This window comes from Bradyrhizobium sp. BRP22 (assembly GCF_020194175.1).
Classification (GTDB): domain Bacteria; phylum Pseudomonadota; class Alphaproteobacteria; order Rhizobiales; family Xanthobacteraceae; genus Bradyrhizobium.
Window position 1 is genome coordinate 287,633 of record NZ_JADYVX010000001.1, and the last position, 218,931, is coordinate 506,563.

Here is a 218,931-nt window from a genome sequence, read left to right on the forward strand (position 1 = left end):
CCTCTCCACTCGTCATTCCGGGGCGATGCGCTAGCATCGAGCCCGGAATCCATTTCTCCGCTCGCGCACGCGCCGCGATGGATTCCGGGCTCGCGCTTCGCGCGCCCCGGAATGACGGCAAACAGATGACTGCAGAAAAAGGGTAAGCCGCCATGAATTTCGATTTCTCCGACGAACAGAAGCAGATGCGCGACGAGGCGCGGAAATTCCTCAGCGAGCAATGCCCGCCGAAAGCGGTGCGCACTGTGCTGGACGGCAAGGCGGCTTACGACAAGGACCTCTGGAAAGGCCTCGCCGAGATGGGTTTCCTCGGCGTCGCGATCCCCGAACAGTTCGGCGGCGCGGGCGCGGGCCATCTCGAACTCTGCGTGATCGCGGAGGAGATGGGCCGGGCGCTGGCGCCGGTACCGTTCTCCTCGACCGTCTATCTCGCGGCCGAAGCCTTGATGCTCGCCGGCAGCGATGCGCAGAAGCAGAAATGGTTGCCGAAGATCGCGAGCGGCGAAGCGATCGGCACGCTGGCGCTGTTCGAGGGCAAGGGCAATCCGTCGCCAAAGGCGATCAAGCTGACTGCATCCAGCGGTGCGCTCAACGGCACCAAGAAGCCGGTGCCGGATGGCGCCATTGCTGATTTCGCTGTCGTTGCCGCGCGCACCGGTTCGATCGGGCGTGACGCCGATATCTCGCTGTTCCTGGTCGATCTGAAGGCCAACGGCGTCGAGGTCAAGGACTTGACCAACATCGATCCGACCCGCGGCCAGGCCGAACTCACCTTCACCAACGCCAAGGCCGAGCCGCTCGGCGCCACTGGTGAAGGCTGGGGCATCATCACCCAAGTGCTCGACCGCGCCGCGGTGCTGCTCGCGTTCGAGCAGGTCGGCGGCGCCGACCGCGCGCTGGAGATGGGGCGCGATTACGCGCTGGATCGTATCGCCTTCGGCCGTCCCATCGGCTCGTTCCAGGCGGTCAAGCACATCCTCGCCGACATGTATGTCTCGGCGACCTTGGCGCGCTCGAATTGTTATTACGGCGCCTGGGCGCTCTCGACCAACGCCGCGGAATTGCCGGAGGCGGCGGCTGCCGCGCGGATCAGCGCGACGCAGGCGTTCCAGCATTGCGCCAAGAACAACATCCAGGTCCATGGTGGCATGGGTTTCACCTGGGAGTTCGATTGCCACATGTATTACCGGCGCGCCAACGCCACCGCGCTCGGTCTCGGCAGCCTCTCCTATTGGGAGGATGCCCTGATCGACCGCATGCGCAAGAAGAACGCGGCTTGAGCAGCTCGAGGGACCACGTCCATGAACTTCGACGACACTCCGCAGGAAGCCGCGTTCCGCGCCGAGGCGAAAGCCTGGATCGCGGCGAACGCGCCGAAGCAATATGAGGAAGAGCTGCGCAAATCCTCGCTCGGTCGCACCCAGCTCAAGGATGCCAACATCCTCGAGGTCGCAAAGGCCTGGCAGAAGAAGAAGGCGGATGCCGGCTGGGCCTGCCTGCACTGGCCGAAGGACTATGGCGGCCGTGGCGCCTCGCCGATCGAGCGCGTGATCTGGCAACAGGAGGAGGGCGCGTTCGGCAAGCTCTCCGCGATGTTCATCATCGGCCACGGCATGTGCGGCCCGACCATGATGGCGTTCGCCCGCGAGGAGCACAAGCGCCACTATTTGCCGCCGCTGGCCTCCGGCGAGAAGATCTGGTGCCAGCTCTTCTCCGAGCCGGCCGGCGGCTCCGATGTCGCAGGCCTGCGCACCCGCGCGGAGAAGAAGGGCGACGAGTGGATCATCAACGGCCAGAAGATCTGGACCTCAGGCGCGCATTATTCCGACTACGGCATCCTGCTGACCCGCACCGATCCGACCGTGCCCAAGCACAAGGGCCTCACCATGTTCTTCCTGGACATGAAGAGCCCGGGCGTCGAGGTGCGGCCGATCAAGCAGGCGAGCGGACAGTCCGACTTCAACGAAGTCTATTTCACCGACGTCAAAATCCCGGATCATCAGCGGCTCGGCGAGGTCAATGACGGTTGGAACGTGTCGCTGACCACGCTGATGAACGAGCGCATGTCGATCGGCGCCGGCGTCGCAACCGGCTTTCCCGAGCTGTTCGACTTCTGCAACAATCTGATGCTGGAAGATGGCCCCGCGATTGAAGACCGCAGCGTTCGTTCAAGGCTGGCCCACTATGCCGTCAAGGCGAGCGGGCTGAAATATACCAGCATGCGCGCGATCTCGGCGTTGTCGAAAGGCGAGCGGCCGGGCCCGGAGAATTCCATCGGCAAGTTGGTGGCGGGCTCGATGATCCAGGAAGTTGCGATGTACGCGCTCGACCTGCAGGGCGCCGCCGGCGTATTGAGCGGGCCGGAGGATGCGGAACTCGCCGGCAAGTTCCAGGCGATGCTGCTGCGCGCGCCCGGCACCCGCGTCGAGGGCGGCACCGACGAGATCATGCGCAACATCATCGCCGAACGCGTGCTTGGCCTGCCCGGCGATATCAGAGTCGACAAGGACGTGCCGTTCAACCAGATACCGACCAAGGGCCGCGTATGAAGACCCTCATCCTGAGGAGCCGCGCGAAGCGTGGCGTCTCGAAGGATGCAGGCCGGGCTGGGGCCTCATGGTTCGAGACGGCGCTGCGCGCCTCCTCACCATGAGGGGCGAGTGACGAGCAAGAATAGAGATTGAGAGGTGCGCCAATGAATTTCGACGATACCCCGCAGGAGGCCGAATTCCGCGCCACGGCGCGCAAATGGATCGACGCCAATGCGCCGAAGGAACTCGAGGCGGAGCTCTCGAAATCCTCGCTCGGCCGCATCCGTCTTGCCAATCACGACATCGTCGAGGTCGGCAAGGCCTGGCAGAAGAAGAAGGCCGAGAGCGGCTGGGCCTGTCTGCACTGGCCGAAGGAATATGGCGGCCGCGGCGCGACACCGATCGAGAAGGTGATCTGGCAGCAGGAGGAGGGTGTCTATGGCAAGCTCACGCAGCCGTTCCAGATCGGCGAGGGCATGTGCGGGCCGACCGTGATGGCGTTCGGCAGCGAGGAGCACAAGCGCCGCTATCTGCCGAAACTCGCCTCGGGCGAGGAGATCTGGTGCCAGCTGTTTTCCGAACCGGCCGGCGGCTCTGACGTTGCAGGCCTGCGCACGCGCGCGGAAAAGCAGGGCGACAACTGGATCATCAACGGCCAGAAGATCTGGACGTCAGGCGCGCACTATTCCGATTACGGGCTTTTGATCACGCGCACCGATCCGAGCGTGCCAAAGCACAAGGGGCTCACCATGTTCTTCCTGGACATGAAGAGCAAAAGCGTCGAGGTGCGGCCGATCAAGCAGGCCAACAGCATGCAGGAGTTCAACGAGGTCTATTTCACCGACGTGGTGATCCCGGACAGCCAGCGGCTTGGCGCGGTCGGCGACGGCTGGAACGTCTCGCTGACCACCTTGATGAATGAGCGCATGTCGATCGGCGCGCGGCTTGCGACCGGCTTCCCCGAGATGTTCGAGTTCTGCGCGAATTTGATGACGGACGACGGCCTTGCGATCGACGATCCCGCCGTGCGTTCCAAGCTCGCGAATTGGGCCGTGAAGGCGAGCGGGCTGAAATACACCAGCTACCGCGCGATTTCATCGCTCTCCAAGGGCGAGCGGCCGGGGCCGGAGAACTCGATCGGCAAGCTCGTCGCCGGCACCATGCTGCAGGACATCGCGACTTACGCGATGGATCTGGAAGGCGCCGCCGGCGCGCTCACGGGTGCCTCGGAAGAAACGGCGCATGGCCAGTTCCAGCAGATGCTGCTGACCTCGCCGTCGATGCGGATCGCCGGCGGCACCGATGAGATCCTGCGCAACATCATCGCCGAACGCGTGCTTGGCCTGCCCGGTGACATCCGCGTGGACAAGGACATGCCGTTCAACAAGATCCCAACCAAAGGACGCTGACCATGGATGCAAAGACGCCAAGCCCGCGTTACACGACGGAAGATCGCATCGGCGTGCTCGAAGAGCTCTTGAACGAGCGCTACTCGGTGCGCGCCTTCCTGCCGCGCGAAGTGCCGCGGGAGATCATCGAGCATGTGCTTAACGTGGCGCAGCGCACCGCGTCCTGGTGCAACAGCCAGCCCTGGCAGGTCCTGATCGCGAGCGGCGAGGCCAAGGAACGCTTCCGCAAATCGATCTATGCGGAAGCTGCTTCCGGCGCCAAGGACGACCATGATTTCGCGCCGCCGCGCGAGTATGTCGGCGTCTATCTCGAGCGACGTCGCGAAAGCGGCTTCCAGCTCTACAACACGCTCGGTATCCCGCGCGGCGACAAAGCCGCTTACGCAAAACAGGCGCTGGAGAATTACAATTTCTTCGGCGCGCCGCATGTCGCCATTATCCACACCAACGAGCCGCTCGGCATCTATGGTGCGATCGATTGCGGCGCCTACGTCTCCAATTTCATCCTGGCCGCCCAGGCGCTCGGGCTCGGCACCATCCCGCAGGCCGCGCTTGCCCGCCATTCCGGCCTGATCCGCCGGCACTTCAATCTGCCCGACGACCGCCGCGTGGTCTGCGGCATCTCGTTCGGCTACGCCGATCATGGCCACAAGGTGAACAGCTATCGCACCTCGCGCGCGAAGATCGCGGACGCCGTGACGTTTCTGGACGAGTAGCCTCTTCAGGTGGCTCTCACCCTCGCCTTTCAGGGGAGGGTGAGCACCTTCTAAAACTTCGGAGGCCGCTTCTCGGCGCGGGCCTTGATGCCTTCCCGGATCTCCGGGCCGCGCAGGCTTTCGCGGTGGCGGCGGTCGGCGCCTTCCTCGTCCAGCTTGCCGCGGGCGAATTCGTTGATGGCCCGTTTCATGCCGGCCATCGCACGAGGCGCATTGGCGGCGAGGATGCCGGCGAGCCGGTCGACCTCCTCGTCCAGCGCTTCCTCCGGCACCATGGCGGTGAGATAGCCGATCCGCAGCATCTCCGGCGCGCTGATCTTCTGCCCGGTCAGGAACAGCATCTTGGCGTTGTCGAAGCCGAGCCGCGTCACGTAGCGCCTGATCCCGCTTGGGTAATAATGGAGGCCGAGCTTTGCCGCAGGCATGAACATTTCCGCGGTGTCGACGCCAATGCGGAAATCGCAGGCGAGCGCCAGATCGGTCGAGCCGCCATAGACGCCGCCGTTGATCCGGCAAATCGTGGGCACGCCCAGATCCTCAAGCCGGTTCGCCACGCCTTCGAACGCGGAACCGGTGCTCGGCTCTTCGCTGGTCGCGCTGGCGCGGGCCGCCACCGAATTGAGATCGTAGCCGGCGGAAAAGGCGCGGCCGGTGCCGGTCAGGACCAGCACGCGGACGGCGGGATCGGCTTCGACGCGGTCGAATAATCTCGTCAGTTCGACCAGATCTTCGGCCTGCAGCCTGTTCATGTGCTTCGGACGGTTGAGGCGGATGGTGGCGCGGGCGCCCGAAATCTCGAGCTGCGGCGGGGTTGCGGTCTCTGCCGCGTCAGACATGGTTTGCTCCATTATTGGTTATCCAGCTCGCGCCGCCTGGGCTCGGTCTTTCCGTCGATCGTCTCGGCACGTTCGGGCCTGTTGGCTGCTTCGCGGACGTGGTAATCCACGCCCGTCGCCGGAAGGTGCCTTTCCCTGCCAGGCCCGTCAACGACGGCTGGCAAATGGCTGCATTCCGCCTCGGTCGCACCTGTTTGGGCACGCCGGGTGCCCTGGTCAGCGTCCGATTTGCCTGACAAAGTGGTGAGATTGGCGAACAAAAGAGCGACATTTCCCGTATATCAGGGAGAGGCTGCCGTGCGGGGCAGCCCCGGATTAAGAGATCGCGACGACATTCACTGCCTAAAAATTGGTTGGTTTCCTATGGATACCTCACATCTTGCTCAGCACGTAGGGACTGCCGGCGCCTTGTTCGCTTCGATCTTCGTGATCGCCACCACGACGATGCGGACGATGATCCCTTTGCGCGTTTTCGGCATCCTCGCGAACATTGTCCTGATCATCACCGCGATCCCGATCCATAATTATCTGGTTATCATGGTGCAGGTGGTGATGCTGCTGGTCAATTCCTATCGCCTGCACCAGATGCTGCAGCTCGTCCGCGACGTGAGGAAATCGGTCAACAGCGATCTTTCGATGGAATGGCTGAAGCCGTTCATGACCGAGCAAAAGTGCAGCGCCGGTGAAGTCCTGTTCTACAAGGACGAGAAGGCCGACAGCATGTTCTACATCGTCAGCGGCCGCTTCCGCCTGGTCGAGTCCGGCATCGAGCTGCCGGTCGGCGCCATTGTCGGTGAGCTCGGCATGCTGTCGCCGTCGAATGTGCGCACGCAGACGCTGGAGTGCGTCGAGGCCGGCGTCATCCTTTCGGTGAGTTACGATCAGGTCGAGCAGCTCTATGTGCAGAACCCGGCCTTCGGCTTCTACTTTCTCAGGCTTGCCAGCGCGCGGCTGTTCCAGAATATCGATACGCTGGAGCAGCGGCTGGCCCAGCAAGTGACGGCGGTAGAGCCGAAGCCGGCATGACGAGCGAGAGTGCAACCGTGGCGGACGACGACGGCATCCTGTCCTCGTTGCGTTACCTGTTCGCCGACTTCCTCGGCGATGAGGACGGCGCGCCGCCAATCCTGCCCGAGGGATTGCCGGAAAGCGTTGCGGCCGTCGCCCGCGAGGCCATCAACCTCCTGATCGATTACCAGAGCGCTGGCTACGCCCAGCTCTACGTCGACCGTCTGCGGCGCTTCGTCGGCAGGCGCGATGTCGACGAGGCGATGCTGGCAGAGATCGCGCAGTTGATGGCGCAGCGCATGGCCTATGAGGACCCGATCCGGATCGCGCGACTGAAACTGCTCGAGCTTGCCGAAAAGGGTCCGCAGGCCGGATCGGTGGATATCAGGCGATTCCGGTTCGACGAATTGGTCGGCTCGCTGCCGGCCGCCGTCGCCGAGCCGGTGCTCGATCTATTGGAGTGGCTGGGCTGGGCACGAAGGACGGTCAAGGTCCGCTTCTCCACCAAGAACCGGTTCAGCATCCGCCGCCTGAAGCTTGAGGCGGGTCTCAAGCGCTGGCGGTTGTTCTCGGTTCGCTATGCCAAGGAGCGGGTCTGGGTCGAGCGCTGGCTGCATATGATCAACCGCAGCTTGGCCAAGCAGCCGGCAGCCACGCTTGCGGTCATCCGCACGGCAACGATGATCGAGGGCTATGGTGCGAGCTACCGCCAGGGGCTCGCCGACTGGCACACCATCATCGACGACCTCGCCAAGCCCACCTTCGATGGCGTGCTTGCCTTGCCGGACCTCGCCGCTGCGATTGCGGAAGCCCGCGCGGCCGCCATGCCCGATCCGCGGCAGGCGGCACTGAAGCGCAAGATCGCTGAAATCCGCGCCCGCCTGCCGGCCGGCACCAGCGCCGCGGCCGGTTGATTATCGCTGGCGGTCCTCGCGCGACTTCAGCTTCGGCGGTTCGTCATAGCCGCGGCGGCTCGAGTAGAACAGCAGCGCCATCAGGCCGACGCCGATGATCACGGAAAACATGATGCCGATCGCCATGGCCGCATAGCCCTGGCCGGGCATTGCGGCACCCGGCAATGTCAATCCCTCGTAGGCAAACACGCCAACGGCCACCAGAATCGCAAGCAAGACAAGGCTGATCGCCACGCGCATGGTTGCTGCCTTCCTTGTTTGGATAACAAGAACCGGTAGACGTCTTGCGTTCCTGCAAAGGCTGCTATTTCGCGGCGGGAGCCAGTTCGTTGAGCGCCCGTTCCCCGGCGGCGATCAGTTCCGTCAGCGTGGTCTTGCCGCCCTCGGCGGATCTGATGATTTGTCTGGCAATTCTCTTGCGAACCGAATGCCGCTCGCCATGCTGCGTTTGCTCGCAGATCCGATCCAACGCGGCGTTCATGGTCGCCAGGGTCTTCGAATCAAATTTTGCCTCGATCATTTTGCCCCTCCCTGATCTCTCCTCTCACTCACTGCATGGCGGATGGTCAGCATGGCGCTGACATCGAGCACATTCTCGGTCTGCTTGGCCTTTTTCATCAATGCATCGCGCTCGCGCCCGAGCGGGAGCCGGCGCGCGGCGGCGCGTGCATCGCGGGCGAATTTCTGCAAACGGACCTCGAATGGCTCGGTCGGCCGCGATCTGTTTCGCTTCTTCTTCATGCCGCCTCCGATCTGGAAGCGAAGCTAATCTGCAGCCTCGACAGCGTCCTTAACCTATGAAAGCCGGTCAAACCAAAGATGCAAATCTTGGGCGACTGGAACGTTTGCCGCGGCCGAGCGTAAGCCTGTTGCTTCCGCCATCCGTCCCCGGAGGATGGCGGAAGCACTCCGGTGATAAGCCCCGGCGAAAAGGTCGCCGGGGCCGTCGAGGGCATCAGGGAAGCAGCCGATGACACGTTCCAGCCAAGGCATCGTCAGGGACAAGAAGGGCGAGGAGCAGCCTGCCGACAAGCGGCGCGCCCAGACCGCGCACAAGACGGATCCGAACCATTCCACTTCGAAGGAAGCGACGCGCGATCCCAAACTCACCGACGACAACAAGACGCCGGGTTCGGGAATGGGCCCCGACGATAGCGGCGACGCGCCGACTGGATAGCAAAGACGTTGCATCAGTTTGCTGCGGCCCTGCGGCACGAGGGCTGACGCGAATCCGTCACCTATTCGGAGCCACCGTCCAGTTTGGCGACGATGCGAATCCCCTGCCAGACCTCGATCGCGCCGCCATTGAAGTGATGGCGCGCCTTTGCGACCGCGTCTTCGTCCGTCTCGCTTTCCAACTCCATCCGCTCGCGAATGTGGCCGTCGATTCCCAACAGATAGGCCCGGTATTCCTGCATCACATTTCCCCGACTGCACCGCTGCAGATCGTCACAGACAGGGTTTCGCCTGCGCATTAACATGTGGTGGGTGTGCTTGAAGAAACTTGCATTTTGGGCCCCAGCGTTCGCAACCTGTTAGAGTATGATATAGTAATAGCTACTTGAGAGTGAATAACATACGTTATTGAACTGGACCGATTCGTACTCGACTTATTCGCGGGGAGACCGTTCCGTTGAGTCCACTCGTTCGTAAGCTTGAGCAGTTTGTGCGGCTGTCGTCGGCCGATCGCGCGTTTCTCAACCGCGCGGCATCGGAGCGACTGCGCAAGTTCGGTCCCCGCGTCGATATCGTGCGCGAAGGTGAGAGACCCAAGGACGTGCAGTTGGTCGTTGCCGGCTGGGCGTGCCGCTACAAGCAGTTGGAAGACGGGCGGCGGCAGGTGGTGTCCTTCTTCCTGCCGGGCGATATCTGCGATCTCAATGTTTTCATCCTGCGCGAGATGGACCATTCGATCGGCTCGATCACGGATGTCGCCATCGCCGACCTCTCGCGCGAATTCTTCGAGGAGATCAGCGGTGGATATCCGCGCGTCGTGACGGCGCTGTGGTGGGAAAGCCTGGTCGATGCCGCGATCCAGCGCGAATGGACGCTGAACCTTGGCCAGCGCACGGCGCTGGAGCGCATGGCGCATCTCTTGTGCGAGCTGTTCTTCCGGCTACGCCTTGCCGGCCTCACTAGCGGCGACAGTTGCGACTTCCCTCTGACGCAAGCCGATCTCGCGGACGCCAGCGGGCTGTCCAAGGTGCATGTCAACCGCACCCTGCAGGAGCTGCGCTCGGCGAACCTGATCGTGTTGAAGGGCAAGACGCTTGTCGTGCCCGATCTTCGCCGCCTGATGGATGCCGGCCTGTTCAACGCCAACTATCTGCATATGGAGCGCGAAGGCCGGCAGCTCGACGCCATCGAATGATGCGGCCCGGCCTGGCCCCAGGTTGCTCTTGGTATCACGTACGCTTGGAGGTAGTGTAACGGTGGTCGAGCGGGAGTGGCTACGCTCCGCATTTGCAGCCGGTCGCTACACTGCGACGCAGCGGCGAGGCTCGCATAGCCGTGTGAAGGCTTCTTGAGGTGGCCGTTCATTCGATCTGTTTGTGTGACGTATCTATTTGTTTTTACATATTTTTTGGTCGAGATGGTTTTCTTGAGCGAACAATCCTATGCGTCTGGACGATGTCCGCGCCCTGTCTCGACTACAAATCGCAGTCGGCTATGGTGTTAAGCTTGATCGTCTGTGCGGCGATGCCGCAGCACTATCGCCGCAGAGCCACACCATATGAATTTCGGAGGACCGAGACGTGCATTCGGGCGCAGGAGATGCCATAAATGGCCGCAAGTTTTGAATATTGCGGGTTTAAGAAAAAGTTGCGCTGACACCCAGGTCCGGTTTTTCTCCATCATTTCCCACTAGTCGCAACGAAGGGCGTCAGCTTTGTCGTTTCCATCCATGTCGTCGTCGGTCCCGGTTGCAGCGCTGGTAGGATGGATGCTGCTGCTGACCGCCAAGCACATCGTGGCGGATTTCCTTCTGCAGAATTCCTGGATGGCGATCGGCAAGGATCAGAAGAGCGGCTGGGCGCTGCCCTTGTTTGCGCATTGTCTCGTTCATCTTGCGACCTCGCTGCTCCTGATCCTGGTGATCGCGCCACGATTCTGGTTCGTCGCCTTCATCGATTTCTTCATCCACCTTGCGGTGGATCGTGCCAAGGGAATCACCACCTCGACCTTCGGCGTCACCACCGAGCATCCCTGGTTCTGGTCACTGATCGGCGTCGATCAGGCACTGCATCATCTGACTGGCTTCGGCCTTGCGATCTTCATGGCCGTGAACTGAGTTGCGTCCTTCGCCCCATCATTCCGGGGCTCGATGCTCTCATCCCCCTGAACGACAAATGCCCTCCTGGCGCAGCGACGGCTCCGTTGGCGACAGCGGTAAAGAACGCCGCTTTCTGATTCGCTCAAAGCTGGCAATCCACCCGGATGACTACTGGCGCCCGTGGTTAACCCTTCGTTAGAGAATTGCACGGCATCTTGCGGATCAGGGAGAACTGCAATGTTTTCAAGCCGCAACGCCTTCGAGAACGACGTTTGCCCGGTCCGCGACGAGCTGCTCGGACAGATGTACCGCGCCAACCCGGCCGGCCTTCAGGCCCTGGTCGAGAGCGTCTCGTCCGATGTCCGGGCCATGCTGGCGTTGTTCTGCTATCGCCGCCATCATCTGCATTCATTGGCGCTGGCGATCGCCGCAAGCTGCAGCGAGCGCGAGCTCGCTTTCTTCGGCGGCCACGTCGGCAACACGCTTTACAAACTGTCCCGCCAGCCAGCCCGCGTCACCACGCCCTCGCATGGCGGCCGCAAGCCGATCACGCTCTCGACCAAGCCGCTGGCGACCTTCGCGCCGATCATCGACGATCTCGACGAGGAAGAGGCTGCGGAGACCGTGACGGTCTAAGCCTCTTAGCGGACCACGAACTCTCCCTCATCCCGAGGAGCCGCAAAGCGGCGTCTCGAGGCATGGGCCGCGGGCGAGATCAGGGCCTCATGGGTTTCGAGACGCGCGAAGACGCGCTCCTCACCATGAGGGTCTTCCGACCGTATCCGGGCTACGGTTCGACTGCCAGCACCGGCAGCCCGTGCCGGCGTCGCGCCATCGCGCATTCGGCATCGCCGGGCATGCAGGTGCGGCAGACCTCGGGCCGCATCGCATAGATCGCGCAGCTCGTGGCAACGCCGATGTCGCCTGACAGTGCCGAGCAGCGGTCGCCGTCGCAGCGCATGCCGGATTGCCTTGCATTGACGTATTGCTGCGGGATCAGGTCAAGCTCCGCCTCGTCCTCCGTGCTGAAGCGGGGCCAGTTCTCCGAATACCAGCAGCACGCGCCGCAGGCCTGGCAGGGATTTTCGATCGACATCAGACGTCCTTCGGTGCTTCCCAGACCAGGCTGCGGCGCCAGCGCGCGCGCAACAGGTCGCGCCTCTCAGGATATTTCTCGTCATGATAGATCGCGCCGAGCACGCGGTCGGTGCGGAAACTGCGGAAATCTTTTCGCAGCTCGCACCATGCCGCCAGGATACGCACCGCCTCGTGATAGCCGACCGCGATCGGCCAGATCGTGCGTTCGGTGTCGCGACCATGTTCGTCGCGATAATTAAGCGTGATCTTCTTGCCGTCGTGGATCTGCGAGCGTGTCCGCACCATGTCGATACGGTCGGGTTCCTGGTTCCGCGCCCAGCGGGCTCGGCTTGCCGGTTCGAGCACGAACGGCCGCAAGCGCTCAGGGACGGTATCGGCGATCTTCGCCATTAGGTCTTGCGCGGCACGCGCCAGCGCAGGATCGGCATGGCCCGTGACCCAGCTTGCGCCAAGCACGCAAGCCTCGATCTCATCGGGCGTGAGCATCAAGGGCGGCAGGTCGAATCCCTTTTCCAGGATGTAGCCCATGCCGGCCTCGCCGCGAATCGGTACACGCTGTTCGATCAGGGTCGCGATGTCGCGATAGATCGTGCGCTTGGATGTCTCGAGTTCGGCGGCGATCGCGTCCGCGGTCAGCGGTTTGCGGGTACGCCGAAGCACCTGGATGATCTGAAACAGCCGGTCGGCGCGTCTCATGGTCGGTCTCTTTAGCAGGTCTCTTTGGTTCGTCTGTTCCGGGGTCGTCAATTTTCCCGCGGTCGGCCCCGCTGCTGCTGACAGGATGTTGGCAGCAGGGGGTGGCTATAACAGGACAACACCTCAACTGAAGGGAATTTGTCCATGCTGAATCATATTGGAAGCGGCGGCTTCGATAGCCGTCTTGGCAGGTTCAGGCGAGCCCAAACCTTTGCACTGGAACAGCTCGTCACGATCCACAGCGTCTCCTCCGACCTTCGCTGGGCGCTCATCGAGCTGGCCCTGCGTTCGATCGCCGCCCTGTTGACGGCCGCCGGGAAGCACCTGGTTTTCCGCAGCCGCCGTCTCGTGAAACGGGTTCGTTTGGCGACCCATTTTACCCCTGCTGACACCATGGTGGCAGCAGGGGGCCGCTAGGCTCAGCTTTTTTTTGGGAATTTGGGAGGCTCCAGATGATCATTCTCCATGGCTTCGGTCCGGGCTTCGGCCTGCCGGAAATCAGCCCCTTCGTGACCAAGACCGAGGTCCAGTTGAAGATGGCCGGGCTTGCCTACTGCAAGGAAAAGGCGATGCCGCCGAGTTCGCCCAAAGGGCAACTGCCTTACATCCGGGACGAGGCGGAGACGATCGCCGATTCGACCTTCATCCGCGCGCATATCGAGGGCAAATACGGCTTCGACTTCGATGCGCCGTTGAGCCTCCAGGCGCGCGCACAGGCCTGGGCGTTCGAGCGGATGATCGAGCACCACGTCTATTGGGCTCTGGTCGGCGCGCGCTGGGTCGATGAAACCAATTTCGCCAAGGGGCCGGCCCATTTCTTCGACGGCGCGCCGGAGCATATGCGCGAGAAACTGCGGGAGGATGCGCAATTCCGTGTCGCCGAGAACTATCTGCTGTCCGGCCTCGGCCGCCATGCGCCCGATGAGGACATCGACCTCGCCATCCGGTCATTGTTCGCGCTGTCCGTGCAGCTCGGCGACAAGCGGTATTTGATGGGTGACACGCCGTGCGGCACCGATGCCACCGCGTTCGGTGCGCTTGCGGGAATCTTGACGCCGTTCTTCGATTCGCCGCTGCGCGCGCGGACCGAGAAATTCCGGAATCTCGCCGACTATGTCGACCGGATGATGGGGCAGTATTATCCGGAGTTCGGCTGGTCCCCTGTCCGTGAAGCGGCCTAGGATCAGGTCGTCTAAGATGATGTCGCGGCCTGCGGCTGGCCCTTCAATGCGGCCAGCTCGGCCTCGAGCTCGGTAATGCGTGCATCACGCGCGACGAGCGCCGCCGCGACATCGGCGGCGTCGACCTTCTGCGGAATGTGCTGCGGGCAGTTGGTGTCCCAGGCCGTTATCTTGAACAGGATCACCTGCTCAGGCCGCGCCTTGTAGCCTTTCGGCATCAGCGATTGCGTCAGCGCCGGGTCGTCGTCGACCACGCGCGCTTCCCCCCAGAGCTTGACGCGTCTGCGATACGCGTAATCCATCACGAAGATATACGCCTTCGGATTCTCGGACAGGTTGCCCTGGGTGATGTACTGCCGGTTGCCGCTGAAGTCGGCGAACGCAATGGTGCTGGCGTCCAGGATCTTGATGAAGCCCTTCGGCCCGCCGCGGTGCTGGATATAGGGCTGGCCATCGGCCGAGGCGGTCGCGAAATAGAAACTGTTGGCGTTGGCGAGGAAGGCCGCCAGGTTCATGTCGATCTCGGTGCGCCAGCCGCGCTGTTCGACCTGGGCATAGGCTTCGCGCGAACCCTTGCGCGCCTGGATCGCCTTCACCGCCGGTGTGAAGGCGACGTCGCTGGCATAGGTCTGGACATCGGACATCTGAGCCTCCTGGCTTGGAGCGCCAAAGCATCGTTTCGCGTCCAACATGGGTCAGTTCCCGGAGTTAAACAATCAAGGCCGTTGACAGTTCACTGTTGCAGACTATGCAATAATACGATGGACCGTATTGATGCCATGCAGGCCTTCGTTGCCGTGGCCGATCTGCAGGGCTTCGCCCCTGCGGCGCGAAAGCTTGGGCTGTCGCCATCGGCCGTGACCCGGCTGATCGCGGCGCTGGAGGAGCGACTCGGCGCGCGGCTGCTGCAGCGAACCACGAGGTCCGTGACCCTGAGCGATGCCGGCTCGCGCTATCTGGAGCGTATCAGGCGCATTCTCGCCGATCTCGAGGAGGCCGAGGAGGCGATCGAGGGCGAGCGGACTCGTCCCGCCGGGCGGCTGGTGATCTCGGCGCCGGTCGGTTTCGGCCGCCTGCATGTCAGCCCGATGGTGATGGCCTATCTGAAGCGCTATCCCGAGGTCGGCACGGACCTCAGGCTCTCCGACCGCATGATCAACCTGGTGGAGGAGGGCGTCGACCTTGCCGTCAGGATCGGGCATCTGCCGGATTCGACGCTCGTTGCACGCCATGTCGGCGAGATGCGGCGCATCGTGGTGGCCTCGAAGGAGTATCTGAACGCCCGCGGCGAGCCGAAGCGGCCTTCGGACATATCAGCGCATGACACCATTCAGTTTGGCGCCATGACCGCGGCGCCGGATTGGCGCTTCGTCGAGGACGGGCAGGAGGTCCGCGTTTCGCCGAACCCGCGCTTTTCATCCAACAGCGCCGATGCTGCGATTCAATATGCCGAAGCCGGCGGCGGTCTGACGCGGGTGCTCGCCTATCAAGCGGCCGCCTCGCTGAAGGCAGGACGGCTCAGAATCGTGCTGGCGAAATTCGAGCAGCCGCCGCTGCCGATCCACATCGTCTATCCGACCTCGCGCCTGCTCTCGGCCAAAGTGCGCACCTTCATCGATCTGGTGACCGAGACCGCGGATTGGCAATTTACCTGAAGTCATCATTCCGGAGCGCTGACACCAGCTTGGAATGACGGTCACTGCTTCTTCGGCATCACCCGAAACGTCCCATTCGCCCGCGCGATGATGACATCGTCCGCCTTCACCAGGCTCTGGGCAAAGCAGATGGTGCTGCCGGTCTTGATCACGTCGGTCTCGACCGCGAGCCACTGTCCGATCTCCGCCGTGCCGATGAAATCGACCGCAAGCGAGACCGTCACCAGCGAGGATGTCCAGCCCATCACCTGGGCGCAGCTATAGCCCATTGCATTGTCGGCGAGTGCTGCGATCAATCCGCCATGGATCAGACCGCGCGAGTTGGTGTGCGGCTTTGCGAGCCTCAGCCCCATGATCACCGCCCTGTCAGTGCGCTTCGAATAGAGCGGCTCCCAGGGATCGGTGAGCGGGCTCTTGCGGAAGTGAGGCTCGAAGCCTTCGGGAATGTCGGCAATGACGGAAGCATCGGTGCTCATGGTCGGCTCGTGGGTTTGGTGATCTCCGAGCCATTGAACGCGATGTCGATGACAGTTTCACCGCATACAAAGTTTTAAACGGCACCTGCGCGGGTGTTTGAAATGCGTGGTCATCACAAGTGTCGCCTCATCCTGAGGAGCCGCGCAGCGGCGTCTCGAAGGATGGGCCGCGGGTGAGATAGGGGCCTCATGGTTCGAGACGCGGCGAAGTCGCCGCTCCTCACCATGAGGGTCGAGATCCGTAGGGTGGGCAAAGCGAAGCGTGCCCACCATTCACGGTTGGTGCAAGAGAAGGTGGGCACGCTGCGCTTTGCCCACATTGCAGCGTCACAACGGCAATCCGACGTAATTCTCCGACAGCGACGTCGACGCCGCCTTGGAACTGACGAGATAGTCCAACTCGGCGAGTTGGATCCTCGCGCCGAACTCGCCCTGGTCAGGGAATTTGTGCAGCATCGAGGTCATCCACCAGGAGAAGCGCACCGCCTTCCAGACCCGCGCCAGTGCCCTTGCGGAATAATTGTCGATACCGGCTGAGGATTTCTCGTCGTAATATTCACGTAGCGCCTGAGACAGATAGTGCACATCGCTGGCGGCGAGGTTCAGTCCCTTGGCGCCGGTCGGCGGCACGATATGCGAGGCGTCGCCGGCCAGGAACATCCTGCCGAAGCGCATCGGCTCGGCGACGAAGCTGCGCAGAGGCGCGATGCTCTTTTCGATCGAGGGACCGGTGATGAGTTCGTCCGCCGCCTTCTGGTCGAGCCGGCGCTTCAGCTCGTCCCAGAAACGCTCATCCGGCCATTGGTCGATGTGATCGTCGAGAGAGCACTGCACGTAATAGCGGCTGCGGTGCATCGAACGCATCGTGCACAGCGCGAAACCCCGTTCATGGTTGTTGTAGATCAGCTCGTGCGAGACCGGAGGCGTATCGGAGAGGATGCCGAGCCAGCCGAATGGATAGACCCGCTCGAACATCTTGATCGCTTGAGCCGGCACGCTGGCGCGGCTGACGCCGTGGAAACCGTCGCAGCCCGCGATGAAGTCACAGGTGATCTCGCCCGCTTTGCCGTCCTTCACGTAAGAGACGCGCGGATGGTCGGTGTCGAAATCATGCGGCTGGACGTCGGCGGCCTGGTAGATGGTGGTGAGCCCGGCCTGCTGCCGCGCGTTCATCAGATCCAGCGTCACCTCGGTCTGGCCGTAGATCATCACCGTCTTGCCGGTCGCCGCGTGCATGTCGATGCGATGGCGGGCGCCGCCGAAGGCAAGCTCCAGCCCATGATGGATCAGGCCCTCGCGATGGGCGCGCTGGCCTGCGCCGACTTCGTCGAGCAGACCGACCGTGCCCTCTTCCAGGAGGCCGGCGCGGATCCGCCCCAGCACATAGTCGGCGGTCTGCCGCTCCAGGATGACGTTGTCGATGCCGCAGGCGTGAAGTAGTTGCCCAAGCAACAATCCTGCCGGACCTGCGCCTATGATTGCTACCTTTGACCGCAATACGTGCTCCTCCCGATACTGTAGGCTTCAGTTTATACCGGCTGGCGGCTCGCTGTCGTCAGCTTGCAATGGTAATTATATCATATAACAATAATCGCAAAGGGCCACCAAAGGCCCGTAAAGAGGGAGACGATGCCGATGAGGAAGACGGTTCTGGCGTTGCTGCTGGCCGCCAGCGTGACCCCTGCGTTCGGGCAGGAGAAGAATTTCGACCTGAAGATCTCGCACTGGGTGCCGGCGTCCCATCCGCTGCAGAAGTCGCTGGAGGATTGGGCCGCGGCGGTCGAAAAGGATTCCGGCGGCACCGTCAAGGGCAAGGTGTTCCCGGCGCAGCAGCTCGGCAAGGCCTTCGACCATTACGACATGGCGCGCGACGGTATCGCCGACGTCACCTATGTCAATCCGGGCTACCAGCCCGGCCGCTTCCCGATCGTCGGCGCCGGCGAATTGCCGTTCCTGATCTCGGACGCCAAGGGCGGCTCGATGGGATTGGATGCCTGGTACCGCAAATATGCCGAGAAGGAGATGAAGGACGTCAAGTACTGCCTTGCCTTCGTCCATTCGCCGTCGTCGTTCCATTCGCGCAGCAAGAAGATCGTGGTGCCCGAGGACGTCAAGGGCCTGAAGATCCGCCCGGCCCATGCCACCATGGCCAATTTCGTCACCTCGCTCGGCGGCACCAATGTGCAGTCCTCCGCGCCAGAAGTGCGTGACATCATTGAACGCGGCGTGGCCGACGGCGTCACCTTTCCCTGGGGCTCGCTGGTGCTGTTCGGCATCGACAAGGTGACGAAATACGACATGGAGGCGCCGCTCTATGTCACGACCTTCGTGTTCGTCATCAACAAGGACAAGTACAACGCGATGTCCGACCGTCAGAAGGCGGCGATCGACAAGAACTGCTCGACCGAGATGGCGGGTATCGTCGGCGAGCACTGGGGCAAGTTCGAGGACGCCGGTATCGACAAGGTGAAGGCCGAGTCCGGTCACGAGGTCTACAAGCTGACGCCGGAGCAGACCGCGCTGTGGAAGAAGGCCGCCGAGCCGCTGGTCAAGACCTGGTCCGACAACGTCAAGAAGACCGGCGTCGATCCGGATGCCGCGATGACCGACCTCAAGGCTTCGCTCACCAAGTACAACGCGTTCGCGCAGTAGTTCCCCGCTCCCTCTCCCGCTTGCGGGAGAGGGAGCGGGGAGAGGGTGTCTCCGCAATGGGACCGTCCGTGGGGAGAGAGCTCTCACCGGGCGTTAACGCCGACCTCTGCCGCAAGCGGGAGAGATGACCCGAGCTTGCGGATAGCCGATCGATATCGAGCCATAGGACTTCCCCTCATGAAACGCGCGTACATGGACCGTTTCATCGACGCCATCGAATGGATCGCGGCCGGATTCGTCGGCATCGTCGCCGCCAATATCTTCCTCGCGGTGCTCCTGCGGAACACGTTGAACTACTCGATTCCCGATTCCTTCGACATCGGGCGGATGCTGCTCGGCATCCTGATTTTCTGGGGCATCGCCGCGACCTCCTATCGTGGCACCCACATCACCGTCGATCTGGTCTGGGCCAATGTCGGGCCGAAATACCAGCGCATCATCGACGTCTTTGCGACGCTGGTGCTGCTGTTCGTGGTCAGCGTGCAGACCTGGACGTTGTTCGACAAGGTGCGCGGCACCTATAACGATAATGTCCAGACCTTCGACCTGCATATGCCGACCTGGCCGTTCTTCGCGATCGCCTGGATCGGCGACGTCTCCGCCGTGCTCTTGATCGCGATCCGCACCTACAGGCTGATCTTCCATCCCGAAGAGATGCACGATCCCAAGATCAAGGCGACGGAGTAAACGCCGATGAGCACCGATGCCGTCGCCATCCTCGGCTTTGTCGCGCTTTTCGCGCTGATGCTGCTCCGCGTGCCGGTCGGCATGGCGATGGGCCTCGTCGGCGTCTGCGGTTTCAGCTATCTGGTCGGCGCCACGCCGGCGCTGAAACTGGTCGGCCAGACCTCGATGCGCACGGTGACCGACTACACCTTTGGCGTGATCCCGATGTTCCTGTTGATGGGGACCTTCGTCAGCAATTCCGGCATGAGCCGCGAATTGTTCCGCGCTGCCAACGGCTTTCTCGGCCATCTGCGCGGCGGACTCGGCATTGCCACCGTCGCCGCCTGCGGCGGCTTCGCAGCGATCTGCGGCTCCTCGGTCGCGACCGCCGCGACCTTCTCGGCGGTGGCCTATCCGGAGATGCGCCGCTTCGGCTATCCGCAATCCTTTGCCACTGGTGTGATCGCGGCGGGCGGCACGTTGGGCGCGATGCTGCCGCCATCGACCGTGCTCGCGGTCTACGGCATCATCACCGAGCAGGACATCGGAAAACTCTTCATCGCCGGCATCATCCCGGGCCTGCTCGCGATGACCATGTACATGGTCACGATCGCGCTGATCGGCTATGTCAGGCCGGGTTTCCTGCCGACGGGCAAACGGATTCCCTGGCGCGAGCGGTTCGCCGGCCTGCGCGACATCTGGGCGCCGGTGCTGCTGTTCATCTTCGTCATCGGCGGCCTCTACGGTTTGCCGTTCCTGCCGCGTTTCACGCCGACGGAGGCCGGCGGCGTCGGCGCCACCGGCGCGTTCCTGATCGGCGTCCTCACCGGACGGTTGGACAGGGAGAAGATCCTCACTTCGCTGTTGCAAGCGACGCGCACAGCGGCCGCGGTGTTCACCGTGCTGATCGGCGCGTTGATCTTCGGCTATTTCCTGACCGTGACGCAGACGCCACAGAAGGTCACCGAATTCCTCACCGGCCTCGGGCTGGGCAGCTACGGCATCCTCGCCGTCATCATGCTGATGTATCTCGTGCTCGGCTGCCTGATGGACGCCATGGCGATGATCATCCTGACCGTGCCGATCATCTTCCCGGTCATCATGCATCTTGGCTTCGATCCGATCTGGTTCGGCGTCATCATCGTGATGACGGTCGAACTTGGCCTGATCCATCCGCCTGTCGGCATGAACGTGTTCGTGATAAAGAGCGTGGTGAAGGACGTCTCCTTCTCCACGATCTTCAAGGGCGTGATCCCCTTCGTGATCACCGACCTGATCCGCCTCGTGATCCTCATTGCTTTCCCCCTGCTTGCCACCTGGCTGCCGCAACGCATGATGGCCAATTGATGCCGCCCGTGATCGAAACCAGATACGTCTTCACCATCACCGCCTGCATCGGCGAGGTGACCTCGGCCGGCGGCATCGGCATAGGCGAACGCCGCATTATCCCGATCATCGGCGGCGAGGTGAAGGGAGACGTCAACGGCAAGGTCCTGCCGTTCGGAGCCGATTTCCAGATCATTCGCCCAAACGAGCTGATCGAGCTAGAGGCCAAGTACGCCTTCGAGACCGACGACGGCGCGGTGATCTATGTCGAAAACCGCGGCATCCGCTTTGGGCCGGTCGATCTCCTCCAGAAACTCAAGCGGGGCGAGGCGGTCGATCCCAGGCTGATCTATTTCCGCACGGTGCCGAAATTCGAGACCGGCGCCGAGAAGTACAGTTGGCTGATGGAGCACATCTTCGTCGCGTCCGCCGCCCGCCACACTGATCGCGTGGTGATCGACGTGCATCAGGTATTGTGAACGGATTGGCCTGTCAGCCACTCGGCGGCGCCAGCGGCTGCACGATCTCCTGGAACGGCGGCAGCGCCTCGCAGGCCGCCGCATGGGCCTTCAGCGCCGGATATCGCTCGCCCAACAGGGCAGGGTGCGCCTCGCCGGTGAAGCGCAGCACGCAGGCGACCGCGATGTCGGCATGCGCGATGCGCTCGCCGAACCACCAGGGCGTGTTGACCGCGGCGCGTTCCTTTTCCAGCACATCGAGGACGCCGCCGATCTGCGCCTCGCAGCGTTCGACCCAGAGCTTGAGCTGTTCCTTGCGCAGCACGCGCTCGTAGATCAGGCTGACCGCCTTGTCCCCGAGCCCGGTGGCAAGTGCGCAGATGCGTAAATGCTGGCGCCGCTCGGGTCCCTTCGCGGGCATCATCGCCTTTTGCGGTCCGACCAGTTCATCGAGATAGTCCAGAATCGCCGAGCTCTCGATCAGCGCCTCGCCGTCGTCGAGCACCAGCGTCGGCACCCGCCGGAGCGGATTATAGGCCGCGATCTTGTCCCCATCACCAAAGGTCGACCACGGCCGATGCTCGAAGGTGAGGCCATAAAGCCGCAGCGCGATCGCGGTGCGGCGGACGAACGGGGAGTCGTATTGGCCGATCAGGATCATGGTCACTCCCCCTCATCACTCGCCAGCACGCCCTTCACCGCCCTTGCCCAGCCGGCCAGCTTGCGCTCGCGCGTCGCCTGGCTCATCGCGGGCCTGAAGCGGTGCTCCAATCGCCAGTTGTCGGCGAATTTTGTCGGCTCGGGATAGACGCCCGCCTGTAGCCCGGCGAGATAGGCGGCGCCCAGCGCCGTGGTCTCCTGGATCATGGGACGATCAACCGGCGCATCGAGCAGGTCGGCCAAGCGCTGCATGGTCCAGTCGGAGGCGGTCATGCCGCCGTCGACGCGGAGCACGATGTTGGCCGCCGTCGCATCCGGCCAATCGGCGCGCATCGCGGCCCAGAGGTCGTAGGTCTGGTAGCAGACGCTTTCCAGCGCCGCATGCGCGAGCTCGGCCGGACCGGTGTTGCGCGTGAGGCCGAACAGCGCGCCGCGCACGCGCGGATTCCAATAGGGCGCGCCCATGCCGACGAAGGCCGGCACCAGATAGACGCTCTGCATCGAATCGGACTTGTCCGCAAGCGGGCCGGTCTCTGCGGCCTGCTTGATGATGCCGAGCCCATCGCGCAGCCATTGCACCGCGCTTCCGGCGACGAAGATCGAACCTTCCAGCGCGTAGGTGCGCTTGCCGGCGAGCTGGTAGGCGATCGTGGTCAGCAGCTTGTTCTTCGACTTCACCGGCGTGGTGCCGGTGTTGAGCAGCGCGAAGCAGCCGGTGCCATAGGTCGACTTGATCATGCCGGGCTCGAAGCAGGCCTGCCCGATGGTCGCAGCCTGCTGGTCGCCGGCGATCCCTGCGATGGCGATGCTGCCGCCGAACAAGTCGGGCACGCTGTCGCCGAATTTGGCGGAGGAATCCTTCACCTCCGGCAGCATCGAGCGCGGCACGCCGAGGATCTTCAAGAGTTCGTCGTCCCATGCGCCGGTGTGGATGTTGAAGAGCAGGGTGCGGGAGGCGTTGGTGGCGTCGGTCGCGTGCACCTTGCCGCCGGTGAGCCGCCACAGCAGATAGCAATCGACGGTGCCGAACAGCAGCTCGCCGCGCTCGGCGCGCTCCCGCGCACCCGGCACGCTCTCGAGCATCCAGGCGACCTTGGTGCCGGAGAAATAGGGGTCGATGATGAGCCCGGTCTTGGCCGAGATCACAGGCTCATGGCCTTCGGCCTTCAGTTTGGCGCAGAAATCGGCGGTGCGGCGGTCCTGCCAGACAATGGCGCGGTGCACCGCCTTGCCGGTGGCGCGGTCCCACACGACAGTGGTCTCGCGCTGGTTGGTGATGCCGATCGCCGCGATGTCTTTCGCGTTGAGACCAGCCTTCTCCAGCGCGTTGCGGCAGGTGGCAATCGTCGAGGTCCAGATATCTTCCGGCTCATGCTCGACCCAGCCGGAGGCGGGGAAATGCTGCGGGAACTCCTGCTGCGCCACCGCCGCGATCGAGATATCGCTGCGGAACACGATGGCGCGCGAGGACGTGGTGCCCTGATCGATGGCCAGCACAAAGGACATGGCGCTCCTTCCCGGACGTGATTGCTTGCTGCGCCAAGGGAGCGGATTGGCGCGGCAAGGTCAATATCCTCTCGCTGTCCACACAACCTCGCTGTCGTCCCGGCCTTGAGCCGGGACCCATAACCACAGGCTTCAGTTGGGTGGCCCCAACGTCTACCACCCCGCTTGCGCCGATAGCACAGCGCGGTATCGGTCCCGGCGTTCGCCGGGACGACGTGGGGATGGAGTGTCGCGTCGTAACTACACCGCCGCGGTCGTGACGCCGCCATCGATGACGATGGTCTGGCCGGTCATGAAGGTGGAGGCGTCGGAGGCGAGATAGGCGACAGCGCCGGCGATCTCGTCGGGCTCGCCGATGCGGCGGAGCGGGGTGGTGGCGGTACGCCGTTTCAACAGCTCCGCGTCTTCCCAGAGCGCGCGGGCGAAATCGGTCTTGACCAGGCCAGGCGCGACGCAATTGACGCGCACGCCCTTCGGCCCCCATTCGCCGGCGAGGCTCCGGCAGAGCGCGAAGTCGGCGGCCTTGGAGATGCCGTAGGCGCCGATCACCGTCGAGCCGCGCAATCCGCCGATCGAGGAGATGATCACGACCGAGCCATTGCCGCGCTCGGCCATCTGCGGGATCGCCAGCGCGCAGAGCCAGATGTTGCTCTTGACGTTGGAGCCCATGATCTTGTCGAATGCCTCGTCCTTGATGTCGAGCAGCGGGCCGTAATAGGGGTTCACCGCGGCGTTGCAGACGAGGATGTCGATCTTGCCGTAATGTTTGGTCGCGCCCGAGATCAGCGCTTCCACCTCCTCGCGGCGCGAGATGTTGCAGGGGATCACATGGGCGTCGCCGCCGGCCTTGTTGATGCCGTCGGCCACTTCCTTGCAGGCATCGGCCTTGCGCGAGGAGATCACCACCTTGGCGCCGAGCCTCGCGAGCAATTCGGCGGAAGCGCGGCCGATGCCGCGGCTCGAGCCTGTGATGACGGCGACCTTTCCGGTGAGATCGAACGGGGTGCTTTTCATTGTTGTTTTCTCCCTCAATTCTTGATTGTCATTCCGGGCACGCGCGAGAGCGCGTGAACCCGGAATCCAGAAGTCGCGGCGCGAGATTCCGGGTTCGCGCTTCGCGCGCCCCGGAATGACGAGTGTCAGATCAGCCCGCCCGCGTCGGCGACGCGGCGCAGGTGATACTCTGTGTCGCCAAAGGTGTTCTCGATCATGGTCAGGCGCTTGAAGTAGTGGCCGATCTTGGCCTCCATGGTCATGCCGATGCCGCCATGGAGCTGGATCGCCTGCTGGCCGACGAACTTCAGCGACTTTCCGATCTGCACCTTGGCCGCCGCGATCGCGTTGGCGCGCTCCTTGGCGTCCTCGAAGTCGGTTGCCATGGTTGCGAACATCGACATCGAGCGAGCCTGCTCGGCCGCGACGAACATGTCGGAGGCGCGGTGCTGCAGGCTCTGGAACGAGCCGATCGCGACGCCGAACTGCTTGCGCGTCTTGATGTACTCGACCGTCTCCTTGAGTGATTCATCCATCGCGCCGACCGCCTCCGCGCACAGCGCGACGCGGGCTTCGTCGACCACGCGCTCGATCAGGGCAAGGGCGTCCTCCGGGTTGCCGATCGCGGCATCGCTGCCCACTTCCACGCCGGTGAAGCTGATGTCGGCGGCGTAGAGGCCGTCCTGGGTCGGATAGCCCTTCTTGCTGATGCCCTTAGCGTTGGCGGGCACCAGGAACACGCCGATGCCGTTCTTATCGCGCCGCTCGCCCTTGGTGCGCGCGGTCACGATCAGCGTGTCGGCATTCTCCCCGTTGAGGACGACGAACTTCTCGCCGTCGATCACCCAGCCGTCGCCCTTCTTCTTGGCGGTCGTGGTGACGTCGAACAGGTCGTAGCGCGAGTTCTTCTCGAGCTGCGCGAACGCAAGCGTCTTGCTGCCGTCGATGATGCCGGGAATGTGCGCGGCCTTCTGTTCGGCCGAACCGCCATGGCGCAGGAAGCCGCCGCCGATCACCACGGTCGCGAGATAGGGCTCGAGCACCAGCGCCTTGCCGAGTGCCTCCATCACGATCATGGTCTCGACGCCGCCGGCTCCGAACCCGCCGTCGGCTTCCGCAAAGGGCAGGCCGAGCAGGCCCTGCTCGGCGAGCTTGCTCCAGACGGCTTTGCTCCAGCCGCCCTTCTCCTTCATGTATTTCTTGCGCTGTTCGAAATCATAGGCGTCGGTCAAAAGACCGTCGACGCTTTCCTTCAGCAGGCGCTGCTCCTCGGACAAATCAAAATCCATGTTACCGTTTCTCCAAAATCACGCGGGCATCGTTTCTGCCCTGATCTCCCATCGTCATCCCCGCGAAGGCGGGGATCCAGTACTCACCGGCAGCCATGGTGAGTCACGACTGCCGCGGCGTACTGAGTCCCCCACCTGCGCGGGGGACGACAGTCGAGTGCGGCCTCAAAGCCCCAGCACCGCCTTGGCGATGATGTTGCGCTGGATCTCGTTGGAGCCGCCGTAGATCGAGACCTTGCGGTTGTTGAAGTAGCTCGGCGCGATCTGCGCGGTCCAGTCCATGGCCTCGTTCGAGCCGTCGTCGCCATGCACGTCATAGGGCGCAGCGAACGGGCCGATCACTTCCATCAGGAGTTCGGTCGTAGTCTGCTGGATCTCCGAGCCCTTGATCTTGAGCACCGACGATGCCGGGTTGGGCTTGCCCTTGCCATGCTTGCCTTCGTCGGCGACGACGCGGAGCTGGGTCAATTCCAGCGCCTTCAGCTCGATCTCGCAGGCCGAGAGTTTTTCGCGGAACGCGGGATCCTCGATCACCGGCCGGCCGCCGGATTCGACCTTCGAGGCGAGTTCCTTGATGCGGCGGATGCGCTCCTTGGAGACGCCGACCCGCGCGATGCCGGTGCGCTCGTTGCCGAGCAGGAATTTCGCGTAATCCCAGCCCTTGTTCTCCTCGCCGATCAGGTTTTCGATCGGGACCTCGACATTGTCGAAGAATACTTCGTTGACCTCATGGCCGCCGTCGATGGTCTGGATCGGCCGGACCGTGACGCCCTTCGACTTCATGCTGAACACGATGAAGGAGATGCCCATCTGCTTCTTGGCGCTGGGATCGGTGCGGCACAGGCAGAAGATCATGTCGGCATGCTGCGCCAGCGTGGTCCAGGTCTTCTGGCCGTTGATGATCCACTTGTCGCCCTTGCGCTCGGCCTTGGTGCGGAGCGAAGCGAGGTCCGAGCCCGAGCCCGGCTCCGAGAAGCCCTGGCACCACCAGTCGTCGACATTGGCGATGCGCGGCAGATATTGCTTCTTCTGCGCCTCGTTGCCGAAGGTGTAGATCACCGGGCCGACCATGCTGACGCCGAAGGCGAGCGGCTGCGGCGCCGGATAGGCCTGCAGCTCCTCGTTGAAGATGTAATGCTGCACGGACGTCCAGCCAGTGCCGCCATATTCCTTCGGCCAGTGCGAGACGCCCCAGCCCTTCTTGTTCAGGATGCGCCACCAGGTGACCATCTCGTCCTTGGAGAGATGCCGGCCCTCCTGCATCTTGCGCCGCGTGTCCGGCGGCACGTTGTCCCTGAAGAACGCCCGCACTTCCTCGCGAAACGCCACTTCTTCCTTGGTGAAAGCGAGATCCATCGGATCCTCCTGTGATGAAAGCCCGTTTAAGCGGACCTTGCTGGTTTTCCCTGTCATTCCGGGGCGCGCGTCAGCGCGAACCCGGAATCTCGAAGCAACAAACTTCCAGATTCCGGATCGGGCGCTTCGCGCCCGTCCGGAATGACGCAATGAGCCTTAGTGCACCACTTCGAACAAGCCGGCCGCGCCCATGCCGCCGCCGACGCACATGGTGACGACCGCATACTTCGCCTTGCGGCGGCGTCCCTCGATCAAGGCGTGGCCGGTCAGCCGCGCGCCCGACATGCCGTAGGGATGGCCGACCGCGATCGCGCCGCCATTGACGTTGAGCTTTTCAGGGTCGATGCCGAGCTTCTCGCGGCAATAGAGCACCTGAACCGCAAAGGCCTCGTTCAGCTCCCAGAGGTCGATGTCCTCGACCTTCAGGCCATGACGCTTCAGAAGGCGCGGCACGGCGAAGACCGGGCCGATGCCCATCTCGTCGGGCTCGCAGCCGGCGGAGACGAAACCGCGGAAGATGCCGAGCGGCTTCAAGCCGCGCCTGGCCGCTTCCTTGTCGCTCATGATCACGGTCGCGCTGGCGCCGTCGGAAAGCTGGCTGGCATTGCCGGCGGTGATCGTGAAACCTTCGCCGCGCACCGGCTTCAGGCCGGCCAGGCCTTCGGCGGTGGTGTCCGGCCGCGGGCCTTCATCCTGCGACAGCGTCACGTCCTTGTAGGAGACTTCGCCGGTTGCCTTGTCGGTGACGGCCATCCTGGTCGTGATCGGCGCCAGTTCGTCCTTGAACTTGCCGCCCTGCTGGGCCGCCGCGGTGCGGCGCTGGCTCTCCAGCGAATATTCGTCCTGCTTCTCGCGCGAGATGTTGTAGCGCTTGGCAACCACTTCGGCCGTGTCGATCATGGGCATGTAGACCTCGCCCTTGATCTTCAGCAGGGCCGGGTCCTGCGCGTGGAAGGTATTGATCTTGTCGTTCTGCACCAGGCTGATCGATTCGCCGCCGCCGCCGACCGCGATCTCGACCCCGTCAAACAGCACCGAGCGTGCCGCAAGCGCGATTGCCTGCAGGCCGGAGGCGCATTGCCGGTCGATGGTAGTGCCGGCAACAGTGACCGGAAGTCCGGCGCGGAGCAGCGCCTTGCGGGCGATGTTGCCGCCGGTTGAGCCCTGCTGCAGGGCGGCGCCCATCACCACGTCCTCGATCTCCTTCGGATCGACCTTGGCGCGGGCGACCGCCTCGCCGATGGCGTGCCCGAGCAGGGTCGCGCCTTCGGTGACGTTGAGCGCGCCGCGATAGGCCTTGCCGATCGGCGTGCGGGCGGTGGAGACGATAACGGCGTCGGTCATGAACGACCTCCTGTTGCGACCTGCGGCTGGGCTTGCGCGGTCTTTGGTTGCTGTTGGCGTAATTCGTGGCGGGAGAGCTTTCCAACCGGCGTTCGCGGCAGTTCCTCGACGAATTCGAGCGCGGCCGGCAGTTCGTGCTTGCCGAGCTTGCCGGTGAGGAAGGCGCGGAGCTCATCGATCGTGAACGGCGCGGAGCCATCGCGCAGCTTGATGAAGGCTTTCGCAGCCTCTCCCCGGTAGTCGTCGGGGATGCCGATCACGATCACTTCTTGCACCGACGGATGCGTATAGATCGCCTGCTCAATCATTTGCGGATAGACGTTGAAGCCGCCGGAGATGATCATGTCCTTCTTGCGATCGACCAGGTAGAAATAGCCATCCGCATCCATGTAGCCAATGTCGCCGGTCAGGAAGCGGTCGCCGACAAAGGCCTCCGCGGTTTCCTTCGGCCGGTTCCAGTAGCCCTTCGTCACATTCGGCCCGCGAATCCGGATCTCGCCAACTTCACCAACGGGCAGGACCTGCTTCGGATCCTCCAGCGAGACCACATCGAGCTCGATGCCCGGCAGCATCAGTCCGATCGAGCCGGGCTTGTCCGGCCCTTCCTTCACGTGGCCCGTGCCCGGCGAGCAGGTCTCGGTCATGCCCCATCCGCTGCGGAGCTTCATACCGACCCGGCGTTCGAAGATCTTTGCCACTTCCACCGGCAGCGGCGCGCCGCCGGAGCCGCAGCTCACCAGCGACGACAGATCGCGCTTGTCGAGATCGGGCAGGGCGGCGATCGCGATCCACATCGTGGGTACGCCGGGGAACACGGTCGCGCGCTTCTCCTCGATGTCGCGCATTACGGCCTGGACGTCGAACCGCTGGTGCAGCGAGATCAGATGGCCGTGCCGGATCGAAGACAACAGCACGACCGTCAGCGCATAGATATGGAACAGCGGCAGCACGCAGATCACGCGCTCGATTGCATCGCGCTCGGCGCGGGCCGCCTTGCCCCAGACCTCATAGATCGATACCGCCGCGGTCAGATTGCCGTGGCTCAGCATCGCGCCTTTCGGCAGGCCCGTGGTGCCGCCGGTATATTGCAGCAGCGCGACGTCGTCGGCGCTGCCCTCCGGCCATTTGGCGGGCTTGATCGCGCCGTCAATGAACTGGCGATAGGTGATGACAGCGGGATTGTCGGGCAGGGCGGCTTGCGGCGTACCGACCTTGCCCCAATGATCGTCCTCGCAGACGATCAGCCGGTCGAGCAGGCCCTTGTCGAGGAATTTGAGCGCGGTCGGCAGCAGCGCCGAGAGGTTGCTGGTGACGAGGATGCGCGCGCCGGAATCGGAGAGCTTGTGCGACAACGCGATCTCGCCGTCGAGCGGCGAGAGATGCACGACGCGGGCACCGGCCTTGAGCGCGCCGAAGAAGTTGATGGGATGGTCGGGCGTATTGCCGAGGAACAGCGCCACCGAGGTGTCCCTGCCGTAACCGGCTCGCAGGAACGCGGAAGCCGCGGTCTCAACCAGCGCTTCCAGCTCCGCATAGGTGATGGGCCGGTCGCGAAATTCGATCACCGTCCGCGGGCCATAGGCCGCGGCTGCGGTCGACAGCAAATCAGGCAACGTGCCGCGTGCGATCGGGTCGTCCCAATGCACGCCCTTCGGATAATACTGCTCGCCGGGATGGGTCATGATGCTCCAGCCAGATACGCCGTCATTCCGGGGCGCGACGAAGTCGCGAACCCGGAATCTCGAGGTTCCGGGTTCGCGTTATGCGCGCCCCGGAACGACGCAGAAAGAGCGCACCAGCCCATCAAGCCGCCTTCGACGGCGTCGCCAGCGAGGCAAACGTCTTGCCTTCATCGGCGAGGCGCTTGAGCAGCGGCGCCGGCTCGAGCGAGGGATCGTTGGTCTCCTTGGCGTAGAAGGAAAGGCGATCGGCGATGTGCTTCAGGCCGACCGTGTCGGCCCAGAACATCGGGCCGCCGCGATAGATCGGCCAGCCATAGCCATAGAGCCAGACCACGTCGATGTCGGAAGGCCGCGCCGCGATGCCCTCTTCCAGGATGCGCGCGCCCTCATTGATCATCGGGTACATCATGCGCTCGAGGATCTCGTCGTCGCTGACGACGCGCTTCTTGCGGCCGAGGCGCGCGAGCGTCTCGTCGATCAGCTTCTCGACTTCGGGGTCGGGCAGCGCCGCGCGCGAGCCGGCTTCATACTTGTAATAGCCCTTGCCGGTCTTCTGGCCGAAGCGGCCGGCCTCGCACAGCGCGTCCGCGATCTCCGACTTGATGCCGCGGTCCTTGCGCGAGCGCCAGCCGATGTCGAGGCCGGCGAGGTCGCCCATCGCGAACGGACCCATCGGCATGCCGAATTTGGTCACGATCGCGTCGACCTGCTGCGGCAGTGCGCCTTCGAACAGCAGCTTTTCCGCCTGCTTGCCGCGCTGCGCCAGCATGCGGTTGCCGACGAAGCCGTCGCAGACGCCGACCACCGCCGGCACTTTCGCGATCTTGCGCGCGATCGAGACCGCGGTCACGAGTGCATCGGGCGCGGTCTTCTCGGCGCGCACGATCTCGCAGAGCTTCATGACGTTCGCGGGCGAGAAGAAGTGCATGCCGAGCACGTCCTGCGGCCGCTTGGTCTCCTTCGCAATCTCGTCGATGTTCAGATAGGACGTGTTGGAAGCGAGCACGGCGCCCGGCTTGGCATATTGATCGAGCTTGCCGAACACTTCCTTCTTCACCGCCATGGTCTCGAACACCGCCTCGATGACGAGGTCGGCGTCCTTGACGTTCTCGAGGCCGACGACGCCATTGATCAGCGCCATCCGCTTGGCGGGCGCATCCGCCGGGATGCCGCCGCGGGCGGCGGTCGCCTCATAGTTCTTCTGCATCACGCCGAGGCCGCGCTTGAGCTGCTCCTCGCCGGTCTCGATCAGCGTCACGGGAATGCCGGCATTGGCAAAGGACATCGCGATGCCGCCGCCCATGGTGCCGGCGCCGATGATGGCGACGCGCTCGACCGGGCGTGGCTTCGTGCCATCTGGTACACCAGCGATCTTGTTCGCCTCGCGCTCGGCGAAGAAGGCGTAGCGCTGCGCCTTGGACTGGTCGCTGGCGACCAGCTTCAGGAAGGTCTCGCGCTCCTTCTTCAGGCCTTCATCGAACGGCAGGTCGATCGCGGCGCCGACCGCGTCGGCGGCGGCGAACGGCGCTTCCAGGCCGCGTGCGCGTTTGGTCAGTGCGGCGACCGCATTGGTGAAGATCGAACGGTCGGCCTTGGCTGCGGCGAGCTTGGAGTCGTCGTCGCGCAACCTGCGCAACGGGCGCTTCTCGGCCAGCAGCTTGCGCGCGAAAGCTTCGCCGCCGGCGGCCGGTCCCTCGACGATTTCCTCGATCAAGCCGTTCTTGAGCGCTTCCGCGGCGCCGATCGGATCGCCGCCGACGATCATCTTGACCGCAAGCTCCGGTCCGACCGCGCGCGGCAGGCGCTGAGTGCCGCCGGCGCCGGGCAACAGGCCGAGCTTGACTTCGGGCAGGCCGAGCCGGGCATCCTTGGTCGCCACGCGATAGTGGCATGCCAGAGCGACCTCGAGGCCGCCGCCGAGTGCAGTGCCGTGGATCGCGGCGACGATCGGCTTCGGCGAATTCTCCATCACCTCCAGCACCTCGTTGAGGCCGGGCGGCTTCGGCGGCTTGCCGAATTCGGTGATGTCAGCGCCGGCGATGAAGGTGCGGCCAGCGCAGGTCAACACGATCGCCTTCACTTCGGCATCTGCGATCGCACTCTTGATGCATTCCAGGATGCCGCCGCGCACTGCGGCACTCAGCGCATTGACCGGAGGATTGTTAACCGTGACGATGCCAATGATGTCATGCCGCTCGAGTTTTACGACTTCGCTCACGAGACTCTCCTTGGATGCCTTTGTGTTCTTTGCAGTGTGTTCTTTTGCAGGGTGTTCTTGCAGTTCTTGCGTTTAGTGGCTAGTTTCGCACTGCGAAATTAAATTCCACATCTTGACAGGGAGGGTTATTTTGAAGCACGTCCCTTGTCAACGAGATCGACAAAGTGGCAGGGAATGAAGCGTTCAGGAAAGAAGGCGGCGACCGATCGCAATTTTGTGGTCGCGCTTTCCCGTGGATTGGAAGTCCTGCGCGCATTCCGTCCCAATGACGGGCTTCTCGGCAATCAGGAGATTGCGGCCCGCACCAATCTGCCGAAGCCAACCATCTCGCGGTTGACCTACACGTTGACCAAGCTCGGCTACCTTACACCCGTGCCTCGTTTCGAGAAGTACCAGCTTGCGCCGTCTGCCATGGCGCTGGGTTATGCCGCGCTCGCCAATCTCGGCGTGCGGCATCTGTCCGAGCCCTATCGCGAGGAGGTCATGCGTGCCACCGGCGGCGCGGTCGCAGTCGGCGGGCGCGACCGGCTCAGCATGATCTATTTCGGACAGAGCCGGAACGGTTTGACGCTCGGCGTTCAGCTCGATGTCGGTTCGCGGATACCAATAGCGACCACCGCGATGGGGCGCGCCTATATCTGGGCGCTGCCGGACGACGAGCGCACCGCCTTGCTGCGCGAGCTTCGCGACCATTATGCCAGCCGCTGGCCGAAGATGCGCGACGGCATCGAACGCTCGGGCGAGTTGGTGGCGAAGCACGGTTTTGCAATTTCTGCTGGTGAATGGCAGGACGATGTTCACGCTGTCGGCGTGGCATTACAGCTCAATGACGGAACCGGTCCTTATGCTTTCAATTGCGGCGCGCCGGCATTCCGCTTTACGGAAGACCGGTTGCTCAACGATATTGGACCTCGCCTTGTCGCGATGGTAAGGAACATCGAGCAGGCGCTCGGTGGGGTGGCGCCGCAATCCAGAAAAGTCGAAAGCAAAAAGTCGAGATCAGGAGGGAAAGTTGCACGTGTGGCCGAGGGCATCTAATCGCCTTCTTCATCGCCGGCGCGATCGGTCGCGCGGCGCTCTCCGCCCTCTCAAGCGGGCGGGCGAGACGAGATGACGCAGGCACAACTCGCGCAGGGTCATGCGCCCCTGCTTGCGGTTCGCGACGTCAGCGTCGTGTTCGGCGGCATCATTGCGTTGAACGGCGTCTCCTTCGACATGCATCAGGGCCAGATCCTGGGGTTGATCGGACCGAACGGCGCCGGCAAGACCACGCTCTTCAATTGCCTGTCACGGCTCTATCAGCCGAGCTCCGGCGACATCCTGATGGAAGGCGTCAGCATCCTGACGCGCCCGCCGCACAAGATCGCCGAGATCGGCATCGGCCGCACCTTCCAGAACGTCGCGCTGTTTCCCAATCTTTCCGTGCTCGACAACGTCCGCGTCGGCACCCACGCGCGCACTTCCAGCGACATCATCAGCGACTCGCTCAAGCTCGCCTGGATCAGGCGCACCGAAGCCTCGGTCAACAAGAAGGTGCACGAGATCCTGGATTACCTCGACCTCGAGGACGTTGCGCACAGCATCGTTTCGGGGCTGCCCTTCGGCACCCAGAAGCGCGTCGAATTGGCGCGTGCGCTCGCGGCCGATCCGAAGATCCTGCTCCTGGACGAGCCGGCCGGCGGCCTCAACCATGAAGAGGTCTATGTGCTCGGCGATCTCGTCCGCAAGATCCGCGACGAGCGCAGGATCACCGTGCTGCTGGTCGAGCACCACATGGGCATGGTGATGTCGACCGCCGACCACGTCGTCGCGCTCAATTTCGGCCGCAAGCTCGCGGAGGGCACCCCCAGCCAGGTCCAGGCCGACCCCGACGTCATCAAGGCCTATCTCGGGAGCAAGGACCAATGACGGCGATGCTCAACATCAAGGACCTGCGCGCCTATTACGGCCAGGTGCAGGCGCTTCACGGCCTCAGCTTCTCGCTCAACGAGGGCTCGCTGACCACGCTGCTCGGGGCCAACGGCGCCGGCAAGACCACGACGCTGCGGGCGATCTGCAACATGGTGCGCTCGACCGGCGCGATCGAGTTCGAGGGCAAGCCGATCGGCAATCGTTCGACGGAAAACGTCGTCCGCCTTGGCATCGCCCATGTGCCGCAGGGCCGCGGCACCTTCACCAACATGACGGTGGAGGAGAATCTGCAGCTGGGGGCCATCACGCGCGGCGACAAGAAGAACATCGTCGCCGACATCGAGCGCATGTACGACCACTTCCCGGTGCTGAAGCAGCGCTACACCCAGCAGGCCGGCACGCTGTCGGGCGGCGAGCAGCAGATGCTCGCGGTGGCGCGCGCGCTGATGCTGCGGCCGCGGCTGATGCTGCTGGACGAGCCGTCGTTCGGCCTGGCGCCGCTGGTGGTGCGCGATCTGTTTCGCATCTTCAGCAAGATCAACCGCGAGGACAAGGTCACCATCCTGGTGGTCGAGCAGAACGCGCAGCTCGCGCTCGAGCTCGCCGACCATGCCTATGTGATCGAAACCGGACGCATCGTGATGTCCGGCAATGCCAAGGACGTCGCCAACAACGAAGACGTCCGCAAATCCTATCTGGGTTACTGAGGGAGCGGGGACCATGGAGCTTTTTGCCAACCAAGTCCTGGCCGGCATCGCCACCGGCGCGATCTACGCCTGCATGGCGCTCGCCGTCGTGATGATCTACCAGGCGATCGATCATCTCAATTTCGCGCAGGGCGAAATGGCGATGTTCTCGACCTTCATGTCCTGGCAGATGATGCAGTGGGGCGTGCCCTATTGGTGGGCGTTCATTCTCACTGTCATCCTCTCCTTCATCGGTGGCATCCTGATCGAGCGGCTGCTGTTCAAGCCCTTGGCGAAGGCGCCGGTGCTGACCAACGTCGCCGGCTTCATCGCGCTGTTTGCGATCGTGAATTCCGTCGCCGGCCTGATCTGGGATTTCACCATCAAGCAATATCCGACGCCGTTCGGCTCCTCGCCCTTCCTCGGCAGCCAGCTGATCTCGACCCATCAGGCGGGCATGGTCGGCGTCACCGTGCTGCTGCTCGCCGGGCTCTATTTCTTCTTCCAGTTCACCCGCATCGGCCTTGCGATGCGGGCGGCCGCCTCATTGCCTGAATCGGCGCGCCTGGTCGGCATCAATACATCTTGGATGATTGCGCTCGGCTGGGGCATGGCGTCCGCGATCGGCGCCATCGCCGGCATGCTGATTGCGCCGGTGGTGTTCCTGGAGCCGAACATGATGGGCGGCGTGCTGATTTATGGCTTCGCCTCCGCGGTGCTCGGCGGCCTGTCCTCGCCGCTCGGCGCGGTGATCGGCGGCTTCCTGGTCGGCGTGTTCGAGAATCTCGCCGGCACCTACATCCCCGGCGTCGGCAACGAGCTGAAGCTCCCGATCGCGCTTGCGCTGATCATCACCGTGTTGGTCGTCAAACCGGCTGGGCTGTTTGGCCGGCCCATCGTGAAGCGAGTCTGATCATGAGCGCGGCCGAAGAAGTTGTAACGGAAGCCCCGGCCGTTGAGGCGGTTCCGAAGCGTGCCATGACGCTCGGCTACGGCACCTCGCTGGTGGTGCTGGCGGCGCTGATCCTGACGCCTCTGTTCGTCAAGAATTTCGTCATCTTCCAGATGACGATGCTCCTGATCTACGGGCTCGCGGTGCTGGCGCTGAACATCCTGACCGGCGGCAGCGGGCAGTTCTCGCTCGGCCAGAGTGCGTTCTACGCCATCGGCGCCTATACCACGGCGATCCTGATGGAGCACTTCAACGTCAACTACGCGCTGACGCTGCCGGTCGCGGGCGTCATCTGCTTTGGCGCCGGCTTCCTGTTCGGCCAGCCGGCGCTGCGGCTGTCGGGCATCTACCTTGCTCTGGCGACCTTTGCTCTGGCGCTGGCCATGCCGCAGCTCCTCAAGCTCGGCTTCCTCGAGCACTGGACCGGCGGCGTGCAGGGCCTGGTCGTGACCAAGCCGGACGCGCCATTCGGCCTGCCGCTGTCGCAGGACATGTGGCTCTATTACTTCACGCTGGCGGTCTCGATCGGAATCTACATCGCCTCGGTGAACCTGTTGCGCTCGCGCTCGGGCCGCGCCCTGATGTCGATCCGCGACAACGAGATCGCGGCGTCCGCCATGGGCGTCAACGTCGCCCTGTACAAGACGCTGGCATTCGGCGTCAGCGCCGGAATCACCGGCATCGCCGGCGGCCTGGGCGCGATCGCGGTGCAGTTCGTGGCGCCCGACGGTTACACCATCACGCTCGCGATCTCGCTGTTCGTCGGCATGGTGGTCGGCGGGGTCGGCTGGCTGCCGGGTTCGATCGTCGGTTCCGCCTTCATCATCTTCGTGCCGAATATTGCGGAAGGCATTTCCAAGGGTCTCTCCGGCGCCGTGTTCGGCGTGCTGCTGTTCCTCGTCATCTACCTGGTGCCGCACGGCGCCCGGCAGGTCGCCCTCGTTGCCCAGCAATTGACGGCGAAACTCAAGAGGAACTGAAGACCAAGAAAAGAGACTTTGGGAGAGACAATGTCCGAAGTGGATACCGGTTCGCGTGAAGAAAACGCGTCAAAACAAGAATCTAGAGCTTCGGTTCTGATTCAATCAGAACCGAAAATGCTCTAGTCAAAGGTTGCAGTGCAAGAAAACAGCGAAAAGCCCCGCGGCGCGAGCCGCGGGGCTTTCTGTTGACTGACGATGCGAGAACCGCATTCAATGCCCACCATGGGAGTTCCAAGAAACGCATCCACTCAAGGTGAAGGGAACGAATGACTGCCGTGCGTTTGCGATTGACTGCCCTCTCCGCCATGCTTGCCCTGATCGCTGTCACCACGGGCAATGCACTCGCCCAGAAGAAGTACGATACTGGCGCGAGCGATACCGAGATCAGAATAGGCAACATCATGCCCTACAGCGGACCCGCATCCGGTTATGGCGTGATCGGCCAGACCGAAGCGGCCTATTTCAACAAGATCAATGCCGAGGGCGGCATCAACGGGCGCAAGATCAAATTCATCAGCTATGACGACGGCTACAATCCGTCGAAGACGGTTGAGCAGGCGCGCAAGCTGGTCGAGAGCGATGACGTGCTCCTGATCTTCAACTCGCTCGGCACGGTCACCAACCTTGCGATCCAGAAATACATGAACGGCAAGGGAGTGCCGCAGCTCTTCGTCGCCTCCGGCGCCAGCAAGTGGGACCAGCCAAAAGAGTTTCCGTGGACCATGGGGTGGCAGCCGAGCTACCGGAGCGAGGCGCGCATCTATGCCAAATACATCATGAAGGAGAAGCCGGACGCCAAGGTCGGCGTGCTCTATCAGAACGACGATTTCGGCAAGGATTACCTGAGAGGCTTGAGGGAAGGATTCGGCGAGAAGGCGCCGATGATTGTCGCCGAAGAGAGCTACGAGACGTCAGAGCCGTCGATGGAGGGCCACATCGCCAGGCTGAAGGCCGCCGGCGTCGACGTCTTCATCAGCATAACCATGCCGAAATTTGCAGCTCAGGCGATCAAGAAGATCGCGGAGCTCAACTGGAAGCCGCTGCAGATCGTGTCCAATGTTTCCGCTTCGGTCGGCGGTGTGATGAAGCCGGCCGGCCTGGAGAATGTGCAGGGTATCCTGTCGGCGGCCTATGCCAAGGACGGCGCCGACCACCAATGGGACAACGATCCCGGTATGAAGCGATTCCTGGCGTTCCTGCAACAATATTATCCGGAGGCCGATCGCCGCGATGGCGCGGTGGTCTATGGCTATGGGGCGGCGCAGACCATGGTGAAGGTACTCGAGATGTGCGGCGACGATCTCACCCGCGCCAACATCATGAAGCAGGCGGCGAGCCTGAAGGAGTTTGTGCCCGACACGCTGCTGCCCGGCGTCAGCATCAACACGTCGCCGAGCGACTTCGCGCCGATCGAGCAACTCCAGATGATGCGCTTCAAGGGAGACAAGTGGGAGTTGTTCGGCAGCGTCATGAGCAGCGACCTCAACCATTGATGGAGCCGCGGCGGCATCCGCCGGCCGCCCAAAGCCCCCGCGAACCATCGCGGGGGCTTTTTGTTGCCGGGACCAGGCGAAAGGTATTCAATGCCGACAGGAGCCGGAAAGCGCTCCCAATCCAAAAAACGTGACACATCCACCATGATCCCAAGGAGATCACAATGTCTGCCATCCATTTGCGGCTGGGGGCCTTTGCGGCCGCCCTCGCATTGCTGGCCGTGAGCAGCGGCCACGCACTCGCCCAGAAGAAATATGACGTCGGCGCGTCTGACACCGAGATCAAGATCGGCAACATCATGCCCTACAGCGGACCGGCTTCCGCCTATGGCGTGATCGGCAAGACCGAGGCGGCCTATTTCAACAAGATCAATGCCGAGGGCGGCATCAACGGCCGCAAGATCAATTTCGTGACTTACGACGATGCTTACAGCCCGCCGAAGACGGTGGAGCAGGCCCGCAAGCTGGTCGAGAGCGACGAGGTGCTCCTGATCTTCAACTCGCTCGGCACGCCGCCGAACACGGCGATCCAGAAATACATGAACCAGAAGAAGGTGCCGCAACTCTTCGTCGCCACCGGGGCCACCAAATGGAATGATCCGCAGAATTTCCCCTGGACCATGGGCTGGCAGCCCAATTACCAGATCGAGTCGATCATCTACGCCAGGTACATCCTGAAGAACCATCCAAACGCGAAGATCGCGGTGCTCTATCAGAACGATGACTACGGCAAGGATTATCTGAAGGGCTTCAAGGATGGTCTCGGCGCCAAGGCGGCATCGATGATCGTGATCGAGGAAAGCTACGAGGTCTCCGAACCCACCATCGACACCCACATCGTCAAACTGAAGGCGACGGGTGCCGACGTCTTCTTCAACATCACCACGCCGAAATTCGCGGCGCAAGCGATCAAGAAGAACGCCGAAATCGGCTGGAAGCCGCTTCACTTCCTGAACAACGTCTCATCCTCGATTGGCAGCGTGATCAAGCCTGCCGGCATGGAGAATGCGCAGGATATCATCTCCTCGAACTACCTGAAGGATCCGACCGATCGGCAATGGAAGGACGATCCGGGTATGATCGCCTGGAATGAATTCCTGGATAAGCATTATCCCGAAGCCAACCGCTCCGACTCCGCCGTCATGTACGGCTACATCGTGGCGCAGGGTATCGTGCATGTGCTGAAGGCTTGCGGCGACAATCTCACCCGCGAGAACGTCATGAAGCAGGCCGCCAGCATCCGCGACCTCGAGATCGGCGGGCTTTTGCCGGGCATCAAGGTTAACACCTCACCAACCGATTTCGCGCCGCTCGCGCAACTGCAGCTCATGAGATTCAAGGGCGACACCTGGGAACGCTTTGGCGAAATCCTGAGCGGCGACGTTGGCGGCTAGAGATGCTCTAGCCGCTGCGCTGCACTCAACTGACTACTAAAGAAGCAGCCCCTGCGGCTTTGCCGCAGGGGCTTTCTGTTGAGGCCCTGCCGGCAAAATGCTAATCGATACCGTTAACACCAAGAGCTTTCAGATCAAGAAAGCCATGACACAGCATCGATGTCATTACAAAAGGGAGAGAGACGGAATGTCCGTTATCAAAAAACTTGCGATTCTTTCAGCCGCCTTCGGCTTGCTTGCGACGTCCGCCGGCACTGCATCGGCACAGAAGAAGTACGACCCCGGTGCCTCGGATACCGAAATCAAGATCGGCAACATCATGCCCTACAGCGGACCGGCCTCCGCCTACGGCGTGATCGGACGCACCGAGGCCGCCTACTTCAAGAAGATCAACGAAGCCGGCGGCGTCAACGGCCGCAAGATCAATTTCGTCTCCTATGATGACGCCTATTCTCCGCCGAAGACGGTGGAGCAGGCTCGCAAGCTGGTCGAAAGCGACGAGGTGCTGTTCATCTTCAACTCGCTCGGCACGCCGCCGAACACCGCGATCCAGAAATACATGAACTCGAAGAAGGTGCCGCAGCTCTTCGTTGCCACCGGCGCCACCAAGTGGAACGATCCGCAGAATTTCCCCTGGACCATGGGCTGGCAGCCCAGCTACCAGAGCGAAACCCAGATCTACGCCAAGTACATCCTCAAGAGCCATCCGAACGCCAAAATCGCGGTGCTCTACCAGAACGACGATTACGGCAAGGATTATCTGAAAGGCCTGAAGGACGGGCTCGGCGCCAAGGCCTCGAGCATGATCGTCGCCGAGGAAAGCTACGAGACCTCCGAGCCGACCATCGATTCCCATATGGTCAAGCTCAAGGCCACCGGCGCCGACATCTTCATCAACATCACGACGCCGAAGTTCGCCGCGCAGGCGATCAAGAAGAACGCCGAGATCGGCTGGAAGCCGCTGCACTTCCTCAACAACGTCTCGGCGTCCGTCGGCAGCGTGCTCAAGCCGGCCGGCTTCGAGAACGCCCAGGACATCATCTCCGCCGCCTATCTCAAGGACGCCTCCGACAAGCAGTGGGACAACGATCCCGGCATGAAGGAATTCTATGCCTTCATGGCCAAGGATTTTCCGGAAGGCGACAAGCTCGACGGCGGTACCGTGGTCGGGTACGGCGTGGCGCAGACCCTGGTTCAGGTGCTGAAGCAGTGTGGCGACAACCTGACGCGCGAGAATGTCATGAAGCAGGCGGCGAGCCTGAAGGATTTCCGTACCGAAGTCCTGCTGCCTGGCATCAAGATCAACACCGGACCAAACGATTTTGCTCCGATCAGCTCGCTTCAGCTCATGAAGTTCAAGGGTGACAAGTGGGAGCTGTTCGGCGACGTCATCAGCGCTGATGTCGGCGGCTAGAGCATCTTCAAGCGAAGCGGATACCGGTTCGCGTGAAGAAAACGCGTCAAAACAAAAATCTGGAGCTTCGGTTTTGATTCCATCAGAACCGAAGCTCTAGAAGCCCTCTAGCAGTTACCTGAAGTTAAGCACGCAAAGCCCCTGCGACAGGATCGCAGGGGCTTTTTGTTGCGAACATTCTTTTCCACGCTATGAATGCGGTGCACCAGAACGGGGAGCTCTTGCTCCGAAGGAGTCTTTATACCCATGTCGACCCGACGCCGCCTTGCATCCGCATTCCTCGGCTTTGCCGTAGCCGCCACGACTGCCTCCGCCGCACTCGCGCAGAAGCAATATGACACCGGTGCGACGGACACCGAGATCAAGATCGGCAACATCGTGCCCTATAGCGGGCCGGCCTCGGCTTACGGAAGCGTCGGCAAGGCGATGGCCGCGGTATTCAAGAAGGTCAACGACGAGGGCGGCATCAACGGCCGCAAGATCAACTTCATCTCCTATGACGATGGCTATAGCCCGCCGAAGACGGTTGAGCAGGCGCGCAAGCTGGTCGAGAGCGACGAGGTCCTCTTGCTGGTCGGAACGCTGGGCACCGCGCCGAACACCGCGATCCAGAAATACCTCAACAGCAAGAAGGTGCCGCAGCTCTTCGTCGCCACCGGTGCAACCAAGTGGAACGAGCCGAAGACCTTCCCCTGGACCATGGGCTGGCTGCCGAGCTACCAGAGCGAATCGCGCATCTACGCGAAATACCTGAGCAAGGAGAAGCCGGGCGCCAAGGTGGCCGTGCTCTATCAGAATGACGATATGGGCAAGGACTACCTGAAAGGCCTGAAGGACGGGTTCGGCGCAGACGCTTCGCGGATCGTCGCGGAAGAGAGCTACGAGGTCTCGGAACCGACCGTCGATTCGCACGTGGTGAAGATAAAATCAGCCAATCCCGACGTTCTGCTGCTTTACACCACGCCGAAGTTCGGCGCGCAGGCGATCAAGAAGCTCGGCGAGATGAACTGGAAGCCGGTCACGATCGTCTCCAACGTCAGCGCCTCGACCGCGGCCGTGATGAAGCCGGCGGGGATCGAGAACTCGCAGGGCGTGATTTCGGCGGCCTACGCCAAGGACGTCAGCGATCCCCAGTGGGCCAGCGACGCCGGCATCAAGGCGTTCGACGATCTGCTCGCGAAATATCTTCCCGAGATGAATCGCATCGACTCTTCGGCGATGACCGGTTACAACCTTGCGACTACCATGGTAGAGGTGCTGCGCCGCTGCGGCGATAACCTGACCCGGGAGAATGTCATGAAGCAGGCGCAAAGCCTGAAGCAATTCGCGCAGGGCGGACTGTTACCGGGCGTGACGCTGACCACGAGCGCGACCGATTACATGCCGATCGAGCAGTTGCAATTGATGCAGTTCAAGGGTGAACGCTGGCAGCTGTTCGGCGAAGTCATCAGCGGCGAGATCGCCGGCAATTGATGACGGATCGACGCCCTCTCCTGCGCGCAATCTTCGATGCGGCGGTAGCTGCCGCCCATCCGGATGTCGTGCTGGCGCCGCATTTGCGTCCGGTGCCGAAGGGGAGGGTGATCGTGCTTGCCGCGGGCAAGGGCGCCGCCGCCATGGCGGCGGCAGCCGAGCGACACTATCTCGACGCGCTCGAGCTCGATCCGGCGCTTTTGACGGGGATTGCAACCACCCGCCACGGACATGGCGTGCCGACCCGCCGGATCAGGGTGGTCGAGGCCGGCCATCCCGTGCCCGACGAGGCCGGGCTGAAGGCCGCCGATGACACGCTGCGGCTGGCAGCCAGCGCGACTGCGGATGATCTCTTGCTGGTGCTGCTCTCCGGCGGCGGCTCGGCCAACTGGATCGCGCCGGTGGACGGCGCCGGTTTTGCGCAGAAGCAGCAGGTGAACCGGGCGCTGCTCCGCTCGGGCGCGCCGATCGGCGAAGTGAACACCGTGCGGAAACATCTGTCGCGGATCAAGGGCGGCCGCCTGGCGCGGGCAGGCCAGCGCGCCGAGATCGTGACGCTGGCGATTTCCGACGTGCCGCATGACGATCCCTCCGCCATCGCGTCCGGTCCCACGGTCGCAGATCCGACCACGCTTGCGGATGCGCGCGCCATCGTCGCCAAATACAATCTTGCCGTCGACGATGCCGTTCGCCGTGCGCTCGACGATTCCAATAACGAAAGTTGCAAGCCGGGCGACCCTGCTTTTGCGCGCGCGACGTTCGAGTTGATCGCGAAGCCGAAGGCCTCGATCGAGGCCGCCATCAAGATCGCGCGCGAGGCGGGTTATGCAACCATCGATCTTGGCGCCGATCTCGAAGGCGAAGCGCGCGAGGTCGCCGCCGCGCACGCCGAGCTCGCGCTACAGGCCCGCGGCGAGGGCAGGCGCGTCGCGATCCTGTCCGGCGGCGAACTGACCGTGACCGTGCGCGGCAATGGCCGCGGTGGGCCCAACCAGGAATATGCGCTGGCGCTCGCCGACCTGCTCAAGGGCATGACCGACATCTCGGCGCTGGCGGCGGACACCGATGGCGCCGACGGCGGCGCGGGCAGCGCCAGCGACCCGGCCGGCGCCGTCATCGACCACACGACGTTCGTGAAGATGGCATCGCAGGGCCTCGATCCGAGGGCCTATCTCGAGAACAACGACGCCAGCGGCTTCTTCGCTCAAACCGGCGACCTGCTCCAGACCGGCCCGACGCTCACCAACGTCAACGACGTCCGCGTCATCCTGGTGGACTGACGCCAGGATCTCTTTGTCGTTCCGGGCTCATCGCTGCGCTTGCAATGATGTTGAGAGTGCGGCGCATTCCAACCTATCCCCTCACGCTGAGGAGGTCGCGTTGCGACCGTCTCGAAGTGCGAGGCCACAGGAGGGCCTCATCTTCGAGACGCGGCGAAGACTCCGCTCCTCGGGATGAGGGCCATCCTACGCAGCTCGCCTCTCAAAACTCGTGCGCGATCTTTGCCAGCATATCGAGCAGCGCCGCATGGTTCTCGGGCCCCAGCAGTTCGATCAGCCGCGCCTCGTGCTTGTTGGCGACGAGCTTCTTGGCGCGCGTCAGCACGGCGCGGCCCTTGTCGGTCAGGACGAGGATGTGCGAGCGGCGGTCGCTTGCGGAGCGCATGCGCGCGCAGAGTTCGCGGCTCTCGAGCCCATCGAGCATCGCCACGAAATTCGGCCGGAGGATGCCGAGCGTGTTCGCGATCTCGGTCTGGTTGCGGCCGGGATTCTGGTCGAGCAGCAGAAGCACCGAGAATTGCGCCGGCGTGAGTTGCAAGGGCGCGACGCAGCGCAGAAAATCCTCGAATACCCTGAGCTGCGCGCGCTTCAGCGAATAGCCCAATAGACCGGACAGCTCTCCGAGGTGGAGCAGGCTGTCGTCGCTCGAAGCGTCAAAATCCTGCTTGGCGACGGCCCGGGAAACCTTGAGGGGATCGGCGGCGGTCTTGGAAACAGTCATCGCTCGAGGCTCGCAATCCCGATGAGATAAGGTCTGGTCGAAAGTCGGGCTCTTGAGATTATATGCGATAATTGTTATTCGCTATATCAAATACCGGCTGGTTTCAACAGCCGATAGCGGGCGATCGGGCCACGTGGCGTGGCGACCGGCCGGCCGCGTGAGGGGGAGCGCTCGGCCTTGAACACGACGATCTTGCTGTTTCTGCTGCAGGACGGCATCACCAATGGCGCGATTTACGCCTTGCTTGGGCTGGCCCTGGTCCTGGTGTTCGCGGTCACGCGCGTGATCCTGATTCCGCAGGGCGAGTTCGTCACCTATGGCGCATTGAGCTACGCCATGCTGGCGACCGGCCAGGTGCCCGGCACCGCGAAGCTCGCGGTCGCGATGGGCCTGGTGGCGTTCGGCCTCGACCTGTTCTCTGCGCGGAAGTCGCTGCATTCACGCCTGGTGGCGCGCGCCGTCGCGGTCGACATCGTCTTCCCGCTCGCGGTCTGCCTGTTGACCTACGCGCTTGCCGGGCCGAAGACACCGATCGCCGTCAACATCGCGCTTGCGCTTCTGATCGTGGCGGCGATCGGACTGTTCCTCTACCGCATCGCGTTCCAGCCGATCGCACATACGTCGGTGCTGGTCCTGCTGATCGCTTCCGTCGGCTGCCATCTCGCGCTGCAGGGCCTGGGTCTCGTCTTCTTCGGCGCCGAAGGCCTGCGTGGCCCGGCGCTCTCCAGCGTCGCGCTGACCGCGGGGTCGCTCCGTTTCACCGGCCAGAGCCTCGCGGTCTACGGTCTCGCCATCGCCTTCATCGTCGCGCTCTGGCTGTTCTTCGGCTATTCGCTGACGGGCAAGGCGCTGCGCGCCACCGCCGTCAACCGCCTCGGCGCTCGTCTCGTCGGCATCCGCACCACACTGTCGGGCCAGATCGCATTCCTCCTTGCCTCGCTGATCGGCGCGATCTCGGGAATCCTGATCGTGCCGATCACGACGCTCTATTACGACACCGGGTTCCTGATCGGGCTGAAAGGTTTCATCGCGGCGATCATCGGCGGCCTCGTCAGCTATCCGCTCACGGCTGTCGCAGCCATTCTCGTCGGCGTCGTCGAGGCGTTCTCCTCGTTCTATGCCAGCAACTTCAAGGAAGTCATCGTCTTCACGCTGATCCTGCCCGTCCTGGTGCTGCGCTCGCTCGCAGCTCCGGCGGTGGAAGAAGAGAAGGATTGAGCGCGATGACGCAGCGATTGCCTCTCATCGTCTTCGCCCTCGTGATGGCGCTGATCCCGCTGGTGCCGGGCATCCCGCCATTCTGGATCGTGCTGCTCGACAATATCGGCCTTGCTGCGCTGGTGGCGATGGGGTTGGTGCTGCTCACCGGCGTCGGCGGCCTCACCTCGTTCGGGCAGGCGGCGTTCTGCGGCTTCGGCGCCTACACCACGGCGGTGCTGACCACCGCCTATGGCGTCTCGCCATGGCTGACGCTGCCGCTCTCGCTGCTGGTCAGTGGCATCGCCGCGGTGCTGCTCGGCATCGTCACGGTGCGGCTGTCCGGCCACTATCTGCCGCTCGGCACCATCGCCTGGGGCATCGGCCTGTTCTATCTCTTCAGCAAGCTCGAATTCCTCGGCCGCAATGACGGCATCTCCGGCATTCCGCCCCTTGCGATCGGCTCCTACAAGATGCTGAGCCCTGGCGCGATCTACTGCGCGATCTGGATTGCGGTCTTGATATCCGCCCTGCTGACGATGAACCTGCTCGATTCCCGTACCGGCCGCGCCATCCGTGCGCTGCGCCGCGGCCATATTGCGGCTGAGGCGTTTGGCGTGCACACGCCGCGCGCCAAACTCCTGGTGTTTATCTACGCCGCGGTGCTGGCGGGGCTGTCGGGCTGGCTCTATGCCCATTTCCAGCGAGCGGCGAATCCGACGCCATTCGGTCCGCAGGCCGGCATCGAATATCTCTTCATCGCCGTCGTCGGCGGTGCCGGCTATGTCTGGGGCGCGGTGCTCGGCGCCGGCATCGTCGTGATCCTGAAGGAAGTGCTGCAGAGCTATCTGCCTTACATCTTCGGCGGCCAGAGCCAGCTCGAGACCATCGTGTTCGGCATCCTCCTGGTGATGCTGCTGCAGCTCGCGCCATCCGGCGTCTGGCCATGGCTGATGGCGTGGCTGCCGTTGAAGGCGGCCCGCAAGAGGCCGGACACTTCGCTGACGCTGCCGGCCCGCGAGCGCGCACCGACGACATCTGCTGCGCTCCTGCAGCTCGACAGGGCGCGCAAGCAGTTCGGCGGCGTCACTGCGGTCAACGACGTTAGCTTCGACGTCAAGGCCCGCGAGATCGTAGCGTTGATAGGCCCGAACGGCGCCGGCAAAAGCACCACCTTCAACCTGATCACGGGCGTGCTGACCGCAACCGGCGGCAAGATTGCCGTGCTCGGCAAGGACGTCGAGGACGCGCCGCCGCAGGAGGTGGTGAAGCTCGGCGTCGCCCGCACCTTCCAGCACGTCAAGCTGGTGCCCGATATGACCGTGCTGGAGAATGTCGCGATCGGCGCGCATCTGCGAGGACATTCCGGCGCGGTTGCGAGCATGTTCCGGCTCGATCGCGCCGATGAGGCGAAGCTGCTTGCGGAAGCGGCACGGCAGATCGAGCGTGTCGGGCTCACCGACCAGATCGACCAGCTCGCGGGCTCGCTCTCGCTCGGCCAGCAGCGCATCGTCGAGATCGCCCGGGCGCTCTGCGTCGACCCGATGCTGCTCCTGCTCGACGAGCCTGCCGCCGGGCTGCGGCATATGGAGAAGCAGCGGCTCGCGGCGCTGCTGCGGCAATTGCGCGACGGCGGCATGTCGGTGCTGCTGGTCGAGCACGACATGGGCTTTGTCATGGACCTCGCTGACCGCATCGTCGTGCTCGATTTCGGCACCAAGATTGCGGAAGGTACGCCCGACGCGATCAAGAAGAACCCCGAGGTCATCAAGGCCTATCTCGGAGCGGCGGCATGAGCGCATTGCTATCGGTCGCCGAGGTGCATATCGCCTACGGCAAGGTCGAGGCGGTCCGCGGCGTCTCGCTGGAGGTTGGTACGAACGAGATCGTCACCATCATCGGCGCCAACGGGGCCGGCAAGACCACGTTGCTCAACGCCGTCATGGGCATCCTGCCGCTGCAGGGCCGCACCGTGTTCGCGAGTGAGGACATGGCCACGCTCGATATCGAGGACCGCGTCGCGGCGGGCCTGAGCCTCGTGCCGGAGCACCGCGAATTGTTCGCGACCATGAATGTCGAGGACAATCTGCAGCTCGGCGCGTTTCGGATTCCGAAGGCGACCGCGGCAAATTCCTTCGAGCGCGTCTACAGCCTGTTTCCGCGCCTGAAGGAGCGGCGCAAACAGCTCGCCGGCACGCTGTCCGGCGGCGAGCAGCAAATGCTGGCGATGGGGCGGGCGCTGATGGGGGCGCCGAAACTGCTGATGCTGGACGAGCCGAGCCTCGGGCTGGCGCCAATCATCGTCGCCGACATCTTTCGCACCATCGGCGAGCTGCGCGCGGCCGGCGTGTCGGTGCTGCTGGTCGAGCAGAACGCCCAGGCTGCGCTGCAGATCGCCGACCGCGCCTATGTGATGGAGCTCGGCGAATTCGTACTCAGCGGAGCCGCCAGGGACATCGCCAGCAACCAGCGCGTCGCGGCGAGCTATCTCGGCTTCCAGCATGAAGGCGGGAGCGCGGTTTGACCCGCGCTCCCGCCGGGTCTCGTCACATCGCCGGAACGTATTTCCCGTCCTTCACCGTGAGCAGGATTCGCGAACGGTCGTCGAGGCCGTAACGGTCCTTTTCAGTCCAGTTGTAGACGCCCTGCGTGGCGACGATTTCCTTCTCGCTGATCAGCGCCTGGCGGATACCTTCGCGGAATTCCGCGGTACCCGGCTTGCCGGCCTTCAGCGCCACCGGAATGACGCGCTTCAACACTTCGAAGGCGTCATAGGAGTGGCCGGCAAACTGGCTGCGGCTGTTGGCGCCATATTTGGCCTCGTAGGCGGTGTTGAGCGCCAGCCCCGGCTTCTTGGTCAGCGCGCTGTCCGGCTGGCTCTCCGGCGACATCACCGGGCCCGATGCCATGATGACGCCCTCGGCCGCGGCGCCGGCGATGCGGATGAAATCCATGCTGGCGGCGCCGTGGGTCTGGTAGATCAGGCCCTTGTAGCCGCGCTCGCGCAAGGTGGTCTGCGGCAGCGCCGCCGCCGTGCCGGAGGCGCCGACCAGGATCGCATCCGGATTGGCCGCGACGAGCTTCAGCACCTGGCCTGCGACCGAGGTATCGGGCCGCGCAAAGCGCTCTTCGTCGATCATGGTCAGGCCCATCGGCACCGCCTGGGCCTTGAAATCGTTGACCCAGAGATCGCCGTAGGAATCGGAATAGCCGATATAGCCGACGGTCTTGATGCCGTGCGCCTTCATGTGCTCGTACAGGACCTTGCCCATGATCGGGATCGACTGCGGCATGTCGACCGACCATTTCGCGCGCGCCTCGTTGATCGGAAACGGCGCCAGTCCGAAATGCGGAATGCCGGCCTCGTTGGCGACCGTGGAGACCGCGATCGACGGCGGGGTAGTGGAGGAGCCCATGATGATGTCGGCCTTCGATTCCGTGACGAAGCGCCGGGCATTGGTGGTGGCCGCGGTCGGATCGCCGCCATCATCCAGCACGATCACCTTCAGCGGCACGCCGCCGATTTCCTTCGGCACGAAATCGAGCGAATTGCGTTCGGGGATGCCGAGCGCCGCGGCAGGGCCGGTGGTCGAGATCGAGATGCCGATGACGATCTCGTTACTCTGCGCCAGGGCCGGCGAGCCCGGCAGTGCCAGCGCCGCAGCCAGCACGGCAGCGGCGAGATAAGCCTTCCTCATTCATTCCTCCCTTGAAATTATTCTTGGCGGTGTAAGCAACATCGCGGGCCGATCCAGCCCCTTCTTTAGATCAATATGGCGGCGGCCCTCAAATCAGTCCTTCATGAAGCGGTCGATGATCTCCTGCGGAAACGGCGCCGATTTCAATTTTGAGGGGTCGTTCGGATCACGGCCGACGAGGACGCGGGTCTCGAAAGCTTCGATCGCCAGCGCCTCGCCCTTGAACACCTTGTGTGTCACTTCGAAACTGGAACGCTTGATGCTTTCCACCCTCGTTTCAATTGTAATCCAGTCGCCATGGGTCGACGGGATGTAGAACTTCGCCCGCGTGTCGACCATGGGAATGCCGACGAGCCCGTAGATGCGGACGAGGTCCTGTTTCGAGAAACCGGCCGCTTCGAACATGATCGAGGTTGAATCGTCGAACATCGCGAAATAGCGCGGATAGTAGACGATGTTGGCGGGGTCGCAATCGCCCCACTGGATCTGCACATCGCGGCGGTGCACGAACATGAATCAATCAACCTCAGCGCGGCGCCATGCGGAGCGCGGCATCGAGCCGCACCACCTCGCCGTTGAGGTAGGGGTTATCGATCATGTGCAGTGCGAGTGAAGCGAACTCGTCAGCGTCGCCGAGCCGGTGCGGGAACGGGATCGAGGCGGCGAGCGAGTCCTGGGCTTCCTGCGGCAGACCCGCGAGCAGTGGGGTCAGGAACAGGCCGGGCGCGATCGCCAGCACACGGATGCCGAACTGCGCGAGCTCGCGCGCGATCGGCAGCGTCATGCCGACGATGCCGCCCTTGGAAGCCGAATAGGCGGCCTGGCCGATCTGGCCGTCATAGGCGGCAATGGATGCGGTCGAGATCACGACACCGCGCTCGCCGGTCGACAGCGGTTCGAGCTTCGTCATCGCCGCGGTCGCCAGCCGCAGCATGTTGAAGGAGCCGAGCAGGTTGACCTTGATCACCTTGTCGAAATCGCCAAGCGGCATCGGACCGTCGCGCCCGATCACGCGTTTTGCCACGCCGATGCCGGCACAATTGACCAGGATGCGTGCCGGGCCGTGTGCTTTCGCGGCCTGCGCGACCGCGGCTTCGGCGGAGGCGGCATCCGACACGTCGCAGATCGCGGCAACGCCGCCAATCTCGGCCGCGACGCTTTCGGCAAGCTTTGCGTTGACGTCGCACACCGCAACCTTGGCGCCCTGCGCGGCGAGCCGGCGCGCGGTGGCGGCGCCCAGTCCCGATGCGCCGCCGGTGACGATAGCGGCCTGATCCTTCAACTGCATGGTCCACTCCTTCGACAGTTCAGCTCAATGTGATGACGTGCGGCGGCGGCATTTCGGCATAAAGCGCCTCGATCAGCGCTGCGCGATGCTCCAGCACCGCGCGCTGGTTGATCGAGCCCTTGTCGGTAACCTCGCCGCGGTCGATCGAGAGCGGCGCATCGAGCAGGATCGCGCGGGTGATCCGGGTCGACGATCCGGTCGCGCCGGCGAGGAAGCGGGCGAAGCGCTCGCGGAAGGCGGCGCGGACGAGGGTATCGGCCGCCGCCGCCGCGATATCGTTGGCTGACAGCGCCGGGTTGATGATGCGGCAACCGTCGAGATCCAGGATCACGATCGCGGAAATCTCGTCGCGGTTGATGCCGGCAATGACGACGTCGCGCACCAGCGGCGCGCAGGCGGCGATGAAGCGCGCGCGGAGCGGGCCGACACTGACCCAGGTGCCGCTGGCGAGCTTGAAATCCTCGGCGATACGGCCATCGAAATCGAAACCTGCATCGAGATTGTCGGGATCGGCCGGCTTCAGCGCGTCACCGAATTTGTAGAAACCCTCTTCGTCGAAGGCAGCGGCGGTCAATTCCGGCTGGCGCCAATAGCCCGGCGTGACGTTCGGTCCCCTGGCGCGTACTTCGAGCTTGCCGTTGTTCGGCAACAGCTTGGCTTCGTTGCCTGCTACGGGAAGGCCGACATGGCCGGAACGGCTGGTGTCGGGCCGCACCGACATGAAGAACGGCGCGGTCTCGGTGGCACCGAGTCCCGTCAGCATCGGTACGCGAGAGCCGGTCTCGCGCACCGCAAGCTCGTCGAGGCTGTTCCAGACATAGGGCGACAGCGCCGCGCCGGAGAAGAACATCGCGTGCAGCCGGCCAAAGAATTTCGCGCGCAGGCCGGCATCGTCGCGCAGATAGGGCAGCAGCGATTCATAGCCCTTGGGCACGTTGAAATAGACCGTCGGCGAAATCTCGCGGAGATTCTTCACGGTGTCCTCGATGCCGCCGGGCATCGGCTTGCCTTCATCGAGATACATCGAGCCGCCGTTGAACAAGGTCAGCCCGATATTGTGGTTGCCGCCAAAGGTGTGATTCCAGGGCAGCCAGTCGACGATGACAGGCGGCTCGTCCTTCAGGAACGCCAGCGTCTCGCGCAGCATCACCTGGTTGGCGCAAAGCATGCGCTGGGTGTTGATCACAGCCTTGGGACTGCCGGTCGAGCCGGAGGTCAGCAGGAATTTCGCGATCGTATCCGGCGCGATGGCCTCATGCGTGGCGTCGAGAAGCGGATGCTCCGGCGTTGCCAGCAGTTCGGAAAGTCTTGTCGCGACCCGGCCGGGAAGGTTGCCGCGCGTGGCGACGATCTCGGTCTGTTGTGGAACATTCGCGGACAGCGCTTCGGCGAATTTGTCGGCGTCATCGGCAAAGACCAGGCCGGGCGTCAGCAGCTTGATGACAAAACCGAGCTTGCCGAAATCGCGCGACACCAGCGAATAGGCTGGCGAGACCGGGCAGAACGGCACGCCGGCATAGAGCGCGCCGAACGCGAGCAGTGCGTGGTCGATCGAATTGCCGGAGAGGATGACAACAGGCTTTTCCGCCGACAGCCCGCGTGCGATCAGCGCGGAGGCGATGTGCCTCGCGGCATCGAGCAGTTGCGCGTAGGTGACCTCGCGCCAGGCGCCGCCTGCTGCCCGCTCCGCCATGAAGACGCGGTTGGGTTCGATCTCCGCCCAATGATGCAGCCGATCGGTGATCCGCTGCGGATAGTCGAGGAGCTTGCTGCGCGGCCGAAGATAGATCGTGCCGTCGTCGCGCCGCTCGATCGTGACCTCGGGATTGCCGAACGATATCGCGCGCAGCGGATGCGCGGCGGCATCTTTGACTGGCGCTGACATGTCGGCCCTCGCGCTCATCTCAGGTCGGCTTCACTTTTGCAGTCTTGTGCTCGAGGAATTCGCGGATCCGGCGCTTGGCCTCCTTGTCGCTCTGCGCCACCGTCGCCATCAGCGATTCCATGAGCAGCCCGGTCTGCGGGTTGGCTTCTGCGATCATCGGCAGCGCCTGCAGCACGGCGAAGTTCGTCAGCGGCGCATTCCTGGCGATGCGTCCGGCGAGCTCGATCGCCTTCGGCAGTGCGCCGTCTGCGTCGCTCAGATATTGTGCGAAGCCGTAGGCCGCGCCTTCGGTCGCGGAATAGACCCTTCCGGTCAGCATCATGTCGATCATGCGGGGCACGCCGATCAGGCGCGGCAGCCGCACCGATCCTCCGCCGCCGACAAAGATGCCGCGCTGGCCTTCCGGTAGCGCGAAATAGGCTGAAGGTTCGGCGACGCGGATATGCGCGGCGCAGGCAAGCTCGAGCCCGCCGCCGATCACCGCGCCCTTCAGCGCGGCGATCACGGGCACGCGGCTATACTGGATGCGGTCGAACACCCGGTGCCACATCTGCGAATGCACGAGCCCCTCGGTCGCGTCGCGCTCGGAGAGTTCGGAGAGATCAAGGCCGGAGGAGAAATGGTCGCCGACACCGTGGATGACAATGGCGCCGACGCCATCAGGAATGTCGGAAAAGCAGTCCTGGATTGCCAGCATGATGCCGTCGTTCAGCGCATTGCGCTTGGCCGGCCGGTTGAGACCCACGGTCAGGACCGCGCCGTTGTTCTCGATCTTCAGCAGCGCCGCGCGATCCTCGGTCGCGGCGGAGGCGGGGTTGCCCATGGCCTTTTTGTTTCCTTCCCAGAATAGTTATACCTTATAACGATCGCCGGCGGAGTCAATATGATGCGAGATCCCCGTCGGAGGGGTAGAGCGCAGCGAAACCCATCGCGATGGAGCAAGCGGCGCGATGATGGGGTTCGCTGCGCTCTACGCATCCTACTGTCGTCCTGGCGAAGGGGAGGTTCTGATTCGAATGTCAAACAGCTTTCCGCGGTCATCGTCCGGCTTGACCGGACGATCCAGTATTCCAGAGGCGGCGGTGCTTGAGCCGAGAGGCCGCCGGGTACTGGATGCCCGCCTTCGCGGGCATGACGGTGGAGTGTGGTGAGACAGGAGTTCGCGTTCTCGCGGCGCATTGCGTCCGAGGTTTGCATCTCGTTTCACCCTCTCATCGAAGTGAGGGCGCAGGGAAAGCCGGGTGCCGGTTGCACCCGTGGGCCCCGTGCAACAAAAAGCACGGGGGTAGGGCCACAGGTCAACCGAAGCAACTCCGGCTTTCCCTGCGCAGTGGTTTACGGCTTATTTCGCGCTCTTCCCGGTGACCGGGCTTTTTTGCCACCGTCGCCCGCAGATCATCTCCGCGAACTTAGCGCCAGCGTCGGGGCGCCAGAACCACACGACTTCGCCGTCCGTGATGCGCGCGCTCGTCAGTCACGCCCATCACGTCCACCGCATCTCACCGCAACGTTCGTGACGATCGCGAGCCGCCCCTCATTCGGGTGAGACGCGCGGATTAATAGTGCTGATTTGCCCGACGACGGAAGCGGAATGTTTTTCGCGGTAGGGCTGGACGGCGCAAATCACGTTGATTGGATTAGGGAAAATCGCGCGAATGATACGATGCCGTCATGCCCGGGCTTGTCCCGGGCATCCACGTCCTTTGCCTTCGTGGAGGGGAGAGACGTGGATGGCCGGGTCAAGCCCGGCCATGACGGAGGAGAGGGTTGCGCAATGCGTCCCGCCGTCATTCCGGGGCGTCCGAAGGACGAGCCCGGAATCCATTTCTCCGCTTGCGCATGTGGCCCGATGGATTCCGGGCTCGCGCTGCGCGCGCCCTGGAATGACGGCGGAGGGAGGTAGGGGGCTGCGGTACTAACCCGCGCCGACGGCTTTCTTGCGCCAGGCGAGGTGGACGGCGCAGGTGCAGCCGGGTGGGTGCGAGGTGACGTCGTTGGCGGGAGTGACGGCGGGCGCAGGCGTCGGCTGCTTCGCTTCCTGGGAAGGGATGTAGTTCAGCACGGGCGCCAGCCAGCGCTCCACTTCCGCGACCGTCATGTCCTTGCGCCTGGCGTAGTCCTCGACCTGGTCGCGCTCGATCTTGCCGACGCCGAAATAGAAGCTTTCGGGATGGCTGAAATAGAGGCCGGAGACCGACGAGCCTGGCCACATCGCAAAGCTCTCCGTCAGCGTCACGCCGGCGGTGTTCTCGGCGTCGAGCAGCGCAAACAGCGTCGCCTTCTCGGTGTGGTCGGGCTGCGCGGGATAGCCGGGCGCCGGGCGGATGCCCTGGTATTTCTCCAGGATCAACTCGTCCGAGGAGAACGCCTCGTCGGGCGCGTAGCCCCAGAACTCCTTGCGCACGCGCTGGTGCATGCGCTCGGCAAAGGCTTCGGCGAGGCGGTCGGCCAGCGCCTTGCACAGGATCGAGGAGTAATCGTCATTGGCATTCTTGAAGCGGTCGGCGACGGCGTCCTCGCCGATGCCTGCGGTGACGACGAAGCCGCCGATATAGTCGGGCACGCCTGAGGATGCTGGCGCGATGAAATCCGACAGCGCGGCGTTGAAGCGGCCCTCGCGCTTCTCGAGCTGCTGGCGCAGCGTGTGGAAGGTCGCGATCTTCTTCTTGCGCGTCTCGTCGGCATAGACGGCAATGTCGTCGCCCTCCGCATTGGCCGGCCAGAAACCGATGGTGGCGCGGGCCTTGAACCACTTCTCCGCGATGATGCGCTCGAGCATCTTCTGCGCATCGTCGTAGAGCGAGCGTGCGACGTCGCCGATCTTGGGATCGTCGAGGATCGCCGGGAAGCGTCCGGTCAGTTCCCAGGTCTGGAAGAACGGCGTCCAGTCGATGTATTTTGCCAGTTCCGCCAGATCGTAGGCGTCAAAGCTCCTCAGGCCGAAGAAGGTCGGCTTCTTCGGCGGCGCCTTGGCGAAATCGATTCTGACGCCATTGGCGCGGGCGTCCGCGAGCTTCAGCCGTTTCTTGTCCGCTTGCGCGCGGAAGTGCGCCGCGGAGATTTTTGCGTATTCGGCGCGGATATCGGCGGCATAGGCCACGCGCTTCTCGGGCGAGAGCAGCGAGGAGGCGACGCCGACGGCACGGCTGGCGTCGTTGACATGCACCACCGGCCCGCCCGGATAGTTCGGGTCGATCTTCACGGCCGTATGGACGCGGCTGGTGGTGGCGCCGCCGATCAGGAGCGGCAGGTTCAGGCCCTCGCGCTCCAGCTCGCCGGCGAGAAAGCTCATCTCGTCGAGCGAGGGGGTGATCAGGCCGGAGAGGCCGATGATATCGGCGCCTTCGGCCTTCGCCGTCTCGATGATTTTTGCCGCCGGCACCATCACGCCGAGGTCGATGACCTCGAAATTATTACATTGCAGCACGATGCCGACGATGTTCTTGCCGATGTCGTGGACGTCGCCCTTCACGGTCGCGAGCACGATCTTGCCGGCGGCGTTGCGGCCGTCGCCGGTTACGCCATTGGCGAGATTGCGCGCCTTTTCCTCTTCCATGAACGGCATCAGATAGGCGACCGCCTGCTTCATCACGCGCGCCGACTTCACCACCTGCGGCAGGAACATCTTGCCGTCGCCGAAGAGGTCGCCGATGACGTTCATGCCGGCCATCAACGGACCCTCGATGACGTCGAGCGGACGCTGCGACGCCTGCCGCGCCTGCTCGGTATCCTCTTCGATGAATTCGGTGATGCCGTGCACCAGCGCGTGGCTGAGCCGCTTCTCGACCGGCCATTCGCGCCAGGCGAGATCGGCCTCCTTGCTCTGCTTCTCCTTGCCGCGGAATTTCTCGGCGAGCGCCAGCAGCCGTTCGGAGGCGCCGGGATCGCGATTGAGGATGACATCCTCACACACCTGCCGCAGTTCGGGATCGATGTCGTCATAGACGATCATCTGCCCGGCATTGACGATGCCCATGTCCATGCCGGCCTTGATGGCATGGTAGAGGAACACGGAGTGCATGGCCTCGCGCACCGGCTCGTTGCCGCGGAACGAGAACGAAAGATTGGAGACGCCGCCGGAAATATGCGCGCCGGGCAGGTTCTGGCGGATCCAGCGCGCGGCCTCGATGAAGTCGACGCCGTAATTGTTGTGTTCCTCGATGCCGGTCGCGATCGCGAAGATGTTGGGATCGAAGATGATGTCTTCCGGTGGGAAGTCGAGCCGGTTGACCAGGATGTCGTAGGCGCGCTTGCAGATCTCGGTCTTACGCGCAAACGTGTCGGCCTGTCCGGTCTCGTCGAACGCCATCACCACGACGGCCGCGCCGTGGCGCTTGGCGATCCTGGCCTCGTGGATGAATTTCTCCTCTCCTTCCTTCATCGAGATCGAGTTCACCACCGGCTTGCCCTGGATGCATTTCAGCCCGGCCTCGATCACGGCGAATTTCGAGGAATCGACCATGACAGGCACGCGGGCGATGTCAGGTTCGGCGGCGACGAGGTTAAGGAACGTCACCATTGCCTTCTCCGAATCCAGAAGGCCCTCGTCCATGTTGACGTCGATGATCTGCGCGCCGTTCTCGACCTGGTCGCGCGCAACCTGCAGCGCTGCCGTGTAATCGCCCGCGGTGATCAATTTGCGGAAGCGCGCCGATCCCGTGACATTGGTGCGCTCGCCGATATTCACAAAAGGAATCGCGTCGGTCAGCGCGAACGGCTCCAGGCCTGACAGCCGCAGGCGTGGCTCGATCTCAGGCACGATGCGCGGCTTGTGCGGTGCGACAGCCGCGGCGATCGCGGCGATATGGTCTGGCGTGGTGCCGCAGCAGCCGCCGACGATGTTGACGAGGCCGGCTGCCGCGAACTCGCCGATCAGCCGCGCCATATAGTCCGGCGTCTCATCGTATTGGCCGAACTCATTGGGCAGGCCGGCATTCGGGTAAGCGCAGACGAGGGTGTCGGCGACGCGGCCGATGTCGGCGATGTGACTGCGCAGGTCCTCCGCGCCGAGCGCGCAGTTGAAGCCGATCGTGATCGGCTTGGCGTGGCGCACCGAATTCCAGAACGCCTCCGGCAACTGGCCCGAGAGCAGGCGGCCGGACTTGTCGGTGATGGTGCCCGAGATCATCACGGGCACGTCGATGCCGCGTTCTTCCGTGATCTCGGAGATCGCATAAAGCGCGGCCTTGGCATTCAGCGTGTCGAAGATGGTTTCGACCAATAGCAGGTCGGCGCCGCCGTCGAGCAGGCCGTTGATCTGCTCGCCATAGGCCTTGCGCAGATCGTCGAACGTGACCGCGCGATAGCCGGGATTGGAGACGTCGGGCGAGATCGAGGCGGTGCGGTTGGTCGGACCCAGCGCGCCCGCGACAAACCGCGGCCTGCCATCTTCGGCACTCACCTTCTCGGCAGCGGCGCGCGCAAGCCTGGCGCCCTCGCGGTTGAGCTCATAGGCGAGATCCGACATGTCGTAGTCGGCCTGCGCGATCGAGGTCGAGGAGAAGGTGTTGGTCGCGACGATGTCGGCGCCGGCGCGCAGGTAAGCGGCGTGGATCTCCTCGATCGCCTTCGGCTGGGTCAGGATCAGGACGTCATTGTTGCCCCTGATGTCGCGGTGGAAATCCTTGAAGCGTTCGCCGCGGAAGGCGGCTTCATCGAATTGAAGGCCCTGGATCATCGTGCCCATGGCGCCATCGAGCACGAGGATGCGCTCGCGCGCGGCGGCGATCAGGGCGGTACGCTTCGGAGAAACAGGCACGGTCATTTTACTCAGGCAGCTTTCTTGGCGCCGTTCGGACGGATGCCGAGCAGATGGCTGATCGCGAACACGAGGTCGGCGCGGTTCATGGTGTAGAAGTGGAAGGTGTCGACGCCGTGCTTTGCGAGCTTCTGCACCTGGCCGGCAGCAACCGTGGCCGCCACCAGTTTGCGGGTCTCGGGGTCGTCATCGAGGCCCTCGAATTTCGCGGCGAACCAGTCCGGCACCGTGGTGCCGGCGCGGGTGACGAAATTGCGGGCCTGCTTGAAATTGTGCATCGGCATGATGCCCGGCACGATCGGGATTTCGATGCCGCGCGCCCGCACGCGATCGAGGTAGCGGAAGTAGAGATCGTTGTCGAAAAACACCTGGGTGATGGCGCGCGTGGCGCCGGCGTCGACCTTGGCCTTCAGCGTGTCGATATCGACGTCGAAATTCGGGCTCTCCGGATGTTTCTCCGGATAGGCCGAGACCGAAATCTCGATGTCGGGATGACGCTTCTTGATGCCGGCGACGAGCTCAGGCGAACTCTGGTAGCCGTCCGGATGCGTGAAATAAGGCGTGCCGATGCCATTGGGCGGGTCGCCGCGCAGCGCCACGATGTGGCGGACGCCGACCTCATGATAACGGTCGACGATCTCGTCGATCTCTCCGCACGCGGCGCCGACGCAGGTCAGATGCGCCGCCGGCAACAGCGCGGTCTCTTTCAAGATGCGGGCGATGGTTGAATGGGTGCGCTCGCGGGTCGAGCCTCCGGCGCCATAGGTCACGGAGACGAAGGTCGGCGACAGCGGGGCCAGGCGGTTGATGGTGTCCCAAAGATTGCGCTCCATGTCTTCGGTCTTCGGCGGGAAGAACTCGAAAGAAATGGCGGGAGTCCTGAGCGGCGGGGCGGCAACCTCGGTCATGGCTCTCACAAGCTCCACGGGACAATCGACGCCAAGCGCGGCAGTCGAGACGGTAAGATAGGGCAAAGCGGGCTGGTCAAACAGCCCATCAGGAATGGGAATTTGCCCACTTTAGGCAAATATCCTGGATAGCCATGGCAACGTTAATGCGAGGTGGGCTAGCAGCATAATATTCGATCTAGTCCCAAAATCCCAGGAAAATAAAGGCTGTTGGTGCGATTCTCGAGTTAAGTCGGCTCTCTCCTTTCATGTGGGCAGAGAAGAATTGTTGTGGATTAATGACATTTTGTCCCACTAGCATCTGAATGCCCGACATATGGGCTCAGAAGCGTCGCGGAGCTGATCTGCACCGGGACGGGCTTTGTGGTTTCAATTGATCACCCTAGCTTAGCGCGATGATCCCGCTTTCCGTTCTGGACCTTTCGGTCGTCACCACAGCCACAAAGCCCGCCACAGCGCTGCGCAACAGCATCGATCTGGCGCGCCATGTCGATGGGCTCGGCTATGTCAGATACTGGCTTGCCGAGCACCACAACCTCGCTTCGGTCGCGAGCCCCGCGCCGGACCTGATGATCGGGCAGATCGCTGCTGTCACCAAGCACATCCGCGTCGGCTCCGGCGGCGTGATGCTGCCGAATCACGCGCCGCTGGTGGTCGCGGAGCGCTTCAAGATGCTGGAGGCGCTGTTCCCCGGCCGCATCGATCTCGGCCTCGGGCGCGCGCCCGGCACCGACGGGGCCACCGCTTACGCACTGCGGAGCCGGCTCGACCGCCGCGAGGGCGATGATTTCCTGGAGCGGCTGCACGAATTGACGCTGTGGGAGACGCGCGATTTTCCGCCCGGCCATCCCTTCAACAATGTGGTGGCGATGCCCGATGATTCGCCGCTGCCGCCGATCTGGCTGCTCGGCTCCAGCGGCTATTCGTCCGAGCTCGCGGCGCAGGTCGGCATGGGCTTTTCCTTCGCGCATCATTTCGCAACCCATGGCGCGGTCGATGCGATGACGAATTATCGGGCGCATTTCAAGCCGTCAAGCTGGCGCCAGACGCCGTATGCGATCCTGGCGGTCGCGGCGGTGGCGGCCGAGACCGATGAGGAAGCGGAGAAGCTGGCGCTGTCGATGGATCTCAACCGGCTGCGCCGCGATCGCGGCCAATATCTGCCGCTGCCGAGCGTGGAGGAGGCGCTGGCCTATCCGTATACCGACGCTGAGCGCGCTTCGATCGCCCGCAACCGTTCGCGCTTCTTCGTCGGCAGTCCGGCGACGGTGATGGAAAAACTGCAGCCGCTGATCGCGGCAACCGAGGCGGATGAGCTGATGATCATCACCGCGGTGTATGATCATGAGGCGCGGAAAAAGTCGTACAGCCTGCTGGCGGATGCGTTCGGACTTGCGAAGAAAGCGGCGGCGTAAGCTGACACGCCGTCATTCCGGGGCACGCGAAGCGTGAACCCGGAATCTCGAGATTCCGGGTTCGATGCTGGGCATCGCCCCGGAATGACGCGGGACGCTCAATCCGCCTTTTCGCTGAAGGTCGCGCGGAAGGGGTGGGCGGGATAGACGCCCACGATGCGGAATTCGCGGGAGAAGAATTTCAGCTCCTCCAGTGCGAAGGCGAGGCCACGGTCGTAAGGGTGGCCGTCGACGTCGGCGTAAAATTGCGTGGCGAAGAAATTGCCGTCGACCATGTAGCTTTCGAGCTTGGTCATGTTGACGCCGTTGGTGGCGAAACCGCCGAGCGCCTTGTAGAGCGCGGCCGGCAAATTGCGCACCCGGAAAACAAACGTGGTGACCAGCGGGCCCGAGCCCTGCTCGGCCCATTTCGCCTCGCGCGCCAGCACCACGAAGCGGGTGGTGTTGTGGGCCTCGTCCTCGATGTCCTCGGAGAGGATGTCGAGGCCGTAGATGTCGGCGGCAAGGCGCGAGGCGATGGCGGCGACGCTCTTGTCGCCGCGTTCGGAAATGTCGCGCGCACTGCCTGCGGTGTCGGCGGCGACGATCGGCTTGATGCCGAGCTTGCGGATGATGCGCCGGCACTGGCCGAGCGCGTGCACATGGCTCTCCACGCTCTTGATGTCCGACAGCTTCGCGCCCTTCACTGCCATCAACTGATGCCGGACCGGCAGGAACCATTCGCCGACGATGAACAGGCCCGAGGCCGGCAGCAGATGGTGGATGTCGGCGACCCGGCCCGCGACCGAGTTCTCGATCGGGATCATGCCGAGATCGGCCTCGCCCGAGGAAATCGCCGACAGCGCGTCCTCGAAGGTCGCGCACGGCATCGGCTCGGCGTCGGGATAGGCCTCGACGATCGCGATGTGGGAATTGGCTCCGGGCTCACCCTGGAAGGCGATTTTCAGCTTCTTGGTCATGGTGTGTTCCTGGCGGCCTTTTAGCAGCGGTTCAGCTTTTTGCCAGTATGCGCCGGGCGGTTTCGAGGTCGGCCGGGGTGTCGACGCCGCGCGGCACGGCCCCAACGATGGTGACGTCGATCCGCATCCCGGCCTCCAGCGCGCGGAGCTGCTCCAGCTTCTCCTGCTGTTCCAGCGGAGAGGGCGGCAGCCGCACGAAGCGCTCCAGCGCGGCGCGGCGATAGGCGTAGAGGCCGATATGGTGGTAGCGCGGGCCGTCGCCGAACGGCGCGGTGGCGCGGGTGAAATAGAGCGCGCGCAGCCGCTGCGACGTGATCGGCGAGCCGACCGCCTTCACCACGTTTGGATTGAGGCTTTCCTCCTCGGTGTGGATCTCCGAGGCCAAAGTGGCGATATCGACTGCGGGATCGTCGAGCGGCGGCAGCACGGCGCGGATCGTGTCCGGCGTGATGGTGGGGAAATCGCCCTGCAGGTTGACCACGATCTCGGCCTTGCGGTGCGGGTCGAGCGTGGTTGCGGCCTCGAAGATGCGGTCGGAGCCGGAGGGGTGATCGGGGCGGGTCATCACCGCCTTGCCGCCGGCTGCTGTGACCGCCGCTGCGATCTCCGCCGCGTCGGTTGCGACCGCAACGTTCCCGATATCGGCCTCGATCGCCCGCCGCAGCACGTGGACGACCATCGGCTCGCCGGCAATGTCGAGGAGCGGCTTGCCCGGCAGCCTCGTGGCCGCCATGCGGGCGGGAATCAGCACCAAAATCCGCGGGTCAGCCATCGTTCAGAAGCCCTGCCGGCGGCAGGAATCAGGGTGGGGATGGGGCAAAGTCGGCGCGTTTATACGGGTTGCCAGAGCGCAGGCAAACCGATATCTCAACCTTGCTCGGGGTGCGGCGCGAATGGGCTGATTCCGAGGCTCACCCCCGCGGCCGTTCGGCCCGCCTGAAGTCGACATTTTAGGCCTGGAGCCTGATCCGAAATGGACTCCTTCGAACTCAACAAGATTCTCGGTGCGATCCTCGCCACCTGCCTCATTGTCCTGGTGACGAGCTTTGCCGCGCAGGCGGTGTTCACCCCGAAGCCGCTGGACAAGCCCGGTTTCGAGATCGCCGTGAAAGAAGTGAGCAAGGGCGGGCCCGCTGAAGCCGCCGCACCGTCCGAGCCGATCGAGAAACTGCTGCAGACTGCGTCGGTGGAAAAGGGCTCCGCGGCCGCCAAGAAGTGCGCGGCCTGCCACACCTTCGAGAAGGGCGGTCCGAACCGCGTCGGCCCGAATCTCTTCGGCATCGTCGGTGAGCCGCGCGGCGAAGGACGCGGGTTCAACTTCTCGGCCGCGATGAAGGCCAAGGGTGGCACCTGGACCTTCGACGATCTCAACAAGTTCCTCGCCAACCCCAAGGGTTTCATCCCGGGCACCGCGATGGGCTTTGCCGGTATTCCGAAGGACAGCGAACGCGCAGACGTGATCGCCTACCTGAACTCGCTGTCGGATCATCCGCAGCCGCTGCCGACCGCGCAGAAATAGCATTTCCTTCATGGATTCAATCGGAACGGCCAGGCATCGCCTGGCCGTTTCCGTATGGATCGCCTGCTTGTCAGCGGGACGTTTCGCCGCACGTGTGAAGGGTCCCGGGCTTCCAAGATGAGGAAAAAGCAACATAATCGGCCGAAACCTTGCCCTATATTACGCACTTAGTGCGTTACCCCGGTTCACGACAGGAAGCTCCCTTTGGCCATTACCCGACGACACCTCTTGCAGACCGGCGCGGTGGCCGCGCTCACCCCGGTGCTCGGGCTTATCCCGGGCGCAGCATCGATCTCTCCCGCGCTTGCCGATAGCGGGCCCGATGGATTGACCTGGCGCCACGCGCTGTCGCTGTTCGGCGACGTCAAATATCCGGCCGGCTTCCAACGTTTCGACTACGTCAATCCCGATGCGCCGAAGGGCGGCATCGCGCGGACCATCTCGCTCGGTACCTTCGACAACTTCAACGTCGCGGTGATGGGCGTGAAGGGCTCGATCGCGCAGGCCGCGACGGCGATCTACGAGACATTGATGTCGGCTTCGCAGGACGAGGTCTCGACCGAATATGGCCTGCTCGCCGAGAGCGCGGCCCACCCCGACGATTTCAGTTGGGTGATCTACCGGCTGCGCAAGGAGGCGCGCTGGCACGACGGCAAGCCGGTGACGCCGGAGGACGTGATCTTCTCGATGGAGACGCTCAAGAAGCAAAGCCCGTTCTACGGAGCCTATTACCGGCACGTGGTCAAGGCCGAGAAGAGCGGCGAGCGGGACGTCAAATTCAGTTTCGATGTGCCCGGCAATCGCGAATTGCCGCACATCGTCGGCCAACTGCTGGTGCTGCCCAAGCATTATTGGGAGGGCACCGACGACCAGGGCCGCAAGCGCGATATCTCGGCGACCACGCTGGAAAAGCCGCTCGGCTCGGGTCCGTACCGGATCGCCGACTTCGTCGCCGGTCGTTCAGTCCGGCTCGAACGGGTGAAGGATTACTGGGGCGCCAATCTTCCAGTGCGGATCGGCCAGAACAATTTCGACGAGCTGCGTTCCGAATATTTCCGTGACAACAACGTCGCGCTCGAGGCCTTCAAGGCCGACCAGGCCGACTGGATCATCGAGAACTCGGCGAAACAGTGGGCGACCGCTTATGATTTCCCGGCCGTGACCGACAAGCGCGTGGTCAAGGAGGAGTTTCCGATCAACGATCTCGGCCGCATGCAGGGCTTTGTGCTCAACCTGCGGCGCGAGCAGTTCAAGGACGCCCGCCTCCGGCGCGCGTTCAACTTCGCTTTCGATTTCGAGGAGATGAACAAGCAGCTCTTCTATAACCAGTACAAGCGCATCGACAGCTATTTCTACGGCACGGAGTTGGCTTCTTCGGGCCTGCCGGAGGGAGAGGAACTCGAAATCCTGCAGACCGTGCGCGACAAGGTGCCTCCGGAGGTTTTCACGACGCCTTACACCAATCCGGTCGGCGGCAATCCCGAAGCGGTGCGCGCCAATCTGCGCGAGGCCATGAAGCTGCTGAAGGAGGCCGGTTTCGAGGTGCGCGAGCGCAAGCTGGTCGATCCCACGGGCAAGCCGGTGACGGTGGAGATCCTGGTGCAGGATCCTTCTTCCGAGCGGATCGCGCTGTTCTTCAAGCCGTCGCTGGAGCGGATCGGCGTCACCACCTCGATCCGCGTCGTCGACGACGTGCAGTACGAGAACCGGATCCGCAGTTTCGATTACGACGTCATCACCGACGTCTGGGGCCAGTCGCTCTCGCCCGGCAACGAGCAGCGTGAATTCTGGGGCTCGCAAGCCGCCGATCAGCAGGGGTCGAAGAACACGATCGGCATCAAGAATCCTGCGGTGGATGCGCTGATCGACAGGGTGATCTTCGCCAAGGACCGCGCCGGCCTCGTTGCCGCGACCAAGGCACTCGATCGCGTGCTGTTGTGGAATTTCTACGTGGTGCCGCAGTTCAGCTATCCCTACGCGCGCTACGCGCGCTGGGATCGCTTTGGCCATGCCGAGCTGCCGAAATATGCGCGTTCGGGTCTGCCGACGCTGTGGTGGTACGACGCTGACAAGGCGAACCGGATCGCGAAACGATCTTGAAGGATATCTCCCGCATGGCGCTATTCACCCGTCGGCACGCGCTCGGCCTCGGTATCGGTGCGCTCTGCGCGACGCGGCTTGGTCCGGCAGCCGCCGACAACGGCGTCGAGATGCACGGCATGTCGGCGTTCGGCGATCTGAAATATCCCGCCGACTTCCACCATTTCGACTATGTCAACGTGAACGCGCCGAAGGGCGGCATGTTCTCGCTGATTCCTTCCGTCCGCGCCTATAACCAGTCCTACTTCACGTTCAATTCGCTCAACGCCTACGTCCTCAAAGGCGAGGGCGCGCAGGGCATGGACATGACGTTCACGGCGCTGATGGCGCGCGCCGGTGACGAGCCCGATGCGATGTATGGGCTGGCGGCGAAGTCGGTGCGGATTTCGCCCGACAAGCTCACCTACGCTTTCACGATCCGCCCCGAGGCGCGGTTTCACGATGGCTCGAAGCTGACGGCGCAGGACGTCGCCTTCTCGCTCAACATCCTGAAGGAGAAGGGGCATCCGCTGATCATCGTGCAGCTCCGCGATTTCGTCAAAGCCGAGGCGCTCGACGATGCCACCGTCGTCGTCAGCTTCGCGCCGAACCGTGCGCGCGACGTGCCGCTTTATGTCGCGAGCCTGCCGATCTTCTCGAAGGCCTATTACGCCAACCGTCCGTTCGAGGAATCGACGCTCGATACGCCGCTCGGCTCGGGGCCGTACAAGGTCGGCCGCTTCGAGGTCAACCGCTTCATCGAATATGATCGCGTGAAGGACTGGTGGGCGGCTGATCTTCCGGTGTGCCGCGGCAGCTACAATTTCGACACCGTGCGCTACGAATTCTATCGCGATCGCGACGTTGCCTTCGAGGGCTTCACCGGCAGGAACTATCTCTACCGCGAGGAGCTCACTGCGCGTATCTGGGCGACGCGCTATGATTTCCCCGCGATCAAGGAAGGCCGCGTCAAGCGCGAGCTGTTGCCGGACGAGACGCCATCGGGCGCGCAGGGCTGGTTCATCAACCTGCGCCGCGACAAGTTCAAGGACCCGCGCGTGCGCGAGGCGCTGATCTATGCCTTCGATTTCGAGTGGACCAACAAGACCATCATGTATGGCGCCTATGCGCGCACCCATTCGCCGTTCCAGAATTCGGACATGATGGTGTCAGGCCCGCCATCGCCGGAAGAGCTGGTGCTGCTCGAACCGTTCCGTGGGCAGGTGCCGGACGAGGTGTTCGGCAAACCCTTCGTGCCGCCGGTGTCCGACGGCTCGGGGCAGGACCGGTCGCTGCTGCGCAAGGCGGCGCAACTGCTGAGCGATGCCGGCTGCGTCGTCAAGGACGGCAAGCGGCTGCTGCCGAACGGCGAGCCGTTCACGATCGAATTCCTCAACGACGAAGCCTCGATCCAGCCCCATCACGGGCCCTACATCAAGAACCTCGCCACGCTCGGCATCGAGGCCACGTTCCGGCTGATCGACGCCGTACAGTATCGCGCGCGGCTGGAGGATTTCGACTTCGACATGACGATCCAGCGCTTCTCGATGTCGGCGACGCCGGGCGACAGCATGCGTGCGTTCTTTTCGTCGCAATCCGCCACCACCAAGGGTTCGTATAATCTCGCCGGCATTTCCAGCCCGGTGGTCGATGCGCTGATCGAGAAGATCATCGCCGCCGAGACCAGGGCGGAACTGACCACTGCCTGCCGTGCCTTTGATCGCGTGTTCCGCGCTGGGCGCTATTGGGTGCCGCAATGGTACGCCAACACGCATCGCGTGGCCTACTGGGACGTCTTCGCCCACCCGCCGAAACCGGCGCGCTACGCACAAGGGGTGGGAGCACCGGACAATTGGTGGGCCGATCCGGCCAAGGCCGGCAACGCCGAACAGGCGAAGTAAGATATGACTGCCTATATCGCCCGCCGCATTCTGTTGATGGTGCCGACGCTGCTCGGCATCCTTTTCGTCTCCTTCGTGGTCGTGCAGTTTGCGCCGGGCGGCCCGGTCGAGCGCGTGCTGGCGCAGCTCTCCGGCGCCGATACCGGCGGCAGCTCGCGAGTTTCGGGCTCCTCCGGCGGCGACTTTGCCGCGCGCGCGCCGGGCGGCGTCTCGGGCGATGCCGTCAACTCGAAATACCGCGGCGCCCAGGGTCTCGATCCCGCCTTCATCAAGAATCTTGAAAAGCAGTTCGGGTTCGACAAGCCGGCGCCCGAGCGTTTCCTGCTGATGGTGTGGAACTTCGCCCGCTTCGATTTCGGCAAGAGCTATTTCCGTGATGTCAGCGTGATCCAGTTGATCAAGGAGAAATTGCCGGTCTCGATGTCGCTCGGCATCTGGATGACGCTGCTGACCTACCTGATCTCGATCCCGCTCGGCATCCGCAAAGCCGTGCAGGACGGTTCGCGGTTCGACACCTGGACCTCGGCGGTGATCATCGTCGGGTTTGCGATTCCCGGCTTCCTGTTCGCGATCCTGCTCATCATCCTGTTTGCCGGCGGCTCGTTCTTCAACTGGTTCCCGTTGCGCGGCCTGACCTCGGATGGCTGGTCGCAATTCCCCTGGTACTGGAAGATCATCGACTATTTCTGGCACATCACGCTGCCCTTGATCTCGATGGCGCTCGGGGCGTTTGCGACCATGACGCTGCTCACCAAGAACTCGTTCCTGGACGAGATCCGCAAGCAATATGTCATGACCGCGCGCGCCAAGGGCTGCAGCGAGACGCAGGTGCTGTACGGCCACATCTTCCGCAATGCGATGCTGATCGTGATCGCCGGCTTCCCGAGCGCGTTCATCCACGCCTTCTTCTCCGGCTCGCTGCTGATCGAGACCATCTTCTCGCTCGACGGGCTCGGCCTGCTCGGTTTCGAGAGCGTGCTGAACCGCGACTATCCTGTCGTGTTCGGCACGTTGTTCATCTTTTCGCTGGTCGGCTTGGTCGTGAACCTGATCTCCGATCTCGCTTACATGTGGATCGATCCACGGATCGATTTCGAGGCGAGGGAAGTCTGATGACGATGCTCGCGCCCCAGCCGGTCGAAACCACCGCGCAATCGCCGCTCGGCGAAGCCGTGCCTGCGACGCGGCATGCTTTCGAGCCGTCGCCGCTCAACAAGCGCCGCTGGCAGAATTTCAAAGCTAACCGCCGGGGCTACTGGTCGTTCTGGATCTTCCTGGTGCTGTTCGTGGTCTCGCTGTTCGCCAATTTCATCGCGAACGATCGTCCGCTGATGATCCGGTATGACGGCCGGCTCTATTGGCCGGTGCTCTTCAACTATGCGGAGACCACGTTCGGCGGCGACTTCGAGACCACGGCTGACTATCGCGATCCTTATCTGCAGAAGCAGATCGCGGGCAAGGGCGGCAGCATCATCTGGCCCCCGATCCGCTATTCCTACGACACCCACAATCTCGACCTGCCGACACCGGCGCCGTCGAAGCCGACCTGGCTTTTGACCGAAGAGCAGTGCAAGGAGGTGGTCGAGAGGAAGCACCTCAGCGGCTGCCGCGATCTCGAATACAACTGGCTCGGCACCGACGACCAGGGCCGCGACGTGCTCGCGCGCCTGATCTATGGCTTCCGGATCTCGGTGCTGTTCGGCCTCACACTGACCATCCTGTCCTCGATCATCGGCGTCGCCGCCGGCGGCGTGCAGGGTTATTTCGGCGGCTGGATCGATCTCACCTTCCAGCGCCTGATCGAGGTCTGGACCGCGATCCCCTCGCTCTATCTGCTTCTGATCATCTCCGCGGTGTTGCCGCCGGGCTTCTTCATCCTGCTCGGCATCCTCCTGTTGTTCTCCTGGGTGTCGCTGGTCGGCCTGGTGCGCGCGGAATTTTTGCGCGGGCGCAATTTCGAATACATCCAGGCGGCGCGCGCGCTCGGCGTCTCCAATGCCGTGATCATGTTCCGCCACCTGTTGCCGAACGCGATGGTGGCGACCATGACCTTCCTGCCGTTCATCGTCTCGTCCTCGGTGATGACGTTGACCGCGCTGGACTTCCTGGGGTTTGGCCTGCCGCCGGGCTCGCCGTCGCTCGGCGAATTGCTGGCGCAAGGGAAGGCCAATGTGCAGGCGCCGTGGCTCGGCTTCACCGGATTCTTCTCGGTCGCGATCATGCTCTCGCTCCTGATCTTCATCGGCGAGGCCGCGCGCGACGCGTTCGACCCCCGCAAGACGTTCAGGTAGAGGGCAGCATCATGGACGCCATCAACCAGCCGCTGCTCGATGTTCGTGACCTCTCGGTCGCCTTCGGCTCGTCCATCGCGGTCGACCATGTCTCGTTCTCGATCAAGCGCGGCGAATGCGTCGCGCTGGTCGGCGAATCCGGCTCGGGCAAATCCGTCAGCGCGCTGTCGATCCTGAGGCTGTTGCCCTATCCGCCGGCCTCGCACCCGTCCGGCTCGATCCGTTTCAAGGGCCGTGATCTCCTCACCGCATCCGAAAATGAGATGCGCGAGATCAGGGGCAACGACATCTCGATCATTTTCCAGGAGCCGATGACCTCGCTCAATCCGCTCCACACCATCGAGGCCCAGATCGGCGAGATCCTGTCGCTGCATAGCGGCGTGCGCGGCGCGGCGGCGCGGGCGCGCATCATCGAACTGCTGACCCAAGTCGGCATTCCCGAGCCCGAGACGCGGCTGCAGAGTTATCCGCATCAGCTCTCCGGCGGCCAGCGCCAGCGCGTCATGATCGCGATGGCGCTCGCCAACGAGCCGGACCTCCTGATCGCCGACGAGCCGACGACGGCGCTCGACGTCACCGTGCAGGCACAGATCCTGGCGCTGCTGGCCGAAATCCGCACCCGGCTCGGCATGAGCATGCTGTTCATCACCCATGATCTTGGCATCGTCCGCCGCATTGCCGATACCGTCTGTGTCATGAATGGCGGCAAGATCGTCGAGCACGGCCCGGTCGAGCAGGTGTTCACCGCGCCCAAGCATCCCTATACGCGCGATCTCCTCGCCGCGGAGCCGAAGCCAGATCCGGCGCCGCCGCGCCCGGAGGAGCCGGTGGTGATTTCGGCGGATAATCTGAAGGTCTGGTTCCCGATCAAGCGCGGATTGCTGCGGTCGACCGTCGGTCACATCAAGGCGGTCGACGGAGTCAGTATTGCCGTGCGCAAGGGCGAGACGCTCGGCGTGGTCGGCGAATCCGGCTCCGGCAAGACCACGCTCGGGCTCGCGCTGCTGCGGCTGATCTCCTCCGACGGACCGATCGTATTCCTGGGGAGCAACATCCAGGGCCTGCGCTTCAAGCAGATGCGGCCGTTCCGGCGCGACATGCAGATCGTATTCCAGGATCCGTTCGGCGCGCTGAGCCCGCGCATGTCGGTCAGCGATATCGTGGCGGAAGGCTTGAGCGTCCATCAGCAACATCTGTCGGCGGAAGAGCGCGAGGCGCGGGTCATCAAGGCACTGAGGGATGTCGGCCTCAAGCCGGAATGGCGCTTCCGCTATCCGCACGAATTTTCCGGCGGCCAGCGCCAGCGCATCTCGATCGCGCGCGCGGTGGTGCTGGAGCCGAATTTCGTCGTGCTGGACGAGCCGACCAGCGCGCTCGACATGCTGTTCCAGGCGCAGATGGTCGACCTGCTGCGCGAGTTGCAGCGCAAGCGCGACCTCACTTACATGTTCATCTCGCACGATCTGCGCGTGGTGGCTTCACTCGCCAGCCATCTGATCGTGATGAAATCCGGCAAGGTCGAGGAGGAGGGGCCGGCCTCCGAACTGTTCAAGAATCCGAAGAGCGACTACACCCGCGCCCTCTTCGCCGCCGCCTTCCGCCTGGAGACGGCGGATAATGGTGCGGTGGCGACGTAGGTGGCGTCCGTGACCTCATGGTTCGAGACGGCGCTGCGCGCCTCCTCACCATGAGAGTCTGGCAATGCAGGCTGCCGCAACATCCAATCGTCCCGCAACCGCATCTCTCCCCTCATCCTGAGGAACCGCGAAAGCGGCGTCTCGAAGGATGAGGCCACAGTGCTCGCAGCGCATTTGAGTCGTAGCCCGGGTGGAGCGTCACCGTAACCCGGGGGCGGTGGTGGGTGTTGATGCAGGTGTCCCGGGTTGCGCTGCGCTTCACCCGGGCTACGAACTATCAAAGCCGCTTGATCGCGATGATGTCGCTGCCGGCGGCCTTGATGCGGGCGATGGCGTCGGTGATGTTCTCGATCACGGTTGCCATGTGATGCGCATTGGCATGCGCGATCGTCGTCGCATCGCGCACGACGGCGACATGGCCCTTCCAGAAGATCAGGTCGCCGCGCTGCAGTTTCTTGGCTTCCGCTGCGCTCAGTTCGCGCCCGAGGCCTTCCTGCTGCATGTCGCTGTCGCGTGGACAGCCGGTGCCGGCTGCGGTCAGCGCGACCTGCACCAGGCCCGAGCAGTCGATGCCGAGGCTGCTCTTGCCGCCCCAGAGATACGGCGTGCCGATGAAACGTTCGGCAACAGTGACGAAATCGTTCTCGATCGCGTCGATGCTGCCGACATGGCGGCGTGGCAGGTGCCAGCCTTCGCGCGTCACCGCGAACACGCCGTCCTCGCGCGTGACGTTCAGCCTGGCGCCAAGCGGCAGCGTCTCGACCGGCGGCAACTTGATCGAGGGGCCGGGGAAGGCGAAGGTCCGCAGTGCCGTCACCTTGTGCGTCGGCGTGGCGGAAGGCTTTGCCAGCGCGGCGTCAGGCAGCCAGCCGACATAGCCGTCGCTCCCAAGCTGGCCCCAGGCGAACCCTTCGCCGTTGCGATCATAGACCGTGACGCGCTCGCCCTTCAGCGCCTGCGTCAGCAACGCGGCATCGGAGCGCGGCGCTTCGCAGAGCGGTGCGAGGGCGTGCACAATCTCGAACTCCTCGCCGGCGACGAAGCGCTGCGCGCGCACCTTGCCTTCGAGATATTTCGCGGCGATGTCGCCGCGGGCGGGCGTCAGGCGCGGATCATCCATAGCGCTGGCTCAACAGTCTGTAGATCGCGCGCGCTGCCTGGCATTCGCCGCCCTCGGGCCGCGCCGGCTTTGCGCTGGGGGTCCAGCCGTAGATATCGACATGCAGCCAGCGTTTGGCCTGCTCGACAAAGCGTTGCAGGAACAGCGCGCAGGTGATCGAACCGGCGAACGTGCCTGACGGCGCGTTGGTGATATCCGCGGTCTTCGAATCCAGCCAGGCATCGTAGGCAGGCCATAACGGCATGCGCCACAACGGATCGTGCTCCGCTTTGGCGTGAGCCGCGACTTCGGCGGCCAGCGTGTCATCCTGCGTGTAAAAGGGCGGCAGATCCGGTCCCAGCGCCACGCGCGCGGCGCCGGTCAGCGTGCCAAGGTCAACCAGGAGATCCGGCTTCTCCTCGTCGGCGAACGCCAGAGCATCGGCTAGCACCAGCCGTCCCTCGGCATCGGTGTTGCCGATCTCGACCGTCAGCCCCTTGCGCGAGGTGAAGATGTCGAGCGGGCGGAAGGCGTTGCCCGCGACCGCGTTCTCGACCGCGGGGATCAGCACGCGCAGCCGCACCTTGAGCTTGGCGTCCATCACCATCTGCGCCAGTGCGAGCACATTGGCGGCGCCGCCCATGTCCTTCTTCATGATAAGCATGCCGCTCGACGGTTTCAGATCGAGCCCGCCGGTATCGAAGCAGACGCCCTTGCCGACCAGCGTCACCTTGGGATGATCGGGGTTGCCCCAGGTGAAATCGATCAGGCGCGGCGCGCGGCTCGAGGCCATGCCGACGGCGTGGATCAGCGGAAAATTCCGCCGCACGAGCTCGTCGCCCGTGATGCAGTTGAAGGCGGCGCCGAACCGCGACGCCACTTGTTCCGCCGCCTGTGCCAGCTCTTGCGGTCCCATGTCGTTCGAGGGCGTGTTGATGAGGTCGCGCGCCAGATATGCGGCCTCCGCGATGCGCGAGAGCTCTGCCGTGTCGACGCCGTCCGGCGGCACCAGCCGCACATCGGGTGCTTCGGCCTTGCGATAGCGGCCGAAGCGGTAGCTGCCGAGCGCAAAGGCGAGTGCGGCGAGCCGCGTATCATGCGGCGCATTGGCGAAGCGGTAGACGCCAGGCGGCAGCAGCCCCGGCAGGCTGCCGGGTCGGAACGGATCGCGCGACGTGCTTCCTTGATCCTCCAGTCCGAACAGCACCTGTGCGAGCGAGCCGTCGGGCGCCGGCAATGCGAGATATTTGCCGGGCTTGGCCGCAAAGCCATTGGCCTGCGCGAACTGCCGCGCATGAGCGGGAAGCGTCTCGCGGATCTGCTCCCAATTCGATTTGGTGACGAAGCTGATGGGAACGGCGTTCGAAGCGGAGGCGGTTTCGAAGATGGGCGGCATGCGGCTCTCGATCAAATGGCAGGGGCATTGATTCTTGTTTCGGCGTGATCTTCTCGGAAAACCGGTCTCCACTTTTCCGGATCACGCCTAGAGCATTTTCGGTTCTGATTAAATCAGAACCGAAGCTCTAGATTCTTGTTTTGACGCGTTTTCTTCACGCGAACCGGTGTCCACTTCGCTCGAAAATGCTCTAGTTAACCAGACGTTAGGGTTAACAGTCTATTGCTGGCACATTCGGCGTAAACTTTTCGCCCGAAATTGTGAGTTAAAGCGCTATGCGTCGACAGTCCAGTCTTGCCCGCGCGCTCGCGTCGGCTGCCCTCTCGGCGCTGCTGGCGGCAGGCCTCGGCGGCTGCCAGACGCTCTCCGATGTCGCGGGATCGCTGACAACAACACGGACGAAGACCGCCGCAGCCGCGCCGGATGACCCGCGCCGCGCTGTCGAATTCTATGGCGAGCGCTATCGTGTCAATCCGAAGGATGTCGAGGCCGCGATCGGCTACGGCCAAGCGCTGCGGACGACCGGACAGCGGGCGCAGGCGGTCGCGATGCTGGAACAGGCCACGATCGGCAATCCCGGCAACCGGCCGCTGCTGGCGGCCTATGGCCGGGCACTTGCCGACAACGGCAATGCGCAGGCGGCGTTCGATGTCCTGAGCCGCGCGCACTCGCCCGACAATCCCGATTGGCGCATCCTGTCGGTGCAGGGAACCACGCTCGACAGGCTCGGCCGGCACGAGGAGGCGCGCCGCTATTATGCGAGTGCGCTGCGGATCGCTCCGGACGAGCCGTCGGTGCTGTCCAATCTCGGCCTATCCTACATGCTGAGCCGCGACCTGCCCAAGGCCGAAGAAAATCTGCGCCGCGCCTATGCCAGCGGCCGTGCCGACACCAGGGTGCGGCAGAACCTTGCCCTGGTGGTCGGCCTGCAGGGCCGGTTCGCGGAAGCCGAGACCATCGTCAAGGCCGACATGCCGGCCGACGAAGCTGCCGCCAACGTCGCCTACCTCCGCGATATGCTGAAAGGCCGGGATAATCCGCGGACCGCGGCCGCGAAGCCGGTGCCGGTTGTCGCGCGGGACGACTGATCCGTCTCGGGCGTTGTAGCCCAGGATCTTCTTGCGGGCCACCCAACCGGGTTCAGTGGATCGTCGCCATGACCTTGATGTAGGCCGGGCCGAGAATGACGATGAAAAGGCAGGGCAGGAAGAACAGGATCATCGGCACTGTCAGTTTCGGCGGCAGCGCGGCAGCTTTCTTCTCGGCCTCGTTCATGCGCATGTCGCGATTCTCCTGCGCCATCACGCGCAGGCTCTGGCCGAGCGGCGTGCCGTAGCGCTCGGACTGCTGCAGCGCCAGGCAGACCGACTTCACACCCTCCAGCCCGGTGCGGGCGGCGAGGTTTTCATAAGCCGTCTTGCGGTCCTGCAGATAGGAGAGCTCTGCCGTGGTGAGCGTGAATTCCTCTGACAGCGCTACCGATTGCCCGGCGATCTCGGTCGCGACTTTCCTGAAAGCGACCTCGACGGACATGCCGGATTCGACGCAGATCAAGAGCAGATCGAGCGCATCGGGGAAGGCGCGCCTGATCGAAAGCTGGCGCTTGGTGATCGCGTTCTTCAGGAAGAGCATGGGCGCCTGCAGCCCGAGATAGGCCGCGCCGATGCAGATGCCGATATTCACCAGCAGCGACGTCTCCAGTTGCGCAATGACGAAAATGTACAGTGCGGTGCCGACCAGCATGGCGATCGGCGCCAGAGCGCGGAAGAACAGAAAAGTGATATAGGGGGCGTTGCCGCGATAGCCTGCCATGACAAGCTTGTCGCGGGCACTCTCCTGCGCCACCCATTTGCTCAGGTTGAAGTCTTCCACGACCTTGGAGACGATCTGCTTCGGCGCCTGCCGCAGCGATACCTTCTCCGATTTGGCCAGCCGCTCGCGCTCGCGCTGCCGGATACGCTCGCGCTCGCTCGCCACCGCCTTCATCCGCTTCTGCAGGTTCTCACCGGCGAACAACGGCATGAGCAGCGAATAGCAGGTTGCGCTCACGGCGATCGCCGCGAGCAGCATCGTCATGAACCTGACGTCGTGGAGCTTGTCGGCCAGGAAGTCAATCATGCTTCACCCGTCAGAAATCGAAATTGATCATTCTCTTCATGACGAAAACGCCGATGCTCATCCAGACCAGACAGACAACGAGCATGAGTTGGCCGGTTGAATGGGTCCAGAGCAGGGAGATGTACTCGGGCGCCGTGATGTAGGTGAGGATCATGACCGTCGGCGGCAGCGCGCCAATGATGCCCGCCGAAGCCTTGGCTTCCATCGACATCGCCTGGATCTTATCTTTCATCTTCTTGCGGTCGCGCAGCACCCTGGAGAGGTTGCCAAGCGCTTCCGAAAGATTGCCGCCGGATTTCTGCTGGATCGAGATGACGATGCCGAAGAAGTTCGCTTCAGGCACCGGCATGCTCTCATAGAGCCGGGCGCAGGCCTCGCCGAGCGGCATCCCGATCGTCTGGGTTTCGATGATTGCCTTGAACTCGCTTTTGAGCGGCTCAGGCGAGTCGTTGGCGACGACCTTGAGCGACTCGAACAGCGGAAGACCGGCCTTAATGCCGCGCACGATGACGTCGACCGCGTCGGGGAGTGCCTTCAGGAAGGCCGCCTCGCGGCGCTTCTTCAGGTAGCCAAGCAGCCAGCGCGGCAGTCCGAAGCCGGCGGCGAAACCAAAACCGACCGCGCCCAGCAGCCCGCCGCTGGTCATGTAGGTGAGCGCGAAGCCGACAGCCGCAAGGATGCCCGAGATGATCCAGAACTTCTGAGGTGTCCAGTCAAGGCCGGCTTGCGTCAGGCGCTTGCTCAGCGGGAGCTTCGCTTCCTTTTGCCGGCGCGCGTCAAGCTCGCGCAAGGTTCCTTCGACCTGCTCTCGGCGCGAACGCTGGGTCCGCTCGGTCTGACGCACGGCCGCGGATTCGGAGCGAGCGATCGAGGCGCGACGCGTTTCGGCCTTCTTCTCACCTGACAGGAGTGGATAGAGGAAGACCCAGCCGAGCCCGCCGATGGTGGTCGCGGCGAGAAAGGCGAGGGCGAGCGATTGCAGGTTCATCATCGGCTCCCTTACGTCGGCGGCGGCGCTTCGGCGGCGTCGAGCGCGGCGGCGAGGCGGTTCTCCTCGTTATAGTAGCGCGCGCGCTCCCAGAATTTCGGACGGCCGATGCCGGTCGAGCGATGGCGGCCGATGATCTTGCCGTTGGCGTCCTCACCGACGATGTCGTACAGGAAGATATCCTGGGTGATGATGGTGTCGCCTTCCATGCCCATCACCTCGGTGATGTGGGTGATGCGGCGGGAGCCGTCGCGCAGGCGCGCGGCCTGGATGATGACGTCGATCGAGGCACAGATCATCTCGCGGATCGTACGCGAGGGCAGCGAGAAGCCTCCCATGGTGATCATGGATTCGCAGCGCGACAGCGCCTCGCGCGGATTGTTGGCGTGCAGCGTGCCCATCGAGCCGTCATGGCCGGTGTTCATCGCCTGCAGCAGGTCGAACGCCTCGGGTCCGCGGACTTCGCCGACGATGATGCGCTCGGGACGCATACGCAGGCAGTTGCGGACCAGGTCGCGCATCGTGATCTGGCCTTCGCCTTCGATGTTGGGCGGGCGGGTTTCCAGCCGGACCACATGCGGTTGCTGCAGTTGCAGTTCCGCGGCGTCCTCGCAGGTGATGATGCGTTCGTCGTGCTCGATATAATTGGTGAGACAGTTCAGCAGCGTGGTCTTGCCGGAGCCGGTGCCGCCCGAGATCAGCACGTTGCAGCGGACGCGGCCGATGATCTGCAGGATGGTCGCGCCCTCCGGCGTGATCGCGCCGAACTTGACGAGCTGCTCCAGCGTCAGCTTGTCCCGCTTGAATTTGCGGATGGTGAGCGCAGGGCCGTCGATCGCGAGCGGCGGAACGATGGCGTTGACACGCGAGCCGTCGGCGAGGCGCGCGTCGCAGATCGGCGACGATTCATCGACACGGCGACCGACCTGGCTGACGATGCGCTGGCAGATGTTGAGAAGCTGCTGGTTGTCGCGGAAACGGATGCCGGTGCGCTGGATCTTGCCGCCGACCTCGATGTAAACCGTGCCGGCGCCGTTGACCATGATGTCGGCGATGTCGTCGCGCGACAACAGTGGCTCCAGCGGGCCGTAGCCGAGCACGTCGTTGCAGATGTCGTCGAGCAGGTCTTCCTGCTCGGCGATCGACATTACGATGTTCTTGATCGCGATGATCTCGTTGACGATGTCGCGGATTTCCTCGCGCGCGGAATCGCCGTCCAGCTTGGCGAGCTGGGCGAGGTCGATCGCCTCGATCAGCGCGCCGAAAATGGTCGCCTTGACCTGGTAGTAGGTGTCGGACCGGCGGGTGTCGACGGTCGGTGCCGGCGCCGGCTTGGGCGGGGCGATCGGCGGCGAAGGCATGGTCGGAGCCGCGATCTCGCGCGCCGGCGCGGCTGCGGCGGAAGGCTCCGGCGCGTGAACGGCGGGCCTCAGTCCCCGCACTTCACTGTCATTTGCGCTACGCTTACCAAACACGACTCGACTCCAGACCGACTATTTCGCCCGCAGCTTCTCCAGCAGGGGCGACAGGAACGATCCCCTGGGTTTCTTGGTCTCGCCGCGGCCGGTCAGCCGCTGCGCGATCTGCAGGAACATCTCGATGGTGCGATGATTGGCGGAGATCTCCGCGATCATCTGACCGTTATTGGCGGCCGAGCCGAAGATCTGCGGATCGAACGGAATTGCCGCGATCGGCTCGGCCTCGATCGCCTTGGCGAACTCGGCGGTGTTGATCTCGGGGCGCTTCGGCACGCCGACCTGGTTGAGGCAATAGAGCGGCGCGCGGTCGTTCGGCCGCGACGCCTTCAAGAGGTCGACCAGGTTCTTGGTGTTGCGCAGGTTGGCAAGGTCGGGGACGGCGACCACCAGGATGTCGTCGGCGGCGATCAGCGCCCGCTTGGTCCAGCCCGACCATTGGTGGGGAACGTCGAGCACGGTGCACGGCATGGTCGTGCGAAGCGTGTCGAAGATCGCATCGAAGGCCTCGGCACCGAAATCGTAGACGCGGTCGAGCGTCGCCGGCGCCGCGAGCAGGCTGAGGTGATCGGTGCATTTCGACAGCAGGCGGTCGATGAAAGCGGTATCGACGCGGTCAGGCGAGAACACCGCCTCGGCGATGCCCTGCGGCGGATCCTGGTTGTAGTCGAGGCCGGCGGTGCCGAAGGCGAGGTCGAGATCGGCAACGACGGAATCCAGCGCCAGGTCGCGCGCGATCGCCCAGGCGACGTTGTGCGCCACGGTGGACGCGCCGACGCCACCCTTGGCGCCGACCACGGCGACGATGCGTCCGACTGCCTTGGCCTCGGGCGCCGAAAACAGGTTGCAGACCGACCGCACCACGTCGATCGTGACGATCGGCGCGATCAGGTAGTCGCTGACGCCACGACGGACCAGCTCGCGATAGAGCGCGACGTCGTTGAGGCGCCCAATCACGATCACCCGTGTGCCGGCGTCGCAGACCGTGGCGAGCTGGTCGAGACCGCCGAGGATGTCGCCATTGCCACCCGTTTCCAGGATGATGACGTTTGGCGTCGGCGCCGAGCGGTAGGCCTCGATGGCGGCGGCCATACCGCCCATCTGGATCTTCAGATGCGCCTTGGCGAGCCTGCGGTCCTCGCCTGCCGACTGCACCGCGGCGGCGGTCTCCACGGTGTCGCAGAACGCCTGCACCGATACGCGCGGCGCCGGCGCGATATGTTCCTCCACCTGTGGCGGGGCGTCAGGCTGGGCGTCTGAGTTCTGGCGCGCGTAGCTGATCATTTGCCGACATTGCTCAATTTGGCCACGTCGGCCTCGGGATAGGTCGTCGTCGTCGCGAGACCCTTGCGGTATTTGTCGAAGGCGATGTCACGTCGCCGCGTGTAAGGCGGTGTCTCCGGGCGCGGCTGCACGAGATCGCTCGGATTGGCGACCATGGCGGCCATGTTGCGCTGGTAGGCGCAGCCGAAATTGTAATAGGGCTTGTTGTCGAAATAGCTCTTGTTGTTGATCGACGGCCCGAGATCTTCCGGCCAGGTGCCGCAGGGACCGGCCACCGCCGAGATCCGCGCATAGTTGATCCGGATCGCCGCGAAGTGACGCGGATCCTCTGGATGATACTGGCGCACGGCGACCGCGCGCGGCGGCACGCCGGCGGCCGCGAACGTCGCCTGGATCTCACGCAAGGAATCGGCGGCAGCGCGCGCATTCGGCGTGCCCACCGGGGTGTCGATGCTGATCGCGCCCGTGCCTTCGCGCAGCCAGGTCTGCGCCAGGCCCATCACGTCGGCGCGCTGCTCGGCGGTCAGGCCGCCACGGCCGCTGCCGACGAACACCACGATGGAGCGGTCGGCTTCCTGGACCGCGATCGGATGGCGCAGGCGATAATCGTCGGGAAAGCTCGCGAGCGGGGAATCATCGCTGTGCTTGCAGGCACCGAGCGCCACCGCAATGCCGATCAGCGCCCCGAGGCGAACGAGGGCGCGGCTGCGATCGGCGGATCGTTTGGATGTCAGCTTGGGTGTCATCGTCCCGCCTCAGTCGGTAATGAAGCCGTAGGTGCCACGGTAATTTCGCGCCGGCTCGGTACGGCCCGGCACGCCGTAGATGCGGGTGACGCTGCCGAGGAAATCGGCCTGCGGGTCGGACGCATTGGCAAAGCCATCGTCCGGCCGCGACAGATCCTTCTGGGCCACGGCGCGCACCACATACGGCGTCACCAGCACCATCAACTCGGTCTGGTTGTTGACGAAGTCGCGGCTGCGGAACAGCATGCCGAGGATCGGCAGTTGGGCAAGACCGGGAAATCCGTTGATGGCCTGCTTAGTCTGTTCCTGGATCAGGCCAGCCATCGCCATTGCGCCGCCGGAGGGGATTTCCAGTGTCGTTTCCGCGCGGCGGGTCCTGATCGAGGGAATGGTGAGCGAGTTCACCTGATTGGCGGTGACGGATTGCGCGATCGTGATCGAATTGTCGTTCGACAGTTCTGATACTTCCGTCATCACCCGCAGGCTGATACGGCCTTCGGTCAGCACGACAGGCGTGAAGTTCAGCGAGATGCCGAATTTCTTGTACTGGATCTGGGTCGTACAGATATGGGTGACCGGGTCGCAGGAATAGCCTGCTGGAATCGGGAATTCGCCGCCCGCGATGAACGTGGCCGATTCGCCGGAGATTGCCGTGAGATTCGGCTCGGCCAGCGTTCGCACCACGCCGGCGCTTTCCATCGCGCGCAGCGTCGCCGATACCGAGGGGGTAGCGCCGAACGAGGCGGTGGCCGTGTTGTCGGGGACCAGCGGGCGGCCAAAGGCGGTGAAGGGATTGGCATTCCTGAAACTCACCACCGCCGTGCCGTAGTTCAGGTTGGCGGTGAGGTCGATGCCGAGCTGTTTGATGATATTGCGGGCCACCTCGGCGACGGTGACCTTGAGCATCACCTGGTCGCGGCCGCGGACCACGATCGAATTGACCACCTTTTCGGGGCCGCCGGCAAGCCGCGCGGCGAGATCGCCGGCCTGCTGCGCCTCGATCGGGCTCGAGACCGTACCGGTCAGCACCACGCCGTCGCCGACGCCGTCGATCTGAATGTCGGCATTCGGCAGCGACTGGCGGAGTGCGGCGCGCACGCCGTTGAGATCGCGCTTCACGGCGATGTCATAGGCGGCGATCTGCGCGCCGGAGGAATCGAAGAACACGATATTGGTCTGGCCGACAGCGGCGCCGATGATATAGGCGCGCTGCGCCGAGCGGATCACGGCATTGGCGATCTTGGGATCGGCGACCAGTACGTCCTTGATATCGCGCGGCAGGTCGATCACGACCGATTTGCCGACGCCGAGTGACAGGAAGCGCGCATTGGCCTGGCCATCGGCCACCGGCGGCGGCGCGACGCGGTAGTCGCTCGCCACCACCGGCCTGAGCACCGGGTTGAGCGTGAACGCAACGGCGGCCGAAAACGACAGGGCGCGAACGACGAAAGCCCGCATTATCGATCGATTCCCCCAGCCTTTCATTCCCCGCGCCCCTTCCTCACTTCTGCACCGTGTGCGGACTGGCGATGCCGTAGCGGACGACGTTGATGCTGCCGCGCTTTCCCGCCGCGCTGTCGGCGTTGGCCTCGACGACATTGACGTCGGCGATGCTGCGCAACGCCAGCGTCAGCGTGCCGCTCTGGCGTGCCCGCGCCAGCGTCTCGGCCTGCTCGGGCTTGAGCTCGAGCGTCACGGTCTTGCCGATCAATGCGCTGGTGCCGTCTTTCTCCTTCGGCGCCTGGTCGATCGCCAGCACGCGGACATTGCTCAGGATGATCTCCGAATTGACGAGATCGGGACCATTGCTGTCGGGATTCTTCTCGCGCCTGGAAAGAATGACGTCGACCCGGTCATTCGGCAGGATGAAGCCGCCGGCGGCGGTCTCCGGCGAGATTTCGGTCGATATCGCGCGCATGCCGGACGGCAGGATCGCGGCCATGAAGCCGCTGCCATCGGCCTTCACCAGCTTCTGCTCGCGGATCGGCTCGCCGGCGATGAAGGGAGTACGCGCGATCGAGCCGATGACGTCCTTCATGGCTTCCGGTTTGTTGTCCCGCCGCATGAAGGAGCTGCTCGCTGTCGATGCCGGCCAGGTCTGCCACTGCAGGTCTTCGGGCTTGACCGACTGGCCGAGACCGATATCGGACTTTGCGACGAGGATGTCGACGGTCGGCATTTGCGCAACCGGCTGTTTCGCCGGAGCGGGCTGGTCATTGCTTCCGCTCGCCAGATACAGGGCCGCGAGGCCGGCACAGCCGGCGATAGCCAGGACCACGATGCGCGCGGTGTTCATTACGCTTCACTTTCCACAGGACGACGCGACGGTTCCGCCGCCGTGATCGGCAGTTGACCAGCTATTCGTCAAAGCATGGTTAATGAGGCGTATCTAAATCGGCTTAACGGCCCGTTACTCCCGCCCGTTCAACGCATTGCGAAATGCGCGAAGTCGACCGCCTTCATCCATTCAGTCTCGGGATAGATCACGAGCGCGCCAAGCGCGAGCGCGATGCCGTAGGGAATGCCGGTTTCCTTGGCATGGAGCCGCAGCAGCCAGGCCTGGCCCAGCAGCGGGTAGGGCAGCGGCCATTGTCGGAACTGGAGCAGAAGCAGCGTCAGCGCGCCGCCGAACACGGACGCGTAGAGGAGGTAGGGCAGCAGATGGTCGAACCCGAGCCAGAGCGCCGCGCCAGCTGCAACTTTCGCGTCCCCGCCGCCAATCCAGCCGAACGCAAAGAAGGCAAATCCGGCCACGAGCACGACGGCGCCAGCACCGGCATGCGAAAGCATCTCATGGAGGCCCATCCCACTTGCGAGTGCGAGCACGACGAAGCCCGCCACGAGCGCCAGCGATACGCGGTTTGAAATCGTCATGCTGACAAGGTCGCTTGCAGCCGCGAACGCCATCAGTGCGGGAAACAGCAGCAGGCGAAGAATGTCGAGGATCATGTGATTACGCGAGTTCGTGCGGTTAGGATGAGTGGCGCCTCGAATCTAGCCGCGAGAGATGAACAATCGGGGAAGGCCGGCATGTCACCAGACTGCCGCAATGCGCCAGGCGAGCGTGATAACTGCCAGTACCAGGGCGACGCAGATGATCTCTGCGGATGCGTCGTTCAGATGACCGGCCCGCAAGGAGGCCTTTGTCGCCGCGAGGCGCGGAAGGGTTGATCTACGCATACCATCGCCGTCCAACTCAACGAATGAGACAAAGGCCCCGGATCGCCGGGGCCTCTGTTGCCGGCCGCGAGAGCTGATTACTGCGGCTGCGCTCCGTTCAAGGCGGTCGAAATGCCGGTGAGCGTCGTGGTGAGACTGCCGCCGACGGCCCGAAGGCCGCCAATGATCGCAACGGCAATGAGGGCGGCGATCAGACCGTACTCGATGGCGGTCGCACCGGATTCGTCCTTAATGAAACGCGAAACGAGGTTCTTCATAGATTACTCCTGGTGTGCACGTGGCTGGTCGAACTTAGCGTTTTGGTCTCCCCGGCGTTCTCAGCACCGTGACCATGTGCGCGACCGTAGGGGTGCGACAATTGCGCAGCAGTTAATTCGATTGCAGAAAGATCGCCCCAAATTTGACAGTTCCGGCGCAGAGTCAATGCGGGCTTAAGACAATCAGTAAAATCGAAATCTTTCGGGTTCGATGAGATTGGGGTCGTGCGCTTCTCGGTACGCGAGTGCCGGGCCAAGAGTGCAGGATCGCGCCCGAGCCGTCTTGCCGGCTGATCTTTGTCGCGCAGGCGTCGCTTCGGCGAGCGAGATCGTCGCGCCATTCGTCTCTCTGCTCCGGAAATATGCGTGAATTTGCCGACGCGCTTTTTGCACTTCGTTCATGAATTGTCGTCAGTTTAGCCCTGTCGGGCACCGCTTCCGCTGCGTATCGCTGTTGCCGGCTTGTCAATGCCCCGGGGTAGAGTATGTCGTTCAAGTCAGAGCGTATCCGCGTATTGGCGGGCCTTGCCTTCAGCCTTCTCGCAGCCGCCGTCACAGCATGGCCTTCTAGAAGCTTTGCCGCGGCTGATCCGGATCGGATCGAAGTCAACGTTGACCAGGCCAAGCTCGTCAAGCTCCCGACTGGCATCGCCACTATCGTGGTCGGCAATCCCATGATCGCCGACGTGACGCTGCAGACCGGCGGCGTCGTGGTCGTCACCGGCAAGGGTTATGGCGCCACCAATTTCATCGCCATGGACCGCAACGGCCAGATCCTGGTCGACCGTCAGATCCAGGTCCAGGGTCCGAGCGACCAGCTCGTCACCGTCTATCGCGGCATCGAACGGGAATCCTATAGCTGCATGCCGATCTGCCAGCGCCGCGTGACGCTCGGCGATGGCGAGACCTATTTCAAGTCCACGATCGATCAGGCGGGCTCGCTCAGCAGCCAGGCAAGCGGGCAGAGCGGCGGCAAGTCCTCCAACTGATGTTAAAAATGCGGAGGCTGCCGGCACGGCGACGTTGCGCCGGCGCCCATGCTTAACGCCGGCCTAACGGAACGGGTTACCCTGTCTCGATCCGAGGAAACATTTCGACAATCAATTTCAGGTAGTCGTTACGGACCATTCCGTCGCGAGACTCCTTTCGATGCCAAAGCCTTTAGGCTCTTTGCGGAAATCGTTGTACCGGTTTCGCCGCGATCGTCGCGGCGTAACAGCCGTCGAATTCGCCCTGGTCGCGCCGATCTTCTTTGTGCTGTTGTTCGCGATCATCGAGACGGCCATGGTGTTCTTCACCAGCCAGATCCTCGAGACGATCGCCCAGGATTCCGCGCGTTTGGTCCTGACCGGCCAGGCGCAAAGCGGTTCACTCAGTCAGGACGACTTCCACAAGGCGGTCTGCGCTCACAAGCTCAGTTTCGTGTTCGACTGCAACGCCATCGGTGTCGACGTTCGCAGCTATCCCCAGGCTACCGTGGTCAAAATCCCCAACCAGATCGGTCCGGGCAGCACCTTCATCAATGATATGAAATATTGTCCTGGCCGCGACGGCGATATCGTCGTGGTCAGGCTGTTCTATCAGTGGCCGGTCATCGTCATCAAAATGCTCAATGTCGGATACGACCTCCAATATGACCTCTCCAATCTGAGTGGCAGCAAACGGCTGTTGTCGGCGGTAGCAGTCTTCAAGAACGAGCCTTTCCTGGTTAACGGGATGACGTGCTCATGAGCGAGACATTGAAAATGGGGTTGCCTTCTTCGATGTGGCCCGTGCGCCGCCAGGTCAGCGCTCTCGTGCACGATTGTCGCGGCGTCGCGGCGACTGAATTCGCGATGATCGTGCCCATCATGCTGGTGCTGTTCTTCGGAACGGTCGAGCTCAGCTCGGCTATCGCGATCAAGCGTAAGCTGACCCTGGTGGGACGCGGAGTGTCGGACTTGACCTCGCAATCGCTGGACAGCATCAACACTACGGGCATGCAGAATGCCTTCGCTGCCAGCGGAGCAATCCTGCTGCCCTATTCGCTCACACCGTTGAATGCGACCGTCTCGGAAGTGTTCATCGACAGCAACAAGATCGCGAAGATCCAGTGGAGCCAGTCGGCTACGGTCGCAATGGTTGGCGGCTCGCCGCAGGCAACGCTTACAGCTTCGCCGCGTAAGCCGAAGGATACGGTGACGGTTCCAGGAGGATTATTGGTACCAAACACCTGGCTGATCTGGAGCGAGGTCAGTTACACCTACACGCCGACGGTCGGCTATGTGCTCAAGACCGATATTAAGATGAAAGACGAGGCCTACACGCGGCCGAGACAGTCGCTTTGCGTCGACTATCCGCCGCCCAACAGCTCGAGCAGTAGCTGCACGCCGGTTTCCTGACACGCGAACTGCACGCATGGGCTAAAACAAGAAGCCGCGCGATGAGCGCGGCTTCTTTTTATTCGGTGCTCTGGCTTCGGAGCTGTTGATCAGTCGCGAGCACCGCGTATGCGGGCCCGCGGCTGGTCAGTTCGCCGCGCGCAGATTGTCGGCGGCGGATTTGCCGGAACGGCGATCGGCCACGATCTCGTAGGAGATCTTCTGGCCTTCGCGCAGCGTGCCCAGACCGGCGCGTTCGACGGCGCTGATGTGCACGAACACGTCATTGCCGCCGTCATCGGGCTGAATGAAGCCGTAGCCCTTGGTTGCGTTAAACCACTTTACGGTTCCCATGCTCACGGGATAGTCCCTTCTCAGATAGACAAGTCAAAGCCCACTCTCGCAGGCTGGTGGATCGAATTTTGGAAGGGTCGTCAGCGCCGAACCGGGATACCGGTGGATGGCTAATGTCGTCCGGCCGAAAATCGATTGACGCGATATTATGCGAAAAACGGCCCCAAAACAATCCTGACGTGCGCGGATTTCGCTCGAACGCAAAAAGCACCGCAATCGCGCAAGACATGAGCTGTCGTGCGCGAGTCCGGATCCCTTGGGAACACGTCAGCGGCGGCGGAACTGGCCGCCCCGCGGGGCCTGGCCACGCGGCGGGCCGCCGGGCGAGCTCGGGCGCTCGTCCTTGTGACGGAAAATCAGCCGTCCCTTCTCCAGGTCATAGGGCGACATTTCGATCGTGACCCGATCGCCGGCCAGCGTCTTGATGCGGTTCTTCTTCATCTTGCCGGCCGTGTAGGCGACAATCTCGTGTCCGGTGTCGAGTTGCACGCGGTAGCGCGCGTCGGGAAGGATTTCGGTCACCAGCCCTTCGAACTGGATCAGCTCTTCCTTAGCCATGTGGTTCTCCAGAATCGATGACGGCTAGTGCTGCGTTTGGTTGTTGCGGTTGGGTTGCGGTTTGGCCCGGCTTTCGCGATGCAAGAAAGCGACGCCTTGAATGCCGCTCTGCTTGCCCTCGCTCTTGCCGATCTGCGGCGAACACGGCGACTCGCCCCGGCTCGCCTGCGGCGCGCCACTATTACCACCTCGACGGCGGCGGCGGCGAGGCCCTTTTGCAGCCGGCGGCGAATCATTTCCCCTGGCCTTATGGGCGCGCGAAGCCGATCGTCCAGCCCGGTGCTGAGCGGCGGCAGGCGCCTGTTCGCGGCTGCCCGGCGTGCGGCGGTCTTCCCGCTGCAGCGCCATGCGGATCAAACGCTCGATATCGCGCAAGTATCCCATCTCTTCCGCGCCCGCGACGAGCGAGATCGCGACGCCATCGGCGCCGGCGCGTGCGGTGCGGCCGATGCGGTGCACATAGGTCTCCGGCACGTTCGGCAGGTCGTAATTGACGACATGGCTGATGCCGTCGACGTCGATGCCGCGCGCGGCGATGTCGGTCGCGACCAAAGTGCGGATTTCGCCGGAACGAAATGCCGCCAATGTGCGTTCACGATGGTTTTGCGACTTGTTGCCGTGGATCGCGTTGGCCGCGATGCCGGCCTTCTCCAGCCCCTTCACCACTTTGTCGGCGCCGTGCTTGGTGCGGGTGAACACCAGCGCGCGGTCGACCGGCTCCTGCTTCAAAAGTTGCGCCAGCACGGCCGGCTTGGCGGTGAAATCGACCTGGATGATGCGCTGGCTGACGCGCTCGGCGGTCGAGGACACCGGTGTCACGGCCACACGGGCGGGATCGCGCAGCATCGCTTCCGCGAGTTCGGCGATGTCCTTTGGCATCGTCGCGGAGAAGAACAGCGTCTGCCGCCTGGTCGGCAGCTTGGCGACGATTTTCCTGATGTCGTTGATGAAGCCCATGTCGAGCATGCGGTCGGCTTCATCGAGCACCAGGAACTCGACCTGGTTGAGCTTCAGGCCGTTGCTCTGGACGAGATCGAGCAGGCGACCCGGGGTCGCGACCATGACTTCGACGCCCTGCATCACCGAGCGAACCTGGCGGCCCATCGGCACGCCGCCGATCGCGAGCGCGGAGGTGAGGCGGATGTGGCGGCCATAGGCGTTGAAGCTGTCGAGGATCTGGCCGGACAGTTCACGGGTGGGCGAGAGCACCAGCACGCGGCATGACTTCGGTTGCACCTTGGTGCGGTTCTGCAGCAGCCGGTTGAGGATTGGCAGCGCAAAGGAGGCTGTCTTGCCGGTTCCGGTCTGCGCAATGCCGATCACGTCGCGGCCTTGGAGCGCGAGCGGGATGGTCTGGGCCTGGATGGGAGTGGGGGTGATGTAGTTCTCTTCCCGAAGCGCGCGGGCGATGGGATCGGCAAGGCCGAAATCCTGAAAGGAGGTCAAAAGGGAGGTCTTTCCATCAAAGCGTCAAGCGCGCCGGCGATGTCGGCCGGGCGCGTGAGGGCATCAGTGATACCCGCGTGTTTGGGGCATCGGTGCTGTTGGCTGATCAAAGGCAAGCCAGAACCCGCCGAGGCTGGAACCAAGGCGGCTTAGAACACGCAAGCTTGCGCCGACCCAGCGATTCGCGCGGGTCATAACACCCATATGGAACAGGAACGCGGCTCTTTCAAGGTAAACTCTGCTCGGGCGAGCCAGTTTTCGTGGCGAAGTCACTAATTCAGCAAGTACGGGCCCGGCGTCGCGAGCGCGTCACAATTCGTGCCGGAAATTTAGCCAGATCAGCCAGTTTGCTTAAAAAACAGACTGGTTGCCGCTTTAGCGTACATTTTCTGTGCTCAAGGATTGGGCGACCATTCTCGCCATTTCTTCCGTGAACGCCAGATTTCCCTGCGCCTGCAGCGGCTTAAGTGGTGCTGCGACCGTGGCATGGTTCTTGCGATTCCTCAGGCCGCAGGCGGCCGTGGGGCCGTTTCGCATGCGTTCACGCCTGCGTCAGGGAGATGACATTTCATGCTTACACAGCTTACTCACGATAGAGCGACGCTGAGCCGCCGCGGCTGGCTCGCGGCCGCTGCGGGCCTGGTTTTGGGCCTGGCGTCCTCGCCATTTTCTCCGGCCAAAGCCGCTGACGACACCATCAAGGTCGGCGTCCTGCATTCCCTCTCCGGCACCATGGCCATCAGCGAGACCACGCTGAAGGATACGATCCTCTTCCTGATCGACGAGCAGAACAAGAAAGGCGGCGTGCTCGGCAAGAAGCTCGAGGCCGTCGTCGTCGATCCGGCATCGAACTGGCCGCTGTTTGCGGAAAAGGCGCGCGAGCTCATCACCAAGGACAAGGTCGCGGTCGTGTTCGGCTGCTGGACCTCGGTGTCGCGCAAATCCGTGCTCCCGGTGTTCAAGGAGCTGAACAACATCCTGTTCTACCCCGTGCAGTATGAGGGCGAGGAGTCCGAGCGCAACGTGTTCTACACCGGCGCGGCTCCAAACCAGCAGGCGATCCCTGCGGTCGACTATCTGATGAAGGACGAGAAGGTGAAGCGCTGGGTGCTGGCGGGCACCGACTACGTCTATCCGCGCACCACCAACAAGATCCTGGAAGCCTACTTGAAGTCGAAGGGCGTCAAGCAGGAAGACATCATGATCAACTACACGCCGTTCGGTCATTCTGACTGGCAGACGATCGTGGCCGACATCAAGAAGTTCGGCTCGGCCGGCAAGAAGACGGCGGTGGTCTCCACCATCAACGGCGACGCCAACGTTCCCTTCTACAAGGAACTCGGCAACCAGGGCATCAAGGCGACCGACATCCCCGTAGTCGCGTTCTCGGTTGGTGAGGAAGAACTCGCCGGCATCGACACCAAGCCGCTGGTCGGCCATCTCGCCGCCTGGAACTACTTCGAGTCGATCAAGACGCCGGCCAACGAGAAGTTCATCAAGGACTGGCAGGCCTACACCAAGAATCCGAAGCGCGTGACCAACGACCCGATGGAAGCGCACTACATCGGCTTCAACATGTGGGTGAAGGCGGTCGAGAAGGCGAAGTCGACCGATCCGGACAAGGTGATCGACGCGCTGCCCGGCATCGAAGCGCCGAACCTGACCGGCGGTGTCTCGAAGATGCTGCCGAACCACCACATCACCAAGCCGGTGTTCATCGGCGAGATCAAGGGCAACGGCCAGTTCGATGTGGTGTGGAAGACCCCCGGCCTCGTCGCGGGCGATGCCTGGTCGAAGGAGCTGGAGGGCTCCAAGGACCTGATCGGCGACTGGGTCGGCAAGAAGTGCGGCAACTGGAACACCAAGACCAACAAGTGCGGCGGTCAGGGCTCCTGACACGTCCATTCAAGAAGCCTTCCAAGAGACTGGAGAGGGCGGCGGCGTTCGCCGCCTTCTCCTCACCACTCCTGCCGGGGTCGTCACGTGTCTGGCCATTTTCTTGATCGCTTTCGCGCGCTGTTCCTTTCAGTAGTGCTGATTGCTTCCTTCGCGCTGCCGGCGTTCGCTGGAACGTTCGAGGACGCGGTCGCCAAATTCGCCAATGACGAATTCTCCGACACCGAAGCGGCGATCGAAGCGGTCGCAAGCTCGGGCAATCCGCTCGCCTTTCCGATCATCTCGGCGCTGCAGGAAGAGCGGCTGTCGGCCGATCCCGAGAGCAAGAAAGTTTTCATCACGCAGGCGGATGGCAAGATCATCGATGCCGCCACCGGTGCTGCCGTCGACAAGCTGCCGGACAATGCTGCCCCCGTCCGCCTCAACAACCGCCTGCGCCGCACGGTGGAGGCTGCGCTCGGCAGCCTGACCCTGCTCTCGCCGGATCCCGCCAAGCGGGTCGCGGCCGCGCAATCCGTCTTCAAGAGCCATGACGAGAATTCGCTGTCGGTGGTCGAGGGCGCGCTCGCCAAGGAGACGGACAGGGCGGCGAAGCAGGCGTTCACCGAGGCCCGTGCGGCGATCATCCTGTTCAAGTCCGACGCCTCCGACAACGACAAGCTCGACGCCGTTTCGGTGATCAAGTCGCACGGCGACCAGGAGGCGCTGGCGCTGCTCACCAGCGCCGGCCCCGACCAGCCGCCGCTGGTGGCGCAGGCGATAACGGGCGCGATCGCCTCGATCCAGAGCAATCTGGCGATGTGGTCGGCGGTGCAGAACGCCTGGTACGGACTGTCGCTCGGCTCGGTGCTGCTGCTCGCGGCGATCGGGCTTGCCATCACCTTCGGCGTGATGGGCGTCATCAACATGGCCCATGGCGAAATGGTGATGCTGGGTGCCTACACCACGTTCGTGGTGCAGGAGGTGATCCGCTCGCGCTATCCCGGCCTGTTCGATTATTCGCTGCTGATTGCCGTGCCGCTCGCCTTCCTGGTCGCGGGCGGGATCGGCGTTTTGATCGAGCGCAGCATTATCCGATTCCTCTACGGCCGCCCGCTGGAAACGTTGCTGGCGACCTGGGGCCTGTCGCTGGTGCTGCAGCAGGCGGTGCGCACCGTGTTCGGCCCGACCAACCGCGAGGTCGGCAATCCCTCCTGGATGAGCGGGGCGTTCGAACTCGGCCAGATCACTATCACCTATAACCGGCTCTGGATCCTCTGCTTCACGCTCGCGGTCTTCGCGATCCTGCTGGCGATGCTGCGCTACACCGCGCTCGGCCTCGAAATGCGCGCGGTGACGCAGAACCGCCGCATGGCGGCCTCGATGGGTATCGCCACCTCGCGCGTCGACGCGCTGACCTTCGGCCTCGGTTCGGGGATCGCCGGCATCGCCGGCGTGGCGCTGTCGCAGATCGACAATGTCAGCCCCAATCTCGGCCAGAGCTACATCATCGACAGTTTCATGGTGGTCGTGTTCGGCGGCGTCGGCAATCTCTGGGGCACGCTGGTCGGCGCCTTCACGCTCGGCATCGCCAACAAATTCCTGGAGCCGGTCGCGGGCGCCGTGCTCGGCAAGATCGCCATCCTGGTGCTGATCATCCTGTTCATCCAGAAGCGGCCGCGCGGCCTGTTCGCGCTGAAAGGGCGGGCGGTGGAAGCATGAGCGCGCATATTCTCACCCGCTCGCTGGACCGCGCCGCGACCGCCTTCGTCCTGATCGTCGCGGCGGTCGGCATCCTGATCCCGCTGTCGAACCTCCTGCTGCCGCAGGGCTCGTTCCTGCAGGTGCCGACCTATCTGGTCGCGCTCTGGGGCAAATATGTCTGCTACGCCATCCTGGCGCTCTCGATCGATTTGATCTGGGGCTACTGCGGCATCCTTTCGCTCGGCCACGGCGCGTTCTTCGCGCTCGGCGGCTACGCCATGGGCATGTACCTGATGCGCCAGATCGGCAGCCGCGGCGTCTACGGCAATCCGATCCTGCCTGATTTCATGGTGTTCCTGAACTGGGACAAGCTGCCCTGGTACTGGTACGGCTTCGATATGTTCTGGTTCGCCGCCTTGATGGTGCTGCTGGTGCCGGGTCTGCTCGCCTTCTGCTTCGGCTGGCTCGCCTTCCGTTCCCGCGTCACCGGCGTGTATCTGTCGATCATCACCCAGGCGATGACCTATGCGTTGCTGCTGGCCTTCTTCCGCAACGATTTCGGCTTCGGCGGCAATAACGGCCTGACCGATTTCAAGGACATCCTTGGCTTCAACGTCCAGGCCGACGGCACCCGCGCTGCGTTGTTCGCGCTGAGCTGTCTGGCGCTGATCACCGGTTTCCTGATCTGCCGGGCGATCGTGACCTCGAAACTCGGCAAGGTGCTGATCGCGGTGCGCGACGCTGAAAGCCGCACCCGCTTCCTCGGCTATCGGGTGGAATCCTACAAGCTGTTCGTGTTCACGCTGTCGGCCTGCATGGCCGGCGTCGCCGGCGCGCTCTATGTGCCGCAGGTCGGCATCATCAATCCGAGCGAATTCGCGCCGGGCAACTCCATTGAAGCGGTGATCTGGGTCGCGGTCGGCGGCCGCGGCACGCTGGTGGGCGCGGCGCTCGGCGCCGTCGTCGTCAACTATGCCAAGACGTTCTTCACCTCGGGGCCGCTCGCGCCGTACTGGCTGTTCATGCTCGGCGCGCTGTTCATCCTGGTGACGCTGCTGCTGCCCAAAGGCATCGTCGGCACCTTCAATGCCTGGTGGGAGCCGTGGAAGGCGCAGCGCGTCTCGGCGAGCACGGCAAGCGCGGCGCGCGAAGACGGCATCAGCGAACCCAATCCGGCGGAGTAGGTGCAATGAACGTGATGGACACCCGCGCAACCTCCGCGATGCTGTATCTCGACGGCGTGCACGTCTCCTTCGACGGTTTCCACGCCATCAACAACCTCTCGCTCGCGCTCGAGCCGGGCGAGATGCGCGCCATCATCGGCCCGAACGGCGCCGGCAAGACCACGATGATGGACATCATCACCGGCAAGACCAAGCCGGACGAAGGCACCGTGCTGTTCGACGGCGTCACCGACCTGACCCGGCTGGATGAGACTCGCATCGCCGAGCTCGGCATCGGCCGCAAATTCCAGAAGCCGACGGTGTTCGAGAGCCAGACCGTGCAGGACAATCTGCTGCTCGCGCTCAATGTCGATCACAGCGTCAGGGGCACGCTGTTCTGGCGCGAGAGCAAGGCCGAGACCGAGCGCATCCAGAAAGTGCTGGAGACCATCCGCCTGACCGACGCGCGCAACCGGCTCGCCGGCAGCCTCAGCCACGGCCAGAAGCAGTGGCTCGAGATCGGCATGCTGCTGGCGCAGGATCCGAAACTGCTGCTGGTCGACGAGCCCGTGGCCGGAATGACCGACGTCGAGACGCACCAGACCGCGGAGCTGCTGAAGGCGATCAACAGGGATCACACCATCATGGTGGTCGAGCACGACATGACCTTCGTCCGCGAGCTCGGCGTCAAGGTGACCTGCCTGCACGAAGGCACGGTGCTGGCGGAGGGGAGCATCGATCAGGTCTCGTCGAACGAGCGGGTCGTCGAAGTGTATCTGGGGCGGTAGGCGATGCTGAAGGTCGATAACATCAATCTCTTCTACGGCGCGGCGCAGGCGCTGCGCGGCGTCTCGCTGTCGGCGGAGCCCGGCAAGGTCACCTGCGTGCTCGGGCGCAACGGCGTCGGCAAGACTTCGCTGCTTCGCGCCATGGTCGGCCAGTATCCGATCGCGTCGGGCGCGATCGAGTTCGACGGCAGCGATATCACTGCCCTGAAGCCGTATGAGCGCGCGCGGCGCGGCATCGGTTTCGTGCCGCAGGGCCGTGAGATCTTCCCGCTGCTGACAGTGGAGGAGAACCTCAAGACCGGCTTCGGACCGCTGAAGCGCGAGAACCGATTCATTCCGGACGACGTGTTCTCGCTGTTCCCGGTGCTGCAATCGATGCTCGGCCGCCGCGGCGGCGATCTCTCCGGCGGACAGCAACAGCAATTGGCGATCGGTCGGGCGCTGGTGATGCGTCCGAAACTGTTGCTGCTCGACGAGCCGACCGAGGGCATCCAGCCCTCGATCATCAAGGATATCGGCCGCGCCATCTCCTATTTGCGCAATCTCGGCAACATCGCGATCGTGCTGGTCGAGCAATATCTCGATTTCGCCTGCGAGCTCGGCGACAGCTTTGCGGTGCTGGACCGCGGCGCGGTGAAATATGCCTGCGACCGCTCCAATCTCGATCCCGCTGAAATCTCCCGCCAAATGGCGCTATAAAGACTGGCAACGGCCACCGCCGTTCGTGGGGGACGGATGCGCACCGAGAATGCACGCGCTGATGCAGCGACCTTTGCGGCCAACCGCGCCCGTGGCGCGGTGAGATTCGGCGTGCACCTCAAGGACGGCGTCACCCGCCGCGGAAGCCTGCATGAATCCGGCTCGCTGCGCGTCCGCTTTCCGTCTCCCGAGAACGAGGGGCTGTCGGCCGTGTTCGTCAATACCGCCGGTGGTGTTGCCGGCGGCGACCGCTTCGACATCGATATCGCGGCCGGTGAAGGTGCGCGGCTGACGCTGACGACAGCCGCCGCGGAGAAGGTCTATCGTGCGGCCGGGCCGGCGGCCCAGCTCAACATCGCGCTGAAGGCCGAAGCGGGCTCGCATCTTTCCTGGCTGCCGCAGGAGACCATCCTGTTCGACCGCGCCCGGATCGCACGACGGATCGACATTGATCTCGCGGAGGGCGCTTCGCTCCTGCTCTGCGAAATCGTGGTGTTCGGCCGCGCGGCCATGGGCGAGACCATGCGCCATGGCGAATTTGTCGACCGCTGGCGGATGCGTCGCGGCGGCAGGCTGGTGTTTGCCGAGACCATCCGGCTCGACGGCAATATCGGCGAGAAGCTGGCGCGGCCGGCGGTCGCCAATGGCGGCGTCGCCATCGGCACCGCGCTGATCGTGCCCGGCGATGAGGCAGTCGTGGAGCGGATACGTGAGGCGCAAGACTCCTTCGGTGGCGAAGTCGGCATCTCCTGCTGGAATGGATTTGCAATGGCGCGCTTCTGTGCCCAAGATGCGATGAGGCTGCGCGCCGACATGATGACGGTGCTCGGCCGCGCCTCTGCCATCCCGCTGCCGAGGCTGTGGCTCAACTAGATCACCCGAAACCATCAGAGTGCACGCATGAATTTGTCTCCCCGCGAAAAGGACAAGCTCCTGGTCTCGATGGCCGCCATGGTGGCGCGCCGCAGGCTCGAGCGCGGCGTCAAGCTGAACCATCCCGAGGCTATCGCGCTGATCACCGACTTCATCGTCGAGGGCGCGCGTGACGGCCGCACCGTCGCCGACCTGATGCAGGCGGGCGCACAGGTCCTGACCCGTTCGCAGGTGATGGAGGGGATTGCGGAGATGATCCACGACATCCAGGTGGAGGCGACGTTTCCGGACGGGACAAAACTCGTCACCGTGCACGAGCCGATCCGGTAACCACGTGAGCGTCATTCCGGGGCGGCCGCGTAGCGGCCGAACCCGGAATCCAGAGATTGTTGATCGAGATTCCGGGTTCTCGCTTCGCGAGCCCCGGAATGACGGAGGAAGAAACATGATCCCCGGCGAACCCTTCATCCAGGACGGCGAGATCGAGCTCAATGCCGGCCGCAAGACCGTGACGCTCACGGTTGCCAACACCGGCGACCGCCCGATCCAGGTCGGCTCGCACTACCATTTTTTCGAGACCAACCCGGCGCTCAAATTCGACCGCAAGAAGGCCCGCGGCATGCGCCTCGACATCGCAGCCGGCACAGCCGTGCGCTTCGAGCCCGGCCAGACCCGCGAGGTCCAGCTCGTCGCCCTCGCGGGCAAGCGCGTCATTTATGGCTTTCGCGGCGAGGTGAAGGGCAAGCTGTGATCCTTGGCGCCACGATCGCTGCCGCCCGGCCGCTGTCTCTTTCGCGGGACAGGAACGGAGTGCATGGCGGCGCGGTTGAGGCAAAAAAGGAGTTTTTCGCCATGCTGCAGCCAATCCGCCTCGTTTCCGAAGCCGCCGAGTTCGCTGCCCACCGCCACAACGGCATGGCCCGCAAGGGCCGCGGCAGCGAGCCCTACATCAACCACCTCGCCGAGGTCGCGAATCTGCTCGCGCTCGCGACTGACGGCGCAGACGCCGAACTCGTGGCGGCCGGCTGGCTGCACGACACCGTCGAAGACACCGACACCACGCGCGAGGAGCTGGCGCAGAAATTCAGCGAGCGTGTCGCCGCGCTCGCGGTCGAGGTGACCGACGACATGTCGCTGTCCAAGAAAAAGCGTCGGCAAAAGCAGATCGAGGACGCCCCGCACAAATCGCCTGATGCCAAGATGATCAAGATCGCCGACAAGATCAGCAATACCCGCGCGCGCATCGGGCCGAATCTGTCCAGCGACGAGTGCGAGGACCTTGCTGCTTACGTCATATGGGCGGAAAAAGTTGTCGCGGGATGCCGGGGCGTCAATCCGATACTCGATGCAGAATTCGATGAAGCCGTCAAAGCAGCGAAAAGCGTGTTTGAAGGCAAGTGAAATGGGGGGCCTGCGGTGTCCGTGAAGATCAAACGTTCCGTCTATGCCGACATGTTCGGGCCCACCACCGGCGATCGTGTGCGGCTCGCCGACACCGATCTCATCATCGAGGTGGAGAAGGATTTCACCACCTATGGCGAGGAGGTGAAGTTCGGCGGCGGCAAGGTGATCCGCGACGGCATGGGGCAGTCGCAGGTCACCAACGCGCAAGGAGCGGCGGATACGGTCATCACCAATGCGCTGATCGTCGATCACTGGGGGATCGTGAAGGCGGACGTCGCGATCAAGGAGGGCATGATCTCGGCGATCGGCAAGGCCGGCAATCCCGACATCCAGCCCAATGTGGACATCATCATCGGCCCCGGCACCGACGTGATCGCCGGCGAAGGCAAGATCCTCACCGCAGGCGGCTTCGACAGCCACATCCATTTCATCTGCCCGCAGCAGATCGAGCACGCGCTGATGTCCGGCGTCACCTCGATGTTAGGCGGCGGCACTGGCCCCTCGCACGGCACCTTTGCGACGACCTGCACGCCGGGGCCATGGCACATGGGTCGGATGATCCAGTCGTTCGATGCATTCCCGGTCAATCTCGGCATTTCCGGCAAGGGCAATGCCTCGCGTCCGGCGGCGCTGGTCGAGATGATCAAGGGTGGAGCCTGTGCGCTGAAGCTGCATGAGGACTGGGGCACGACGCCGGCGGCGATCGACAACTGCCTTGCGGTCGCCGACGATCATGACGTCCAGGTGATGATCCACACCGACACGCTGAACGAATCCGGCTTTGTCGAGGACACCGTAAAGGCGTTCAAGGGCCGCACCATCCACGCCTTCCACACCGAGGGCGCAGGCGGCGGCCACGCCCCCGACATCATCAAGATCGCGGGCCTGAAGAACGTGCTGCCGTCCTCGACCACCCCGACGCGGCCGTTCACGCGCAACACCATCGACGAGCATCTGGACATGCTGATGGTGTGCCACCATCTCGATCCCTCGATCGCCGAAGATCTTGCGTTTGCCGAAAGCCGCATCCGGAAAGAAACGATCGCAGCCGAGGACATTCTGCACGACCTCGGTGCGCTCTCGATGATGTCCTCGGATTCGCAAGCCATGGGGCGGCTGGGGGAGGTCATCATCCGCACCTGGCAGACCGCGGACAAGATGAAGAAGCAGCGCGGCTCGCTGCCGCAAGAGAAGGGCAACAACGACAATTTCCGCGTCAAGCGCTACATCGCCAAATACACCATCAATCCCGCCATCGCGCATGGCGTCTCAAAGCTGATCGGCTCGGTGGAGAAGGGCAAGCTCGCCGATCTCGTGCTGTGGTCGCCAGCCTTCTTTGGCGCCAAGCCGGACCTGATCATCAAGGGCGGCTCGATCGTGGCCGCCCCGATGGGCGATCCCAACGCCTCGATCCCGACCCCGCAGCCGGTGCACTACCAGCCGATGTTTGCGGCCTACGGAAAATCGCTCACCGCATCCTCGGTGGTCTTCACGTCCAAGGCGGCGGTCGCCGGCGGGCTGGCGCGGAAGCTTGGTATCAGCAAAAAGCTCTATGCGGTCCAGAATACCCGCGGCAAGATCTCCAAGAAGAGCATGATCCACAATGACGCGACCCCGAAGATCGAGGTCGATCCGGAGACCTACGAGGTGCGCGCCGACGGCGAGCTTCTGACCTGCGCGCCGGCGGAGGTGCTGCCGCTGGCGCAGCGCTATTTCATGTTCTAAAACCTCCCCAGGCAAATATGCCCAGAACCAAAACCGGGAGGAAATTCCGTGATTTACGTCGTTGCCACGCTGACCGTGAAACCTGAAACGCGCGCCGAATTCATTGCGGCCGCCACCGCCTGCATCAAGGAGACGCGGAAGGAGCCCGGCAATATCGCCTATGACCTGCACGAGAGCGTCACCGATCCGACCAAGATGGTGTTCGTCGAGCAGTGGGAAAATGCCGAGGCGCTGGTGCCGCACCGCACCGCCGAGCACATGAAGACCTTCGGCAGGGTTGCGGTGAAGTGCTTCTCGGCGCCGCCGAAGATCGAGGTCATCACACCCGAGAAGGTCGAAGTCCGCTAGAGCATGATCCGGAAAAGTGGGAACCGGTTTTCCGAAGAGATCATGGTCGAACTAAGAGAGAGCAGCCCCGCATGATCCGCGCGACGTCCGTCAAGCCGCAGCATCGCTGGAACGAGCAGCCGGCCGATACCGTCGTGCTCGATTTCGACGACCGCCACCGCCGGCGGATGGCGATGACGGGCACGCGCGGATTGGAATTCCTGCTCGATCTCGAGAACGCAACAGCGCTGCGCGGCGGCGACGCGCTGGTGCTGGAGGATGGGCGGCTGATCGAGGTGGTCGCCGCGCCCGAGCCGCTGCTGGAGATCCGCGGCGCCGACCCGCACCATCTGATCCGCGTCGCCTGGCACCTCGGCAACCGCCATCTGCCGACACAGATCATGAAGAAGGGCCTGCGTATCCGCCGCGATCACGTCATCGAGGCGATGGTGAAAGGATTGGGTGCGCGCGTGATCGAGATCGAGGCGCCGTTCGATCCCGAAGGCGGCGCCTATGCCGGCCATGCCCATGAAGGCGAGGCGGCCGCGCATCACCACACCGGCCATGACCATGCGCATGATCACGGCCACAGTCATGATGATCATCACCATCATGGCGATCACCATCACCATGACGAGCATTGCGACCACGATCATCACCACCATCACGACCATTCCCATGCTCATGACCACAAATGAGCCGCCGCGAGGCGAGGCGTGGGGCGGGATGACGGAGAGCGAGGCCGCCTCGCTCTACCGCCTGATGACCTGGCTGTCGCCGTCCTTCCCGGTCGGGGCCTTCTCCTATTCCAGCGGCATCGAATGGGCGGTGGAGGCAGGCGACATCAGGGATGCCGCCTCGCTGCGCGATTGGCTCGCCGCAATGCTCAGTGAGGGCAGCGGCTTCTGCGACGGCGTGTTCCTCGTCCAGACGCACCAGGCCACAGTGGCGCGCGACCTTGCAAGATTGCGCGAGATCGCCGAGCTTGCCGCCGCCTTCGTGCCGTCGCGCGAGCGCCAGCTCGAGACCACGACGCAGGGCCGCGCCTTCATCGACACCGCGCGCGCCGCCTGGCCTTCGCCCGGGCTCGACGAGATGATGGCCGCCTGCGTGGGCGCCATCGTCTATCCCGTCGCGGTCGGGCTCGTCAGCGCCGCGCATGACATTCCGCTTCCGCCGGTGCTGCACGCGTTCTTCCATGCGGTGGTCTCGAACTGGATCTCCGCCGGCGCCCGCCTGGTCCCGCTCGGCCAGACCGACAGCCAGCGACTGCTCGCCGCTCTCGAGCCCGTGGTCAGCGCGACCGCAGCGCGCTCGGCTGCCGCTTCGCTGGATGAGCTCGGCAGCGCTACCTTCCGCGCCGATCTCGCAAGCCTGCGCCACGAGACGCAATATACGAGGCTGTTCCGGTCATGACGGGCTTTCTCGTCCCCATGTTCCGCCGTCATTGCGAGCGGAGCGAAGCAATCCATCGCGCCGCTTGCTGAGGCATGGATTGCTTCGCTACGCTCGCAATGACGGGGAGAGGGCAACGCCTCGTTCGTTCTTGTGAAGGGAGGCGGCTAGCTCGCCTTATCGAGAGATCACGCGGTATGGGTCCCGGCCTTCGCCGGGACGACGATCAAGAGGATTGGCTCACATGACATCTTCTCACGGCCCGCTTCGCGTCGGTGTCGGTGGTCCGGTCGGATCCGGCAAGACCGCGCTGATGGACTTGCTCTGCAAATCGATGCGCGAACGTTACGACATCGCGGCGATCACCAACGACATCTACACCAAATGGGATGCCGAGTTCCTGGTGCGTTCAGGCTCGCTGACGCCGGACCGCATCGCCGGCGTCGAGACGGGCGGCTGTCCACACACCGCGATCCGCGAGGACGCCTCGATGAATCTCGCCGCGGTCGCCGACATGCGCGCCAAATTCCCGGGCCTCGATCTCGTGCTGATCGAGTCCGGCGGCGACAACCTGGCCGCAACTTTTTCGCCCGAGCTTGCCGACCTCACCATCTACGTCATCGACGTCGCCGCCGGCGACAAGATCCCGTCCAAGGGCGGCCCCGGCATCACCCGCTCGGACCTGCTCGTGATCAACAAGATCGACCTCGCGCCGTATGTCGGCGCGTCGCTTGAGAAGATGGAGACCGATGCGAAGCGGATGCGCGGTGAGCGTCCCTTCGTCATGACCAACCTCAAGAAGAGCGACGGGCTGGACCGCATCATTGCCTTCATCGAGGCCAAAGGCGGCCTGCGCCCGCAAGCCTCTGCGAAGGCCAAGGCGCGAGCCAAGGCAGGCTGAACGATTTGTTAATATGATATCCGGTTCGTTAATATTCTGACAGCGGCCAAACGCAACGTCCTGTCGCCCCGGTCGACCCGGGTGCGCTACTCGCAGGCGGGTGCGACGAAATATTCCATGCCGCAATGGGAACAAAATCCAGCCACTCCCATTAGCCAACTCTGACGCTGCTCTCGCCCGCCGGCGCCAGCCGTCGTTCACGTTAATTACGGCCTTCCGTTGCGTACCGATGATCTCCACTCCATATTTCGCCGCGGTTGGCGTTCACCTCGTTTCCAATCGTTGCCGCGCCTGCAGACGTCAGATGTTTGCTGTTCATCTTCGCCAACCCGCCGTCTCCGAGTAACAGCGTGGTCCGGCTGGGTTTTATTATCGCCTTCATTGCTCTGATCGGGGTGCTGCTCTCCGGTCTCGCGGCCTATCGCGTGCACGAGCAGGAGCTGACGCTCGACGGCATTGCGCTGGCGCGGGCGATCGACGTCCATGCCAGCCTGGTGCAGGACCGGCTTACCGAGCGCGAATTGCTTGCCCGTGTCTCCTCTGGCCTGTTTCGCGCGCCGTCGGTGGTGAAGGCCGACATGCTGCAGCCGCTGCGCTCCTCGATCTATGCCTTCAAGACCGACTTCGTGGTGGCGGCCTGGATCGCACGACTTAGGCCCGATGAGCTCAATGCGGCACAGCAGGAATTGAAAAAGGCCGGCTTCCCCAATCCGAACATCCGCGATTTCGACGACCAGCCGCTCGACATCAACGCGATCGACAAGCCCATCAACGTGTTGATGGACCTGGAGCCGCGGACGCCGGAGACCATCCTGCTGCCGGGCCGCAGCTTCGACCATCATTCCGTGATCGGACCGATGCTGGCGCAGGCGATGGCGGACGGCAAGCCGGTGGCCTCGGATCCGATCCCGCTGTTGCGCCAGGACGGGCCGATCGGGGTCGCGCTCGCCGCGCCGGTGTTTCAGCAGGGGGCCTCCGAGCCCGCGGGCTTCGTCACATTTTCGTATGAGCTCGGGCCGTTGATGCTGACGAATGACGATTTGTCGCTGTTCTCGGTGGTGCTGAAGGACCCCCGCGATTCCAACGATGAGCTGGTCGCCAACGACCAGGGCGTCATCACCTCGCGCGCGGTGCGGCCGGATGGGCCGGCGCCCTCGATGGTGCGGACGGTGACGTTCGGCGGCCGCGACTGGTCGCTCGCCTATTACGCCAAGACCTCCGCCGCCGCGCGTGCGAACCAGACCGCGGCGATCGTGGCCGCGATCGGCCTGGCGCTGACCGGCATCGTCTGTGGCCTGTTCGGCTACGTCGCCTACAACAACCTTCGGCTCAGCCGCGAGATCGAGGTGAGGATCGGGTTCGAGCGGCGGCTGACCGCCGTGATCGACGAGCTCAACCACCGCGTCAAGAATATCCTGGCCGTGATCCAGTCGATCGTCACCCGCACGCTGCGCCATGGCTCGGACATCGATGCTGCCCGCGATCTTCTGATCGGCCGCATCCATGCGATGTCGAACGTGGTCACGCTGCTCAGCGAGAGCCAGTGGCAGGGCGTGAAGCTGAAGGGATTGTTCGAGGCCCGCGCGATCCCGCATGCCGAGCGCATCGCGATCTCTGGGCCCGACATCGCGGTCTCAGCGCGCGCCGCGCAATCGCTGTCGCTGTTGTTCTTCGAGCTGGCGTCGCATTCCGACGAGGGCTTGTCCCTGGTCGGCAAGCATCCGCACATCGTCGCGAACTGGGAAGTGAACGGCAAGGTGCCGGAAGCGATCTTTCATTTCCGCTGGGAGGAGTTCAACACCAGCGAAGCCACCCGCCGCCCCGATTCCGATTTCGGCCTGATCCTGCTCGACCGCGTCGCGCCCGAAGCGCTCGGTGGCACGGCCAAGCGCTACTTCACCGACATCAGCTACGTCTACGAGCTGACCGCGCCGATGGAAACCGTCGTCGACATGAACGAGCGCGACCGCACCGAGAAGTTTTCAGCGCCCGTCAGACCGGCGCGCTGAACCCGCAATGATGGACGGGTGGGTATCGTGTTAGTGGCGCAGCGCGAGCAAAGCGCGTCTGTCGCGTCGCGCCCACTATCCGCGGTCGGTGCAAGAGAAGTTGGGCACGCTTCGCTTTCCCACCCTGCACACCGCTCTCGCCGTCATTGCCGGGCTTGACCCGGCAATCCATCATTCCTCAGAAAATCTCTTTTCCGGGATGGATGCGCGGGTCGAGCCCGCGCATGACGGTCAAGAGTTGGCGAGCATCAGCCGCCATTGCCGCCGATCACGGCGCGCACGGTGTCATCAGGGCCGAAATCTTCCGCGCCTTCGACATAGAGCAATGCGCTCAGTTTCGATCGTGCGCGGTTGACGCGGCTCTTGATGGTGCCGACGGCGCAGCCGCAGATCGCAGCAGCGTCCTCGTACGAGAAGCCGGAAGCGCCGACCAGGATCAGGGCTTCACGCTGGTCTTGCGGCAGCTTGTCGAGCGCTGCGCGAAACTCCTCGAACTCCAGATGCGCATTCTGCGCAGGCTGGGTCTTCAGCGTCTTGGCATAGTTGCCCTCGGCATCCTCAACCTCCCGCCGCCGCTTGCGATAGTCGGAGCGAAACAGGTTACGCAGGATGGTGAACAGCCAGGCCGGCAGGTTCGAACCGGGCTGGAAAGAATCGATGTTGGCGATTGCGCGCAACAAGGTCTCCTGCACCAGATCGTCGGCGCGGTCGCCATTGCCGGAAAGCGAAATCGCGAACGCGCGTAGGCTTGGCACCGACGCCAAAATGTCGTCGCGAAGTTGGTCGGTGAGAGGCATCAGTCCCTCCCGTCATTTTTTGCTGCTTGCTGCTCGTCAGTTTCGGCCAAATGCTTGGCGGCCTCCGCAGGATCATCGAGCTTGCGGATAAGCTCCGCAAAGCGGTCCGGCACCCCCTGCCGCACCACGTCATCGTACATGGCGCGAAGCTGGTGGCCGATTCTCGATTGGATCTCAGCGTTGAGACCGCCCTGCTTCTTGGTTTCCTTCATGATCTGATCCACATTTCCCCGAGAGGTTAAGTCCCTGTGTTTCAAGCAGTTTCCTCGAAATTTCGGTCTTGGCCGCGTTTGCTGTCGGTCGTACGCTAATTCGAAGTTCGACGGAAAGTTCCGAGCGTCCGGAACTTTTTGTGGAACTTTATCCGCGCTCAGGCGTAGTCCGGCGTAACACCCCCGGGGAGGCGGGTCGCTCCACGGACGGATGTGCCGACCCGACAGATGAAGGCGTTTCAGGCAGTTGCCTCAAACACAAGGATGGAGTGGGAATGTCCCGATCGCAGCTCGTTGCTGAACACTTGCCATTGTTGCGGCGCTACGCCCGCGCGCTGACCGGAAACCAGGCGTCGGGCGACGCCTATGTCGCGGCCATGCTTGAGGCCCTGCTTCAGGACCCCTCGCTTCTGGACGAAACGCACGGGCCGCGTGCCGGCCTGTTCCGGCTGTTCACACAAATCTGGAATTCGGTCTCCATCAACGACAATGCCGACGTGGCAACGTTGGCGTTGCCGCCGGAGCGCCGGCTTTCCAACATCACGCCGCTGCCGCGGCAGGCCTTCCTCCTGCTGTCGCTGGAGGGCTTCTCGGAAGAGGAGGTGGCCTACATCCTCGACACCGACATCGCCGAGACGCGGAAGCTCACGGACGTCGCCGGCCGCGAGATGGCGGCCGAGATTGCGACTGATGTCCTGATCATCGAGGACGAGACCTTCATCGCGATGGATCTGGAAAGCCTCGTGCGAAATCTCGGCCATAACGTGATCGGCGTCGCCCGCACCCATTCGGATGCGGTGGCGCTCGCCAAGAACAAGAAGCCCGGCCTGATCCTCGCCGACATCCAGCTCGCCGACGGCTCGTCGGGCCTGGACGCGGTCAATGAGCTCTTGCGCGTGTTCGAGGTGCCGGTGGTGTTCATCACCGCCTATCCCGAACGCTTCCTGACCGGCGAGCGCCCGGAGCCGGCGTTCCTGATCTCAAAGCCGTTCCAGCCCGCGATGGTCTCGGCGGTCGCGAGCCAGGCGCTGTTCTTCCAGCGGAATTCGCGTAACCGCGCGCCGCGCGCCGCATCGGCGTAAAGCGAGTGCAGAGTTAGATCGACCGATCCGGCGCGCCGTAGGGCGCGCCGTTTTTTTTCGGGTCAGGTATTCGCCTTTCATGTGAACCCTGCCCCGGATGAGGTGGAACCGCCGCTTCGTAGCTGTTAAGCGAAAGCATGGACGCTGTGCGGCGCGACCGACAAATCGGCTTTCTCTGCCTCGCCGTGACAGCGGCCGGATGGGCAATCAACTGGCCGCTCATCAAGCTGCTGCTGCAGCAATGGCCGCCACTGTTCGCCCGAGGTCTTGCGGGCGTCTGCGCCTCGCTCATCCTTGGTCTCATCGCCTTTGCCGGCGGGCAATCGCTCAGGATTCCGCGCGAAGCCGTGCCCCGGCTGTTGTTCGCGTCCTTCACCAATGTGTTCGCCTGGATGGGGTTTGGTACCATCGCCATGAAATTCGTCACCGTCGGCGAGGGCGCGCTGATCATCTACACGATGCCGATCTGGGCCATGTTGTTCGCCTGGCCGTTCCTGCAGCAGCGACCGACCATCCGAGATATCGCCGCGCTCGTGCTGGGCGTGGCCGGCGTCGCCCTGCTTCTTGGCGCCAATGGTTACGCCTTCGATCGCGGCAAGCTGATCGGGATCGCGCTTTCCCTGTCCTGCGCAATCCTGTTCGCACTCGGCAATGTCCTCAACCGCAAGCCGCTGCCGATGCCTCCGCTCGCGGTCGTCGCCTGGCAGGTCGGTCTTGGGTGCCTTGCGATGCTGATCCTCGGCATCCTGTTCGAGCGCCCGAACTATGCGGCGATATCGCCGGGCGGAATTGCCTCCTTTGCCTACATGACGCTGGTGCCAATGGGCGTGTGCTATCTCACCTGGTTCGAGACCCTGCGCCGCTTGCCGCCGGTCTCGGCTTCGACCGGCATGCTGCTCGTCCCCGTGCTTGCCGTGGTCGCGGCGGCCGCAATTCTCGGCGAGCCGCTGGGCATGAGGGAAATCGCCGCCATGGCGCTGACGCTTGGTGGTGTGACACTGGCGCTGCAGAAGACCTGACGACAGCCGTGTCGCGCAAGAAGGCGTCGGGGAAAGCCCTGATCCGGGCGGGACCAGGGCTTTACCGCGCCTCAGCTCACGCTGCCTCCGCGACTTCGTCCTGCTCGGCTTCGAGGTTAATGACGGATGTCGCGAGCTCCGTCAGCGTATGATCGGTCGCCTCTTCCTCCTCGAGCGTCGCCTGCAGGAGCTTTGCCGCATCCGGCATGCCGAGCTCCTCCGCCCAGGTGCGAAGCGTCCCGTAACGCGAGATCTCATAGTGCTCGACCGCCTGGGCTGCCGCCAGCAGTCCGGCATCGAGTGCCGGCATCCCCTTGAATTCCCGCATGATCTCGGCGCCCTCGTCGGCGATGCCGTTGATCGCGTCGCAAGTCTTGCCGCGGGCCGGCTTGCCGATCATGCGGAATACCTGGTCCAGCCGCTTCACCTGGCCCTGGGTCTCGCGCAGATGCTTGTTGAAGGCGTTGGCCAAATCCTTGGATTGCGCGGCCTTGGCCATCTTCGGCAGGGTCTTGATGATCTTGTTCTCGGCGAAATAGATGTCCTTGAGCGTCTCGTGGAAAAGATCGCTCAGCTTCTTCTGCGGTGGGCGTGTCCGCCGTGACGTCGCTCGTTTTTTCTTTGCTCGCTTGGCCATGGGTCCTCCCGTGTAGGCATGCATCTGAAGGACGCGATGTGTCGTCCTCCTCCGCCCGACCAACCTGCCGTGAGATTGAAGGTTCCTCGAAGGTGCGGGCGTGGCGAGCCGATTGTTATCGCAGACGTCTGCTCTGATCGGGCCACGCGACGTGCTCGGCACGCGCGACGACATCAGCACTCCGGTGCCCACCGAAAACGAGGGACACCGTGCAGCACCAGGCGGCGGACGCGGCGTCTGCGCAGGCTGCGGGACGAAAAAGTAGAGCGCGACCGGCATCACCACGGTCGCGCCCTACGTCGCCGGTCAATGGGGCAGGGGGAATAACCGGCTGCCACAACGACGCGGAGCGCGAAAAAACGTTCCGACGTTTCGAAAATAATTTTGAACACGGTTAAGTGATCCGCAGACATACGAACTGAGGCCGTTTCGTTCGAGTTGTGTTCGTGATCGCCAATGGGGCGAGGGATGAATCGCCATGTCACAGATATTGAAGGGAATTTTAGGTACGCTCGCCGTTTCTTTGACGTTCGGCGCAGTGCAGTTTGCCTCCGGGCATGACCTTGTCGGAGGCCAAAGCATCATCACCCCCACCAAGGCGGAGCACGACGTCAACCGTACCGCGAAGGCGGACCGAGCGGCAGTTCCGGCGGCCGGCGTCAGAACCGAAACCGTCTCGCTGAAGCTCGACAGCCTGGCCGAGACCTCGGTCGTCATACGCGTTCCGGTCGTCAGGGACGAAGCGCGCAGCCGCCCGAAGCCGCCGGAAATGACCAAGTCCGGCGAGCGGAGGATGACCGCCTGCGAGCCGGTGGTGAGCGTGCTGACGGAAGTGGCAAAGCGCCTGCAGCCCGGCCGCTGCATCACCTGAGCTGATCCTCCTTGTACGCAATTCCGCGGCGCGCCTCCTGGCGCGCTTCGCGCCTGCCATAGTCGGCTGCACGAATTAGCCTCGCGATTCCAATGTGGTTTGACCTGGTCCCGCGGCTGCGGGATCACTCGTCCGGTGGCGTATTGTTCGCCGCGCTCCGGCTCGCCATCAGTCCCAGCGCCAGCCCGCCGACCGCCAAAATCGGGACCAGCCGTTTCACGCCGATGGCGCGGACGAGCTGCAGGCCGGTTGCGATCATCGCGGGATTGCTGAGCAGGGATTGGCGTGCGGCCCGCGCCATCTCCTCGGCGCGCAGCCGCATCTGCCGCTTGCGCGCGACATACATGCCGGCGGCGATCAGCGCCACGACCACGAAGATGGCGGCGCAGGCAAGGCACGCCCATATCGGTCCATAGTTCTGCTGCACCCAGACAAAGAATGCCGCACACAGGAAGGCGAGCGCGATGAGCGCGGTCACGGCCATCACGAGCGCAAGCGACGTCAGCCGCATGGCATTGCCGGCCTGCTCTCTGACGTCATGAACCAGTCGCTGCAGCATGGGGTTCCTGCCGGCCCTACCTTCGCCAGACCATGCCGAGCAGGAAGCCGAGGCCGAGCGCCAGGCCGACGGTCGCCAGCGGCCGCTGGGTGATGACGTCCTCCAGCGTCTCCTCGACCGAGGAGTACGCGTCCTGCGCGGCGTCCATCATGGCGCTGCCGCGCTCCGAAACGTCGTCGACTGCGGATTCGGCGCGGTCGCGCGCCTGGTCGTAGCCGCGGCGCGCCTGCTTGCGCGCGTTGCCGGCAAACGAATTGAGCGCCTCGGTGATCTGGTCTGTCAGCGCTGCGATGTCGTCCTTCACGGCGGCGACATCCTTCTGCAGGCGGTCATAAGTGGCTTTGTCTGTCATGTTCTTCAATCCGAAATCGCTTGTCGCCGCCATCGAAGGGCTCCCGACTCAATGTTGCTGCTTGGCAAAACGCCGCGTCAGGAGCGAAGTTCCCGAGGCGAATTCGGTTCACTCCTCCGGCAGATGCGGCGAATCGACTGGCATCAGATGCTCCTTGAGGATCAACGCGACGATCAAAAGCGGCGAGGCCAGGAATGCGCCCATCGGGCCCCACAGCCAGGTCCAGAACGCCAGCACGATGAAAACTGCGAGCGCATTCAGGGCAAGTCTCCGGCCGACGATGGTCGGGGTGATGAAATGCCCTTCGAGGAAAGTCAGCACGGCGAAGCAGGCCGGCGCGACCAAGCCGGCGCTGATGGTCGGGAAGCTGACGAGACCGACCAGCACCAGCACCACGAACATCGCCACCGGCCCGATGATCGGGATGAAGTTCAGCGTGGCGGCGAGCGCGCCGAGGCCGGCCGGGCTGGGCATGCCGGTGACGGCACAGATCAGCCCGGTCCCGATCCCGACGCCGATATTGATCATGGTCACCATCAGCAGGTAGTTGCCGAGATGCTCCTCGATCTCGTTGACGATCCGCAAGGTGCGGAGCCGCGAGTCGCGGTCGCCGAAGGCCATGACCAGCACCCGCCGCAGATCCTTCCAGCTTGCGATGAACAGGATCAGCGTGGCGACGAACAGCAGGAATTCGGCAAAAGTCGGCGACAGGAATTCCAGCGTCGGCTGCACCCATTCGATCTTCGGCAATTGCAACGGAGCAAGCGTCTCCGAGCCGCCGACCATGCTCTGCAATTCCTGCCACAGCGCGAGCGGCCGGTCGAAGATGTGCATCTTTTCCTTCAGCCGAACTGCGAGCTCCGGCAGCCGCGCGCTCCATTCGATCGCCGGCGAGGAGATGAGCCCGATAATGAAGGTGGCGGCCGTACTGACCGCGGCCACGATCAGCACCGCGCCGACCGGGCGCGGCACGCGATAGCGCTCCAGGAAGCTTGCCGCCGGCGACAGCATGGTGCCGACGATGAAGGCCATCGTGATCGGCAGGAAGAATGCCTTGGCCAGGTAAAGCACCGTGACGATGGCGATGACCAGGAGCCCGACCAGCGACAGGGCGACGAGCTCGGTGCGGCGAATGACCGGCGGCAGCTCGGCGTGGCCGTTGGGGACGGGCGTGCCTTCGGCGCCATTGGGCAGGAGACGCTCACTGGGAAGGACACGCACGCTGGTTCTTCTCCTCGCGACGGGCGCATTCAAGGCGACGCACGGCGGTAGGCGCGTCCCATGACCGGAAATTCTTGAGGGCCAACTCCCGGTCTGCTGGCGGGTTCCATCGCGCGATCGTGAGCGTTTGTGTTCTTGACTGATGCGGTCGTGCCACGCCGACGCCGGAACCGCGAAGCTGTAGCGCGCGTTTGTTCAGGCACAGCATCAGCGTGATGCGTATCCAATGGGGCAGCACATGACACCGTCATCCGCCTTATTCCGCCGATCGTCGCGCGCGGCGAACGCGCTTGTCTTCGCCACCGGCCTGCTGGTGATCCCAATCGTTCTCTCCACCCCGGCAGGTGCCCAATCGCTAGGCTACGCTTCCACCCAGCAGAGCGCTTTTCCGTCCGACGAGGCATTGACGCCCGAGGCGAGGGATGCGGAGGCGGGCGTGCTGCCGGAGCGCCTGCGTCGCACGGTGGTGCCGTTCGCGACCAGCGAAGCGGCGGGCACGATCATCATCGATACCGGCAACACCGCACTGTACTACGTGCTTGGGCAGGGCCGGGCGATCCGCTACGGCGTCGGCGTCGGCCGCCAGGGTTTCACCTGGTCGGGCGTCGAGACCATCACCCGCAAGGCGGAATGGCCGGATTGGTATCCGCCGGCCGAGATGATCAAGCGCCAGCCCTATCTGCCGCGTTTCATCGCCGGCGGTCCCGGCAATCCGCTCGGCGCGCGCGCGATGTATCTGGGCTCGAGCCAATACCGCATCCACGGCACCAACGATCCCTCGACCATCGGCAAGTTCGTCTCTTCCGGCTGCATCCGGTTGACCAATGAGGACGTCACTGATCTCTTTGGTCGCGTCAATGTCGGCACCAAGGTCGTCGTGCTGCCCAAGAACACGCCGGTGAATGCGCCGGTGCTCGCCCGCGGTTCGGATAGCAGGACCACGATCAGCGTGCGCCCGGCGCCGGCGCGTCCGCAAGCCCCGGCGGCGACCACGCTGCCGCCGGGCCAGCAGGCGATGCGACTGAACGTGTCGTCGGTGAATTGAGGCGAAGATGGCCCTGATCCCGCACAGGCGATGGGTGTTCGGCGCGACGGCGCTTCTCCTCGCTGTTGCCGCGCCCGCGGCGCAGGCGCAGGATTTTTTCTCGCTGCTGTTCGGCGGCTTCGGCCGGCCTCCGATGATCCGGGCGCCGTTCGATGACGGCCCGCCCGTCATGCAGCGAGTCGAGCGCCCGCGCGCCCATAGCGGCGGTCAGGCCTATGGCGGCGGCCAGGCGTTTTGCGTGCGCACCTGCGACGGCCGTTACTTCCCGCTCGCGGGCTCCGACAAAGCCAGTCGCGCGCAGAGCTGCAATAATTTCTGTCCGGCGAGCGAGACCAGGCTGGTCTATGGCAGCAGCATCGACGACGCCGAGACGGAGGACGGAGAGGCGTATTCAGAACTGCCGAATGCGTTCCGTTTCCGAAACGAGATCGTGGCGGGTTGCACCTGCAACGGCAGGGATCCCGGCGGACTGGCGCAGGTCAAGATCGAGGACGATCCCACCCTGCGGAAGGGCGACATTGTTGCCAGTGAGAATGGGCTGATGGTCGCGGGTCGCCCCGACAGACGCGGCGCCTCGCTGCAGTTCTCGCCCGCCCCCGACCGCATCCGCGCCAAGTATCAGCGCGTGCCGGTGATGGCGCGGGAGTAAGGGTTAGGCGGCGCGGATCTTGCCGAGGAAATCGGTGACCTGGTCGCCCAGTTCACGGCTCTGCGTTTCCAGCGTCTCCGAGGCGAGGCGAACGTCGTCAGCGGCGGCGGCCGCGGTATCCGCATCGGCCTTCACGCCGGTGATGTTCTCGGACACGTTCTTGGTGCCCTGCGCGGCGAATTGCGTGCTGCGCGTGATCTCCTGGGTCGCGGCGCCCTGCTCCTGAACGGCGGCGGCAATCGCGGTCGCCACTTCGTTGACCTCGCCGATGATGCTGCCGATACCCTTGATGGCGTCGATGGCTTCGCCTGCGACCTTCTGGATGTCGGCGATCTGATCGGAAATCTCTTCCGTCGCCTTCGCGGTCTGGCTCGCCAGCGACTTGACCTCGGAGGCGACCACAGCGAAGCCGCGTCCGGCCTCGCCGGCGCGGGCGGCCTCGATGGTGGCGTTCAGCGCCAGCAGGTTGGTCTGCGCCGCGATGGTGTTGATGAGGCCGACGACCTCGCCGATGCGGCCCGCGGATTTCGCAAGTCCCTGCACGGTGCCGTCGGTGTTGCGGGCCTCGTTGACGGCGCGGCTGGCGATGCCGGCGGCATGCGCCGCCTGCTGGCTGATGTCGTTGATCGAGGCGCTCAATTCCTCGGACGCTGCGGCCACCGTCTCCACGCTCATCGAGGCCTCGCCCGACGCCTTTTCGGCGACCTCGACCCGTTCATTGGTCTGGCGCGACACGGCCGAGAGGTTGGCGGACGTCGCCCGCATCTTGCCGGAGGCATCGCCGAGATGCTCCAGCGTCTGGCGCACCAGAGCTTCGAACTCGCCGACATGGTTCTCGATCGCCTGCTGGCGGGCGGTCGCGCCAGCGTTGTGCTCGCGCTCCTGCGCTTCGATGCGAAGCTTGTCCTTGGCCTGCTGCTTGAAGGTTTCGAGCGCGCCGGCAAGCGCGCCGATCTCGTCCTTGCGCCCGGCACAGCCGCTATCGACATCGAGATCGCCGGAAGCGACCTTCAGCATGGCATCGCGCATGTTGTGCAGCGGCGCGATGACACGGCGACCGATCGCGATCATGGCGCCGACCGTCAGCGCGACCGCGCCGGCAAGCAGCGCAAGCTGTATGATCAGCGAGCGCTGCGCCAGCCCATGCTGAGTCGCGGCGTGGTCCTTGGCGGCATCGAACGCCGCTTCCGCGACCGCCACTGCGGTCCCCATCCGGCTCACGGTGACCGGGCTCCACTGGTTCGCGGTCAACTCGGGCTTCTCGCCATTGGCCAGCGTCGTCATCAAGCGGTCGCGCAGACTTTGATATTCGGGGTCGAAATAGGCGGTCTTGGCGGCGGGGATCGCGGCCGCGAGCTTCGGCGGCAATCGCATGCCGGAGGTTGCCACCTCGAGCGCCTTCCAAGCGGCATCGATGCCACCGACGAATTTGGTATAGCTATGGCGGGCTTCCGGCGTGACACGGCCGGCAGCCAGCGCGTTCGACACCAGCAGCGAGGCTTCGCCGGCGGTGTTGCGCAGCAGCCAGGCGGTGTGCTTGATGGTGAGCAACTGGTCGATCACCGCGTCCTGGTGATTGACGTCGGCGGCGAGCGTTCCCGACAATTTGTCGAGTACGTCGAGCAGCGCCTGGGTCGTTGCCAGATACTCCTTCGCCAGTTCGGCACGGCGCGCCTCCTTCGGCTTGGCCATCTCCTGCCAGAATTCCTTCTGCTGGGCTGCCAGCAGCGAGAACAGCCTTTCGAACTCCGGCACCAAGGTCTGCTGGGCAAAGTCCATGGTCTTGAGCTGGGCGAGCCCGTTCGTCATCGCCGGCATTTCGGTATCACGGAGATCGCGCAGGTATTTCTCGATCTCGGCGTCCATGGGAGCCGCACCGGTCAGAAGGCGGTTGGTGGAGGCACGATCGGTCCGCAGGTTATGCATCGCCTTGAAGAGGTTGGCCGAGGCATCGGCGATCACCGAAATCCGGCTCGCCACCTGCAGCCGCCCCCAGCTATCCCACGCGTTCAGCAAGAAGCCGACGACGACGCAGAATGCCGTGGCTAGAATGACGATCTTCAGCAACGCGGATACGGAAAGGCGATTCAGCATGTGGCTTCCCCCAAAGCTGTCGCCATTTGGAACAACAACGGTAAAAACTTCCGGAAATGCTGTCGCCGTATATCTACGGGTGGCGTTGCAGCAACCGAGCTTTCGCAAGCAAACTCGGTTCCGCACCAGGAACTACGCGGCCTCCCAGTCGTTAGGAAAACATTAACACGCCGTTCACGACGTTCCTGGGGGCCGCATGCTCGTCAGCATACTCATCACGTTTCTGGTCGTTATCCTCGTCCTCTATCTGATCAACCTGCTGCCGCTCGACGGCCGCGCCAAGCAGATCGCGCGTGTCGTCGTGATCATCCTTGGCGTGATTTCGCTGTTGAAATACATCGCGGTGTTCTAAGCCTCTTCAAACGAAAGCCCGCCGTCCAGCCGGCTTGTTCGGGGGAGAGCCTATCGCAGGCTTCGGAACCAGTCGTCCACGTCCTTGCGGATCTGGTCCTTGGCGAAGCCGTAACGCTGCTGCAGCTTGCCTTCGAGCTGCTCGCGGCGGCCTTCGATCACGTTGAGATCGTCATCGGTGAGCTTGCCCCATTTCTCCTTGGCCGCGCCCTTGAACTGCTTCCAGTTGCCCTCAATCCGGTTCCAATCCATTGCCGTCTCTCCAATGCTTCAGTTGAGATGGCCTTCAAACGGATTGATGCCGCACGAGTTCCCAGGGAATCGTGCGGCATCGTGACGGGTAAGCTTACGTCGGATCAGCCCGCGGCCTTTGCTTCGCGACGGCGCGCGGTGAGGATGAATTCGGTGTAGCCGTTCGGCTGCTCGCGGCCCTTGAAGATCAGGTCGCAGGCGGCCTTGAAGGCGACACCGTCGAAGGACGGCGCCATCGGCTTGTAGAGCGGATCGCCCTTGTTCTGGCCGTCCACGACCACCGCCATGCGCTTCAGCGACTCCATCACCTGGTCTTTGGTGATGACGCCCTGGTGCAGCCAGTTCGCCAGATGCTGGCTCGAGATGCGCAAGGTGGCGCGGTCTTCCATCAGGCCTACGTCGTGAATGTCAGGCACCTTGGAGCAGCCGACGCCCTGATCGATCCAGCGCACGACATAGCCCAGGATGCCCTGGCAGTTGTTGTCGATCTCCTGCTTCACATCGTCAGGCGCCCAGTTCGACTGCGACACCGGAATGGTGAGGATGTCGGAAAGCTTTGCACGCGGGCCGCTTTTGGCGAGTTCCTGCTGGCGCGCGATCACGTTGACCTGATGATAATGCAGCGCGTGCAGCGTCGCTGCGGTTGGCGACGGCACCCAGGCGGTGGTGGCGCCGGCCTGCGGATGGCCGATCTTCTGCGCCAGCATGTCCGCCATCTTGTCGGGCGCCGCCCACATGCCCTTGCCGATCTGCGCGTGGCCGGGCAGACCGTCGATCAGGCCGATGTCGACATTCCAGTCCTCATAGGCCTTGATCCAGGGCTGTGCCTTCATGTCGTTCTTGCGGATCATCGGACCCGCTTCCATCGAGGTGTGGATCTCGTCGCCGGTGCGGTCGAGGAAGCCGGTGTTGATGAACATCACGCGCTTGGCCGCATTCTGGATGCAGGCCTTGAGGTTGACCGTGGTGCGGCGCTCCTCGTCCATGATGCCGACCTTCAGCGTGTTCTCCGGCAGCGCGAGCAATTTCTCGACCTCACCGAACAATTCGCAGGTCAGCGCAACCTCGTCGGGCCCGTGCATCTTCGGCTTGACGATGTAGACCGAGCCGGTCCGGCTGTTCTTGATCTTCGACTTGTCCTTGAGATCATGGATCGCGAGCAGGCCGGACACCGCGGCATCGAGAATCCCTTCCGGGATCTCATCGCCGTTCGCATCGAGCACGGCGTCGGTGAACATGTGATGGCCGACATTGCGCATCAACAGCAGGCTGCGGCCGTGCAGCGTGAGATCCTTGCCATCAGGCGTCTTGTAGACGCGGTCGGGATTGAGCGAGCGCGTCAGGGTCTTGCCGCCCTTCTCGAAATCGGCCGACAGCGTGCCGGTCATGAGACCAAGCGTATTGCGATAGACCAGCACCTTGTCCTCGGCGTCGACGGCGGCGACGCTGTCTTCCATGTCGAGGATGGTGGAGACCGCCGCTTCCAGGATCACGTCGGCGACGCCGGCCGGATCGTCCTTGCCGATCGGATGATTGCGGTCGATCTTGACCTCGATGTGCAGGCCGTTGTTGACGAGCAGCACGGCGCCAGGGGCCGCTGCGTCGCCCTGATAGCCCGCGAATTGCGCGGCTGATTTCAGCGCGGTGGTGCTGCCGTCCTTCAGTTTCACTGCGAGCTGGGTGCCGCTGACGCTATAGGAGGTCACGTCTGCGTGGCTTCCGGTCGCGAGCGGCGCAGCGGAATCCAGGAAGGCCTTGGCTTTCGCGATCACCTTGTCGCCGCGCGCCTTGTTGTAGCCTTTGCCGCTCTCGCTGGGATCCTGAGGAATCGCGTCGGTGCCGTAGAAGGCGTCATAGAGGCTGCCCCAGCGCGCATTCGCCGCGTTCAGCGCGTAGCGCGCATTGGTCAAGGGCACCACCAGCTGGGGGCCGCAGATCTTGCCGATCTCCTCGTCGACATTGGCGGTCTCGACCGGTTTGGTCGGCGGCTCCGGGAGCAGATAGCCGATCTCCTTCAGGAAGGCGGTATAGGCGCTGAGGTCGAACTTTTTGCCCTTGTGAGCGCGATGCCAGTCGTCGATCCTGGCCTGCAGGGTGTCGCGGAAGGCGAGCAGCTCGCGGTTCTTCGGCCCGAGTTTTGCGATGATGGCGGCAAGGCCCGCCCAGAACGCGTCGGGTGCGATCCCGGTATTGGGGGTCGCCTCCTTGGCGATGAAATCGAACAGGACAGGGGCGATCTTCAATCCGTGGGCTTCGACACGCGTCATGTTGGGCTTTCCAAGAGAAATGGCGTTTACGGACTGTTTTCGGGACGAAAACAGCAAAAAACGCGCCAAAAGGCGGGCGGTTCAGCGCCCTTTTAGCGCTAAAGCCACGGCCATGAGAAGGCCCCCCGGTGGGGCCGTTTTTGCTGCACCCGTCATGCCCGCCACCGGGTCTCGCCTTCGGCGAGCCCGATGACAGGCTCCGTCGGGGCATCCAGTACGCCGCGGCCTTTCGGCTCAACTACGGTCGTCTCTGGAATACTGGATCGCCCGGTCAAGCCGGGCGATGACGGGGAGGAGAGGGATTACTCTAGATATTCGCCGCGAGGTCAGCGACTTCCTCGAACAGGATGCCGGTCCGGGCCAGCATCCGCTCGATGTCGTCGACGGCGTCCGCGACCGATCGACTGGCGGTATCGATCGTCAGTTCGCTCGCGCTCGGCGGTTCGTAATCATTGGTGATGCCGGTGAAGGAGGGCAGGCTGCCCGCCCGGGCCTTGGCATAATGGCCCTTGGGATCGCGGCTCTCGCAGATTTCCGCAGGCGTTGCGACATAGATCTCGCGGAAGGCGCTGTCGGCAATGCGGCGCGCCGCGGCGCGGTCGGATGCGGCGGGCGAGACCGCGGCGACGATCGCGAGATGGCCGTTGCGCGCCAGATGCGTGGCGATCTCGGCGAGACGGCGGATGTTTTCGCTGCGATCCGCCGGCGAGAAACCGAGATCGCTGTTGAGGCCGGCGCGCAAGGTGTCGCCATCAAGCAGGATCGGCGAGCCGCCGTTGGTGAACAGCCGTCGCTCCAATGCGAGCGCTAGCGTCGATTTGCCGGAGCCGGGCAGCCCGGTGAACCAGAGCACGGCACCGCTGTGACGATAGCGGGCCGAACGCTCGTCGGCGCGCAAGGCCGATTCCACCGGCACGATGTCGACGGGCACGGCACGCTGGCCGGCATCGACCGACAGCACGAGACCACCGCCGGCGATCCGGCCGTTCACCTCGATCACCAGCCGCCCGGTGCGCGGGCTTTCATGATAGGGATCGGCGGCGATCGGCTGCGCCAGCGAAATGTCGATCTCGCCGACATGGTTGCGTGCGATCGAAGTCGTTTCCTCGTTGGAGAGCGCGCCGGGATCGACCGCCTTGTCGATCGCGACGACGGTCGCGCGAGTCTCGCGCGTGCCGAGCCGGATCAGGATCTGGTCGCCCTTCGACAGCGGCTTGTCGTGCAGCCAGAAGATGCGGGCGTGGATGCGGCGGGTATCGCGCGGGCTCTGGCCGACATGGCCGATGACGTCGCCGCGCTCGATGAAGAGCTCGCGGTCGAGCGTGATGCCGACCGAGCGACCGGCGGTTTGCGTCGCCTGAAGGGGCGTGACCGGCCAGCTCTCGACGGTCCTGATCCTGGCGATCTTGCCGGCGGGCATGATCACGATTTCGTCGCCGGCCTTCAGGCTGCCGGATTCGATGCGGCCCGCGACGATGCGGCGGTCGTCGAACTTGTAGATCGCCTGCACCGGCAGCCGCAGCGGCAAAGTTTCCGCCGGCCGTGCCGGCTCCAGCGCATCCAGCGCCTCGACCACGCTCGGCCCCTCGTACCAGCCGATCCGCGGCGTGTGCTCGGCGACGCCATCGCCGTCGCGCGCGGAAATCGGAATCACGGCCGATGGCTTGACGCCAAGGCCGGTCAGGTGCGCCGATATCTCGTCGCTGATCTCGCCAAAGCGCTCGGCGCTGAAGTCGACGCGGTCCATCTTGTTGACGACGACAGCGACCTGCTTGATGCCGAGCAAATGCAGGAGATAGCCGTGCCGTCGCGTCTGGTCACGCACGCCTTCCAGCGCGTCGATGATCAGCACGGCGCCGTCGGCCTGCGAGGCGCCGGTGATCATGTTGCGCAGGAATTCGGCGTGGCCGGGCGCGTCGATCAGCACCACGTCGCGCGAGCGGGTGCGGAAGCGGATCTGCGTGGTGTCGATTGTGATGCCCTGGTCGCGCTCGGTCTGCAGCGCGTCCAGCAGGAACGACCATTCAAAGGGCATGCCGCGCCGGGCGCTGACGGCTTTCAGCATTTCGAGCTTGCCGTCGGGCAGGCTGCCGGTCTCATGCAGCAGGCGGCCGACCAGGGTGGATTTGCCATGATCGACGTGGCCGACGATGACGATGCGGACTTGCGGACGCGTGGTGCCGTTGGGGGTCGCGGAGATCGCGCTGGGAAGAACCATGTTCATCGAAGTACGCCTTGACTCGCTTCTCAGAGATAACCGGCGACACGCAGCCGCTCGAATGCATCCTCGGTCTCGTGATCGAGCGCGCGGCCCGCGCGCTCCGGCACCTTGGTGTCTTCGAGCTCGGCCAGAATTTCGTCGATGTTCGACGCCGTCGATGCGACGGGGAAGGTGATGTCGGCGTCGCCAAGCGAACGATAGCGCTTGCCGTCCTTGGCCAGATAAAGCGGGATGATCGGGATATTCTCGCGCCTGGTGTAGGCCCAGATGTCGGCCTCGGTCCAATGCAGGATCGGATGGATGCGCAAATGCGCGCCTTGCGGCGGCGAGGCGTTGAAATGATCCCAGAATTCCGGTGGCTGGTCGCGCACATCCCATTCGCCCTCGAGGCCGCGCGGCGAGAACACGCGCTCCTTTGCCCGCGTGGCCTCCTCGTCGCGGCGGATGCCGGCGATCAATCCGTCAAAGCCGTGCTTGACCAGTGCGAGCTTCAGGCCCTCGGTCTTGCGCGCGGCGGAGCGTGCGGCGGGCGGCAGCGTGGGGTCCACACTATCGATCGGCGGGCAGGGCTCGACGCGCAGATCGAGGTCCCATTCCTTCGCGTACCGATCGCGGAAGGCATACATCTCCGGAAATTTCTTGCCGGTATCGACATGCATGGCAGGGAAGGGCACGCGGCCGAAGAAGGCCTTGCGCGCCAGCCAGATCATCACGTTGGAGTCCTTGCCGAGCGACCACAACAGCGCGAGCTTCTTCAGCCGTGCGAACGCCTCGCGCAAGATGTAGATGCTTTGCGCTTCGAGTTCGTCGAGATGATCCATCGACGCGACCGTCACAGGCTCTTCGACGAGGATTTTGCGCGACGCCTTTATTCCCCCTCGGGGCTCGGAAGCGCGCAACCGTGCTTTGCCGGATTCATTGTCGAGAAGATGCATCTCTATGCCTTGGCCTTTGGAGGCGAAAATTCTATAGTCGCGGCGCAATAGAGAAGAAATAAATTTCTCTTTGCGGGCACTTGTCGAGACATATATAGAATAAAATTCCAGTCAACCCATAAGTTAGGGAAGCGAGTGGCGCATGCGGTTCTTGCCGGTGTTCCTCGATCTGCAAACGGGCGTGGTGCTGTTGGTCGGCGCCGGCGATCTTGTGCGCGCGAAGCTGCGTCTGCTCGCGGCCGCCGGCGCGCGCATTCGCTGGTTTGCGACCGACGGCAATCATGATGTCAGCGGCATCGATGTGACGCGCGTCGAACTGGCGACGGGCGATCCGCTCGCCGCTGACCTGCGCGGCGTGATCGCGGTGCTCTGCGCCGGCGCCGGCGATATCGGTGTTGCGATGGCGGCGCGCGCCAAGGCGCTCGGCCTGCCCGTCAATGTGATGGACGATCTCGACCACTCCACCTTCATCTTCCCGGCGATCATCGATCGCGGCGATGTCGTCGTCGCCGTCGGCACCGGCGGCGCTTCGCCTGTCGTGGCGCGCCGCGTGCGCGAGCGGATCGAGGCGGTGCTGCCCGCGCGCATCGGCGATCTCGCGTCCTTCATCGGCCAATTCCGCAAAGCGATTCACGCGCGCATCGGCGAATTCGCGCTGCGCCGCCGCTTCTGGGAGCGAATCATCGACGGTCCGATCGGCGCGCTGGTGTTGGCCGGCCGCAGGGACGAAGCAGAAAAGGCCTTGCTGCAGATTTCCGATCCCTCCGCCTTCGCGGGCGCGACCGCGCTCGGCAGGGCCAAGGGTCACGTGACGCTGGTCGGCGCCGGACCTGGCGATCCGGATCTCCTCACCATCAAGGCGCTGCGCGCGCTGCAGGACGCCGACGTCGTGTTCTACGACGAGCTGGTATCGCCGGAGATTCTCGACCGCGTGCGCCGCGATGCCTCGCGCATTCCGGTCGGCCGCCGCGTCGGCAAGCCCGGCATCGGCCAGGACGCGATCAACAGACTGATGATCGAGGCGGCAAAATCAGGACAGCGCGCGGTGCGGCTGAAGGGCGGGGATCCCTTCATCTTCGGCCGTGGCGGCGAGGAGATCGAGGCTCTGCGCCGGGCCGGCGTCGCCTATTCGGTGATCCCCGGCATCACGGCCGGCCTAGGTGCCGCCGCGCAATTCGAGACGCCGCTCACCTTCCGCCATGAAGCGCTGCGCATCACCTTCCTTACCGCGCACAAGGCGCGCGACGCCGAGAATGTCGACTGGTCGGCGCTGACAGACAAGAAGATGACCGTCGTCGTCTATATGGGGATGACGGCGGCGCCGACAATCCGCGCCGGTTTGCTCGCCGCCGGACGCTCGGCGGAAACGCCGGTCGGCGTGTTCGCGCGGGTGACGCGTCCGGATGCCAAGGCCGCGGTCGGGACGCTCGAGCATCTGCCGTCGCTGGTCGAGAAGATCGACGGCGGTCCCGCCATCCTCGTCATCGGCGACGTGGTCGCCCACTCCGCGCCGTGGCGTCATGCCAACCTCAACCAAGTGATCTCGGACCTTTTGGAAGCTGCCGAATGACCTCTCCGCTTGAACAGAAAAAAATCAGAATTACCGGGCCTTCGGTAGTGACCGCCAACCGCACCCGCGACGGCGTGGTGATTTATCGCACGGCGCAGCAGGGCTGGTCAGCCCAGCTTGCGGATGCCGCGATCGTCCGTACATCCGACGATGCGCGGGCGCTGCTGGCCGAAGCCGTTGCCGACGATGTCGGCGCGATCGGTGCCTACATTGCGCCGGTCGAAATCAAGGACAATGGAGTGATTGCACCCGGCAATCTCCGCGAACATATCCGGTCGGAAGGCCTCACCATCGAGCTTCCGGTTTCGGCTTAAGGTTCTCTCTCATGTACGCATATGACGAACTCGACCGCACGCTCCTTCACGAACGTGTCGAAGAATTCCGCGACCAGGTGAAGCGCCGCCTTTCCGGCGAACTCACCGAGGATGAATTCAAGATCCTGCGATTGCAGAACGGCGTGTATCTGCAGCTCCACGCCTATATGTTCCGCGTCGCGATCCCTTACGGCACGCTGTCGTCGAAGCAGCTACGTGCGCTTGCCCATGTCGCGCGCCGCTACGACCGCGGCTATGGCCATTTCACCACGCGGCAGAACATCCAGTTCAACTGGATCAAGCTTGCCGAACTGCCGGACGCGCTTGCCGATCTCGCCGAGGTCGGCATCCATGCGATGCAGACCTCCGGCAACAACATGCGCAACGTCACCTCCGACCAGTGGGCCGGTGTTGCGCCCGGCGAAGTCGAGGATCCCCGCATCTGGTCGGAGCTGTTGCGCCAGCACACCACGCTGCATCCGGAATTCTCGTTCCTGCCGCGCAAATTCAAGATCGCGATCACGGCCTCCGAGCACGACCGCGCCGCGATCAAGATCCACGACATCGGCCTGCGGTTGCACAAGAACGCCGATGGCGAGACTGGCTTCGAGGTGCTGGTCGGCGGCGGGCTCGGCCGCACGCCTTTCATCGCCAAGACCATCAAGCCGTTCGTGCACGGCCGCGACATCCTGAGCTATGTCGAGGCGATCCTGCGCGTCTACAACCAGTACGGCCGCCGCGACAACATCTACAAGGCGCGCATCAAGATCCTGGTGCACGAGCTCGGCATCGAGAAGTTCGGCAAGGAAGTCGAGGAAGAGTGGCAGCAATTGCGCGACAGCGCCCTGACGCTCGATGACGCCGCGATCGAGGAGGTGCGTTCGCGCTTTTCCTATCCGGCCTACGAGAAGCTGCCGCATATGCCCGACGAGCTGAAGCAGGCGGCGCATGATCCGGTGTTCGAGCGCTGGCGCAAGAACTCGGTGTTTCCGCACAAGGTGCAGGGCTATTCGATCGTGACGCTGTCGCTGAAGCCGGTCGGTGGTCCGCCTGGTGATGCCACCGCCGAGCAGATGGATGTGATCGCCGATCTCGCCGACCGCTATTCCTTCGGTGAGATCCGCGTCGGCCATGAGCAGAACCTGGCGTTGCCGCATGTCGCCAAGCGCGACCTGCCGGCGCTGTGGAAGGCGCTCGACAAGGCCGGGCTCGCGACGCCGAACGTGAATCTGGTCTCCGACATCATCGCCTGCCCGGGGCTCGACTACTGCTCGCTGGCGAATGCGCGCTCGATCCCGATCGCGCAGGAATTGACACGGCGCTTTGCCAATCACGACACCGCGGGCCTGATCGGCCGGCTGCACATCAACATCTCCGGCTGCATCAATGCCTGCGGCCATCACCATGTCGGCCATATCGGCATTCTGGGTGTCGAGAAGAACGGCGAGGAGTTTTACCAGATCACGATCGGCGGCCGCGCCGACGAGAGTGCCGCGCTCGGCACGCTGATCGGACCTTCGGTGCCCTATGCCGAGGTCGCCGACGTGGTCGAGGACATCGTAGAGGCCTATCTGGCGCTGCGCGACTCCCCCGATGAACTCTTCATCGACACGGTCAAGCGGCTCGGCGTCGAACCTTTCAGGGAGCGGGTCTATGCCACTCGTTAAGAACGGAAAAATCGCAACCGACATCTACGTCCATGTTGCCGATGACGCGCAGATTCCCGCCAACGGCGCCATCCTGGTGCCGGCGGGGCGCTTCCTCGAAGATCCCGAGGCGCTGCTGAAGCGTCCGGACAAGGTCGGCGTGCTCTGGCCGAACAACCGCGACCTCGACGATCTCGTGCCCTATCTCGATCGGCTTGCTGCGGTCGCGCTGGTGTTTCCATCGTTCCGCGACGGCCGCGCCTATAGCCAGGCGCGGCTGCTCCGGGAGCGTTATCGCTACCGGGGGGAATTGCGCGCCACCGGCCAGGTATTGCGCGACCAGTTCGTGTTCATGCTGCGCGCCGGCTTCGACGCGCTCGACGTGAAGAAAGAAAAGGATGCGGATGCCTTCGCCGACACGGTGAAGCGCTACACGGTGTTCTATCAGCCCACCGGCGATGGTCGCGCCACCGCGCTGAGCCGCCGCACGCAATTGCGCCATTCCGAAAGCGCCAGCCCATGAACACGCTGGCGCCCGACATCACGATCGAGGCGTCGGCGGCGCGGCCGTCCGCGCAAGAGCTCGATCGCGCTCTGCGCGCGGCGACGCCTCACGAAATCATCGAGACCGCGCTGAAGGCGGTCGGCCGCGAGCGCCTTGCGCTGGTCTCGTCCTTCGGCACGGAATCGGCGGCGCTGCTCAAGGTGATGGCCGATGTCGATCCGGCCATCCCCGTGATTTTCCTCGATACCGGCTGGCTGTTCGCGGAAACGCTCGCCTACCGCGATACGCTGATCGATGCCTTAGGCCTGCGTGATGTCCGCTCGATCAAGCCGCTCGAGGAGACCTTGAGGCGCGAAGATCCCGAGCGCGATCTCTGGTTCTCCGATCCCGACGCCTGCTGCCGCATCCGCAAGGTCGAGCCGCTTTCGCGCGCGCTGGCGCCGTTCGCGGCCTGGCTCAACGGGCGCAAGCGCTTCCAGGGCGGCACCCGAGCCGACATTCCCGTGGTCGAGGAAGACGGCAGCCGGCTGAAATTCAACCCCTTCGCCAATGCGACGCGGGAAGAGATCGAAGCGATCTACCGGGACGGCAGGTTGCCGCCACATCCGCTTGTCGCCTCCGGATATATGTCGGTCGGCTGCATGCCCTGCACCAGCCGCACCGCGCCCGATGAGGACGCGCGCGCCGGCCGCTGGCGCGGCCGGGCCAAGACAGAATGCGGCATTCATACGATGAAGACTTCTTAGGACAATGACGCTGCCCCGCCGCAAACAATGAAATGCGGTTCCGTTGACTAAAGCGCTCTCCGCCGCGAGTTATGTTCCGCGTGCTCCGGTGTTTGCTTCATCCGCTTTGAATGGAGATAGAGATGGTCCGTCGTATCCTGCCGCTCGTCGCGGGCTTGCTGTGGGCGGGTTCGGCCTTCGCTGCCGACTACTCGCTGCTGAACGTGTCCTATGATCCGACGCGTGAGCTCTATGTCGATTTCAACAAGGCGTTTGCCGCGGCCTATCAGAAGGAGACCGGCAAGACCGTCGAGATCAAGCAGTCGCATGGCGGCTCCGGCTCGCAGGCGCGCGCCGTGATCGACGGCCTGCAGGCCGATGTGGTCACGCTTGCGCTTGCCTACGACGTCGACGCAGTCGCGGCCAAAGGCCTGATCCCGTCGGACTGGCAGAAGCGCCTGCCGCAGAATGCCGCGCCCTATACCTCGACCATCGTCTTTCTGGTGCGCAAGGGTAATCCCAAGGGCATCAAGGATTGGGACGATCTGATCAAGCCCGGCGTCAGTGTCATCACGCCCAACCCGAAGACCTCGGGCGGCGCGCGCTGGAATTATCTCGCGGCCTGGGGCTACGCGCTGAAGAAGCTCGGCTCCGTCGACAAGGCCAGGCAGTTTGTTGCCGACCTCTACAAGAACGTGCCCGTGCTCGACACCGGCGCGCGTGGCTCGACCGTCACTTTCGTGGAGCGCGGCGTCGGCGACGTGCTGCTCGCCTGGGAGAACGAGGCATTTCTGGCGCAGCGCGAATTCGGCAAGGACAAGTTCGAGATTGTCTCGCCGCCGCTGTCCATCCTCGCCGAGCCGCCGATCGCGGTCGTCGACGCGGTCGCCGACAAGAAGGGCACCAAGCCGGTCGCGGAGGCCTACCTGAAATATTGGTATACCAGGGAGGGTCAGGAAATCGCCGCGCGCAATTCCTACCGTCCGCGCGATCCGGAGATCGCCAAGGAATACGAGAAATCCTTCGCCAAGGTTGAACTTTTCACCATCGACGACGTTTTTGGTGGTTGGGCCAAGGCGCAGAAGGAGCACTTCGCCGAAGGCGGCATTTTCGACCAGATCTACAAGAACTGATCTGGTGCGCATGATCCGGAAAGTGGGGACCGGTTTTCCGACAAGATCATGCGCCAATCTTGCGCCCGTTGGGGGGCAGAAGCAGGGGGATAGGTGAGCACAGCGGTTGCACGGCGCAGCACCTTGCCGGGATTCGGTCTCACCATGGGACTGACCCTGACATGGCTCTCCGTTATCGTCCTGATTCCGCTCGCCGGCCTCTTCCTCAAGACACTTGACCTGAGCTTTGACCAGTTCTGGAGCATCATCACCAGCCGCCGCACCCTGAGTGCGCTCAGGATTTCATTCGGGCTGTCCTTTGCCGCGGCCTGCGTCAATCTGGTGATGGGCACGATCATCGTCTGGGCGCTGGTGCGCTACCGTTTTCCGGGAAGGCGGCTGTTCGACGCGATCGTCGACATCCCCTTCGCGCTGCCGACCGCGGTCGCCGGCGTCGCGCTGACCCAGCTCTTTGCGCAGAAGGGCTGGCTGGGCGCGCCGCTCGCCGAACTGGGCATCAAGGTCGCCTTCACGCCGATCGGCATTTTCGTCGCGATGGTCTTCATCGGCATTCCGTTCGTAGTGCGGACGGTGCAGCCGGTGCTGATCGATCTCGATCCCGAGATCGAGGAGGCCGCGGCAAGCCTTGGCGCCAATCGCTGGCACACGGTGTTTCGCGTGATCCTGCCGAGCCTGATTCCCGCGCTGCTCACCGGCTTTGCGCTCGCCTTTGCGCGCGCCGTCGGCGAATACGGCTCGGTGATTTTCATTGCCGGCAATCTGCCTAATGTGTCCGAGATCGCGCCCCTGCTCATCGTGATCCGGCTTTCCGAATTCCGTTATGCGGATGCCACCGCGATCGCGGTGGTCATGCTGCTGGCTTCCTTCGTCATCATCTTCGCGGTCAATCGCCTGCAGCGCTGGGCGCAGACCCGCATTCCCACCCATTAGAGGCCGGATCGATGCCGACGCAATCGAACCTGGCTTCCTCTACCGCACAGGTGCGGGCCTATGCTCCGACGGCCGACCTCAATGTCTCCTCGCCGCCATCGCAGCGGGAGAAAGCGCGCCCGCATGCGGCTGCCTCGCAGCGGGATCTGCGCACCGAGCCCGGGCCGATCCGCTTCCTGATCATCGCGCTGGCGGTGATCTTCCTTACCGTGTTCGTGGTGCTGCCGCTGGTCGTGGTGTTCGCGTCGGCGTTTTCACGCGGCATCACGGCCTATTTCGCCGCGCTCTCCGAGCCGGAGGCGCTCTCGGCGATCAGGTTGACGCTGCTGATCGCGGCGATCTCGGTCAGCCTCAACCTGATCTTCGGCGTGATCGCGGCCTGGGCAATTTCGAAATTCGATTTCGCCGGCAAGACTTTTCTGATCACGCTGATCGACCTGCCGTTCTCGGTCAGCCCGGTCATATCGGGCCTGGTCTTCGTGCTGCTGTTCGGCGCGCAGGGCTTCTTCGGGACGTGGCTGCAGGCACACAACATCCACATCCTGTTCGCGGTGCCCGGCATTGCGCTCGCCACCATCTTCGTGACCTTCCCCTTCGTCGCACGCTCGCTGATCCCGCTGATGCAGGAGCAGGGCACGCAGGAAGAGGAAGCGGCGATCTCACTGGGCGCGTCAGGATTGCAGACCTTTTTCCGCGTCACCTTGCCCAACATCAAATGGGGCCTGCTGTACGGCGTCCTGTTGTGCAACGCGCGCGCGATGGGCGAGTTCGGCGCGGTGTCGGTGGTGTCTGGCCATATCCGCGGCGAGACCAACACCATGCCGCTGCTGGTCGAAATCCTCTATAATGAATATCAGTTCGTGGCGTCATTCGCGATCGCGTCGCTGCTTGCGATGCTGGCGCTGATCACGCTGATTGTGAAGACGATCCTCGAGCGGCGTCTGGACGAAGGGCAGATTGTCAGTGACGATTGAAGTCAGAAACATCGTAAAGAAATTCGGCGATTTCACAGCGCTCGACAATGTCAGCTTGAAGGTCGGCGACGGTGAGCTGTTGGCGCTGCTCGGGCCGTCCGGCTCAGGCAAGACCACGCTGCTGCGGATCATTGCCGGCCTCGACTGGCCTGAGGCGGGCGAAGTCACGATCGACGGCGAGGATGCGCTTGGCCGCGGCGCCAGCGAGCGCCATGTCGGTTTCGTGTTCCAGCACTACGCGCTGTTTCGCCACATGACGGTGTTCGAGAACGTCGCCTTCGGCCTGCGCGTGCAGCCGCGCGCGATCCGCAAGGACGAGCAGGCGATCCGCGCCCGCGTCAAGGAGTTGCTCGACCTCGTGCAGCTCGACTGGCTGTCGGACCGCTACCCCAGCCAGCTCTCCGGCGGCCAGCGCCAGCGCATCGCGCTTGCGCGTGCGCTCGCCATCGAGCCTCGCATCCTGCTGCTCGATGAGCCCTTCGGCGCGCTCGATGCCAAGGTGCGCAAGGAACTCCGGCAGTGGCTGCGCTCGCTGCATCAGGAGATCCACGTCACCTCGATCTTCGTCACCCACGACCAGGAAGAGGCGCTCGAGGTCGCCAACCGCGTGGTGGTCATGGACAAGGGCCGTATCGAGCAGATCGGCACCCCCGGCGAGGTTTATGACAATCCGGCGACGGCCTTCGTCCACGGCTTCATCGGCGAATCGATCGTGCTGCCGGTCGATGTCAGCGACGGCGCAGTCCGGCTCGGCGGCAAGCCGCTCAACATCGCCGCCAACGGCGCGGCACCCGGCGCCTCCAAACTGTTCGTGCGCCGCCATGACATGCAGATCGGCCCGGCGGGAGGCGGATCGCTGGAAGGGGCGGTGCGCCGCGTCCGCTCCTTCGGCCCGATCCAGCGAGCGGAGGTCGCGCTTGCGGACAGCGAAGGCAAGACCGTGATCGAGATCGATGCGCCGCGCGACCGGGAACTGCAGGCCGGCGAAATCATCTCGCTCGAGCCGCGCCGCTACCGTATTTTTGCGGCCTGATAATGGTTGTCATTCCGGGGCGGTGCGAAGCACCGAACCCGGAATCTCGAGATTCCGGGTTCGCTTCGCGCCCCGGAATGACGGCTGCACCCCGGCAAAAAATCATTCCCCGTTCACCATTCAGCCACGGTTGGTATGCAACAACGGCAGACCAACCTTGGGGGAATCCTTTCAGTGAAACGGACGACCGTCGCCCTTCTTGGGCTTCTGGTGCTGGGCGGCTGCGCGACAGACACTCCACTTCCGGAACAGCCGGCCATGTATGTCAACATGGCCGCGCCCGGCGCCGTCCTGGACACCCAGGCCGCCGCGACCATGATCTCGCAATATCGCCAGAACAACGGCCTCGGCGCCGTGGTGGTGGATCCTGCGCTCGTGAAGGTCGCCGAGCAGCAGTCGCAGGCCATGGCCGCCCGCAACAAGATGGATCATGACGTCAAGGCCCCGCTCGGGAAACGGCTGGAAGGCTCCGGCTATCCGGCAACGGTGGCGGTCGAAAACGTCTCCGCCGGCTATCACACGCTCGCGGAAGCATTTTCAGGCTGGCGGGATTCGCCCCCGCACCGGGCCAACATGCTCAAGGGCGGTGTCACAAAATTGGGCATTGCGGCGAGCTATGCGCCGGGCACCAAGTACAAGGTGTTCTGGACGCTCATCCTGGCGTCAACCTAACCTCTGTGTGATCGAACGCGCCCATCGGGCCGATTGACGTGGTCGCCAACTGCCGCCACGGTGAGCGCCATTATGTTTCACTGATTGACGGTCACGATGGATACTTCCGATCCGGCGCCCGCCACGACGCCCGCGAAGGCGCAACGCGTATTGGTCCTGCAGGGCGGCGGCGCCCTTGGCTCGTATCAGGCCGGCGCCTTTGAAGCGCTGTGTCGCTCCGGCTTCGAACCTGAATGGATCGCCGGCATCTCGATCGGCGCCATCAATGCCGCGATCATCGCCGGCAACGAGGCGGAAAAGCGCGTGCCGCGCTTGAAGGAATTCTGGGAGATGGTATCGGCGCCGGTGTCCTGGAATCCGGTAACGCCGGGTGATCGCGCCCGCACGTTGTTCAACGAAACCAGTGCCGCCATCATCGCCACATTCGGTGTCCCCGGCTTCTTCACGCCGCGGATTCCGCCGGCGCCGTTCTGGCCCACCGGCAGACCGGAGTCGCAAAGCTATTACGACACCGCTCCGCTGAAGAAGACACTGGAGCGGCTGGTCGATTTCGACCGCATCAACGACCTCAAGACCCGGCTGTCCGTCGGCGCTGTCGGCGTGACCTCCGGCAACTTCAGATATTTCGACAATTACGAATTCAAGAAGCTCGGCAAGAAGATCGGCCCCGAACACATCATGGCCTCAGGCGCGTTGCCGCCGGGCTTTCCTTCGGTGCTCATCGATGGCGAGCATTACTGGGACGGCGGCATCGCCTCCAACACCCCGCTCGATTTCGTGCTGGACGAGGAGACCCAGCGTGATCTCCTGATCTTCCAGGTTGACCTGTTCAGCGCCCGTGGGCCGCTGCCGGTATCGTTGCTGGAAGCCGCCGAGCGCGAAAAGGATATCCGCTATTCCAGCCGCACCCGGATGAACACCGACAAGAACAGGCAGATTCACAATGCGCGGATGGCGGTGCGCGACCTCATCGGCAAGCTGCCGGACTACCTGAAGAACGATCCCTCCGTGGAATTGCTACGGCAGGCCTCGAAGGAGAACACGGTCACGGTGGTGCACCTGATCTACCGCAGCAAGAATTACGAGACATCGTCGAAGGACTACGACTTCTCCCACGTTGCCATGGTCGAGCATTGGGACGCCGGTGTCCGCGACGTGCATTTGTCGATGCGTCACAAAGAATGGCTAGAACGGCCGCAGTCCGGGGAAACCATGGTGACCTACGATCTCACGGGGGACGTCGATCCGTTCCCCGCAGGCAAGAAGGAGTGAAGCAGATATGGCTACGTTGACAGGCAAGACTGCCGTCGTGACCGGCTCGACCAGCGGTATCGGATTGGCGATTGCGCGCAAATTCGCCAGTGCCGGTGCCAATGTCGTCATCAATGGCATGGGCGTGCCGGCCGATATCGAGCGGGAGCGCTCCGGCATCGAGACTGATTTCAAGGTCAAGGCCGCCTATTCGCCGGCCGATATGACCAAGCCTGCCGAGATCGCCGAGATGATCGCGCTCGGCGAGAAGACCTTCGGCTCGGTCGACATCCTCGTCAACAATGCCGGCATCCAGTTCGTCTCCCCGATCGAGGAGTTTCCGATCGAGAAGTGGGATGCGATCATCGCGATCAACCTGTCGTCGGCGTTTCACGGCATCCGCGCCGCGGTGCCGGGGATGAAGAAGCGCGGCTGGGGCCGCATCATCAACACCGCTTCCGCGCATTCGCTGGTCGCCTCGCCGTTCAAATCGGCCTATGTCTCGGCGAAGCACGGCATCGCCGGCCTCACCAAGACGGTGGCGCTGGAGCTTGCGACTTTCAAGATCACCTGCAACTGCATCAGCCCGGGCTATGTCTGGACGCCGCTGGTCGAGCACCAGATTCCGGAGACCATGAAGGCGCGCAACATGACCAAGGAGCAGGTCATCCGCGACGTGCTGCTGGAGGCCCAGCCGACCAAGGAATTCGTAACCGCCGATCAGGTCGCCTCGCTCGCGCTGTTCCTGTGCAGCGACGACGCTGCGCAGATCACCGGCTCCAATTACTCGATCGACGGCGGCTGGACCGCGGAGTAGGGCCATTCTCGTGTGTCCCTCTCGGCTGCAGTCGGGAGGGACGTGATGCCGTTACTTTAACTTGGCTGGAGGAAGGGACGCCGTGAGGTGTGGCGGATGTGCAGGACGTCAATGGCGTCGCCGCGAACGCGATAAAATATCCGGAATGGATAGCGGACGACCGCGACGACGCGGATGGATGAGCGCTGGGAGACCCGTGGCGCTGACTCGGGTGCGCGGCGAATGCGGTCTCACACAACCAGAAATCGGTCCTCGATGGATCTGGCTATGGTCGGACTGGCGTTGGTAGAATAGTAAGTCGCGATTTCGGTGAGATCAGCGAGCGCTCGCCGAGACCAAACAAGCTTCATTTCGCGCGGAACTTCGCAAAGGCAGCCTCAACCTCACGCTCGGTCGCAACTTCGCCAGCATCGATCGAGGCTGTCGCGGCATCAATCGCCAGCAGTTCCTCACGCGTTGCGACATACTCGTCGCTCCGCAATTCACTCTCGATTTGCTCTGCGACGGCGACAAGTTCATCTTGCGCGGCTTCCGGCCACGCCTGAACACGTTCCAAAAGATTTTTGAGGTCTGCTGCGGTCATCGCGAAATTATATGCCACCCCGGCCGGAAATGCCATGGCCCATCAAGATGGTGGCGCCGGAGCGTAGCTTACGCCGCAATGCCGAGAAAGTCGCGCGCCAGGTCGGGATTGGCGTCGAGATCGGCCGAGGTGCCTTCGAACACGACGTGGCCGTTGTTGAGGCCGTAAACGCGGTGGGCGAAGCTGAGGGCTGCCGTGACATTCTGCTCCACGACGATCATGGTGCGGCCTTCGGCGGCGAGATTGCGCGCCACCGTGACGAGGTCGCGCACGATCAATGGCGCGAGCCCCTCGAATGGCTCGTCGAGCAGGATGATGCGGGCATCGCGGATCAAGGCGCGGGCAATCGCCAGCATCTGCTGCTCGCCACCGGATAACGTTCGCCCCAATGACCTGCGGCGCTCCTTCAGCCGCGGAAACATCGCGTAGATCCGCTCGAATGACCAGGCGTTCGGCGCGGTCAGCGCGGCGATGCGCAAGTTTTCTTCCACGGTGAGGCCGCCGAAAATCGCGCGCTCCTCGGGAACGAGCTGTACGCCGAGGTTGGCGATGGCGGATGGCGGGAGGCCGGCGATCGGCTTGCCATCGAGTCGGATTTGGCCGCTCTGCGGCGCCAGCACACCCATGATCGACCGCAGCGTGGTGGTCTTGCCGGCGCCGTTGCGGCCGAGCAAAGCCACCACTTCGCCTTCCTCGACCCGGATCGAAACGTCGAACAGGACGTGGGAATCGCCGTACAGCGTGTTGATGCGGTCGACCTCAAGCAGGCTCATGCGCGTGCAATCCTCCAAGGTAAGCATCCTGAACCTGCCGATTCCTGCGGATCTCGTCGGGCGGCCCGTCTGCCAGCAAACGCCCCTCGTAGAGAACCGTGATCTGCTCGGCCAGTCCGAAGATCGCATTGAGGTCGTGCTCGACGATCACGATCGTGCATGCGCGCGCGATGTCACGGATCAGCGCACAGGTGGCGGCGCGTTCCGAGGGGCTCATGCCCGCGAGCGGCTCATCGAGCAGCAGAACGTTCGGGCTGGTGGCGAGCGCCATGCCGATTTCGAGCCGCCGTTTTTCACCATAGGCCAGAATGTGCGCCGGCGTCTCGGCGCGCTCGATAAGGTCGAGCAGCGCCAGCACCGAGTCGACCTGTTGTTCGGCGTCCGGCAGGCTGTCCGCAGACCGCAACAGATCGATGCGCATCGGGCCACGGCGGCGTCCCAGCGCCGCGATGCGCAGGTTCTCGCGTACGGACAGGTTCGGGAATAGCTGGTTGAGCTGGTTGCTCTTGGCGATGCCGAGCTGGGCGGCCTGGCTGACACCCGACCCGGTGATCCTTGTTCCGAACAGCAGCACGTCCCCGGAGGTCGGGCTGACCTCGTCCAGGAGCATCTTGAACAACGTGCTCTTGCCGGCGCCATTGGGGCCGATCACGGCGTGAATGGTGCCGCAGCGCACCTTGAAGGAAACGCCGTCGACCGCTTTCAATCCGCCATAGTGGCGCGCCAGCGAACGTGCTTCGAGCGCAATCTCGCTTTCGCCTCTACTTTCGCTTCTCTTGGGCGCCGGCAATGGCAACACGATGTCTCGTGCGTGGCTCGCCAGAGTTATCGTGACGGCATCGCCCGACGCCTCGATCGCCAGTGTCGCGGCTTCGGCGGCACGCAGCGCCGCAGTATCGCGCCGCTCGGTCCACCAATGGGCGATCTCCCCGCAGATGCCGCGGCGCAGGCCGATCACCAGCACGATAAAGGCAATGCCGAGCACGAGCTTCCACAGCGTGGCGAAGGCTGGAATGAGTTGCAGATTGTCGCGCAGCCACATCCAAACTGCGGCTCCGATGAGCGGCCCGATCAGCGTGCCGGCGCCGCCGACAATGGTTTGCACCACCAGTTGTCCTGACGTCTCCAGCGAGAAGGCGTCCGGCGGCATGTAGCTCTGGAACGAGCCGAGCAGGCCGCCGGCGAGCCCGGCATAGAGTGCGGCGATGACGAACGCGGTCAGCTTGTAGGCCGCCACGTTGTGGCCGAGCATCGCAACGCGACCGGTATTCTCCTTGATCGCGCGCAATATCGCACCGACCGGCGAATGGACAATACGCCGCGCGAGCACGTAACCGGCGAAGAAGATGACGGCAAACAGCGCGTACATCGGCAGACCAGCGCTGATGCGGATGGCATGTTCGCCGAAGCCGAGCGTCGGCACCGGCACGCCCGGAATGCCGTTCTCGCCGCCGGTATAGTTCGACAACGGCGAATTCTCGATGAAATAGGCCATCTGGCCGAAGGCCAGCGTGATCATCGTGAAGTAAATGCCGATCCGACGCACCGCGAGCCAGCCGACGACAAGACCAAACAGCCCCGCTGCCACAGTGCCGGCGGCGAGCGCCAGCCACACGCTGCTCAATGTGCCTGAAACCAAGAGATAGGCCGTGACAAAACCGCCGACGCCGAAGAATGCGGCCTGTCCGAACGACAGCAGCCCGGTGAGCCCGAACAGGATGTCGAAGCCAAGGCCGATCAAGCCCCAGTTCAGCACCCGCGTCAGCAGGTCGGTGGAAAAGCCGAGATGCGGCAACGCGACCGGCGCCGCCAACAGCAGGACAAGAACAGAAAGCTCCGGAAGGTACTTCCGCGCTTCGCCCGATCGAACAGCTTTCATACCCGGCCTTCCGAGCCGAACAGCCCCTGCGGTCGCAGCACTAGCAGCAGCGCCATCAGCGCATAGAGCATCACTTCGGAATAGGAGGAGTTGAACGCGCTGGTCAGGCTGATGATCTCGCCGGCGATCAGGCCGCCGATGACGGCACCGGGAAACGAGCCGAGGCCGCCGAGCACGATGACAACGAATGATTGCGCCATGAAATTCGCGCCCATGTCGGGCGTCACCGCCACGACCGGCGCGTAGAGCATCCCCGCGAGTCCCACCGCCACCACGCCGATGGCGAACACCAAGAGGAAGGTGCGCCGAAGGTTGATGCCGAGAATGCCGACCATGCCGGGGTTCTCGATGCCCGCCCGGACAACGAGGCCCATCGAGGTGCGATAGAGCACGAGATAGAGGCTGAGCAGCAGCATGGCGACGATCGCAATCAACTGCAGGCGGTAGGTCGGGTAGATCAGGAATCCGAGCTGGGTGGCGCCTTGGCCCCAGGATGGCGTCGGCACGCGCTGTGCGTTGCCGCCGAAGATCGCGCGGACGCACTCCACCAGCACGATGCCGATGCCGTAAGTGACGAGGATCTGGTCTTCATGCGGACGGTTGTAGAACAGGCGGATGATGGTGCGCTCGAGCAGGACGCCGAGCGCCAGCATGAAGCCGCAGCCGACGACGACAGTCAGCACGAATGAGTGCGTGTATTGCAGCATCACGAAGGCGGCGTAGGCGCCCACCGCAAACAGCGCGCCATGGGCGAAGTTCAGGACGCCGAGCGTACCCAGGATGATCGTCAGCCCGCTGCTGACGAGCGCCAGCAGCGATCCGAGAGCCAGGCCGTTGAAAGCCTGCGAGATGAGGGCTGGCCAGCTCGGCATCGTCGCGGCTCAGGTATAGGGGCCGAGCTTGCAGCCGAAGAATTCCGGCGGGTTCATCGCACTTTCGCCGTCGGCGACGTCGACGATCTCATAAAAGTCTTCGGGGTTCTTCATTTCGGCCGGCGCCTTGCCGCGCAGGATCGGAATCGGGCGCACCATCTGGTGATCCTCGGCGCGGAAATAGACCTTTCCTATCGTGGTGTCATAAGGCTGCGATTTCGAGTTCTCCATCGCCTTGATGACTTCGACCGGATGGAACGTCTTGGCGCGCTCCACGGTGAGCGCCCAAAGATAGGTCTGCATGTAGCCGATATGGGCGCCCCAGCGCGGATGATACTTGTTCTGTGCCACGAAGGCCTCGACGAAAGTTTTCGCCAGCGGATAGCGATCCTGCAGCGTCCACCAGAAATCGCAGCTACCGTAGACGCCCTGCATGATCTCGGCGCCGAGTTCCTTGTCCTGGAACGACGACAGGTTGGGGACGACCAGCTTCATGCGCTTGAGCACGCCGAACTGTTCGGCCTGCTTGGTCGAGGCGACCGCATCGGCGCCGAACGCGATGTTGACGAACACGTCTGCACCGCTGTTGGCGATGTTGAGCAGGGCCGAGCTGTAATCGGTGGTGCCGAGAGGAACGACCTCCTTGGCGACCTGCTGCCAGCCCTGCTCCTTGGAGAACTTGGCAAAGCTGTCATAGACGGTGTGGCCGTAGGTATAGTCGGGCACGAGATAGGCGGTCTTGATGTTCTTGCCGAGCGCTTTTGCGACCACCGGCGCGAGCGCCTTTGCCGCCATGTAGGCGTTCTGCTGCGAGCGGAAGCCGTAGCGCTGGCAGTTCTTGCCGGTGATATCATTGGAGCCGGCAATGCCGACCATGTAGAGAACCTTTTCTCGGGAACCTAGCTCCTCAAGTGCGATCGCACTCGCGCTCGAGACCGAGCCTGCCAGCATGATCGCCTTGTCGCGTTGGATGAACTGTGTCGCGCTCTGCACGTCCAGATTGGGCTTGCCTTCGGTATCCGACACCTTGTAGCGAATCTGGCGGCCGAGCACGCCCTTGCCGGACAGTCCCCATTTCTGCGCAGCCTCGCCGCCGGCATTGATCTGCGCGATCGCCAGTTCATATCCGAGCTTGAGATCGCCGCCGTCGCCGGAGAACACGCCGGTGAGCGGAATGGTCAATCCGACGAAGACCGAATCCGCCGAAACGCCATCGGGGAACGTGCCGATGCTGGCCGGCGACTGCGCCAGCGCGCCGGCGCCTGGCAGCATGAGACCGGCCGCGGCGCCGGCGCCTCCGAGCAAAAGCTGACGACGATCGAACTTCATCACACACCTTCCCTGTTCATCACCGCTGTATCGGCGGTGGCGCTGCGAATTGGCATCAGCATCCCGTATGCGCTGGGTTCGGTCGCACTTCATCAACGCGAGCGGGAACCCCGGCCGCCTCCATCGAAGGCGCGGCTTCCGTGAACGAGACGGGGCTGAGACGGCGACGGTTGACGCTGAGGTCGAAAATGTCGAAGCGATTGTAGTAGCCGACCACGTCGTGAAACTGCTTCGGCTCGACGCAACGGTTGAGGTCGATGTCGGCATAGAGAATGCCTTCATCGTCGCGCAGGACGTCGCCGATCTGCTCGCCGGTCGGATCAAGGAAGAAGCTTTCCGCGCGCGGAGTGGCGTCGAGCACTGCCGCGGCCGAGGGATCGCGCTCGACCAGCATGTCGCGGGCCGCCTTGTCGAGCACGCCGGCTGTGACGATGCCGAACACCTTGGCTTCGAAACAATGCGCGCTGGCGCGAATCCGCGCCGCGGATGCGATGTGGTAGTTGCCTCCGATGGCCGGGCGCCGCGTCGGCCATACCGGCGGCCAGCTCGAAATGTGTAGCTGCTCGCCCTGCGCCATCAAGGAATAGCGGGCAAGGGGGTTGGTGTTCTCGCCGCAGATCAATTGCCCGATCTTGCCGAGCCTGGTGTCGACCACCCGCAGGCCGGCGCCGTCGCCATTGGCCCAGATCAACTTCTCGTAGAAGGTCGGTACCAGCTTGCGGTGGTGGTTGAGGATTTCGCCGTCTTCGCCGATCAGGAGATTCGAGTTCCAGATCGCGCCGACGCTTGCGGGCGTTTTCTCGCTGATGCCGATCGACACCATGATGCCGAGCGCGCGCGCCTCGTCACGGATCGCCTTGACCTCCGGGCCGTCGATCAGCACCGATTGATCCGCCATGCGGACGAACAGATCGTGATTGTCGATCGGGGCCGATAGCGCAGCCCACACCGGAAATGCCGGGATGAAAGTTTCGGAAAACGCCACAATCTCGGCGCCGGCGCCGGCTGCCTCGCGAATGAGCGAAATCGCCTTTTTGGTGGTCGCCTGTCGGTCGAGAAATACCGGCGCCGCATGGATGGCGGCGGCCTTGAAGTGGGGAAGCATCGGCCTGTCCTTTGTTTTGGACAGGCTAATTGGCTTCCGTTCGGCCTGGATATAGGCAATCCTGCAAGACGCCTTGCAGGTGGCGACAATCCGCCTCACCTCGGGCTGTGCTGAACTGCCCTTCTGCACGAGCTGGCACAGCTCTTGCGTATGAAGCCATCATGCACGAGTTCAATTCGCTCGACTGGGATGACCTCAAGGTGTTCCTGCAGGCGGCCCGCGGCGGCAGCCTCGGCAGCGCGGCCAAGCGGCTTCGTGTCGACCAATCGACCATCAGCCGCCGCATCGCGCATCTCGAAAGTACGCTCGGCGCGGCGCTGTTCGAGCGCTCGCCATCGGGCCTGCGGGTCAACGAGGTCGGCGAGCGCCTGCTCTGCCACGCGGACCGGATCGAAAGCGCCGTCATCGCGATGCGGGAAGAGGTGCAATCCGGCGGTGGCCGTACCGCCGGACGGGTGCGGTTGGGAACGATGGAAGGTATCGCGTCGCTCTATCTGGCGTCCCGTTTTTCCGCCCTCAGACGGCAGCACCCCGGCCTGACGGTCGAACTCCTGACCTCGCCGCAGGCGGTTTCCGTGAACCGTCGCGAAGCCGATCTCTTCCTGTCCTTCTTCCAGCCGAGAGGTCAGGGGATGGTGTCGGAGCGGATCGGTTGCTTTCAGCTCGGCCTGTATGGCTCGCGGAGCTACTTGGAGCGCGAAGGGATGCCGGAGAAGCCGGCCGAGCTGTCGCGCCACAGCTTCGTCACCTATATCGACGACCTGATTCAGCTCGACTCCGTGCGCTGGCTCGACGACATCATCAGGAGCCCTACAGTCAGCTTTCATTCCAACAGCATGATTGCGCAGATGAACGCCGCCGCCGGCGGACTGGGGCTGGTGCTGTTGCCGAGCTTCGCCGTCGCCGGCCGCGATGACCTCATCGCGGTGCTTCACGACAAGCTGTCGACGTCGCGCGAGGTATGGATCAACGTGCACAGCGATCTGCAATTTGTGCCACGCATCCGCGCCGTCTCGGGCTTTCTCAAGGCGACGTTCAAGTCCGATCCCTTGATGCAGGCGGACACGTCGGGCCGCAAGATGCTCGATGCGCTCCTGGTGACGGATCCGGCGGCGCCCGCGCTGCAGGACTAGGCCGCCTTGTTGCCGAACGCCAGCACGTGCAGCCCGAGCCGCCGGCGGACGATCCAGAACAACAGCACGGTCTCGAACGTCAGCGCGATCGACATCGCGGCAGCGGCGCCGTGGCCGCCGAAGCGTGGTACCAGCGCGACGCATAGCACCAGGTTCATGACGAAGGCGAGCGCATAGGCGAGCGCGCAGATCTTCTGGTGGCCGAGCATGTTGAGCAGCCGCTCGACCGGGCCGATCGCAGCGCGCACCACAAGCCCGATGGCGGCCAGGAACATGATGTCATAGCCGACAACAAATTGCGGCCCGAACAGCCAGAGCAGGGGCTTGCCGAAGATAAGCAGCAGGATGGTCGCGGCGAGCGACGGCCAGAATGTCCACTGGATCGCATGCGCGACATAGGCCGACAGCCGTGCCTTGTCGCCGAGCGCGTTGTATTCGGCGAAGCGATGCGCCGTCGTCGCCGACATTGCGTAGTGGATGAATGACACCAGCGCCAGCGTCTTCACCACGGCGAAATAGACGCCGACCTCCTCGGAGGAACGGAACTGCTGCAGCACCAGCACGTCGGTGTAGGACAGCAGCAGATAAAAACTCTCGACCAGCAGGATCGGCAGCGAGACCGCAAGCCAGCCGCTGACATCGTAGGCGCTCTCGCCCGGCTCGACATGAGCCGCGAGCCTGTGATTGAGTACCAGCATCTGGCCGATCATGGCGATCCACACCGCCGCCGCGCTGGCGAGCATCGCGGCGGTGGCGCCGAGACGGAAGCCGAGCACGACGGCACCGGCGGTGAAGCCGATGATCAGCGCCTGGCGCACGATGAATTGCGGCATCAGCCCGAGCCGCATCCAGTCATGCGAACGGGCGATGCCGTCCTGGGTATTGGCGACCACGAAAGCCGGCAGCGTCAGGCAGCCGATATAGAGCGGCACGATCGTTTCGGCGTCGATCCATGGCGACAGCAGTTTTACGAGGCCGGCGAGCAGCAGCGAAACCATGGTCGACACCGCAAAAGTCAGCCAGCGGCTGCCGGAGAGAAACCCGCGCAGCAGCGCGTGCTCGCCTGCCGTGCGGTATTCCGGGATCAGCTTCTGCGCGGAGGCCGAAATGCCGAAATCCATCATGCTGCCGAGCAGCAGCACCCAGGTCCAGACATAGACATAGACGCCGTAATCCGAGCTCCCCATCCAGCGCGCGAGCAGGATCTGCGAGAGATAGGCGACGACGGCGCTGACGACGCGGATGACGAAGATCGTCCCCGCCAGCCGCCGCGTGACCGACGCTTCGCCCGAGCCGCCAAGGAGCCCGCGCAGGCGCGCCATCATGCCCGTGGGCGAAGCGGTTGCGGATTGGGCGTCCATCACGGCCAAGGCGGAAATTTCCCGGAAATGCCGCGCGTTTGCGACAGGGCTCCTGAACTATCAACGAAACGTTAAGAATGGGTTGGGTGGATAGCGGTGAAAGTAGCCCGGATGGAGCCAACGGGTCGCGCGACGCGCACCCGATGACAGGCTCCGCGCTATTTGGGGCCGGCCTTTCCGCGGGCACGACTGTTCCCGGGTTGCGCTGCGCTTCACCCGGGCTACGAATGCATCATCACTCCAGATTGGTGTTGAACTCGTAGGCACGGTCGCCGCCGACCAGGGTAAATTTCAGCGCGGCGCCGTCCGGATTGGCGCCCGGCGGCAGGCCGTCGAGCTCGAAGGAGAACCGCTTCACCCCGGGTGGCGGGTTCGGCTCGGGCTTCGGCACCGGCAGGGCCCAGTCCGGTGTCGGCCCCTCGACGAACAGGCTGACGTCCTTGCTCTCGGGCGCGACGACATCGACCAGCACGGTCGACTTGCCGCTGCGCTTGACGTCGCGGATGGTGACCGGATTGGGATCGCCGATATTGGCCGGCTTCGGCACGGTGTCGAGCGCCGACGACAGCGCGCCGTCCTCGGTGGATGCGACGCTCGCAAAGGCAAGCTCGACGCTGGTCTCGACGGGAATGCAGAGTTTCTCGCACACCGCGTAGTTGATGTTGGCGCGCAGCGTCAGCGGCTTGTCGGCGTTCTTGGCGACGATCCGGAGCGGCAGCACGACCTGGTGCTTGTAGCCGAGCGAGGTGCCGCCGGCGCCGTCGTCGAATTTCATCGGCGCTGGCCACAGCACCGTCACCGCGTCGACATTTTCCGACTTGGAGAAATCGAAACGCGGCGGAACGCCCGAATCGCCGGGGGTACGCCAATAGGTTTTCCAACCTGGCTCGAGTTGGATGGCGATACCTCCAAGCAAAACCGCGCCGCTGCGCGAGCCCGCGAGCAGCCGCACCGCGGAATGCGCGTCCCGCTGCCAGGGCGAGGAATCCTCGGCGTGCAGCTCGGTTGCAGACCAGACGGCTGAGAGAGTGGCTAGCAAGCCGAGAGCAACCCGCATGGGAACTATGGCGATCATGGGACGTCTTTACCGGCTGGTGCTTTCGTAAACCATTGAATTGCGTGTGATGGATGGCGCGAATGCGGCGTTGTGCTTGATTGACAGAAGCCTCACCCAATATCAGGATGTCAAATCAGCATGGAGGCCTTTCAGATGACTCCTGAAGGCAAAGCACCAAAGTCCGCCCGCGGCAAGGCTGCCGTCACCGGCGACAATTCGTCGGGCAGCGGTTATCTCGACGGCCAGATCCTGATCGCCATGCCGGTTATGAGCGACCCCCGCTTCGAGCGCTCCGTCATCTACATGTGCGCGCATTCCGCCGAGGGGGCAATGGGCATCATCGTTAATCGTCCGGCCGGAAGCATCGACTTCCCAGGGCTCTTGGTGCAACTCGACATCATCCAGAAGGCCGACCAGATCAAGCTGCCGGAAAATGCCGAGACCATGAAGGTGATGAAGGGCGGTCCGGTCGATACCGGCCGCGGCTTCGTGCTGCATTCCAGCGATTTCTTCATCCAGGACGCGACACTGAATATCGACGACGACATCTGCCTGACCGCGACCGTCGATATCCTGAAGGCGATCGCCAAGGGCTCCGGCCCCAGGCATGCGATCCTGGCATTGGGCTATGCCGGGTGGGCCCCGGGGCAGTTGGAAAACGAGATCCAGCACAATGGCTGGCTGCATTGCGACGCCGATCCGGACCTGATCTTCGGCGACGACGTCGAGGACAAATACTCGCGCGCCCTGCGCAAGATCGGCATCGACGTCGGTATGCTCTCAAACGAAGCCGGGCACGCGTAGGTCCTTGTCATGCCCCGCGAAGGCGGGGCATCCAGTAAGCAGCAGCCTGTCCGCTCAATTCACCGCCGTTTCTGGAATGCTGGATCGTCCGGTCAAGCCGGACGATGACAGCGGACGTGCGTGCGAGCACGATTTACTCCGCCGCCTGCTGCGCGACGGTCGGCTCGGTGCCGGCTACGGTGGCGCGGCGCATGTCGCGCGGCTGCGACTGGTCGTAGCGGCGGACGCGATGCATGGTCTGGCGATTGTCCCACATCACGAGGTCATGGACCTTCCACTTGTGGACATAGACGAATTCCGGCTGGGTCGCGTGCTCGGTCAGGTCGCGCAGCAAGAGCCGGCCCTCCGGCATGCTCATGCCGCGCACCGCGCCCGCATGCGATGAGAGATAGAGCGATTTGCGGCGATGCACCGGATGGGTCCGCACCAGGCGCTGCAGCACCGGCTTGAACATCTCCTTCTCCTCGTCGGTATAGTCGAGGAAGCCGAGCGAGCCGCGCGAATACATCAGCGAGTGCTCGCAGATCAGGTCCTCGATGTCAGCCTTGGTCTCGTCGTCAAGCGCGTCATAGGCCGCACGCATGTCGGCGAACTCGGTATTGCCGCCCTTCGGGTTCACCACCCGCGCCGACAACAGCGAGAATTTCGCCGGGATCGGCCGGAACGAGCTGTCGGAATGCCACAGGCAGTTGCCGAGATTGAACAGGTGGGTGCGGTGATCCTTGGGCAGCGGCTTGCCGTCCTTGCCAAGGTTGCTGACATCGTTCAGCCCGGAGGCGAGGCGATAGTCCTCCTTCTTGGTCACGGTGCCGCCGCGCGCGTTCTCGCGCTCGCCGAAGTTCAGCGCAAAGGCCAGTTGCTGCTCGTCTGTGATGTCCTGGTCGTGGAAGACGAGCACGGCATATTTGTCCATCGCCGCCTCGACCTCGATCGCCTCCTGCCCGGTCAGCGGCTTTCGCAGATCGAGCCCTGTGACCTCACCGACGAAATGCGGGTGAAGCTGCCGGATCGCGATGGCCATGGCGTTCTCTCCTCATGTGCGGGCGGGTTTTCCCGCTTCGTTTGAGGAAAGGCTATCCCGTGACGTTGCCGTGTCAACGCGCCGCCGGCGCATGGCCCCTTGCGCGAAGCGTCTTGGAGACGTTGCGGCGCATCACGCATTCCGCGCCATCAGCCCGCCGTCCACCGGGATCACCGCACCGGTCAGGAACGACGCCGCCGGCAGGCACAGGCTCAAGGTCATGTGCGCGACTTCCTCCGGCTCGCCATAGCGGCCGAGCGCGGTGCGGCGCTTGGCGTAGATCGTCTTGTGCTCCTCCGGAATCCGGTCGGTGATCCCGGTGCGGATCGGGCCCGGGCAGATGCAGTTCACGGTGATGCCCTCGCGCCCCAGTTCCACGGCAAGCGAGCGTGTCAGCCCGGTGACGCCGGCCTTCGCCGCGGAATACGGACTGTGCAATGCGGTAGCGCCGAGCGCTTCGGTGGAGGCGATGTTGACGATGCGCGGGCATTTCGATTGTCGTAAGCGCGGCAAAGCGGCGCGGATGATGCGCTGATGCGCGGTCAGCATCACCGCGATCGCCTTGGTCCAGGCCTCGTCATAGCCGTCATCGTCGATCGCGACCCGCACGGAAATACCAGCATTGTTGACGAGAATATCGAGCCCGCCGAAATGCGCGGCGACGTCGTTGACCACAGATGGGATTGCGTCGCGATCGGCGACGTCGAGCACCCACGCCTTGGCCTTCCCGCCGCTGTTGCCGATGTCCTGCGCAACCGCATCCGTGCCTTCGGTGGTGATATCGGTGACGGCGACATTGGCGCCTTCGGCGGCGAATACCAGCGCGGTGGCGCGGCCCATGCCGCTGGCGGCGCCGGTGACGAGCACGGTCAAACCTTTCACCGAGCGGCTGAGCTGTTTGAAATCGGACATCGCGTGACTCGTGGGATGGAGAGAGCTGGTTGCAGGATTGACAAGGCTGGCATCGATCCGCAGACAGGTCAAACAAGCAAGATCAGAGCATGATCCGGAAAAGTGGATACCGGTCTTTCGAAAAGATCATGCTCAAGACAAAAATGAGATCATGATCCCATGAATCTGATCGGATCATGATCGACCGGAGGAACGGGCGATGAACGAACTCGATTTCAGTGGCAAGCAGGTTCTCGTGGTGGGCGGCTCCAGCGGTATCGGCAACGGCATCGCACAGGCATTTCGCGCCAAGGGGGCGCGCGTGCATGTCTGCGGCACGCGCGCCAAGGCGATCGACTATTCGGCCGAGGAAGGGTCGCATCTCGAAGGCCTGGAATACTCGCAGCTCGACGTCAGCGACGCTCGCGCGATCGAGCAATTCAACCCAACCTTCGACCGGCTCGATGTGCTGGTGCTGGCGCAGGGCGCGGTGATCTACCGCCGCGGCGAGTTCGAGATGGAAGGCTTTCGCAAGGTCGTGGAGGTCAACCTCATGAGCCTGATGGCCTGCGCGACCAAATTCCAGAAGATGCTGAGCGCGAGCACGGGCTCGCTCATCATCGTCAGCTCGACCGCCGCCTGTCATTCGACGATGGGCAATCCCGCCTACAATGCCTCGAAGACCGGCGCGGTCGGATTGACGCGGACGCTTGCCCAGGCCTGGGCCGAGGACGGCATTCGCGTCAATGGCATCGCGCCGGGCCTGGTCGATACCAAGATGACCAAGGTGACGACCGCGAATCCGAAACGGCTCGAAGGCGCGCTCGAGCGCATTCCGCTGAAGCGGCTCGGCACCCCGCAGGACATGGCTGGTGCCGCGCTGTTTCTGGCCTCGCCGCTCGCCGCCTACATCATCGGCCAGACCGTCGTCGTCGACGGCGGACTGATCCTCTGATCACAGGAACCGCCGCGCCACTCGCCGGTTACCTTCTCCGACAATGGAGAGGAGTGACCGCGATGGATAACGATCGGATCGCTGGTGCCGCCAAGGATTTCGCCGGCAAGGCCGAAGGTGCCGTTGGTGAAATGACCGGTGACAGCAAGACGGAAGCATCAGGCCGCGCGCGCGAAGCGGCCGGCACGGTGCAGAATCTCTACGGGCAGGCCAAGGATGCCGCGCGTGAAGCCGCAGACACCGCCGTCAACTATGCCAAGGAGACTTACGAGAGTCGCGGCGAGACCATTCGCAGCGGCCAGCAGGCGTTGACCAAGACCGTGCAGGACAATCCGATCGGCGCCCTGCTGGTTGCCGGTGGTCTCGGTCTTGCGCTCGGGCTGATGCTGACGCGCCCGCCGCGCCGCCCGCCACCGCGCTGGCGCTATTAGAGCGAGCGACGCCATCAATGATGGGCACGGCGCGATAGACGCAGCTGTGCCCGCCCGGCGCCTTCACCATCTCAGGAAATTGCCGAACGGCGCTTCGGCCGAGCGTCCGACATTCGCCGGTGGACGAGGCACGATCGGCGCTGGCGGACGTGGCGGCGGCGCCATCTGCTGGCGCGGCGCCGGTCCGGAACCAAAGAAATCGCCAAAGGTCGAGGCAGGCGGATTGGCCTGAGTCGGCCGGAACAGGCGCTTCTGCGGTGCCGGCTTTGGCGGCTGGGCGGGGGCCGCGGCGGCCGGCGCCAGTGCCGTTCCAGCTCCCGCGCTTGCGCCGGTCCCCTCGGGAGTGGTCGCGGCAACCGGCGTCTCGCCCTTGGCCTGCTCGCGACCGATTTCGCGGCGCGGCCAGACAAAATCGTCAGCGCGGCCGGCGGGCGGCGCGAGTGCTTCGCCCTTCACCAGCGTGCGTGCCGTGAGCGGATCGACCGCGGCGGGACGCGAGCCGGGCCCACCGAGCAGCTGATCGGTGCCGACGGAGGAGGCGACCAGCGGCACGATCGGACCGGCCAATGGCCGCGCTGGCTGGCCGGGCGGGGCGCTGGCGTCAGGCGTTGCCGGCTCGCTCGGCAGCGCGATCGGCGTCGAGCGTGCGAGCAGCCGCGTCACCTCGCGCTCCGCATAATGCGCCAGCTTGCGCGCGCCGGCCTTGGTGAAGAAGACGCCATCGGAGGTGCGGAGCTGGCGGATCTGGCCCTCGAAATCCGGGCCCTTCTGCATGAAGCGACCGGCCTCGTCGACGAAGCCGTCCCAGACATCGACATAGGTGATGCCGGCCTTGGCCGCGCCTTCCCGGTACAGCGCATCCAGGAACAGCATGTCCGAGGTGCCCTTCTGGCCGCGGATCGCCGGCAAGCCGACCCACAAGACGGGCACGCCCTTGCTCTTCAGCACGCCGATCAATTCGTCGATCTTCTTGTTGTAGAGCTCGACCCAGCGTTCGTCGCGGAATTCATAGACGCCGTTCGCCAAACGCGCGCTCCGCTCGGAGGCTGCGCTCTGCGGCGCATCGGCGGCATCATCCGGCGCCAACTCGGTATCGACCGGCTTGTCGTCCGGCTTGGCGGCGCCATCCGAAGGCTTGGTGTCCTTCGCATGGGCGTTCTTGTCGTCCTTCTTCTCGGTTTTCTTGTCGTCCTTCTTCTCCGCGACGGGCTCGCGGATCGAGACACGGTCGTTGAGGCCGAGCATCACCACGATCGCATCCGCCTTCTCGGTGGCGATGATGCCCCGCGCGGCAGCGGCCCAGTCCGAGGGCTCGCCCTTGGGCTGGTATTTGATCAGGCCGGACACGGTCTTGTGCTTGCGGATCACGCCCATATCGGGCTGTTCGGAATAGGTGTCCTCGAGGCCATAGGCGAGCCAGTCCGCCATGGCATCGCCAAGCACCAGCACGTTGCGCTCCGGCACCGTGTCGCGCTTCGCCGGCGGCGGTGCTCGCGAAAAATCCTGGCGCTGCTGCTGCTGTTGTTGCTGTTGCGGCGGCGCCTGTTGGAAGGGGGTAAAGAAATCCGAGCCGAACCACCCGCCGTTGCTGCGCGGCGCCGGCCGCTGCTGCTGCGGCGGGCCGCCGAAACCTGGAAAGCCGAAGAACTGCGCCGAGGCGGGACCGGCGATCCCGACCAGAAGCGCAATCGCCACCGCGAGCGCGACGAGGGGGCCGGTCTCGGTGAACACGCGCAGGAAGGATTTTGGCTTCGGCATCAAAGCTCGGTCGAAATGGATTTTGAAGACAACGCCATACTAGCGGAATCGGGCCGCAAGCGGGCATATTTTCCAGCATGGATCGGGCATCCGCCGCCGTCGTCGAGAGTGGCGGTCAAATAGCGGTATTTGGGCCGTTTTCGGGGATTTAGCGCGCCCGCAGGCGCTCCAGCATGTCGGAGGTGGCAAATCCGTCGGCCGGTGTTCCAATCGACGCCTGAAAGCTGCGCAGCGCCTCCCGGGTCTGGCCGCCGATCTGGCCGTCTGGCGTGCCGCGATAGAAGCCGCGCTGGGCCAGGAGCTGCTGCAGTTCCAGCCGTTCGACGCGCGACAACACCCGTTCCTGCCGCGGCCAGGGTTGCACGAAGGGCGGCCCCCCGCGCAACCGGTCGGCGAAATGGCCGATCGCCAGCGCATAGGCCTCGGCCGGGTTGTATTTCATGATCACCCGAAAGTTCTGCAGCATCAGAAAGCCGGGGCCTTCGGCGCCGGCGGGTGCGAGCAGATAGGCTTTGGTGGCGGGTTGCGGGAACGGCTGGTTGTTGGCGCGCTTGAGGCCGAGCTGCTGCCATTGCGCGAGCGTCATCGGCTTGGCGCGGTCCGCCAGCATGTAGTTGAAGTCCTTGGGAACGACGACTTCGTACCCCCAGCTCTGGCCGGTCTGCCAGCCGTCCTTTTTCAGGTTGTTGGCGGTCGAGGCGATCAGGTCGGTGGGGTCGTCGACGACGTCGCGCCGTCCATCGCCGTCACCATCGACGGCGTAGCGCTTGAAGGCGGTGGGCATGAACTGCGTCGGCCCGAACGCGCCGGCCCAGGAGCCGCGAAGCTGCTCGGGGCGGAGATCGCCGCGATTGAGGATCTCGAGCGCCGAGAGGAATTCGTCCTTGAAATAGGCCTGGCGGCGGCCGATGCAGGCGAGCGTGGCGGTCGATTGCACCACGCTGCGGTCGCCCATCTGGGTCGAATAATTGGATTCGATGCCCCAGATCGCCGCGACCGCGTAGCGGTCCACGCCATAGGTTTTTTCCGCAGCGTCGAATTGCGCCTTGTATTTGGCGAGGATCTCGCGGCCCTTGGCCAGACGGTTGTCATTCACGAGGATGTCGAGATAGTCCCAGATCGCCTTGGTGAATTCGGGCTGCGAGTCCAACAGATCCATGATGCGCAGGTCGGGCGTGAGTCCGGCCGTGAAGCGCTCGAAATTCTCGCGTGTGACGTTGCGCCGCGCCGCGTCGGGCCACATCGAGGCGACACAATTGTCGAAATTGGCGGCCTCCTGCCGGATCGCCGCTGCGGTCATCAGCGGATGGCCGGAAGCGCCATCCTCGCCGCTCCATGGCGGGGCCGAACCGTCGCCGGCAGCGGCCGCCGGCGGGGGCGAGGAGTTCGATCCCGAGAACAGGTTGCCGAACAGATCCGCAAGGCCACCCTGGGATTGGGCGAAAGCCTGATTGGAAACAAGCAGAACCGCCGCGATTATCATCGCGCGGGTTCGGCTCGTGGTTGCTGTTCCCGTCCGCCGCATGGCTCGATCTGCCCGTTCCAACGATTGGTTCAGAAGGCCTTGTGACGGTTTCCAACAGCTTAACAAAGGCGAGATTTTGTTTTGATCTGTCACAAGGACAAAAGCGACCGGACATCACACATCCGCCTTTGTTCCCGGCTGCAAACCAGATAGCAAGGTGCGATACCCGTCTCACACATTTCAAGGCGCCCGACATTCCCATGAAAATCCGTAAAGCCGTCTTTCCCGTCGCCGGTCTCGGCACGCGCGTCCTGCCCGCCACCAAGGCAATGCCGAAGGAAATGCTGACCATCGTCGACAAGCCGCTTATTCAATACGTGTATGACGAGGCAAAGGAGGCCGGGATCGAGCATTTCGTCTTCGTCACCGGCCGCAACAAGGCGATCATCGAGGATCATTTCGACCGGATGTTCGAACTCGACACGACGCTTGTCGCGCGTGGCAAGAAGGCCGAAATGGACGTTCTGGCGCAGAACCAGCCGGAAGCGGGTGCCGTCAGCTTTACCCGCCAGCAGGCGCCGCACGGGCTTGGTCACGCGGTATGGTGCGCGCGTGAGATCGTCGGCAACGAACCCTTTGCGGTAGTGCTGCCGGACGAGCTGGTGCTGAACACGCCGGGCTGCCTCGCCCAGATGATCGAGGCCGCGGGCAAGCTCGGTGAGAAGTCGAACCTGATCGCGGTCGAGGAGGTGCCCGACCATCTCACCCATCAATACGGCATCTGCGGCGTCGGGCCGCGCCACAGCCATCCCAGGATGTTCGAGATCAATAGCATGGTGGAGAAGCCGCCGAAGGGCACGGCGCCATCCAACCTCTCGATCACCGGGCGCTATATCCTGCAGCCGGAGATTTTCGCAATCCTGGAAACGCAGGAGCGCGGCGCCGGCGGCGAGATCCAGCTCACTGACGCCATGATCGGCCTGGCCAAGACGCAGAAATTCTATGGCGTGGAGTTCGAAGGCGAGCGGCACGATTGCGGTTCCAAGGCCGGATTCCTGCGCGCCAACCTCGCCTACGGCATGCGACGCCCCGAACTGCGCGACGGCCTGCTCGCCGAGATGAAGAGGTATCTGGAGAAGTGAGGGCGCGCGGTCATCATCCGCGCAGGCGGATGATCCAGTATCCCGCGAAGCCTGCGACTGATCTCCGAAAGCGCGGCGTACTGGATGCCCCGCCTTCGCGGGGCATGACGGCTGTGGTGGCTTACGCCACCAGCGACAGCCCCGGCAGGCTTGCGACCACGCTCTGATTGCGGCCATTGGCCTTGGCGGCATAGAGGGCCCTGTCGGCGGCCTCCACCAGATCGGTCCAGTTCTGGCCGGGCAGAGGTGTCAGGCTCGCGATCCCGATGCTGACGGTGGTGATGGTCTCCTGATCGCGCCATTGCTCGATCTTGCGGCGGATTGTCTCCGCCACGGTGAACGCTTCCACTGTGGTATGGCCAGGCAGCAGCACCGCGAATTCCTCGCCGCCCAGCCGCGCCGTGCAATCGCCGGCCCGCCGGACCGAATCCGAGATGCAGATGGCGATGCCGACCAGCACCTGGTCGCCGGCCTGGTGACCATAGGTGTCGTTGAACGCCTTGAAATGGTCGGCGTCGATGATGAGCAGCGCGAGCGGCGTCGCATGCCGGCCGGCGCGACGCCATTCCGCGTCGATTTCGGCGTCGAACTTGCGCCGGTTTCGCAGACCGGTCAGGGCGTCGGTGGTCGCGAGCTCTTCGAGCTTTTCCTCGGCTTCGGCGCGGCGGCCGATCTCGCGCGCCAGGAACAGCGTGGTGCCGAGCACGAACAGGATCAGTGCCGCCATGATGGCGCCGATCCGGATCGCTTCCTTGCGCCACAGGCTGAAGACGCCCTCCAGCGGTCTTCCGACCACGGTGAACAGCGGACCGTTGCCGCTGCGGCGAACATAGAGCCGCGGGGTCTGGTCGATCGGGCCGGCACCGGAGTAGGAGCCGTTGTTCTTCAGGTTGTCTGCAGTCCAGTTGCGCCGCTCCGCCAGATTGGTGCCGATGACATCGAGGTCGAACGGCGTGCGCATGATGATGGTGCGGTCGCGACGCAGCACAGTGATGGTGTCGCCGGGAGCAAGCGTCAGCCGCCCGAACAGTTCGTGGAAATAGCTGAAGCGGATCGAGCCTGTGACGACACCGAGAAAGCTGCCGTCTTCGCCGCTGATGCGCCGGCTCAGCACGATCGCGTAGGCGCTGCGATGGAGCATCGGCTTTGAGATGTAGAGGCCCGTATAGGGCTGGTCGCGATGGATGGAAAAATACTCTTCGTCGCTGCGGTTCTCCGGCAGGGGATCGAGCGTCGATGCATCGACCACCAACTGCCCCGTGCTGTCGAACACCTGGATCGCGCCAAAGTGCTTTGCGGTGGCGGCATGATCGAACAGGATCAGGTGCCGGATCTCCTTGCTGACCTGCTTGATCTCCGGCATCACCATGGCGCCGGCGACCGCACGCAGCGACAGGTCGAACAGTTCGATGTTGCGGCTGATGTCGGCGTCGATGCCGGCGCCGAGGTTCTCCAGCATCTGCCGCGCCAGCTCTTCCTCGCCGCGGCGCATGTCGAGCATGACGCTGGTGCAGACGGCGGAAAAGCCGATCACGGTCGCGACCGAGGAAGCGATCAGGAGCTTCGTCGATAGCCGCCAGCGCCGCCTTGCTTGTTGTCGCCGTTCGTGTGGCATGTTTCGTCCCGGGCGGCCCCTCATGCACCGGAAACATTGTTGCCGCCTTAAGCGGCGACAGTGATCTGCGAATGGGTTAACGGTTGGTTGGTTCGACTGACGATTTTCGGCAATGGTGTGAATTCAGGGGACTTGACGTGAACGATTACGGCCCGTTGCGGGATTACCTGAAGAAGCAGACGCTGCCCGAACTCGTGCTCAGCTTCGAGCAGATCGAGGCCATTCTCGACGCGCCGCTGCCGCGCGCCGCGCAACGCGCCTCCTGGTGGGATTCGCTTCGCAGCCCGCAGGAAAGGATGCCGCAGCGCGAAGCCTGCCTCGAGGCCGGCTATGTCGCCACGCGCCAGGCGGATGGCAACAGCGTGAAGTTCAAGCGCCTGCCGCGCAACGCCCGTCGTTCCTACGAAAGCGGGAGCGCATGACAACAGGGCTTGCTCCGTCATCGCCCGGCTTGACCGGGCGATCCAGTATTCCAGAGACCACCATAGCGAGAAACCGCGGCGTACTGGATGCCCCGCCTGCGCGCGGCACGACAGTTGCTGGGCGAAGTCGGAAGCTCAGCTCGCGGCTTCCAGCCGCTCTTCCGTAAGCAGCCGCATCGCGGCCTCGGCATCCATCGGTTCGCCGAAGGCGAAGCCTTGCGCATATTCGCAGCCGAGCTGGTAGAGCTCGACCGCATCCGAATCCGTTTCCGCGCCTTCCGCCACCACGTCCATGCCGAGGTCATGGGCCAGCGCGATGATCGATTTCAGGATCACGGGCCGGGTGCCGCGGCTCGTGGTGCGGACGAAGGACTGGTCGATCTTGATGGTGTCGAACGGGAAGCGCTGCAGGTAGGACAGCGAGGAATGGCCGGTGCCGAAATCGTCCAGTGACAGTCCGGTGCCGAGCTCGCGGATGCGCGCCAGCATCTGCGCGGCGTGCTCCGGATTCTCCATCACCAGCGATTCCGTCAATTCCAGTTTCAGCGTGCCACGCGCCACCGAGGAGCGCGACAGCACGGTCCTGATGTCGTGGATCAGGTCGTGGCGCAGCAATTGCCGCGAGGAGACGTTGACGGAAGCGAAGATCGGCTCGCGCGAGCGCATCGCGCGCTGCCAGATCGAAAGCTGCCGCGCGGTCTGGTCCAGCACGAACGTGCCGAGATCGACGATCAGGCCGATTTCCTCCGCGATCGAAATGAATTCGGACGGCGACATCCGCCCGAGTTTCGGATGGTCCCAGCGTGCCAACGCCTCGAAGCCGGCGATCGAGCGGTCCTCGAGCCGCACGATCGGCTGGAACAGGATCGTGATCTCCTGCCGCTCGATGGCGCGCCGCAGCTCGCTCTCCAGCGTCAGCCGGTCGGTCTTGCGCGCACGCATTGCCGGCTTGTAGACGTCGATGCGGTCGCCGCCGATGCGCTTGGAATGATACATCGCAAGCTCGGCGTCCTTGATGATCTCGTCGGTGAGCTGCGTCTGCGGGTCGGAGAGCGCCAGCCCGATCGACGCGGTCAGGAAGATCTCGCGGTCGTTGAAGGCGATCGGCGCGCGGATGGTCTTGCGGATGGTTTCGGCAAAGGCGGTGATCCGCGCCGGATCCTGCTCGGACAACAGGATCAGGCCGAACTGGTCACCGGCCAAGCGCGCCAGCGTGTCCTGCGGTTTGAGAATGCGGGTCAGGCGTCGCGCCAGCGTCAGCAGGATGGAATCGCCGACCGCCATGCCGACGGAATCGTTGACCTGCTTGAAGCGGTCGAGGTCGATCACCATCAGCGTCGGCCGCAGCGTCGGCACGGTCTTTGCGAGATTGGCGACCGCGCTGAGCCGGTCCATGAACAATTTGCGGTTCGGCAGCCCGGTCAGATTGTCGTGGACCGAGTCATGCAGCATCCGCTCTTCGGAATTCTTGATGTCAGTGACGTCGGTGAGCGTGCCGACCACGCGCGAGACTTCGCCGTCGGAGCCCACGACGGGTCGGGCCTTCAGCGCGAACCACATGAAATGGCCGTCCGGCGTGCGCAGCCGGAAATCCTGCACCAGGCGGCCGCGGCGCTGGTCGAGCACGCTGTCGAGCGCGGCGCGGAAACGGTCCTGGTCGAGCGGATGCAGCACTTCCAGCCATTTCGCCGCCGGCCCTTCCAGCGTGCCGCGTTTCAGGCCCAGCAGGGCCTCGGTCTCGGGGCTGGTGAATACCTTGTCGGCGGAGACGTCCCAGTCCCAGATCAGGTCGCCCGAGCCAGTCAGCGCCAAAGCGCGCCGCTCGACATCGGAGACGACGCCGGTGGTGGCGCCGCCGCCGGCAAAGGCGTGCTGCATCACCGTGAAGCCGATCAGCATCACGATCAGCACGAGGCCGCCGAGCAGCGCCGGACCGACAATGTCGTTGGTGACGCTGCCCGCCACCGTCATGCCGGCCGCGACCACCCAGACCACCAGCAGGAACCAGGTCGGGATCAACAGCACGGCGCGGTCGAAGCCGTGGGTCGAGAGATAGACGATCAGCGCGAAACCGGCGACGGCGATCAGCACAAGCGACATGCGGGCGATGCCGGAGGCGACAGCCGGATCGAACAGCGCCAACGCCACCAGCGATCCCAGGAACAGCAGCCAGCCGATGGTGATGTGGGAATAGCGCACATGCCAGCGGCTCAAATTGAGATAGGCGAACAGGAACACGAGCAGCGTTGCCGCCAGGATCGCCTCGCCGGCCGCGCGCCAGACGCGCTCGGCGTTGTTCGACATATCCAGCACCTTGGCCCAGAAGCCGAAATCAACGCCGATATAGACCAGCACCGCCCAGGCCAGCGCGGCGGCCGCCGGAAACATGATGCTGCCCTTGACCACGAACAGGATCGTCAGCACCAGCGCCAGCAGGCCGGAAATGCCGATCACGATGCCCTGGTAGAGCGTGAACGAGTTGACCTTGTCCTTGTAGGACTCCGGCTCCCAGAGATAGAGCTGCGGCAGCTTGTCGGTACGCAATTCCGCGACATAGGTGACGACCGCGCCCGGATCGAGCGTGATGCGGAAGACGTCAGCGGTCGGGCTCTCCTGCCGCTCGGGACGGTCGCCGACCGAGGGCGTGATGGTGGCGATGCGCGACAATCCGAGATCCGGCCAGAATAGGCCTGACGACACGATGCGATAATGCGGCGCGACGATCAGGCGGTCGAGTTGGTCGTCGGTGTTGTTGGCGAGCGCGAACACCACCCAATATTGTCCGCCCTCGCGGGCGCGGACTTCGATGCGGCGGACGATGCCGTCGGTGCCGGGCGCGGTCGAGACCTGGATGCGGTCGGTGTCGCTGCGCTGGTGATCGAGGACGGCAGTGAGATCGATTGCGGGCGCGTCGCTGCGGACGCTGACGGCGTCAACTGCGCGCGCCGGCGACGCGCCGACAACCATCATGAGGGCCAGCGCAAGCGGCGCAAGCCACCTGATCAGACGCAATGTCAGTACTCCGCGCTTTCACGATTCATGCGGGCGAACCAGCGCCCCGGCGTTCCCGGATAAATGCCACGAAAGCGAAGGAAATCAAAGGGTTTCCGGCGCGGCCGACGGTGGAAGCGTTAGACCACCAACACAATTTTGCCAATATGGGCGCTGGTCTCCATCCGTCGGTGCGCGTCGGCAGCCTTTTCCAGCGGGAAACTGCTGTCCATCAGCGGTTTTATCCGCCCTTCGCGCAGCAGCGGCATCACCTTGTCCTCGATCGCCGCGACCATCGCCGCCTTGTCCGCATTAGTACGGGGGCGGAGCGTCGAGCCGGTGTGGTGCAGGCGCTTCACCATCAATTTCGCGAAATTGGCGCTCGCTTTCGGTGCCCCGGCCAGGAATGCGATCTGCACGACCCGCCCTTCGACGGCGGCGGCGTCGTAATTGCGGTCGATGTAATCGCCGCCGACCATGTCGAGGATGACATCGGCGCCGGCGCCATCGGTTGAGGCCTTCACCTCGGCAACGAAATCCTCGGTCTTGTAGTTGATCGCGCGATCGGCGCCGAGCTTGAGACAGGCTTCCGCCTTGTCCTGCGAGCCGACGGTGACGATCACCTTGGCGCCGAATGCTTTCGCAAGCTGGATCGCCATGGTGCCGATGCCGGAGGAGCCGCCATGGATCAGCAGCGTCTCGCCCTCTTTCAGGGCGCCGCGTTCGAACACATTGTGCCATACCGTCATCAGCGTCTCGGGAAGCGCGCCGGCTTCCTCGATCGACAGCGACGGCGGCACCGTCATCGCCTGCGCATCCTGTGCGATGCAATATTGCGCATAGCCGCCGCCGGCGACCAGCGACATCACGGTATCGCCGACCTTGTGCCTGGTGGCTCCCGGTCCGACCGCCACCACTTCGCCTGATATTTCGAGGCCCGGCAGGTCGCTCGCGCCCGGCGGCGGCGGATAGGAACCGGAACGCTGCGCCACGTCAGGCCGGTTGACGCCGGCCGCCTTCACCTTGACCAGGATTTCCCCCTGACCCGGCACCGGCACCGGGCGTGTCTCCGGCAGCAATACGTCCGGCCCGCCGGGCTTGCTGATGCCGATGACGGTCATTTGCGCGGGCAGCTTTTCCATGGTTTTTCCTTGGCGAAATGCGAGGATTCCGAGTGCGGCATGTTGATTACCCAGCCCGGATGGCGCTGGCAACCGCCGCAACGGGATCGTGACATCACGGAGAACGCGCATGGCGATGGAAGATGACGACCGGCCGCGGAAGAAGATTTCGCACGAGATCGGGCAGGACCTGTCGCTGCTCTCGGTCGAGGAATTGGGTGACCGCATCGCGATGCTCTCGGCCGAAGTCGACCGCTTGCGCGAGGCGATGACGAAGAAGCGTGCCTCGAAGGAAGCCGCCAACAGCTTCTTCAAATCATAACCGCCCCGCCGTCATCCCGGCGAAGGCTGGGACGACGCCGTGGAGAAAGCCGGCGCCTTATTCTCGCACCCGTAGCCCGGATGGAGCGAAGCGCGCAATCCGGGGCCGCCGCATCTGCGCGCATCAACGCGGGCTAACCGCGCCTGTCCCAAACTAGGCCAATGGCCGATATGGCAAACGAACACTAAACAAAATCGCTCATTTACGATCAATTAAGCTTTCTCGTTTATGACTGCATTGTCCTCGTTTGGACACCGAGTGGCTCCTGTCCACTCTGTTTGACGCCTCCCTGTTATCAACTTCAAAGCCGCCGGAAACGGCGGCTCTTTTTTGCTTGCCCTGTCATGGATTTTGTCGCTTCCGTCCGTCGGCCGGAAACCATAAATTCCGTTGCGGCTGGACTCTTCGCCTCACAAGCGCAATGATTTGTTCACCATAGGCTGGCGCCGAAGCTGCCGGCGGGTGGGGCATGATCCGGAAACAAAGATCATGCTCAAACAAAGATTAAAAGTGGCGTGAGGGCGTTAACCATGCTGGAGCGGTCGCAAAGCGATTCCGGGCTTGTTCTGTTCAGCGAGCGGCTGACCAATTCTGCGGCGTTCGGAACCTTGTTCCGCGAAGGCATGGACCTGGTCGAGGAGACCGCCGCCTATCTCGATGGCGACGGCCGCAACCAGGCCAAGGCGCTGGAGCGCTCCGTCAGCCTGACTTACGCAACCGAAAGCATGCGCCTGACCACCCGCCTGATGCAGCTCGCCTCCTGGCTGCTGCTGCATCGCGCGGTGAAGGAAGGCGAGATGACGCTGACCCAGGCCAACCGGGAAAAGACCAAGGTCAAGCTCTCCGCGGCCGATCCGGGCTCGGCGGAACTGATCGAGAAACTGCCGCAACAATTGCAGGACCTGATCGCCCGTTCGATGAGCCTGCAGGCGCGCGTGCGCCGGCTCGACAGCACGATCCACGCGCCGCCCGCCGATCGCGCCGCCATCGGCAACCCGCTGGTGCCGCAGCTCAACCGCCTGAAGGCGGCGTTCGAGCAGTAATTCTGAGCCGGATAAGCCGCCACGTCGTCGCGAGAAGCGAAGCGTCCATAGCGCCGCGGGTGGCGACATGGATTGCTTCGCTGCGCTCGCAATGACGGGTGGAAACAAAAAACGCCCCTGACTGGCAGGGGCGTTCGCTGGACGCGGAAAAGGAAGCGCAGCCTTGCGCGCTCACTCCTTTTTCAAAAAGCCCGAAAACTTCTTCTGGAACCGCGACACGCGGCCGCCGCGATCGAGAATCTGCTGCGAGCCGCCGGTCCAGGCTGGATGCGACCTGGGGTCGATGTCGAGCTGCAGCTTGTCGCCTTCCTTGCCCCAGGTGGAGCGGGTCTGGTACTCGGTGCCGTCGGTCATCACGACCGTAATCGTATGATAATTCGGGTGAATATCGGCTTTCATGGCAGTTCCTTCGGGGCGCCGGCGCCCGTCGCAAGTGGTCCAAAGATACGGGATTTGGGCGGCTCTATAGCGTAAGGAAACCCGCAAAACAAGCCACCGGGGGTTACCGGATTAGGACTCTTCCGGATTTGCCAGCGGCTGCCGCGGGGCCTATTTGGAAAAAATAAAAACTGGTCCTTGTCCCGATGAGCGCAGCCGAACAGCTTGACCATCCGCCCAGCACGACGTCGCCGCGCCGCGACGCGCTGCTCGAGAGCGAGGCGCTGGTCGAATCCACATTGACCGAACCGCAAGGGAAGAGTCGCGCCAGGCTGAAGCCGCTGCTCGCTCTCGCGCCCTATGTCGCGCGCTATCGGGGACGGGCCATCCTCGCCTTTATCTCCCTGACCGTTGCAGCGATCACGACGCTGATCGTTCCGGTTGCGATCCGCCGCATGATCGACTTCGGCTTTTCGGCCGAAGGCATCGCGATGATCAACAGCTATTTCAGCGTGATGATCGCCGTGGTGGCGGTGCTCGCCGGAGCCAGCGCGGCGCGCTACTACCTCGTCATGACCATCGGCGAGCGCATCGTCGCCGATCTCCGGCGCGACGTGTTCGCGCATCTGATCTCGCTGTCGCCCTCTTTCTTCGATTCCGCGCGCAGCGGTGAACTGGTGTCGCGCCTCACCGCCGATACCACCCAGATCAAGTCGGCGGTCGGCGCCTCCGTGTCGATCGCGCTCCGCAACATGATGCTGTTCCTCGGCGCCGCCGCGATGATGGTGGTCACCAGTCCAAAGCTTTCCGGCTTCGTGCTGCTCGCGATCCCGATCATCGTGATCCCGCTGGTCGCGTTCGGGCGCTGGGTGCGGCGATTGTCGCGCAATGCCCAGGACACGCTCGCGGACGCCAGCGCCTATGCTTCCGAACTGGTCGGCGCCATCAGGACCGTGCAGGCCTTCACCAGCGAGCGGCTCGCCGCCACGCGCTTCGGCCGCGAGGTCGAGCAGGCCTATGAGGCCGCACGCAGCTCGACGGTGGCGCGCGCCGTACTGACCCTGATCATCATCTTCATCGTGTTCTCCAGCGTGGTCGTGATCCTCTGGGTCGGTTCGCACGACGTGCTATCGGGCGCGATGACGCCGGGCCGATTGAGCCAGTTCATTCTCTACACTGCCTTTGCCGCGAGCGCCCTCGGCCAGCTAAGCGAGGTCTGGGGTGAAATTTCCGCGGCCTCCGGTGCGGCCGAGCGGCTGTTCGAGATCCTGCGCGTCAAACCGGAGATCACGGCGCCGGCCATGCCGCGTGCGCTGCCCGAGCCCGCCCGCGGCGACGTTGCATTCGACAACATCAGCTTTGCCTATCCGACGCGGCCATCCGTGAAGACCGTCGACGGCGTTTCGTTCTCGGTGCGATCAGGCGAAAAGGTCGCGATCGTCGGCCCCTCCGGCGCCGGCAAGAGCACGCTGTTCCATCTGTTGCTGCGCTTTTACGATCCCGCCTCCGGCACGATCTCGTTCGACGGCGTGTCGATCCGGCAGGCCGATCCGAACGCGGTGCGCTCGCGCATGGCGCTGGTGCCGCAGGATACCGTGGTGTTCGCAACGTCCGCGCGTGAGAACATCCGCTTCGGCCGGCCCGATGCGTCGGATGCCGAGGTCGAGCGCGCCGCAGACCTCGCGCATGCCACCGAGTTCCTGCGCCGCCTGCCTGGCGGCTTCGAGGCTCAGCTCGGCGAGCGCGGCGTGACGCTGTCGGGCGGCCAGCGCCAGCGCATCGCGATCGCCCGCGCGATCCTGCGCGATGCGCCGCTCTTGCTGCTCGATGAAGCGACCTCCGCGCTCGACGCCGAAAGCGAGACGCTGGTGCAGACCGCGCTGGAAGAGCTGATGCGCCACCGCACCACGCTGGTCATCGCGCACCGCCTTGCGACCGTCCTGTCCTGCGACCGCATCCTGGTGATGGAGCACGGCAGGATCGTCGAGCAGGGCACCCATGCCGAGCTGGTTGCCGCGAATGGCCTCTACGCGCGCTTGGCAAGGTTGCAGTTCGAGGGGGTGTAGGTCCTTTTCGTCCCATCACAAATGTCATCACCCGCGAAGGCGGGTGATCCAGTATTCCAGAGACCGACGTGGGATACGGAGAAGCCGCGGCGTACTGGGTGCCCCGGTCAAGCCGGGGCATGACGGCGGAGTTGGTGGAAGGTCGTTCCCGTTACGGCTTCCATTCCATCTTTAGCACGGGACGTCCTGACGTCGGGTTGACGTCCTCGCCTGCGTGCACAAAGCCGTTTCGTTCATAGAAGCGGATCGCCCGTGCATTGTCCTTGTTGACGAGCAGCGTCACGCCGTCAGGCGAGAGGCGCTTGGCTTTATCGACCAGCGCGCTTGCCAGCTTCGAGCCCCAATGCGCGGGATCGACCACCAGCTGGTCGAGATAGCCGCTTCGATCGATGGTCACGAAGCCGATCAGCGTATTTACCTCTTCCGCGACGATGATGGCGGCGTTCGGCACCAGTTCGCTGCGCCAACGCTCGCGCCACCACGCTACTCGCGCATCAAAATCGATCGTTGGATAGGCCTGCTGCCAGGTTTGCCGCCAAAGCTCGATCGCGGCGTCCTCGTCCTCGGCGCGGTAGGGACGAAGCTGAAACTCGCTCGCCACTTACCGTTCCGTCAGCTTCAATTCGATGCGGCGGTTGCGCTTATAGGCCTCCTCGGTCTGCGCGGCATCGAGCGGCTGGAATTCGCCAAAGCCGGCGGCGACAAGTCGCTGCGCGGGCACCCCGAGCGAGACCAGATATTGCACCACTGAGATCGCGCGTGCGGCGGAGAGATCCCAGTTCGACTTGAACACCGGGCTGTTGATCGGTCGCACGTCGGTGTGGCCGTCGACGCGGAGCACCCAGGGAATATCGCTCGGGATCTGCTTGTCGAGGTCGATCAGGGCGGCCGCCAGCTTGTCCAGCTCGGCGCGGCCTTCGGGCAACAGCGTGGCCTGGCCGGTATCGAAGAACACCTCCGACTGGAACACGAAGCGGTCGCCGACGATACGGATGTCCGGCCGGTTGCCCAGGATGGCGCGCAGGCGACCGAAGAACTCCGAACGGTAGCGCGACAGCTCCTGCACCCGCTGCGCCAGCGCCACGTTCAACCGCTGGCCGAGATCGGCGATGCGGCCTTGTGATTCCTTGTCGCGTTTCTCGGAGGCATCGAGCGCTTCTTCGAGCGCGGCGAGCTGGCGGCGCAATGCGCTGATCTGCTGGTTCAATACCTCGATCTGCGCCAGCGCTCGCGCGGAGACCTGTTTCTCGGAATCGAGCGCCTTGGTGAGCTCGGTGGCGCGGCCCTGCGCGTCGCTGCCGGCGCTCGCCAGGCCTTCATAGAGTCCCTTGATGCGGTCGCGCTCGCCTTCGGCGGAAGCAAGCCCGGCGCGGAGCTGCGCGATCTGTTCGCCGAGGCTGAGCTTGCCGAGCTTTTCCAGCGACAGCATGTCGTTGAGCTGGGCGATCTTGGCGTTGAGCTGCTCCAGCGCCTTGTCCTTGCCGGAGACTTCCTGCGACAGGAAGAACTGCACCACCAGGAACACCGAGAGCAGGAACACGATCGACAGCACCAGCGTCGACAGCGCGTCCACGAAGCCCGGCCAGTAGTTGAAACCGGATTCACCGCGGCGGGCACGGGCAAGGGCCATTTTGATTCTCTGCTAGGGTTGGTGTCTGGACGGCCGCTAGTCCACCTCTCCTTGCAGGAGGGGTGACCGCGCGTCTTCCGTCGCCTTTCAAGATCGGCACCGTCTCTCTAACTCTTCTCCGGCTGGCGGGCGAGGCGTTCGAGCAGGCGTTTGATCTCGCGGTTCTGCTCGCCCTGGCCGTCGGCCCATTCCCGGATCATCTGTTGCTCGGTGCGCATGTGCGCAACCAGCCCCTGGATCGCTTCGGCGAGATTAGCCATTGCCGCCGTGGTGCTGCGGGTTCCGGCGCCTTCCTCCACCGCGACACGCAGCCGCTCGATCGCGTGCTGCAGGTTGCCGCCACCGCCTGCGGCAACGACGCCGACGCCGTCACCTGCATATTCGCGCACCGTAGTGGCGAGCCAGTCCTCGAGGTCGGTGTAGAAACGGTTCTGCGCTTGGCTGGATTGCAGGTCAAGGAAGCCGAGGATCAGGGATCCGGCGAGGCCGAACAGCGACGACGAGAACGAGATGCCCATGCCGCCCAGCGGCGCCGCCAGGCCTTCCTTCAGCGTGTCGAACAGCGCGCCGGCATCGCCGCCGACCTTCAGCCCATCGATCACCTTGCCGACCGAGCCGACGGTTTCGATCAGGCCCCAGAAGGTGCCGAGCAGGCCGAGGAACACGAGCAGGCCCGTCATGTAGCGCGAGATGTCGCGTGCCTCGTCCAGGCGGGTCGCGATGGAATCGAGCAGATGCCGCATCGTCTGCTGCGTGATCGACATCCGCCCGCTGCGCTCGCCGCCGAGGATCGCCGCCATCGGCGCCAGCAAGGTCGGCCGCCGGTCGACCGCAAGGCCGGGATCGGCGATCCGGAAATTGTTGACCCATCGCACTTCGGGATAGAGCCGGATCACCTGGCGGAACGACAGGATGATGCCGATCAACAGCACGGCGCCGATCAGCGCGTTCAGCCCCGGATTGGCGAAGAACGCGACGACGATCTGCTTGTAGAGGACGATGCCGATCAGCGCGCACAGCACCAGAAATACCAGCATCCGCACCAGGAAGATCCGTGGAGAGGACAATTTGCTGAGTTCGGACTCCATGTCGGAGCGGGGAGAGGAGGGCATTGCCGGCATGTCCGTTGCGAAAAGCCGCGTTGGGCAGCCAATATGGCACAGCGGTCACGGGAAGGAAGATCGGAAACCGGAGTGTCACCAGAACTCCGACTGAAGCGACGTGATTCGCTGCTTCAATGCGACCGGAAGTGCTGGCCAGGATGCGACACTGCGGAACCCCCGGCCGGGGGGCGAGGTTCTCCGAACGGAGCGAACCGTGTCATCGGCGCGCGGTCGCCCGGTGAGTCGGAGCCGCCGCAGCCCTCGATCAGCGTAATAAGATACCTACAAGCTTCGATAGAATCGATGTCACAATCCGGTGAATCGCAGAAAGCTTTTCTAGCTCAAGGTGTTCCCCGATGTGACATTGAGCCGCCCGCGCTATGTATTGCGTCGCAACACCCTGTTCTTATCCTATCTCTCATGGATGGCGTGGAGTCGGCAGCGACGCCGCGCGCGGATTTGTGTTCAACAACTCAAACTCGGGGCGACATTGTCAATGTCCGGACTACGCGCGCGAACGGCATGCATTCTCCTGATGCTGGCCGCCACAGCGCCAATACTGGCCGGCTGCGATGAGCCGACTGCCGCGACCGCTGCGGCAGAGGCGGCGCCCGAACCCGAGGTGAGTGTTGTCGTCGCCAAGCCGCAGCCGCGGGCAGTGGTCCGTGAACTGCCCGGCCGCGTCGCTCCGACGCGTGTCGCCGAAGTCCGTCCGCGGGTTTCCGGTATCATTGTCGAGCGCCTGTTCCGTCAAGGTACGGAGGTGAAGGCCGGCGATCCCCTGTATCGCATCGATCCGCGACCGTTCGAGGTCGAGGTGCTGTCGAACCAGGCCGCGCTCGCGCGCGCTAAGGCCGTGCTCGACCAAGCCACCCAGCACGCGCATCGCGTCACGACACTGTACAGCCAGAAGGCGATGCCCGAAGCCGAAAACGAAAAGGCGATCGCCGCTCAGCGCCAGGCCGAGGCCGATGTTGCGGCCCGCGAGGCGGATCTCGCGCGCGCCAAGCTCAATCTGGATTACGCCACGATCCGTGCGCCGATCGATGGCATCGTCGGCGCTGCGCTGGTCAGCGAAGGCGCGCTGGTGGTGCAGAACGACCCGACCTCGCTCGCGACCATCCAGCAGATCGATCCGATCTATGCCGACTTCACCCAGTCGGTCACCGAGCTCAACCAACTCCGCCGCGCATTCGAGACCGGCGAGCTCGACCGCATCGCCGCCGATGCGATGAAGGTGCGTCTCGTGCAGGACGATGGCGCACTTTATCCGATCGCCGGCAAGCTCCTGTTCTCCGATGCCAAGGTCGATGCCTATACCGGGCAGGTGACGCTGCGCGGCGAGTTCCCGAATCCGAGGCGCGAACTGCTCCCTGGCATGTATGTGCGCGTGCTGATCGAGCAGGGCATCGACAGCGATGCGATCGCCGTGCCGCAGCAGGCGATCCAGCGCAATGGCGGAGGCGGCAGCGAGGTTTTCGTGGTCAAGGATGATGGCCGCGTCGCGGTCCAGGCCGTGCGTACCGGCTCGCTCCAGAACGGGCAGGTGTTCGTGACCGAAGGTCTGAAGGCCGGCGACCGCGTCGTGGTCGAGGGCTTTCAGAAATTCGCGGCTGGCGACAAGGTCCGGCCGCAGGCGTTCACCGAACAGGCGGATGCTTCGATCGGCGCGCCGGGGGAAAATAAAGCCGCGCAAGCGCTGCGGTGATCGGAGATGCCGAGCTTCTTCATCGACAGGCCGATTTTCGCCTGGGTCGTCGCGCTCTTCATCTGCCTGGTCGGCGCGATCTCGATTCCGCTGCTGGCGATCGCGCAATATCCGATCATTGCGCCGCCCTCGATTTCGATCTCGACCAGCTATCCGGGCGCCTCGCCGGAGAACCTCTATAACAGCGTCACCCGGCTGATCGAGGAGGAGCTGAACGGCGCCAACGGCATCCTGAATTTCGAATCCACCAGCGACTCGCTGGGGCAGGTCGAGATCATCGCCAATTTCGTGCCGGGCACCGAAACCAGCCAGGCCTCCGTCGAGGTGCAGAACCGCCTCAAGCGCATCGAAGCGCGCCTGCCGCGCGCCGTGATCCAGCAGGGCATCCTGGTCGAGGAAGCCTCCAGCGCCGTGCTGCAGATCATTACGCTGAATTCGACCGATGGCAGCCTCGACGAAGTCGGCCTCGGCGATTTCATGGTCCGCAACGTGCTCGGCGAAATCCGCCGCATCCCCGGCGTCGGCCGCGCGACGCTCTATTCGACCGAGCGCTCGTTGCGCATCTGGCTCGATCCGGCAAAGCTGGTCGGCTATCGCTTGACCGCCGACGACGTCAACAAGGCGATCGCGGCCCAGAACGCGCAGGTCGCTTCGGGCAGCATCGGCGCCGAGCCGGCGACGGACTCGCAGCGGGTTTCGGCGCTGGTTCTGGTGAAGGGCCAGCTCTCCTCGCCCGACGAGTTCGGCGCCATCATCCTGCGCGCCAATCCCGATGGTTCGACGGTTCGCCTGCGCGACGTCGCGCGGCTGGAGATCGGCGGCCTCAGCTACCAGTTCCAGACACGCCTCAACGGCAAGCCGACCGCGGGTCTGTCGGTATTGATGTCGCCGACCGGCAATGCGCTCGCGACCGCAAGCGCGGTGGAAGCCAAGATGAAGGAGCTGTCGCGCTTCTTCCCGGCTAACATCACCTACGAGATCCCCTACAACATCACGCCCGTGGTGGAGGCCGCGATCGAGAAGGTGCTGTCGACGCTGGTCGAAGCCGTGGTGCTGGTCTTCGTCGTGATGTTCCTGTTCCTGCAGAACATCCGCTACACCATCATTCCGACCATCGTCGTGCCCGTTGCGCTGCTGGGAGCTTGCGCCACGCTGATGATCCTCGGCTATTCCATCAACATGCTGACCATGTTCGGCATGGTGCTCGCGGTCGGCATCCTCGTGGACGACGCGATCGTCGTGGTCGAGAACGTCGAGCGCATCATGGCCGAAGAGGGCTTGCCGCCAAAGGAAGCGACCCGCAAGGCGATGTCGCAGATCACCGGCGCCATCATCGGCATCACGCTGGTGCTGGTCGCCGTGTTCATCCCGATGGCGTTCTTCCCGGGATCGGTCGGCATCATCTATCGCCAGTTCTCGGTCACCATGGTCGCCGCGATCTCGTTCTCCGCGCTGCTTGCGTTGTCGCTGACGCCGGCGCTGTGCGCGACGTTGCTGAAACCCGTCACGGCGGGCCATGGCCATGCCCGCCGGGGCGTGTTCGGCTGGTTCAACCGCACGCTCGATGGCACCCGCGACGGCTACACGCGCACGGTCCGCGGGGGGCTGAAGCGCACCGGACGCTTGATGCTGATTTATGCGGTGCTTCTGGTCGGCTTGGGCTGGGGCTTCGTGCGGCTACCCGGCGGCTTCCTGCCGGTCGATGACCAGGGCTTCATCACCACCGACGTGCAAACGCCGTCCGATTCCTCCTACGCTCGCACCGAGGCCGCGATCGAGAAGGTCGAGAAATATCTGCTGGCGCGCTCTGCGATCGAGAACGTCACGTTCCTCACCGGCTTCAGCTTCCTCGGCCAGGGCTTCAACACCGCGCAGGCCTTCATCACGCTGAAGGACTGGTCGGAGCGCGGGCCGAAGGATTCGGCGGCAGCAATCGTCGCTGACATCAACCGTGACCTGTCGTCGATTCGTGACGCGAGGATCTCGGCCTTGCAGCCGCCGCCGATCGACAACCTCGGCAACTCCTCCGGCTTCTCGTTCCGCCTGCAGGACCGTGGGCAGAAGGGCTATGCCGCGCTCACGGCCGCCGCTGACCGTCTGGTCGCGGACGCCAACGCCAGCCCCGTGCTGCAAAAGGTCTATATCGAGGGTCTGCCGCCGGCGCCGCAGATCAACCTGATGATCGACCGCGAGAAGGCCGGCGCCTTCGGTGTCACCTTCGAGGACATCAACAACACGATCTCGACCAATCTCGGCTCGAATTACGTCAACGATTTCCCGAATCGCGGCCGCATGCAGCGCGTCGTGGTGCAGGCGGACAAGTTCACCCGCATGAATGCGGATGACATCCTGAACTACAACGTCAAGAACAGCCGCGGGCAGCTCGTGCCGTTTTCGTCATTCGCCTCGATCGAATGGCAGAAGGGCCCGACCCAGATCGCAGGCTTCAACTATTATCCTGCGGTGCGCATCTCCGGCGAGGCGCGCCCTGGCTACACCTCGGGCGATGCTCTGAACGAGATGGAGCGGCTCGCCAACCTGTTGCCGCGCGGCTTCGGCTACGAGTGGACCGGCCAGTCGCTGCAGGAAAAACTCTCGGGCTCGCAGGCGCCGTTCCTGCTGGCCTTGTCCGTGCTGGTGGTCTTCCTGTTGCTCGCCGCACTCTATGAGAGCTGGACGATCCCACTCGCGGTGCTCCTGACCATTCCGCTCGGTGTGACCGGTGCGGTGATCGCCGCGACGATGCGGGGGCTGCCGAATGATGTCTATTTCACCGTCGGCCTGATCACCATCATCGGCCTTGCCGCCAAGGACGCCATCCTGATCATCGAGTTCGCGAAGGATCTGCGCGCCCACGGCAAGCCGCTGATCGAGGCGACCATTGAAGCCTGTTCGTTGCGCTTCCGTCCGATCCTGATGACCGGTCTCGCCTTCGTCTTCGGCGTGTTTCCGATGGCGATCGCCACCGGCGCCGGCGGCGCCAGCCAGCAGGCGCTCGGCACCGTCGTCATGGGCGGCATGATCGCGGTGGTGATCCTGGCGTTGCTGATGGTCCCGGTGTTCTTCGTCAGCGTGCAGCGCGTGCTGGCAGGCGACCGCGAGCCGAAGCAGGCTGCGGCCCCGGAGCCGCATGCCCAATCGGCACCAGCTACGCCGAAACCGTAGGATCATGCCCTCAGCCGTCATGCCCCGCGAAGGCGGGGCATCCAGTGTCCACTGCTGTCAGATCCGACGCATCACTGGCGCCGCGGGTTACTGGATCATCCGCCTTCGCGGATGATGACAGCGAGCATGATGGCGAGCGGAACCGCCCGCTACCCCAGCGGCTTCAGAATCTTCACCAGCTCGCCGTGCACGAATTCGTTGCCGCAGATCACGTCGCCGGTTTTCAGCGGATCGTCATTGCCCTCGATCCCGCTGATGGTGCCGCCGGCTTCGCGCACCATAATCTGGCCGGCCGCGATGTCCCACGGCGAGAGGTTGCGCTCCCAATAGCCGTCGAGGCGACCGGCCGCGACGAAGGCGAGATCGAGCGAAGCGGCGCCGAAGCGGCGGAAGCCGGCGACCTTGTTCTGCAGCGCGGCCATCTCCTTCAGCGCCAGTCCATGGTCGCCGCGGCCGATATGGGGCAAGCCGCAGGCGACCACGCATTCGTCGAGCTTGCGGCGGCCGGCGACACGCAGGCGCTGGTCGTTGAGGAACGCGCCCTTGCCGCGCTCGGCGACATAGAGCTCGTCATTGGCGGGATTATAGATCACCCCCGCGATCACCGTGCCCTCGCGCGCCAGTCCGATCGAGATCGCGAATTGCGGGATGCCGTGCAGGAAGTTGGTGGTGCCGTCGAGCGGATCGACGATCCAGCTATGGCTCTTGTCGGTGCCCTCGCGGGTGCCGCCTTCCTCGCCGATGAAGCCGTAGCCCGGGCGGGCCTTGGCGAGGTCGGTGTAGAGCATCTCCTCGGCGCGCTTGTCGGCCAGCGAGACGAAGTTCGCCGGCCCCTTGAGCGACACCTGCAGGTGCTCGATCTCGCCGAGATCGCGCTTGAGGCTGCGGCCGGCGCGGCGCGCGGCCTTGACCATGACATTGATGAGGGCGGAATAGAGCATGATGGAGGGCTTGTCGGGTGGGGGAACGAACGGCCCAATGCCGTAGGAATTGCCGACTGCGTGCCCTCTCGGAGTGGCGCCGTCAAGGCGTCATTTGCCGGTGCCGAGCCATTTGCGCGCGGCCTCCTCGGCCTTGGCGCGGTCCTGCGGGCTGATATCCAGCAGCATTTCATCGAGTTCCGGATCGCCCTTGCCGGCGGTCTTGGCGACGGTGTGCCATTTCAGCGCCTCGACCTTGTCCTGCGGCACGCCCTGGCCGGTGGCGAGCACGCGGGCGAGCCGGTTCTGCGCGATCGGCGAATTCTGCCGCGCGGCCTTCCGCAACAGCGCCACGGCCGCCGGCTGGTTCCGCGGTGTGCCGGAGCCGTTGTAGAGCGCGATCGCATATTCGACCTCGGCATCGACATTGTCAGCGAGCGATGCGGCCTGCAACAGCCGCACCGATTTCTCGAGATCCTTGGGCACGCCGGTGCCCTCCTTGTAGAACGTCGCCAGCGCGTACTGCGCTTCGGGGCTGCCGGCGTCGGCGGCCACCCGCAACAATTCGGCACAGCGTTTGAGATCCTGCGGCAGCGTCTGGCCGTCGAGATAGAGCAGCGCCAGATTATAGGCCGCCTTGGGATTGCCGAGCTTGGCCGAGGAGGCCAGCAGCTTCACCGCTTCGTCCTTGTTCACCGGGGCGCCACGGCCCGCGAGCCGCATCATTGCGAGTGCGAACATCGCCTCGCGATCGCCGGCGTCGGAGGCGCGCTGATACCATTCGATCGCCTTGCCGTAATCGCGCTTGATGCCCAGCCCATTGGCATAGAGCTCGCCCAGCATGGTCATCGCCTTGGGGTCGCGGGCGTAGTTTGCGCGATTGGTGGCGAGGTCGAACGTGGTCTTGTAGAGGCCGCGCTGATAGGCGCCGTAGACGAGATCGACATTGGGATCGTCGAACGGGTGCGTCGGGCTCGGAGATGGTGTCGGCGAGGGCGCCGGCTTCGGCCCGGCCTGCTTCTTTTCCGCCGCGGCCTTCGGCTTCGGCGTATGCTTCGGCTCTTCCTTTTTCGGTGCCGGCTTGCTGGCCGGCGCCTGGGCGGCAGGCGGCGTCAGCGAAATCTGCGCGACGGCGCCCGTCGTCAGCACGGCGCAGCCGAGCACCACCGCTATCGGACGCAGCAGGCTCATTCCGGCGTCAGTCCTGCCCTTGCTTTCGCAAGCATGCTCGCATGGGCTTCCTTGATGGCCGCGCCGACCTGGGCGAGCGCCGCGCTGGCGCCGCGTGAATCGGCGAAGATGAACTCGCCGACCAGGACGAAGTCTGCGCCCGCGGATGCAAATTCAAACGCCTCTTCGCGGGAGACGGCATAGCCGGCGCAGGGCGGCTCGAACAACTCGTCCCACCAGCCGATCCGCTCGGCGATCGCCTGCGTCGAGGGCCGCTGCCCGTGCGCATCGGGCTCGCCGAACAGCACGTAATCGGCGCCGAGTTCGCCCGCGGCCATGGAATCATGCCGCGTCGGCAGCCCGCCGACGCCGGCGATGCGGTCCGGCTTCAGCGAGGGCAGCGCCTCCTCCAGCGCGGCAAGGCCGGTGAGATGCGCGCCGTCGGCGCCGGCGCGTGCGACGATCTCGACATGGCCGTCGATCAGCAGCGCGGCGTCCGCTTTCTGGATCACCGGCGCCAGCGCCTTCACGCGCGCGATCATCGTGCGCTGGTCGGTCTCGCGCAGCCGCACCAGCACCGCCGCGACGTCGGCCGCGGCGAGCAGGTCAGGCAGGCGTGTGATGAGGTCAGAGGGATCGTCCACCAGCGGCGTCGCGAGATAGAGGCGCGGCGCCGGGCGCGGCGGAACGGGCTTTGCGGCCAATTATGCCACCTTCTTTTCCAGGCCGGTCTCCCACTCGCCTTTGCTGGCGAGCCCGTTCATGCGCGCGCGGTGGGCGAAGGCGCGCTGGCCGGCTGCGACATTCTCGGCCTTGCCGGACCATGCCTTCTGCGGCGCCGCCTGCAGCGCGCGACCGTAGGAGAAGGTGAGCTTCCAGGGCAGGCCGCCGATCCGGTTCATCGCGTCGAGATGCGCGGTCGCCTCTTCATCGCTCTGGCCGCCGGAGAGGAAGGCGATGCCGGGCACGGCCGCGGGCACGGTCGACTTCAGGAGCCGCACGGTCTTTTCCGCGACTTCCTGCACCGATGCCTGTTTCGGGCTCTTCTTGCCTGACACCACCATGTTCGGCTTCAGCACCATGCCTTCGAGCGCGACGCGCTGCACATACAGTTCGTTGAACACGTCACGCAGCACATGCTGCGTCACCTCATAGCAGCGGTCGATGTCGTGGCCGCCGTCCATCAGCACTTCCGGCTCGACGATCGGCACGATCTGCGCCGCCTGGCACAGCGCGGCGTAGCGCGCCAGCGCATGCGCGTTGACATGGATCGCGGTCGTGGTGGGAATTCCCTGACCAATATCGATCACCGCGCGCCATTTCGCAAAGCGCGCGCCGCGCTCGTAATACTTCTTCAGCCGCTCGGCGAGCTTGTCGAGGCCGACGGTGACGAGTTCGCCGGGGCAGCCGGGCAGGGCTTGCGTACCCTCGTCGACCTTGATGCCGGGAATGCTGCCGGCCTGCTCGATCAGCTTGACCAGCGGCGTGCCGTCCTTGGCGTTCTGCCAGATGGTCTCGTCATAGAGAATGACACCGGAGATGTATTTGCTCATCGCTTCGGTGGAGCGGAACAGCATCTCGCGGTAGTCGCGACGGTTCTCCTCGGTCGATTCCACGCCGATCGCGTCGAAGCGCTTCTTGATGGTTCCTGAGGATTCGTCGGCGGCCAAAATTCCCTTGCCCGATGTGACCATCGCAAGCGCGATCTTGTTGAGGTCAGCGAGATTCATGGAACGTCCTCCAGATGGTTTCGTGCCCTTGCAAACCAAAATAGGCGGTTATCGGGCAATTGCCTAGAAAACGTTCGTCGCGGCGGGGCGTTCACGGGTTGGTTAGATCGGAACGAGATTAACGTAGCCGATGGCCACGATGGCGCTGCGCTCCCTCTCCCGCTTGCGGGAGAGGGCTGGGTGAGGGTATCCCCGCGACGGGACTTTCCGTGGGGAGAGAGCCCTCACCCGGGGCGTGCGCGCCGACCTCTCCCGCAAGCGGGAGAGGTGAAGAGAACGCGGCTTCACGCCACCTTCGGATCGAGTTCGCCCTTGGCGTAGCGCTTGGCCATTTCCGCGGTGGTCAGCACCTTCTTGATCTTGCTGGCCTGGCCGGCGGTATTGAACTCCTGCAGCCGCTGCTTGCACAGCTTGGTCATCGCTTCCATCGCGGGCTTCAGATATTTGCGCGGATCGAACTCTTCCGGGTGCTCCTTGAACACCTTGCGGATCTGCCCCGTCATCGCCATGCGGTTATCGGTGTCGATGTTGATCTTGCGCACGCCGTTCTTGATGCCGCGCTGGATCTCGCTGACGGGCACGCCCCAAGTCGGCTTCATCTTGCCGCCATACTCGTTGATGATGTCCTGCAGATCCTGCGGCACCGAGGAGGAGCCGTGCATGACGAGATGCGTGTTCGGCAGCTTGCGGTGGATCTCCTCGATCACGTTCATGGCGAGGATGTCGCCGTCGGGCTTGCGGGTGAACTTGTAGGCGCCGTGGGAGGTGCCCATCGCGATCGCGAGCGCGTCGACCTTGGTCTCCTTCACGAACTTCACGGCCTCGTCCGGATTGGTGAGGAGCTGGTCGTGGGACAGCTTGCCCTCGGCGCCGTGGCCGTCCTCCTTGTCGCCCATGCCGGTCTCGAGCGAGCCGAGCACGCCGAGTTCGCCTTCCACCGAAATGCCGCCGAGATGGGCCATGTTGGTCACGGTCCTGGTCACGCCGACATTGTAGTCCCAATCGCCGGGCGTCTTGCCGTCGGCCTTCAGCGAGCCGTCCATCATGACGGAGGTGAAGCCGGCCTGGATCGCGGTCATGCAGGTGGCCGGCTCGTTGCCGTGGTCGAGATGCACGCAGACCGGGATCTGCGGATAGATCTCGGTGAGGGCGTCCATCATGTGCTTGAGCATCACGTCATTGGCATAGGCGCGTGCGCCGCGGGAAGCCTGGATGATGACGGGCGCATCCACGCTGGAGGCTGCCTCCATGATCGACAGCGCCTGCTCCATATTGTTGATGTTGAAGGCCGGCACCCCGTAATCGTGCTCAGCCGCATGGTCGAGCAGTTGCCGCAAGGTAATGCGAGCCATCCGGATTCTCCCTGTATTTACAGCGCGTTCGCGCCTAGTCGATTGGTTAGCGAATTTTCAGGACTTCGACGCCCGGCAGCGGCTTGCCTTCCATCCATTCAAGAAACGCGCCGCCGGCGGTCGAGACATAGGTGAAATCCTGCGCCACGCCGGCCTGGTTCAGCGCCGCGACGGTGTCGCCGCCGCCCGCGACCGAAAGCAGCTTCTTGGCCTTGGTGCGCTCGGCCGCGTGCTTGGCCGCCACCATGGTGCCGCGATCGAACGGCGTCAGCTCGAAGGCGCCGAGCGGTCCGTTCCACACCAGCGTCGCCGCATCGTCGATCGCGGCATGGATGCGGGCGATCGATTGCGGGCCGACGTCGAGGATCATGCCCTCGGCGGGGATCGCGTCCAGGCCATAGGCATGCGACGGCGAGTTGGCCGCGAAGTGGAAGGCAACGACGGCGTCGACGGGAAGGATGATGGCGCAATTGGCGGCCGCGGCCTTGTCCAGGATGCGCAGCGCGGTCGCGGCGAGATCCTTCTCCGCCAGCGACTTGCCGATGCCGACGCCCTGCGCGTGCAGGAAGGTGTTGGCCATGCCGCCGCCGATCACGAGCGCGTCGACCTTGGTCACGAGATTTTCGAGCAGGTCGATCTTGGTGGACACCTTGGCGCCGCCGATGATCGCGATCACAGGCTTGGTCGGCGCTTCCAATGCCTTGCCGAGCGCATCGAGCTCGGCCTGCATGGTGCGTCCGGCGTAGGCCGGCAGCTTGTGGCCGAGGCCTTCGGTCGAGGCATGGGCGCGGTGCGCCGCCGAGAACGCATCATTGACCCAGATGTCGCCGAGCTTTGCCAGTTCCGCGACAAAGGCCGGATCGTTCTTTTCCTCCTCCTTGTGGAAGCGCGTGTTCTCCAGGCAGAGGATCTCGCCGTCCTTCAGCGCCGCGACAGCCTTTGCCGCGGCCTCGCCGATGCAGTCGTCGGCGAAGGCGACAGGCTTCTTGATGACTTTCGACAGCGCTTCGGCGACCGGCTTCAGCGATTCCTTGGGATCACGTCCCTTGGGACGGCCGAAATGCGCCAGCAGGATCACCTTGCCGCCCTTGTCGGAAAGCTCGGTGATGGTCGGCGCGACGCGCTCGAGCCGCGTGGTGTCGGTGACGCGGCCATTTTCCATGGGCACGTTGAGGTCGACGCGGAGCAGCACGCGCTTGCCCTTCGCGTCGACGTCGTCGAGGGTGCGGAATTTGTTCATGCAGGGCTCCTCGGTCATGGCCGGGTTGTCCCGGCCATCCACTAACGTGGATGCCCGGCTCAAGGCCGGGCATGACGACAAACAAGTGGTTACAGCAGCTTCCCGATCGCGACGGCGGTGTCGGCCATGCGGTTCGAGAAACCCCACTCGTTGTCGTACCAGGACATCACCCGCACCAGCGTGCCGTTCAGCACCTTGGTCTGGTCCATGTGGAAGGTCGACGAATGCGGGTCGTGGTTGAAGTCGATCGAGACGTTCGGCGCGGTGGTGTAGCCCAGGATGCCCTTGAGCTGCTGCTCCGAGGCGCGCTTCATCGCCTCGTTGATTTCCTTCGCATCGGTGGCGCGCTTGGCGACGATCTTCAGGTCCACCACCGACACGTTCGGGGTCGGCACGCGGATCGCAACGCCGTCGAGCTTGCCCTTCAATTCCGGCAGCACCAGGCCGATCGCCTTGGCCGCACCGGTCGAGGTCGGGATCATCGACATCGCCGCCGCGCGGCCGCGGTAGAGATCCTTGTGCAGCGTATCCAGCGTCGGCTGGTCGCCGGTATAGGCATGGATCGTGGTCATGAAGCCGGTCTCGATGCCGACCGTGTCGTTCAGCACCTTGGCCACCGGCGCGAGGCAGTTGGTGGTGCAGGAGCCGTTGGAGACGACGAGATGATCCTTGGTCAGCGTGTCATGGTTGACACCGTAGACGATGGTGGCATCGGCGCCATCAGCGGGCGCCGAGACCAGCACGCGCTTGGCGCCGGCGGTCAGATGCGCGGACGCCTTGTCCTTGGCGGTGAAGATGCCGGTGCATTCCAGCGCGACGTCGACGCCGAGATCCTTCCAGGGCAGCTTGGACGGATCGCGCTCGGCCGATACCTTGATCTTGCCGCTGCCGAGGTTGATCGAGTCGCCGTCAACGGTAACGGTGCCGGGGAAGCGGCCGTGCACGGAGTCGAAACGGAGCAGATGAGCATTGGTCTCGACCGGGCCGAGATCGTTGATGCCCACCACTTCAATGTCCTTGCGGCCGGCCTCGGCGATGGCTCGAAGCACATTGCGGCCGATGCGGCCGAACCCGTTGATCGCGACCCGGACTGCCATGTCGTTTCACTCCTCTAATAGCTGATGCCATCCCCGCTGGCGCGTGCTCCAGCGAGGGTGTTACGGCGGATCGCCCGGTTCGGCCGGACGAGGACGGATTAGATAGGGGTTACCTAGTCCTTTTTCGGGGCAAGCTCAACCGCTAGCCGACGCGCTTCAGGGCAGCGTTAACGGCAGCCTCGGCGGTAATTCCGAAGTGCTTGAAAAGGTCCTTGGCCGGTGCGCTGGCGCCGAAACCATGCATGCCGATGAATTCACCGTCCTGGCCGATCACGGCATCCCAGCCCCACCGCACAGCCGCCTCGATCGCGATCTTGGCCGGTGCATTGCCGATGAGGGCCTTTTTCCGGTCTTCCGGCTGCGCCAGTAACAATTCGAGCGAGGGCACCGACACGACCCGCGACGGGATGCCGCGTTCCGCGAGCTGCTTCTGCGCGTCGACGGCGATCTGGACCTCGGAACCGGATGCGAAGAATGACACTTTTGCGTCACCTTGCGCCGCGACCAGCTCATAGCCGCCATGGCTGCACGGATTGTCGGCGGGCGCGGTGGTTCGAAGCTGCGGCAGATTCTGTCGCGTCAGCGCCAGCACCGTCGGCCCATCGATCCGGTTCAGCGCGAGCTCCCAGCATTCTGCAACCTCGACGGCATCGCACGGGCGGAACACGCGCATGTTGGGAATGGCGCGCAGCGCCGAGAGATGTTCGACCGGCTGGTGCGTCGGGCCGTCTTCGCCGAGGCCGATCGAGTCATGGGTCATGACATAGACGACACCAGTGCCCATCAGCGCCGCAAGTCGCATCGCCGGCCGCGCATAGTCGGTGAACACCAGGAAGGTGGCGCCGTTCGGTGCAAAGCCGCCATGCAGGAAGATGCCGTTCATGGCCGCCGCCATGCCATGCTCGCGGATGCCGTAATGGATGAAGCGGCCCTTCGGCGTCTTGGCGGAGAAGTTGACCGCCGACTTCGCCTTGTTGTTGTTGGAGCCGGTGAGGTCGGCCGAGCCGGCCAGAAACTCCATCGGCATCGCGGCAGCGATCACCTCGATCGCGGCCTCCGATGATTTTCGGGTCGCAACGTTGAGCGGATTTTCGAGCAGCGCCTTCTTGTGTCCCTTCAGCGCCTTTGCCAGCGATGCCGGCCGTTCGTGCCGCAGCCGGCGCTCGAATTCGGCGCGCTTGCGGCTGCCGAGCTCGGCATAACGCGCTTCCCACTCCTGGCGTGCGGCGGCGCCACGCGCGCCTGCTTCGCGCCAGGCAGCCAGCACGTCGTCCGGCACCGAGAACGGTTCGAGCGAGATGCCGAGCCTTTCCTTGGCCCCCTTCAATTCGTCGGCGCCGAGCGCTTCGCCATGGACCTTGTTGGTGCCGGCCTTGGTCGGCGCGCCGTAGCCGATCGTGGTCTTGCAGGCGATCAGCGTCGGCTTGCTCGATTTCTGCGCGCGCGTGATCGCGTCCGCGATCGCTTTCTGATCCTGGCCGTTGATGTGCTCGGCGGCCCAGCCGGCCGACTTGAAGCGCTTCACCTGGTCTACGGAATCGGCGAGCGACGTCGGACCGTCGATCGAGATGCCGTTGTCGTCATAGAGCACGATCAGCTTGTTGAGCCGCCAGTGGCCGGCGAGCGCGATCGCTTCCTGCGACACGCCTTCCATCAGGTCGCCGTCGGAGGCGAGCACGTAGGTGTAGTGGCTGACGATCTTCTTGCCGAACTCGGCCGACAGCATTTTTTCCGCCACCGCCATGCCGACCGCGGTCGAGATGCCCTGACCGAGCGGGCCGGTGGTGGTCTCGATGCCCTTGGTGTGGAAGTTCTCGGGGTGTCCCGGGGTCAGCGAGCCCAATTGACGGAAGTGCTTGAGCTGGTCGAGCGGCATGTCCTTGTTGCCGGTGAGGTACAACAGCGAATAGAGCAGCATCGAGCCGTGGCCGGCCGAGAGCACGAAGCGGTCGCGGTCCGGCCAGGCGGGGTCGGCCGCATCAAATTTCAGAAACTGTGTAAACAGGACGGTCGCGACGTCGGCCGCACCCATCGGCAGCCCGGGATGGCCGGATTTCGCCTTCTCGACCGCATCCATTGCGAGCCCACGAATGGCGTTGGCCATACGGGTGTGATCGACCTGCGTCATGATGAAAATCCGTCTGAAATGAGAGGCTTGGCTTGCATGCGGCGCCGCCCGGAGGGCCGCCATATGCGGGTGGTAGGCACGGGATGAGAGGCTGGATAGCACCTCAATCCGGGGAGTCCAAGGGAAGTCAGAGGCAAGAAAACGCGCTTTCGGCCGCAAAAGTTGCGTTCGGCGTAGCCCGGCCCAAGGGTACATGGACCCTCGCCGCCGTCGAGTTTCCGCAGGGAAGGGACCGGGTAAACCGATAGCTGCGGCGGCGGGGTTGCCTCCATCTATCGGTGCATAGTTTTCCGGCGGCGTTGCGCCGGGCTCGCTCACCACGTAAATTTCATCGCCTAAGCGCTTGCCGAACCGCAAGGATTCGCGGACGGCCACGCCATCGAGGATCTATCTTGTCTCGCATGAGCGATCGTTCCACCAACGGGGCCGCCAGTGCCGAGCCCGCCATTGCCGACATCGACGCCGCCACGCGGCGGCTGATGGCGGCGCTGGATGCGCTGGAAAGCGCGGTCGAGCGGCGGCGCGAGGCGGACCGCGACGAGAACGAACTGGCGAGCCGGATCCAGGCGCTGGGCGCTGATCGTTCGCGGCTTGCGGACGAACTCGATAACTCCTTGGTGAAGACGCGCAAGCTCGAGCGCACCAATCGCGAGATCGCCGAGAAGCTGGATAGCGCGATCGGCACCATCCGCGCCGTGCTCGATGCCGGGGAGAACACGCGATGAGCCACATCAACGTCACCATCAATGGCCGGCAATACCGGATGGCGTGCGAAGAGGGGCAGGAGGTTCGTCTGCTGAAGCTCGCGGAGAACCTGGAATCGCGCATCGAATCCTTGCGCGGCAAGTTCGGTGAGATCGGCGATGCCCGCCTCACGGTGATGGCGGCGCTCACTGCCTGCGACGAACTGGTCGACGCCGGCACACGCATCCGCAGCCTGGAGCAGGAAATCGAATCCTTGCGCAACTCCGGAGCCGCCGCAGTCGATCGCGCCCGCGCCACGCAGGTCGCAATCTCGAATGCACTCAACGCCGCCGCCGAGCGGATCGAGAAAACCACGCAGGTGCTCAACCGCACCATCGGCGGCGGTATCGCGATCGGTTGAGTTCACCATCCCCTGAAAGGGACCTTTCAGAGGAGGGTAACAACGATTCATTCCCGCTGGCGGAACGCTGCGGTCGTCGCTACATTACCCCTAGCGAAGCTGCGTTGCGCGTCAGGAGCTATATATCCCCGGGGCCTTATCGATCCTTTAGGGAACTGTCCCTGGCCGGGTCCGTGGACCCGGACATATGGTGCCCACCTACTTTCGTAGGGAACTCCGGGATCGAACGCTCCAACGGCCTCTGCGGCTTCGCGCTCTGTTTTTTCTCCTGTTGCGTTTCTGCGGCGCAAGCAATTCCAATACCGCCGTCATGCCCCGCGAAGGCGGGGAATCCAGTACGCGGCGGCTTCGCCGCTGGAGCACAAGCGTCTCTGGAATACTGGATCACCCGCCTTCGCGGGTGATGACAGCGGCAGCGGAGCAAGACATCATGCGCGCCATCTCACCCAAGGCTGAACTCCGCAGCGCCGCGCTCACGCGACGTGACGCGCTGAGCGAAGAGGAGCGCACTGCTGCCGCCGCGAAGATCGCAAGGCGCGGCCTGCCGTTTGAGATCGCACGCGGCACGATCGTTTCCGGCTATTCTCCGATCCGCAGCGAGATCGATCCGATGCCGCTGATGCTGGAGCTTGCGACGCAGGGCGCGCAGCTTGCGCTGCCGGCGGTCACCGCGCGCGGCCACTCCCTGGTCTTTCGCGCCTTCGCCAAGGGCGATCGGCTGACGCTTGGTTCGCTCGGCATCCCCGAGCCGTCGCCGGCCGCCGCCGAACTGGTCCCCGATATCATGCTGGTGCCGCTCGCGGCCTTCGACCGGGTCGGCCACCGCATCGGCTATGGTGCCGGCTATTACGACTTCACCTTCACCCATCTGCGCAAGGCCAAGCACGTGATCGGCATCGGGCTTGCCTTCGCGGTGCAGGAAATCAAGGCGGTTCCGGCTTTGTCGCACGACGTCGCGCTTGATTATGTGCTAACGGAGCGCAAGGCGTTCGATTTCCGGGAGTAGCCGAATTTGCGTATCCTCTTCGTTGGTGATGTCGTCGGCAGGACTGGCCGCACCGCCATCTCAGAACATCTTCCTCGCATGATCCGCGACTGGTCGCTCGATCTCGTCATCGTCAATGGCGAGAACGCCGCCGGCGGATTCGGCATCACCGAGGCGATCTACCAGGAATTCCTGGATGCCGGGGCGGATGCGATCACGCTCGGCAACCATGCCTGGAATCAGAAGGAAGCGCTGGTGTTCATCGAGCGCGCGCCGCGCCTGATCCGACCCTTGAACTTTCCGCGCCATGCGCCGGGCCGCGGCGCGACGCTGGTCGACACCAAGAACGGCAAGCGCGCACTCGTGCTCAACGCGATCGGCCGCGTCTTCATGGAGCCTTCCAACGATCCCTTCACCGCGGTCGAGCGCGAGCTCGAAGCCTGTCCGTTGCGCCAGGCGGCGGATGCGATCGTGGTGGATTTCCACGGCGAGGCGACCAGCGAGAAGCAGGGCATGGGCTTCTTCTGCGATGGCCGCGTCAGCCTCGTGGTCGGCACCCACACCCATGTCCCGACCGCCGATCACCAGGTGCTGCCCGGCGGCACCGCCTATATGACCGACGCCGGCATGACCGGCGATTACGATTCCATCATCGGCATGCAGAAGGAAGAACCGCTGCAGCGCTTCCAGACCGGCATCCCCTCCGGCCGCTTCGAGCCGGCCTCCGGCGAAGCGACGCTGAGCGGCGTCGCGGTCGAGACCGACGACGCCACCGGCCTCGCGCTCCGCATCGCGCCGGTGCGCGCCGGCGGACGTCTTGAGCCGGCGGTGCCGGGATTCTGGGTAAGCTAGTTCAATCAACGGCGAGGGGCTGGCTTGAAGCGCCTTAAACCTGATTTCGTTTGTACGATCTCACCCGAAATGTTGCATCCGAATTGATGGCTCGGCTTTTCACGCATCCGGCGTGACATTGCCTCACGGTCGGGAGAACTCCGTCGCGTTGCGCGGAGCGATCCCGGCCAGGGAGGCGACCATGAAGTTCGAGCAGATGTCGGACGGCATCCGGCTGCATCATCAGCCGCACCATTATCCTTGGGATGATGGAGATGCGAGCTATGGTACCAAGTTCTCGCCGGCTCGTTTTCATCATCTCGCGACGGACAACCACGACGACATCAGCGACACCTCGTCCGGCTCGCCCCCGGATACGTCTCTCACGCCTTTCGATCCGTCTGGGAATGGAGGTGCAGGCAACGCGACCGACGGCGGCTCGTCCGCCCACCAATCCAATCCCGGCAACAGCAGTGCCTCGGTCGATACCGGGATCATCCATACGGGGACGAACGAGGCCGGCAACGGCGGCGACGGCTTCTTCTACGGAGGCATCATTCATGCCGCGCTCGTGATCTATCAGCCGGTCAACATCACGGTCGCAGTGGGATATGGCTCGATCGCCATCGCGCACCAGACCAATGATGTGAGTATCGACCAGTCCGCCATCCAGATGGCCGGCATCGGTGGGAACGGCGGCAGCGGCAACATCGCCGCCGGCGGAAACGTCGACATCTCGTCCACCGCCTCCAACGACATCACGACAGGCGACAATCATGCCGGCAACGGTGGCGATGGTCATTTCCTCGGTGCGCTGCTGGACGCGCCCGTCGTGATCTACCATCCCGTCAATTTCGCGATTGCGGCGCCCGGCGGTACCGCGCACGCCAGCCAATCGAACACGGTCGAGATCAATCAGTCCGCCGTGCAGGTCGCAGGGGCCGGCGGGCAGGGCGGAAACGGCAATGCCGCAGGCGGCGGCGACGTATCGGTTCACGGCTCCAGTGTTGATCCCGGCAGCGGCGGAAGCGGACAGGGCTCGATCGACACTGGCGGCAATCAGGCCGGCAACGGCGGGGACGGCCAATTTCATGGCGACCTCGTCCACAAATCCGTCGCTGTCTACGATCCCGTCAACATCTCGGTCGCGGGATATAATTCGACCAGCCAAGCGTACCAGCTCAACGACGTACATCTGGATCAGTCCTCGTTTCAGATGGCCGGCACCGGCGGTGATGGCGGCAGCGGCAATGTCGCGGCGGGCGGCAGCGCAGCGATCGTCTCCGCGCTGCTCGGCAGCGGGTCGGATGCGATCGCAACCGGGCACAAGGGCGCGGGCAATGGCGGCACTGGCCATTTCTCCGGCAGTCTCATCGACGTCAACGTCGCGATCTACGCTCCGATCAACATCGCGATCGCCGGGCCGCATTCGACGGCTGAAGCGGATCAGGTCAACAATGTCCATATCGATCAGAGCGCGGTTCAGATCGCTGGAATCGGTGGGAACGGCGGGCACGACAATCTTGCGCTGGGGGGCGATGTCGCGATGCATCTGTTGTCCGACCTTCATCTGATCGGGTAGGGCGCCGAATTTCGATAGGGCATGTAATCCTTTCGGACGTAGGCCCGCCGAACCGATGACATCCGATTTGGCATCTATCGCGTGCGCATCGACGCGGATCAGATTCGCTTCCGCATATCCGCTTCCAGAACCGGGACGGATGTTGCGCGAGAGCAATCCAGCACGGAGGGTCAAATGGCCAAGGGCAAGGGATTTATCAGCGTTTCCGATTCGATCGATTTCAAGTCAATCAACACGGGCGGTCAGAGCGTCGGCAACGGCGGCGATGGCTATTTCAAGGGAAGCGTCAGCAATTCACCATCCATCAAGTTCGATCCGTCGAACAAGGCCGAAGGTGCCGAGGTCCACGTCAAGACCGGCGATTACGTCAGTCAAAAGGCGTCATGGGATGCCGACGGCGGCGACGCCAAGGCGTGGAAACACTCGAAGGCTTATGGTGGCGACGCCAAGTCGAACGGCGACCAGAGCTCATCCAGCGGATCCGACACCTCCAAGGTGTATGCCGACACGAAGGCACATCAGTCGAACTACCTGAAGGCGGACATGCACCAGGAGGTCGCGGCTGGCATCGGCGGCGATGGCGGACATGGCAATCTCGCCCTCGGTGGCGACGTGAACGTCCATATTGATACTTTCTGATCAGCAGCCTCATTAAGGCAACTGGGACCGGCGGTTCGCGCCGCCGGTCTCCGATTTCCCCGCGAAGCAATCCGCGCAAAGGCCGAGACGCTCTGGCGGTGATGATGATGCTGGTGCCGCAGCTCCGGTTCAATCTGCTGCAGACGGCCTGGACGCCGTTGCAGGCGGCGCTGTTGACCTGCGCAGGCTCGCTCGGGCTCGTGTTCGCCTATAGCTGCAGCTACAACCTGCTGCTGTTCGCGCCCTCGATCTATCTGCTCCAGATCTACGATCGCGTGCTGCCGAGCCGGAGCAACGAAACGCTGTTGATGCTCACTTTGATCGTTGCGCTCACGGTCGTGGTGGGCGGAGCGCTTGATGCGCTGCGCCGGTCCGTGTTGACGCGCCTGGGAGCCTGGCTGGAGGACCGGCTTCGTCCCACCGTGCTTTCCGCCTGCCTCGACCACGCCTGCCGCAACGAATCCGCGCGCGCTTCGGACGCCTATCGCGATCTCACGATTGTACGCCAGTTCGTCGAGTCCGGCGCATCGCTGACGCTGTTGGATGCGCTCTGGATCCCGCCGTTCCTCGCGGTGCTGTTTCTGGTGCATCCCCTGCTTGGAGCCATTGGCGCCTGCAGCGTGCTGTTCCTGTTCGGCCTCACGGTTGCAGGCGATCTCCTCACCGAGGATGCGCTGGCGAAATCCGCAGCTGCCTTCTCCAGAAGCTATGGCCGGTTTGCGACCGTCATCGGCAGCGTTCACCTCATTCGCAGTATGGGAATGCTCGACGACGTGGCGCGCCGCGTCTACCTCGATGCGCAGAGCGCGCAAAGCGAGCACGACCTGGCGCAGCGGCGGTATGAGGTCATCATGCTGATCGCCAAGCCGACGCGTTCGCTGGCGCAGGTCCTCATCATGGGCGCAGCCGCGTGGCTCGTGCTCGATCACGGCAAGAGTGCCGCGATCATCTTTGTCACGATGCTGATGTTCAGCCGTGCGCTGGCGCCGGTCGAAGGCGCCGTTGCAAGCTGGAAAGGATTGACCAGAGCGCTGGATGCCTACCAGCGGCTGACCGCCGTCCTTGCTGCTGTTTCACCTGCAGTCGAGAACGCGGACAAATCGCCGGAGCAGCCGACGGGCGATCTCGTCGTCGACAATATCGGCGCGAGGGTTGCGGAGGGCGCGTGGTTTCCGGCCAGGACCGTTTCGTTCCGTCTCGCGCCAGGGGAGTGTCTCGGCATTATCGGTCCATCGGGCTCCGGCAAGTCCACACTCGCGGGCATCATTGCCGGGATCCTGTTGCCGGGGCAGGGGCGCGTGCTCCTCGGCGAGACCGACATTTCGGTCCTGCGCGGCGGGCGCCAAGGCCGTTACCTCGGCTATCTGCCGCAGGACATCGATCTCGTCGGAGAAACGATCAGGGACATCATCGCGCGGCTGAACGGCGCCGATCTGCCCAGGGTCATGCATGCGGCGAAGCTCGCCGGGATCCATGAGAGCATCATGCGGTTGCCGCAGGGATACGACACCGTTGTCATGAATGGCGGGGAGGCTTTCTCGCGCGGATTTCGCCAGCGCCTGGGTTTGGCGCGGGCATTTTTCGGCGAGCCGCGGCTGGTCGTGCTGGACGAGCCGAATGCCAGCCTCGACTATACCGGCGAGCGCGTGCTGCTGGATGCCATCGAACAATTGAAGCTCGCCAGTATCACGGTGGTCATCGTCACGCACCGCATGGGTATCCTCGCGGCGACCAACAAGATCGCCATCATGCAGGACGGCGCAGTCACGGCGTTCGGCGAGAGCGAGGACATCTTCGAGCAGTATTTGAGCCGGCCGCAAGTGGTTTCACAAGTGGCTTCGCAGCAAACGGCCGTCCCATGATCGCAAACCTGCGAGCCCTGGTGCGGCTACCACCGGCCGTCCCGCCGAAGCAGGAGACGGCAGTCGTGATCACCGCGATCGACGAATTCGAGCCGCGGCAGTTTTCGTGGTGTCCGGCGCCGACGCAGGCCTCGCCGCGCGGCAGGCTCCGCCGCGTCACCCTGGCAGGCAATCTCCTGGTCGTCGGCTTCGTGCTGGGCCTCGGAATCTGGTCGGTCTTTGCGCCGCTTGAAAGCGCCGCGATCGCTTCCGGCGTGGTCGAATCGGAATCGAGCCGGAAGACGATCCAGCACCTCGAGGGCGGCATCGTCAGGAAAATTTTGGTTGCCGATGGCGATGCCGTGAGTGCCGGGCAGACATTGATCGCGCTCGACGACACCAGGGCCCGCGCCGAGGTGCAAAGCCTGCAGGGGCAGTTGTGGGATGCCGCCGCACGCGAGGCAAGGCTCGTGGCGGAGCAGCAGGGGCAGGAGCTGATCTCGTTTCCGGTCTGGCTCGACAGGATTCGAAGCACGAGCGGTTCGGTCGATTCCATCCTGGCGGCACAGCAGAACATCTTTGAAACACGGCGGCAGGTGTTCCAGTCCCAGGCCACCATCCTCCGGGAAAAAAGGCTGCAGGTCGCAAAGGAGATCGAAGGGCTGAAGGCGCAGGAGGACGCGGTCGCGCAGCGAGCGGCTATCGTGCGCGAGGAGCTGGACATGGTGACCATCCTGGTCAACAAGGGACTCGAGCGCCGTCCGCGCCTGTTGAACCTCGAACGGGAGCTGGCCGATATCGAAGGGCGGCGCGGCGAAATCGTCGCGCATATTTCGCGCGCCAAGCAGGTGATCAGCGAATCGCAGGCGACACTCCTGAAGCTGGAGAGCGATCGGCAGAACGAAATCGCGCAGTCATTGCGCGAGGCGCAGAACCAGGGCTTTCAGCTCCGCGAAAAATTGCTGGCGGCGCAGGATCAGTTGTCGCGAACCGAGGTCAAGGCGCCGGAGGACGGGGTGATCACCGACCTGCGGATGCATACGCCGGGCGGCGTGATCGGTGCCGGCGCGCCGCTGATGGATCTGGTGCCGCGGCAGGACAGGCTGGTCGTGATCGCGCGCCTCAAGCCGGAGGATATCGACGTGGTTCATCCGGGGCTGAACGCCGACGTCCACCTCTTGCCCTACAACCAGCGCCGCGTCCCGCGCCTCAAGGGTACGGTGATGCATGTGTCGGCCGACCGCCTGCTCGACAAGCGCACCGACCAGCCCTATTACGCCACGAAAATCCGCGTCCAGGACTCCAAGATCGTCGAGAATGGCTTGAAGATCATTCCGGGCATGCCGGCCCAGGTGTTCATCACAACCGGGCGCGGCACCGTGGCGATCTATGCCCTGCGGCCGCTGCTCGACAGCTTCCACACCGCCTTCAGTGAAGATTGAGCCAGCCGAAAGCGATCAGCGCAGCCGGCTCAGGATGACGAGAATGCCCCGGGCTCCGGCCCACGGTGACCGATCGATCTTGCGCGCCAGCGCAGCACCGCCTCGGTGCGATTGCGCGCGGCACATTTCCGCATGATGTGGTGAATGTGCATCTTCACCGTGTTTTCCGAGAGGTTCAGTTTGGCGGCAATCAGCTTGTTGGGCAGGCCGAGCTCCAGTTCCGCAAGCACGTGCTGCTCGCGCGGCGTGAACTCGATCTGGTCCTTGTTCGCCAGATATATCGGCGCCAACGGGCGGGGATAGATCGGCTCGCAGCCCGACGACCCGTTCTGCCCCTCAATCGAAAGCGGCCTGTAGACGCCGCCGGCGAGAACAAGACGCAAGCCGGCGACGGCGAGTTCGACCGGGATCGAGGTCGGAAAGAAGCCGCGAACACCCCGCTGCAGGGCCGCAAGCGCGGTGGCTTCGTCATCCCGGTTGCAGAACAGGGCGATCGAGGCATTGGGGCAGCAATCGGCGAGAAGCGCGAGGTCACCGGCGACGGAGGGATCGGCGACCGATTTGTCCCCGATGCTGAGCGTGGCCAGCCGGACATCCCGTCCCGTCGCGCAGCCGAGATTGTCGGTGGTGGCCATTTCGACGATTTCGAATCCGATCAGCTCCTGCCTGAGAATGTGCAGAATGCAGGTCCGCGCGAGCGTGAGCGGATCGATGATGAGCAGGAGCGGCAACGGCAGCGATCCATTGAGCCGCTCTGCAGCGCTGACAAGGTCGTCCATAATATCCCCAATTCAAGGAATTGCTGACCTACCCCAATCATTTCCATGCCAATGAATAGCGTCACGCAACCGGCTCATGGCGTAAGCCTTGTGCCGATCGAGCGCGCAGGTTGACCACCGGTATCCGCTTTCCCGGTGTCACCCTTCAGTTACAAATGTTCCGATACGCGATCGCCGCGGCTGAATCTGGCTTGCCGTCGACGACGTAGACGTCATCCTCCTTCACGAGATACAGAAACGGTCGCTCCCCGGTGTCCTCGCCCGACGCCTTCTTTCCCCTGACATGACCACAGATCGTGTCGACCGGCCGCCCCAGCGTATTCTTCCTGATTGCCCGCTTCACGTCGGTGAATTCGGTCGATGCCGGATCTTCCATTTTTGCCGCGACCGATATCTTCGCCTTGCTCAGGACGGCCTCGGATGTTTCAGCAGCGGGTGCGCGGTCCGCCATCGCCTTCGGCGGCGGGTTCTTGCCACGCGCAAGCCGTGTGTTCTGACGCGGCGGTGATCGCTTCCCAGGCTTCGCCGCCGTTCCAACCTTCGTCGCCTTCGCCGCTGGAGTTGGCGTGAGCGCGCTCACCTTCGGCTCCGTCGAAGGTGGCGTACTTCCATCGAAACAGATTTTCGACCCGCACATCTGCAGGCTCGCCTGCGTGGGCACAGGCATGGCATAGCCGATCAGCATTCCTGCCACCAAGCCAATGAGAAGCAGTCCCATGCAATCCCCCTCCTCGGGGTGGGCGGACTTCCACTCGCACTTCTTGCGACTTGATTTTGCGCTGATCCTCTATGTGTCCCGCAAAAGCGTTAAGCGCGCATTAAGCGTCGGGCCGTTGTCCAGCCACGCGCCTGCATGGTTAACTCGGCGAGGAGATCAGGCTCCGCTCTCTGGGCGTCGTGCATGCAATGCTGTAAAGCGGATCGTCATGCCAGACATGTGCCGAAAGACCGGTAATCAGTCGGTTTGATCTTCAGCTCGCGTAAACACAGCACGCCGGCCTCGTACAGTCCGCGCCCAGCTCTCTGACGCGACCATACGCCCCGGTTTGTCGACCTTGTCCGGATGTTCCATTTGCTGGATCATGCCGCTCCTTTCACTCCGGCCGATCCACCCGGAATCAAGGCAAGAAGAAGAAAAAGACGCCGCCGACGAGAGGACGTGACCCTCGCACCATCGGGAGGAGACTGACGTGAGGCTGAAATCAATTGGTTACACCTTGTTTGCACTTCTGGCCGGCATTTCCGTCCTGGCTGGCCACGCTTGGGCCGACTCGTGGCCTCAGAAGCCGATCACCTTCATCGTGCCATTCGCGGCCGGCGGCGGCACCGACGCCTTTGCCCGCCCGCTCGCAGCCCAGCTTGACACCCAGTTGGGCAAGCGCGTCCTGATCGAAAACCGCGCCGGGGCAGGCGGCACGGTGGGCGCTTCGGCGGCCGCCAAGGCCGCGCCGGACGGCTACACTTTCTTCATGGGCGCGGCGCATCACGCCATTGCGCCATCGCTCTATCCCAATCTCGACTACGACATCGAGAAGGATTTTGTCGCGGTGGCCCTGATCGCGCGGCCGCCGCAGGTGGTGGTCGTCAATCCCGACAAGGTCGCAGCCAAGACACTCGCCGAGTTCATCGCCTACGCGCGCGCCAATCCGGGCAAGTTGAATTACGGCTCCGCCGGGGCCGGCACCACGCATCACCTCGCGGGCGAGCTGTTCAAGATCCTGACCAAGACAAACATCCAGCACGTCCCCTATCGCGGGGCCGGTCCCGCCATGCAGGATCTCATCGCCGGCCATGTGCCGGTCGTGTTCGACGGGCTCGGCTCGTCAGCCGCGCCGATCAGGGCCGGACAGTTGCGGGCGCTTGCGGTGGCCGCGCCAAAGCGGGTGGCGGCGTTCCCCGATCTGCCCACGGCCAATGAAGCAGGCCTGGCCGGCTATGAAGTGTCGACCTGGTACGGCCTGTTCGCGCCGAAGAACACGCCGCCGGAGATCGTCAAGCAGATGGTCAAAGAGCTGCAGAAAGCCATGCAGACAGCGTCAATCAAGGAGGCCTGGGAGCGCAACGGCTCCGACGTACCCGACGTCACCGGTTCTGCGTTTGCAACCATGGTGTCCGCAGAAGTCGTGCGCTGGCGCAAGGTCGTGCAAGAGGCCGGAGTAAAGCTGGATTAGGCTGCGCAAAACCGCATCAGGAAGGCGGGGGACCGGATCCGAGACAGGCGAGAGCGCGCCGCGCCTCCCATGGTCTTGTCGAGCGACTTGCTCTAGAAGCGTTTTCGAGCGAAGTGGACACCGGTTCGCGTGAAGAAAACGCGTCAAAACAAGGATCTAGAGCTTCGGTTCTGATTCAATCAGAACCGAAAATGCTCTAGCATCGAGCCCGGGCGGGATCTCGTTCCGTGGACGGTGATCGTGCGGTCCGACCGCGAAGCTCCAGCGCCTATGAGGGTCGGAGCCGCCTCCCTGGGCGGCGCCCGATTCCTGCGGCCATGGGCGGTGCTGGCGTGGGCCATGCTGCTGGCGGCAATTCTCGTGTCGTTCAGACCGGCGGTCCGGGTCGTCTGGGGCGACACACCCTCCTTTGTGGAATCTGCGCTGCGCACGCTCGAGGCGGGATGGCCGACCGTGGCTGGTGGGCGCGATCCAGGCTACCCGACCTTCCTCGCCGTGACGTTCGCGTTCGGAGGCGACTTTGGAACGGTGGTCCGCCTGCAGCAGGCGGCCTGGGCCGTTCTGATGCTGGCGCTTGCGATGGCCGTGCAGGCAGCGACGCGCAACGCCGCCGCGCTCGTGCCGATCATCCTCGTCGCGATGTATCCAGGCCTGCTCCTGTTCAGGAACGTCCTCACCGCAGACCTTCTCTTTGCAGTCTTCGTCAATCTGGCAACTGTTGGTCTGCTGGTTGCCACCTGTGTCGACGGGGCGGCGCGATACTGCGCGATCGTTGCCTCGATCCTGTGCGCGGTGTTCGCGGCGTGCTTGAGATCGCAGGGACTTCTTGTCCCGATCGCGGCCATGCTGTTAGGCGCCCACCTCGTCCGGCCGACGACACCTGCGCGCCTTGCCGTGATCGCCGTTGCCGTCGCGACAGCGCTGGCGCTTTTCCTGGCCGGCTCCCGGTTCGGTGCTTCCAACTCCGATCAGGCCTCGGCCGTGTTCGTCCCCAAGACACTGTTCTGCAATCATCTCGACATCGTGCTTGCGAGCGATGCGGCGCGACACGAGATCGTTTCGGCGGCGGGCGACCGGGCGGATGCCACGATGGCGCGGCTTGCCGCCGACTTCGCCGCCGAGCCGGGCCGTTGGCCCGTACTCGGGTTCTTCGGCGATGCCTGCCTCTTCGATACCGAACTGGATCGATATCTCGCCGATGATACCGGCAACGTCCTTGCCGCGGCGCCAGCCTATTGGCGCATCGTCCTGACCGCCGTGCGCGACCGGCCGCTGGCCTATGCAGCCAAGTTCGCGCGTCAGATGGCCTATGGCCTCCTGTTGGCATGGCCGCCCTATGGGCTCGAGCCTGCCATACCGGTGTCCACCGACGACGTGCCGCACGTGTCCGAGATCATGACGCGGCGCGGCCGGGCGGCTCAGCCGCTCGAGCTGCAAGGCGGACCGGTTCGGATCGGCCTGTTGTCCGATCTCCCAGCCATCTCAGTCTATCTGTTCAAGGCATTGTCCGCCGCCTTCGTGATCGCGGTCATATTTTGGATGGTCGCCGCTGTTCGGCGTCGGCGCCGCACTTTCGTGATGCGCGCAGGCATCGTGATGGTGATGTGGGCGGCTGCGATCGCGACCGCCGCTGCCGCCCACACTCTCGATGTCTGGCGATATCTGATCCCCGAAGTACCGGTGGCGGGCCTCATGCTGGCCCTTTTCACAGCCGAACTGACCGGGCCGATGGTGGCGGATCATCCGGCCCGCTCCGCGACGGCCAAACGCGATGCTTTCCTATCTCGGCTGGTGGAAGTCTTTGGACCTGAGCTCACGAGGAAGCGCCGCCAACAAGAGTACCGCGCACAACACACAAAGACCAGCAATGACATACAGCGCCGGCGTCGTGCTGCCCGTCAGATCCTTGACTGAGCCGACCATGACCGGACTTACGATGCCACCAACCTGGCCCAACGTGTTGATAAGGGCGATCCCGCTTGCGGCGCCGGCGCCGGTCAGTATCTTCGGAGGCAATGTCCAAAATGTCGGGATTGATGCAACCACGCCGCCCCCGAGTACGGCAAGCGCGCCAACCAGGAAGGCAACGCTCTTGTCGAAAATGCCGGTGGCAATAAAGCCGAACGCTGCAACCAAGACAAGTCCGGCAACAAATTTCGGACGTTCACCGGATGCGTCGGAGAGCCGCCCGACGATCAACATGCTGATAGCGCCGCAAACATAGGGAATGGCGGTCAAGAACCCGATTGCGCTCGCGCTTCCTTCGCCGGCCGTCTTGATGAGATCCGGCGCCCAGAAGTTGAGCCCATAGGACGCGATCTGGATCAGAAAGTAGATAAACCCGAGTAGCAGCACGCCGGGCATGAGCAGCGATCGCCAAGCTGAGCGCTCGCCAATTTCGTTCTTCTGGCGGTCCAATTGCAGCGAGATGAGACGGCGCTCACCGTTGCTCAGCCATTTCGCATGATCAATGCTGTCGTCAAATCGAAGCAGGACAACCAATCCAAGAGCAACGCATGGAACGCCGCCGGCCAGGAATAACCATTGCCAGCCGGCCAAACCGTGCAGTCCGCTCATATAGTTGAGAATGAGGCCTGAAACCGGCGCTCCGATGATTCCCGAAAAGGCGGTCGCGAGAAAGAAGACCGAAGTCATGCGTCCGCGATGGGATTTTGGGAACCAAAGGGTCAGATAGTAGAGAATACCGGGTGCGAATCCGGCCTCCATGGCGCCAATCGCGAAGCGCAGCGCGTAGAACTGCCATTCGGTGCGGACAAAGACCATGGCCGCTGTCGCGAGCCCCCACGAGATCATGATGCGGGCTATCCAGCGCCGGGCGCCGAAGCGATACAGAAGCATGTTGCTCGGCACCTCAAGCAGGACGTAGCCGACGACAAACAGGCTCGCGCCGAATCCGTAAGCCGTGTTGCTCAGACCGAGATCCGCCTGGAGTGATGCTTTGGCAAAACTGATGTTCACGCGATCGAAGAACGCAAAAAAATAGCAGACGATGATCAGCGGCATCAGGCGCCAAGCGATCTTGCTGATGACTTGCTGCTCGCTGATCGTTGCATCGAGACCGACAGCAGGCGCTGTGGTAATCGTCATGATTTCCTCCGATATGTTTTTTGAAGTGTGATTGCAGGTTGTTCAGGCGGGGTGCTGGCGCAATCGTTCTGGGACGGGGTGCAGATCCAGCGGACGTCCCGCCTTTGCGACTTGGCCCGGCACGTTGTGTCCGACCAATGTGGGCAATCGCCTCGACAGGTCGATCAAGCGATCGAGGTCCAGGCCGGTCTTCAGTCCGGTTTCATGGCAGAGATTGGCCAGATCCTCGGTGCAAACATTGCCGGTCGCGCCCGGCGCAAATGGGCAGCCACCCAATCCGCCCAGCGCTGCATCGAAGCGGCGTGCACCGCTGTTGTAGGCCGCGAGCACATTGACCAACCCGAGCCCCCGCGTGTTGTGGAAATGAAGCGTGAGCTTGTCCGGGGGGAGCACCGTGAAGACCTTGGCCACCAACCGCGAGACCTGACTGGGGTTGGCCATGCCCGTGGTATCTGCGAGCGTTATGCTGTGGGTGCCGAGGTCGAGGTACTGTTTGACGATGTCCAAGACCTTTCCGAACGGCTGTATTCCCTCGAACGGGCAGCCGAACGCAGTCGCAATCGTAGCGTTGACCAAAGCGCCAGCCGTGCAAGCCAGTTTGATGATTTCAGCAAGGGACGCGAGTGAGTGATCATGCGTCATGTTCATGTTCGCGCGATTGTGCGTCTCGCTCGCCGACATCACAAAATTGAGCTCGTCGGCGCGCGCCGCCAACGCGAGCTCGGCACCTTTCCGGTTCGGAATCAGCGCCGTGTAAATCGTTCCGCGACGCCGCCTGATGCTGGCAAATACGTCTGCTGCATCCCGAAGCGCCGGCACAGCCTTTGGCGAAACAAACGAGGAGATTTCGATGCGGCGAAAGCCGACGGCGGACAAGGCATCGATCAGCCGTACTTTCTCGACGGTTTCGATCCATTGTGGCTCGATCTGCAGCCCGTCGCGTGGTGCCACTTCCTGGATCAAAATGTCCGGCAGCTCGGCGGTCACTGCACCGCTCCGCTGCGGCGCAGTTGTACGATGTCGGTCTCGTCCAGGCCGAGCGACTGCAAGACCTCGTCGGTGTGTTGCCCGAGTGTCGGTCCCGGCCACCTTACGCCGCCAGGCGTATCCGATAGCTTCGGCGCGATGCCCGGCATCTTCACGGTGACGCCACCGGGAAGCTCGGTCGGCAGGATCATGTCCCGAGCAGCGTAGTGGGGGTCTTTCACGATATCGGCCACCGAATAGATTCGAGCCGCAGGCACATCGGCCGCATCAAGGCGAGAAAGGATCTCGTCGATGGTTCGTTGCGAGGTCCAAACGCTGATTGCAGCGTCGAGAACCGCGTTTCTGCGCACGCGCCCGTCGTTGTTGCCGAGAGTCGGATCTTCACCGAGATCCGGCCGCTCGATCACACGCATCAGGCGCTTGAATATCGCGTCACTGTTGCCGGCGATAACCACATGGCGCCCATCAGAGCTTGGATAAGTATTGGAGGGACTTATGCCCGGCAGTGCGCCGCCGGTACGGGTCCTGATATGGCCCATGAGATCGTACTCGGGAACCAGACTTTCCATGAGATTGAACACGCTCTCGTAAAGAGAGACGTCGACGATCTGCCCCTTGCCCTGCCCGGTCTTGACTCGAAGCAGCGACATCAGTGCTCCAATCACGCCGTGCAGCGAAGCCAGGCTGTCGCCGATGCTGATGCCGACCCGGGCCGGCGGACTCTCCGGTTCGCCGGTGGTGAATCTCAATCCACCCATGGCTTCGCCGATCGCGCCGAACCCCGATCGATCGCGGTAAGGACCTGTCTGTCCATAGCCGGAGATACGGACCATGGTCAGGTCAGGATTGAGTGCGGAGAGCACGTCCCAGCCGAGGCCGAGCTTTTCAAGGGTGCCAGGCTTGAAATTCTCGATCACGACGTCGGCTCGAGCAGCCAGGCGACGGGCAAGGGCACGCCCGTCCGACGACTTCAGATCAATTGCGATAGACTTCTTGTTGCGGGATTGCAGGTACCACCAGAGCGATGTCCCCTGATGGAGCTTTCGCCACTTGCGCAGGGGATCCCCAATCCCGGGCTGCTCAACCTTGATGACGTCTGCGCCGAATTCGGCGAACAGCCGCGCCGCAAATGGTGCGGCAATCAGTGTTCCAAGTTCGACAACTCGAATACCGGATAACGGCCCTTCCACCTTGGCGCTCCTCGACACGCTGTTTTGTCAAGGTGTTGCCGAGCAAGGGGAGTTGAGTCCAATATTCGTTGATGAACGAGCGTTCGCAGATGACGAACGCGAAGAACCGGGTCAGTGCACGGTGCTGCGGGAACATCTGAGATGATTGAGCATCAATCGACTCGTGGCTGACAGCCCTGCGGGATCTCTGGCAACCAGCACCAGCTCACGATCCGCCCATTCGTCGCTCAGCTCGACGGCTGTCAGATTCATGCCCTGGCTCAAGACCGCAAATGCCCGGTTCGGGATCAAGCCAATACCCATTCCGGCCTGCACCATCCGGCAGACAGCATCGAAACCAGGGACGTGGACTCTTAGCCTGATGGACTTGCCGATTTGCTGCGCCGTGTATTGAGAGCGAAGATAGATCGAGCTTGTGGCGAACAGGCCGACATGATCGTAGTCCAGCGTATCGGCAAACGACACTTGCGTTGCGCGCGACAGCGGGTGATCGGACCTTACTACGATAACGAGGCGATCCCTACGATACGAATACCGCTCCAGGCTACGCGTGCTGACATCCGCCGAGCAGATGCCGATATCCGCGACGCCTTCCTCGACGCCGCGCACGACCTCCGCGCTGGGGCGCTCCTGAAGATCGAGCCGCACCAGCTCGTGGGAGTTAAAGAATCCTGGCAGATCGTCCGGCAGAAATTCGACGATCGACGACAGGTTTGCCAGCATTCGCACATGTCCACGCACACCCCGCGCATACTCCGCCATATCCACTGCGATCTTTTCGATGTTGAGCAGTGTGACGCGCGCATGATGCAACAGCGATTCGCCTGCCGGCGTCAGTGTCATTCCGCTTGGGTGTCTCTCGAACAGGGCGACCTGGAGCGCCTGCTCAAGGTCGTGCATGCGCTTGCTGACCGCCGAAGGCGCTATCGCCTCTCTCTGCGATGCACGCGTCAAATTACCTTCTTCGCAAATCGCGACGAACAGCTGCAAGGTGGTGAGGTCAATACGTCGAACGAGGTCGATCTTGTACGGCACGTTCGACCGAATCGGCTGTGTTTTTTGCATGATCAACGTTCCGGCTGCGCAACCGTACCGCAACAAAAGACCGCCAGTTTCTCAAATATTGGAGAAGAATCAGGGGATATCAGAATCTCATACCAACTGGTGCGGCATTGCGCCGAGAATCTTCTAACACCAAAATGTGAGCCAATCTTTCGGGGTATCCGCATTGACGCGGCGATCGACGACAGTGTGCATCCGCGGCGTGCTCACCCGCATCCCAAACGTTGAAGAAGAGTTTGCCGGATCGCATGGTGCGATGCGATCCGGTGCGTGCGTGGGGCGATCGAGCGCGCGGCACTCAATCTCCCGAATGCTTACTGCGCCGTCTGCTGCCGCAGCTCCGCCACGTCCTTTGCTGTCAGCTTCGAGCCCTTGGCGCCGAACCGCGCGGTGACGTAGTTGGCCACCGCCGCGATCTCGTCATCCGAATAGGCGTTGCCGAACGCCGGCATCGAGAGCGCGCCGTCGGGCGTGGTGCGCCTGGTGCCGGATATGACGATCTGCGCGACGTTGATCGCGGCAGGGTCGTTCACGGACCACGCGCCGGTCAGCGTCGCCATCGAAGATACCAGGCTCTCGCCGCTCCAGCCGTGGCAACTCACGCAGGCACCTTCGAACACCATCTTGCCACGGGCGTCCGCCGTGAAACCTTCCTTGTGCGATGACGGCGCCACTGGAGCCGTGGTGGCCGGCAGGTCGGGCGAGGGCTGCGGCGGCACGCTGCGCAGGTAGACGGCAAGGGCGCGGATGTCTTCGGGTGCGAGCTGGCTCAGGCTGTGGTCGACCGCTTCGCCCATCGGCCCGGAAGCCGTGCCGTGGCCGAGCGCATGGCCGGTCGAAAGGTAGGAGACCAGCGCGTCCTCGCTCCAATTGCCGAGGCCCGTGCTCTTGTCGGAGGAGATGTTGAAGGCGCGCCAGCCCGCGGTCACAGCGCCCGCAAACTTCTTGCGGTTGTCGAGCGCGAAACCGAGATTGCGCGGGGTGTGGCACTCGCCGCAATGAGCGAGCGCTTCGGCGAGATAGGCACCCCTGTTCCACTCCGGGCTCTTCGAGGTGTCGGGCGCAAAGCGTGTGTCCGGGTTGAACACCGCCGACCAGAACAGCATCGCCCAGCGCTGGTTGAACGGGAACGCCAGCGTGTTCTCCGGCGCCGGCGCGCGCACCGGCGGCAGGCTGAACAGATAGGCCTTCACCGCCAGCAGATCCTCGTCGGTCATGTAGGTGTAGGACGGATAGGGCATCGCCGGGTAGAGCATCGCCCCGTCATGGCGCTTGCCGCGCTGGACTGCGTTGAGAAAATCCTGGTCGCTGTAATTGCCGATACCGGTTTCCCTGTCGGGGGTGATGTTGGTCGAATAGAGCGTGCCGAACGGCAGCTTGAAGGCCAGCCCGCCAGCAAATTCCTTTTCGCCCGGCTTGGTATGACAGACCATGCAGTCGGCCGCCTTGGCCAGATATTCGCCGCGCTCGACCAGGCTTGCTTTCTCCAGCGATGCCGGCACGCCGGTCGGCTTGCCGGCGCGGTAGTCGGCGACTGCCACTTTGTTGCCACCGGAGAAATCAAGCGGGCCGGGACCACGGACGATCCAAGCGCCGATCGCCACCGCCGCGATGACGATCACGGCAAGGCTCAACAGGATACGCATTGCCGGCCTCATGCCTTCTTCCCCACGGCAAGCAGTGAACGATCGATCGGCATTCGCCGCAGCGCCACGCCGGTTGCAGCGTAAATGGCGTTGCGCAGTGCCGGCGGCCCGGCATTGACGCCGGCCTCGCCGATGCCGCCCGGCGGTTCGCCGCTCTTGACGACATGCACCTCGATCTTCGGCGTCTGGTCGATGCGCAGCATGCGATAGTCATGGAAGTTGGACTGCTGCACGCGACCCTTGTCGATGGTGATCTCGCCATAGAGCGCCGCCGTCAGCCCGAAGATCAAGCCGCCCTCGATCTGCGCCTTCACGGTGTCAGGATTGACGGCGATGCCGGTATCGACCACCGAGACCACGCGGCGCACCGCCACTTCGCCCATGTCGTCGACCTCGGCCTCGACCACGGTCGCGATGAAGGTCTCGAACGACGGCTGCAGGCAGATGCCGCGGCCGATACGCGGAGGCAGCGGTTGGCCCCAATTAGCCTTCTCTGCGGCGGAGTTGAGCACCGCCAGCGCCCGCGGCCTGCTCGCCAGCATGGCGCGGCGGAATTCCACCGGATCCTTGCCGGCCTTGCGCGCCAATTCGTCCATCGCGCATTCGACCGCGAACACGTTGTTGTTCGGGCCGACGCCGCGCCAGAAGCCGGTCGGCACCGCCGGCGGCTCGGCACGGACATATTCGACATGGAAGTTCGGGATGTCGTAGGGCGCATCGACGGCGGCATCGACCGCGTCAATGTCGATGCCCTTCTGGAACGCCGGCGGCAGCCAGCGCGCCAGCACCGCCGAGCCGGCGACCTTGTATTTCCACGCCGCCACCTTGCCATCGACCAATGTCGCGGCGACGGTGTCACGATAGATCGGGCGATAGACGTCGTGCTGGATGTCCTCCTCGCGGGTCCACACCACCTTCACGGGATAGTCGACCTGCTTGGCGATCTTCACCGCGGCGACCACCATGTCCGGCTCCAGCTTGCGGCCGAAGCCGCCGCCGAGGAGATGGTTGTTGACGATCACCTTCTCGACCGGGAGCCCCGCGGCCTTGGCCGCTTCCGATTGCACCCGGGTCATGATCTGCGTACCGGTCCAGATCTCGCAGGCATCAGGCCTGACATGGACCGTGGCGTTGATCGGCTCCATCGACGCATGCGCCAGGAACGGCATCTCGAAGCTGGCTTCGAACTTGTCGCCGGTCGCAAGCCCCTTGGCGATGTCGCCGACGGACTTGGCGACCGCGCCATCCTTCTCGCTGGCGGCGCGCAGATGCTGCCAGATTTCCTTCGAGCCGACCTTCGCATTCGGCCCTTCGTCCCACTCGATCTTGAGCGCGGCGAGGCCCTTTTTCGCCGCCCACATGTGATCGCCGATCACGGCGACCATATCGTCGAGCACCACGATCTTGCGCACGCCAGGCATTTTCTGCGCGGCGGTATCGTCGACCTTGGCGACCCTGCCGCCGAATACGGGGCAGGCCGCGACGGTCGCGACCTTCATGTCCGGCAGCAGCGCATCGATGCCATACACCGCCTTGCCGTTGACCTTGTCCGGTGTGTCCAGCCGCTTCAAGGGCTGGCCGATATAGACGAAGTCCTTGGCGTCTTTCAGCGGGACCTCCTTCGGCGGCGTCTGGCCCTGTGCGGAGAGCGCCAGCGCGCCATAGCCGAGCTTGCGGCCGCTGGCGGCATGGGTGACCTCGCCCTTCGACGTCGTGCAGCTTGCCGGATCGACCTGCCATTCGCCGGCCGCGGCCTGCACCAGCATCGCGCGTGCAGTGGCGCCGGCGGTGCGCAGCGGCTTCCACCAGGCACGGATCGAGTTGGAGTTGCCGGTCACCTGCAGGCCGAAAGTCGGATTGCCGTAGAGCTTGTCGTTCGGCGGCGCATGCAGCACCGCGACCCTGGTCCAGTCGGCATCGAGCTCCTCGGCGAGGATCATCGAGATCGAGGTGTAGGTGCCCTGGCCCATCTCGACCTGCGGCATGATCAGCGTGGTGTTGCCGGTCTCGTCGATGCGGATGAAGGCGTTCGGCGCGAACTTGCCGGCGGTCACATCGGGCGGCTGCACCGGCTCGTTCGCGGCATAGCTTGCCGCGCGCAACGGCAGATGGAAGGCGAGCAGGAAGCCGGTGGCGAGCCCACCAGTGAGGAGCGCACGGCGCGAGACGCCGTCAGAATTCTTTTCGACCGTCAGCATGGTGCGCCCCTTACGACTGGCGTCCGGAGGCGGCGTGCTTGATGGCGTCGCGAATCCGCACATAAGTGCCGCAGCGGCAGATGTTGCCGGCCATCGCGGCATCGATGTCGGAATCATCGGGATTCGGCGTCGCGGCCAGCAGCGCGGCCGCCGCCATGATCTGGCCCGACTGGCAATAGCCGCACTGGACGACTTCGAGATCGAGCCAGGCCTTCTGCACCTTCGCCCCGGCAGGCGAATTGCCGACCGCCTCGATCGTCGTCACCTGTCGGTCGCGCACCGCGCTCACCGGCAGCACGCAGGAGCGCACCGCCTTGCCGTCGATATGCACCGTGCAGGCGCCGCACTGTGCGATGCCGCAGCCGAACTTGGTCCCGGTCATGCCTAAGATGTCACGCAGCACCCAGAGCAGCGGCATTTCGGGCGGCGCATCGAAGGATTTACGTTCGCCATTGATGGTGAGAGTCGTCGCCATAAAGCATTCCCCAAATTCAACCGCCGCGGACAGCGGACGCGTCAACGAAACGATATTGCATCGCGACGAGCTAGGAAGCGAAGACATGATTCGCAATGCCAATTCGTGCTAACGACACATAGGATGATAATCATCATCACATCATCGTGTACGTCATTCTAGGGTAGGGGCGTCGAAATCCGAATGACGGTCGCACCAAAGAACCGTGCGTTTTGAAAAGTCGGCGGCCGGATGCCGAGCTATGGGGCAACTGGTTAGAAAACAGGCTTCAGAGCTTGTACGCCGTGCGGAAGCCGCCCCAATGTCGGCCGCGCACGCGGACCGGCACGTCGATCTCGCGCATCATCACCATGTTGCCGTTGCCCATGTCGCGGGCGTAGCTCTGGATCAGATAGGCGCGCTCATTGCGCCCGGCGGCGAGCCCCGCCGCGTCGTTGAAGATGCGGCGGTTGCGGCTGTTGGCGGTGTTGAAGGCGACATCGCCCGGCCGCTGCGGATGCGAATAGATCTTGTTATGCACCGGCAGATAGCCGTTGCGGTCGATCATCGCGGCGAACGCCATCCGCGGATCCTTGGCGAGGAAGGCCTCCTGGAACGGCGGCAGCGCGCGTTCGGCCCAGTCCAGTATTTTTGTACGGTACTGCACCGGATTGGTGCCGGATATCTCGACATAATCGGTATCGAACATGTCCTCGATCGTAACGGCGCCGCTTGCGATGGCGTCCTCGAAGATCCTGGTCAGCGCCGTACCGGCTTCCATCGCGCGCATGACGAACTCGGTGTTCTCGTCGCGGATCGCCCACAACTTGTCTTCGATCTTCTCGCGCAGCCCCGGCGTCATCGCCTCGAAGCGCGCCTGCGCGCCGGCCTTGGTCTTCTCCGTGATGCGGATCTTGATCGCCCCGACATCTTCAAGCGTGGCGGCAAGGCTCTGGTGCAGTTGCAGCCGTTCGGCCTCCGGCCCGCAGATCAGGATGCCGTCCATGGATATCTCGTAGACCGGCGCCGTGGCGGCGCTGCCCCGCGCGTCAATCGCGAGCTTGAGGTTGCAGGGCAGCCGCTCGCCCTTGCGCGGGTCTTCGCGCTCGCCCTGCCGCAGCAGCACCGCGCAGCGCGATTTCAGTTTCTGCGCAAAGCTGGTCACCGCATGACCCGCCCGCGCGACGTCCTTGCCATGCGCTTCGGCTTCCCTGGTCGCAAGATCGATCTCGGCGGCGCCGTCGCCGACCGCGACGATGAAGCTCGAGGCGGAGGCGGCATTGTCCGCGACCTCGCCGGTGGTCTGGTGCTGCTCGGCCACCGCGCCGCTGACATGCTCGAACACCGGACGAATCGCCTCGATCGCCTGCGCGATGCGGTGCACGGCATCCGCCGAGCCGGCGGCGTCCTTCTGCAGCGCCTCGATCTTCCTGGTGATCTCTTCGGTCGCGCCCTGGGTCTGCACCGCCAGCGCCTTCACTTCGGTCGCGACCACCGCAAAACCCTTGCCGGCAGCGCCGGCGCGCGCGGCCTCGATGGTCGAATTGAGGGCGAGCAGGGTGGTCTGCCGCGCGATCTGCGCGATCAGGTTGACGACGTTGCCGATCGCAGCGGAGGATTCGCGCAGCCGGTCGACATTGGCGCGGGCCTCGCGCGCCGCGGCGCCGGCTTCGTCGGCGAGCCGGCCGGCGTCGCGCACCTGCGCGCCGATCCCTCGCGCCGAATCGGTGAACTTGTCGGCGGCCTGCGAGAAGGTCGCGGCCGTGGTCTGTGCCGCATTGGTGCGGCCGGTCAGCGCATCGGTGCGCTCGCGGATGGTCGCAAGTGTCGCCGCGGTCGCCTCGGCCCCGCCGGCCACAGCATTAGCGGCGCGCTCGAGCTGGCGGATCATGCCGCCGAGCTCGAGTTCCAGCAGCTCCAGGATTTCCTGGGCCGAGCCGGTATCGGAGGAAGCGCTGTCGGCCGGCGCTGCCGCCGCCGCGGCCGGAACCTTCGGCTCGACGGCCGCAGCCACGGGTGCCGGCACTCGCTTGCGAAACAAACCGAACGCCGCCATGGGTTCTCTCGATTGCTCTTGAAAGTTGAAATGAATGGGTCGATTCTCGCATCCGGGGATGAAATCGCGGTTAACGGCTGCCTGATTTTCCGGCATGCGGTACGGCCGGCGGAGCGACACGGCGCCGCAAGTCTTTGATTTTGGCAGGTCTTTGATTTTGGACTACCGCGGGCCTATAAGGCCGCGCCTCACCCCCTATTTTAGAGACGATTCCCAAGGGACCTCGCATGGCCGGCCATTCCCAATTCAAGAACATCATGCACCGCAAGGGCCGGCAGGATGCCCAGAAGTCGAAGCTGTTCGGCAAGCTGGCCCGCGAAATCACCGTCGCGGCCAAGCTCGGCACCCCCGATCCCGCGATGAACCCGCGGTTGCGCGCCGCCGTCGTGGCCGCGCGGGCGGAAAACATGCCGAAGGACAATATCGAGCGCGCCATCAAGAAGGCGGCCGGCAATGAGGGCGAGAACTATGACGAGATCCGCTATGAGGGCTATGGCCCCGGCGGCGTCGCCGTGATCGTCGAGGCGCTGACCGACAACCGCAACCGCGCCGCCTCCGACATCCGCTCCTATTTCACCAAGTCCGGCGGCAATCTCGGCGAAACCGGTTCGGTCTCCTTCATGTTCGACCGGGTCGGCATCATCGAGTATGACCACAAGGTCGCCTCCGACGATGCGATGCTCGATGCCGCGATCGAAGCCGGCGCCGACGACGTGGTGTCGAGCGAAAGCGGCCATGAGGTCTACGCCTCGCAGGAATCCTTCCGCGAGGTCGCAAAAGCGCTGGAAGCGAAGTTCGGCGAGCCGCGCAAGGCGGCGCTGACCTGGAAGCCGCAAAACACTGTCGCCGTCGACGACGAGACCGGCGAGAAGCTGCTCAAGCTGATCGACCTCCTGAACGAGCACGACGACGTGCAGAATGTGTTCGCCAATTTCGAGATCTCGGACGCGCTGCTGGCGAAGATGGGCGGCTGACGCACCGCCCCCGCTGTCATCGCCCGCGAATGCGGGCGATCCAGTAATCGCCGACATCGAGATTCTTGCCGGCAGCACCGTTTACTGGATACCCCGCCTTCGCGGGGTATGACAGCGAAGGGTGCGGCGGCAGGGCAGCGCATGACGACCGACAGGGGATGACCTCCCCGTTTGTGTTTCGTTCTCGAAACGCAGCGGCTATCACTGTCCCATGACAGCGCACCCGATTCGCCAACCCACCCGCATCCTCGGGATCGACCCGGGTCTCCGCCGCACCGGCTGGGGCGTGATCGAGGTCGAGGGCAATCGTCTCGTCTTCATCGGCTGCGGCTCGATCGAGCCGTCGGAACGGCTGCCGCTGGCGGGCCGGCTGCTCGCGATCCATGAGGGATTGGCCGCCGTGCTCGGCGATTACAGCCCGGCGGAGGCCGCAGTCGAGCAGACGTTTGTGAACAAGGACGGCGTCGCCACCTTGAAACTCGGCCAGGCCCGCGGCGTCGCCATGCTGGCGCCCGCAATGTTCGGCATCGAGGTTGCCGAATACGCGCCGAACCAGGTCAAGAAGACCGTGGTCGGCGCCGGACACGCCGAAAAGAACCAGATCGCCGTGATGCTGAAGATCCTCTTGCCCAAGGCTGAACCGCAATCGCCCGATGCCGCCGATGCGCTCGCGGTCGCGATCACGCACGCCCATCACCGCCAAAGCACCGCGCTCCGGCTGAGGGTCGCGAGCCTATGATTGGCAAGCTCAAGGGCCTCATCGATACCTACGGCGAGGATTACGTGATCCTCGACGTCGGCGGCGTCGGCTACCAGGTGCATTGTTCGGCGCGCACGCTGCAGGCGCTGCCGTCACCGGGCGAAGCCGCGGTGCTCTCGATCGAGACCTATGTCCGCGAGGATCAGATCAAACTGTTCGGCTTCCGCACCGACCATGAGCGCGAGTGGTTTCGCCTCTTGCAGACCGTGCAGGGCGTCGGCGCCAAGGTCGCGCTCGCCGTGCTCGGCACCCTGCCGCCGTCCGAGCTTGCGAATGCGATCGCGCTGCGCGACAAGGCGGCGGTGGCGCGCACGCCGGGCGTCGGGCCGAAGGTCGCCGAGCGTATCGTCAGCGAGTTGAAGGACAAGGCGCCTCAGTTCGCCAATGTCGATCCCGCCGTGGTCCATCTCGCCGGCGCCATCGACAATGAGCGCGCGCCGCGTCCCGTGACGGACGCGATCTCCGCCCTCGTCAATCTCGGCTACGGCCAGCCGCAAGCCGCCGCCGCCATCGCCGCCGCCTCGCGCAGCGCGGGTGAGCACGCCGAGACCGCGCAGCTGATCCGGCTTGGCCTGAAGGAGCTCGCGAAGTGAGCCCGCCCTCCCGCATCGTCACCCCGGAGCGTCGCGCCGATGATGTCGGCGACACGGCGCTGCGTCCGCAATCGCTGTCCGAATTCGTCGGCCAGGCGCAGGCGCGCAAGAATCTCTCGATCTTCATCGAGGCGGCGCGGAAGCGCGGCGAGGCGCTGGATCACGTACTGTTCGTCGGCCCCCCCGGCCTCGGCAAGACCACGCTGGCGCAGATCGTCGCGCGCGAGCTTGGCGTCGGCTTCCGCGCTACGTCCGGCCCGGTCATCGCCAAGGCCGGCGATCTCGCCGCGCTGCTCACCAATCTGGAAGAGCGCGACGTGCTCTTCATCGACGAGATCCATCGCCTGAGCCCGGCCGTGGAGGAAGTGCTCTATCCCGCGATGGAGGATTTCCAGCTCGATCTGATCATCGGCGAAGGGCCTGCCGCGCGCTCGGTGAAGATCGAGCTTGCAAAATTCACCCTCGTCGGCGCCACCACGCGCGCCGGACTCCTCACCAATCCGCTACGCGATCGCTTCGGCATTCCGATCCGGCTCAATTTCTATACCGAGGAAGAGCTGGAGCAGATCGTCACCCGCGGCGCCCGCGTGCTCAACATCGGCATGAGCCCCGACGGCGCCAACGAGATCGCCCGCCGCGCCCGCGGCACGCCCCGCATCGCCGGCCGCCTGTTGCGCCGGGTGCGCGATTTTGCCTCCGCGGCGGACGCCACGTCGGTCGACCGCGGCATCGCCGACCACGCGCTTTCCGCGCTCGAGGTCGATGCCGCCGGGCTGGATGCCATGGATCGCCGCTACCTCACCACCATTGCGATCAACTACGGCGGCGGGCCGGTCGGCGTCGAGACGATGGCGGCGGCGCTGTCGGAGCCGCGCGATGCGATCGAGGACATCATCGAGCCCTATCTGATCCAGTGCGGCTATCTGCAGCGCACGCCGCGCGGCCGGCTTCTCACCTCGCACGCCTTCCGCCACCTCGGCCTCGCCGAGCCCTCGCGCGATCCCTCGCAATTCGGCCTGTTCGGCAACGATAGCGACGAGCCGTAGCCTCCACCCGGGCTACGGAATCGCGCGTTCACAACCTCGTGCGCGTGATCCCCTGACAATCTGCACAAACGCACCCCAATTCCGCTCCAATCGCACCCCATCAACGGGTGGCATCACCGATCAAGTCCATGTTCTCACGGCGTCAATTTTTCAGGTCCATCGGCGGTTTGACCGCCCTCACGGCGTCGACCTCGGCCTATGGCTTTGGCGTCGAGCCGGTATTGCGGCTCAACGTCACGCGTTACAACCTGACGCCGGCGCGATGGCCGGCGGATTTCCCGCTCAAGATCGCCGTGATCGCCGATTTGCACGCCTGCGATCCCTGGATGTCGCTGGAGCGCATCGAGGCGATCGTCGCGCGCACCAATGCGCTTCAGCCCGACATCATTGTCCTGCTTGGGGACTACGTCGCCGGCCACCGCCATGTCACCCGTTTCATTCCGGCGAGCGAATGGGCCGCGGTGCTCGCGAACCTCAAGGCGCCGCTCGGCGTGCACGCGATCCTCGGCAACCACGATTATTGGGACGACAAGACCGTGCAGCGTGAGGGGCAGGGCCTGACGGTGACCCATCGCGCGCTCGAAACCAATGGCATTCCGGTCTACGAGAACGACGCCGTGCGCCTGACCAAGGCTGGCCGCCCGTTCTGGCTCGCCGGCCTCGGCGACCAGCTCGCCTATATGCCGGCGCGACGTTTCCGCCCCGTGCGGCGCATCGGCGTCGATGATCTCGGCGCGACGCTTGCGAAAGTCACCGACGATGCTCCGGTCATCCTTTTGGCCCATGAGCCTGACGTCGCGCTGCGCGTCCCCCCGCGCGTGGCGCTGCAATTGTCCGGCCACACCCATGGCGGCCAGGTCCGCCTGCTCGGCTGGTCGCCCGCGGTGCCGCCGCGGCAGGGCGTCGAGCTCGCCTACGGCCATCTCCGAACCAATTGCGATGTCATCGTCTCAGGCGGGCTCGGCTGCAGCATCATGCCGTTCCGCATCGGCGTTCCCCCGGAGATCGTGCTGGTGACGCTGGGCAAGGCCGGGCCCACGGTGGTCTAGCCCAGGCTTGCGCGTCGCGCGGATTTTGCGCAAAAGCTCGATTTCCCAACGAGACGATCGAGGCTCGCAAGTGACAGCTCATCTCGACGGCGAGGTCCGCGACGGCCGCCATCACATGCAGGTCCGTGTCTATTACGAGGACACGGATTTCTCCGGCATCGTCTATCACGCCAATTATCTGCGCTTCATGGAGCGCGGCCGCACCAACCATCTGCGCCTGATGGGCGCCGAGCAGCATGCGCTGTTTGCGGAAACCGAGGTGGAGACGCCCGGCTTTGCGTTCGTCGTGCGCTCGATGCAGCTCGATTTCCTGCGGCCGGCGCGGATGGACGACGTGCTCGACGTCGTGACCTGGCCGGTCGCCGTGAAGGGCGCCTCGATCACGCTGGCGCAGGAAGTGCGGCGCGGCGAGGAGGTGCTGGTCAAGGCGCAGGTCCGCGTCGCCTTCATCAGCGAGGGAAGGGCGCAACCGATTCCGAAGGCGCTGCGGCTCTTGCTGAAGGCCGATGTGGCCTGATGATCGCGCCGCGAATTCGGTGTCGTCCCGGCCCTGAGCCGGGACCCATACCGCGTGATCTATCGATGAAGCGATCTGTTTGACGCCTTGGCCCAACAACCACTCCCTGTGGCTATGGATCCCGGCTCAAGGCCGGGACGACACGGTGTTATGCCGCAGCTTGGTTACTAAGCCGCCGCCTTGTGGCGCGCGATCTCGGCCTTGTAGAGCTCGAATTCCTCCGCGATCGCCTTTGCCACCGAGGGGCGCGCGCGCAGGCGGGCGTGATAGGCCTTCAGCGCCGGCCATTTTGCCAGTTCGACCGGCGGCGTCGCCATGGTCCAGTTGATGACGGTGACGAGATAGGCGTCCGCCACGCTGAAATGGTCGAGCAGATAGTCGCGCCCCTTGAGATGGTTCTCGAGATAGTCGAGCCGCGACAGGTTCTTCTCCACCACATAGGTCTTCGCGTCCTGCGGCGCCTTCTTGTCCAAGAGCGTCACGAACAGGCCCTTGTGCAGCTCGGTGCCGATGAAGCAGAGCCACTGATGCAGCCGGGTGCGCTCCATGCCGGGGCCACTGCCGAGATTGGCCTCCGGGAAACGATCGGCGACATATTGCAGGATCGCGGCGTTCTCGGTCAGCACCGCACCGTCATCGGTGCGCAATGTCGGCACCAGGCCGAGCGGGTTGACCTTGTTGAAGTCCGAGCCGTCCTTCAGCACCACCTTGGTCTTCGGATCGACCTCGAGATAGTCGGCGCTTGCGCCCGCTTCATACAGCGCGATGCGGGTCGCCATCGAGCAGGCGAGCGGCGAGAAATAGAGCTCCATGGGTGCCTCCTTGGCGGTTCGACCCGGTGGCCGGGCCTTGAGTTGATTTTTGTACTGTTCTGCATAATATAGCTTTGGTCAAGGAATTTTCTGCGAAATGGTACAAAAAAAGAGAAAGCTGCCATCTGCTGCCAAAAAGGCTGATGCGAAGCAGGTAGCGACCGCCGAGCCGAAGCGGCGCGGCCGGCCGCGTGCCTATGAGCCCGACGTTGCGCTCGGCAAGGCGCTCGACCTGTTCCGCAAGCGCGGCTTTGCCGCGACCTCGCTCGACGATCTCAGCGCCGCTACGGGCATGAACCGGCCGAGCCTTTATGGTGCGTTCGGCGACAAGCGCGACCTCTACATCAAGAGCTATCAGCGCTATCGCGACGATGCGCGCGCGGCGATGATCGACATCTTCGGCGAGGAGTTGCCGATCCGCGAACGGCTGGCGCGCATCTATGCGGTGGCGCTCGACATCTATCTCTCGGGCGATTCGCCGCGCGGCTGCTTCACGGTGGTGACGGCGGCCTCCGACGCCGTCGCCGATCCCGAGATCCGCGCGCTGGCGCTCGATGGCTTCGTCGAACTCGACAAGGGTTTTGCCTCGTGCTTCCGCCGGGCCAGGGAAAAAGGCGAGCTATCGGCAACCGCTGACGTTACCGCGCTCGCGCAACTCGCCTCCGCGACGCTTCACACCATCGCGCTCCGCGCCCGCGCCCGCGTCTCGCGCAAGGAATTGGAAGCCCTCGTCAATGGCGCCATCGACGTGATGTGCCGGTAGCATAAAATAGAAGGCATGCGACGACCAATGTTACGTCTGCAACCGTTTAAATCGGGAATGAAATAGCGTGGTCACGTCGCCCCTCCATCCTCGCCATGCGATGCGAGGGAGGTTAAGATGACGAAATACTCGGTCAGAATACTCCTGCTTGCGTTGGTTACTCGGTGGCGGTGCGAGATGGTCGAACATCTCCCCCTCTGAAAGGAGCAAAAATGGCCCGCATTACTTCAATCTGTTTCGGTCTGGTCGCCTATCTGATCTTTCTGGGCACGTTTCTCTATATGATCGGCTTCCTCTTCGGCGCGGTCGTGCCGAAAGACATCGACTCAGGACCCGCCACGCCAAGGCTCGAGGCGGTGATCATCAACCTTCTGCTGCTGTCGCTCTTCGCTCTCCAGCACAGCGTGATGGCCCGCAGGTCATTCAAACAGTGGTGGACCCGGTTCATCCCAAGCGCAATCGAGCGAAGCGTGTATGTCCTTCTCGCCAGTCTGGCCCTGATCTTGCTGGCTTGGCAATGGCGCCCGATTCCCGCGATAATCTGGAGTGTTGCCAATCCAACCGTCGCCATGGCCCTGTCGGGGCTCGCACTGTTCGGCTGGCTGATCGTGCTGTTCGCCAGCTTCCAGATCAACCACTTTGAGCTGTTCGGTCTGAAACAGGTGTTCGCAAATCCAGCCGCCAGCGCTGATGGCTCTCGATTCAAGACTCCATTTTTGTACCGACTGGTGCGCCATCCACTCTATCTGGGCTTCATCATCGCGTTCTGGTCGACGCCAACAATGACGGCTGGGCACTTTCTATTCGCGGCCGTCGCAACAACCTACATTTTCATTGGCGCCAGCCTGGAGGAGCGCGATCTGATTGCGGTGTTTGGCGATCAGTATCGGCAGTATCGCGAGCGGGTCGCGATGCTGGTGCCGTGGCCTCGTTCCATCAAAGCCGATCACTACACAATCGAGCCTAGCGCTAGCGACCGCTGAGGCGACCGAGATATCCGCGACCAAAGCAGAACGAGACGTATCCGCGTCGCTCGATGTGAGAGCCGGCGCGGGTCGTCATTCTCACATCATGCCGTCTCCAGACTTGTTCGAAGCGCTCCCGTGAAAAAACACTCTTCGAGATCGGATAGCAAGGTACCCGCCAGTCGGCCGCGATGGTGGAATCCTTTATGGCTTGCGCCAGTCTTGCTGGCCTCATTGAATCTTCTGACGGATCGTGCGGCCGCGGCGGAACAGGTCGACCCTACGCCGCGGATCGCCGTCATTTCGGCATACACTCCCGAATGGCTCGCGCTCAAGAATGCGATGAGCGCGACGCGGACGGAGATCATCGCTGATGCGACTTACATCGTGGGTCAACTCGAGGGTAAGGATGTCGTTCTTTTCCTCAGCGGCGTGTCAATGGTCAACGCGGCCATGACCACGCAGGGCGCGATTGATCATTTCAAGATCAGGCGCATCGTCTTTTCCGGAATTGCCGGCGCCATCAACCCCGGTCTTTCAGCAGGGGATGTCGTCGTGGCCGATCGCTGGTCCGAATATCTCGAATCCGTCTTTGCCCGGAAAGTCGGAGCCGGCTGGTCGGTGCCGAACTGGCTTGGGACGACGCTGCCGAACTACGACATGATCTTCCCCCGCGCGGTTGGAATTGCTCATCCGGGTCAGAGCGAGCCGGAAAAGCGCTTCTGGTTTGACGTCGATCCGAACATGCTGGAGACCGCACGTTCAGTGGCGCCGAAAGTCGAACTGAAGCCATGCCTCAAACGGGATGTCTGCGGAGACGCCCATCCCCGTGTCGTCATCGGAGGGGCCGGCGTCTCCGGCCCGGCGTTCGTTGACAATGCCGAATTCCGCAAGTGGATCTATGACACCTTCAAGGCCGATCTGGTCGACAACGAAAGTGCGCCAGTCGCCCACGTGGCCTATTCGAACCATATCCCCTTTATCGCCTTCCGCGGCTTGTCAGATCTGGCGGGCGGCGATGCCGGCAAAAACACCGAAAATGAGCTCGAACGCCTGGCTTCGGACAACGCCGCCACAGTCGTCAAAGCATTTCTCCGCGCTCTTCCGGCTCAAACGCCTTCCAAAAGCCGCTCCGGCGAAGCGAGCAAATAGCATCGACTCGCATCTGCGTGGTGAACTATCCGATCACCAGCGCTTCGAAGGGAGAGGGCGAGCCATACCAGGGTATAGGTGTTTGCTCTCATTCAGGTTGCGAGGCGTCGAATAGCCGACGAACTCGTCATGACGGGACTTCCGGTCAGACAGCAGCATTGATCCGGCTTTCAGGTGGGACAAACGCGAAGCGTTTGTGCGGAGATCATTGTCAAACCACTAAAGCGGGATGACGATTCGAAGCAAAGTCATCGCGCTTCAGTATCCCCGTCCGCGATCGACCACGTTCTCCAACGCGCCGCCGGACTCGAAGCGTTCGATCTGCTGCGCGACATATTTCGAGATTTCGTCCGGGTCGGTATCCGCCGCATTGTGCGGCGTCAGCACCACCTTCGGATGGCTCCAGAATGGGCTGTCCGAGGGCAAGGGTTCGGTCTCGAACACGTCGAGCGAGGCGGCGCCGAGTGTGCCATCCTCGAGCGCGCGCAGGATGTCGGCCTCGTCCTGCAATCCGCCGCGGCCGGCATTGATCAGGACCGGTGCGCCCATCGGGCTGTCGCGGTTCAATTGCGCGAAGACGTCGCGGTTGAGCACGTGCCGCGTGTCCGGCGTCAGCGGCAGTAGGCAGACCAGGATGTTGGTCTGTTGCAGGAAGGCGCCGAGCTGTTCTGTCCCGGCGAAGCATTCGACGCCGCCAACCTGTTTGGCACTGCGGCTCCAGCCGACCACGCGAAAGCCGATGCTCCGTAGCACCTGCGCCGCGCTGGTCCCTAACGTGCCCATTCCCATGATGCCGACCGTGATCGCGCCTGCTGCCCATTGATACCTGGGCGACCAGCGCTTCTCCTGCTGCGATTGCCGTAAGTACAATTCCTGGCGGTGATGCATCAGCACATGCAGTGTCACATATTCCGTCATCCGTCCGGTGAGATCGGAGACCGCGACGCGGACCAGCGGCACGTTGGGCAATGAGGCATCCGCCATCAGCGCATCGACGCCGGCGCCGAGATTGAAGATCACGCGCAGGTTCGGGAGGGCCGCAAGCTCGCCGGGCCGCGGCTTCCAGACCGCGGCGTAGTGCACCTCGGAGGGATCGACGCTGGCATCGGGCAACAGCAGCACGCGCCTGTCCCGGCAGACCTCGCCAAACCGGGCTTTCCATCGCGCCGACGACCAGTTTTCGGTGCCGCCATGCACCAAGAGCGCGAGCGCGCCTTTCGTCATTCGGGAATCCTCGTTGTCACCGTAACTTCAATCACATAGCCGATCGAACCGGTCGCATACTCTCCTGCCACCAATCAAGGGGAGACTTGATATGCGCAAATCGATGCCAAAGCGCGTCGTATTGCTGCGAAGTACGGAATCTGTTGGTGATACGAAATTGTCGCGGTGCTGGAACTCACCTCTTCGAAATTTCTTCTAAGCGTTGTCGGCTGCGGGCATAATCGTTCGTCTTAAGAGCATGATCCGGAAAAGTGGGCTCCAATTTTCCGACAAGATCATGCTCCGATAAAGACAACGGAGATGCCTGACGCATGCTTTACGCCATCCTTTGCTATCACGACGAGGACATGGTCGGTTCCTGGACCAAGGAACAGGACGCGGCCGTCATGAAGAAACTTTCCGTCGTCCAGGAGAAGCTCGCCAAGCAGGGCCGGCTTGGGCCGGTGGCGCGGCTGTTGCCGACCACGGCGGCGACCACGCTGCGCAAGGACGATCCGCCCCTGGTGCTGGACGGTCCCTTTGCCGAGACCAAGGAACAGTTGCTCGGCTTTTACGTCGTCGACTGCAAGAATCTCGACGAAGCGCTCGACGTCGCGCGCGATCTCGGCGCGGCCAATCCCGGCGGCGCCTATGAGATTCGCCCGGTCGGGATTTTCAACCCGGGGAGTGTTCAGCCGTGACCGACACCGCCTGGATCGATGCCGCGCTGACCTCGGCGCGACCCCAGGCGGTCGGCGCGCTGCTGCGCTATTTCCGTGATCTCGATCGGGCGGAGGAGGCGTACCAGAACGCCTGCCTGCGCGCGCTCAAGAGCTGGCCGCAGAACGGTCCGCCGCGCGATCCCGCGGCGTGGCTGATCATGGTCGGCCGCAATGTCGGGATCGACGAGGTCAGGCGCAGCCGCAAGCAGGAGGCGCTGCCGGACGACGACCAGGCGATCTCCGACCTCGACGATGCCGAAGACGCGCTCGCCGAGCGGCTCGACGGCTCGCACTACCGCGACGACATCCTGCGGCTGTTGTTCATCTGCTGCCATCCCGATCTGCCGCCGACGCAGCAGATCGCGCTGGCGCTGCGCATCGTCTCCGGCCTTTCGGTAAAGCAGATCGCGCGCGCCTTCCTGGTCAGCGAGGCCGCGATGGAGCAGCGCATTACCCGCGCGAAGGCGCGCGTGGCCGAGGCGAAAGTGCCGTTCGAGGCGCCGGGCGCGGTCGAACGCAGCGAGCGCCTCGCCTCGGTGGCGGCGATGATCTACCTGATCTTCAACGAGGGCTATTCGGCGAGCGGCGACACCGCCGAGATCCGCAGCCCCCTCTGCGAGGAAGCGATCCGGCTGGCGCGGCTGCTGCTGCGCCTGTTCCAGAGCGAGCCGGAGATCATGGGGCTGACCGCGCTATTGTTGTTGCAGCACGCCCGTGCCGCGGCGCGGTTCGATGCTGACGGCGCCGTGATCCTGCTCGAGGACCAGGACCGACGGCGGTGGAATCGGCCGCTGATCGCCGAAGGGCTGGCGCTGATCGACAAGGCGATGCGCCATCGCAGCAGCGGGCCCTACCAGGTGCAGGCCGCGATCGCGGCGCTGCATGCGCGCGCGGAAACACCTGAGGATACCGACTGGAAGCAGATCGAGCTGCTCTATGGCGCGCTCGAGATCATGCAGCCCTCGCCGGTGGTGACGCTGAACCGCGCGGTGGCGGTATCGAAGGTGCGCGGTCCGGAAGCGGCGCTCGAGATGATCGAGCCGTTGGCCCAGCGGCTGCAGAACTATTTTCACTTCTATGGCGTCCGCGGCGCCTTCCTGATGCAGCTCGGCCGCAATGACGAAGCCCGCACAGCCTTCGACCGCGCCATCGCGCTCGCCAACACCACCGCGGAAGCCGCCCACATCCGCATGCATCTCGACCGCCTGATGCGCGACAGCCAGCCGCGCGACGCCAAATCGTCGAAGAAATAGCCGTCTTCAAAGCACACTGTCATCAACCAAGGAGCAAGCGATGCAAGTCAATCCATATCTGTTCTACAACGGCAATTGCGAAGCGGCGTTGAAATATTACGAGAAGGTGCTCGGCGCCAAGATCGAGGCGATGCTGACGCATGAGCAGGCGCCGGAATCGATGCCGGTTGCGCCCGACTGGAAGAAGAAGATCATGCACGCCAGGATCACGATCGACGGCGAGATCGTCATGGCCTCCGATACGCCGCAGGAACATTTCCACCAGCCGCAGGGTTTTGCGGTGTCGCTGACAGTGGAGAACCCCGCCGACGGCGAGCGCAAGTTCAAGGCGCTCGCGGAAGGCGGCACGGTGACCATGCCCTTCACCCCGACTTTCTGGGCCAAGGGCTTTGGCATGTGCATCGACCAGTTCGGCATCCCCTGGATGGTGAACTGCCCCGCCGAGGGGATGTGAGCTACCTACACCTCGGATAGATCGCCGCGAGTTCGCGGCCGCGCAACAACAGAAGCCGCGACGTCAATCCGCCGCGGCTTCGGATCCAGCCGCGCACCGGCGCCGGGTACGCCTCGAGCACCGCCTCGGAGGCCTCCGGCTCGGCATAGAAGCGCCCGCGCCGGTCGACCGAGCGCGCAGCGTGGAAGCCGAGGATCGCGCGCCGCGTCACGCAGATGCGATCGTTCGGCACCACCGAGAGCACCAGCGTGCAGGCCGACAGGCAGGGCCCGTCGATCACCACGCGCTCGCCGGTCTCGCGGACACGGGCGAACAGTTCGAGGAATGGCTCGACCTGTCCGCCCGGGCTTGCCAGGATGCGCACCTCGGCGCGCGCGAACGAACCCGCTGCGAGCAGCGCCGCTGCGATCAAAGCCGCCGTGATCACCGCCCTTCGCATCCGCGGCCTCCCTGATCTCCACGCCCCCGGATATTTAACGACGGCGCCTGCGGCAAGATTTTGTCATGCCCCCGCGCCAGCGGCGGATCGCGACAGAAGGCGCGGATGTCGTCTAGACTGCCGAACTGCATGCGATTCCTCATGCAGATTAAGGCATCACCATGAACGAATGGCTCGACGATCTCAAAACCGCGATCGCCTTCCTGACGCGGCTGCCGATGCCGCACCCGGACGGCGCCGTGCCGCCGAATTTCGTGCGCGCGCACCGGATGTTTCCCGTTGTCGGCGCGATGATCGGCGCTGCGATCGGCGTGATCTGTCTCGGGCTGCGGCACCTCGGCGTGCCCGATCTCGCCGCCGCGGCGCTGGCGCTCGGGGCCGGCGCGCTCCTGACCGGCGCGCTGCACGAGGATGGTCTCGCCGATGTCGCCGACGGTTTTGGCGGCGGCCATGATGTCGCGGCCAAATTGGAGATCATGCGTGACAGCCGGCTCGGCACCTACGGCGCGCTGATCCTGCTGGTAAGCTTTGCCACCAAGCTCGCCGCGCTGGCGGCGGTCCCGGACGGTTATGTCGTGCAATGCCTCGCAACCGCGCATGCGCTGGCGCGCGGCGCGCTGCCTGCGATGTCGATCAGCCTGCCCTATGCGCGCAAGGACGGGCTTGCCGCCAATGCCGGCCAGCCCGATCGCGCCATGGCCGCGATTGCTTCCGTCATCGCCTTGGCCATCGCGTTGCTGTCATTGTCCGTGACGAATGCGCTGTACGCAGCGCTTGCAGCCGGGCTCAGTGTGGCCGGCATGGCCTGGCTGGCGCAGCGGCAGATCGGCGGGCAGACCGGCGATGTGCTCGGCGGCGCCGAGCAGGTCGCCGAGACCGCCATCCTGGTGCTGCTCGCCGCGCGGCTGGCGTAGTTCGAGATGGGCGTCGAAACCAATCTGTGGCTGATACGGCACGCGCCCGTCGATGGGCCGAAGGGGGTCATTCATGGCCCGGACGCGCCGGCCGACCTCGGCGATCAGGCGGCTTTTGCCGCGCTGAAGGCAAGGCTGCCGCAAGGCGCGTTCGCGGTCTGCAGCCCGGCGCGCCGCACGCGCGAGACCGCGGCGGCGCTTGGGCTTGATGCGGTCCAGAACGCCGCCTTTCGCGAACAGGATTTCGGCGCTTGGACCGGGCGGCGTCACAACGATCTCGTGACTGAGCTCGGCGCCGCCTATCACGCCTTCTGGCAATCGCCGGCGCGCAATCGGCCGCCCGGCGGCGAAAGCTTTGTCGACCAGATCGCGCGCGCGAAGCAGGGGCTGGCGTCGCTGCCGGCGGGCGATGCCGTGCTGGTCGTGCATTCCGGCACGATCCGCGCAGTGCTCGCGATCGCGCTCGAGCTTCAGGCGGACAGTGCCTTGCGGTTCGTGATCGATCCGCTCTCGCTCAGTCGGATCGACCGCCTGGCCAATGGCTGGCGCGTCGTGGCCGTCAACCAGCGACCCTAGCCGTTTCGCCCCTGTCCGCGCAGCGTCGGCAGGCCGATGCCGGCGGCATCGAAGCCGCCGTCGACGGCGAGGATCTGCCCGGTGATGTAGCTCGCGCGGTCGCTGGAAAGGAAGAAGATCGCTTCCGCCAGTTCTTCCTCGAGGCCGTAGCGGTTGAGCGGGATCGCGTCGTGATAGTCGGCGCGGATGGCCGCCGTGTGCACCGCCTTCGCCATCGCAGTGTCGACCGGACCCGGCGCCACCGCATTGACGCGGATGCCGAGCGAGGCGAGCTCGACCGCGAGCTGCTTGGTCAGATGCGCGAGGCCCGCCTTGCTGGTGCCGTAGGCCGAGCGCAGCGTGGAGGCGCGCACCGCCGAGATCGAGGTGATGTTGACGATGGCGCCGCCGCCATGCTCGCGCATCAGGGGCGCTGCCGCCTTGGCGCAGAGGAACGGGCCGGTGAGGTTGACCGCCAGGATCCGGCTCCAGTCCGCATCCGAGGTCTCGAGCAGCGGCGCGAACACCGCAACCCCGGCATTGTTGACGAGCGCGTCGAGCCGGCCGAAGCGCTGTTCCACCGCATCGACCGCCGCAGCGACGCCAGTGGCATCGGAGACGTCGCATGCCAGCGCCAGCGTGCTCTCGGCCTGCTCGAGGCCGGCGACCGCCTCGTTCAGCAGTTCGCGCTCGATGTCCAGGAGTGCCACGCGCCAGCCCTCGGCGAGGAATCGCTTGGCGGTGGCAAGCCCGATGCCGCGCGCCGCCCCGGTGACGAGCGCGACCTTTTGCGAAGATGTAGCCATGAACCTTCCCTGTTGCGCCGTTTCCGGCATGACGGCGACCCTGTTGCGCCGCCTCCGTGATGAAAGCAAGTTCCGCGGCCGTGAAATAAATCGTCTGGCAGTGTCGGGGCAACCGGTCGTGCTTCGTCTTCCCTGGGCAAGGCCATTCTTGGCCCCTGACAGGAGTTCCGATGTCGCTGACGCTGCACTATCACCCGCTGTCGTCGTTCTGCTGGAAGGTGCTCATCGCCCTCTATGAGAACGATGTCCCGTTCACGCCGAATCTGGTCGATCTCACTGATCCTGCCGAGCGCGCGGCGCTGTTGAAACTGTCGCCGATCGGGCGTTTCCCGGTGCTGCAGGACCATGCGCGGAACCAGGTCGTGCCGGAGTCGAGTGTCATTATCGACTATCTCGACCGCCATTACCGCGGCCGCACCAGGTTCATTCCTGATGACGCCGACAGCGCCCGGCAGACCAGGCTGCGCGACCGCTTCTACGATCTCTATGTGCACCTGCCGATGCAGAGGATCATTGGCGACCGGCTGCGGCCCGTGGACAGGAAAGACCCGCATGGCGTGGCGGAGGCGAGGGCGCAGATACGCAGCTCCTATCGCATCATCGATGGACAGATGGCGTCGGGCGGCTGGGCGATGGGCGAGGAGTTCAGCCTGGCGGATTGCTCCGCCGCACCACCTCTGTTCTACGCCAACATGGTGACGCCGTTCGACGACGAGCACCGCAGCCTGCGCGCCTATTTCGAGCGCCTGAAGGCGCGCCCGTCCTTCGCGAGGGTGATGAAGGAGGCGGAGCCCTATTTCAAGCTGGTGCCGATGGAGAGCTGAATGTCAGCCACCGACATGGGCGAGATCATCCGCGCGATCTTCGCCGCCTATCTGGCGAACGACCGCCAGCGCGTCGAGGACGCCCTCACCGACGACTTCCATTTCACCACCCCGTATGACGACAATATCGACAAGCCGACCTATTTCGCCCGCTGCTGGCGGAATAGCGGCTGGATTGCGAGCCATGAGCTGGAACGGATCTTCGTCGAAGGCGATGCGGCCTTCGTGACCTATCGCTGCACGGGCAAGGATGGAACGAGCTTTCGCAATACCGAGTTCTTCGCCTTCGATGGTGACAAGGTGAAGCGCATCGACGTCTACTTCGGCGCCACCTATCAAAATGGCAAATTCGTCAAACGGGATCCGTAAAATGGCAACCCGCGCCCGATTGCCGCAATGACCTCCGGAATAATTTCGCGGGACCTGTCGGCGCGGCAAGATCCCGTTCGTCTTATCTGCGAGTGCCTGATGCAATTCTGGTGCAATCCACCCCGTGTACCAGTACCCGGTACAGGTGACCCCTAACGGAGCGCGAGACGATGCGATTCATGGTGATAGTGAAGGCCAGCCGGGACAGCGAGGCTGGCGTGATGCCCTCGACGGAACTTTTGGCCGCGATGGGCGCCTTCAACGAGGAGATGGTCAAGGCCGGTGTCATGCAGGCCGGCGAGGGCCTGCACCCGACCGCAAATGGCGCGCGGGTGAGCTATGGCGGCGGCCAGCCCAGCGTCAGCCGCGGCCCATTCACCTTGAGCAATGATCTCATCGCCGGCTTCTGGCTGATCGAGACCAACTCGCTCGATGAAGCGATCGACTGGATGAAGCGCGCGCCGTTCGAGGACGGCGAGATCGAGATCCGGCAGGTTTTCTCCACCGAGGATTTCGGCGAGGCATTGACCCCGGAATTGCGCGAGCAGGAAGAGCGCCTGCGCGCCCAGGTCGCCACGAGGTAACGTTGCCACCTCATTTCCGCGAACTCATCGCGTCGCGATGCGCCGGAAGAAATCCCAACCACGAGGAAACACCCATGCGATTCATGATGCTGATGATCCCGCTCGGCTACGAGACCGCGCCGCCGAAGATCGATCTCGACCCGGAACGCGTCGCGGCGATGATGAAATACAACCAGGCGCTGAAGGACGCCGGCGTGCTGATCGCGCTCGATGGTCTGCATCCGCCATCGGCGGGCGCGCGCGTCTCTTTCGCCACCGGCAAGCCCGTCGTCACCGATGGCCCCTTCACCGAATCGAAGGAAGTGCTCGGCGGCTACTGGATGATCAACGTCGCCTCGCGTGCGGAGGCGATCGAGTGGGCGAAGCAATGCCCGGCCAGCGAGAACGAGATCATCGAGATCCGCCAGGTGCAGGAAATGAGCGATTTCTCGGAGGAAGTGCAGAAGGCGGCCGCCGGTTTCGAGGACCTGCAGCGGGATTCGGCACATCGCTAGGCGGAGCATCCATCAAAGAGGAGAAGAACGCATGAGCACGAACGATACCTATCTCGCTGTCTTCGTCGGCAGCATGAACAATCCGAAAATGAAGGCTTGGCACGCGCTGCCCGAGGCAGAGCGGCGCGCCAAGGAGCGGGAGGGCATTGCGGCCTGGAAGGCCTGGGTCGAAAAGCATCAGGCCGTGATCATCAAAATGGGCGGACCACTGGGCAAGACCAAGAAAGTCGATGCCAGCGGCATCGCCGACATCAGCAACGAGCTGAGCGGCTTCACGGTGCTGCGCGCCAGTTCGCATGAAGCTGCCGCAAAATTGTTCGAGAACCACCCGCATTTCGCGATCTTCCCCGGCGAGCGAGTGGAGATCATGCCGGTCCTGCCAATTCCGGGCGGCTAGCCTCGCCGCGGACCGGCCTTCAAAGTCACCTCTCCCGTCTTGCGGGAGAGGTCGGCGCAAAGCGCCGGGTGAGGGTTCTTTCCACGCGGGGAGTCCCGCCGCTGAGACACCCTCCCCAGCCCTCTCCCGCAAGCGGGAGAGGGGGAAGGCGCAACTTCCGTTGGTCAGCCTCGCCGCGGAGCGGCCTTCGAAGTCACCTCTCCCGCCTTGCGGGAGAGGTCGGCGCAAAGCGCCGGGTGAGGGTTCTTTCCGCGCGGGGAGGCCCGCCGCTGAGACACCCTTGTATCTGCTCGGACATGATTTGTGCGATGGAAGCGACTTGCGCTTTGGCCGGTGGCCACCGGCCAAAGCGCGTGGCGATGTCGCCCGTTTCCCCCTCCGGCTACAACCGTGGGTGAGCTTTGGG

207 protein-coding genes and 1 other RNA gene are annotated in these 218,931 nt (G+C 63.9%); 114 read left to right on the forward strand and 94 right to left on the reverse strand.

Annotation, left to right across the window (positions count from 1 at the left end; all coding sequences use genetic code 11):
* The first annotated feature begins 152 nt into the window (after positions 1 to 152).
* The 4 genes from I6F35_RS01230 (at position 153) to I6F35_RS01245 (ending at position 4,656) form a co-directional block, all read left to right on the forward strand.
* A complete protein-coding gene (locus tag I6F35_RS01230) occupies positions 153 to 1,280 on the forward strand; it encodes an acyl-CoA dehydrogenase family protein (RefSeq protein WP_225115811.1) in 1,128 nt (375 codons plus the stop codon).
* Positions 1,281 to 1,301: 21 nt separating this feature from the next.
* Positions 1,302 to 2,549, forward strand: coding sequence for an acyl-CoA dehydrogenase (locus I6F35_RS01235; protein ID WP_225115812.1), 1,248 nt, complete (start codon positions 1,302 to 1,304; stop codon positions 2,547 to 2,549).
* 146 nt (positions 2,550 to 2,695) lie between these two features.
* Positions 2,696 to 3,940, forward strand: coding sequence for an acyl-CoA dehydrogenase (locus I6F35_RS01240; RefSeq protein ID WP_225115813.1), 1,245 nt, complete (start codon positions 2,696 to 2,698; stop codon positions 3,938 to 3,940).
* Between the two features lie 2 nt (positions 3,941 to 3,942).
* Entirely contained in the window at positions 3,943 to 4,656 is a 714-nt protein-coding gene (locus I6F35_RS01245) for a nitroreductase (RefSeq protein ID WP_225115814.1), read from the forward strand.
* A gap of 50 nt (positions 4,657 to 4,706) precedes the next feature.
* Here I6F35_RS01245 and I6F35_RS01250 read toward each other — a convergent pair whose 3' ends face one another.
* On the reverse strand, positions 4,707 to 5,492 hold the full coding sequence (locus I6F35_RS01250) for an enoyl-CoA hydratase/isomerase family protein (protein ID WP_225115815.1): 786 nt from the start codon (positions 5,490 to 5,492) through the stop codon (positions 4,707 to 4,709).
* A 363-nt stretch (positions 5,493 to 5,855) separates the two neighbouring features.
* Here I6F35_RS01250 and I6F35_RS01255 point away from each other — a divergent pair, with 363 nt between their 5' ends.
* Both I6F35_RS01255 and I6F35_RS01260 read left to right on the forward strand, forming a co-directional pair.
* The gene (locus I6F35_RS01255) at positions 5,856 to 6,518 is read left to right on the forward strand and encodes a cyclic nucleotide-binding domain-containing protein (RefSeq protein WP_225115816.1); all 663 of its coding nucleotides are present in this window, start codon (positions 5,856 to 5,858) and stop codon (positions 6,516 to 6,518) included.
* Positions 6,515 to 7,414, forward strand: coding sequence for a DUF6537 domain-containing protein (locus I6F35_RS01260; protein WP_225115817.1), 900 nt, complete (start codon positions 6,515 to 6,517; stop codon positions 7,412 to 7,414). The genes I6F35_RS01255 and I6F35_RS01260 overlap by 4 nt, the downstream gene beginning before the upstream one ends.
* Here the strand turns inward: I6F35_RS01260 and I6F35_RS01265 are convergent, their stop codons facing one another.
* From I6F35_RS01265 to I6F35_RS01275, 3 genes are all read right to left on the reverse strand, one after another.
* Positions 7,415 to 7,654: a hypothetical protein gene (locus I6F35_RS01265; protein ID WP_225115818.1), complete on the reverse strand. Its 240-nt coding sequence runs from the start codon at positions 7,652 to 7,654 to the stop codon at positions 7,415 to 7,417.
* A 64-nt stretch (positions 7,655 to 7,718) separates the two neighbouring features.
* Positions 7,719 to 7,934 carry a hypothetical protein gene (locus I6F35_RS01270; RefSeq protein WP_225115819.1) on the reverse strand — a complete coding sequence of 72 codons (216 nt, stop codon included), beginning with the start codon at positions 7,932 to 7,934 and terminating at the stop codon, positions 7,719 to 7,721.
* The gene (locus tag I6F35_RS01275; protein WP_225115820.1) at positions 7,931 to 8,104 is read right to left on the reverse strand and encodes a hypothetical protein; all 174 of its coding nucleotides are present in this window, start codon (positions 8,102 to 8,104) and stop codon (positions 7,931 to 7,933) included. Before I6F35_RS01275 ends, I6F35_RS01270 begins: the two co-directional genes overlap by 4 nt.
* A 280-nt stretch (positions 8,105 to 8,384) precedes the next feature.
* On the opposite strand from I6F35_RS01275, the gene I6F35_RS01280 reads away from it, so the two are divergent.
* Positions 8,385 to 8,591, forward strand: coding sequence for a hypothetical protein (locus tag I6F35_RS01280; RefSeq protein WP_225115821.1), 207 nt, complete (start codon positions 8,385 to 8,387; stop codon positions 8,589 to 8,591).
* A gap of 61 nt (positions 8,592 to 8,652) precedes the next feature.
* Here I6F35_RS01280 and I6F35_RS01285 read toward each other — a convergent pair whose 3' ends face one another.
* Positions 8,653 to 8,832, reverse strand: coding sequence for a hypothetical protein (locus tag I6F35_RS01285; protein WP_225115822.1), 180 nt, complete (start codon positions 8,830 to 8,832; stop codon positions 8,653 to 8,655).
* Between the two features lie 215 nt (positions 8,833 to 9,047).
* Between I6F35_RS01285 and I6F35_RS01290 the strand changes: the two genes are divergently transcribed.
* From I6F35_RS01290 to I6F35_RS01300, 3 genes are all read left to right on the forward strand, one after another.
* Positions 9,048 to 9,785 (forward strand): Crp/Fnr family transcriptional regulator, encoded by a 738-nt coding sequence (locus I6F35_RS01290; RefSeq protein ID WP_225115823.1) that lies wholly within the window; start codon positions 9,048 to 9,050, stop codon positions 9,783 to 9,785.
* Between the two features lie 573 nt (positions 9,786 to 10,358).
* Entirely contained in the window at positions 10,359 to 10,706 is a 348-nt protein-coding gene (locus I6F35_RS01295) for a DUF3307 domain-containing protein (protein WP_225115824.1), read from the forward strand.
* Positions 10,707 to 10,925: 219 nt separating this feature from the next.
* Entirely contained in the window at positions 10,926 to 11,324 is a 399-nt protein-coding gene (locus I6F35_RS01300) for a hypothetical protein (RefSeq protein ID WP_225115825.1), read from the forward strand.
* Between the two features lie 151 nt (positions 11,325 to 11,475).
* Here I6F35_RS01300 and I6F35_RS01305 read toward each other — a convergent pair whose 3' ends face one another.
* Together I6F35_RS01305 and I6F35_RS01310 are read right to left on the reverse strand one after the other, a co-directional pair.
* Entirely contained in the window at positions 11,476 to 11,784 is a 309-nt protein-coding gene (locus tag I6F35_RS01305) for a YkgJ family cysteine cluster protein (protein WP_225115826.1), read from the reverse strand.
* Complete coding sequence (locus I6F35_RS01310; RefSeq protein ID WP_225115827.1) at positions 11,784 to 12,482, reverse strand: YafY family protein; 699 nt, start codon at positions 12,480 to 12,482, stop codon at positions 11,784 to 11,786. Before I6F35_RS01310 ends, I6F35_RS01305 begins: the two co-directional genes overlap by 1 nt.
* A gap of 144 nt (positions 12,483 to 12,626) precedes the next feature.
* On the opposite strand from I6F35_RS01310, the gene I6F35_RS01315 reads away from it, so the two are divergent.
* Together I6F35_RS01315 and I6F35_RS01320 are read left to right on the forward strand one after the other, a co-directional pair.
* Positions 12,627 to 12,899 carry a hypothetical protein gene (locus tag I6F35_RS01315; RefSeq protein WP_225115828.1) on the forward strand — a complete coding sequence of 91 codons (273 nt, stop codon included), beginning with the start codon at positions 12,627 to 12,629 and terminating at the stop codon, positions 12,897 to 12,899.
* Between the two features lie 35 nt (positions 12,900 to 12,934).
* Positions 12,935 to 13,663, forward strand: coding sequence for a glutathione S-transferase family protein (locus I6F35_RS01320; protein ID WP_225115829.1), 729 nt, complete (start codon positions 12,935 to 12,937; stop codon positions 13,661 to 13,663).
* A gap of 11 nt (positions 13,664 to 13,674) precedes the next feature.
* Here I6F35_RS01320 and I6F35_RS01325 read toward each other — a convergent pair whose 3' ends face one another.
* Positions 13,675 to 14,307: a pyridoxamine 5'-phosphate oxidase family protein gene (locus I6F35_RS01325; protein ID WP_225115830.1), complete on the reverse strand. Its 633-nt coding sequence runs from the start codon at positions 14,305 to 14,307 to the stop codon at positions 13,675 to 13,677.
* A 117-nt stretch (positions 14,308 to 14,424) separates the two neighbouring features.
* Between I6F35_RS01325 and I6F35_RS01330 the strand changes: the two genes are divergently transcribed.
* Positions 14,425 to 15,318 carry a LysR family transcriptional regulator gene (locus I6F35_RS01330; protein WP_225115831.1) on the forward strand — a complete coding sequence of 298 codons (894 nt, stop codon included), beginning with the start codon at positions 14,425 to 14,427 and terminating at the stop codon, positions 15,316 to 15,318.
* 41 nt (positions 15,319 to 15,359) lie between these two features.
* Here I6F35_RS01330 and I6F35_RS01335 read toward each other — a convergent pair whose 3' ends face one another.
* The gene (locus I6F35_RS01335; RefSeq protein ID WP_225115832.1) at positions 15,360 to 15,794 is read right to left on the reverse strand and encodes a PaaI family thioesterase; all 435 of its coding nucleotides are present in this window, start codon (positions 15,792 to 15,794) and stop codon (positions 15,360 to 15,362) included.
* A gap of 327 nt (positions 15,795 to 16,121) precedes the next feature.
* Entirely contained in the window at positions 16,122 to 17,291 is a 1,170-nt protein-coding gene (gene pobA, locus I6F35_RS01340) for a 4-hydroxybenzoate 3-monooxygenase (protein ID WP_225115833.1), read from the reverse strand.
* Between the two features lie 138 nt (positions 17,292 to 17,429).
* On the opposite strand from pobA, the gene I6F35_RS01345 reads away from it, so the two are divergent.
* The 4 genes from I6F35_RS01345 (at position 17,430) to I6F35_RS01360 (ending at position 20,917) form a co-directional block, all read left to right on the forward strand.
* A complete protein-coding gene (locus I6F35_RS01345; protein WP_225115834.1) occupies positions 17,430 to 18,446 on the forward strand; it encodes a TRAP transporter substrate-binding protein in 1,017 nt (338 codons plus the stop codon).
* Positions 18,447 to 18,623: 177 nt separating this feature from the next.
* Positions 18,624 to 19,133: a TRAP transporter small permease gene (locus I6F35_RS01350; RefSeq protein WP_225115835.1), complete on the forward strand. Its 510-nt coding sequence runs from the start codon at positions 18,624 to 18,626 to the stop codon at positions 19,131 to 19,133.
* A gap of 6 nt (positions 19,134 to 19,139) precedes the next feature.
* The gene (locus tag I6F35_RS01355; protein ID WP_225115836.1) at positions 19,140 to 20,459 is read left to right on the forward strand and encodes a TRAP transporter permease; all 1,320 of its coding nucleotides are present in this window, start codon (positions 19,140 to 19,142) and stop codon (positions 20,457 to 20,459) included.
* Complete coding sequence (locus tag I6F35_RS01360; RefSeq protein ID WP_225115837.1) at positions 20,459 to 20,917, forward strand: DUF3237 domain-containing protein; 459 nt, start codon at positions 20,459 to 20,461, stop codon at positions 20,915 to 20,917. Before I6F35_RS01355 ends, I6F35_RS01360 begins: the two co-directional genes overlap by 1 nt.
* A 13-nt stretch (positions 20,918 to 20,930) precedes the next feature.
* Here the strand turns inward: I6F35_RS01360 and I6F35_RS01365 are convergent, their stop codons facing one another.
* The 8 genes from I6F35_RS01365 to I6F35_RS01400 all read right to left on the reverse strand — a co-directional run bounded on the left by I6F35_RS01365 (position 20,931) and on the right by I6F35_RS01400 (position 31,944).
* Complete coding sequence (locus I6F35_RS01365; protein WP_225115838.1) at positions 20,931 to 21,557, reverse strand: glutathione S-transferase family protein; 627 nt, start codon at positions 21,555 to 21,557, stop codon at positions 20,931 to 20,933.
* A gap of 2 nt (positions 21,558 to 21,559) precedes the next feature.
* Positions 21,560 to 23,062, reverse strand: a complete 1,503-nt coding sequence (gene glpK, locus I6F35_RS01370; RefSeq protein WP_225115839.1) for a glycerol kinase GlpK — start codon at positions 23,060 to 23,062, stop codon at positions 21,560 to 21,562.
* Positions 23,063 to 23,302: 240 nt separating this feature from the next.
* Positions 23,303 to 24,076 carry an SDR family oxidoreductase gene (locus I6F35_RS01375; protein WP_225115840.1) on the reverse strand — a complete coding sequence of 258 codons (774 nt, stop codon included), beginning with the start codon at positions 24,074 to 24,076 and terminating at the stop codon, positions 23,303 to 23,305.
* 125 nt (positions 24,077 to 24,201) lie between these two features.
* Positions 24,202 to 25,344 carry a pimeloyl-CoA dehydrogenase small subunit gene (gene pimD, locus I6F35_RS01380; protein WP_225115841.1) on the reverse strand — a complete coding sequence of 381 codons (1,143 nt, stop codon included), beginning with the start codon at positions 25,342 to 25,344 and terminating at the stop codon, positions 24,202 to 24,204.
* A gap of 165 nt (positions 25,345 to 25,509) precedes the next feature.
* Positions 25,510 to 26,700 (reverse strand): pimeloyl-CoA dehydrogenase large subunit, encoded by a 1,191-nt coding sequence (pimC, locus tag I6F35_RS01385; protein ID WP_225115842.1) that lies wholly within the window; start codon positions 26,698 to 26,700, stop codon positions 25,510 to 25,512.
* Positions 26,701 to 26,856: 156 nt separating this feature from the next.
* Positions 26,857 to 28,044 (reverse strand): acetyl-CoA C-acyltransferase, encoded by a 1,188-nt coding sequence (locus I6F35_RS01390; RefSeq protein ID WP_225115843.1) that lies wholly within the window; start codon positions 28,042 to 28,044, stop codon positions 26,857 to 26,859.
* Positions 28,041 to 29,726 carry a dicarboxylate--CoA ligase PimA gene (gene pimA / locus I6F35_RS01395; RefSeq protein WP_225115844.1) on the reverse strand — a complete coding sequence of 562 codons (1,686 nt, stop codon included), beginning with the start codon at positions 29,724 to 29,726 and terminating at the stop codon, positions 28,041 to 28,043. The genes I6F35_RS01390 and pimA overlap by 4 nt, the downstream gene beginning before the upstream one ends.
* Positions 29,727 to 29,847: 121 nt before the next feature.
* Entirely contained in the window at positions 29,848 to 31,944 is a 2,097-nt protein-coding gene (locus I6F35_RS01400; protein WP_225115845.1) for a 3-hydroxyacyl-CoA dehydrogenase NAD-binding domain-containing protein, read from the reverse strand.
* 174 nt (positions 31,945 to 32,118) lie between these two features.
* Between I6F35_RS01400 and I6F35_RS01405 the strand changes: the two genes are divergently transcribed.
* From I6F35_RS01405 to I6F35_RS01450, 10 genes are all read left to right on the forward strand, one after another.
* On the forward strand, positions 32,119 to 32,982 hold the full coding sequence (locus tag I6F35_RS01405; RefSeq protein ID WP_225115846.1) for an IclR family transcriptional regulator: 864 nt from the start codon (positions 32,119 to 32,121) through the stop codon (positions 32,980 to 32,982).
* A 72-nt stretch (positions 32,983 to 33,054) separates the two neighbouring features.
* Positions 33,055 to 33,852 (forward strand): ABC transporter ATP-binding protein, encoded by a 798-nt coding sequence (locus I6F35_RS01410; protein WP_225115847.1) that lies wholly within the window; start codon positions 33,055 to 33,057, stop codon positions 33,850 to 33,852.
* Positions 33,849 to 34,562, forward strand: coding sequence for an ABC transporter ATP-binding protein (locus tag I6F35_RS01415; RefSeq protein WP_225115848.1), 714 nt, complete (start codon positions 33,849 to 33,851; stop codon positions 34,560 to 34,562). The genes I6F35_RS01410 and I6F35_RS01415 overlap by 4 nt, the downstream gene beginning before the upstream one ends.
* Positions 34,563 to 34,575: 13 nt before the next feature.
* A complete protein-coding gene (locus I6F35_RS01420) occupies positions 34,576 to 35,454 on the forward strand; it encodes a branched-chain amino acid ABC transporter permease (protein WP_225115849.1) in 879 nt (292 codons plus the stop codon).
* Positions 35,455 to 35,456: 2 nt separating this feature from the next.
* Positions 35,457 to 36,473: a branched-chain amino acid ABC transporter permease gene (locus I6F35_RS01425; protein ID WP_225115850.1), complete on the forward strand. Its 1,017-nt coding sequence runs from the start codon at positions 35,457 to 35,459 to the stop codon at positions 36,471 to 36,473.
* Positions 36,474 to 36,742: 269 nt separating this feature from the next.
* On the forward strand, positions 36,743 to 37,969 hold the full coding sequence (locus tag I6F35_RS01430) for an ABC transporter substrate-binding protein (RefSeq protein ID WP_225115851.1): 1,227 nt from the start codon (positions 36,743 to 36,745) through the stop codon (positions 37,967 to 37,969).
* Positions 37,970 to 38,133: 164 nt separating this feature from the next.
* Positions 38,134 to 39,363: an ABC transporter substrate-binding protein gene (locus I6F35_RS01435; RefSeq protein WP_225115852.1), complete on the forward strand. Its 1,230-nt coding sequence runs from the start codon at positions 38,134 to 38,136 to the stop codon at positions 39,361 to 39,363.
* Positions 39,364 to 39,550: 187 nt separating this feature from the next.
* Entirely contained in the window at positions 39,551 to 40,777 is a 1,227-nt protein-coding gene (locus tag I6F35_RS01440; RefSeq protein ID WP_225115853.1) for an ABC transporter substrate-binding protein, read from the forward strand.
* A 246-nt stretch (positions 40,778 to 41,023) separates the two neighbouring features.
* Positions 41,024 to 42,250 carry an ABC transporter substrate-binding protein gene (locus I6F35_RS01445; protein WP_225115854.1) on the forward strand — a complete coding sequence of 409 codons (1,227 nt, stop codon included), beginning with the start codon at positions 41,024 to 41,026 and terminating at the stop codon, positions 42,248 to 42,250.
* Positions 42,250 to 43,530 carry a glycerate kinase gene (locus tag I6F35_RS01450; protein ID WP_225115855.1) on the forward strand — a complete coding sequence of 427 codons (1,281 nt, stop codon included), beginning with the start codon at positions 42,250 to 42,252 and terminating at the stop codon, positions 43,528 to 43,530. Before I6F35_RS01445 ends, I6F35_RS01450 begins: the two co-directional genes overlap by 1 nt.
* A gap of 202 nt (positions 43,531 to 43,732) precedes the next feature.
* On the opposite strand, the gene I6F35_RS01455 is transcribed toward I6F35_RS01450, so the two are convergent.
* Entirely contained in the window at positions 43,733 to 44,251 is a 519-nt protein-coding gene (locus tag I6F35_RS01455; RefSeq protein ID WP_225115856.1) for a MarR family transcriptional regulator, read from the reverse strand.
* Between the two features lie 177 nt (positions 44,252 to 44,428).
* Here I6F35_RS01455 and I6F35_RS01460 point away from each other — a divergent pair, with 177 nt between their 5' ends.
* The 3 genes from I6F35_RS01460 to I6F35_RS01470 are packed head-to-tail and all read left to right on the forward strand — an operon-like array spanning position 44,429 to position 47,972.
* Entirely contained in the window at positions 44,429 to 45,469 is a 1,041-nt protein-coding gene (locus tag I6F35_RS01460) for a branched-chain amino acid ABC transporter permease (protein WP_225115857.1), read from the forward strand.
* Between the two features lie 5 nt (positions 45,470 to 45,474).
* Positions 45,475 to 47,244, forward strand: coding sequence for a branched-chain amino acid ABC transporter ATP-binding protein/permease (locus I6F35_RS01465; RefSeq protein ID WP_225115858.1), 1,770 nt, complete (start codon positions 45,475 to 45,477; stop codon positions 47,242 to 47,244).
* Complete coding sequence (locus I6F35_RS01470; protein WP_225115859.1) at positions 47,241 to 47,972, forward strand: ABC transporter ATP-binding protein; 732 nt, start codon at positions 47,241 to 47,243, stop codon at positions 47,970 to 47,972. Before I6F35_RS01465 ends, I6F35_RS01470 begins: the two co-directional genes overlap by 4 nt.
* Positions 47,973 to 47,994: 22 nt before the next feature.
* On the opposite strand, the gene I6F35_RS01475 is transcribed toward I6F35_RS01470, so the two are convergent.
* From I6F35_RS01475 to metF, 7 genes are all read right to left on the reverse strand, one after another.
* Positions 47,995 to 49,146 carry an ABC transporter substrate-binding protein gene (locus I6F35_RS01475; protein ID WP_225115860.1) on the reverse strand — a complete coding sequence of 384 codons (1,152 nt, stop codon included), beginning with the start codon at positions 49,144 to 49,146 and terminating at the stop codon, positions 47,995 to 47,997.
* Positions 49,147 to 49,239: 93 nt separating this feature from the next.
* Complete coding sequence (locus I6F35_RS01480; protein WP_225115861.1) at positions 49,240 to 49,659, reverse strand: thioesterase family protein; 420 nt, start codon at positions 49,657 to 49,659, stop codon at positions 49,240 to 49,242.
* A gap of 13 nt (positions 49,660 to 49,672) precedes the next feature.
* Positions 49,673 to 50,434 carry an SDR family NAD(P)-dependent oxidoreductase gene (locus tag I6F35_RS01485; RefSeq protein ID WP_225115862.1) on the reverse strand — a complete coding sequence of 254 codons (762 nt, stop codon included), beginning with the start codon at positions 50,432 to 50,434 and terminating at the stop codon, positions 49,673 to 49,675.
* A gap of 19 nt (positions 50,435 to 50,453) precedes the next feature.
* The gene (locus I6F35_RS01490; protein ID WP_225115863.1) at positions 50,454 to 52,337 is read right to left on the reverse strand and encodes a feruloyl-CoA synthase; all 1,884 of its coding nucleotides are present in this window, start codon (positions 52,335 to 52,337) and stop codon (positions 50,454 to 50,456) included.
* 1 nt (position 52,338) lies between these two features.
* Positions 52,339 to 53,142, reverse strand: a complete 804-nt coding sequence (locus I6F35_RS01495) for a crotonase/enoyl-CoA hydratase family protein (protein ID WP_225115864.1) — start codon at positions 53,140 to 53,142, stop codon at positions 52,339 to 52,341.
* 1,092 nt (positions 53,143 to 54,234) lie between these two features.
* Positions 54,235 to 58,083, reverse strand: coding sequence for a methionine synthase (metH, locus tag I6F35_RS01500; protein WP_225115865.1), 3,849 nt, complete (start codon positions 58,081 to 58,083; stop codon positions 54,235 to 54,237).
* A gap of 5 nt (positions 58,084 to 58,088) precedes the next feature.
* A complete protein-coding gene (gene metF / locus I6F35_RS01505; protein ID WP_225115866.1) occupies positions 58,089 to 58,985 on the reverse strand; it encodes a methylenetetrahydrofolate reductase [NAD(P)H] in 897 nt (298 codons plus the stop codon).
* A 395-nt stretch (positions 58,986 to 59,380) separates the two neighbouring features.
* On the opposite strand from metF, the gene I6F35_RS01510 reads away from it, so the two are divergent.
* Positions 59,381 to 60,400, forward strand: a complete 1,020-nt coding sequence (locus I6F35_RS01510; RefSeq protein ID WP_225115867.1) for an LLM class flavin-dependent oxidoreductase — start codon at positions 59,381 to 59,383, stop codon at positions 60,398 to 60,400.
* Between the two features lie 98 nt (positions 60,401 to 60,498).
* Here I6F35_RS01510 and I6F35_RS01515 read toward each other — a convergent pair whose 3' ends face one another.
* Complete coding sequence (locus I6F35_RS01515) at positions 60,499 to 61,359, reverse strand: prephenate dehydratase (protein ID WP_225115868.1); 861 nt, start codon at positions 61,357 to 61,359, stop codon at positions 60,499 to 60,501.
* 31 nt (positions 61,360 to 61,390) lie between these two features.
* On the reverse strand, positions 61,391 to 62,131 hold the full coding sequence (locus I6F35_RS01520; protein WP_225115869.1) for a 3-deoxy-manno-octulosonate cytidylyltransferase: 741 nt from the start codon (positions 62,129 to 62,131) through the stop codon (positions 61,391 to 61,393).
* Positions 62,132 to 62,332: 201 nt separating this feature from the next.
* On the opposite strand from I6F35_RS01520, the gene I6F35_RS01525 reads away from it, so the two are divergent.
* The 6 genes from I6F35_RS01525 (at position 62,333) to I6F35_RS01550 (ending at position 70,786) form a co-directional block, all read left to right on the forward strand.
* Entirely contained in the window at positions 62,333 to 62,878 is a 546-nt protein-coding gene (locus I6F35_RS01525; RefSeq protein ID WP_225115870.1) for a cytochrome c family protein, read from the forward strand.
* 204 nt (positions 62,879 to 63,082) lie between these two features.
* The gene (locus tag I6F35_RS01530) at positions 63,083 to 64,978 is read left to right on the forward strand and encodes an extracellular solute-binding protein (RefSeq protein WP_225115871.1); all 1,896 of its coding nucleotides are present in this window, start codon (positions 63,083 to 63,085) and stop codon (positions 64,976 to 64,978) included.
* Between the two features lie 14 nt (positions 64,979 to 64,992).
* Positions 64,993 to 66,858, forward strand: coding sequence for an extracellular solute-binding protein (locus I6F35_RS01535; protein ID WP_225115872.1), 1,866 nt, complete (start codon positions 64,993 to 64,995; stop codon positions 66,856 to 66,858).
* A 3-nt stretch (positions 66,859 to 66,861) separates the two neighbouring features.
* Positions 66,862 to 67,971: a microcin C ABC transporter permease YejB gene (locus tag I6F35_RS01540; protein ID WP_225115873.1), complete on the forward strand. Its 1,110-nt coding sequence runs from the start codon at positions 66,862 to 66,864 to the stop codon at positions 67,969 to 67,971.
* On the forward strand, positions 67,971 to 69,149 hold the full coding sequence (locus I6F35_RS01545; RefSeq protein ID WP_225115874.1) for an ABC transporter permease: 1,179 nt from the start codon (positions 67,971 to 67,973) through the stop codon (positions 69,147 to 69,149). Before I6F35_RS01540 ends, I6F35_RS01545 begins: the two co-directional genes overlap by 1 nt.
* 11 nt (positions 69,150 to 69,160) lie before the next feature.
* On the forward strand, positions 69,161 to 70,786 hold the full coding sequence (locus I6F35_RS01550; protein ID WP_225115875.1) for an ABC transporter ATP-binding protein: 1,626 nt from the start codon (positions 69,161 to 69,163) through the stop codon (positions 70,784 to 70,786).
* A 277-nt stretch (positions 70,787 to 71,063) separates the two neighbouring features.
* Here the strand turns inward: I6F35_RS01550 and I6F35_RS01555 are convergent, their stop codons facing one another.
* Together I6F35_RS01555 and I6F35_RS01560 are read right to left on the reverse strand one after the other, a co-directional pair.
* The gene (locus tag I6F35_RS01555; protein WP_225115876.1) at positions 71,064 to 71,906 is read right to left on the reverse strand and encodes an NlpC/P60 family protein; all 843 of its coding nucleotides are present in this window, start codon (positions 71,904 to 71,906) and stop codon (positions 71,064 to 71,066) included.
* Positions 71,899 to 73,281 carry a leucyl aminopeptidase family protein gene (locus I6F35_RS01560; RefSeq protein WP_225115877.1) on the reverse strand — a complete coding sequence of 461 codons (1,383 nt, stop codon included), beginning with the start codon at positions 73,279 to 73,281 and terminating at the stop codon, positions 71,899 to 71,901. The genes I6F35_RS01555 and I6F35_RS01560 overlap by 8 nt, the downstream gene beginning before the upstream one ends.
* A 275-nt stretch (positions 73,282 to 73,556) precedes the next feature.
* Between I6F35_RS01560 and I6F35_RS01565 the strand changes: the two genes are divergently transcribed.
* Positions 73,557 to 74,369, forward strand: a complete 813-nt coding sequence (locus I6F35_RS01565; protein ID WP_225115878.1) for a tetratricopeptide repeat protein — start codon at positions 73,557 to 73,559, stop codon at positions 74,367 to 74,369.
* A gap of 52 nt (positions 74,370 to 74,421) precedes the next feature.
* Here the strand turns inward: I6F35_RS01565 and I6F35_RS01570 are convergent, their stop codons facing one another.
* From I6F35_RS01570 to I6F35_RS01610, 9 genes are all read right to left on the reverse strand, one after another.
* Entirely contained in the window at positions 74,422 to 75,399 is a 978-nt protein-coding gene (locus I6F35_RS01570) for a type II secretion system F family protein (protein WP_225115879.1), read from the reverse strand.
* 10 nt (positions 75,400 to 75,409) lie between these two features.
* On the reverse strand, positions 75,410 to 76,387 hold the full coding sequence (locus tag I6F35_RS01575; RefSeq protein ID WP_225115880.1) for a type II secretion system F family protein: 978 nt from the start codon (positions 76,385 to 76,387) through the stop codon (positions 75,410 to 75,412).
* A gap of 11 nt (positions 76,388 to 76,398) precedes the next feature.
* Entirely contained in the window at positions 76,399 to 77,862 is a 1,464-nt protein-coding gene (locus I6F35_RS01580) for a CpaF family protein (protein WP_225115881.1), read from the reverse strand.
* An 18-nt stretch (positions 77,863 to 77,880) separates the two neighbouring features.
* Positions 77,881 to 79,146, reverse strand: coding sequence for an AAA family ATPase (locus I6F35_RS01585; protein ID WP_225115882.1), 1,266 nt, complete (start codon positions 79,144 to 79,146; stop codon positions 77,881 to 77,883).
* On the reverse strand, positions 79,143 to 79,892 hold the full coding sequence (locus tag I6F35_RS01590; protein WP_225115883.1) for a CpaD family pilus assembly protein: 750 nt from the start codon (positions 79,890 to 79,892) through the stop codon (positions 79,143 to 79,145). The genes I6F35_RS01585 and I6F35_RS01590 overlap by 4 nt, the downstream gene beginning before the upstream one ends.
* Positions 79,893 to 79,901: 9 nt before the next feature.
* The gene (locus I6F35_RS01595; RefSeq protein ID WP_225115884.1) at positions 79,902 to 81,377 is read right to left on the reverse strand and encodes a type II and III secretion system protein family protein; all 1,476 of its coding nucleotides are present in this window, start codon (positions 81,375 to 81,377) and stop codon (positions 79,902 to 79,904) included.
* A 16-nt stretch (positions 81,378 to 81,393) separates the two neighbouring features.
* A complete protein-coding gene (gene cpaB, locus I6F35_RS01600; RefSeq protein ID WP_225115885.1) occupies positions 81,394 to 82,188 on the reverse strand; it encodes a Flp pilus assembly protein CpaB in 795 nt (264 codons plus the stop codon).
* 128 nt (positions 82,189 to 82,316) lie between these two features.
* The gene (locus tag I6F35_RS01605; RefSeq protein WP_225115886.1) at positions 82,317 to 82,841 is read right to left on the reverse strand and encodes a prepilin peptidase; all 525 of its coding nucleotides are present in this window, start codon (positions 82,839 to 82,841) and stop codon (positions 82,317 to 82,319) included.
* 308 nt (positions 82,842 to 83,149) lie between these two features.
* Positions 83,150 to 83,329 (reverse strand): Flp family type IVb pilin, encoded by a 180-nt coding sequence (locus tag I6F35_RS01610; RefSeq protein WP_225115887.1) that lies wholly within the window; start codon positions 83,327 to 83,329, stop codon positions 83,150 to 83,152.
* Between the two features lie 485 nt (positions 83,330 to 83,814).
* Between I6F35_RS01610 and I6F35_RS01615 the strand changes: the two genes are divergently transcribed.
* The 3 genes from I6F35_RS01615 to I6F35_RS01625 all read left to right on the forward strand — a co-directional run bounded on the left by I6F35_RS01615 (position 83,815) and on the right by I6F35_RS01625 (position 85,710).
* Positions 83,815 to 84,318, forward strand: a complete 504-nt coding sequence (locus I6F35_RS01615) for a pilus assembly protein N-terminal domain-containing protein (RefSeq protein ID WP_225115888.1) — start codon at positions 83,815 to 83,817, stop codon at positions 84,316 to 84,318.
* Positions 84,319 to 84,478: 160 nt separating this feature from the next.
* Positions 84,479 to 85,060, forward strand: coding sequence for a TadE/TadG family type IV pilus assembly protein (locus I6F35_RS01620; RefSeq protein ID WP_225115889.1), 582 nt, complete (start codon positions 84,479 to 84,481; stop codon positions 85,058 to 85,060).
* Positions 85,057 to 85,710 (forward strand): TadE/TadG family type IV pilus assembly protein, encoded by a 654-nt coding sequence (locus tag I6F35_RS01625; protein WP_225115890.1) that lies wholly within the window; start codon positions 85,057 to 85,059, stop codon positions 85,708 to 85,710. Before I6F35_RS01620 ends, I6F35_RS01625 begins: the two co-directional genes overlap by 4 nt.
* 126 nt (positions 85,711 to 85,836) lie before the next feature.
* Here the strand turns inward: I6F35_RS01625 and I6F35_RS01630 are convergent, their stop codons facing one another.
* The 3 genes from I6F35_RS01630 to I6F35_RS01640 form a co-directional block, all read right to left on the reverse strand.
* A complete protein-coding gene (locus I6F35_RS01630) occupies positions 85,837 to 86,049 on the reverse strand; it encodes a cold-shock protein (protein ID WP_027579225.1) in 213 nt (70 codons plus the stop codon).
* 261 nt (positions 86,050 to 86,310) lie between these two features.
* Complete coding sequence (infA, locus tag I6F35_RS01635; protein ID WP_130582418.1) at positions 86,311 to 86,601, reverse strand: translation initiation factor IF-1; 291 nt, start codon at positions 86,599 to 86,601, stop codon at positions 86,311 to 86,313.
* A 24-nt stretch (positions 86,602 to 86,625) separates the two neighbouring features.
* A complete protein-coding gene (locus I6F35_RS01640; protein ID WP_225115891.1) occupies positions 86,626 to 88,047 on the reverse strand; it encodes a DEAD/DEAH box helicase in 1,422 nt (473 codons plus the stop codon).
* Between the two features lie 570 nt (positions 88,048 to 88,617).
* Between I6F35_RS01640 and urtA the strand changes: the two genes are divergently transcribed.
* The 15 genes from urtA to I6F35_RS01715 all read left to right on the forward strand — a co-directional run bounded on the left by urtA (position 88,618) and on the right by I6F35_RS01715 (position 102,910).
* Positions 88,618 to 89,943 carry an urea ABC transporter substrate-binding protein gene (gene urtA, locus I6F35_RS01645; protein WP_225115892.1) on the forward strand — a complete coding sequence of 442 codons (1,326 nt, stop codon included), beginning with the start codon at positions 88,618 to 88,620 and terminating at the stop codon, positions 89,941 to 89,943.
* A gap of 87 nt (positions 89,944 to 90,030) precedes the next feature.
* Positions 90,031 to 91,644: an urea ABC transporter permease subunit UrtB gene (urtB, locus tag I6F35_RS01650; protein ID WP_225115893.1), complete on the forward strand. Its 1,614-nt coding sequence runs from the start codon at positions 90,031 to 90,033 to the stop codon at positions 91,642 to 91,644.
* Positions 91,641 to 92,810, forward strand: a complete 1,170-nt coding sequence (urtC, locus tag I6F35_RS01655; RefSeq protein ID WP_225115894.1) for an urea ABC transporter permease subunit UrtC — start codon at positions 91,641 to 91,643, stop codon at positions 92,808 to 92,810. The genes urtB and urtC overlap by 4 nt, the downstream gene beginning before the upstream one ends.
* Positions 92,811 to 92,815: 5 nt before the next feature.
* A complete protein-coding gene (gene urtD / locus I6F35_RS01660; protein WP_225115895.1) occupies positions 92,816 to 93,577 on the forward strand; it encodes an urea ABC transporter ATP-binding protein UrtD in 762 nt (253 codons plus the stop codon).
* A 3-nt stretch (positions 93,578 to 93,580) separates the two neighbouring features.
* Positions 93,581 to 94,276, forward strand: coding sequence for an urea ABC transporter ATP-binding subunit UrtE (gene urtE / locus I6F35_RS01665; protein WP_225115896.1), 696 nt, complete (start codon positions 93,581 to 93,583; stop codon positions 94,274 to 94,276).
* Positions 94,277 to 94,312: 36 nt separating this feature from the next.
* Positions 94,313 to 95,149, forward strand: coding sequence for an urease accessory protein UreD (locus I6F35_RS01670; protein ID WP_225115897.1), 837 nt, complete (start codon positions 94,313 to 94,315; stop codon positions 95,147 to 95,149).
* Positions 95,150 to 95,176: 27 nt separating this feature from the next.
* Positions 95,177 to 95,479: an urease subunit gamma gene (locus I6F35_RS01675; protein ID WP_225115898.1), complete on the forward strand. Its 303-nt coding sequence runs from the start codon at positions 95,177 to 95,179 to the stop codon at positions 95,477 to 95,479.
* 115 nt (positions 95,480 to 95,594) lie between these two features.
* Positions 95,595 to 95,900 carry an urease subunit beta gene (locus tag I6F35_RS01680; protein WP_225115899.1) on the forward strand — a complete coding sequence of 102 codons (306 nt, stop codon included), beginning with the start codon at positions 95,595 to 95,597 and terminating at the stop codon, positions 95,898 to 95,900.
* 101 nt (positions 95,901 to 96,001) lie between these two features.
* Positions 96,002 to 96,550, forward strand: coding sequence for an HD domain-containing protein (locus I6F35_RS01685; RefSeq protein WP_225116024.1), 549 nt, complete (start codon positions 96,002 to 96,004; stop codon positions 96,548 to 96,550).
* 15 nt (positions 96,551 to 96,565) lie between these two features.
* Entirely contained in the window at positions 96,566 to 98,278 is a 1,713-nt protein-coding gene (gene ureC, locus I6F35_RS01690; protein WP_225115900.1) for an urease subunit alpha, read from the forward strand.
* A 48-nt stretch (positions 98,279 to 98,326) separates the two neighbouring features.
* Positions 98,327 to 98,626 (forward strand): putative quinol monooxygenase, encoded by a 300-nt coding sequence (locus I6F35_RS01695; protein WP_225115901.1) that lies wholly within the window; start codon positions 98,327 to 98,329, stop codon positions 98,624 to 98,626.
* Positions 98,627 to 98,697: 71 nt separating this feature from the next.
* Entirely contained in the window at positions 98,698 to 99,303 is a 606-nt protein-coding gene (locus tag I6F35_RS01700) for an urease accessory protein UreE (RefSeq protein WP_225115902.1), read from the forward strand.
* Positions 99,284 to 100,021 carry an urease accessory protein UreF gene (locus tag I6F35_RS01705; protein ID WP_225116025.1) on the forward strand — a complete coding sequence of 246 codons (738 nt, stop codon included), beginning with the start codon at positions 99,284 to 99,286 and terminating at the stop codon, positions 100,019 to 100,021. The genes I6F35_RS01700 and I6F35_RS01705 overlap by 20 nt, the downstream gene beginning before the upstream one ends.
* 223 nt (positions 100,022 to 100,244) lie before the next feature.
* Complete coding sequence (gene ureG / locus I6F35_RS01710; protein ID WP_225115903.1) at positions 100,245 to 100,901, forward strand: urease accessory protein UreG; 657 nt, start codon at positions 100,245 to 100,247, stop codon at positions 100,899 to 100,901.
* A gap of 350 nt (positions 100,902 to 101,251) precedes the next feature.
* Positions 101,252 to 102,910: an HWE histidine kinase domain-containing protein gene (locus tag I6F35_RS01715; RefSeq protein ID WP_225115904.1), complete on the forward strand. Its 1,659-nt coding sequence runs from the start codon at positions 101,252 to 101,254 to the stop codon at positions 102,908 to 102,910.
* Positions 102,911 to 103,158: 248 nt separating this feature from the next.
* Here I6F35_RS01715 and I6F35_RS01720 read toward each other — a convergent pair whose 3' ends face one another.
* Together I6F35_RS01720 and I6F35_RS01725 are read right to left on the reverse strand one after the other, a co-directional pair.
* Positions 103,159 to 103,707: a sigma-70 family RNA polymerase sigma factor gene (locus I6F35_RS01720; RefSeq protein ID WP_027579243.1), complete on the reverse strand. Its 549-nt coding sequence runs from the start codon at positions 103,705 to 103,707 to the stop codon at positions 103,159 to 103,161.
* Positions 103,707 to 103,919 carry a NepR family anti-sigma factor gene (locus I6F35_RS01725; protein ID WP_028165127.1) on the reverse strand — a complete coding sequence of 71 codons (213 nt, stop codon included), beginning with the start codon at positions 103,917 to 103,919 and terminating at the stop codon, positions 103,707 to 103,709. Before I6F35_RS01725 ends, I6F35_RS01720 begins: the two co-directional genes overlap by 1 nt.
* A gap of 275 nt (positions 103,920 to 104,194) precedes the next feature.
* On the opposite strand from I6F35_RS01725, the gene I6F35_RS01730 reads away from it, so the two are divergent.
* The gene (locus I6F35_RS01730) at positions 104,195 to 105,001 is read left to right on the forward strand and encodes a response regulator (RefSeq protein ID WP_225115905.1); all 807 of its coding nucleotides are present in this window, start codon (positions 104,195 to 104,197) and stop codon (positions 104,999 to 105,001) included.
* 137 nt (positions 105,002 to 105,138) lie between these two features.
* Positions 105,139 to 106,020 carry a DMT family transporter gene (locus I6F35_RS01735; protein WP_225115906.1) on the forward strand — a complete coding sequence of 294 codons (882 nt, stop codon included), beginning with the start codon at positions 105,139 to 105,141 and terminating at the stop codon, positions 106,018 to 106,020.
* 76 nt (positions 106,021 to 106,096) lie between these two features.
* On the opposite strand, the gene I6F35_RS01740 is transcribed toward I6F35_RS01735, so the two are convergent.
* Positions 106,097 to 106,657, reverse strand: a complete 561-nt coding sequence (locus tag I6F35_RS01740) for a DUF892 family protein (protein ID WP_225115907.1) — start codon at positions 106,655 to 106,657, stop codon at positions 106,097 to 106,099.
* A gap of 478 nt (positions 106,658 to 107,135) precedes the next feature.
* Here I6F35_RS01740 and I6F35_RS01745 point away from each other — a divergent pair, with 478 nt between their 5' ends.
* Positions 107,136 to 107,528 carry a hypothetical protein gene (locus tag I6F35_RS01745; RefSeq protein WP_225115908.1) on the forward strand — a complete coding sequence of 131 codons (393 nt, stop codon included), beginning with the start codon at positions 107,136 to 107,138 and terminating at the stop codon, positions 107,526 to 107,528.
* Positions 107,529 to 107,652: 124 nt separating this feature from the next.
* Here the strand turns inward: I6F35_RS01745 and I6F35_RS01750 are convergent, their stop codons facing one another.
* From I6F35_RS01750 to I6F35_RS01760, 3 genes are all read right to left on the reverse strand, one after another.
* On the reverse strand, positions 107,653 to 108,087 hold the full coding sequence (locus I6F35_RS01750) for a phage holin family protein (protein WP_225115909.1): 435 nt from the start codon (positions 108,085 to 108,087) through the stop codon (positions 107,653 to 107,655).
* Between the two features lie 16 nt (positions 108,088 to 108,103).
* Positions 108,104 to 108,472 (reverse strand): DUF883 family protein, encoded by a 369-nt coding sequence (locus I6F35_RS01755; RefSeq protein WP_225115910.1) that lies wholly within the window; start codon positions 108,470 to 108,472, stop codon positions 108,104 to 108,106.
* 75 nt (positions 108,473 to 108,547) lie between these two features.
* Entirely contained in the window at positions 108,548 to 109,660 is a 1,113-nt protein-coding gene (locus tag I6F35_RS01760) for an AI-2E family transporter (RefSeq protein WP_225115911.1), read from the reverse strand.
* Positions 109,661 to 109,898: 238 nt separating this feature from the next.
* Here I6F35_RS01760 and I6F35_RS01765 point away from each other — a divergent pair, with 238 nt between their 5' ends.
* Both I6F35_RS01765 and I6F35_RS01770 read left to right on the forward strand, forming a co-directional pair.
* On the forward strand, positions 109,899 to 110,705 hold the full coding sequence (locus I6F35_RS01765; protein WP_225115912.1) for a L,D-transpeptidase: 807 nt from the start codon (positions 109,899 to 109,901) through the stop codon (positions 110,703 to 110,705).
* A 7-nt stretch (positions 110,706 to 110,712) separates the two neighbouring features.
* A complete protein-coding gene (locus tag I6F35_RS01770) occupies positions 110,713 to 111,354 on the forward strand; it encodes a DUF2865 domain-containing protein (protein ID WP_225115913.1) in 642 nt (213 codons plus the stop codon).
* Between the two features lie 3 nt (positions 111,355 to 111,357).
* Here I6F35_RS01770 and I6F35_RS01775 read toward each other — a convergent pair whose 3' ends face one another.
* The gene (locus I6F35_RS01775) at positions 111,358 to 113,448 is read right to left on the reverse strand and encodes a HAMP domain-containing methyl-accepting chemotaxis protein (RefSeq protein ID WP_225115914.1); all 2,091 of its coding nucleotides are present in this window, start codon (positions 113,446 to 113,448) and stop codon (positions 111,358 to 111,360) included.
* A 196-nt stretch (positions 113,449 to 113,644) separates the two neighbouring features.
* Here I6F35_RS01775 and I6F35_RS01780 point away from each other — a divergent pair, with 196 nt between their 5' ends.
* Complete coding sequence (locus I6F35_RS01780) at positions 113,645 to 113,800, forward strand: Thivi_2564 family membrane protein (protein ID WP_152535447.1); 156 nt, start codon at positions 113,645 to 113,647, stop codon at positions 113,798 to 113,800.
* 50 nt (positions 113,801 to 113,850) lie between these two features.
* Here I6F35_RS01780 and I6F35_RS01785 read toward each other — a convergent pair whose 3' ends face one another.
* The 4 genes from I6F35_RS01785 to cysD form a co-directional block, all read right to left on the reverse strand.
* A complete protein-coding gene (locus I6F35_RS01785; RefSeq protein WP_165421142.1) occupies positions 113,851 to 114,051 on the reverse strand; it encodes a CsbD family protein in 201 nt (66 codons plus the stop codon).
* Between the two features lie 104 nt (positions 114,052 to 114,155).
* Positions 114,156 to 116,318 (reverse strand): malate synthase G, encoded by a 2,163-nt coding sequence (locus I6F35_RS01790; RefSeq protein ID WP_225115915.1) that lies wholly within the window; start codon positions 116,316 to 116,318, stop codon positions 114,156 to 114,158.
* 307 nt (positions 116,319 to 116,625) lie between these two features.
* The gene (cysC, locus tag I6F35_RS01795) at positions 116,626 to 118,542 is read right to left on the reverse strand and encodes an adenylyl-sulfate kinase (RefSeq protein ID WP_225115916.1); all 1,917 of its coding nucleotides are present in this window, start codon (positions 118,540 to 118,542) and stop codon (positions 116,626 to 116,628) included.
* 23 nt (positions 118,543 to 118,565) lie between these two features.
* Positions 118,566 to 119,360, reverse strand: coding sequence for a sulfate adenylyltransferase subunit CysD (gene cysD / locus I6F35_RS01800; protein WP_027579256.1), 795 nt, complete (start codon positions 119,358 to 119,360; stop codon positions 118,566 to 118,568).
* A gap of 256 nt (positions 119,361 to 119,616) precedes the next feature.
* Here cysD and cysG point away from each other — a divergent pair, with 256 nt between their 5' ends.
* The 12 genes from cysG (at position 119,617) to I6F35_RS01860 (ending at position 131,044) form a co-directional block, all read left to right on the forward strand.
* Positions 119,617 to 121,044 carry a siroheme synthase CysG gene (cysG, locus tag I6F35_RS01805; RefSeq protein WP_225115917.1) on the forward strand — a complete coding sequence of 476 codons (1,428 nt, stop codon included), beginning with the start codon at positions 119,617 to 119,619 and terminating at the stop codon, positions 121,042 to 121,044.
* Positions 121,041 to 121,358, forward strand: coding sequence for a DUF2849 domain-containing protein (locus I6F35_RS01810; RefSeq protein ID WP_225115918.1), 318 nt, complete (start codon positions 121,041 to 121,043; stop codon positions 121,356 to 121,358). The genes cysG and I6F35_RS01810 overlap by 4 nt, the downstream gene beginning before the upstream one ends.
* A gap of 11 nt (positions 121,359 to 121,369) precedes the next feature.
* Positions 121,370 to 123,025 (forward strand): nitrite/sulfite reductase, encoded by a 1,656-nt coding sequence (locus I6F35_RS01815; RefSeq protein ID WP_225115919.1) that lies wholly within the window; start codon positions 121,370 to 121,372, stop codon positions 123,023 to 123,025.
* On the forward strand, positions 123,012 to 123,527 hold the full coding sequence (locus I6F35_RS01820) for a DUF934 domain-containing protein (RefSeq protein WP_225115920.1): 516 nt from the start codon (positions 123,012 to 123,014) through the stop codon (positions 123,525 to 123,527). The genes I6F35_RS01815 and I6F35_RS01820 overlap by 14 nt, the downstream gene beginning before the upstream one ends.
* Positions 123,524 to 124,255: a phosphoadenylyl-sulfate reductase gene (locus I6F35_RS01825; protein WP_225115921.1), complete on the forward strand. Its 732-nt coding sequence runs from the start codon at positions 123,524 to 123,526 to the stop codon at positions 124,253 to 124,255. The genes I6F35_RS01820 and I6F35_RS01825 overlap by 4 nt, the downstream gene beginning before the upstream one ends.
* 122 nt (positions 124,256 to 124,377) lie before the next feature.
* Positions 124,378 to 125,367 (forward strand): sulfate ABC transporter substrate-binding protein, encoded by a 990-nt coding sequence (locus tag I6F35_RS01830; RefSeq protein WP_225115922.1) that lies wholly within the window; start codon positions 124,378 to 124,380, stop codon positions 125,365 to 125,367.
* A 123-nt stretch (positions 125,368 to 125,490) separates the two neighbouring features.
* Positions 125,491 to 126,297: a sulfate ABC transporter permease subunit CysT gene (gene cysT, locus I6F35_RS01835; protein WP_225116026.1), complete on the forward strand. Its 807-nt coding sequence runs from the start codon at positions 125,491 to 125,493 to the stop codon at positions 126,295 to 126,297.
* An 11-nt stretch (positions 126,298 to 126,308) separates the two neighbouring features.
* A complete protein-coding gene (gene cysW / locus I6F35_RS01840) occupies positions 126,309 to 127,271 on the forward strand; it encodes a sulfate ABC transporter permease subunit CysW (RefSeq protein WP_225115923.1) in 963 nt (320 codons plus the stop codon).
* On the forward strand, positions 127,261 to 128,304 hold the full coding sequence (locus tag I6F35_RS01845; protein ID WP_225115924.1) for a sulfate ABC transporter ATP-binding protein: 1,044 nt from the start codon (positions 127,261 to 127,263) through the stop codon (positions 128,302 to 128,304). Before cysW ends, I6F35_RS01845 begins: the two co-directional genes overlap by 11 nt.
* Positions 128,305 to 128,478: 174 nt before the next feature.
* Complete coding sequence (locus I6F35_RS01850) at positions 128,479 to 128,976, forward strand: CAP domain-containing protein (protein WP_225115925.1); 498 nt, start codon at positions 128,479 to 128,481, stop codon at positions 128,974 to 128,976.
* Positions 128,977 to 129,072: 96 nt separating this feature from the next.
* Complete coding sequence (locus I6F35_RS01855; RefSeq protein ID WP_225115926.1) at positions 129,073 to 130,248, forward strand: DUF3734 domain-containing protein; 1,176 nt, start codon at positions 129,073 to 129,075, stop codon at positions 130,246 to 130,248.
* A 7-nt stretch (positions 130,249 to 130,255) separates the two neighbouring features.
* On the forward strand, positions 130,256 to 131,044 hold the full coding sequence (locus I6F35_RS01860; RefSeq protein ID WP_225115927.1) for a 3-hydroxybutyrate dehydrogenase: 789 nt from the start codon (positions 130,256 to 130,258) through the stop codon (positions 131,042 to 131,044).
* A 346-nt stretch (positions 131,045 to 131,390) separates the two neighbouring features.
* Here I6F35_RS01860 and I6F35_RS01870 read toward each other — a convergent pair whose 3' ends face one another.
* Genes I6F35_RS01870 through I6F35_RS01895 form a run of 6 tightly spaced genes read right to left on the reverse strand, consistent with a single transcriptional unit; the run spans position 131,391 to position 137,585 of the window.
* Entirely contained in the window at positions 131,391 to 131,663 is a 273-nt protein-coding gene (locus I6F35_RS01870; protein ID WP_225115928.1) for a hypothetical protein, read from the reverse strand.
* A 32-nt stretch (positions 131,664 to 131,695) separates the two neighbouring features.
* Positions 131,696 to 132,400: an ABC transporter ATP-binding protein gene (locus I6F35_RS01875; RefSeq protein ID WP_225115929.1), complete on the reverse strand. Its 705-nt coding sequence runs from the start codon at positions 132,398 to 132,400 to the stop codon at positions 131,696 to 131,698.
* The gene (locus I6F35_RS01880; protein WP_225115930.1) at positions 132,387 to 134,279 is read right to left on the reverse strand and encodes a branched-chain amino acid ABC transporter ATP-binding protein/permease; all 1,893 of its coding nucleotides are present in this window, start codon (positions 134,277 to 134,279) and stop codon (positions 132,387 to 132,389) included. The genes I6F35_RS01875 and I6F35_RS01880 overlap by 14 nt, the downstream gene beginning before the upstream one ends.
* On the reverse strand, positions 134,276 to 135,151 hold the full coding sequence (locus tag I6F35_RS01885; protein ID WP_225115931.1) for a branched-chain amino acid ABC transporter permease: 876 nt from the start codon (positions 135,149 to 135,151) through the stop codon (positions 134,276 to 134,278). Before I6F35_RS01885 ends, I6F35_RS01880 begins: the two co-directional genes overlap by 4 nt.
* Before the next feature lie 9 nt (positions 135,152 to 135,160).
* A complete protein-coding gene (locus I6F35_RS01890; RefSeq protein WP_225115932.1) occupies positions 135,161 to 136,480 on the reverse strand; it encodes a substrate-binding protein in 1,320 nt (439 codons plus the stop codon).
* 55 nt (positions 136,481 to 136,535) lie between these two features.
* Complete coding sequence (locus I6F35_RS01895; RefSeq protein WP_225115933.1) at positions 136,536 to 137,585, reverse strand: carbon-nitrogen hydrolase family protein; 1,050 nt, start codon at positions 137,583 to 137,585, stop codon at positions 136,536 to 136,538.
* 161 nt (positions 137,586 to 137,746) lie between these two features.
* Between I6F35_RS01895 and I6F35_RS01900 the strand changes: the two genes are divergently transcribed.
* Positions 137,747 to 138,718, forward strand: coding sequence for a LysR family transcriptional regulator (locus I6F35_RS01900; protein ID WP_225115934.1), 972 nt, complete (start codon positions 137,747 to 137,749; stop codon positions 138,716 to 138,718).
* Here I6F35_RS01900 and I6F35_RS01905 read toward each other — a convergent pair.
* Both I6F35_RS01905 and I6F35_RS01910 read right to left on the reverse strand, forming a co-directional pair.
* Entirely contained in the window at positions 138,715 to 140,088 is a 1,374-nt protein-coding gene (locus tag I6F35_RS01905; RefSeq protein ID WP_225115935.1) for an oligosaccharide flippase family protein, read from the reverse strand. The two genes, I6F35_RS01900 and I6F35_RS01905, sit on opposite strands and share 4 nt — an antisense overlap.
* 226 nt (positions 140,089 to 140,314) lie before the next feature.
* Positions 140,315 to 141,154 carry a protein-disulfide reductase DsbD domain-containing protein gene (locus I6F35_RS01910; RefSeq protein ID WP_225115936.1) on the reverse strand — a complete coding sequence of 280 codons (840 nt, stop codon included), beginning with the start codon at positions 141,152 to 141,154 and terminating at the stop codon, positions 140,315 to 140,317.
* 135 nt (positions 141,155 to 141,289) lie between these two features.
* Here I6F35_RS01910 and I6F35_RS01915 point away from each other — a divergent pair, with 135 nt between their 5' ends.
* Positions 141,290 to 141,940, forward strand: coding sequence for a YqgE/AlgH family protein (locus tag I6F35_RS01915; protein ID WP_225115937.1), 651 nt, complete (start codon positions 141,290 to 141,292; stop codon positions 141,938 to 141,940).
* Positions 141,941 to 142,073: 133 nt separating this feature from the next.
* Here the strand turns inward: I6F35_RS01915 and I6F35_RS01920 are convergent, their stop codons facing one another.
* On the reverse strand, positions 142,074 to 142,961 hold the full coding sequence (locus I6F35_RS01920) for a TauD/TfdA family dioxygenase (RefSeq protein ID WP_225115938.1): 888 nt from the start codon (positions 142,959 to 142,961) through the stop codon (positions 142,074 to 142,076).
* Positions 142,962 to 143,093: 132 nt separating this feature from the next.
* Positions 143,094 to 143,873: an SDR family NAD(P)-dependent oxidoreductase gene (locus I6F35_RS01925; RefSeq protein ID WP_225115939.1), complete on the reverse strand. Its 780-nt coding sequence runs from the start codon at positions 143,871 to 143,873 to the stop codon at positions 143,094 to 143,096.
* A 199-nt stretch (positions 143,874 to 144,072) separates the two neighbouring features.
* Between I6F35_RS01925 and I6F35_RS01930 the strand changes: the two genes are divergently transcribed.
* Together I6F35_RS01930 and I6F35_RS01935 are read left to right on the forward strand one after the other, a co-directional pair.
* Complete coding sequence (locus I6F35_RS01930; RefSeq protein ID WP_225115940.1) at positions 144,073 to 144,807, forward strand: SDR family oxidoreductase; 735 nt, start codon at positions 144,073 to 144,075, stop codon at positions 144,805 to 144,807.
* A gap of 62 nt (positions 144,808 to 144,869) precedes the next feature.
* Positions 144,870 to 145,238: a CsbD family protein gene (locus tag I6F35_RS01935; protein WP_225115941.1), complete on the forward strand. Its 369-nt coding sequence runs from the start codon at positions 144,870 to 144,872 to the stop codon at positions 145,236 to 145,238.
* Positions 145,239 to 145,301: 63 nt separating this feature from the next.
* Here the strand turns inward: I6F35_RS01935 and I6F35_RS01940 are convergent, their stop codons facing one another.
* Positions 145,302 to 146,996: an SGNH family hydrolase gene (locus tag I6F35_RS01940; protein ID WP_225115942.1), complete on the reverse strand. Its 1,695-nt coding sequence runs from the start codon at positions 146,994 to 146,996 to the stop codon at positions 145,302 to 145,304.
* Between the two features lie 148 nt (positions 146,997 to 147,144).
* A complete protein-coding gene (locus I6F35_RS01945) occupies positions 147,145 to 148,479 on the reverse strand; it encodes a lytic murein transglycosylase (RefSeq protein ID WP_225115943.1) in 1,335 nt (444 codons plus the stop codon).
* Between the two features lie 242 nt (positions 148,480 to 148,721).
* On the opposite strand from I6F35_RS01945, the gene I6F35_RS01950 reads away from it, so the two are divergent.
* Positions 148,722 to 149,603, forward strand: coding sequence for a UTP--glucose-1-phosphate uridylyltransferase (locus I6F35_RS01950; RefSeq protein ID WP_225115944.1), 882 nt, complete (start codon positions 148,722 to 148,724; stop codon positions 149,601 to 149,603).
* A 121-nt stretch (positions 149,604 to 149,724) separates the two neighbouring features.
* Here I6F35_RS01950 and I6F35_RS01955 read toward each other — a convergent pair whose 3' ends face one another.
* Positions 149,725 to 151,218: a sensor domain-containing diguanylate cyclase gene (locus tag I6F35_RS01955; protein ID WP_225115945.1), complete on the reverse strand. Its 1,494-nt coding sequence runs from the start codon at positions 151,216 to 151,218 to the stop codon at positions 149,725 to 149,727.
* Positions 151,219 to 151,355: 137 nt separating this feature from the next.
* On the opposite strand from I6F35_RS01955, the gene I6F35_RS01960 reads away from it, so the two are divergent.
* The gene (locus I6F35_RS01960; protein WP_225115946.1) at positions 151,356 to 151,640 is read left to right on the forward strand and encodes a hypothetical protein; all 285 of its coding nucleotides are present in this window, start codon (positions 151,356 to 151,358) and stop codon (positions 151,638 to 151,640) included.
* A 135-nt stretch (positions 151,641 to 151,775) separates the two neighbouring features.
* Here the strand turns inward: I6F35_RS01960 and I6F35_RS01965 are convergent, their stop codons facing one another.
* Together I6F35_RS01965 and I6F35_RS01970 are read right to left on the reverse strand one after the other, a co-directional pair.
* The gene (locus tag I6F35_RS01965; RefSeq protein WP_225115947.1) at positions 151,776 to 154,652 is read right to left on the reverse strand and encodes an EAL domain-containing protein; all 2,877 of its coding nucleotides are present in this window, start codon (positions 154,650 to 154,652) and stop codon (positions 151,776 to 151,778) included.
* A 119-nt stretch (positions 154,653 to 154,771) separates the two neighbouring features.
* Positions 154,772 to 155,773, reverse strand: coding sequence for an NAD(P)H-quinone oxidoreductase (locus I6F35_RS01970; protein ID WP_225115948.1), 1,002 nt, complete (start codon positions 155,771 to 155,773; stop codon positions 154,772 to 154,774).
* A 109-nt stretch (positions 155,774 to 155,882) separates the two neighbouring features.
* Between I6F35_RS01970 and I6F35_RS01975 the strand changes: the two genes are divergently transcribed.
* Both I6F35_RS01975 and I6F35_RS01980 read left to right on the forward strand, forming a co-directional pair.
* Positions 155,883 to 156,074 carry a DUF1192 domain-containing protein gene (locus tag I6F35_RS01975; protein WP_225115949.1) on the forward strand — a complete coding sequence of 64 codons (192 nt, stop codon included), beginning with the start codon at positions 155,883 to 155,885 and terminating at the stop codon, positions 156,072 to 156,074.
* Positions 156,075 to 156,604: 530 nt separating this feature from the next.
* Positions 156,605 to 157,117 carry a DUF1465 family protein gene (locus tag I6F35_RS01980; protein ID WP_225115950.1) on the forward strand — a complete coding sequence of 171 codons (513 nt, stop codon included), beginning with the start codon at positions 156,605 to 156,607 and terminating at the stop codon, positions 157,115 to 157,117.
* 171 nt (positions 157,118 to 157,288) lie between these two features.
* On the opposite strand, the gene rpmE is transcribed toward I6F35_RS01980, so the two are convergent.
* Positions 157,289 to 157,516, reverse strand: coding sequence for a 50S ribosomal protein L31 (rpmE, locus tag I6F35_RS01985; RefSeq protein ID WP_225115951.1), 228 nt, complete (start codon positions 157,514 to 157,516; stop codon positions 157,289 to 157,291).
* 185 nt (positions 157,517 to 157,701) lie between these two features.
* Here rpmE and I6F35_RS01990 point away from each other — a divergent pair, with 185 nt between their 5' ends.
* Positions 157,702 to 159,561: an ABC transporter ATP-binding protein/permease gene (locus tag I6F35_RS01990; RefSeq protein ID WP_225115952.1), complete on the forward strand. Its 1,860-nt coding sequence runs from the start codon at positions 157,702 to 157,704 to the stop codon at positions 159,559 to 159,561.
* A 151-nt stretch (positions 159,562 to 159,712) separates the two neighbouring features.
* On the opposite strand, the gene I6F35_RS01995 is transcribed toward I6F35_RS01990, so the two are convergent.
* The 3 genes from I6F35_RS01995 to I6F35_RS02005 all read right to left on the reverse strand — a co-directional run bounded on the left by I6F35_RS01995 (position 159,713) and on the right by I6F35_RS02005 (position 162,303).
* Positions 159,713 to 160,162: a GNAT family N-acetyltransferase gene (locus I6F35_RS01995; protein ID WP_225115953.1), complete on the reverse strand. Its 450-nt coding sequence runs from the start codon at positions 160,160 to 160,162 to the stop codon at positions 159,713 to 159,715.
* Positions 160,163 to 161,191, reverse strand: coding sequence for a peptidoglycan -binding protein (locus I6F35_RS02000; RefSeq protein WP_225115954.1), 1,029 nt, complete (start codon positions 161,189 to 161,191; stop codon positions 160,163 to 160,165).
* 107 nt (positions 161,192 to 161,298) lie between these two features.
* Positions 161,299 to 162,303 (reverse strand): flagellar motor protein MotA, encoded by a 1,005-nt coding sequence (locus tag I6F35_RS02005; protein WP_225115955.1) that lies wholly within the window; start codon positions 162,301 to 162,303, stop codon positions 161,299 to 161,301.
* A gap of 487 nt (positions 162,304 to 162,790) precedes the next feature.
* Between I6F35_RS02005 and I6F35_RS02010 the strand changes: the two genes are divergently transcribed.
* Positions 162,791 to 164,002, forward strand: a complete 1,212-nt coding sequence (locus I6F35_RS02010) for an efflux RND transporter periplasmic adaptor subunit (protein WP_225115956.1) — start codon at positions 162,791 to 162,793, stop codon at positions 164,000 to 164,002.
* A gap of 6 nt (positions 164,003 to 164,008) precedes the next feature.
* A complete protein-coding gene (locus tag I6F35_RS02015; protein ID WP_225115957.1) occupies positions 164,009 to 167,167 on the forward strand; it encodes a multidrug efflux RND transporter permease subunit in 3,159 nt (1,052 codons plus the stop codon).
* Between the two features lie 149 nt (positions 167,168 to 167,316).
* Here I6F35_RS02015 and I6F35_RS02020 read toward each other — a convergent pair whose 3' ends face one another.
* The 8 genes from I6F35_RS02020 to tkt all read right to left on the reverse strand — a co-directional run bounded on the left by I6F35_RS02020 (position 167,317) and on the right by tkt (position 176,804).
* Positions 167,317 to 168,108: an inositol monophosphatase family protein gene (locus tag I6F35_RS02020; RefSeq protein ID WP_225115958.1), complete on the reverse strand. Its 792-nt coding sequence runs from the start codon at positions 168,106 to 168,108 to the stop codon at positions 167,317 to 167,319.
* Positions 168,109 to 168,198: 90 nt separating this feature from the next.
* Positions 168,199 to 169,278 carry a tetratricopeptide repeat protein gene (locus tag I6F35_RS02025; protein ID WP_225115959.1) on the reverse strand — a complete coding sequence of 360 codons (1,080 nt, stop codon included), beginning with the start codon at positions 169,276 to 169,278 and terminating at the stop codon, positions 168,199 to 168,201.
* Complete coding sequence (locus tag I6F35_RS02030; RefSeq protein ID WP_225115960.1) at positions 169,275 to 169,961, reverse strand: thiamine phosphate synthase; 687 nt, start codon at positions 169,959 to 169,961, stop codon at positions 169,275 to 169,277. Before I6F35_RS02030 ends, I6F35_RS02025 begins: the two co-directional genes overlap by 4 nt.
* Positions 169,962 to 170,987: a class I fructose-bisphosphate aldolase gene (locus I6F35_RS02035; protein WP_225115961.1), complete on the reverse strand. Its 1,026-nt coding sequence runs from the start codon at positions 170,985 to 170,987 to the stop codon at positions 169,962 to 169,964.
* A 284-nt stretch (positions 170,988 to 171,271) separates the two neighbouring features.
* On the reverse strand, positions 171,272 to 172,339 hold the full coding sequence (gene fba / locus I6F35_RS02040) for a class II fructose-bisphosphate aldolase (protein ID WP_225115962.1): 1,068 nt from the start codon (positions 172,337 to 172,339) through the stop codon (positions 171,272 to 171,274).
* Positions 172,340 to 172,385: 46 nt separating this feature from the next.
* Positions 172,386 to 173,579, reverse strand: coding sequence for a phosphoglycerate kinase (locus I6F35_RS02045; RefSeq protein WP_225115963.1), 1,194 nt, complete (start codon positions 173,577 to 173,579; stop codon positions 172,386 to 172,388).
* An 89-nt stretch (positions 173,580 to 173,668) separates the two neighbouring features.
* Positions 173,669 to 174,676: a type I glyceraldehyde-3-phosphate dehydrogenase gene (gene gap, locus I6F35_RS02050; RefSeq protein ID WP_225115964.1), complete on the reverse strand. Its 1,008-nt coding sequence runs from the start codon at positions 174,674 to 174,676 to the stop codon at positions 173,669 to 173,671.
* 142 nt (positions 174,677 to 174,818) lie between these two features.
* Positions 174,819 to 176,804, reverse strand: a complete 1,986-nt coding sequence (gene tkt, locus I6F35_RS02055; RefSeq protein ID WP_225115965.1) for a transketolase — start codon at positions 176,802 to 176,804, stop codon at positions 174,819 to 174,821.
* Between the two features lie 401 nt (positions 176,805 to 177,205).
* On the opposite strand from tkt, the gene I6F35_RS02060 reads away from it, so the two are divergent.
* The 9 genes from I6F35_RS02060 to I6F35_RS02100 all read left to right on the forward strand — a co-directional run bounded on the left by I6F35_RS02060 (position 177,206) and on the right by I6F35_RS02100 (position 185,229).
* Positions 177,206 to 177,529 (forward strand): DUF4164 domain-containing protein, encoded by a 324-nt coding sequence (locus I6F35_RS02060; protein WP_225115966.1) that lies wholly within the window; start codon positions 177,206 to 177,208, stop codon positions 177,527 to 177,529.
* Positions 177,526 to 177,909 (forward strand): cell division protein ZapA, encoded by a 384-nt coding sequence (locus tag I6F35_RS02065; protein ID WP_225115967.1) that lies wholly within the window; start codon positions 177,526 to 177,528, stop codon positions 177,907 to 177,909. Before I6F35_RS02060 ends, I6F35_RS02065 begins: the two co-directional genes overlap by 4 nt.
* A gap of 93 nt (positions 177,910 to 178,002) precedes the next feature.
* Positions 178,003 to 178,163, forward strand: a non-coding RNA gene (gene ssrS / locus I6F35_RS02070) — 6S RNA.
* 176 nt (positions 178,164 to 178,339) lie between these two features.
* Positions 178,340 to 178,915: a 5-formyltetrahydrofolate cyclo-ligase gene (locus tag I6F35_RS02075; protein ID WP_225115968.1), complete on the forward strand. Its 576-nt coding sequence runs from the start codon at positions 178,340 to 178,342 to the stop codon at positions 178,913 to 178,915.
* Between the two features lie 6 nt (positions 178,916 to 178,921).
* Positions 178,922 to 179,746: a TIGR00282 family metallophosphoesterase gene (locus I6F35_RS02080; protein WP_225115969.1), complete on the forward strand. Its 825-nt coding sequence runs from the start codon at positions 178,922 to 178,924 to the stop codon at positions 179,744 to 179,746.
* Positions 179,747 to 179,927: 181 nt separating this feature from the next.
* Complete coding sequence (locus I6F35_RS02085) at positions 179,928 to 181,307, forward strand: hypothetical protein (protein WP_225115970.1); 1,380 nt, start codon at positions 179,928 to 179,930, stop codon at positions 181,305 to 181,307.
* 174 nt (positions 181,308 to 181,481) lie between these two features.
* Positions 181,482 to 181,946, forward strand: a complete 465-nt coding sequence (locus I6F35_RS02090) for a hypothetical protein (protein WP_225115971.1) — start codon at positions 181,482 to 181,484, stop codon at positions 181,944 to 181,946.
* Between the two features lie 107 nt (positions 181,947 to 182,053).
* Positions 182,054 to 183,808, forward strand: a complete 1,755-nt coding sequence (locus I6F35_RS02095) for an ATP-binding cassette domain-containing protein (protein WP_225115972.1) — start codon at positions 182,054 to 182,056, stop codon at positions 183,806 to 183,808.
* The gene (locus I6F35_RS02100) at positions 183,805 to 185,229 is read left to right on the forward strand and encodes an HlyD family type I secretion periplasmic adaptor subunit (RefSeq protein WP_225115973.1); all 1,425 of its coding nucleotides are present in this window, start codon (positions 183,805 to 183,807) and stop codon (positions 185,227 to 185,229) included. The genes I6F35_RS02095 and I6F35_RS02100 overlap by 4 nt, the downstream gene beginning before the upstream one ends.
* Positions 185,230 to 185,258: 29 nt before the next feature.
* Here the strand turns inward: I6F35_RS02100 and I6F35_RS02105 are convergent, their stop codons facing one another.
* Complete coding sequence (locus I6F35_RS02105; RefSeq protein ID WP_225115974.1) at positions 185,259 to 186,008, reverse strand: response regulator transcription factor; 750 nt, start codon at positions 186,006 to 186,008, stop codon at positions 185,259 to 185,261.
* Positions 186,009 to 186,153: 145 nt separating this feature from the next.
* Positions 186,154 to 186,726: a hypothetical protein gene (locus I6F35_RS02110; RefSeq protein ID WP_225115975.1), complete on the reverse strand. Its 573-nt coding sequence runs from the start codon at positions 186,724 to 186,726 to the stop codon at positions 186,154 to 186,156.
* A 472-nt stretch (positions 186,727 to 187,198) separates the two neighbouring features.
* Here I6F35_RS02110 and I6F35_RS02120 point away from each other — a divergent pair, with 472 nt between their 5' ends.
* Positions 187,199 to 188,179, forward strand: a complete 981-nt coding sequence (locus tag I6F35_RS02120) for a tripartite tricarboxylate transporter substrate binding protein (protein WP_225115977.1) — start codon at positions 187,199 to 187,201, stop codon at positions 188,177 to 188,179.
* Positions 188,180 to 189,958: 1,779 nt separating this feature from the next.
* On the opposite strand, the gene I6F35_RS02125 is transcribed toward I6F35_RS02120, so the two are convergent.
* From I6F35_RS02125 to I6F35_RS02160, 8 genes are all read right to left on the reverse strand, one after another.
* Positions 189,959 to 191,287, reverse strand: coding sequence for an MFS transporter (locus tag I6F35_RS02125; RefSeq protein ID WP_225115978.1), 1,329 nt, complete (start codon positions 191,285 to 191,287; stop codon positions 189,959 to 189,961).
* 42 nt (positions 191,288 to 191,329) lie between these two features.
* Positions 191,330 to 192,274, reverse strand: a complete 945-nt coding sequence (locus I6F35_RS02130; protein WP_225115979.1) for a hydroxymethylglutaryl-CoA lyase — start codon at positions 192,272 to 192,274, stop codon at positions 191,330 to 191,332.
* Positions 192,271 to 193,464, reverse strand: a complete 1,194-nt coding sequence (locus I6F35_RS02135) for a CaiB/BaiF CoA-transferase family protein (RefSeq protein ID WP_225115980.1) — start codon at positions 193,462 to 193,464, stop codon at positions 192,271 to 192,273. The genes I6F35_RS02130 and I6F35_RS02135 overlap by 4 nt, the downstream gene beginning before the upstream one ends.
* Before the next feature lie 111 nt (positions 193,465 to 193,575).
* Positions 193,576 to 194,529: a LysR family transcriptional regulator gene (locus I6F35_RS02140; protein ID WP_225115981.1), complete on the reverse strand. Its 954-nt coding sequence runs from the start codon at positions 194,527 to 194,529 to the stop codon at positions 193,576 to 193,578.
* 311 nt (positions 194,530 to 194,840) lie between these two features.
* Positions 194,841 to 196,184, reverse strand: coding sequence for a cytochrome c (locus tag I6F35_RS02145; RefSeq protein WP_225115982.1), 1,344 nt, complete (start codon positions 196,182 to 196,184; stop codon positions 194,841 to 194,843).
* Positions 196,181 to 198,370: a molybdopterin cofactor-binding domain-containing protein gene (locus I6F35_RS02150; protein WP_225115983.1), complete on the reverse strand. Its 2,190-nt coding sequence runs from the start codon at positions 198,368 to 198,370 to the stop codon at positions 196,181 to 196,183. The genes I6F35_RS02145 and I6F35_RS02150 overlap by 4 nt, the downstream gene beginning before the upstream one ends.
* 10 nt (positions 198,371 to 198,380) lie before the next feature.
* Positions 198,381 to 198,845, reverse strand: a complete 465-nt coding sequence (locus I6F35_RS02155; protein WP_225115984.1) for a (2Fe-2S)-binding protein — start codon at positions 198,843 to 198,845, stop codon at positions 198,381 to 198,383.
* 268 nt (positions 198,846 to 199,113) lie between these two features.
* Positions 199,114 to 200,880, reverse strand: a complete 1,767-nt coding sequence (locus tag I6F35_RS02160; RefSeq protein ID WP_225115985.1) for a methyl-accepting chemotaxis protein — start codon at positions 200,878 to 200,880, stop codon at positions 199,114 to 199,116.
* Positions 200,881 to 201,107: 227 nt separating this feature from the next.
* Here I6F35_RS02160 and I6F35_RS02165 point away from each other — a divergent pair, with 227 nt between their 5' ends.
* The 6 genes from I6F35_RS02165 (at position 201,108) to ybgC (ending at position 205,819) form a co-directional block, all read left to right on the forward strand.
* A complete protein-coding gene (locus I6F35_RS02165; protein WP_225115986.1) occupies positions 201,108 to 201,854 on the forward strand; it encodes a YebC/PmpR family DNA-binding transcriptional regulator in 747 nt (248 codons plus the stop codon).
* Positions 201,855 to 202,065: 211 nt separating this feature from the next.
* The gene (gene ruvC / locus I6F35_RS02170; protein ID WP_225115987.1) at positions 202,066 to 202,593 is read left to right on the forward strand and encodes a crossover junction endodeoxyribonuclease RuvC; all 528 of its coding nucleotides are present in this window, start codon (positions 202,066 to 202,068) and stop codon (positions 202,591 to 202,593) included.
* Positions 202,590 to 203,207: a Holliday junction branch migration protein RuvA gene (gene ruvA / locus I6F35_RS02175; protein WP_225115988.1), complete on the forward strand. Its 618-nt coding sequence runs from the start codon at positions 202,590 to 202,592 to the stop codon at positions 203,205 to 203,207. Before ruvC ends, ruvA begins: the two co-directional genes overlap by 4 nt.
* On the forward strand, positions 203,204 to 204,253 hold the full coding sequence (gene ruvB, locus I6F35_RS02180; RefSeq protein ID WP_225115989.1) for a Holliday junction branch migration DNA helicase RuvB: 1,050 nt from the start codon (positions 203,204 to 203,206) through the stop codon (positions 204,251 to 204,253). The genes ruvA and ruvB overlap by 4 nt, the downstream gene beginning before the upstream one ends.
* 128 nt (positions 204,254 to 204,381) lie before the next feature.
* Positions 204,382 to 205,302, forward strand: coding sequence for a metallophosphoesterase (locus tag I6F35_RS02185; RefSeq protein ID WP_225115990.1), 921 nt, complete (start codon positions 204,382 to 204,384; stop codon positions 205,300 to 205,302).
* A gap of 70 nt (positions 205,303 to 205,372) precedes the next feature.
* Positions 205,373 to 205,819, forward strand: a complete 447-nt coding sequence (gene ybgC / locus I6F35_RS02190; protein ID WP_225115991.1) for a tol-pal system-associated acyl-CoA thioesterase — start codon at positions 205,373 to 205,375, stop codon at positions 205,817 to 205,819.
* Positions 205,820 to 205,986: 167 nt separating this feature from the next.
* Here ybgC and I6F35_RS02195 read toward each other — a convergent pair whose 3' ends face one another.
* On the reverse strand, positions 205,987 to 206,631 hold the full coding sequence (locus I6F35_RS02195; RefSeq protein ID WP_225115992.1) for a glutathione binding-like protein: 645 nt from the start codon (positions 206,629 to 206,631) through the stop codon (positions 205,987 to 205,989).
* Between the two features lie 97 nt (positions 206,632 to 206,728).
* Between I6F35_RS02195 and I6F35_RS02200 the strand changes: the two genes are divergently transcribed.
* The 3 genes from I6F35_RS02200 (at position 206,729) to I6F35_RS02210 (ending at position 209,511) form a co-directional block, all read left to right on the forward strand.
* Positions 206,729 to 207,394, forward strand: a complete 666-nt coding sequence (locus tag I6F35_RS02200) for a TetR/AcrR family transcriptional regulator (protein ID WP_225115993.1) — start codon at positions 206,729 to 206,731, stop codon at positions 207,392 to 207,394.
* Positions 207,395 to 207,606: 212 nt separating this feature from the next.
* Entirely contained in the window at positions 207,607 to 208,377 is a 771-nt protein-coding gene (mddA, locus tag I6F35_RS02205; RefSeq protein WP_225115994.1) for a methanethiol S-methyltransferase, read from the forward strand.
* Between the two features lie 204 nt (positions 208,378 to 208,581).
* Positions 208,582 to 209,511, forward strand: a complete 930-nt coding sequence (locus I6F35_RS02210; RefSeq protein ID WP_225115995.1) for a 5'-methylthioadenosine/S-adenosylhomocysteine nucleosidase — start codon at positions 208,582 to 208,584, stop codon at positions 209,509 to 209,511.
* A gap of 258 nt (positions 209,512 to 209,769) precedes the next feature.
* On the opposite strand, the gene I6F35_RS02215 is transcribed toward I6F35_RS02210, so the two are convergent.
* Positions 209,770 to 210,735 (reverse strand): glyoxylate/hydroxypyruvate reductase A, encoded by a 966-nt coding sequence (locus I6F35_RS02215; protein WP_225115996.1) that lies wholly within the window; start codon positions 210,733 to 210,735, stop codon positions 209,770 to 209,772.
* Positions 210,736 to 211,046: 311 nt separating this feature from the next.
* On the opposite strand from I6F35_RS02215, the gene I6F35_RS02220 reads away from it, so the two are divergent.
* The 3 genes from I6F35_RS02220 to I6F35_RS02230 are packed head-to-tail and all read left to right on the forward strand — an operon-like array spanning position 211,047 to position 213,143.
* Entirely contained in the window at positions 211,047 to 211,415 is a 369-nt protein-coding gene (locus I6F35_RS02220; protein WP_225115997.1) for a YciI family protein, read from the forward strand.
* Complete coding sequence (locus tag I6F35_RS02225) at positions 211,412 to 212,689, forward strand: RNA polymerase sigma factor (protein ID WP_225115998.1); 1,278 nt, start codon at positions 211,412 to 211,414, stop codon at positions 212,687 to 212,689. Before I6F35_RS02220 ends, I6F35_RS02225 begins: the two co-directional genes overlap by 4 nt.
* A gap of 40 nt (positions 212,690 to 212,729) precedes the next feature.
* Positions 212,730 to 213,143: a VOC family protein gene (locus I6F35_RS02230; RefSeq protein ID WP_225115999.1), complete on the forward strand. Its 414-nt coding sequence runs from the start codon at positions 212,730 to 212,732 to the stop codon at positions 213,141 to 213,143.
* A 1-nt stretch (position 213,144) separates the two neighbouring features.
* Here I6F35_RS02230 and I6F35_RS02235 read toward each other — a convergent pair whose 3' ends face one another.
* A complete protein-coding gene (locus I6F35_RS02235; RefSeq protein WP_225116000.1) occupies positions 213,145 to 213,582 on the reverse strand; it encodes a hypothetical protein in 438 nt (145 codons plus the stop codon).
* Between the two features lie 161 nt (positions 213,583 to 213,743).
* Between I6F35_RS02235 and cobS the strand changes: the two genes are divergently transcribed.
* Both cobS and I6F35_RS02245 read left to right on the forward strand, forming a co-directional pair.
* Positions 213,744 to 214,496 (forward strand): adenosylcobinamide-GDP ribazoletransferase, encoded by a 753-nt coding sequence (gene cobS, locus I6F35_RS02240; RefSeq protein WP_225116001.1) that lies wholly within the window; start codon positions 213,744 to 213,746, stop codon positions 214,494 to 214,496.
* Between the two features lie 6 nt (positions 214,497 to 214,502).
* Positions 214,503 to 215,072, forward strand: coding sequence for a histidine phosphatase family protein (locus tag I6F35_RS02245; RefSeq protein ID WP_225116002.1), 570 nt, complete (start codon positions 214,503 to 214,505; stop codon positions 215,070 to 215,072).
* Here I6F35_RS02245 and I6F35_RS02250 read toward each other — a convergent pair.
* A complete protein-coding gene (locus tag I6F35_RS02250; protein ID WP_225116003.1) occupies positions 215,069 to 215,857 on the reverse strand; it encodes an SDR family oxidoreductase in 789 nt (262 codons plus the stop codon). The genes I6F35_RS02245 and I6F35_RS02250 overlap by 4 nt on opposite strands.
* Positions 215,858 to 216,027: 170 nt before the next feature.
* On the opposite strand from I6F35_RS02250, the gene I6F35_RS02255 reads away from it, so the two are divergent.
* The 5 genes from I6F35_RS02255 to I6F35_RS02275 all read left to right on the forward strand — a co-directional run bounded on the left by I6F35_RS02255 (position 216,028) and on the right by I6F35_RS02275 (position 218,525).
* Positions 216,028 to 216,681, forward strand: a complete 654-nt coding sequence (locus I6F35_RS02255) for a glutathione S-transferase family protein (protein ID WP_225116004.1) — start codon at positions 216,028 to 216,030, stop codon at positions 216,679 to 216,681.
* On the forward strand, positions 216,682 to 217,050 hold the full coding sequence (locus tag I6F35_RS02260) for a nuclear transport factor 2 family protein (RefSeq protein ID WP_225116005.1): 369 nt from the start codon (positions 216,682 to 216,684) through the stop codon (positions 217,048 to 217,050). It abuts the gene before it with no gap.
* A 170-nt stretch (positions 217,051 to 217,220) separates the two neighbouring features.
* Entirely contained in the window at positions 217,221 to 217,634 is a 414-nt protein-coding gene (locus I6F35_RS02265) for a YciI family protein (protein WP_225116006.1), read from the forward strand.
* Positions 217,635 to 217,708: 74 nt separating this feature from the next.
* Entirely contained in the window at positions 217,709 to 218,128 is a 420-nt protein-coding gene (locus tag I6F35_RS02270; protein WP_225116007.1) for a YciI family protein, read from the forward strand.
* A 31-nt stretch (positions 218,129 to 218,159) separates the two neighbouring features.
* Positions 218,160 to 218,525, forward strand: a complete 366-nt coding sequence (locus I6F35_RS02275) for a hypothetical protein (RefSeq protein WP_225116008.1) — start codon at positions 218,160 to 218,162, stop codon at positions 218,523 to 218,525.
* The last annotated feature ends 406 nt before the right edge of the window (positions 218,526 to 218,931 follow it).

Coding starts and splice junctions, on each gene's coding strand:
- I6F35_RS01230 (WP_225115811.1), top strand. CDS start 153: ATGAATTTCGATTTCTCCGACGAACAGAAGCAGATGCGCGACGAGGCG.
- I6F35_RS01235 (WP_225115812.1), top strand. CDS start 1,302: ATGAACTTCGACGACACTCCGCAGGAAGCCGCGTTCCGCGCCGAGGCG.
- I6F35_RS01240 (WP_225115813.1), top strand. CDS start 2,696: ATGAATTTCGACGATACCCCGCAGGAGGCCGAATTCCGCGCCACGGCG.
- I6F35_RS01245 (WP_225115814.1), top strand. CDS start 3,943: ATGGATGCAAAGACGCCAAGCCCGCGTTACACGACGGAAGATCGCATC.
- I6F35_RS01250 (WP_225115815.1), bottom strand. CDS start 5,492: ATGTCTGACGCGGCAGAGACCGCAACCCCGCCGCAGCTCGAGATTTCG.
- I6F35_RS01255 (WP_225115816.1), top strand. CDS start 5,856: ATGGATACCTCACATCTTGCTCAGCACGTAGGGACTGCCGGCGCCTTG.
- I6F35_RS01260 (WP_225115817.1), top strand. CDS start 6,515: ATGACGAGCGAGAGTGCAACCGTGGCGGACGACGACGGCATCCTGTCC.
- I6F35_RS01265 (WP_225115818.1), bottom strand. CDS start 7,654: ATGCGCGTGGCGATCAGCCTTGTCTTGCTTGCGATTCTGGTGGCCGTT.
- I6F35_RS01270 (WP_225115819.1), bottom strand. CDS start 7,934: ATGATCGAGGCAAAATTTGATTCGAAGACCCTGGCGACCATGAACGCC.
- I6F35_RS01280 (WP_225115821.1), top strand. CDS start 8,385: ATGACACGTTCCAGCCAAGGCATCGTCAGGGACAAGAAGGGCGAGGAG.
- I6F35_RS01285 (WP_225115822.1), bottom strand. CDS start 8,832: ATGCAGGAATACCGGGCCTATCTGTTGGGAATCGACGGCCACATTCGC.
- I6F35_RS01295 (WP_225115824.1), top strand. CDS start 10,359: ATGCTGCTGCTGACCGCCAAGCACATCGTGGCGGATTTCCTTCTGCAG.
- I6F35_RS01300 (WP_225115825.1), top strand. CDS start 10,926: ATGTTTTCAAGCCGCAACGCCTTCGAGAACGACGTTTGCCCGGTCCGC.
- I6F35_RS01305 (WP_225115826.1), bottom strand. CDS start 11,784: ATGTCGATCGAAAATCCCTGCCAGGCCTGCGGCGCGTGCTGCTGGTAT.
- I6F35_RS01310 (WP_225115827.1), bottom strand. CDS start 12,482: ATGAGACGCGCCGACCGGCTGTTTCAGATCATCCAGGTGCTTCGGCGT.
- I6F35_RS01315 (WP_225115828.1), top strand. CDS start 12,627: ATGCTGAATCATATTGGAAGCGGCGGCTTCGATAGCCGTCTTGGCAGG.
- I6F35_RS01320 (WP_225115829.1), top strand. CDS start 12,935: ATGATCATTCTCCATGGCTTCGGTCCGGGCTTCGGCCTGCCGGAAATC.
- I6F35_RS01325 (WP_225115830.1), bottom strand. CDS start 14,307: ATGTCCGATGTCCAGACCTATGCCAGCGACGTCGCCTTCACACCGGCG.
- I6F35_RS01330 (WP_225115831.1), top strand. CDS start 14,425: ATGGACCGTATTGATGCCATGCAGGCCTTCGTTGCCGTGGCCGATCTG.
- I6F35_RS01335 (WP_225115832.1), bottom strand. CDS start 15,794: ATGAGCACCGATGCTTCCGTCATTGCCGACATTCCCGAAGGCTTCGAG.
- I6F35_RS01345 (WP_225115834.1), top strand. CDS start 17,430: ATGAGGAAGACGGTTCTGGCGTTGCTGCTGGCCGCCAGCGTGACCCCT.
- I6F35_RS01350 (WP_225115835.1), top strand. CDS start 18,624: ATGAAACGCGCGTACATGGACCGTTTCATCGACGCCATCGAATGGATC.
- I6F35_RS01355 (WP_225115836.1), top strand. CDS start 19,140: ATGAGCACCGATGCCGTCGCCATCCTCGGCTTTGTCGCGCTTTTCGCG.
- I6F35_RS01360 (WP_225115837.1), top strand. CDS start 20,459: ATGCCGCCCGTGATCGAAACCAGATACGTCTTCACCATCACCGCCTGC.
- I6F35_RS01365 (WP_225115838.1), bottom strand. CDS start 21,557: ATGATCCTGATCGGCCAATACGACTCCCCGTTCGTCCGCCGCACCGCG.
- glpK (WP_225115839.1), bottom strand. CDS start 23,062: ATGTCCTTTGTGCTGGCCATCGATCAGGGCACCACGTCCTCGCGCGCC.
- I6F35_RS01375 (WP_225115840.1), bottom strand. CDS start 24,076: ATGAAAAGCACCCCGTTCGATCTCACCGGAAAGGTCGCCGTCATCACA.
- pimD (WP_225115841.1), bottom strand. CDS start 25,344: ATGGATTTTGATTTGTCCGAGGAGCAGCGCCTGCTGAAGGAAAGCGTC.
- pimC (WP_225115842.1), bottom strand. CDS start 26,700: ATGGATCTCGCTTTCACCAAGGAAGAAGTGGCGTTTCGCGAGGAAGTG.
- I6F35_RS01390 (WP_225115843.1), bottom strand. CDS start 28,044: ATGACCGACGCCGTTATCGTCTCCACCGCCCGCACGCCGATCGGCAAG.
- pimA (WP_225115844.1), bottom strand. CDS start 29,726: ATGACCCATCCCGGCGAGCAGTATTATCCGAAGGGCGTGCATTGGGAC.
- I6F35_RS01405 (WP_225115846.1), top strand. CDS start 32,119: ATGAAGCGTTCAGGAAAGAAGGCGGCGACCGATCGCAATTTTGTGGTC.
- I6F35_RS01410 (WP_225115847.1), top strand. CDS start 33,055: ATGACGCAGGCACAACTCGCGCAGGGTCATGCGCCCCTGCTTGCGGTT.
- I6F35_RS01415 (WP_225115848.1), top strand. CDS start 33,849: ATGACGGCGATGCTCAACATCAAGGACCTGCGCGCCTATTACGGCCAG.
- I6F35_RS01420 (WP_225115849.1), top strand. CDS start 34,576: ATGGAGCTTTTTGCCAACCAAGTCCTGGCCGGCATCGCCACCGGCGCG.
- I6F35_RS01425 (WP_225115850.1), top strand. CDS start 35,457: ATGAGCGCGGCCGAAGAAGTTGTAACGGAAGCCCCGGCCGTTGAGGCG.
- I6F35_RS01430 (WP_225115851.1), top strand. CDS start 36,743: ATGACTGCCGTGCGTTTGCGATTGACTGCCCTCTCCGCCATGCTTGCC.
- I6F35_RS01435 (WP_225115852.1), top strand. CDS start 38,134: ATGTCTGCCATCCATTTGCGGCTGGGGGCCTTTGCGGCCGCCCTCGCA.
- I6F35_RS01440 (WP_225115853.1), top strand. CDS start 39,551: ATGTCCGTTATCAAAAAACTTGCGATTCTTTCAGCCGCCTTCGGCTTG.
- I6F35_RS01445 (WP_225115854.1), top strand. CDS start 41,024: ATGTCGACCCGACGCCGCCTTGCATCCGCATTCCTCGGCTTTGCCGTA.
- I6F35_RS01450 (WP_225115855.1), top strand. CDS start 42,250: ATGACGGATCGACGCCCTCTCCTGCGCGCAATCTTCGATGCGGCGGTA.
- I6F35_RS01455 (WP_225115856.1), bottom strand. CDS start 44,251: ATGACTGTTTCCAAGACCGCCGCCGATCCCCTCAAGGTTTCCCGGGCC.
- I6F35_RS01465 (WP_225115858.1), top strand. CDS start 45,475: ATGACGCAGCGATTGCCTCTCATCGTCTTCGCCCTCGTGATGGCGCTG.
- I6F35_RS01470 (WP_225115859.1), top strand. CDS start 47,241: ATGAGCGCATTGCTATCGGTCGCCGAGGTGCATATCGCCTACGGCAAG.
- I6F35_RS01475 (WP_225115860.1), bottom strand. CDS start 49,146: ATGAGGAAGGCTTATCTCGCCGCTGCCGTGCTGGCTGCGGCGCTGGCA.
- I6F35_RS01480 (WP_225115861.1), bottom strand. CDS start 49,659: ATGTTCGTGCACCGCCGCGATGTGCAGATCCAGTGGGGCGATTGCGAC.
- I6F35_RS01485 (WP_225115862.1), bottom strand. CDS start 50,434: ATGCAGTTGAAGGATCAGGCCGCTATCGTCACCGGCGGCGCATCGGGA.
- I6F35_RS01490 (WP_225115863.1), bottom strand. CDS start 52,337: ATGAGCGCGAGGGCCGACATGTCAGCGCCAGTCAAAGATGCCGCCGCG.
- I6F35_RS01495 (WP_225115864.1), bottom strand. CDS start 53,142: ATGGGCAACCCCGCCTCCGCCGCGACCGAGGATCGCGCGGCGCTGCTG.
- metH (WP_225115865.1), bottom strand. CDS start 58,083: ATGACCGTGCCTGTTTCTCCGAAGCGTACCGCCCTGATCGCCGCCGCG.
- metF (WP_225115866.1), bottom strand. CDS start 58,985: ATGACCGAGGTTGCCGCCCCGCCGCTCAGGACTCCCGCCATTTCTTTC.
- I6F35_RS01510 (WP_225115867.1), top strand. CDS start 59,381: ATGATCCCGCTTTCCGTTCTGGACCTTTCGGTCGTCACCACAGCCACA.
- I6F35_RS01515 (WP_225115868.1), bottom strand. CDS start 61,359: ATGACCAAGAAGCTGAAAATCGCCTTCCAGGGTGAGCCCGGAGCCAAT.
- I6F35_RS01520 (WP_225115869.1), bottom strand. CDS start 62,131: ATGGCTGACCCGCGGATTTTGGTGCTGATTCCCGCCCGCATGGCGGCC.
- I6F35_RS01525 (WP_225115870.1), top strand. CDS start 62,333: ATGGACTCCTTCGAACTCAACAAGATTCTCGGTGCGATCCTCGCCACC.
- I6F35_RS01535 (WP_225115872.1), top strand. CDS start 64,993: ATGGCGCTATTCACCCGTCGGCACGCGCTCGGCCTCGGTATCGGTGCG.
- I6F35_RS01540 (WP_225115873.1), top strand. CDS start 66,862: ATGACTGCCTATATCGCCCGCCGCATTCTGTTGATGGTGCCGACGCTG.
- I6F35_RS01545 (WP_225115874.1), top strand. CDS start 67,971: ATGACGATGCTCGCGCCCCAGCCGGTCGAAACCACCGCGCAATCGCCG.
- I6F35_RS01550 (WP_225115875.1), top strand. CDS start 69,161: ATGGACGCCATCAACCAGCCGCTGCTCGATGTTCGTGACCTCTCGGTC.
- I6F35_RS01555 (WP_225115876.1), bottom strand. CDS start 71,906: ATGGATGATCCGCGCCTGACGCCCGCCCGCGGCGACATCGCCGCGAAA.
- I6F35_RS01560 (WP_225115877.1), bottom strand. CDS start 73,281: ATGCCGCCCATCTTCGAAACCGCCTCCGCTTCGAACGCCGTTCCCATC.
- I6F35_RS01565 (WP_225115878.1), top strand. CDS start 73,557: ATGCGTCGACAGTCCAGTCTTGCCCGCGCGCTCGCGTCGGCTGCCCTC.
- I6F35_RS01570 (WP_225115879.1), bottom strand. CDS start 75,399: ATGATTGACTTCCTGGCCGACAAGCTCCACGACGTCAGGTTCATGACG.
- I6F35_RS01575 (WP_225115880.1), bottom strand. CDS start 76,387: ATGAACCTGCAATCGCTCGCCCTCGCCTTTCTCGCCGCGACCACCATC.
- I6F35_RS01585 (WP_225115882.1), bottom strand. CDS start 79,146: ATGATCAGCTACGCGCGCCAGAACTCAGACGCCCAGCCTGACGCCCCG.
- I6F35_RS01590 (WP_225115883.1), bottom strand. CDS start 79,892: ATGACACCCAAGCTGACATCCAAACGATCCGCCGATCGCAGCCGCGCC.
- I6F35_RS01595 (WP_225115884.1), bottom strand. CDS start 81,377: ATGAAAGGCTGGGGGAATCGATCGATAATGCGGGCTTTCGTCGTTCGC.
- cpaB (WP_225115885.1), bottom strand. CDS start 82,188: ATGAACACCGCGCGCATCGTGGTCCTGGCTATCGCCGGCTGTGCCGGC.
- I6F35_RS01605 (WP_225115886.1), bottom strand. CDS start 82,841: ATGATCCTCGACATTCTTCGCCTGCTGCTGTTTCCCGCACTGATGGCG.
- I6F35_RS01610 (WP_225115887.1), bottom strand. CDS start 83,329: ATGAAGAACCTCGTTTCGCGTTTCATTAAGGACGAATCCGGTGCGACC.
- I6F35_RS01615 (WP_225115888.1), top strand. CDS start 83,815: ATGTCGTTCAAGTCAGAGCGTATCCGCGTATTGGCGGGCCTTGCCTTC.
- I6F35_RS01620 (WP_225115889.1), top strand. CDS start 84,479: ATGCCAAAGCCTTTAGGCTCTTTGCGGAAATCGTTGTACCGGTTTCGC.
- I6F35_RS01625 (WP_225115890.1), top strand. CDS start 85,057: ATGAGCGAGACATTGAAAATGGGGTTGCCTTCTTCGATGTGGCCCGTG.
- infA (WP_130582418.1), bottom strand. CDS start 86,601: ATGGCTAAGGAAGAGCTGATCCAGTTCGAAGGGCTGGTGACCGAAATC.
- urtA (WP_225115892.1), top strand. CDS start 88,618: ATGCTTACACAGCTTACTCACGATAGAGCGACGCTGAGCCGCCGCGGC.
- urtC (WP_225115894.1), top strand. CDS start 91,641: ATGAGCGCGCATATTCTCACCCGCTCGCTGGACCGCGCCGCGACCGCC.
- urtD (WP_225115895.1), top strand. CDS start 92,816: ATGAACGTGATGGACACCCGCGCAACCTCCGCGATGCTGTATCTCGAC.
- urtE (WP_225115896.1), top strand. CDS start 93,581: ATGCTGAAGGTCGATAACATCAATCTCTTCTACGGCGCGGCGCAGGCG.
- I6F35_RS01670 (WP_225115897.1), top strand. CDS start 94,313: ATGCGCACCGAGAATGCACGCGCTGATGCAGCGACCTTTGCGGCCAAC.
- I6F35_RS01675 (WP_225115898.1), top strand. CDS start 95,177: ATGAATTTGTCTCCCCGCGAAAAGGACAAGCTCCTGGTCTCGATGGCC.
- I6F35_RS01680 (WP_225115899.1), top strand. CDS start 95,595: ATGATCCCCGGCGAACCCTTCATCCAGGACGGCGAGATCGAGCTCAAT.
- I6F35_RS01685 (WP_225116024.1), top strand. CDS start 96,002: ATGCTGCAGCCAATCCGCCTCGTTTCCGAAGCCGCCGAGTTCGCTGCC.
- I6F35_RS01700 (WP_225115902.1), top strand. CDS start 98,698: ATGATCCGCGCGACGTCCGTCAAGCCGCAGCATCGCTGGAACGAGCAG.
- I6F35_RS01705 (WP_225116025.1), top strand. CDS start 99,284: ATGCTCATGACCACAAATGAGCCGCCGCGAGGCGAGGCGTGGGGCGGG.
- ureG (WP_225115903.1), top strand. CDS start 100,245: ATGACATCTTCTCACGGCCCGCTTCGCGTCGGTGTCGGTGGTCCGGTC.
- I6F35_RS01720 (WP_027579243.1), bottom strand. CDS start 103,707: ATGCCTCTCACCGACCAACTTCGCGACGACATTTTGGCGTCGGTGCCA.
- I6F35_RS01725 (WP_028165127.1), bottom strand. CDS start 103,919: ATGAAGGAAACCAAGAAGCAGGGCGGTCTCAACGCTGAGATCCAATCG.
- I6F35_RS01730 (WP_225115905.1), top strand. CDS start 104,195: ATGTCCCGATCGCAGCTCGTTGCTGAACACTTGCCATTGTTGCGGCGC.
- I6F35_RS01735 (WP_225115906.1), top strand. CDS start 105,139: ATGGACGCTGTGCGGCGCGACCGACAAATCGGCTTTCTCTGCCTCGCC.
- I6F35_RS01740 (WP_225115907.1), bottom strand. CDS start 106,657: ATGGCCAAGCGAGCAAAGAAAAAACGAGCGACGTCACGGCGGACACGC.
- I6F35_RS01745 (WP_225115908.1), top strand. CDS start 107,136: ATGTCACAGATATTGAAGGGAATTTTAGGTACGCTCGCCGTTTCTTTG.
- I6F35_RS01750 (WP_225115909.1), bottom strand. CDS start 108,087: ATGCTGCAGCGACTGGTTCATGACGTCAGAGAGCAGGCCGGCAATGCC.
- I6F35_RS01755 (WP_225115910.1), bottom strand. CDS start 108,472: ATGGCGGCGACAAGCGATTTCGGATTGAAGAACATGACAGACAAAGCC.
- I6F35_RS01765 (WP_225115912.1), top strand. CDS start 109,899: ATGACACCGTCATCCGCCTTATTCCGCCGATCGTCGCGCGCGGCGAAC.
- I6F35_RS01770 (WP_225115913.1), top strand. CDS start 110,713: ATGGCCCTGATCCCGCACAGGCGATGGGTGTTCGGCGCGACGGCGCTT.
- I6F35_RS01775 (WP_225115914.1), bottom strand. CDS start 113,448: ATGCTGAATCGCCTTTCCGTATCCGCGTTGCTGAAGATCGTCATTCTA.
- I6F35_RS01780 (WP_152535447.1), top strand. CDS start 113,645: ATGCTCGTCAGCATACTCATCACGTTTCTGGTCGTTATCCTCGTCCTC.
- I6F35_RS01785 (WP_165421142.1), bottom strand. CDS start 114,051: ATGGATTGGAACCGGATTGAGGGCAACTGGAAGCAGTTCAAGGGCGCG.
- I6F35_RS01790 (WP_225115915.1), bottom strand. CDS start 116,318: ATGACGCGTGTCGAAGCCCACGGATTGAAGATCGCCCCTGTCCTGTTC.
- cysC (WP_225115916.1), bottom strand. CDS start 118,542: ATGAACATGGTTCTTCCCAGCGCGATCTCCGCGACCCCCAACGGCACC.
- cysD (WP_027579256.1), bottom strand. CDS start 119,360: ATGGATCATCTCGACGAACTCGAAGCGCAAAGCATCTACATCTTGCGC.
- cysG (WP_225115917.1), top strand. CDS start 119,617: ATGCGGTTCTTGCCGGTGTTCCTCGATCTGCAAACGGGCGTGGTGCTG.
- I6F35_RS01810 (WP_225115918.1), top strand. CDS start 121,041: ATGACCTCTCCGCTTGAACAGAAAAAAATCAGAATTACCGGGCCTTCG.
- I6F35_RS01815 (WP_225115919.1), top strand. CDS start 121,370: ATGTACGCATATGACGAACTCGACCGCACGCTCCTTCACGAACGTGTC.
- I6F35_RS01820 (WP_225115920.1), top strand. CDS start 123,012: ATGCCACTCGTTAAGAACGGAAAAATCGCAACCGACATCTACGTCCAT.
- I6F35_RS01825 (WP_225115921.1), top strand. CDS start 123,524: ATGAACACGCTGGCGCCCGACATCACGATCGAGGCGTCGGCGGCGCGG.
- I6F35_RS01830 (WP_225115922.1), top strand. CDS start 124,378: ATGGTCCGTCGTATCCTGCCGCTCGTCGCGGGCTTGCTGTGGGCGGGT.
- cysW (WP_225115923.1), top strand. CDS start 126,309: ATGCCGACGCAATCGAACCTGGCTTCCTCTACCGCACAGGTGCGGGCC.
- I6F35_RS01855 (WP_225115926.1), top strand. CDS start 129,073: ATGGATACTTCCGATCCGGCGCCCGCCACGACGCCCGCGAAGGCGCAA.
- I6F35_RS01860 (WP_225115927.1), top strand. CDS start 130,256: ATGGCTACGTTGACAGGCAAGACTGCCGTCGTGACCGGCTCGACCAGC.
- I6F35_RS01870 (WP_225115928.1), bottom strand. CDS start 131,663: ATGGCATTTCCGGCCGGGGTGGCATATAATTTCGCGATGACCGCAGCA.
- I6F35_RS01875 (WP_225115929.1), bottom strand. CDS start 132,400: ATGAGCCTGCTTGAGGTCGACCGCATCAACACGCTGTACGGCGATTCC.
- I6F35_RS01880 (WP_225115930.1), bottom strand. CDS start 134,279: ATGAAAGCTGTTCGATCGGGCGAAGCGCGGAAGTACCTTCCGGAGCTT.
- I6F35_RS01885 (WP_225115931.1), bottom strand. CDS start 135,151: ATGCCGAGCTGGCCAGCCCTCATCTCGCAGGCTTTCAACGGCCTGGCT.
- I6F35_RS01890 (WP_225115932.1), bottom strand. CDS start 136,480: ATGAAGTTCGATCGTCGTCAGCTTTTGCTCGGAGGCGCCGGCGCCGCG.
- I6F35_RS01895 (WP_225115933.1), bottom strand. CDS start 137,585: ATGCTTCCCCACTTCAAGGCCGCCGCCATCCATGCGGCGCCGGTATTT.
- I6F35_RS01900 (WP_225115934.1), top strand. CDS start 137,747: ATGCACGAGTTCAATTCGCTCGACTGGGATGACCTCAAGGTGTTCCTG.
- I6F35_RS01910 (WP_225115936.1), bottom strand. CDS start 141,154: ATGATCGCCATAGTTCCCATGCGGGTTGCTCTCGGCTTGCTAGCCACT.
- I6F35_RS01915 (WP_225115937.1), top strand. CDS start 141,290: ATGACTCCTGAAGGCAAAGCACCAAAGTCCGCCCGCGGCAAGGCTGCC.
- I6F35_RS01920 (WP_225115938.1), bottom strand. CDS start 142,961: ATGGCCATCGCGATCCGGCAGCTTCACCCGCATTTCGTCGGTGAGGTC.
- I6F35_RS01925 (WP_225115939.1), bottom strand. CDS start 143,873: ATGTCCGATTTCAAACAGCTCAGCCGCTCGGTGAAAGGTTTGACCGTG.
- I6F35_RS01930 (WP_225115940.1), top strand. CDS start 144,073: ATGAACGAACTCGATTTCAGTGGCAAGCAGGTTCTCGTGGTGGGCGGC.
- I6F35_RS01935 (WP_225115941.1), top strand. CDS start 144,870: ATGGATAACGATCGGATCGCTGGTGCCGCCAAGGATTTCGCCGGCAAG.
- I6F35_RS01940 (WP_225115942.1), bottom strand. CDS start 146,996: ATGCCGAAGCCAAAATCCTTCCTGCGCGTGTTCACCGAGACCGGCCCC.
- I6F35_RS01945 (WP_225115943.1), bottom strand. CDS start 148,479: ATGATAATCGCGGCGGTTCTGCTTGTTTCCAATCAGGCTTTCGCCCAA.
- I6F35_RS01950 (WP_225115944.1), top strand. CDS start 148,722: ATGAAAATCCGTAAAGCCGTCTTTCCCGTCGCCGGTCTCGGCACGCGC.
- I6F35_RS01955 (WP_225115945.1), bottom strand. CDS start 151,218: ATGCCACACGAACGGCGACAACAAGCAAGGCGGCGCTGGCGGCTATCG.
- I6F35_RS01970 (WP_225115948.1), bottom strand. CDS start 155,773: ATGGAAAAGCTGCCCGCGCAAATGACCGTCATCGGCATCAGCAAGCCC.
- I6F35_RS01975 (WP_225115949.1), top strand. CDS start 155,883: ATGGCGATGGAAGATGACGACCGGCCGCGGAAGAAGATTTCGCACGAG.
- I6F35_RS01980 (WP_225115950.1), top strand. CDS start 156,605: ATGCTGGAGCGGTCGCAAAGCGATTCCGGGCTTGTTCTGTTCAGCGAG.
- rpmE (WP_225115951.1), bottom strand. CDS start 157,516: ATGAAAGCCGATATTCACCCGAATTATCATACGATTACGGTCGTGATG.
- I6F35_RS01990 (WP_225115952.1), top strand. CDS start 157,702: ATGAGCGCAGCCGAACAGCTTGACCATCCGCCCAGCACGACGTCGCCG.
- I6F35_RS02000 (WP_225115954.1), bottom strand. CDS start 161,191: ATGGCCCTTGCCCGTGCCCGCCGCGGTGAATCCGGTTTCAACTACTGG.
- I6F35_RS02005 (WP_225115955.1), bottom strand. CDS start 162,303: ATGCCCTCCTCTCCCCGCTCCGACATGGAGTCCGAACTCAGCAAATTG.
- I6F35_RS02010 (WP_225115956.1), top strand. CDS start 162,791: ATGTCCGGACTACGCGCGCGAACGGCATGCATTCTCCTGATGCTGGCC.
- I6F35_RS02015 (WP_225115957.1), top strand. CDS start 164,009: ATGCCGAGCTTCTTCATCGACAGGCCGATTTTCGCCTGGGTCGTCGCG.
- I6F35_RS02020 (WP_225115958.1), bottom strand. CDS start 168,108: ATGCTCTATTCCGCCCTCATCAATGTCATGGTCAAGGCCGCGCGCCGC.
- I6F35_RS02025 (WP_225115959.1), bottom strand. CDS start 169,278: ATGAGCCTGCTGCGTCCGATAGCGGTGGTGCTCGGCTGCGCCGTGCTG.
- I6F35_RS02035 (WP_225115961.1), bottom strand. CDS start 170,987: ATGAATCTCGCTGACCTCAACAAGATCGCGCTTGCGATGGTCACATCG.
- fba (WP_225115962.1), bottom strand. CDS start 172,339: ATGGCTCGCATTACCTTGCGGCAACTGCTCGACCATGCGGCTGAGCAC.
- I6F35_RS02045 (WP_225115963.1), bottom strand. CDS start 173,579: ATGAACAAATTCCGCACCCTCGACGACGTCGACGCGAAGGGCAAGCGC.
- gap (WP_225115964.1), bottom strand. CDS start 174,676: ATGGCAGTCCGGGTCGCGATCAACGGGTTCGGCCGCATCGGCCGCAAT.
- tkt (WP_225115965.1), bottom strand. CDS start 176,804: ATGACGCAGGTCGATCACACCCGTATGGCCAACGCCATTCGTGGGCTC.
- I6F35_RS02060 (WP_225115966.1), top strand. CDS start 177,206: ATGAGCGATCGTTCCACCAACGGGGCCGCCAGTGCCGAGCCCGCCATT.
- I6F35_RS02065 (WP_225115967.1), top strand. CDS start 177,526: ATGAGCCACATCAACGTCACCATCAATGGCCGGCAATACCGGATGGCG.
- I6F35_RS02075 (WP_225115968.1), top strand. CDS start 178,340: ATGCGCGCCATCTCACCCAAGGCTGAACTCCGCAGCGCCGCGCTCACG.
- I6F35_RS02085 (WP_225115970.1), top strand. CDS start 179,928: ATGAAGTTCGAGCAGATGTCGGACGGCATCCGGCTGCATCATCAGCCG.
- I6F35_RS02090 (WP_225115971.1), top strand. CDS start 181,482: ATGGCCAAGGGCAAGGGATTTATCAGCGTTTCCGATTCGATCGATTTC.
- I6F35_RS02095 (WP_225115972.1), top strand. CDS start 182,054: ATGCTGGTGCCGCAGCTCCGGTTCAATCTGCTGCAGACGGCCTGGACG.
- I6F35_RS02100 (WP_225115973.1), top strand. CDS start 183,805: ATGATCGCAAACCTGCGAGCCCTGGTGCGGCTACCACCGGCCGTCCCG.
- I6F35_RS02105 (WP_225115974.1), bottom strand. CDS start 186,008: ATGGACGACCTTGTCAGCGCTGCAGAGCGGCTCAATGGATCGCTGCCG.
- I6F35_RS02110 (WP_225115975.1), bottom strand. CDS start 186,726: ATGGGACTGCTTCTCATTGGCTTGGTGGCAGGAATGCTGATCGGCTAT.
- I6F35_RS02125 (WP_225115978.1), bottom strand. CDS start 191,287: ATGACGATTACCACAGCGCCTGCTGTCGGTCTCGATGCAACGATCAGC.
- I6F35_RS02140 (WP_225115981.1), bottom strand. CDS start 194,529: ATGCAAAAAACACAGCCGATTCGGTCGAACGTGCCGTACAAGATCGAC.
- I6F35_RS02145 (WP_225115982.1), bottom strand. CDS start 196,184: ATGAGGCCGGCAATGCGTATCCTGTTGAGCCTTGCCGTGATCGTCATC.
- I6F35_RS02150 (WP_225115983.1), bottom strand. CDS start 198,370: ATGCTGACGGTCGAAAAGAATTCTGACGGCGTCTCGCGCCGTGCGCTC.
- I6F35_RS02155 (WP_225115984.1), bottom strand. CDS start 198,845: ATGGCGACGACTCTCACCATCAATGGCGAACGTAAATCCTTCGATGCG.
- I6F35_RS02160 (WP_225115985.1), bottom strand. CDS start 200,880: ATGGCGGCGTTCGGTTTGTTTCGCAAGCGAGTGCCGGCACCCGTGGCT.
- I6F35_RS02165 (WP_225115986.1), top strand. CDS start 201,108: ATGGCCGGCCATTCCCAATTCAAGAACATCATGCACCGCAAGGGCCGG.
- ruvC (WP_225115987.1), top strand. CDS start 202,066: ATGACAGCGCACCCGATTCGCCAACCCACCCGCATCCTCGGGATCGAC.
- ruvA (WP_225115988.1), top strand. CDS start 202,590: ATGATTGGCAAGCTCAAGGGCCTCATCGATACCTACGGCGAGGATTAC.
- I6F35_RS02185 (WP_225115990.1), top strand. CDS start 204,382: ATGTTCTCACGGCGTCAATTTTTCAGGTCCATCGGCGGTTTGACCGCC.
- I6F35_RS02195 (WP_225115992.1), bottom strand. CDS start 206,631: ATGGAGCTCTATTTCTCGCCGCTCGCCTGCTCGATGGCGACCCGCATC.
- I6F35_RS02200 (WP_225115993.1), top strand. CDS start 206,729: ATGGTACAAAAAAAGAGAAAGCTGCCATCTGCTGCCAAAAAGGCTGAT.
- mddA (WP_225115994.1), top strand. CDS start 207,607: ATGGCCCGCATTACTTCAATCTGTTTCGGTCTGGTCGCCTATCTGATC.
- I6F35_RS02215 (WP_225115996.1), bottom strand. CDS start 210,735: ATGACGAAAGGCGCGCTCGCGCTCTTGGTGCATGGCGGCACCGAAAAC.
- I6F35_RS02220 (WP_225115997.1), top strand. CDS start 211,047: ATGCTTTACGCCATCCTTTGCTATCACGACGAGGACATGGTCGGTTCC.
- I6F35_RS02230 (WP_225115999.1), top strand. CDS start 212,730: ATGCAAGTCAATCCATATCTGTTCTACAACGGCAATTGCGAAGCGGCG.
- I6F35_RS02235 (WP_225116000.1), bottom strand. CDS start 213,582: ATGCGAAGGGCGGTGATCACGGCGGCTTTGATCGCAGCGGCGCTGCTC.
- cobS (WP_225116001.1), top strand. CDS start 213,744: ATGAACGAATGGCTCGACGATCTCAAAACCGCGATCGCCTTCCTGACG.
- I6F35_RS02245 (WP_225116002.1), top strand. CDS start 214,503: ATGGGCGTCGAAACCAATCTGTGGCTGATACGGCACGCGCCCGTCGAT.
- I6F35_RS02250 (WP_225116003.1), bottom strand. CDS start 215,857: ATGGCTACATCTTCGCAAAAGGTCGCGCTCGTCACCGGGGCGGCGCGC.
- I6F35_RS02255 (WP_225116004.1), top strand. CDS start 216,028: ATGTCGCTGACGCTGCACTATCACCCGCTGTCGTCGTTCTGCTGGAAG.
- I6F35_RS02260 (WP_225116005.1), top strand. CDS start 216,682: ATGTCAGCCACCGACATGGGCGAGATCATCCGCGCGATCTTCGCCGCC.
- I6F35_RS02265 (WP_225116006.1), top strand. CDS start 217,221: ATGCGATTCATGGTGATAGTGAAGGCCAGCCGGGACAGCGAGGCTGGC.
- I6F35_RS02270 (WP_225116007.1), top strand. CDS start 217,709: ATGCGATTCATGATGCTGATGATCCCGCTCGGCTACGAGACCGCGCCG.
- I6F35_RS02275 (WP_225116008.1), top strand. CDS start 218,160: ATGAGCACGAACGATACCTATCTCGCTGTCTTCGTCGGCAGCATGAAC.